Here is a 230,686-nt window from a genome sequence, read left to right as displayed (position 1 = left end):
CGCGCGCATCGCAATCAGCGGCAGTCCGACGTAAATCGCCGGATGCACGACGCTCGGCAGCGCGACGAGCTTCACCGCGACGATCCCGGCGATCGCGCCGGCGATCGTGCTCGCGATGACGATCCGCAGCCCGCGTTCCCCGCCGACGGCGCGCACGCGCGTCACGTAGCGCTGCATCCAGGCACGCACGCGGCTTTGCCGGCGCGGCAGGTTGAACAGCGCGACACCGGACCCCGCGGCCTCACCGGCGTCGCGGCCCGCAAGCGACGGTGCAAGGCGCTGCAGCCGCGCGCGAATGCGCTGCTCCGGCGTATGGCGCGCACGCTCGAGCAACGCGGACAGCCCGAGGCCCGCCGCAAGGATCGCGACGAACGCGCCGAGCGTGAAGAGATCGGCAGCCCTCATTGCCGGAATACCTCGGAGAGCACATCCTCGACGCCGTAGTACGCGGCCCGCGGCGCGAACGCGGGCCGCAGCGACGACGCCTCGAACACGCCCTTCACCACGTCGCGCGTCGTGTCGCCCTCCTGGCGGAACGCGAACAGGTCCTGCGTGATGACCACCTCGCCTTCCATCCCGACGATCTCGGTGATCCGCGTCACGCGGCGCACGCCGTCGCGCATCCGCTCGACCTGCACGAACAGGTGCACGGCGCTCGCGATCTGACGCCGGATCGACAGCAACTGCAGGTTCGCGTTCGCCATCATGACCATGCTTTCGAGCCGGCTGATCGCGTCGCGCGGCGAGTTCGCGTGGATCGTCGTCATCGAGCCGTCGTGGCCCGTGTTCATCGCCTGCAGCACGTCGAACGCCTCCGCGCCGCGGATTTCGCCGAGGATGATGCGGTCGGGCCGCATCCGCAGCGCGTTGCGCACGAGATCGCGCTGCGAGATGCCGCCGAGCCCTTCCGTATTCTCCGGCCGGGTCTCCAGACTCACCAAGTGCGGCTGCAGCAGTTGCAGCTCGGCCGCGTCCTCGATCGTCACGATCCGCTCGTGCTCCTCGATGTGCTGCGACAGTGCGTTGAGCAGCGTCGTCTTGCCCGACCCGGTACCGCCCGAGATCACGATGTTCAGCCGGCATGCGCACGCGATCTTCAGGACCTGCAGCATTCCGTGCGAGATGTTGCCCTGATGCGCCATCCGCGCGAGCGTGATGTCGCGCTTCGCGAACTTGCGGATCGAGATCGACGCGCCGCGCATCGCGATCGGCGGCAGCACCACGTTCACGCGGCTGCCGTCGGCGAGCCGCGCATCGACCATCGGGCTGCTCTCGTCGACGCGGCGTCCGACCGCCGCCGCGATCCGCTGCGCGACGCTCGTCACGTGCGCGTTGTCGCGAAACTTCAGCGGCGTGAGCTCGAGCCGGCCCGCGCGCTCGACGTACACCTGGTCGGGACCGTTGACGAGGATGTCGGACACGGTGTCGTCGGCGAGCAGCGGCTCGATCGGCCCGACGCCGAACATGTCGTTCAGGATCGCGTCGACGATCAGCACCTGCTCGCCCGCGGTGATCTTCAGGCGCTCGCGCTCGACCGTGTGCGCGGCCACCTGCTCGATGCCCGCGCGCACCTCGTCGCGCGTCTTCATCAGCGCCGCCGACATGTTCATCGACGCGAACACCGCGGTGCGGATCGCATCGAACTTGCCGGAACGGATGAGGGCCTCCTGCGTATCGGCCGTCGCAGCCGCGCGCGCGGACGCGGACGCGGATGAGGAGGCGGACGTGGACAGGGACGCCGGCACCGGGCTCGCGGCCAGCGCGGGCGCATCGTCACGCGGCGCGGCACCGGACCCCGCCGGCGCGGGGTCCGGCGTCGACCGCTTGCGGGTACCGAACGTCACGATCCCTTCCTCCATTTGACGAAGCGCGCATACCACGGCTCGGCGACGGCCATCGATTCGCCGGTGATGCCGTTCGCGAGCAGCCGGATTTCGTCCAGGAAGCCGCGGCGTTTCGAGCTTTCGATCGGCTCGCCGAGGTTCTCCGCGATCGCGAGCGACTGCGCGTCGTGCGGCAGCTCGCGCAGCCGCACCCCGCCGAACGCCTCCTCGAAATCGGACGGCGCGACGCGCCCCTTGACCGGCTCGAGCGGATTGTTCAACACCATCGACAGCACCCGCTCGCCCGGCATTTCCTTCACGAAGCGCGCCAGCCGCGCGGCTTCGTACGCGGCGTGCACCGACCGATCGGCGACGATATAGACGAGATCGGACGCCGTCAGCGCATCCTCGAACAGCTTGCCGGCACGGACGCCCACGTCGAACAGCACGTAATGGAAGCGGTCCTTCAGCATGTCGACGAGCTGCGCGATCGCATCCTCGCGCAGCAACGCGTCCTCGCCGTATGCAAGTTCGGCCGACAGCACGTGCAGGCGGTCGCCCTTCGTGACGAACATGCGGTCGAACAGCGCGTCGTCGGGGCGCAGTTCCATGTTCAGCAATTCGATCAGCCCGTTGTTGCTCGACAGCCCCAGCATCGAGTTCGCGCCGCCGCCGTGCAGGTTCAGGTCGACGTAGGCGACGCGGCGCCGCTTCTCGCCCGCCAGGCAGCGCGCGAGGCTGACCGCGATCGTCGTCGTGCCGACGCCGCCGCGCGCGCCGACGAAGCTGACGATCTTGCCCGTGCGCACCTGCACGACCGCCTCCGTCGTGGTCAGCGCGCGCCGCATCAGCTCGACGGTCAGCGGCTTCACGATGTAGTCCTGCACGCCGATGCCGAGCAGGTTGCGGAACAGCCCGACGTCGTTCTGCGTGCCGATCGCGACGACCCGCACCGACGGATCGCACACGTCCGCGAGCCGCATCAGGTCCGACACCGGCAGCACCGAATCCGACACGTCGACGATCAGCTGGCGCGGCGAGCGCTCGTGCTGCTGCAGCAGCCGGATCGCGTCGTCGCAGTTGCCCGGCTGCACGTGGGCGCGCGCGATCGACAGGTCCTGCGCGACGCGGCGGATCACATCCTCGCTGCCGGTGTCGGACACGACCGCGATGAGGTCCGCCGCACCGGCTGCGGCGGCGTGCTTGGCGTTCTGGCGGTCGAGGACGTTCATGGGCGGCATCGCGATCGCATCGGAAGTGGGTCAATGGCCGGGCGAGCCGGTCGTCGTCAGCGTCTTGCCCGGCGTAGGCTGCTTCACGCGATCCTCGACGTAGCGGCGCACCGCGTCGGCCGCGACTTGCGCATCGGCGCCGCCGTACGGCACGGGCGCGACGAGGTCTTCCGGCCGCGCGAGCATCGTCGCGAGATTCGTGTAGGTCGCGCAGCCGAACGGCACGCCGGGCCGCCCGAAGCCGGCATCGACGAGATGCGACGGCTGCATCAGCTTCGCGCAGTCGGGCGGCACCGCACGGACGCCGTCGAAGCCGATCGCGCGCGCATCGGGCAGGTTGATCGGCGGCGGCGCCGACAGGCACGCCGCGAGCGCCAACGGCAACGGCGCGGTGAACAGGGTTCGGACTCGCATGCGTGCTCCTCCGGTCAGTACACGAAGCCCGCGGCGCCGACGAGACGCGGCGTGTCGCCGGTCAGCAGGTCGAGCCCGAGATTGCGCTGGATCGCGAACTCGAGGTCGCTGCTCGGCCGCGCGACGGTGTCGAGCGCCTGCTCGAGCTGGCCCGGCCCGGTCGGCTGCACGATGTACGGCGTCACGATCACGACGACCTCGGTCTTGTTGTCCTGGAAGTTCTTCGACGAAAACAGCCGGCCGATGATCGGCAGCCGGCCGAGCCCCGGGATCTGCGACACGGTGTTGGCCGTCTGGCTCTGCAGCAACCCGCCGATCGCGAAGCTCTGCCCGCTCGACAGCTCGACCGTCGTCTCGACGCGCCGCACGGAGAGCCCGGGCACCGTGACGCCGCCGGTCGTCACGCTGTTGTTCGGGTCGACCTCGCTCACCTCCGGGCGCACTTTCAGGCTGATCCGGTTGTCGGCGAGCACGGTCGGCGTGAAGTCGAGCGACACGCCGAACGGCTTGAACTCGACCGTGATCGCGCCGGTCGTGTTGCCGGCCTGCGCGACCGGAATCGGAATCTCGCCGCCCGCGAGAAAGCTCGCGGTCTGCCCGGACATCGCGGTGAGGTTCGGCTCCGCGAGCATCGTGATCAGCCCTTCCTGATCGAGCGCGTCGAGCACGACGTCGATCGACCAGCGCCCGGTATGGAAGCCGCCCACCACGGAATACGCGCCGGTCGGCGACAGGTTGAACAGCCGGTTCGTCGGATCGAACAGCGTGCGCCCGTTGAACAGCCCGCCGATGAAGTTGCCTGCCGCGCCGAGCGAACTCCAGTTGATGCCGAGCTGCTGCGTGATGTTGCGGCTCACTTCCGTCACGCGCACGCGCAGGTTCACCTGGATCGGGCGCGACAGCGTGAGCCGGTTGACGATCTTTTCCTTGTCGTTCACATAAGGCGCGAGCGACTGCATCACGGCGTCCGCGTCGGCCGCGCTCGGCACCTTGCCCGACACCATCAGCGAGCCCGGCGCGCCGGACACCGACAGCTTCAATTGCGGGAAGCGGCTGTCGAGCACCGTCTGCAGCGATGCGGTGTCGACCTGCACGATCACGGTCCGGCGCAGGATCGGCCGATGATTCGCGCCGAGCGCGATCAGCGTGGTCGTGCCGGCCTTCTTGCCGAACACGAACACGGTGCGCGGCGACGGCACCTGGATGTCCGCGATGCTCGGGTCCGCGACGAACATCGCGGTCGCCGGTTCCGGCAGCAACAGCATCTCGCCCTTGCCGGTCGCGATCGACAATGCCGCGCCGGCGTCCGCCGCCTGCGCGCGCTGCGCGAACGCGACACCCGGCGCGACGACGGCGGCCAGGCACCAGCAAGCGATCCAACGAACCATGCGCACCATGCGTGTTCCCGTCAAATGCCGGCCGCCGGGCGGCCGGATCCCAATCGACACCTCGTCATCGCGTCACTGCGCGAGCGCCGCCCGCGGCGCTTGCGCCGTCGTGTCGGCGGCCGCATTGCCCACCGCGGGCGCAGGCGGCGCAACCGGCGTGCCCGGCCAGCCGGACGGCAGCGGCGGGATGCCCGGCATGCCGACGCCACCGCCGCCGCCACTGCCGCCGCCGCTGCCACGCGAACCGTCGTCCACCGACGAGCCGCGATAGATCACGACCGTGTTGCCCTGCGGTGCCGGCCGCATGCCCGTGTCGGTCTTCGCCGACGGCGAGCGCGTCGCATCGCGAAACGCGCGCGAGACGTCGCCGGCCCACACCGGCGGCGTATCGGGCTCCTGTTCGTCGCCGCCCGCGGCCTGGCGGCGGTCGCTCGTCGCGAAGCTGCGCAGCGCGAGCGACAGCGAACCGAGGCGCGTCGCGACCAGCACGACCTGCGCGGTGCGCGGCGCGACCTCGAGCGTGACCGTGCGCGCGCGCACCGGCGCGTCGGGCGCGCTCGCGGCCGTCTTCGCACGCTGGAATTCCGAACCGACCGCGAGCACGCGCGCGCGGCGCACGACCGTCTCGGCTTCGAACGTGCCGGGCGTCGTCGCGGAACCGCCGATCTGCTGCGTGAGCACCACGTCGACGAAATCGCCCGGCTGGATCAGCCCCGCGTTGCCCGACACGTCGTCGACCGGCACCGAGATCGCGCGCATGCCGGGTTGCAGCGCGGCCGCGAGAAAATCCGGCGCGCCGGCCGGGATCACGTTGTCCGCGCGAATCGGCGCACCGGCGTCCACGCGGCTGCGCAGCAGCGCGCCCTTGAGGTCCGCGCCCGGCTGGGACTCGACGAATGCGCCGGCCGGCACCTGCGCGCGCGGCATGCGCTTCCACGCGAGATCGTTGTCGCGCAGCAGCAGCCCTTCGGGCAGGTCGGCCGCCGCGACGCGCACGTCGACGTCGCTCGCCACGCCGGGCGCCGACGGCGTCGACGCGGCGACATAGAGCTGGCGCAGCAGGAACGCACCGATGGCGGCAGCGATGATCAGCACGGCCATTCTCAGAGGTTTGGGCATGGCGGCGTGCGTCCCCCGCTAGGTGAGCGAAACCGCGTGAGGAAACGGCGCCCAGACGGCCAGTGCGCCGCCGAGCGCGAGCGCGATGCCGTACGGCACGCCGCGCGTATCGATCGCAGGCGCCGGCGCGATGCGGCGACGCTGCCACGCCACGGCCGCGAGCATGGCGACACCGCATGCGACGCCGCTCGCCCCGACGATCGTCAACACCGGGAACGCGAGCGCCGGGCCGGCCCACAGGAAGACGGCCGCCGCCAGCTTCACGTCGCCGCCGCCGATCCAGCCGGCGTGACGCAGCCCGGCGAACAGCAGCAGCATCGCCGCGGCGGTCGCGACGTGCGCGGCGAGCTGCGCGAGCCCTTCGCGCGCGAGCGCGGCCGCGACGAAATACAGCATCGCGAACGCGAGTACCGTGCGGTTCGACAGGCGCCGCGTGCGCACGTCCTGCAGCACGAGCGACATCAGCACGAGCGTCGCCGCCGACTGTACGAGATAGAGCATCGGAGAGCCGTCCGTCGGCGCGCCCCGGCTGGATACGTCGTACCGCTGCGGATCCGTGTATTCGTCGGCGGCGCGCGGGTTCAGGGGGATCAGATCAGCGCCGTGACCTTGTTGATCAGCGATGTGAACACGGCCGGCAGGCCGCCGGTGTTGCTGCTCAGAATCACCCCGACCGCAGCCAGCGCGACGACGACGATGCCGGCGAGGACCGCGTATTCGAGCGAGCTGACGCCGCGTTCATCGCGCAGCAGGGATTTGACGTAGTGCAGCATGACAACCTCCGTGTGACGGGGTCGTTGATCGACCATTGAATGTAAAGACGCGGCGTTGCTTCGGTGGCGTTCACTGCGTTTCGCCCATTCATGACTCATGCGGCAGGCCTGGCAACGGGCCGTTCGCATCCCCCGGAATCCATTCGATCACTGCAACGCGAGTTCGGCGGCAATGGAATCCGCCATGACCCGCGCTCGCTTGTTACCTGCCCGCATCGACGCAATGCGGATCCAGCCGTTCGTCTAGGGTATAGACAATTTTTTTGGCGTTTTCAAATAATTTAGCGTCGAAATGTATTTATGGAAAAACCTGTTCACAAGTGAATGGAGATCCCGCCAGTCGGCGTATTATCGCGGCTCCGCATTATGTGGTCGCCATCCACTTTAATAGTCTTACGGCGCCGGGCGGAATGATTTTCCGAATCGCGCACAATTTACGCATTTGTTCAGTTTTCGATTGCCGGGCGGTCCTCTTTATTGCCCGGTATCGAATTCCGATAGCCGAGCGGCGTCGCGCGAAACACGTTCCGCGAGCGCGTCGGCGGCTTTCGGTCAACGGCGATCGCGCGACTCCGCCCTGCCGAGCGAGCGCAGCGGAGACGGGCGGATGCCGAGGCGGGCCACGCCGAGATCGGCCCCGCTCATCGACGCATGCTCGAACCGCTGGAACGACTCGGTGATGTGCTTGCGCAGCAGTGCGACGTCCCATGGCTTGATCAGCAGCTTCTGAACGGACCCGCTGCCGGACGCGTCCTCGATCGACGCGCCGTCGCCGTAGCTGGACAGCAGGATGCGCACGATGTCCGGGTACAGCGCCTTGACACGCTGCAGCAGGTCGAGCCCGGACACGCTCGGCATCCGGAAGTCCGACACGATCACGCCGACGCGATGCTGCGCGAGCAGGTCGAGCGCCTCGTCGGGATCGGTGGTGGCGAGGATCTCGTAGCCGTCGCGGCCGAGCGCCTGCCTGAGCATCTGCAGGACCGCGCGGTCGTCGTCCACCAGCAGCAGCGTGCGATGCAGCAGTTCGCGCTGCCGGCAGTGCTCGGGCAACTCCGAGCCGGCGGACAACATGTCCGCGATCTCGTCGCCGGTGACCGGATGGCTGAAGTAGTAACCCTGCATCGCATGGCAGCGATGGCGGTTCAGGAACGACAGCTGGGCTTCCGTCTCCACGCCCTCGGCCACCGTCTCCATGTGCAGCGACTCGGCCATCGCGATGATCGAGCGCGTCAACGACGCACCTTCCGCGCTGGTGGTGACGTCGCTGAGGAACGAACGATCGATCTTGACGACGTCGATCGGCAAGTCCTTCAGGTACGACAGGCTCGAATAGCCGGTGCCGAAATCGTCCAGCGACAGCACGACGCCGAGCGCCTTCAGTTCGCGCAGCGTATGTGCGATCGCATTGGAATCCTCCATCAGCACGCTTTCCGTCAACTCGAGTTCGAGCGAGTCGGGCTCGAGACCGGTTTCCGCGAGCGCCGTGCGCACCAGGTGCGCCACGTCCTGCTGCCGGAACTGGCGCGCGGACAGGTTGACGGCAATCCGGATCGGCGGATGCCCTTCCCGGCGCCACGCGACGGCCTGGGCGCACGCGGTGCGCAACACCCATTCTCCGATCGGCAGAATCAGCCCGGTTTCTTCGGCGATCGGAATGAAGCGGTCGGGCGGAATCACGCCGATTCCCGGACGTCGCCAGCGAATCAGCGCCTCGACGCCGCTGATCTGGCCGGTCTTGAGATCGACCTTCGGCTGGTAGTACAGCTCGAGTTCGCCGTTCGCGACGGCCTGATGCAGCGCGTTTTCGAGGATGGTCTGCTCTTCGACCCGCGCGCCGAGTTCACGCGTATAGAAGCTGTAGCAATTGCGCCCGTGTTCCTTCGCGCAATACAGCGCGGCATCGGCCGTCTTCAGCAGCGTCTCCGCGTCGGTCCCGTCGGTCGGGTAAAGGCTGACGCCGACGCTGGTCGTCACGTGCAGGTCGTGGCCATCGAGCACGAACGGCGCAATGAAGGTGTCCAGGATCTTGCGGGCGATCGCGTCCGCATCCGACGCCGTCGCGAGGTTGACCAGCATCACGACGAACTCGTCGCCGCCGAGCCGCGCGACCGTGTCGCCGTCGCGCACCGAACTCTTCAGGCGCGCGGCGACGACCCGCAGCAGCCCGTCGCCGGCCGAGTGACCGAAGCTGTCGTTGATGTGCTTGAAGCGGTCCAGGTCGAGCACCATCACCGCGATCAGCTGCCCGGTGCGCCGCGCCTGCGACATCGCCTGCTCCATCCGGTCGCCGAGCAGGTTGCGGTTCGGCAGGCCCGTCAGCGCGTCGTGATTGGCGAGGTATTCGATACGCCCCTGCTGCATCTTGCGTTCGGTGATGTCCTGCACGATGCCGCGCAGGATGATCGCGTGGTTCGGATCGCGGCCGGACTCCGCCTGGTGCAGCACGCAGCGCTCGGTGCCGTCCGCATGGATCAGCCGATGCTCGATCGAGAACGCGACGCCTTCGGTGCGAAGGCTCGTGTAGGACTGCACGAGCAGCGGCTGCTCGTCGGGCGGAACGGCCTGCACGAGGCGTTCGAACGTCGGCGGCGTGTGGGCGGCGTCGAGCCCGAGAATCCGGTACAGCTCCGGCGACCAGTAGCCGTCCGTCCGCCCGGCCTGGTATTCCCAGTTGCCGAGGTGCGCGAGCGCTTGCGCATGCGTGAGGCTGACCTCGGTCGTCGCCAGCTTTTCGACCGCCGCGGCCGCGCGCAACAGATAGCGGACCCGATACCCGAGCAGCTTCCACCGCATCGGCTTCGACACGAAGTCGGTCGCGCCGGCGTCGAACGCGCTGGCGATCGATGCGTCGTCGTCGTTGCCCGTGAGCATGACGATCGGCACGCGGCGGCCCTCGGGCAACGCGCGCAACGCCCGGCAACACTCGAATCCGTCCCCGCCGGGCATTTCGACGTCGAGCAGGACCACGACCGGACGATGACGCAGGAACGCGTCGATGCCCTCCTGCGGCCCCGTCGCTTCCTCGACGCGGAAACCTTCGGGTTCCAGCGTCTCGACGACCAGCAGGCGCGTCATGGCGTCGTCGTCGATGATCAGAATCGCCGGCACATCGGCATGTTCCTGGTTCACGAGCATCCTCCTGTTTTGCCGCCGCGCAATCGCCCTGGCGATCGGCCGGTCCGGCGTCCATTCAACCTTCGACGCGCTCCGCGATCAGCGCCGCGTGCGCGTGCCCGAATTCCGCGTCCGTGCCGGCGACCAGCTCCACCGCCGCGCCGACGTCGGCCGCGCGCGCCAGCTGCTCGATCGCGCGGCAACGCGCCGACAGCAGGTGCGCGCCGACGTTCGCGCTGCTCGATTTCAGCGTATGGGCAGCCAGCTTCAGCGCATCGGCGTCGCCCGCTTCGACCGCCGCATGCATGTCGCGGATCAGCCGCGGCGCATCCGCCGCGAATTGATCGATGATCCGCGTCAGGACATCCGGGCGGCCCGGCCGCTGAAGCGCGCGCAATGCATCGAGCGCCTTGTGGTCGATCACGCTTGCGTCGTCGTCCGGATCGGGGGCCGCGCCACCGCCCGCTTCCGGACGCGTGTCGATGCCCGCGTCCGTCGTCGCCGCATCGCTTTCGGTTGCCGGCGCGCACGCCGCGCCGCCGACATGGCGCGCGAGCATCTGCAGCAGCGCATCGCGGCGGAACGGCTTGCCGAGATAGTCGTCCATCCCGGCGGCCAGGCAGCGCTCGCGGTCGCCGCTGAGCGCATTGGCCGTCAGCGCGATCACCGGCAAGCGCGGCGCGCCGGCTTCGGCTTCGCGACGGCGCAGCTGCCGCGTCGCCTCGAAGCCGTCGAGCTTCGGCATCTGGCAGTCCATCAGAACGACGTCGAATCGGTCGTCCGCCAGCCGCTTCAGCGCCTGCTCGCCGTCGTCGGCCACGTCGACCTGATAGGCGGTGTCCTCCAGCATCGCGAGCGCGATCTGCTGATTCACGACGTTGTCCTCCACCAGCAGCACGCGCGCCGCGATCGCATCGAGCGGCCGGCCCGGACTCGCGTCGGCGTCGTCGGACACCGGCTCCGCCGACGTCGGCCGCGGCGGCATCACGTGCATCGCCGACGCGATGGCCGTATGGAGATCGGCGCCATGGAGCGGCTTCGTCAGCCGGGCGGCGATGTCGAGTTCATGCGCGACCAGGACGCTGTCCATCATCTCGAACGCGGTCAGCGTGATGATCCTGAGCGCACGCAGCGACGGATCGCGGCGGATGTACTGCACGAGCGAGATGCCGTCCATGCCCGGCATCCGTACGTCCACGATCGCGAGATCGAACGGCGCGCCGTCGGCGACCGCCGCGCGCAACTGCGCCAGCGCGTCGTCGCCGCCGATCGCCGTGGCGACGCACAGCTGCCATTCGATCGCATGTTCGAGCAGCACGCTGCGATCGGTTTCGCTGTCGTCCACGATCAGCACCTTCAGGCCGGCGAGCGACGGCCTTGCCTCCGATGCGACGCCGACCTCTCCGGACGCCGGCTCGAACGGGGTCGTCACGGTGAACACCGAGCCCTGGCCGGGCGTCGATTCGAGCGTGAGCGCGCCGCCCATCATCTCGGCCAGCTGCCGGGAAATCACGAGGCCGAGCCCGGTTCCGCCGTATTTGCGCGCGGTCGAGTTGTCGGCCTGCTGGAACGGCCGGAACAACTGCGCGGACACCTCGGGCGCGATGCCGATGCCGGTGTCGGCGATCGTGAACACGATGCGGCCGTCGTCCGCATACGACACGCTGAGCGCGACGTGTCCGTGCTCGGTGAACTTGATCGCATTGCCCAGCAGGTTCGTGAGCACCTGGCGCAACCGCACCGGGTCGCCGCGCATCCATTCCGGAACGGTGTCGCCGCGCCGGTACACGAGCGCAAGCGCCTTGCGTTGCGCGTTCGGCTCCAGCAGCGCGACGACGTCGTCGAGCAATTGGTGCAGGTTGAAATCGATGCGCTCCAGCGTCAGCTTGCCGGCCTCGATCTTCGAGAAATCCAGAATGTCGTCGATCAGCACGAGCAGCGTCTGACCGGATCGATACACGGTGTCGACGAACTTGCGCTGCTTCGACGTCAGCCGCGTGCGCTGCAGCAGTTCGGTCATGCCGAGCACGCCGTTCATCGGCGTACGGATCTCGTGGCTCATTCGCGCGAGAAACTCCGATTTCGCCGAATTCGCGGCTTCGGCCGTGGCGATCGCCGCCTGCAAATCGACGTCGCGGCGTTGGATTTCGTCGAGCATCATGTTGAAGCCGGCGACCAGCGCCGCGACTTCATCGCGACCTTTGTGCGTCATGCGCAACGACAGGTCGCTGCCGCTGCGAATGCGCGCCATCGTGCGCGTCAGGCGCGACAGCGGCCCGGAGATCGACGCGCCGAGCCGATGACTGATCAGCAGCCCGCCGATCGCGAGCAGGAACGATACCCCCACGATCATCAGGATCGCGGTCGCCACGGCCCGGTAGACGTCCGATACGATGCCGCGCTGCTGAAGGTCGACGCGCACGGCCTCCTGCTCCGTGTAGGCCGCGAGGCGATTGGCCGTCGTGTCGACGTCCGCGACGATGCCCTGCATGGCCACGTCGTTGGACAGCATGTCGGACTTCACCGCGAGGATGCGGCGCGCGGATCCGGCCAGCTCCGTGGTCAGCCCGACGACCTCCTGTGCGCGCTTCACGTTGCTCTGGCCGTCCGCGGCGAGCGCATCGCGCAGTGCGCCGGCGGATGCGGTGAGCGCGCCGATATTCTTGTGCAGATCGTCGTCGCCGCGCGCCAGACGGTCGTTGCCGTCGCTTTGCGCGATCATCCGCAGGTCGAACGCCAGTGCGCTGATCCCGCCGTTCACGATCGCCGACAGCGACGCGACCCGCGCGGCGCGCCGCCGGAATTCGATCGCCTCGTCGAGACGCTGTCGCGCCTTGACGATCTGCAGTGCAAACGGATCCGCGATCTCCGCAAGCTTCGCGTCCAGCGCATCGAGCGACTGCAGCACGCTGTTCTCTTTCGCGCGGTAGCGGGCCGCGACGGACGGCTCGGCGAACATGGCACCGCGCAGCGCGACGAGGCCGTCCTGGCCGTCGAGGATGTCGGCCGCCACGCGCCCGAGTGCGGCCGTCACGCCCTGCGCGGTGGCGGCATCGAGGTTCTGCGCCGCGAGCGCGAGCGCATGGCGCGCGCCGTCGATCGACGCCTGCATGCGCTCGCGCAGCGGCGCGAGCCGGTATCGGTTCGGCGCGACGTCGACGCGGCCGGCGACGGTGATGATGTCCTTCACGTTCGTGCGCACCTGGTCGAGCGCATGAATCGTCCGGTTGTATGCGGTATTGGCCGCGAGCGCGCCGCTCACCGCCGCATCGGCGTCGTCGTCCAGCCGCTCGGTTTCCTTGCCGATTTCGGTCAGCAGCGTGGCGCCCCGCGCCTGCACGCGTTCGATCAGCCGGCGCTCGGCGACGAGCTGCGCATCGCCGCGCAGGCGCTTGTCGACGCCTTCGTTCATCGACCGGAGCATCGTCCGCAGATCGGTGGCCGGTTCGTCGATGCCGTGCCGGTCGATCGCGCGCACGGCGGCCGTGATGCCGGAGATCCGCTGCAATTGCGTTTCGATCTGCGACGACGACTGCTGTCGCTCCGCCGCGTCCTGCGCGTGCTCGAGCCGGCCGAACTCCACCGCGAGTTCCGCATACGCGCGCTGGAGTTCGTTGCTGCGCACCTGCAGCGGCAGCGATTCCGTCGTCAGCGTGCGCACGCCGGACGCAATGCCGTGCACCGCGATCAGGCTGGTCACGGAAATCGCCACCGCGCCCAGCAGCATCAGGCTGGTACTGGTGACGAGCTTCGCCTTGATGTCCATGCAGCCCTCCAGGATCGGAATGGCCTGACGGCCATCCGCCGCTCATTGCGCCGGCACGACTAGCGGCGTGACGCGCCCGTGCGCGATTTCGGTGAGGAACACGTCGTTCAGTGCCTGGTGATCGTCGGCGCTCAGGTTGACCACCAGGCCGCCGAGGTCCAGATGCCGGATCGATTCGAGCGCCTGCTTCAGCGTCGCTCGCGTGGGCGATGGCCCCGCGCGCTCCAGCCCGATCAGCGCGACCTTCGCGTCGAGGCAGCCCTCGATGTGCACCACGCCGATGTGCTCGTCCGGAAAGCGCTGGGCGATGAGCCGCGCGCAGTCCCGGATCACCGGGCGATCGCTCTGCGGCAGCGGCACGACCTGCGAAATCAGCATGCCGTTCCCTTCGTCGCCGATCAGGCGCAACAGGTCGTCGGTGCCGACGAACGACACCGCCGCGAGATGGGCCGTAAGGCCTTCGCGGTGCGCGGCCCGAACGAATGCGGCGACCGGCGTATACGGGCCGACCATGATGACGACGTCGGGCCGCCCTTCGAGTACGGCCGCGAGGCCCGTGTCGACCGCCGTCGTGCCGCGGCGGAACGTGCCGGTGGCGACGACGTCGAGGCCATGGCGGCGCAGCGCGAGCTGCGTGCCCGCCAGCACCGCGAGCCCGAAGCCGTCGTCCTGGTAGAACACCGCGAAACGCGTTGCGCGGTCGTGCGCGATCAAATGATCGACGAGCGCGCGCGTTTCGTCGTCATAGCTCGCCCGGACGTTGAAGACCTCCGGCGTGACCGGCTTGCGCAGCGCCATCGCGCCGCTGAACGTACCGACGAGCGGAATGCCGGCGTCCCGGATCATCGGTAGCACCGCAGTGGTCGTCGGCGTGCCGACGTAGCCGAACAGCGCAAGGACGTTGCCCCGCTCGATCATGTCCAGCGTGTTGTCCACAGTCCGGTCGGGTTCATAGCGATCGTCGGCGATGACGAGGTCGATTTTTCGCCCGTGCACGCCACCGCGAGCGTTCGTGTCGTCGAATACGGCTTGCGCGCCGATCAGTAGCCCGTGTCCGAGACCGGCGGAATTGCCCGATTGCGCGTTGACCATGCCCAGGCGGATCGTGTCGCCGGTCACGCCGGGCTCCGCCGCGAAGCCGGCGCCCTGGCCGCTCAGTGCAGCGCAGCATGCGATCAGCGCCAGCGCCTGCCTGACGCGGGGACGCGCGAGTGCGCGCAGTAGGTTCGAAGACCAGGTGCCGGAACACATTGGTGCGACTGACACAGTCTCGTCCATGTTGGGCTCCCGTTCGGCACCCGGTTGTTCTGATCTGACGATGCGCCCCGCCGCATGCCGCACCGCTGCCGTGGTACGAGTCGATTAGTCATATATATAGTTTGCATCCCTTGCGACTGCAAGGCGGAGGCGCCGAGCCACGCCGTCGTCGCGAGTTGTTGCGCTGCGGCGATGGAATGCGGGCGGGCGCGACCGAGCGGGATCGCGCTGGCGGCATTTCGATACGATTGTCAGTGCGTCGCTTTGTTGCGGGAATCGATGCGCAAGAGCACGGCGCCCGGGCGATGGTGCGCGGCCGATTCCGGCGTTCGGAAGAGGGAATGCGCAGCACGCGGATGGGCGCCGCCGCCGCTGCAGCGATACGCCGACGCGTCGCGTAGCTACGCCACGCCCGTTGTTGGTGTTTCAGTTGAATGCCGCAAGCCGGTTCGACGGGGGGATAAATAATGGACTGCCAAACAAGCAGAGGATTTATTGAGACATCTCCGCTACCCTGCCGGTGCGGCCAAGCCGGCCAACGCCATGAATCAGCGCAACGGACGGGCCCCAAGACGGTCCTGACTGAAGACGGCCCGATTCGCATCGAGGTGCCTCGCCACCGCGACGGCAGCTTCGAACCCATTCTGATACCCAGGCTCGAACGGCGCTTCGCCGGGTACGCCCGAAGCCTTGGCGATGGTGTTTCCGGCCACCACACTGCAAACTTGTATCGTCCGTCTGATCCGCAACAGCCTCGATTACGCCAGTTGGAAAGACCGCCGAGGGTTGGCTGCCGCGATCAAACCGATCTACGCCGCGCCCAGTGCGAAAGTGGCCCAGGCCGAACTCGATGCGTTTGCTGATGGGCCGTGGGGCCGGAAATTCCCGACCGTCAGTAGCGCGTGGCGCAACGCCTGGGATCGCGTGATCCCGTTCTTTGCGTTCCCGCCGGGCGTGCGCAAGATCATCAAAACCCGCAGGCACTTCCCGACCGACGAGGCAGCCACCAAACTCATCTGGCTGGCCCTGCGCAACATCACGGCAAATTGGGGTAGTGCAGTTCATGACTGGAAGACCGCCATGAACCAATTCGCTATCCTTTACGCCCTACGCAGATCGATTCGTCCGGCCTTCCGTGTAATTACTCAACCCGCCTTGAACACGGAAATCCTGACACCCCGAGCTCCCGCCCCTTGCTGTAACAAATTTGTAGCACGCAATAAAGCCCGCTCGCAGCGGGCATTATTACTTCCGGGCATCGATCCGTCCGGGTGTTTAGAAACTGGCAGTGCCCACTGATGCATAGGCACCGCGCAATATCTGCCAAGGATTCAGGCAATGCCGACGCTGCGACCCGCGCCGAAAGGCCAGCGTTGCGGCAGCCCCATCATTCCTCCTCCGCCAAGCCACTCAGATCTAGCGGCGTAGGATTTATCTGCGCGCTAACAGCACGTTGGAGCGTCCCCTGCTTCCTACGTAACGCATATGCCCGCATCACTGACAAGGGCGCGAATTCCAGCCCTTCTACTGGAGTGTGACCAACAATGACAGGAGTATTGAAATTTACATTCTTCTCGTCATCAAGAGGCAACTCCCATTTTCCACCGTAGTTTTCTCTGACGATCTCCCCAAGAAAACGAGCAAATGCAACCACAAGGCCAGAGACATAATCTTTGTCCTTACCATCAGACATAAGGTCGAACAATTTTTCCAGTTTTGGCAAATCGTCCAACTTAACCGTCAATTGGATCCCATGTTGTTTCGCCTCATCAGACAACCAGTCCAGTTGATCGTCCATGATCATCAAGAAATCGTCAAATGCCTCTTCAGCTACCTTTCTGTCAAATACCATTTCCGTTCCCTTTAAGGAATTTTTGGACCAATGTGCGCGTCGATGCCCGCTCTCTTTAGCGCTTCTAGATACGGCTTTGACGCGCCTTGTTCAAGGATGTGCTCGACCTGCCACCCTTGCTTAACCAGTTCGGCATCTTTCTGAATCGCCACGATGTTATCCTTTGTCAAACTCACGGGACCGGTTTTAAGTTGCCCAGCATACATCTCATCTGACTTTAGAATATCAATTTGACGGTTTGTCAGCGGCGTCTTGAGCGTTCCCTCAGAGGCACTCATGGCATCGCGATACGCAGCCTCCCTCTCGGCACCATACTGATAGTTCCGCATATTTGTATCGTATTGCTTACTCCACGCATCGTAGTCTTTCTTCCCACCTCTCTGTTTGTATCGCTCCCACCTCGCCGCCTTATGCTCAGGGGTACCCGGCTCTAACTTAACCTTCCGAGGAACCTTTACCCCATCTCCAGCTGGCCCCACTTCGGCAGGCTTTGCTACCTTGGAGGCGTCGGCAACCCCATCAGCGACTTCCGCCCCCTTGGCCGTCGCCGCCCCCGCCTCCGCGACTTCCCCAGTCTTCCCTGCCGCGTTCGCAACTTCTCCCGTTTTCCCAGCGACATTTGCAACATCAGCAACCTCGCCGGCCTTACTGGCGACGTTCACCGCCTCGCCAACCTTGCCGGCCACATTCCCCACTTCGCCGGCCTTACCAACTGCGCCGACGCCCCCAGCGAGCAAGCTGCCGACGTCAATCGCACCGCGACCAAGCGCCTCACCATAGTTGCCCTGACTCCACGCTTCCATGTACGGCTTCGTGATGCCGTCAACGATCGCCTTCGGATGGTCATAGATCGCCTGCGCCGTTTTTCCGGCAGCGTGCAGTGTTTGCGAGTACCCGTGATAGTCGTACAGCCCCGTCAAATCAGACAAGCCCTCAGCGGCCTGCGATACCGGCGACAGCTTGGCGGCTCCGATGCCTAAACCCACCAAACCCTTTCCCATGTCCCAGACTGCACCGCCGGCCCCCTTAAAGAACCCGCCGACCTGATGCATGACGCCCTTCTCGGGTGGCGGATTGGCATCCCCCACGACATTCCCGCTCGCATCCACCGAGCTTCCGGGCGCAGGTGCCGTCACGTAGGTTCCCGTACAGTTGCCGGAATTCATTGTGCACGGATCACCGTCACGAATGACCGGATGGCCGCCCGCGCGAACCGTCGTGCTTCCCTTCGTGGGTTTGGTCTCGCCTCCCACCGTACCGGAGCCCACCCCATCGGCCGAGCCCGCCTCGTCGCCCGTACATGTCGGGACCACGCTCTGATCGAGCACGTACGCCGGCTTGCCGTTGAATCGCACGCTGGGCACGACGCCCGATGAACCGCTCAGATCCGAGACGACCTGATAGGGCACCGGCGGCGTCGAACTGCCCATCGGCGTCTTACAAACGTCGGGCGTGCTGCTGACCGCCTTAAAGCTACCGTCCTGTCTCGACGCGATCCGATTACCCTTGGAGAAATGATCGGACGGTTGCGCCTGATCCTGCGGCTTATAGACGCCTGTTTCAAAGCGCCTTTGAACTGACTTCCCCGCCTCGTCAAATATATCCCGCAGGTCCGGACGGTCGCTCCACGGATTCGGTGTGTTCCATAGCGCATCCAGATTCTTCACCGCATCCCGGGCCTGCTCGACACTCTGGATGTTGAAGTGCTCACGGAAAACATCGCCTGCGTCGCCGGTAACTGTAATCTCCAACGGTTCAGCCATGTTGCGCTCCCGTCGATCCGATCGAAGTTGCCGGCGACCCTGCGGCAAGCCGCTCCAGTTCAGCACGGTCGACAAACCTTGCCTCGAAGCACTGCGCACGCACGGACTTCATTAGCGTCGCACGCCACACCAACATCACAACGGGCTTCGCAGCATCCGATACGTCGATAGACAGCGTATCGAGCAGCAGCGGCGCGAACTTGAGCGACTGGTCGGTGTAGACCCATCCCATCGGCAGATGTCCTGGCAAGGCAATGCGCAGGATCGTATTGCCCTGCTCGTCCAGGGTCGATCCGGTCGTGCCGACGGGAACAAGATTCGTCAGCACGATCGTCTCGTTACCCTTCATGTGCGGCACCTGCATCAGCTGATGCGCGCCGTTCCAGTACCTGAACTGAAAATCGTCTGGCAAGCCCGGATGGCGCTCAGCGAGCCACTGGTCATCATAGGTACCAGCAAGCTCACGCCTCGATCGCCACGCTTTCCCGACAATGCCAAAGCCAGCCGGATGCAACGAGGCTTGCGCCTGCCCGTTCGAAGCCGCGAGCCACGCCTGTACCGAGATGGGTTCACTGCTGGCTTCGATCTGCGGTGCAGCGACTTTTTGCAGCTTTGTCGCAGTAAGAAACCAACGCTCGGCAAATCCTAGACCGACAGGATTATCTTCGCAGGCCGTATGCGCCACCGGAACGCTGTCTTGATCGGGGTGTGCGGCCTGCTGTTTGTCATCGAGCCGAGATGCCTTCGGCACACGTTTCGCAGCTGGATCCTGCGCGTCGATCCGACACTGCCCACCCCATGCGTATTCGTAACGCATAGGAAGCGCTGCGATTGGCTCAGGCGGCGTCAACGACCAGTCAACGGGACGCACGATGCCGAGCGAGGCGATCTTCACGAGCCGATTCATGCTTCGTCCAAACATCGACCGCCGAGCAAAGTACCTTGGGCCGGTCACAGACAGCCTGCGATCCAGCAAGACTTTCGTTGTCGGCACACCCGCGTCATCGTCGGATCGCATGGGCGCCGACACAATTCGAATGCCCGCCACAAAGCGCGGCAACGGCCGCCCCTGCGGCGCATAGGCCGTCCCGTTGATCAGTACATCGCAAAGCGGTTTATATGGCGCGAGATCGCTTTCCTCCGCCACGCTGGACTGATTCGGCTCGCCGTGGAAGCGATCTGATGTCGCGAGCGGTTTCTGTGTCTGCGCCAATACCAGCGAGCCGTTTCGCAGCTCGAAGGTCTGCCGCAGCACGATCGTATGAAACGACGCGCCATTGGGCGCAAACGACTCGAACGCCAGCGCCGGAAAGGGCGTGTGATTGGAGAACTCCATCGCCGCCTCCGTCAGTTGACGTCAACGTCCTTACCGTTGATCTGTACCGGCCCGGAACCCTCGATCAGCAACTGTGTGCCCCGTAGCGTGATGTGCCCGTTGGACTCCATGATGAGGACGGCGCTTCCGGTTTTCAGCTCAATCCGGTCGCCGGCCGTGATCGTATACGTCTTGCCCACCATCGTGGTTTTCGACAGCCCCACTTCCTCGGCGCTGGCAAGCCCGGCCGCGGTGTTGATCGCGCCCGCTACTGTCACCGTATACGCGCCGCCAACGGTCAGTGCTTTCGCCAGCCCCACCGTCTCCGTCGACGTCAGTGCAATCAGGAGATTCTCCATCCCCTCGATCGTCTCGTTCCGGTTGCCGCCGACCGTCAGCGTCTCGTTGTTGCCAACGGTCTCGGTGCGATCCACCCCAACGTGAATCGTCTCGTTGTTGTCGACGGTTTCCGTGCGATCGTGGCCGACGTGCACCGTCTCATCGTGATCGATGTTCTTGGTGCGATCGTTGCCAACCCAATGCGATTCATTGTGCTCGACCTCGATGCGCTGGTCCTTCTCGGCGTGTAGCCAGACCTCTTCCTCACCCTTCTTGTCCTCGAAGCGAATCGCATTGGCCGTGTTGACGTTACCGGTCTTGGTCGAACGCGTCAGAATCCCGCTCTGTGTCGCGTTGGCTGGCAATGCCCACGGCGGCATGTTCTGCGAGTTGTAAACGCGCGACGTCACGAGGGGACGGTCCGGATTTCCGTCCAGGAAGCTCACGACCACCTCATCCCCGATTCGCGGGATCTGAATCATCCCGAAACCGCTACCCGCCCACGGCTGGCTCACGCGCACCCAGCATGAACTCCCTTGGTCGCGTTTGCCGAGACGATCCCAGTGGAACTGCACCTTCACCCGGCCGAGACTATCCGTATAAATCTCCTCGCCTTTCGGACCTACGACGATCGCCGTCTGCGGCCCGACGATCGTCGGACGCTCCCCTTCGAATGCCGGACGGTACGGAATTTTCTTGCGAATGCAGGTGAAGCTGCACGAATACGCCGAACTCCCCTCACCGGGCTCATAGTTGTTCGTGCCGGTGTGTGACACAGTCAGCAACAGGAATTGCCGGTCTTCCTGTTTGGTACTGGCGTGATCGTAGTGGTCGTCCAGCTCGAAGTATCGGCACGGCATCATCCGACGACCCGTCGTTACCCCGACGAACGTCTTGCTGTGCGCAGCCAGCGCTTCCGTCCGGAAGCGCGTGAGCTCTTCACCTCGATCGCTGTCAGCGAAACCATGCTCGCCGAGGTAGTCGTAGATCTCGTAGGACGGTACGTCGCCTTGATTGACTTCCGTTCCACCCGACACGAATCGCCGGGCATGGGGAATCTTGTAGTCGAAAGTTTTCAGTCCGACCGTGTCCGGTGCAAGCTGACGCTGCGCTTGAAATGACGTGATGACGGCAAGATTGTCCATCGCCTCGCCCTGGTTGTATTGCAGCGATGGACTGCGCCCGTCGATCGGCTTTGCGGTCACCGAGTTATCGGAGATGATCAGCTTGTGCCCATCCTTCGCATGCTCGAAGTAATAGAACAGGCCGTCCTCGCGCATCAGTCGCTCGACGAAAGCAAGATCCGTCTCACGGTACTGCGTGCAATAGCTACGATTCTGCGTTCCCTTCGAGAGCCGGAACTCGAACGACGCGAGCTTGCCGTATTCTCGAAACACACGCGAGAGAATCGCCTCTGTGTTCTCTTCCTGAAAGATCCGAATGTCCTGCCGGCGAGAGAGCATCCAGAGCCACGGCAGGATCGTTGCGCTGTACATCGCAAAACCGCCATCGGTATCCAGATGCGAAAACGCTGCGACGTATCCGTGGAAGTAACGCTCTTCGGAGCTGGCGAGCGCATCGGTCAACTGCAACGTAATTGTCACAGGTTGGCCGATCAACTTCTTCAGCTCGATATTCTTGTCTTGCGACGCGAGCCGGACACGCATCTCAAAATTCTGAGATAACCCCTCGGTACAATGGAAATCGACGAGTACGAGATCCGATCGACCTTTCAAAGGCGTTTCAATCGTAAACAGGCGATTGCTCTGGAGCTGGAAGAAGCTCGCAATTTCGGACATTTGCATATTTAGCCTCGGAATCTCTCAGCAGAGGGGCAGCTTTTTGTCGGCGCGGCCATTCTAATATGTCCGCGCGCCATTTGGACTAGATGTTGGCTCCGGAAAACGGGGACCGATTATCGCGGATTATTGAATATTTTCAGCGAATGGACCACCTGCTGTCACATTACGAACGTGAAATCGGACTGCTCGCACACAGTCTGGCGGACTTTACTCGACGCTTTCCGAAGATTGCAGCACGCCTCGGCATGTCTGGCGACCACGTCGAAGACTTGCACGTCGACCGAATGGTACAGACGTTCGCGCTGCTAGCCGCTCGTGTCGATGCGAAGCTTGATGACGATTACCCGCAATTCACCGAGGCACTTCTCGAAATTGCCTATCCGCAGTATCTGCGCACGGTTCCGTCATGCGCGGTTGCCTCGTTCGACCCATCGGTTCTGTTCGGTCAGCTTACCGAACCGCTGACGATAGCGTGCGGCACGATGCTGGACGCCAATGCTGCACCGTGCCGCTTTCGTACAGTCTACGACGTCACGTTGTCGCCATTGCGCATTCACTCGGCACGCTATTCACCAGCGACGCTTGCGCCAGCAGCAGCGCGCATCCCGGCAGAAGTGACGGGGATCATTTCGATTACCTTTACAAGTGAATCCGCGTCGCAAGCGTTCGATGACGCCATTCCGTCCGCGCCAGTGCGGGTACATCTGTCCGGAGAGCGGCCGCTCGTCGCCGCGCTTTCCGATACGCTGTTGCTTCGTGCATCGGCCGCCTACGTGGAGGTGGACGAAAGCGGACGCTGGACCCGCTTGTCGAAAGTCCCCATTGAGCCGGCCGGATTTGCCGATGGCGAGCGATTGTTGCCGAACGAAGACGATACAAGCGCACAATCGTTCAGGCATCTGATCGAGTATTTTGCCTTCCCCGAGAAGTTTGATTTCGTCGACATCGACCTGGGTCGAATGCGTCGCGCCACGCGCGCCGAAGCAGCTCGACGACTGACGCTTCACATCGCCGTGCAAGGGACCGCCCATGATTCCGGCGCCGCTCAGATCCTGGCAACGCTGAACATCAGCACGTTCCGATTGTTTTGCACACCGGTCGTCAACCTGTTCGAACGCGCGGCAACGCCTATCCAGCTAACCAGTCACGATGCCACCTATCCGATCACGCCGACCCCGTTGGCAACCGGCATTCCTCTGAGCGTCTACTCGGTTGAAGCCGTGTATCTGGGCGAGCGTACGAAGTCGAGCGAAGACAAGGCCGCTATCGCTTCACACGCGGCACCGCGCAAGCAGGTGTGGCCGTATCGTGCATTCAGTCACGCGCGGCCCATGGATTCGTCCGCCATCTATTGGCTGGCCTGCCGAGATCGAGAAGCCATGTCGGACGGCGCGCTGGCGGAATCGCAACTGGTGTTGGTCGACTTAAAGGGTCAAACCGCTCATCCACGACACCCTCAGGTCGATGTCGATGTCCTCGCAACCAACGGAGCAATGCCGTCCCGGTTGCCGATCGGTGCTCCGGATAGCGATCTTCTGTACGAGGGTTCGGCATTGGCGTGTCCGATCATGCTGCTCTCCCGCCCCACCTTGCCGGCTGCCTTGCCGCGTGGCGGTGCACTTTGGCGCGTCCTGTCGGCATTGGCGCCGCATCCGCTCGACCTGACGCGGACCGGATTACCCGCGCTGAAGGAGTTTCTCCGTTTCCATGCTCCGCGTTCCAGCGTGGTTGCCCAACGTTGCATCGACGCGATCGCATCCCTCGACTACAAACCGGCGCTCAGGTGGATGCCTCTCGACAATCACTTCCCGTCATTTGTTCGCGGTGTGGAGATCCTGCTTTCGTTCTCCGAGGCTGCGACACGAGATGTCAGCCTGCATCGGTTCTCGGCTGTCATGGACCGATTCTTCGGCCCGTACGCTCAGTCAAACAGCTACGTTCAGCTCGTCGTGTTATCGGCCGAGAGCGGCAAGGAGCTTTTGCGGTGCGCTCCACGCGCTGGGACACAATCGCTGGTATAGGTCAGTGGAGATAGCCAGCCAGAATACCGCCACCAAAACCGGCCTGAAAGCCAGCCGTTAGACCATGCATGAAGAGCAGCGCCGGAGCATCCGAAATGGCCTCTGCCAGAATCATCGACATGGCTGGGCTCGTCAGGCCCAACGCAAGCAATGCCGGATTGATGCCCAACAGCATGACCGTCCCGCCCTGCGCGACAACTGCCCCGCCGTAGCCATCAAGATAGACGGTTCCGCCTTGTAAATCCGATCGCGCAAGCTCGCTGCCCTTAAATGCACTTGTCATGTAAATGGTTCCATGACTCGGGAAATCATACGTCGAACCAGCGGCACTTGCGTCGTGGCTACCGAAGCTTGGCAATTTCAACTCGGGAATTGTGAATCTCGGCAACTTGATTTTCGGAATCTTCGCACCCCAACCATAGCCAATACCTACACCACCGTAGTAGAAGCTTTGCAAATGCTTCTGAGGATCAGTGAGAACGATATTCCCCCCCGTCGCAACTACGATGTCGACGCTCACCCCACCGCCCGCGCCAGTGTCATATTTCCACTTGCTCTTCCGAAGATACGACATACGCCCTCTCTCTTCTGCTTCTCGTTATGTCCGTGACGGCAGATTCATAATCCCGCACACGATTGCAACCGCACCCATGAAGGCAAAAACAATCGTCGAATCCCAGATCGCGGCGAAGACATTCATCGTTGCGCTGCCATCAGGATCGTCGGCTTGGTATCGCACCTCGACTCGCTGACCGAGCTCCACTTTCGTGACAATCCCGCCTTGCGGATACGAAATCTGCTGTCCTGTCTTGGTGGTGAATTGAATCTCGGGATGGTATCCGCCGGCATTAAGCTTAACGACGAGGCCCGGTACCACAATCGACGTTCGAAGAAACTCTCTAGTCGACTGTGCGCTGATTGCAGCAGCGACAAGAAGGCCCACCCCAATCACAATGGCACTGATGCCCTTAAACATGACGCCCTCGTTTACATTCCCTACAATTATTCGGGTGCTCTATGCTGATCGTATCAGCCTGCCAAATTCTAAAACATCCTCACCTGGACGCCAGACTGTCCGCCTGGTGCGCTATCAGACCTTGGTCGGTAAGTGGCGGCGCTTGCGAATGGTCGTCGGATTTGTCGTCATCTCTAGATAGGCGCACAGTCGACACCAGTGCAGTGCCCGTTTCGGATCGTATTCGGCGTCGCGAACCAACGATGCCCGATATGGCATTCCCACTCAAGCCTCGTGCTGGCGTTCACATACTCCGTCGAGACGCATCGACCGCCGCGCTCCCTTGGATTGTTCGCATCAGCTTCAACCCTAGCTTCCGGCCGTCGTACGCACACACACGGCACCACCTCCCCGCAACGATTGCTCCCGGCACTGCCGACCAGTGATGGCCATGTGCGCATGCCCATTCAAGTTTCGTCGCGGCGTTCTTGTAGGTCCGAGACAGGCATTGATGGTGCCCCGCCCAAGATGACCAGTGGGAGCAATGAGTTTGACAATGCGGAGGAACTCTTCGCATTCCTCGGGGAGAAAATCGTGGCAAGTGGTACCCGTCGCCTGCCTAGCCGGTATCGGTCTTGCGATGTGCATAGCCGTATTTAGGCCTGGCCCAAGACGGGACACTGTGTTTTATGGCATCCGACGTGACGCCCGGAAATCGTTCTGGCAGCGAAAGCGTGATGACATCCTCGCTAATTTGATAGCGGCCGTCATAGGCGCAGTGCTGGGCGTTGGAGGAACACTGCTAACGCAAGCGCTCAACAGATGATGACGCGGCCTTCGGCAAAGTATCGGGCGGTCATCGGGTAGAATTCATTCACACTCGGTTCACGCCGAACAGCGAATGGAGCCAACTTAACAGCAGTCGCTCGCGTGACTAAGTGCCTGAATAAGCGGAGATTTCTGGCCCGCCCTACACGATTCGAACGTGTGACCTACGGCTTAGAAGGCCGTTGCTCTATCCAACTGAGCTAAGGGCGGTCGGGGAGAAAAGACACGGCGTGACGCGGACCGCATTCGGCCTCGGGCTTTCGCGTCATGAAGCAGCAGCAACACCGCCCACTACCCCATAAGAACTCAAACCCCGAAACAAAACGGGCCCGGCAAGAAGCCGAGCCCGAAATTATACCCGATCATCGCACCAGATCACGCGAGACCGGCGCCCGCGGCATCAAACCGGCTGCGGATGCAGCATGAACCAGCCGAGGCAGAACAGGCCGGCGATCACGCAATACACGCCGAACGACGCGAGCCGGCCGCGCCCTTCGAAATAGCGCATCAGGAACCGCACGCTCAGGTACGCGGCGATCGCCGTCAGCACGCCACCGAGCAGCGCATCGGCGAGCTGGTCGCGCGCATGGAACAGCTTCGGCAATTCGAGCACGCCCGCGGCAAAGATGATCGGCGTGCCGAGCAGGAACGAGAATTCCGCCGCCTTCTCCGCCGTCAGCCCGGCCACGTTGCCGGCGATCATCGTCAGCCCGCTGCGGGAGAAGCCCGGAATCAGCGCGCCGATCTGCGCGAGGCCCACGAAGAACGCCTGCTTGAAGGTCATCTTCTCGGGCGGCTGATGCGCGCGGCTGCGCTGGATGCGATCGCCGACCCACAGCAACACCCCGTTGACGATCAGCGCGATCGCGACGATCCGCAGATCGTGAAACACGCGCTCGATGCGCTTCTCGAGCAGCAGTCCGACGATGCCGGTCGGGATCGTGCCGATGATCAGCGCCCACATCAGGTGGCCGTCGTCGTTCTTGCGGCCGCCGAGCTGCGCGAAGAACCCGCCGATCAGCGCGATCCAGCGCGCGCGGAAATACCACAGCAGCGCCAGCGCGGTGCCGAGGTGGAGCGCGACGAGGAAGGGCAGCAGTTGCGGCGCGTGCTTGTCGATGTGCATGCCGAACAGCGCCGGCACGAGCAGCGTGTGGCCAAGGCTGCTGACGGGGAAGAGTTCGGTGACGCCCTGCAGGACGCTCAGGAATACCAGAAACCAGAGGCTCACGCGTCGGTCCTTTTAGTGAAGATAAGCGGGAAGGAAGGCGGACGACGCGATGCGCGTCCTGAAAAACGCGCCCCGATTATGCCGAGCCAGGATTACTGCGCCAAGGCATTTGGCAGGATATTGCGGCGATGCACACAAACACTTGCAATTTGTAAGCGAGCAGAAAGCAAAAAGCCCGCCATTTGCATGGCGGGCCTGTCGACTTCGGCAGAAATTGCCGTCAGCGGCCGAGCTGATAGAAAAATAATACCGTGCTACCGGTAAACATGCCGAACAGTGCGATTCCCATTGCCATTGCCAGATCCATGGCCCCCTCCACGAAGTGTCATGACCCGGCAACATCACCGGTTTAGAGGCATTATCCCGGCGGTCGACAGTGTTAAAAACTCGCAATTTCCCCAGAAGGGTTTTCCCCGACCGGCCGCGGCCCGATAATGGAACGCCCGTTGCTCCCGTCACCCGTCCAATCCCGATTCGCCATGCCGATCTTCCAGCAACACGACATTCACGAACTTCACGCCGGCCCGTCGCTCGTCCGGGTCGCCCCGCAATTCGGCGGCCGCCTGCTGTCCTGGCACGTCGATGGCGAACCGGTGATCTTCTGGCCGGAAACCGCCGACTGGAGCAATCTCGCACGCGTGCGCGGCGGCAATCCGCTACTGTTCCCGTTCCTCGGCCGCCACCGCGTCGACGGCGAAATCGGCCGCTGGCGCGATGCGGCCGGCGTCGTCCGCGATCTGCCGATGCACGGTTTCGCGCGTGATCTGCCGTTCGACGCGCACCCGTCGGCCGACGGCGCCGCGCTGTCGATGACGCTCGACGCGAACGACGCGCTGCGCGCGAGCTACCCGTTCGATTTCCGCTTCGAAACGACCTACCGGCTGGCCGACGCGCATACGCTGGATGTCGCGCTGACGACGACCAATCGCGGCGACACGCCGCTGCCCTATTACGCCGGCCACCATTTCTATTTCGCGCTGCCGCACGGCGAGCGGGCCGACACCGTCCTCGAACTGCCGCCGACGCACCGTTGCCAACAGCGCGCGGACGGCTCGATCAGCCCGCCCGAACCGGGCCAGGCCCATTACCGCCTCGACGATCCGGACATCCTCGATCGGTTCCACTGCCTCGACGGCCAGCCGTTAGCGCCGGTGCGCATCGTGATGCCGGGCCGCCGCCGCACGATCGAGATCGCGCTCGACGTGCCGGGCTCGATCCCGTGGTACGCAGTCACGACGTGGACCGAAAAGCCGGATTCGGATTTCTATTGCGTCGAACCGTGGCTCGGCCTGCCCGATGCGATCCACAACGGCCGCGGGCTGCGCATGCTCTCGCCGGGCGCGACCGAAACGGCCACGCTGCGGATCCGCGTCGCACCGCTCGCCGGCTGATTCGACACGCGCCGAACCGGGGCGCGGCAGCCGCACCCGCGACCGAAACTGCGGTGCGCGGGTCGAACCCGTTAAAATCTGACGTTTTGTGTTGCCTGCCGCGTCACGCGCGGCGGGGTTTTGCGAGGTTCAATGTTCGGAACAACAACGAAGCGACTCTTCGCAGCCGCCTGCGCCGCCTTGCTCGTCGCGTGCGGCTCCGCGCCCGTCGGCCCCGGGTTCTATCGCGTCGAGCGTGGCGACACGCTGTACAAGATCGCGCGCGAAAACCGCACGTCGGTACAGAACATCGTGCGCTGGAACCAGATGACGAACCCCGACGCGATCGAGGTCGGCCAGGTGCTGCGCGTCGCACCGCCGCCCGGCACGACCGCCGCGTCGACGCCGTCGACCACCGGCACCGGCAGCGCGGGCCGCGCGCGCCCGGCACCTTCCGCGCCGGTCGAATCGGCCGTGAAGCCGGCCACGAGCATCGCGCTGATCTGGCCGGCGGCCGGCAACGTGGTGCGCACGTTCGACGGCTCGAAATCGAAGGGCATCGACATCGCGAATTCGCCGGGCACGCCGGTGGTCGCGGCCGCGCCGGGTGTCGTGGTCTACGCCGGTAACGGGCTGCGCGGCTACGGCAACCTGATCATCCTGAAGCACAACGCCGATTACCTGACGGCCTACGCGCACAACCGCGCGCTGCTGGTGAAGGAAGGCCAGTCGGTCACGCAGGGGCAATCGATCGCGGAGATGGGCAACAGCGACAGCGATCGCGTCGCGCTGCATTTCGAGCTGCGCTATGGCGGCCGCTCGATCGATCCGTCACGCTACCTGCCGGCGCGCTGAGCGCACGACAGACGACACGAGGCGACGGCGCGCATCGCGTGCCGTTGCGTCGAAAACGGAAAAATCGAGTCAGCGCTTGCGCAGACGTCCGGTGAAACGGCCGGACAACGGATCGACGTGACGAGCAAACGCCACCAGCACCCCGATTCCAATCAGGCTGAACCCCGCAGCTATCAGAAGCAAATCCATGGTCACACCACTGTTTTGTCTTGATCTTATGCGTCATTGTGGAATCGTGCACTGAGCCTCGCCAATTGGACGAGTCCGAACATTCCCTATCAGGAAACACCATTGTGGATTCGTCTGCGTGAATTCCTGATGTAAGCCGTTTACCCGACGCCACGCTCGACACCAGGAGACCACCCGATGCTGCCCGCCGCCGACTGCTACGACCAGCTCCTCTCCCGCTTCCAGTGGGACATTCCGGCACGCTACAACATCGGGGTGGACGTGTGCGACAAATGGGCAGACGGCAGCGGACGCCTCGCGCTGATCCACGAAACGACGCAAGGCGACGTTTTCCGCGTCACGTTCGACGACCTGAGGAATGCTTCTAACCGGCTCGCGAACAGCTTTGCGCGGGCCGGCCTGCGGCGCGGCGACCGGATCGCCATCTTTCTCGCGCAAGGCCCGGAAACGGCGATCGCACACCTCGCCGCGTACAAGTTCGGCGCGATCGCGGTACCGCTCTTCACGCTGTTCGGCGTGGATGCGCTCGAGTACCGGCTCGCGAACAGCGAGGCCGCCGCGCTCGTCACCGACGCGGCCGGCTACGCGAAGATCGCGCCGCTGCGCGCGAAACTGCCGGCACTGCATACCGTCTACTGCATCGGCGACGATGCGCCCGATGCGCCGGGCGTGCTGCGCTACGACCCGGCGCTCGCCGCCGAAGCGCCGGATTTCGTGCCAGTGGATACGGCCGCCGACGATCCCGCCGTGATCATCTATACGTCCGGCACGACCGGCAAGCCGAAAGGCGCGCTGCACGCGCATCGCGTGCTGCTCGGCCACCTGCCGGGCGTCGAGATGTCGCAGCAGTGCTTCCCGCGCGACGCACGCCTGTTCTGGACGCCGGCCGACTGGGCATGGATCGGCGGGCTGCTCGACGTGCTGCTGCCGTCATGGCATCACGGCGTGCCGGTGCTCGCGCGCCGCTTCGAGAAATTCGACGGCGACGCGGCGTTCGCGCTGATGGCGCGGCACGGCGTCACCCACGCGTTCCTGCCGCCCACCGCGCTGAAGCTGATGCGCGCCGTCGCGGCGCCGCGGGAACGCTACGCGCTGTCGCTGAAATCGGTCGCGAGCGGCGGCGAATCGCTTGGCACCGAACTGACGGCGTGGGGCCGCGACGCGCTCGGCGTGACGATCAACGAGTTCTACGGGCAGACCGAGTGCAACATGGTGCTGTCGTCGTGCGCGGCGCTGTTCGACGCAAAGCCCGGCGCGATCGGCAAGACGGTGCCCGGTCATGCGGTCGCGATCGTCGATGCGAACGGTGCGCCGCTGCCGCCCGGCGCCGAAGGCCGCATCGCGGTGCGCCGCCCCGACCCGGTGATGTTTCTCGAATACTGGCGCAACCCCGGCGCGACGCACGACAAGTTCGCGGGCGACTACCTGCTCACCGGCGATACGGGCACGATCGACGCGGACGGTTTCGTGCGCTTCGTCGGCCGCGACGACGACGTGATCACGAGCGCCGGTTACCGGATCGGCCCGGGCCCGATCGAGGACTGCCTGCTCACGCATCCGGCGGTGCGAATGGCGGCCGTCGTCGGCGTGCCCGATGCGACGCGCACCGAGATCGTCAAGGCGTTCGTCGTGCTGAACCCCGGCCACGTCGGCGACGACGCCCTCGTCGGCGCGCTGCAGGCGCACGTGCGCACGCGGCTCGCCGCGCACGAATATCCGCGCGCGATCGCGTTCGTCGACAGCCTGCCGATGACCGCGACCGGCAAGATCGTGCGCCGCGCGCTGCGCGACGCGTGAGCGGCCCGCCCGCGGCTCGGCCCGCCCGGCCGGATGGTTTATAGTGGCGCCACGCAGTCTTTCCAAGAAACCGATGTCCTCTGATCAACACGCCACCGCGGGCGCGTCGCACAGCCCGCTCTACGCCAAACTCCTCGGCGAGACCGCCAAGATCGACTGGTGCGATCTCGAACGCTTCTTCGCGCAGGGCAAGCTGCTGTCGATCGCACGCGACCTCGATCTCGTCAGCGTCGCGGAAGCCGTTGCCAGCGACGACGCCGAACAGGTCACGCGCTGGCTGTCGTCCGGCCTCGTCGCGCGCATGCCGGCCGAGACCGCCGCCGACTACGCGGCGCGCAATCCGGAGCTGTGGGCGGTCGTCGTCTCGCCGTGGGTCTGCGTGCAGGAACGCGCCTGACGCGTCCGCCATGTCCGACTCCGCCTCACCGCACGGAGCCGGCGGCGCTTCGGCCGCCGTCACGCATCGGCGCGTCCTCGCGCTCGCGTTCCCGATCGTCGTCGCGAACCTGACCCAGCCGATCCTCGGCGCCGTCGACACGGCCGTCGCCGGCCATCTCGACGGCGCGCAATATCTCGGCGGCGTCGCGCTCGGCGGGCTGTTCTTCAATTTCGTGTTCTGGGGCTTCGGCTTCCTGCGGATGGGGACGACCGGTCTCGTCGCGCAGGCGCATGGCGCCGGCGACGCCGCCGGGATCCGCCTGAACCTGCTGCGTGCGCTGATCGTCGCGTTCGCGCTCGGCGCTGCAGTGCTGGCGCTGCAGGTGCCGCTGCTGTCGTTCGCGCTGTCCGCGCTCGGCGGCAGCGATGCCGTGCGCGCAACCGCCCTCGCATACGGCCACGCACGGATCTGGAGCGCACCGTTCGCGCTCGCGAACTACGTGGTGCTCGGCTACCTGCTCGGCATGCAGCGCGTGCGGCTCGCGCTCGTCGCGCAGGTGTTCATCAACGCGGTGAACATCGCCGCCGTGCTGCTCTACGTGTACGGCTTCGGCTGGGGCATCGCGGGTATCGGCGCGGCGACCGCCACCGCGGACGCCTGCGGCTTCGCGCTCGGCACGTGGCTGCTGTGGCGGTTGCGGCCGCGCGGCCTTGCACCGCTCGCGGTACGCGCGCTGGTCGACCGCATCGCGCTCAAGCGGCTGATCGCACTCAATCGCGACATCTTCCTGCGCACGCTGTGCCTGCTCGGCGCGTTCGGGTGGTTCGCGCATCTCGGCGCGAAACAGGGCGACGCGACGCTCGCCGCGAATGCGCTGCTGCTGAATTTCCAGACCTTCATGGCGTACGGCCTCGACGGCTTCGCGCATGCGGCCGAGGCGCTCGTCGGTGCGGCGGCCGGCGCGCGCGATCGCCGCGCATTCCGGCAAGCCGTGCGCGTCACGCTGTTCTGGTCGGCACTCGGCGCACTGCTGTTCGCGCTCGTTTACTGGGCGGCGGGGAGCTGGATCGTCGCGCGCCTGACCGACCAGGCCGAAATCCGCGCGGTCGCGCTGCGCTACCTGCCGTGGGCCGCGATCTCGCCGATCGTGTCGGTCTGGGGCTTCCTGCTCGACGGCGTGTTCATCGGCGCGACGCAGACGCAATCGCTGATGCGCGCGATGGTCGTGTCGTTGTCGATCTTCATCGCGGCCACGCTCGCCGCCGTCGGCACGTTCGGCAACCACGGTCTCTGGTTTGCGCTGCTGCTGTTCATGGCCGCGCGCGGCGCGACGCTCGCGCGCTACCTGCCGGCGCTGTTGCGGCGCATTGGCGCCGACCCGCAGGCCGCGTCCGCGGCCCGCGCGTGACGGCGGGCACGGCCGGGCGTTACTGCACCGGCTTCGGCGACGGCACGTCGAGCATCGACGGCGGCGTCATGTCGGTCGGCACACCGTGATAGTCGGCGGGATCTTCCGGCGGGTGGCCGCGGCGCGCCTGGCGAGGATCGCTGCTGCAGGCGGCAAGGAGGGATGCGGCCAGCACGGCCAGCATGAAACGGGTCATCAGGTAGAGCTCCGGAAAACGGCGCGCCCATCGCACGCCGGGACCGCGCCGAGTCTAGCGGAAATCCGGTTTCGGGGTTGCGCCGAACATGTCCTACTATGTACGCATGGCGCTGTGCCGTTGAAAGGAGGCTGCCATGTCGTCTGAAGAAATTGCGGGCCTGATCGGCCTGTTCATCGGTCTGATGGTGCTCGTCGCGCTGTCGTACTTCGAGTCGCGCGAATACAAGCGCAGCCACGAAGGCGAAGGGATGATCCACCACTGGATGGCGGAACACCACCTGCTCGACTGGCGGCGCAAGCACTGAGCGCGTCGCTGCCGTCCGGCCCTTCCCCAGGGCCACGCGAACGTACCACCCTGCGGTACGGTAATCGTTGCGTGTCGCTGAAATTATCGGGGCCCGATGCGCGCACATGGACCGGATACACGAACGCCGTCGCGCAGCACTTGCCACGCGACGGCGTTCGCTTGTGTGCGCTGCGCCTCACGGGCGCGACGCGGTTCAGACGGCTTAGCCCAGGAAGTGGCGGGCGTAGCGTGCGTTGATGTCCGACAGGCGGAACAGCGTCAGGAAATCCGCGCAGTTGAAGTCGGGATCCCAGGCCGGTGCGCCGCAAATCTTCGCGCCGAGACGCAGGTAACCCTTGATCAGCGGCGGCGGCGCGACGACGGTGCCCGTCTGCAGTTCGTCGACCGGCAGGGCCGTGTGCGGAAACGCGCGGTACTCGGGCGCCGTCAGCGAGCCGGCCGACAGCGACTGGTACAGGTTCGCCGCGTAGTGGCCGCCGTCGGCCATCGACACGCTCGCGCAACCCAGCATCGTTTCGTAGCCGTTCTGCATCATGTACGCGCCCAGACCGCCCCACAGCGCCATGATGACGGCGCCGCTGCGGTAGTCGCTGTGCACGCACGAGCGGCCGACCTCGACCATCTTGCCGCGCAGGTGCGTGAGGCGCGACAGGTCGAATTCGCCTTCGGCGTACAGTCGGCCGACCCGCGCCGCCTGGTGCGGCGGCAGCACGCGGTACGTGCCGACGACTTTTAGCGTGTCGAGATCGCGGACCAGCAGGTGGTCGCAATACGCGTCGAACGGATCGACGTCGAGACCGGCGGGGCCGCTGACCTGCGCGCCCATCTCTTCGGCGAACACGCTGTAGCGCAGGCGCTGGGCTTCGCGCAATTCGTCTTCCGTGCGCGCCCACGCGGCGCGCAGGCGATACTCCGATGTGACGGTTTCACTGGCGCGCGGCAGGTGGCGCCGCGACATGTCGAGGGGCAGCGAGGCAAAAGGGAGCGTAGGCGTCGGCAGTTCTCGCATTAGGCTTTCCTGGTCGTAAGGAATAGGACGACATGCCCGCCAATGTAGTAACCGGCCGTGACCGTTATGTGGCACGACCGTGTCTTTTCAATGACGTGTCGCCGAATTGACTTTAGCAGAAAGCTTGCGAAACCGTACGATCAATCCCTTCAAACCCATTCCGGCGGGCTTTACACCAGTTCGGGCGTCAAAACCGCCCGCAGCACCGCCTGCCGGCTACCGTCGCGCGTGCGGCTCGCGAGCCACACGATTCCGCCCTTCTTGACGCTCCAGCTGTCGTCGTCGCCGGCGATCAATTGCGCGGCGACGCTGCCGAGCGTCGGCTGATGGCCGACGATCACGACCGTCGGCGCGATGCCTTCCGGCCAGCCGGCCGCCGCCAGCACGTCGTCGACGCTACCGCCCGGCGCGAGTGCGTCCACCGTCCGGTACTGGTCGGTCAGTGCCTCGACGGTCTGCACGGTGCGCGCCGCCGGGCTTGCGAGGATCACGGTATTCGTCTCGAGCCGGCCGCGCAGCCATTTGGCCATCGCCTGCGCGTCCTTGCGGCCGCGCACGGTCAGCTGGCGCGCGAGATCGCTCGGCGCGTAATCTTCGGCTTCGGCGTGGCGCCACAGGATCAGGTTCATCATGATGTTCTCCTTGCTTCGGCGAGCGGCCGCGCGCATGCGTGCGGGCCGGCCGATCATCACGGGAATTGTCGCAAATCGCGGCCGGTTCGCGGTCGCGGCATTTACCCGCATATCGTGATTGACCGGAGCGGTCATTCGACGTTATTATCTTTGGCTCGTCGGAGCGTAGCGCAGCCTGGTAGCGCATCTGATTTGGGATCAGAGGGTCGAAGGTTCGAATCCTTTCGCTCCGACCAAAGGAATCAAGGGGTTACATGCCAAAAGCGTGTAACCCCTTTTTCTTTATTCGGTCCATGTAACGCCATCCCGCATCGGTGCATCCATATCGATCCCTCTCTGCCTCACCCTTTCGCCCCTACAGCCGAGGAATGTTCATGTATGGGGCCAGATGCAATAGTCGCTAACCGAGCGTGCTCCGGGGCCGAGACGAGATCCCCGTGGGCTGCTCAGCGCCGAAATCCACTCTCGGCGAGGCGCAAGCCCTGAACATCCACACCGATGGTTTGCATAGCGGCGCGCCGAACGCTCTGGCGAAGCTGCGCAATGCCAGCTTGGTTTCCTTGACGCTGCATTTCGGTGTCGGCAGCCACGGCCAGCGCGGCCAGATAGGCGAACGTCTCAGCCCGGCGCTGCTTGTCGGCATCCGACATCCCGCTGATCTTGCTGTCGCGGGCAAGCGCGGCACGCATTTTTGCGCGCAGGGTCGCGATACCTTCCGGCTTCGGCCTGGCGTGCGTCGCATTCACAACTTCCCAAGTGACCACCATATAGCCGACAAGCACATCGGCCAGGTTGTTGCGCTCCAATGCATAGCTCCCCAGCATGCGGTCGAACTGCGCGAGTGGAGCGGATTGGGTGAGATACCGTTCGGCCTCTGCCCGCCGGGACGGATCGCGGCGCGCCAGAAAATCGACTATTGACACGTAGACTTCACGATGAACCGTCTCATCCGGACGAAACCGCAGTTTCTGCTGCGCGGCCGCATCCGGACCCGGAGGCTGCGCAGCGCCCCGCCCGACGATCTGCGAGCCAATGTTCAAGCCGCCGATGATGTTGTTGTTCGACGTCATGCCCATACCAAGCCCGATGCTGGCACCGGCATCGTACTGAGCCTGAGCGTTGGGGACATGCCAATATGTACCAACGAGCGCCGCCGCAATCAGTCTGCGTAATCCTGTTCGCATGTGCCGCCTCCCCGGAGGCGGCCTTACTGCACCGGCCTGGGAAGACTGCAACCCGAATAGAAAACGCGACAGTTCCTGTCGTTCGCGTTGCAGACTTTCATGGCCTTGGCTGTGGCCTCGTCGATCGAAGCCCCGTAGTTCGAGTTGTGCGTGTTTTCTCCAACAGACATGACCGCGCAGCCATTCGCGTAGGAGAGGTCAACCTCGCACTGCGTACCACCTTGCGCCTTGCATTGCGAAAGCGCGGCGCGCTCAGCCTGTCGCTGGCTGTCCAGATCGGTGGATGTGCCGAGCGCGCCCACCTTGCCGTCGGTGGAGATTGCTCCCCAGCGGGAGATCCGACTAATCTGGCGTTGCGGTGGAGAGGCTTCTTGTTCTTGGCCGCCCGTATCCGGGCCGCAGGAACTCGCGCTATAGGGGATCCAACCCGGCGGACACGCGACTTGTGCATCGCCGATGGATGCAGTGCCCAGAAGAGTCGCGAGCAAGGCAAAAGTTCGGAAGGTACGCATAGTCGATGAAGTCGACCCCGCTATTGGATGCGTTGAGGAAGACTGCAGGCGGAGTAGTAAACGCGGCAATTGGAATCTCCTGCGGCGCGGCACATCTCCAATCCCTTCTGCGCGGCATCGTCGTCCGTGATACCGCTATTCATGTTCATCGCTCGATCGCCGACCACCATCGCCACGCAGCCGTTTCCATAGGAAATCTGCAGTGTGCAGTCAGTGCCGCCCTTGAGGCGGCAATCCCTCAGAGCAGCCACTTCGGCCAGCGCCCTGTCGGGTTGGTCTTTCGAGGCCCCGAGGATGCCCTTAGGCGTGTGTCTGTCGCAAGCGCCTGCCAGCTGGAAGCCCACCGGACGGAGGGCGCCGCGCTCTGTCCAGGGTATTGCTGTTGCGCGTTCGGATCCGCGCCGCACACGCTTTGGTCCTGCGCCGTGCCATACGGAACCATCCCCGGAGGACAGGCAGTCTGCGCTTGGGCGATAGAGCCGCAAGCCAGCGCACTCAGCAGGGCAGGCAAAAATACGAAGCGCGTTCGGTGCATCGATGGTCTCCGCTGGATCACCCGTTATTCGATTTCATCTTCACGGCAATTATTCGATGTCGGCGGTATCGCACACAACGGAGTTGATCGCGAAAAAGACTCGCCGCGGCTTGGCCTTATCGATGCCCATTTCCGTCGGAAAACGGCTGATGAAGACGCGCTCGCCGGATTAAGCGCGCAGCGTGCAGGGAATATAGACTAATCGGTCTACCTTGGCCAGAATATTGATCGCTGGATGCGGACATGCTGGCTAGACGCAACGCCTGATTTGTTTCCATTTCTTGGTATTCGCCACCGCCGGCATGAGTTACCGGTTTCCCCAACGATTGGAAACCATGCGTATCCGTGTGGCATTGGCAGCACACAGATAGGACAGTTCAGCGCCGAAGCCAGGTGCGCCCACATCCGCTGGCGGGCATGCGCGAGACCAATCGAAGTGTGGGCCGAGCGCGCCGGCACGGAGTGAACACCGTAGCCCCTTTTTCAGTTTACTGGCGCTTTTTACCGCCCCTTGAATTGCTCACCCGTGTTCGGGGCCCGCAGCGGCACGGCCCGGGCACCGATCCCCCCGCGCATCGACGCGCCCGCGTCACCCGCCAAGCCCGCGCACGGAACTTGCTGGAACACGCGATAATACGTGTGAACAACCCGCATCCGCGCATGAAAAACAACATTCTCGAAACTGCTCTGTGTGCGTTGCTGCTCGTGCTCGCCACCGCCGGCGACGCGTCGGCGAAAGCGCTCGACGACGCGCTCGATTGCCATTCGACCGGCCACAAGTTCGTCGCGCCGCTGCTCGCGGCCGGCGACATCCAGTCGGAGCCGATGCACGTCGAATCAAATTCGGTCAATGCGTTCCGCACGAACCGCTCGCTGACGGCGTACGGCTTCGGCGTCTATGTCGTGCTCGGCTACCAGGCGAACGACCCGATCTTCCGTCCGGGCGACGGCAAGCCGATCGGTGACTGGGCTTACGGCGTCGTCGTGCGCGGCACGAAGAGCGCCGTCGAGGAAGCCGTGCGCAAGGCCGGCAGCGACGCGACCGTCAAGCAGGCGTTCCCGTTCCTGACCGCGATCGTCTGCTCGTCGGATTGAGCAGACCATCACCACCCGCGTTGCGCGGCCCGTGATTGCACGGGGCGACGCCTGAAAGGTGCCGCCCAAAGGCATATCTCCCCGGAGCCCGAAGCACCTTCCGGCGCCCGCTATCGCCCTGTCACGCGCCGGTATAAACCACGCGATAAGGGATACCGACCTTCTCCCACTCCGCTGCCTCCTGGCTGAGGCTGTAGTCGGTCAACGGGTTCTGCTCGACCCATGCGCTCGGCAGACGCACCTCGTACCCGCCCTTCTTCATCTGCGAAACGGAAATGTCGGGCAGCCCCGCATCGGTCCGGCGCCGGCACAGCAGCGCCGCGAGCCGCAGGCAGAACAGCAGCGGCCACTCGACCTCGCGCGCCTGCGACAGCTTGCCGAGCTTGCCCGCATGGCCGAGCACGAGCGCGGCGAGCCGCGCCTGGTCGGTACGCGAGAAACCCGGCATGTCCGCGTTGCTCGCGATATAGGCCGAATGCTTGTGATACGCGCTGTGCGAGATCGACAGGCCGATCTCGTGCAACGCGGCCGCCCAGCCGAGGAACATCCGTCCTTCCTCGCGCGCTTCCTCGTCGTCTTCCTCGAGCTCGTCGTAGAAACGCACCGCGAGCGCACCGATCCGCTCCGCCTGCGCACGATCCACGCCGTAGCGGCGCGTGAACCCCTCGACGGTCACCGCGCGCATGTCCTCGTGCTGCGTCCGGCCGAGCAGGTCGTACAGCACGCCGAGGCGCAGCGCGCCGTCGGTCGTATCGACGTAGTCGACCCCCAGCTCCTCGAACACCGCCAGCATGATCGCGAGGCCGCCCGCGAGCACGGGCACGCGGTCCGGCTTCAGCGCGATCAGCTTCAGCCGGTTGACGTTCTCCGCCTTGATCAGCGCACGCTTCAGGCGCTCGAGGCCGCCGCGCGAAATGCCGTGCGTGATGCCCGGATCGTTGAAGCCGTTCGCCTCGACGAGCTCCGCGAGCGCGCGCGCGGTGCCGGACGAACCGATCGCCTGGTCCCAGCCGGCCTTCTTGTATTCGCTCGAAATGATCTGGATCTCGCGCTTGGCCGCGAGCTCGGCCTGCCGCATCGTGTATTCGTCGACGTTGCCGGCCGGGAAGAAGGCGCGGCTATGGCTCACGCAGCCGATATAAAGGCTCTCCATCACGATCGGCGTGTAGTGCGAGCCGATGATGAATTCGGTCGAGCCACCGCCGATGTCGACGACGAGCCGCTTGCCGGCACTCGCCGGCACCGAGTGCGCGGCGCCCGCATAGATGAGGCGCGCCTCTTCGCGGCCCGCGATCACTTCGATCGGGAACCCGAGCGCGGCCTCGGCCTCGCCGAGAAATTCGGCGGCATTCTTCGCGACGCGCAGCGTGTTGGTCGCCACCGCACGCACATGATCGGGATGGAAATCGCGCAGGCGCTCGCCGAACCGCTTGAGCGCCTCCCAGCCACGCTCCTGCGACGCGCGATCGAGCATCTTGTCGCTCGACAGTCCCGCGGCCAGCCGAACCGGCTCGCGCAGCGCGTCGACGGGATAGATCTGGCTGCCCGCCGGCGTTTCCTCGACGCGCCCGACGATCAGCCGGAAGCTGTTCGAGCCGAGATCCACGGCAGCCAGCAAGTGGGGAGTTGTAACCATCAGAAGGGGCTCCGTGCGCGTTCTTCCGCGGCGGCCGTTCCGGCACCCGCGGGCGATCAATCAAAGGCGACATTTTAAGCGTGGAACGCTTGCCGTTGCCACGCTTCACGGGCATGCACACTGCTCCGTTCCATATAGCCAAAACATTTATGCGACGAAAGGGTTCGGGCGTAGAATTTCCCGATATAAAACCATGATTGTCATCAGCACGTCATCGTACCGTGAGAGTTTCCGAGCGTCCTTTCGAATCATCGCCTGAATTACCCCCTACTCTGCCGATGTCCGTCCGTTACCCGCTTCTCAATCGTGAACTCGGCATCCTCGGTTTCAACGAGCGCGTGCTGGCCCAGGCGGCCGATCCGCAAGTCCCGTTGCTCGAGCGCCTGCGCTTCATCTGCATTACCAGCAGCAACCTCGACGAATTCTTCGAAGTCCGGATGGCCGGCCTGCAGGAGCAGATCCGCGACAACCCCGGCGCGCTGACGCCCGACGGCATGTCGTTGCAGCACGCTTACGATCTCGTCGTCGAACGCGCGCAGCGGCTCGTGCATCGACAGTACACGATGCTGCACGAAACCGTGCTGCCGGCGCTCGAACAGGAAGGCATCTACTTCCACGCGAGCGACACGTGGAACGACGAGCAGCTCGAATGGGCGCGACGCTACTTCCTCGACGAACTGCTGCCCGTGCTGACGCCGATCGGCCTCGATCCGGCCCACCCGTTCCCGCGCGTACTGAACAAGAGCCTGAACTTCGTCGTCGAGCTCGAAGGCCGCGACGCATTCGGCCGCCAGGCCGTGATGGGCATCGTGCAGGCGCCGCGCGCGCTGCCGCGCGTCGTGCGCATGCCGCATGCGCTGTCGGGTTTCGAGCACGGCTTCGTGCTGCTGAGCTCGTTCATGCAGCGCTTCGTCGGCGAACTCTTTCCGCAACTCGTCGTGAAAAGCTGCAACCAGTTCCGCATCACGCGCAACAGCGAGCTGTTCGTCGACGAAGACGAAATCACGAACCTGCGTGTCGCGTTGCAGGGCGAACTGCCCGCGCGCCACCTCGGCAACGCGGTACGCCTCGAGGTGTCGGCCGACACGCCGCTGCACATCGTGCGACGCCTGCTCGAGGAAAGCGAACTCGGCGACAAGGACTGCTATCGCGTGGCCGGGTCCGTGAACCTCGTGCGCCTGATGCAGATTCCCGATCTCGTCGATCGCCCCGACCTGAAGTTCGCGCCGTTCACCGCGTCGACGCCGGCCGTCATCGCCAACGCGCCGACGATGTTCGACGCGATCGACGCCGGCGACATCCTGCTGCATCATCCGTACGAGAGCTTCCAGCCCGTGCTCGAACTGCTGCAGCAGGCCGCGAAAGATCCGAGCGTCGTCGCGATCAAGCAGACGATCTACCGCACCGGCACCGACTCGCCGCTGATGGACGCGCTGATGGAAGCCGCGCGCAACGGCAAGGAAGTGACCGTCGTCGTCGAGCTGCTCGCGCGCTTCGACGAGGAAACCAACATCAACTGGGCGTCGCAGCTCGAAGCCGTCGGCGCGCATGTCGTGTACGGCGTGGTCGGCCATAAGTGCCACGCGAAGATGATGCTGATCGTGCGGCGCGTCGTGCAGGCCGGCAAGGCGTCGCTGCGCCGCTACGTGCACCTCGGCACCGGCAACTACCATCCGCGCACGGCGCGCCTCTACACCGACTTCGGGCTGATGACGGCCGACCAGAAGATCTGCGAGGACGTCCATCACGTGTTCCAGCAACTGACCGGGATCGGCGGCGAACTGACATTGCACGAGCTGTGGCAGTCGCCGTTCACGCTGCATCCGCGCATCATCGATTCGATCCGCGCGGAGATCGACAATGCGCAGGCCGGCAAGCGCGCGCGCATCGTCGCGAAAATGAACGCGCTGCTGGAGCCGTCGGTGATCGCCGCGCTGTACGAAGCGTCGCAGGCAGGCGTCAAGGTCGACCTGATCGTGCGCGGCGTCTGCGCGCTGAAGCCCGGCGTGCCCGGCCTGTCGGAAAACATCACGGTGCGCTCGATCGTCGGCCGCTTCCTCGAACACCACCGCATCTACTACTTCCACGCGGGCGGCGCCGAGGACGTCTATCTGTCGAGCGCCGACTGGATGGACCGCAACCTGTTCCGCCGCGTCGAAGTCGCGTTCCCGATCCGCGAGCGCAAGCTCAAGCGGCGCGTGATCGCCGAAGGGCTGTCGGTGTGCCTCGGCGACAACCAGTCGGCATGGCAGATGCACAGCGACGGCCACTATCGCCGCCGCCGCACCGGCAAGACGATCCGCAACGCGCAGCTGGGGCTGCTCGCGAAGTTCTGCTCGTGAGCCGTCGGCGCGATACGCGCCGCTTCGCCATGAAAAAAGCAGCCCGCGGGCTGCTTTTTTTGACTGTCAAACCGCTACGCGATCATGCTTCGTAAGCGGCCGGCCGGATCGCGATGACCCGCGAGCCCGGGAACCGTGCGGTGAACGTACTGCCGCGCCCTTCCTCGCTCTGCACGTACAGATGCGCGTCGTGCCGCTGCAGCACGTGCTTGACGATCGCGAGCCCGAGGCCCGTGCCGCCGGTGTCGCGCGAACGGCTGCGATCGACACGGTAGAAGCGCTCGGTGAGCCGCGGCAGGTCGGCGGCCGGAATCCCGAAGCCGCTGTCCGTGACGGAGAACACGCCCTGCGCGCCCTCGCGCCGCCACGACACGACGATCTTGCCGCCGTCCGGCGTATAGCGGATCGCATTCGTGACGAGATTCGCGAACGCGCTGAACAACTCCGTCTGCGCGCCCGTGACGCCGAGCGTCTCGTCGATCGAGAACGCGATGTCGTGATGCCCGTTCGACAGCGTGTGCGCATCTTCCTTCAGATGGTCGAACACCGCACGCATGTCGATCGCGTGATCGACCGGCGGCTTGCTCTCGCCTTCCAGCTTCGCGAGCACCAGCAGGTCGGTCACGATGTGCCGCATCCGCGACGCCTGCTGCTCCATCATGTCGAGATAGCGCGCGCGGTCTTCCTCGTTCAGCGGCAGTTCGCGCATCGTCTCGAGGAAGCCCGACAGCACGGTGAGCGGCGTCTTCAGCTCGTGCGACACGTTCGCGACGAAGTCGCGCCGCATCGCGTCGGTACGCTCGAGCTCGGTGATGTCCTGCGTGAGCAGCAGCTTGCGGTTCTCGCCGTACGGAAACACCTGCACGGCCAGCACGTTCTGCCGCGAGTCGCCCATGCCGCGCATCAACAGCGTCTCGTCGTAATGCTGCGCATTCAGGTAGCGGACGAAATCGGGATGGCGCACCAGGTTCGTGATGTGCTGACGCAGGTCGCGCTTCGCGTCGAGGCCGAAATGGACTTCGGCGATCGCGTTGCACCACTCGATCTGGTCGTGATCGTCGAGCATCGCGACGCCGTTCGGCGAGGCCTGGATCGCCTGGATGAAGCGCGAATGCTGCTGCTCGACCTGCCGCACCTGCGCATGCCACTGCTTCGCGAGCTTGTGCAGCCGATAGTAGATCTCGCCCCAGATGCCCGGCGCGCTCGGCACTTCGCCGTAGACCGGCGCATCGAGCAGGCGCCACAGACGCTGCGTGTGGAAGGTACTGAAAAAGCCCTGCGCGACCAGCATCACGACCACGAACACGAGGCCCGCGGTCGGGCCGGCGAAGACGCCGACCAACACGCCGATCAGCACGAGCAGCACGAGCGACACCAGGAAGCGCGCCCAGATGATGTTCATGATTCAGCGTCCGAAAGAAGGAACGGCATGCCGCGGCACGCGGCGTGCCCGAATACGTTACGCGTGCTTGGCGAGGCGGTAGCCGCTGCCGCGCACGGTTTCGATCATCGCATCGCAGCCGGCCGGTTTCAAGGCCGCGCGCAATCGTTTGATGTGCACGTCGACGGTGCGCTCCTCGACGAACACGTGGTCGCCCCACACCTGGTCGAGCAACTGCGTGCGGCTGTGCACGCGCTCCGGATGGGTCATGAAGAAATGCAGCAGCCGGAACTCGGTCGGGCCGAGATCGAGCTTGATCTCGCTGCCGTCCCCGTGCGCGGCGACGCGATGCGTGGCCGGGTCGAGGCGCAGCCCGTTGATGGACACGACGTCCTCGGTCAGCTGCGGCGCGCGGCGGCGCAGCACGGCCTTGATGCGCGCCATCAGTTCCTTCGGCGAGAACGGCTTCGTCACGTAGTCGTCCGCGCCGATTTCGAGGCCGAGCACCTTGTCCTGCTCGTCGCCGCGGGCGGTGAGCATGATGATCGGAATGTGCTTGGTCCGTTCGTTGTTGCGCAGGTCGCGCGCGAACGCGATACCGGACTTGCCCGGCAGCATCCAGTCGAGCAGCACGAGATCGGGCAGCACGTCGCTGATCAGGTTCTGTGCCTGTTCGGCGTTGTACGCGCGGATCGGGCAGTGACCGGCGTGCTGGAGATTCACCGAGATCAGTTCGGAAATCGCGGGCTCATCTTCAACGACGAGAATGTTGCTGGGCATCGGCACCTCTGTTCTTCCTATGGAGTCGATTAACTGTTGGCTTCGCGATCGAGCGTGTCGCGCGGCTGGTGCCGCACGTCGGTGCCCTTCACGATGTAGATGATGAATTCGGCGATGTTCTTCGCGTGGTCGCCGATCCGTTCGATCGCCTTCGCGATGAACAGGTAGTCGAGGCCGACCGAGATCGTGCGCGGATCTTCCTGCATGTACGACACGAGCTTGCGCACGAACGCGCGGAATTCCATGTCGATTTCCTTGTCGTCCTTGACGATCTGCGCGGCGGCCACCGTGTCGAGGCGCGCGAACGCATCGAGCGCGCGGCGCAGGATCGTCACGGCCATCTCGCCCGACACCTTGATCTCGGCGATGTTGACCGCACGTGCGGCCGGCTCGTCGACCAGGCGGCGCACGCGCTTGGCGATCTTCTCGGCCTCGTCGCCGGCGCGCTCGAGGTTCGTAATCGTTTTCGAAATCGACATCAAAAGACGCAGGTCGCGCGCGGCAGGCTGCCTCCGCGCGATGATGTTGCCGCATTCCTGGTCGATGTCCACTTCCATCGCGTTCAGCGTTTCCTCGGCCGCGATCACCTTCTCGGCCGTATCGCGATCGAACTCGTTCAGCGCGCGCATCGCGCCGACGATCTGCGACTCCACGAGTCCGCCCATTTCCAGCACTTTCGACGACACGGCATTCAGGTCCGCGTCGAACTGGCTCGACAGATGTTTATCCGACATGGCTGTTGTTCTCCGTCATCAGCCGAAGCGGCCGGTGATGTAGTCTTCCGTTTCCTTGCGCACCGGCTTGATGAAGATCTTTTCGGTGTCGCCGAACTCGATCAGCTCGCCCAGGTACATGTAGGCCGTGTAATCCGAGCAGCGTGCGGCCTGCTGCATGTTGTGCGTGACGATCACGACCGTGTAGTCGCTCTTCAACTCCGCGATCAGCTCCTCGATGCGGCCCGTCGAGATCGGGTCGAGCGCCGAGCACGGTTCGTCCAGCAGCAGCACTTCCGGACGGATCGCGATGCCGCGCGCGATGCACAGACGCTGCTGCTGGCCGCCCGACAGCCCGTAGCCGCTCTGGCCCAGCTTGTCCTTCACTTCGTTCCACAGCGCGGCCTTCGTGAGCGCCCACTCGACGCGATCGTCCATTTCCGAGCGCGTGAGTTTTTCGAACATCTTCACGCCGAACGCGATGTTGTCGTAGATCGACATCGGGAACGGGGTCGGCTTCTGGAACACCATGCCGATTCGCGCGCGCAGCAGCGAGATGTCGCGCTTCGTCGTCAGCAGGTTCTCGCCGTCCATCAGGATTTCGCCTTCGGCGCGCTGCTCCGGATAGAGCGCGAACATCTTGTTGAACGTGCGCAGGAGCGTCGACTTGCCGCAGCCCGACGGGCCGATGAACGCCGTCACCTTCCCTTCGGGAATGCGCAGGTTGATGTTCTTCAGCGCGTGGAACTTGTTGTAGAAGAAGTTGAGGTTGTTGACCTCGATCTTCGCGTTCAGCGGCGCGAGCGGACGGCCGTGCGCCGCGTCTTGCGTGCCGGCGGGCGCAGCGGTGCGCTCGACGGGATTCAGGTGGCTTTCTGCCATATTCATCGGATTGCTCCGCCGTTACTTTTTCGAGAAGATCGAGCGCGCCAGGACGTTCAGTCCGAGCACCCCGAGCGTAATCAGGAACACGCCCGCCCACGCGAGCGACTGCCATTCCGCGAACGGGCTCATCGCGAACTTGTAGATCGTGACCGGCAGGTTCGCCATCGGCTGGCTCATGTCGACCGAGAAAAACTGGTTCGACAGCGCGGTGAACAGCAGCGGCGCCGTTTCGCCGGCGATCCGCGCGACCGCGAGCAGTACGCCCGTCACGATCCCGCCGACCGACGCGCGCAGCGTGATCTTCAGCACCATGCGCCACTTCGGCGTGCCGAGCGCGACGGCCGCTTCGCGCAGCGCGTTCGGCACCAGCTTCAGCATGTTCTCGGTCGTGCGGATCACGATCGGGATCTGCAGCAGCGCCAGCGCGATCACGCCGGCCCAACCGGAGAAGCGCCCCGACTTCGCGACGACGATCGCGTACACGAACAGGCCGATGACGATCGACGGCGCGGACAGCAGGATGTCGTTGATGAAGCGGATCGTGCTCGCCAGCAGGTTCTTCTGCCCGTATTCGGCGAGATAGACGCCCGCGAGGATGCCGATCGGCGTGCCGACCAGCGTGCCGAAGCCGCACAGCAGCAGGCTGCCGACGATCGCGTTCGCGAGACCGCCGCCTTCCGTGTTCGGCGCCGGCGTCGATTCGGTGAACAGTTGCAGCGACAGGCCGCCGACGCCGAGATGCACCGTCGTGTAGAGAATCCACACGAGCCACAGCAGGCCGAAGGCCATCGCGCCGAGCGACGCGGTGAGCGCGATCGCGTTGACGGCCTTGCGCTTGCGCTGCAGGCGGTTGCGCATCGCGTCGAGCGCGGCGCCGTCCGGCCCCGGGAAATTCATGATGGGCTCGCTCATTTCTTGCCCTCTCCCTTCTCGAGACGAAGCAGCAGCAGTTTGGAGATGGACAGCACGATGAACGTGATCACGAACAGGATCAGGCCGAGCTCCATCAGCGCGGACGTATGCAGGCCCGGCTGCGCTTCCGCGAATTCGTTCGCGAGCGCCGACGTGATGCTGTTGCCCGGCGCGAACAGCGACACGCTGTCGAGCAGGTTGGTGTTGCCGATCACGAAGGTCACGGCCATCGTTTCGCCGAGCGCGCGGCCGAGGCCGAGCATCACGCCGCCGATCACGCCGGTCTTCGTATAGGGCAGCACGACCTTCCACATCACTTCCCAGGTCGTGCAGCCGATGCCGTATGCCGATTCCTTCAGCAGCACCGGCGTCACCTCGAACACGTCGCGCATCACCGACGCGATGTACGGGATGATCATGATCGCGAGGATCACGCCGGCCGCGAGAATGCCGATGCCGATCGGCGCGCCGGACGTCAGCGGGCCGAGCACCCACACGTCCTTGAGCAGCCGGCCGATGGGTTTCTGGAAGTATTCGGCGAAGATCGGCGCGAACACGAGCAGCCCCCACATGCCGTACACGATCGACGGAATCGCGGCGAGCAGCTCGATCGCGATGCCGAGCGGACGGCGCAGCCACACGGGCGCCAATTCGGTGAGGAACAGTGCGATGCCGAAGCTGACCGGCACCGCGATGACGAGTGCGATCAGCGACGTCACGATCGTGCCGTAGATCGGCACGAGTGCGCCGTAGATGTCCGAGTTCGGATCCCACTCGGATTGCCACAGGAAGCCGATGCCGAACTTCTGGATGGTCGGCATCGACGCGATGATCAGGGAAACGATGATCCCGCCGAGCAGCAGCAGGGTCACGATCGCGGCGAGCCGCGCAAGGCCGCCGAACAGGACATCCCCGAGACGGCTCGGCGCGCGCTGCTGTGCACTGTCGGCCGATCGGGAGGACGGGTATGAAATATCAGACATGGGTGCCTGCTTTTGATCGCCGGACGCCGTAACGCCCGGCTTTACCGCACACACTGCCCGACCGGCACGGCCGGGCAGCGAACCGCTGGATGGCTTACTCGGCGGCGACCGGCTTGCCCGAAGCGTCCGTCACCTTCGTCTTCCACTGCTTGCGGATTTCCGTCTCGACCGTCGCCGGCAGCGAGATGTAGTCGAGGCTGTCGGCAGCCTTCTCGCCGTTCTTGAACGCCCAGCTGAAGAACTTCAGCGTTTCCGCGCCCTGCTCCGGCTTGTCCTGCTTTGCGTGCAGCAGCACGAACGTCGCGCCGACGACCGGCCACGCTTCCTTGCCCGGCTGGTTCGTCAGGATCTGGTAGAACGACTTCGACCAGTTCGCGCCTGCCGCTGCGGCCTTGAACGTTTCCGTCTTCGGCTCGACCACCGTGCCCGTCGAGTTCTTCAGCGCAGTGTAGGTCATGTTGTTCTTCTTCGCGTACGCCCACTCGACGTAGCCGATCGCGCCCGGCAGGCGCTGCACGAAGGCCGCGACGCCGTCGTTGCCCTTGCCGCCCGTGCCCGTCGGCCAGTTGACCGTCGTGCCTTCGCCGATCTTCGACTTCCACTCGTCGTTGACCTTCGACAGGTAGTTCGTCCAGATGAAGCTCGTGCCCGAGCCGTCGGCGCGGCGGACCACGGCGATGTCCGTATCCGGCAGCTTGACCTTCGGGTTCAGCGCGACGATCGCCGGGTCGTTCCACTTCTTGATCTTGCCGAGGTAGATGTCGCCGAGCACCGGGCCCGACAGCGTCAGTTCGCCGGCCTTCACGCCCGGCACGTTGACGACCGGCACCACGCCGCCGACCACCGTCGGAAACTGGAACAGGCCTTCCTTCGCGAGATCCTCATCCTTCAGCGGAGCGTCCGAACCAGCAAAATCGACCGTCTTCGCGATGATCTGCTTCAGGCCGCCCGACGAGCCGATGCCCTGGTAGTTGACCTTCGAACCGCCGGACTGCTGGTAGTCGGCAGCCCATTTCGTATAGATCGGCATCGCGAACGTGCTGCCTGCGCCCGTGATGTCGGCAGCGTGGGCGGCGACGGCGAAAAGCGCGCCAGCCAGGCCGGCAATCGCGGTTTGCATCAATTTCATGAGACCTCCAGTGTGTGAGCGGATGACTACGGCACCGCGAAGGTTAGGGGCTGCTCATGACGGTAATGTGACAATCGATGAAACTGGCGTGACAGTAACATGACTGGTTGAAAGGGAATATCGGGTGGCGCGAGAGCGCCGCCGGCGGCAAGAATTGCCTGGCTCGGACGGAGAGGATGAACGCCGGTTTTCGGCGGCGTGCGGGCGCATCGTAGCGCAGCGTCGGACGGACGGGAAGCCCGGTCCGGCCGGAGGTCCGATTCCGGGGTCGGATGCCGATTCGATTGGACGGATGCGTTTGCCGAAGCTTGCTTCTATTAGGTAACGCAAACCTTTGCGTCCGACAAAACGACGGCGCCCGAGGGCGCCGCACGCACATTCGTCGGAAGCCTGCGCGCGGGCGGGCGAACCGCCGCGCGCCGGCACGGATCAGGTCGTCGCCGCGCGCACCGCGTCGGCGATCGTCTCCGCATGGCGCACCGCATCGGCCGCCTGCTGCGCTTCGACCATCACGCGCAACACGGGCTCCGTGCCGGATGCGCGGATCAGCACGCGGCCGCTGCCGGCAAGCGCGGCTTCGGCGGCGTCGATCGCGGCGCGAATCGACGCGCTGCCCTTCCAGTCGGCGCCGGGCTTCATCCGCACGTTGATCAGCTTCTGCGGGAACAGCGTGACGCCGTCGAGCACCTGCGCGAGCGTGCGGCCGCTGCGCTTGAGCGCGGCCAGCACGAGCAGCGCCGACACGATGCCGTCGCCGGTCGAGTGCCGGTCGAGCGACAGGATGTGACCCGACCCTTCCGCGCCGAGCTGCCAGCCGTGCTCGCGCAACTGCTCGAGCACGTAGCGATCGCCGACCGCCGCACGGACGAACTTCACACCCTCGCGTTGCAGCGCGACTTCGACGGCGAGGTTCGTCATCAGCGTGCCGACCGCGCCTTCGACCTTGCCGTCGGTCGCGATCCGGTCCTTCACGAGCACGTAGAGCAGCTCGTCGCCGTTGTACAGGCGGCCGGTCGCGTCCACGACCTGCAGACGATCGGCGTCGCCGTCGAGCGCGATGCCGAGATCGGCATGGTTCGCCCGCACCGCGCGCACCAGCGCGTCCGGCGCGGTCGCGCCGACGCCGTCGTTGATGTTGAAGCCGTTCGGCGCGACGCCGATCGGAATGACGTCCGCGCCGAGCTCGTGGAACACGTGCGGCGCGATCTGGTACGCGGCGCCGTGCGCGCAATCGATCACGAGCTTCAGCCCGCGCAGGTCGAACGCGGCCGGGAACGTGCTCTTGCAGAACTCGATGTAGCGGCCGGCCGCGTCGTCGAGGCGGCGCGCCTTGCCGAGGCCGTCCGACGGCGCGCATTCGAGCGGCTTGTCGAGCCACGCTTCGATCGCGGCCTCGGTGTCGTCGGGCAGCTTGTTGCCGTCAGCCGAGAAAAACTTGATCCCGTTGTCGTGATACGGGTTGTGCGACGCGCTGATCACGACACCGGCCGACAGGCGCAGCGCACGCGTCAGATACGCGACGCCGGGCGTCGGCATCGGGCCGGCCAGCATCACGTCGACGCCGGCCGCCGAGAATCCGGCCTCGAGCGCGGCTTCGAGCATGTAGCCCGACACGCGCGTGTCCTTGCCGATCAGCACGGTCGGACGCGAGCCTGCCGCGACGTCGGCCGAGCCGGCCAGCACCTTGCCGGCCGCATAGCCAAGGCGCAATACGAAGTCCGGCGTGATGGGCGCCTCGCCCACCGTGCCGCGAATGCCGTCCGTGCCGAAATATCGACGTCCCATGGGGTCCTTCCTCCTTCGTCTTTCGTCTTTCTGACTTGCTTATCGTTGCCGCGCGGCTGCGCGCACGGCATTCCATACTTTCAGCGCATCGACCGTCGCCGCGACGTCGTGCACGCGCACGATCGCGGCGCCGCGCTCGACCGCGCACAACGCGGCCGCCACGCTCGCCGCGACGCGCTCCATCGGCGGCTTGCCGTCGATCACCGCGCCGAGCATCGACTTGCGCGACATGCCCGCGAGAATCGGGTAAGCGCGCCCGTCGGGCCGGGCGGGCGCCGTGTCCGGCAACGCGGCCAGCAGCGCATAGTTGTCGTCGACGACCGCCTTGCCGAACCCGAAGCCGGGATCGACGCAGATCCGCTCCGCCGCCACCCCCGCGTCGCGCAGCGCCTGCACGCGCGCAGCGAGGAAGTCGCGCACGTCGGTCACGACGTCGCCGTAGTCGGGCTCGCCGACCTGCATCGTCTGCGGCTCGCCGAGCATGTGCATCGCGCACAGGCCGCTATTGCCGTCGCGCACCGCGTCGATCGCGCCCGGCTGGCGGAACCCCCAGATGTCGTTGATCAGGTCCGCGCCAGCGGCCAGCGCCGCGCGCATCACGGCGGGCTTGTAGGTATCGATCGACAGCGGCACGTTCAGCGGCCGCAGCGCCTCGACGAGCGGAATCACGCGTGCGAGCTCCTCGTCGAGCGGTACCGGCGGCGCGCCGGGGCGCGTCGATTCGCCGCCGATGTCGATGAGGTCCACGCCCTCGGCAATCATCCGCTCGGCCTGGCGCAGCGCATCGTCGCGCGCGAGGAAGCGGCCGCCGTCGGAGAACGAATCGGGCGTGGCGTTGAGGATGCCCATCACGAGCGGGCGTTCGAACGTCAGTTCGAAGCGGCCACACCGGAGCGGCGCGGGAATGAATGGGGACACTGCGGAATCGGACACGAGCAACGGGCGTGGATGAATGCAAAACGGGCCGGTGTGAAGCCACACCAGCCCGTGAACGGTGCTAAAGCGGAGATTATGCCGCCGGCGTAGCCGGCGCCGGCGCGCTGCCGGGCTTGACCTCGGCGCTGCCGCCGCCCGACGAATCGCCGCCGACGGCCGGCGAGCTCTTCGGCGAGCGCGGCGGACGGCCTTCCATGATGTCGTTGATCTGATCGGCGTCGATCGTCTCCCACTCCATCAGCGCGGCCGTCATCGCCTCGACCTTGTCGCGGTTCTCCTCGAGCAGGCGACGCGCGAGGTTGTACTGATCGTCCAGCACGCGGCGGATTTCCGAGTCGACCTTCTGCTGCGTCGCTTCCGAGATCGTGCGCGTGAAACCGCGGCCGAACGGCGACGCATCGTTCTCGTCGTCGACGTACACCATCGGCCCGAGCGCGTCGGTCATGCCGAACCGCGCAACCATCGCACGCGCCGTCTGCGTGGCCTTGTTGAAGTCGTCCGACGCGCCGGTGCTGACGAGGTTCATGAACAACTCTTCGGCCACCCGGCCACCGAACAGGATCGCGAGGCGGTCCAGCAGGTAATCCTTCGAATACGTCTCGTTGTCATGCTCCGGCAGCTGCCACGTGACACCCAGCGCACGACCGCGCGGGATGATCGTGACCTTGTGCACGGGGTCGGCCTTCGGCAGCAGCTTCGCGATCACCGCGTGGCCCGACTCGTGATACGCGGTGGCGCGCTTCGCTTCCTCACGGATCACCGCCGACTTGCGCTCCGGACCCATGAAGATCTTGTCCTTCGCGTCCTCGAAATCCTGCATCTCGACGATGCGCTTGCCGCGACGGGCGGCGAACAGCGCAGCTTCGTTCACGAGGTTCGCGAGATCGGCGCCCGAGAAGCCCGGCGTACCGCGTGCGATGACCGCCGCGTCGACGTCGTTCGCGATCGGCACCTTGCGCAGGTGCACACGCATGATCTGCTCGCGGCCGCGGATGTCCGGCAGGCCGACATAGACCTGGCGGTCGAAACGGCCCGGACGCAGCAGCGCCTTGTCGAGCACGTCGGAACGGTTGGTCGCCGCGATCACGATCACGCCCGAGTTCGCCTCGAAGCCGTCCATCTCGACGAGCATCTGGTTCAGCGTCTGCTCGCGCTCGTCGTTGCCGCCGCCCATGCCGGCGCCGCGATGACGGCCGACCGCGTCGATTTCGTCGATGAACACGATGCACGGCGCATGCTTCTTCGCCTGCTCGAACATGTCGCGCACACGGGCCGCACCGACGCCGACGAACATTTCGACGAAGTCCGAACCCGAGATGCTGAAGAACGGCACCTTCGCTTCACCCGCGATCGCGCGGGCGAGCAGCGTCTTGCCGGTACCCGGCGGGCCGACCAGCAGCACGCCGCGCGGAATGCGGCCGCCCAGTTTCTGGAATTTCTGCGGATCGCGCAGGAAGTCGACGAGCTCGGACACTTCTTCCTTCGCTTCGTCGCAGCCCGCGACGTCGGAGAAGTTCACCGCGTTGTTGTTCTCGTCGATCAGCCGCGCACGCGATTTCCCGAACGAGAATGCGCCGCCTTTGCCGCCTCCCTGCATCTGCCTCATCATGTAGAACCAGAACACGATGATCAGGATCGTCGGCCCGAGGTAGTACAGCGCGGACATCAGCGCGTTCGGCTCGTCGTCGGCCTTGCCGCTGACCTGCACGCCGTACTTCATCAGATCGCCGACCATCCAGATGTCGCCGGGCGACACGATCTGGTATTTCTGGCCATCAGCCGGAGTGACGGTGAGGTTGCGCCCCTGAACGATGACGTTCTTGACCTTGCCGTTCTTGGCGTCGTCCATGAACTGCGAATAGGACACGCCTTCCTGGACGCGGGGCTTGTCGAACTGCTTGAACACCGTAAACAGCACCAGTGCGATCACCAGCCACACCGCTGCCTTCGAAAACATATTGTTGTTCAAAGCACCACTCCTTCACTCGTAGACGAGCGCCTACATTTTCCTTGCGGCGCCCCTCGGTCATTCTAATCCAGTCCGACCACCCCTGCCATAAGCATTGACAACCGCCGCGATAGCGCTTCGCTTGTCCGGCAAGGGCCGGAGCCCGTTTGCGGCATCGCGCTCCGCATCAGCGCGGATGCTTCAGCTGCCGACCCAAAATGAACGTTTCGGACGATTTGTCGCGGGATGCCTTGGGCTTGCGCGGCGCGACAACCTTAAACTGCTGTTTGAACTTCTCGACGATCTGGCTGTAGCCGCTGCCGTGAAAGCACTTCACGAGCAGCGCACCGTCCGGCTTCAGATGGTTCTGCGCGAATTCGAGCGCCAGATCGCAGAGATGCTCGATGCGCGCCGCGTCCGCCGAGGCCACGCCGGAGAGGTTGGGGGCCATGTCGGAAATAACAAGGTCCACCGCGCGGCCTTCGAGCACTTCTTCGAGCTGGTGGAGGACGTCGTCCTCGCGGAAGTCGCCTTGCAGGAAGTGGACGTCGGCGATCGGCTCCATCGGGAGGATGTCCAGCGCAACGATCGTGCCGTCGATGCCGCCTTCGCGCGCCGCGTCGCGCTTCTTGCCCTGCGCGAGCTTGTTGCGGGCATACTGGCTCCAGCTGCCCGGCGTGGCGCCGAGATCGACGATCACCTGGCCCGGACGGATCAGCTTGTCCTGCTCGTCGATTTCCTTCAGCTTGTACGCGGCGCGCGCGCGATAGCCCTCCCGCTGCGCCATTTTGACGTACGGGTCGTTGATGTGGTCGTGCAGCCAGTGCTGGTTGAAGCGGTTTTTTGCCATTCGAGAGAGAGATTGCTGCCCATTGCTTCGTGAAGCCGCGCTTTTAGCGGATAATACGCGTCTTCTTCGCGCGGCTGCGGCCCCTTTTCAGGCCCAAGCCGCGATTTTACGTGGTTTCGGCGCACGGCTGACGCGGTAACGTCCCGCGATCGCTTTTCAGTCAGCGCGCCCTTATTTAGATTTCGACATTTCCATGCCCGCCCTTTCGCTTTCTCCCGCCGAGCGCTCCGCGCTGCGCTCCCAGGCCCATGCGCTCAAGCCCGTCGTGCTGATCGGCGCCGAAGGGCTGACCGACGCCGTGCTGAAGGAAATCAAGGTGCACCTCGACGCGCACCAGTTGATCAAGATCCGCGTGTTCGGCGACGAACGCGACGAACGCATCGCAATCTATGACGAGATCTGCGACCGCCTGAACGCGGCCCCCATTCAGCATATCGGCAAGCTGCTGGTGATCTGGAGGCCCGAGGCCGTAGCGGCCCCGACCCGCGGCCGTCGTGCCGGCGCGCTGCCGAGCGCGGCCGAAGCCGTCGACGACAAGAAAGGCCGTGCACCGCGCACCGTCAAGGTCGTCAAGGTATCGCCGAACGCGAGCCCCGTACGCCGCCCGAGGCCGGTCAAGGTCACGGTGCGCGGCAACGAACGCGTGACGGCAGGCGGCACCGTGAAGCGCGCGAAAAAGCGTCAGGCCAGCACGAAGCGGCCGTTCCAGGACAAGTAAGGCGCCCGTGCGGCACGGATGCCCGTGCCGCCCTGCCTCGTCGTTGCGCAACGCGCGACGGCGCGGCGCTCAGGCGTCGCGCGCCGGCAGACGCCAGATCAGCATCAGCCCCAGCACGCTCTCGACGAGATAGAACACGCTCGACACGCCGTGCAGCATCCCGAAGCGGCTCGCATACGGCGAATTCGCGATATCGGTGCCCGCCTCCATCGCGGCCACCCGCAGCGCGTTCATGAACGGCTGCAGCGCGAAATACCCGACCAGCACGCACACGACCATCGCCGCGACGATCCAGCGCGCGCGGCGATATTCGGTGCTGCCGCGCCGCACCTGCTGATTCGACAACGCGAGCAGCAGCACGCCGCACACGACGCCGAGGATCGCCTCGATGCGGAACAGCTGGGCGGCGACCGAACCGGCCGTCATCCGCTCCAGCGTCTTGAACAGGACGGGCGCGACCGCATACCCGATCGTCAGCAGGCTGCCGACCCACACGGCCGACAGCAGACGGAACACGCGATGCGGCATCACGTCGCCCCGTTTCAGATGTAGCTGACCGAGATGATTTCGTACTCGCGCACGCCGCTCGGCGCCTGCACGGCCGCGACGTCGCCTTCGGACTTGCCGATCAGCGCGCGCGCGATCGGCGAGCTGACCGAGATCAGGCCGTGATCGATATCGGCTTCGTCGTCGCCGACGATCTGGTACTTGACGGTGTCGCCCGACTCGAGATCCTCGAGTTCGACCGTCGCGGCGAACACGACGCGGCCGTCGGCGTCGAGCACCGTGGGATCGATGATTTGCGCGGCGGACAGCTTGGATTCGAGTTCCGCGATGCGGCCCTCGATAAAGCCCTGTTTTTCCTTCGCGGCGTCGTATTCGGCGTTTTCGGAAAGATCGCCCTGTGCGCGGGCCTCCGCGATCGCGTTGATCACGGCCGGCCGCTCGACGGACTTGAGGCGCTGCAATTCATCGCGCAGTTGCTCCGCGCCACGCTTTGTCAACGGAATGGTGCTCATAAACGGCTCAATCGCTAAAAACGGCTATAAAAAAAATCACCGCGATTAAGCGCGCTTCCGATGCACTGGAAACACCGCCTAATCGCGGCACGTGTTGCTTCGACAGGTAACTGACTGCTTAGTTTAGGCGAGCGTGAAGACCTTGTAAATCATAGACTTCCAGATCCTTCAGGTAGCGCAAGCCTTCGACGGCCGCGCGCGCGCCCGACATCGTCGTGTAGTACGTGACCTTGTGCGCCTGCGCGCTCATGCGGATCGAACGCGAATCGGCGATCGCCTGGCGCGTCTCGTCGACCGTCGTGAACACGAGGGCGATCTCGCCGTTCTTGATCATGTCGACGATGTGCGGACGACCGTCCTTCACCTTGTTCACGACCTTCACCGGCACGCCGGCCGCTTCGATCGCGGCGGCCGTGCCCTTGGTCGCGACGATCGGGTAGCCGAGATCGTGCAGCATGCGCGCGACTTCGACGGCCTTCGGCTTGTCCGCGTCCATCACGGTCAGCAGCACCGTGCCCGACTCCGGCAGGCGCGAACCGGCCGCGAGCTGCGACTTGAACAGCGCTTCGCCGAACGTCTGGCCGACGCCCATCACTTCGCCGGTCGAGCGCATTTCCGGCCCGAGGACCGGATCGACGGTCGGGAACTTCACGAACGGGAACACCGCTTCCTTCACGCTGAAGTACGGCGGCTCGACTTCCTTCGTCACGCCCTGCTGCGCGAGCTTCTGGCCGACCATCGCGCGCGCCGCGATCTTCGCGAGCGGCAGGCTGGTCGCCTTCGACACGTACGGCACCGTGCGCGATGCGCGCGGGTTCACTTCGAGCACGTAGATGATGTCCTGCTTCGAACCGTCCGCCTGCGGCACCTGCTGGATCGCGAACTGCACGTTCATCAGGCCGACCACGTTCAGCGCCTTCGCCATCGCGCCCGTCTGGCGCTTCAGTTCGGCCACGGTCTCCTTCGACAGCGAGTACGGCGGCAGCGAGCATGCCGAGTCGCCCGAGTGGACGCCCGCCTGCTCGATGTGCTCCATCACGCCGCCGATGAACACGGCTTCGCCGTCGCAGATGCAGTCGACGTCGCACTCGATCGCGTCGTTCAGGAAGCGGTCGAGCAGCACCGGCGAATCGTTCGACACCTTCACGGCCTCGCGCATGTAGCGCTCGAGGTCGCGAGGCTCGTGGACGATCTCCATTGCGCGGCCGCCGAGCACGTACGACGGACGCACGACCAGCGGATAGCCGATTTCGTCGGCCAGCGCGAGCGCTTCGTCTTCGGCGCGTGCGGTGCGGTTCGGCGGCTGGCGCAGGCCGAGGTCCTGCAGCAGCTTCTGGAAGCGTTCGCGGTCTTCGGCCGCGTCGATCATGTCCGGCGACGTGCCGACGATCGGCACGCCGTGCGCCTCGAGGTCGAGCGCGAGCTTCAGCGGCGTCTGGCCGCCGTACTGGACGATCACGCCGACCGGCTTTTCCTTGTCGACGATCTCGAGCACGTCTTCGAGCGTCAGCGGCTCGAAGTACAGGCGGTCGGACGTGTCGTAGTCGGTCGACACCGTCTCCGGGTTGCAGTTGACCATGATCGTTTCATAGCCGTCCTCGCGCATCGCGAGCGCCGCGTGCACGCAGCAGTAGTCGAACTCGATGCCCTGGCCGATCCGGTTCGGGCCGCCGCCCAGCACCATGATCTTCTTGTTCGTGGTCGGCTGCGCCTCGCACTCTTCCTCGTAGGTCGAGTACATGTACGCCGTTTTCGTCGCGAACTCGGCCGCGCACGTGTCCACGCGCTTGTAGACCGGGCGCACGTTCAGCTCGACGCGACGCTTGCGGACGTCTTCCGGCGTCGCGCCGAGCAGCTTCGCGAGGCGGCGGTCGGAGAAGCCGCTCTGCTTCAGGTAGCGCAGCTCGTCGAACGTCAGCGACGCGAGCGTGCGACCCGACAGCGCCTTTTCCTTCAGGATGATCTGCTCGATCTGCTCGAGGAACCACGGGTCGATCGCGGTTTCCGCGAAGATTTCCTCGGCCGTCATGCCGATGCGGAACGCATCGCCGACGTACCAGATGCGGTCCGGGCCCGGCTCGTGGATCTCGATCGCGATCTCGTCGCGGTTGGTCGACTTCTCGTCGAGGCCGTCGACACCGACTTCGAGGCCGCGCAGCGCCTTCTGGAACGATTCCTGGAACGTGCGGCCGATCGCCATCACTTCACCGACCGACTTCATCTGCGTGGTCAGGCGCGAATCGGCTTCGCGGAACTTCTCGAACGCGAAACGCGGGATCTTCGTGACGACATAGTCGATCGTCGGCTCGAACGACGCCGGCGTCTGGCCGCCGGTGATTTCGTTCTTCAGCTCGTCGAGCGTGTAGCCGACAGCCAGCTTCGCGGCAACCTTCGCGATCGGGAAGCCGGTGGCCTTCGACGCGAGCGCCGACGAACGCGACACGCGCGGGTTCATCTCGATGACGACCATGCGGCCGTCCTTCGGGTTGATCGAGAACTGCACGTTCGAGCCGCCCGTGTCGACGCCGATCTCGCGCAGCACCGCGAGCGACGCGTTACGCAGGATCTGGTATTCCTTGTCGGTGAGCGTCTGCGCCGGCGCGACCGTGATCGAGTCGCCGGTGTGCACGCCCATCGGGTCGAGGTTTTCGATCGAGCAGACGATGATGCAGTTGTCGGCGCGGTCGCGCACGACTTCCATCTCGTATTCCTTCCAGCCGAGCAGCGACTCTTCGATCAGCAGCTCGCGCGTGGGCGACAGGTCGAGACCGCGCTTGCAGATTTCCTCGAACTCTTCGCGGTTGTATGCGATGCCGCCACCCGAGCCGCCGAGCGTGAACGACGGACGGATCACGACCGGGTAGCCGCTGCCACCCGTCTCCGCCATGATCTGCGCGTGCACCTGGGTCGCTTCTTCCATCGAATGCGCGATGCCCGACTTCGCGGAGCCGAGACCGATCTTGGTCATCGCTTCCTTGAACTTCTGGCGGTCTTCGGCCTTGTCGATCGCTTCCGGCGATGCGCCGATCAGCTCGACGCCGAACTTCTCGAGCACGCCGTGGTGGTGCAGGTCGAGCGCGCAGTTCAGCGCGGTCTGGCCGCCCATCGTCGGCAGGATCGCGTCCGGGCGCTCCTTCTCGATGATGCGCGCGACGACTTCCCACGTGATCGGCTCGATGTAGGTCACGTCGGCCGTGTTCGGGTCGGTCATGATCGTCGCCGGGTTGCTGTTGACGAGAACGACCTTGTAGCCCTCCTCACGCAACGCCTTGCAAGCCTGCGCGCCCGAATAGTCGAACTCGCACGCCTGGCCGATGATGATCGGGCCGGCGCCGATGATGAGGATGCTCTTGATGTCTGTGCGTTTTGGCATGGCTTGTGAATTCAATAAGTAATCGTTGTCGTGGGTCGGCCGGCGGCGCTCAGCTCATGGTCGCGAGCGCCAGCTTCACCGAGAAACCGATGAACAGGCCGCCCACGCTGCTCGCCGCGCCTGCCGCGAGCTTGCGGCGGCGGCGGAAGTGCTCGGCGAGCCGCGCGCCCGCGAAGATCAGCGTGCTCAGGTACAGGACGCTCGCGCATTGCGCGATCGCCCCGAGCACGACGAACGACAGCGCGGGATGCGGGAATGCCGGGTCGACGAACTGGATGAAGAACGAGATGAAGAACAGGATGGCCTTCGGATTCAGCAGGCTCACGATCAGCGCTTTCCGGAACGGACGTTCGCCGTCGACCGCCTGCCGGGCCTCGACCGGCGCATCGCCGCGCGCGCGCAGCTTGCTCCACGCGCTGCGCAGCATCCCGGTGCCGATGTACAGCAGGTATGCGGCGCCGCCGTACTTGACGACGGAGAACAGCAGCGGGTTCGCCTTCAGCAGCGACGCGACGCCCGCGGCCGACAGCACCATCAGCACGGTATCGCCGACGAACACGCCGCAGGCCGCGCGATAGCCGGCCTTCACGCCGCGCTGCGCGGCGAGCGACAGCACGTACATCGAGTTCGGCCCCGGCAGCAGGATGATAAAGATCACGCCGAACACGTAGGTCCAGATATCCGTGATGCCGAGTGCGTGGCCGAACATGATGTGAATCTCCCGTTCTTCGGTTGCGTCGATGACGTTAGGCGGTGCGCTGCTTCGCCGCGTCCATCAGCGCGGTGAAACGGTCGAACAGGTAGCCGATGTCGTGCGGGCCGGGCGATGCTTCCGGGTGGCCCTGGAAGCAGAACGCCGGCTTGTCGGTCAGCTCGAAGCCCTGCAGCGTGCCGTCGAACAGCGACACGTGCGTCACGCGCGCGTTGGCCGGCAGCGAATCGGCGTCGACCGCGAAGCCGTGGTTCTGCGACGTGATCACGACACGGCCGTCGCCGAGATCCTTCACCGGATGGTTCGCACCGTGGTGGCCCGTCTTCATCTTCAGCGTCTTCGCGCCGACCGCGAGGCCCATGATCTGGTGGCCGAGGCAGATGCCGAAGGTCGGCACGCCGCGCTCGATGAATTCCTTGGTGGCCGCGATCGCGTAATCGCACGGCTCCGGATCGCCGGGGCCGTTCGACAGGAAGACGCCGTCCGGATTCAGCGCGAGCGCATCGGCCGCGCTGGCCTGGGCGGGCAGCACCGTCACGTGGCAGCCGCGCTCCGCGAGCATGCGCAGGATGTTGTACTTGACGCCGAAGTCGTACGCGACGACGCGGTACTTCGGCGCTTCCTGCATGCCGTAGCCGCCTTCGAGACGCCATTCCGTCTGCTTCCACTCGAACGGCTTCGTGGTCGACACGACCTTCGCGAGATCCATGCCGGCCAAGCCCTCGAACGAGCGCGCGAGTTCGATCGCCTTCGCTTCGTCGTCGGAGCCCGTCAGGATGCAGCCGCTCTGCGCGCCCTTGTCGCGCAGGATGCGGGTCAGCTTGCGGGTGTCGATGCCGGCGATCGCGACGACGCCTTCGTCGCGCAGGTAGTCGCCGAGCGTGCGGTCCATGCGGAAGTTCGACGCGAGCGTCGGCAGATCGCGGATGATCAGGCCGGCGGCATGGACTTTCGTGGCTTCGACGTCTTCGGCGTTGACGCCGACGTTGCCGATATGCGGATAGGTGAGCGTGACGATCTGGCGCGAGTAGCTCGGATCAGTCAGGATTTCCTGATAGCCGGTGATCGCGGTATTGAACACGACTTCGCCGATCGTATGGCCTTCGGCCCCGATCGAATAACCACGAAAGACCGTGCCGTCGGCGAGTGCAAGCAAGGCGGGAGAAAAAGACGGCAACACGGGAGGCTCCTTGGGGAACACCCTGCTGCCGACCTGTTTACCCTGCCGCGCAAGCGCCGCGCTGCGTGGGCGCGCGCGGTCGCTAGCTGGACGCGGCCTGCGTTGTCGAGACGCGAACCCGGCGCGTGGCGCACGAGGCTTCGCGGCATCGCCCGGCAGGCGGCGTGCGGCGGATGAACGGGATGAATGAGGTAGGCGCTAGGGTGCGAGGTTGATCAGCACAAACTTTCAAATTATAGCCTGAAAATGGGCCTATCTTCAATGGATATGGCCGTCCGATCGTGTGCGCGCCGCATTCGGCGGCGCAGCGCACCGTGCTGCGGCCCCGTTTCCGCAGCCGCCCCGCCTACCAGCGTACCGCCGGATCAGTGCGCTTGGCCAGCGCCGCGCGCGGGCCACACGTACCAGACCGCGCTCGCGAGCTGCAGCGCGAGCAGCACGCCCCACGCGGTGAAGTGCGCGGCCGCGGGATAACGGCCGTCGACCGCCGGCCAGTGCGACAGCACCGCGCCGACGCCGATCTGGAACGCAAAGATCAGCAGGAAGATCACGAGCGTGAGCGTCGTGTTCGCGCGGCCGATCAGCTGGGCGGGAAAATGTCCGGCCATCACCGCGTAGGTCAGGATGCCCACGCCGCCGAACATCCCGTAGGCGGCCCACAGCATGGCGGGCGGCAACGGCACGCGCGCGACGATCGCGAGCTGCGTCGCGACGAACAGCGCCATGCCGATGCCGCAGGTGGCGTAGACCGACACGCCGCGCCGCTCGAGCACGCGCGCCGCCGCGCCGAAGCCGACGCAGCCGGCCATCATCGCGAAGCCGAGCACCGACACGAGGCGCGCGGCATGACGCGCATCGAACCCGCCGACATCGCGCAGATACGGGCCGACCCACAACGACTGCATCGCATAGAACACCCCCTGCGTGACGACGGAGAACGACGCAATCTTCCAGAACGCGCGGCTCGTCAGGATGTGCCACGTGCCCTTGAACTGACTGACGAGCCCGCCCTGGTGGCGCGCCTGCTGCACATCGGGCGCGCCGAAGCCGATCGACGCCGCGACGATCACCGTCAGCACCGCGAGGCCGAAACAGATCGCGCGCCAGCTCGCCCAGCCGAGCAGCCAGGTCAGCGGCGAACCGACCATCACGCCGCCGAGGCCGCCCACGGCCATCACGAGGCCGTTGACGAGCGGCAGCCGGCCGACCGGGAAATGCTGCGCGAGCGCCTTGAACGCCGCGCCGAGACACACCGACACGCCGACGCCGATCAGCAGCCGGCCGACCATCATCGCGCCGATGCCGTGCGCCGCGCCGAACACGGCCGCGCCGGCCGCCGCGAACAGCAGCATGCCGGCCGTCACGCGGCGCGGGCCGAAGTGGTCGAGCATCACGCCGGCCGGAATCTGCGCGCCCGCGAAGCCGAGGAAATAGAGGCTGGTGAGCAGGCCGAGATCGGCGGCCGACAGCCCGAGTTCGTGCGTGACGAACGGCGCGAAGCCCAGATTGACGCCGCGAAACACGTACGACACGAAATACCCGACCGAAAACAGCGCGAGCACCCTCACCTGCACCGACGACATCGCTTCCCCTTGTTGGATGAAGACGCGCGACGCAGCGCCGATGCGCCGCGCACAAACGAAAACGCCGTCACCTCGGTGACGGCGTTTCGCCGAATTCGTCGGATGATAGCGCAATCGCGCGGGCCTCACCGGCCGCTACGCCGCGCGCGACGGCCGCGCTTACTTCTTCTTGCCCTTGTGCGCGGCGGTCTTGGCCGGCGCGGCTTTCGCGGGAGCGGCAGCCTTCGCCGACTTCGCCGACGACTTGGCGGCGCCGCGCTTGCCGCCGTGCGACTTGCCGCCCACCGCCAGGCTCGCGCGCTCGATGTGCGCACCGGCGGCCGACGTCGCGATTCGCTCCGGACCGGGTTCCGCAGGCACCGAACGGCCGACCGGCACGTGCAGCACGAGCGCCTGGCCCGGCATCACGAGATCGCGGTGCGTACGGTTCCACGCCTTCAACTGGCCGACCGACACGCCGTAGCGGCCGGCGATCGCCGCCATCGACTGCTTGCGACGCACGCGGATCAGCATCTTGCGCGTATCGGGGACGTCCGGCTCCATCGCAAGCGCACCGTTTTCGGCGACATCGGCGCTGATGTCCTCGTCGTCGTCATCGCCGCGCGGCACGACGATCGTCGAACCGGGCTTCAAGCGCATGCCGGCCGGAATCTTGTTGACCGACATCAGCGTATCGGCGTCGACGCCGATCTTCTCGGCGATCGCGGCCGGGCGCGCACGCTCGCTGACCGTGTAGGTGGTCCACGACGACAGCTGGCCGCTATAGGCCTTCAGGCTCTTCTCGAACGCGGACGCGTTGTCGAAGGGCAGCAGGATCTGCGGCTCGGTCGCGCCGAGGATCACGGGCTTCGAGAACGACGGGTTCAGCGAGCGGAATTCGTCGAGCGGCAGGTTCGCGAGCTTCGCGGCCACCGCCACGTCGATGTCGCGCGACGTCGTGACCGTCACGAAATACGGGTGGTTCGGGATATCGGGCAGCGCCAGGCCGTACTGCTGCGGGCTCGCGATGATGTTCTTCACCGCCTGCAGCTTGGGCACGTAGTTGCGCGTCTCGTTCGGCATCCGCAGGCTCTGGTAGTCGGTCGGCAGGCCGGCCGCCTGGTTGCGCGCGATCGCGCGCTGCACGTTGCCTTCGCCCCAGTTGTACGCGGCCAGCGCCAGATACCAGTCGCCGAACATGTCGTGCAGGCGGGACAGGTAGTCGAGCGCGGCGCTCGTCGACGCGAGCACGTCGCGGCGCTCGTCCTGCCACATGTTGCGCTTCAGGTTGTACGTGCGGCCGGTGCCGGGCATGAACTGCCACATGCCGGCCGCCTTCGCGACCGACAGCGCCTGCGGGTTGTACGCGGACTCGATGAACGGCAGCAGCGCGAGCTCGGTCGGCATGTGACGCGCCTCGAGTTCCTCGACGATGTGATACAGGTACTTCTGCGAGCGCTCGGTCATGCGCTGCACGTAATCGGGACGCTGCGTATACCAGGTCGTCTGCATGTCGACCAGATCGCTCTGCAGGTCGGGCATCTGGAAGCCGCGGCGGATGCGCGCCCAGAGATCGGAGTCTGCCGTGGTCAGATCGCCGACGGATTGCTTGTCGACGTCGACAGTTTCTTTGGCGGTGGCTGATTTACGGAGGTAGTTGGACGTCGCCTGCGAATCGGCGGCGTTGTTGGCGACAGGGGGCTGGCTCGCACAAGCGGCGAGTAGCAGCACCACCATCGCACTCAATATAAGTCGCATGAAAATCTCTGCTTCCGACGGCTGGAAATTGCAGGCGATACTACGGAAGTGCGTGCTTCACGTCAATAAAAACACCGAAAACTCAGCGAAATCCTACATTTGGAGCAATTTTTACAGATACCGCTTGAGCTTTGGAGTCCTCCGGAAAAGCTCATCGGAACCGGTTTTTCCATTCGCGCATCAGCGTGAACGCGGCAAGACGATCCGTCACCGTTTCGTGCAGCTCGGCCTCGAGCGTCGCGTGGATCGCCGCGCTGTCGGCCCGCATGAACGGGTTGACGGCACGCTCGTGCGCGATCGTCGTGGGCAGCGTCGGCACGCCGCGTGCACGCAGCGCCTGCGCGTCGTCACGCCACGCGGCGAGCGCCGCATTGCCCGGCTCGCACGCGAGTGCGAAGCGGATGTTCGACAGCGTGTATTCGTGTGCGCAATGCACGCGCGTGTCGCCCGGCAGCGCCGCGAGCGCGTCGAGCGAGGCGAGCATCTGCGCGGGCGTGCCTTCGAACAGGCGGCCGCAGCCGCACGAGAACAGCGTGTCGCCGCAAAACACGTGCGGCACCGCGTTGCCCTGCCCGGCCGCGCCCGGACCGGCCGTGCCTTGGCCGGCCGCCTGAAAGTACGCAATGTGGCCGCGCGTATGACCCGGCACGTCGAGCACGTCGAACACGACGGCCGGCGCGTCGAGCGTCACGCGATCGCCGCCCGCCAGCGGCCGCGTGACCACGCCGATCGCTTCGGCCGCAGGACCGTAAACGGGGAGCGGAGCATCGTCCGGTTGGCTATTACGCAGCGCGTCGACACCGCCGACGTGGTCGGCATGGTGGTGCGTGAGTAAAATAGCGGTCAACCGCCAACCTCGTTCGGCAAGAACCCGGCGTACGGGCGCGGCTTCACCCGGATCGACGGCGATCGCATCGCGGCCGTCCGAGACGAGCCAGATATAGTTGTCTTCGAATGCCGGAACCGGCACGTACTCCAGCTCGTTCATGGGCGCGCAATCATCGTTATGTCCGATCCACAAATTATAGACTGGCCCGCCTGGACCGACTCGCCGCCCGGCCGCTACGTGCTGGGCTGGGAACAGGCGCAGCTCGACCGGATCGTGTCCGACGTCTTCGGATTCCACGCGCTGCAGCTGGGCCTGCCGCAGCTCGACGCGCTGCGCGAGAACCGCATGCCGTATCGCGGCCTCGTGCTCGACCCGGCGAGCGGCGCGAGCGCGCCGTATCAGTATCCGTGGGCGCGCGAAGCGCACACGGCAAGCCATGCGCCCGCCGATCGCAGCACGACCTGGTGCGACCTGCTCGACCTGCCGTTCGAATCGCAGAGCGTCGACCTGATCGTGATGCCGCACACGCTCGAATTCACGTCCGACCCGCACCGCCTGCTGCGCGAGGCCGAGCGCGTGCTGATGCCGGAAGGCCAGCTCGTGATCACCGGCTTCAACTCGCTGAGCCTGTGGGGCATGCGGCAATCGTTCGGGCGCATGGCGAACCGCCCGTTCGTGCCGGCCACGCGCGACCAGATCGCGTTCATCCGGCTCAAGGACTGGATCAAGCTGCTCGGTTTCGACCTCGAACGCGGCCGTTTCGGCTGCTACCGGCCGCCGCTCGCCACCGACCAGTGGCTGGCCCGCTACGGCTTCATGGAGGCCGCCGGCGACCGCTGGTGGCCGATCTTCGGCGCCGTCTACATGGTGACGGCCGTCAAGCGCGTGCGCGGCATGCGCCTCGTCGGCCCGATCAAGATGAAGAAGCCCGTGCTCGCACCGGGCCTGACGCCGGCGGCCTCCCCGACCACTCACCAAGAACGTTCATGACAATCGACACCATCGACATCTATACCGACGGCGCCTGCAAGGGCAACCCCGGCCCCGGCGGCTGGGGCGCGCTGCTGCGCTACGGCGACAAGGAAAAGGAACTGTTCGGCGGCGAGCCGAACACGACCAACAACCGCATGGAGCTGATGGGCGTGATCGCCGCGCTCGAAGCGCTGAAGCGGCCGTGCCGCGTGATCGTGCATACCGACTCGCAATACGTGCAGAAAGGCATCAGCGAGTGGATCCACGGGTGGAAGAAGAAAGGCTGGGTCACCGCGGCGAAGACCCCGGTGAAGAACGCCGACCTGTGGAAGCGGCTCGACGCGCTCGTCGCGCAGCACGAGATCGAGTGGCGCTGGGTCAAGGGCCACGCGGGCCATCCCGAAAACGAACGCGCGGACGCGCTCGCGAATCGCGGCGTCGAATCGCTGGCCGCGTAAACGCCGGCCGCCCTCTCCCGTTTTTCTTGCTTTTCCCGACATGCGCCAGATCATTCTCGATACCGAAACCACCGGCCTGAACGCCCGCACGGGCGACCGCCTCATCGAAATCGGCTGCGTCGAGCTGCTGAACCGGCGGCTCACCGGCAACAACCTGCACTTCTACGTGAACCCCGAACGCGACAGCGATCCGGGCGCACTGGCGGTGCACGGCCTCACGACCGAATTCCTGAGCGACAAGCCGAAATTCGCGGAAGTCGCCCACCAGATCCTCGATTTCGTGAAGGACGCCGAGCTGATCATCCACAACGCGCCGTTCGACCTGGGCTTCCTCGACGCCGAATTCGCGCGGCTCGGCCTGCCGCCGTTCACCGAGCATTGCGGCGGCGTGATCGACACGCTGGTGCAGGCCAAGCAGATGTTCCCCGGCAAGCGCAACTCGCTCGACGCGCTGTGCGACCGTTTCGGCATCAGCAACGCGCACCGCACGCTGCACGGCGCACTGCTCGACTCGGAGCTGCTCGCCGAGGTGTATCTCGCGATGACGCGCGGTCAGGACAGCCTCGTGATCGACATGCTCGACGACGCGAGTGTCGGCGGCGGCGCGGCGAATGGCCAGCGCGTGTCGCTCGCCGCGCTCGACCTGCCCGTGGTGGCCGCGAGCGACGACGAGCTGGCCGCGCACCAGGCTCAGCTCGACGAGCTCGACAAGTCGGTCAAGGGCACCTGCGTGTGGCGCCAGTCCGCCGACACGGATACCGCCGAAGCGGCGTAATACCCCGCAACCCGCGTTGGGGCCGCGCTCATGCGCGCGGCTGCAGCGCGATGACGGCCATCCCGCCGAGCGCGAGCACCGCGCCGGCCACGTCCCAGCGGGTCAGCGCGACGCCGTCGACCACCCGCAGCCAGATCAGCGCCACCGCGATGTACACGCCGCCGTACGCGGCATACGTGCGTCCCGCCGCGCTCGGGTGCAGCGTCAGCAGCCACGCGAACAGCGCGAGCGACAGCGCGGCCGGCACCAGCAGCCAGGCCGGCCGCCCGGCCTTCAGCACGAGCCACGGCAGGTAGCAGCCGACGATTTCGGCCAGCGCGGTAGCGGCGAACAGCGCCGCGATCCTCGTCAATTCGGTCATCCGGTTCCTCGCGAATTCTGCCCCGTCGCGGCGGACCGCATGCCCGCGCCGCGCGCCGCCGATCATACCCGAGCGGGCCCGCCCGGATGCCCCGCCAGACGGGCGGTTCCGCGCAATTTGCACGATCGTCCGTCATCGTGCTATCATGTCGCCTGTTTCAACATTCAATCTCTGTCTTTTCGATTTTGAGAGAAGTCCGTCCGCACACTGCGGGCCGGTGCCTCGATCGAAATTGCATCCACAGGAAAGCCCGCCCGACAGGCCCGCTTTTCTCGTTTCGTTGCCCCTCCGGGGCGTTGCCGGAACGCCGGACATCTCGTCCGCACCGGCATCCGCCGCTTGCATCACGCGGCCCATTCTTCATGAGCGCACTGTCGCGACGGCCCATCGGGCCCGCGTCGAAGCAGCCCCTCGGCCCTTTGCTGCCCCCTGCGCAGTAAGTGCTTAAAGGTCTGCCCCGACGCGCAGCACACGACACCGCGCTCGCCGGCAAACCGTGTCGGACGGCCCCGCCCGTTCCGGCGCTGTCAAAGGAGTGCATGACCTTGACCGCAACACACGTCAGCCCGACCGCTGTCTCTTCCCCCGCTTCGTCGTCCGGCGAAGCCCCGCTCGCCGCGGACGACATCACCGTCGTCGACCAGAGCCTGCTCAAGCGCGCCGTCAGCGCGATGGCCATCGGCAATGCGATGGAATGGTTCGACTTCGGCGTCTACAGCTATATCGCCGTCACGCTCGGCAAGGTGTTCTTCCCGTCCAGCAGCCCGTCCGCGCAACTGCTCGCGACCTTCGGCACGTTCGCGGCCGCGTTCCTCGTGCGTCCGCTCGGCGGCATGGTGTTCGGCCCGCTCGGCGACCGCATCGGCCGCCAGCGCGTACTCGCCGCGACGATGATCATGATGGCCGTCGGCACCTTCGCGATCGGGCTGATCCCGAGCTACGCGTCGATCGGCATCATGGCCCCGATCCTGCTGCTCGTCGCGCGCCTCGTGCAGGGCTTTTCGACCGGCGGCGAATACGGCGGCGCGGCGACCTTCATCGCCGAGTTCTCGACCGACAAGCGTCGCGGCTTCATGGGCAGCTTCCTCGAATTCGGCACGCTGATCGGCTATGTGCTGGGCGCGGGCGTCGTCGCGCTGCTCACCGCGTCGCTGTCGCAGGACGCGCTGCTGTCGTGGGGCTGGCGCGTGCCGTTCCTGATCGCCGGGCCGCTCGGCCTGATCGGGCTGTACATCCGGATGAAGCTCGAGGAAACGCCCGCGTTCAAGCGCCAGGCCGAAGCGCGCGAAGCGCAGGACAAGGCCGTGCCGAAGACGCGCTTCCGCGAGACGCTGCTGCGCAACTGGCGTGCCCTGCTGCTGTGCGTCGGCCTCGTGCTGATCTTCAACGTGACCGACTACATGGTGCTGTCGTACCTGCCGAGCTTCATGTCGTCGACGCTGCACTTCGACGAATCGCACAGCCTCGTGCTGGTGCTGATCGTGATGGTGCTGATGATGCCGATGACGCTGTACGCCGGCCGCCTGTCGGACAAGGTCGGCCGCAAGCCGGTGATGCTCGCCGGCTGCGTCGGCCTGCTGGTGCTGTCGATCCCGTCGCTGATGCTGATCCACACGGGCACCACGGCATCGGTGTTCGGCGGCCTGCTGATCCTCGGCGTGCTGCTGTCGTGCTTCACCGGCGTGATGCCGTCCGCGCTGCCCGCGCTGTTCCCGACCGAGATCCGTTACGGCGCGCTCGCGATCGGCTTCAACGTGTCGGTGTCGCTGTTCGGCGGCACGACGCCGCTGGTGACCGCGTGGCTCGTCGACGTGACGCACAACCTGATGATGCCCGCGTACTACATGATGGGCGCCGCGCTGATCGGCATCGTGTCGGTCGTCGCGCTCGCCGAAACCGCGCGCCAGCCGCTGAAGGGCTCGCCGCCGGCCGTCGCGACGCGCCGCGAAGCGCACCAGCTCGCGCGCCAGTTGCGCGACGAGGACGACGACTCGGAAATCTACGGCGTCGCGACACCCGCACGCGCATGAGCGTCGCTCAATGAAAAAGCCCCGGCCGAAGCCGGGGCCCGATCGAACCCGATCCGCCCGACCGGCTTGCGCCGGCCGGGCTTTTTTTCATTCAGTCGACGTGCGCGTTCATGCCTGCGCTTCGCAGTGACGGCAGAAGATCAGCGCGCGCGACCGCGACACGGCCGCCTGCGCACCGCGCGCCGCGACGATCATCCCGACCTGGCCGAGATTGAAATCGCGCTCGACCATCAGCTGCGTGAGCCCGGCAAGCGCCAACACGACGGACGGGTGGTACAGGCTCGATTCGATCAGGGCTTTCATCATCGGCTCCATCTGGCAATGCGTGATTTGATGGAGTGGATTCTAGGGATCGGTCGCCTCCGGATAAACAGCGCGAATGCGAAGTCACTTGTCAGCGGCCGAGAACAATCGGCAGCGGCTTGCCGGACCAGGGCGAGCGGCGTGCGATCGCCCGGCGGGCCGCTTCAAAAGCTAGGCGAGCGGCGTCTCGACGAAGGCCGGGAGCGCTTCCGCCCGCGCGGAATGCGCGGCGAGCGCCGGATAACGGGCCGGATCGATCCGCGCCAGCACCGGGTACCCGGCCGCCATGAATTGCGTGAAGCGCCACGCCACCGCGACCGTCACGTCCGACTGCAGCAGTCGCGCGCCGCCGAACCAACCGTTCGCGGCCGCGACCAGCGGCTCGAGTGCGCCGTATGCGCCTTCGAGCTGGCCCAGCACGCGTTCGATCCACGGTTCGTGCTGCCTGTCCGTCGGCCGCAGCGCCTGCTCGTAGACGACCTGCACGGTTTTCTCGGCGGCGGCCAGCGCGAATCCGATCGGCACCAGCGCGCGCAGTCGGGCATCGACGGCGTCGGGCAGCAGGCGCCGCTCCGGCGCGGCGAGATGATCGAGATAGTCGACGATCAGCGACGAATCGATCAGCGTCGCACCGCCGTCGGTCACGAGCGTCGGCGCCTTGACGACCGGATTGACCCGCCTGAACTGCTCGACATGACGAAATACCGAGATCGACTCGTGTTCGAACGGCAGGTCGAGCAGCTTCGCCGAAATGGCGACGCGACGCACGAACGGGGAATCCAGCATGCCGATCAGCTTCATCGCGAACGCTCCGCTTACGGGGACGGGACCGACGACTGTAGCAGCGTCGCGCGGCGGCGCCTAGGGTCTGTTCACGCCAATAACGGACCCTTGCGTGCCCGCGCGCTTGACGCGCATCAGCGAGCCGCGTATCGGGCTCGCACTGCCCGCCCCCTGCGACCATAATGCAGATTCACGCTCCTTCCGCCCCAGGGTCCGCCATGTGGTATGCCGTCGTCGAGCAGCAGCGGGAATGGATGCGCGCGTGGCGCGCAGCGACGCGATACGCGTTCGACGCATGGCCGGCGGCGTCGCTGCCGCATGCCGCGTCGTCGTGCTACGACGACCTGTTCGAACCGCTGCTCGGGCCGCAGGCCGCGCCGCCGGGCTTCGACCTCGCGTGGCCCGACGTCGGCGAGCAGGTCGTCGCGCATACGCCATTTTGCGACTTGCGGCGTTTCGCGCATGCCGACGCGCGCCGTACGGTGCTGCTGTGCGCGCCCCTCGTCGGGCACGCGGCCGTGATGATGCGGGAAACCGCCGAAACGCTGCTCGCCGATGGCGACGTCTGCGTGACCGACTGGCGCAATGCGCGCGACGTGCCGCTCGCGGCAGGCCGCTTCGGGCTCGACGAGTACGTCGCGATGCTCGACGGCTTCGTCGACGCGCTCCAGCACGACGATCGGCCGCTGCACGTCGTCGCCGTGTGTCAGGCGACCGTGCCCGCGCTCGGCGCGCTCGCGCTGCGGGCCGCTCGCGGCCTTGCGCCGCCCGCAAGCATCACGCTGATCGGCGGCCCGCTCGATGCGCGGCTGAACCCGAGCGCGCTCGGCGCCGCGGCGGCCGCCCATTCGCTCGACTGGTGCCGGCGCCATCTGATCGACATCGTGCCGCCCGGCTTCGCGGGACACGGCCGCCACGTGTTCCCGACCTACCTGCAACAGGGCGAGATCGCGCTCCTGTATCCGCAACGCTTCCTGACGCTGATCGAGACCTACGCGCTGGCCGCTTCCCGCTTCGACATGGCCGGGCTCGCCGACGCACGGCGGGCGCTGCGTGAATACACCGCGCTGCTCGACATGCCGGCCGACTATTTTCTCGATACGGTCGACGTCGTGTTCCAGCGCATGCTGCTCGCGACCGGTGCGTGGCACGTGCGCGGCCGGCGCGTCGAACCCGCCGCGTTGCGCAACGTCGCGCTGCTGACCGTCGAAGGCGCCCGCGACGCGGTCACGGGCGCCGGCCAGACGCATGCGGCGCTCGACCTGTGCAGCGGCCTCCCGGCCGATGCGCGCCATCGCGTCGACGTCGACGATTGCGATCACTACGGGCTGTTCACGGGGCCACGCTGGCACGGCAACGTCCATCCGGCGATGCAGCGCGTGTTCGCGCAGGCGGAAACCGGCCGACCGCGCCCGCGCCGGAACCGTCGGACGTAACGACGCGTCAGGGGCACGCCGCGTCGAGCAGCGCACGCACCTCGTCGTCGCTCGTCTGCTCGAAGCGCGCGTAGAACTGGCTGATCCCGAGAAGCCGCGCCGGCTGCGACACCGCGACGAATGCGTCGGCCAGGCCGTCGAACGCATGCGCCGCGCCCGCCGGCGCGACCGGCACCGCCGCGACGATGCGCGCGGGGCGGCGCTCGCGCAGCGCCTGCAGCGCGACGCGCATCGACGCGCCGGTCGCGACACCGTCGTCGACGACGATCGCGATGCGTCCGTCCACCGCCAGCGGCGGCGCCGCGCCGCGGTACAGCGCTTCGCGGCGTTGCAGTTCGGCCGTCTCGCGCGCGATCACGTCGGCGAGTTGCGCATCCGATACGTCCATCGCGCGGATCACCGAACGCTGCAGATGGGTCGCGCCGCCCGTCGCGATCGCGCCCATCGCGAGCTCGGGGTCGAACGGCACGCCGAGCTTGCGCACGACCAGCACGTCGAGCGGCGCGCGCAGCGCGCACGCGACCGGATACGCGACGGGCACGCCGCCGCGCGGCAGCGCGAGCACGACGACATCGGTTCGCCCCGCGTATTCGCGCAACGCGTCGGCCAGCTGGCGGCCGGCATCGGCGCGATCGGCAAAACTGCTTTCGGTCACGATCGGCTCCCTGCCGTTGCGCCGGGCGCGCGCAACCCGCGCCGACGCCTGTCAACGAGCATGGTTCATCGGTCGCGCCGATGCAAGCAGGGTCATACCGGCGCGCGACGCGCCGCGGGAAAGGATCAGAGGCCGGCGGCCTGCCGGTACAGCCGCCAGAACGACTGCGCGTAGGACTGCGCGAGTTCGGGCGCGCGCCGGAACACGTTCACCGTGTCGGCGTGCTCGGCCGCGCCGTCGGACAACGTCGTCAGCGCGACGCTGTCGTCGACGATCACGAAACGCGACGCGGGACCGCCGTGCCGCGAATCGATCGCGACGTCGATGCCCGCCGATTTCAGATAGCCGGCGCCACTGTATTTGCCCGCACGCGGCGAACGTACGAGCACGACGCGCACCTCGATACCTCGTGCGCGAGCCGCCCGCAGCGCGCTCGCGACGGCCGGCGGCACCTGCGTATAGCCGGCCAGCAGCACGCGGCGCTGCGCCTGTTCGATCAGATCGACGGTCGCGTCGGCCGCCGCGTTGTCATACGAAAAGTACGTGCCGACCGATGCGGCATCGGACGGAATCTGGCTGGCGTGGACGCTCGTCGCGCAGCAGAACGCGGCGAGCAAGAAGGCGGCTGGTCTCATGGCGGGCGCCATTGTAGCGACGCCAATTCGCATGACAAGAGGCGGCTGCGACGCTGCTGCGCCGACGCAACACACAGTACGGAACAGGTGCCCGGCCGCTGTGTTTCGACCCGGGTTTCGACCCGTCGATCAGCCGGCCGCAACGCGCGCAAGCCAGCTCGTCACGCCGTCGACGGAACGGAAATCCGCGAGGCTGCGCGCGGGCAACGCGGGATACGCGCCACCGGCCATCTCGGCCAGCGCGCGCCCGGGGCCGAGTTCGAGAAACGCGGTCGCGCCGGCCTCCACGCACGCGGCAAGACAGGCCGCCCATTCGACCGGCTCCGCGATCTGCCGCGCCAGCTTGTCGAGGCCCGCGTCGACATCGAGCACGGACGCGCCATCGATCCCCGAGAACAGCCGGGTGCCGGGCAACGGCCGGCGCACGCGCGTCGCGGCCAGCGTCGCGCGGAATGCCGGCACGGCCGCCGCCAGCCGACGCGTATGCGACGCGATCCGCACGCACACGGGCGCGACACGCAGCGCGCCGGCGCGCGCCGCGTCGTCGGCCACGGCGTCGACATCGGCCTGCCGCCCGGCGACCACGAACGCGTCGCCGGGGTTCGCGATCGCGATGGCCGCGTCGCGACCGTCGCACAGCTTCGCCAGTTGCGCCCGCGTCAGGCCGCGCACGAACGCCATCCGCTCGTCGCCGCCGCTCACGGCATCCATCTCGCGTGCACGCGCATCGGCCAGGTCGAGCGCATCGTGCGGGTCGATCATCCCCGCGACGCTCCACGAGCCGACCTCGCCGACGCTGTAGCCCGCGACGCAGCGCCGGCGCGGCCACGCCGCGTCGAGCAGCGCGGCCGCCGCGAGCGCCTGGAGCGTGCAGAGGATCTGCGCGACCCGGTTTTCCTGCAGCGTGTCGGGCCCGGCCTGCCGGACCCACGTGCGCGGATCTTCGCCGAGCAGCCGGCCCGCATGCGCGAACAGTGCGTCGGCCTGCGGCGCCGATCCGGTCAGATCGAACATGTCGGCGCGCTGCGCGCCTTGCCCCGAGCACAGGATGGCCAGCGTCATCGCGCATGCCCTTCGGCTTCGAGCGCATCGACGAATACGCTCATCGCGAGCAGGTCGGCCGCGCCGCCCGGGCTCAGCCGGCGCGCCACGAACGCACGATGCGCGGCCGCCGCGCGCAGCCGCCAGTCGCGCGCCCGCACGCCGCCGCGCGCGACGAACGCACGGGCGGTCGCGCGGGCGAAATCGAGGCCGTCCCGGCCGCCCCGGTGCAGCAGATTCGTGTCGTCGAGCGCGGCGATCAGCGCGAAGCACGCGGCGACGCGCGCGGCTTCCGGATCGCCCGGCAGATCGCGCCGTGCGCGGCGCAGCGCGGGCAGTCCGATCGCATACACGGTCGGGAAGCCGTCGGCGGCCTCGCGACGCGCACCGCCGACACCGTAGCGGCGGCTCGCGCGCTCGCCGTGGCTGTCCGGCAAACGCGGGCCGCCGAGGATCTCGACGCCCCAGCGGCGCGACACGAACGCACCGAGCGTCGTCCCGGCCGGCATCGCGCCCGGCATCGCGCGCCGGCCGGCGGCCGCGCACAGCAGCCCGAGGCCGAAGATCGCGCCACGATGCGTATTGACGCCGCCGGTCGCGGCGAGCATCGCGTGCTCGGCACGCAGGCCGATCTTGCGCAGCACGGCCATGTCGGCGTCGCGTGCGCCCGCGTCGGCGAGTTCCGCGAAGTACGGCCGCAGCACGGCGGCGCTGCGCGCGAACGTCGCGGCATCCATGTCCGCGTGACTGCCGGTGTCGACGTGACTGACGAGGCCCGGCTTCGGATAGGTGTCGATCTCGAGCACGAGGCTGCGCTCGGCCAGCGCGGCGACGCGCTCGGCAGCCGACGGCACCGCCACGCGGCACGCACTCCGGGCGCTCATGCCGTGCCTCCGATGAATGCATCGGCGCGCATCAATTCGACGGCCATCGCGGTCTTCACCGCGACTTCGGGCAACCGCGCGTGCAGTTCGCGCCAGTTGACGCCAGCGCCGTCGTCGCGCAGCAGTTCGCCGTCGATGCGCATCGGCGCGTGCGCGTCGATCGCCGCAAGACCGTCGAGCAGCGGCGCGAGCGACGCGGCGTCCGGCAGCGGGAACACGATGTCGAGATCGGACGATGCGCTCAGGTACGGCTCGCCGGTCAGCGCCTGCCATGCGAGGCTGCCGAACACGCGGCCCTGCGCGCCGCAGCGCGCGCCGAGCGCATCGAGCTCGCGCAGCGGCGCATGCCACGCGGCGGGCGCGGCGGCGAGTACGTCCGCCAACGCAGGCAGCGGGCCGACCGTCGCGAGCGCGTCGGCGGCCACGTTCAGCGCGATGCGCCGCTTGCCCGCCGACGGCGGCAGCGGCAAGCCGAGCGGCACGCGGCCGGCATCGGCTTCATCCGGCGACGCGCGACGCACGATCAGCGGCCAGCCGCGTTCGGCCCATGCGCGCAAGAACGACTCGCCCGCGAGCGCGGGATCGCGGGCAAAGGCCGTGTCCCACCCGGCCGCCGTCAGCGTGACGAGCGTGTGGCGGCGCAGCGGCAGCTCAGCGTGCGGCACGCGCGAGTGCCTCGACGCGGGCGGCGACGTCGGTCGCGACCGGCCGGCCGCGCGCCGCGCGCCGATCGACGCGCTCGGCCGGCTTGCCGAGCCATTCGCCGACCTGCGCGTCGAGCGCGCGGGACGGATCGAGCACGGCGTCGACGGCGCCCATCTTCACGAGGTTGTCGAGCCCCGGCGCGAACACCGCCGTCGAACGCGCCATCTCCTTCAGCACGTCGATCGGCAGCTTGGTCACGCGCGACATCGACGGCAGGTCCATCACCTCGGGCTCGGCGCCCGGCACCGCGAGCAGCGTGCGGGTCGCGAGCGCGGTCGCGATGAACGCGCCCGCGGCCGTGTGACCGTACAGCACGCCGATCGTCCGGTGCCCGGCGAGATCCGCATGCATCAGGCACTTCGCGAGATGCGACAGCCCCTCGTTCAGGCCGAGCAATTCGTCGCGCTTGCTCATCCGCTGGCTGTCGCTGTCGACCAGCACGACGATCGGCGTATCGCCGCCGCGCGCGACCGTGTCGAGCACGCGCGACGCGAGCGTCAGCGCCTCGTCGATGCCGAACGGCAAGCGGTCGGTCACACCGATCACGTCGACGCGCGTGCCGGCCAGTTCCGCGTAGCCCGTCAGCAGGCCACCATTGCGCGCAATCGAATGGCCTCGGGGAAACAGCGAGTTCAGTACTTCATCGAGCGTCATGCCGCGGCTCCTGCAGTTGATCGGCGAGCTTCGCAAATTCGTCGTCGGGCATCCCGGGGATCGCTTCCGGCGCGTCGGCCCCGAGCATGCGCCACACGTCGAGCGCATCCTTGCAGCCGCCGAACCGTTCGACCCGCGCGTCGAGACGCGCCTGCTCCGCGCGCAGCATCGCCGCATCGAACGTCGGCGCGCGATCGATCAGGTCGAGCGCCGCCGCGCGGAACGCGTCCGGCGTATCGGCCACGTACCGATCGGCACCGCCGATCAGCCGCCGGTGCTTGCCGCCCATCGTGCGCCAGATCAGCGCGCGATCCTTGGAGTCGAATTCCTCGACGCCGCGATTGGTCTCGATCACTTCAGGCCCCGACACGCTGATGCGCCCCTGTTCCGACACCGCGAGCGCGGAACAGCACGCGGCGAGCAAGCCGCCGCCGCCGTAGCAGCCCGCGCGGCCGCCGATCAGCCCGATCACCGGCACGCCGGCCGCACGCGCTTCGACGAGCGCGCGCATGATCTCGGCGATCGCGAGCTCGCCCGCGTTCGCTTCCTGCAGCCGCACGCCGCCCGTATCGAACAGGATCAGCACCGGCTTGCCGACTTCACGCGCGGCACGCAGCAGCCCGGTGAGCTTCGCGCCGTGCACTTCGCCGAACGCGCCGCCCATGAAACGGCCTTCCTGCGCGGCGACGAACACCGACTTGCCGTCGAGCCGGCCGTGGCCGACCACCATCCCGTCGTCGAACTGCTGCGGCAGGCCGAACAGCGGCAGGTGCGGGCTCGTCACGCGTTCGGCCGGCCCGAGGAATTCGCCGAAACTGCCCGCGTCGAGCAGCCCGTCGATACGCTGCCGCGCGGACGCTTCATACCAACTCGCCGCATTCGCGACGAACGCCGGTGCGTCGTGGATCGTGTCGCTCATCATGCATCCCCCTCGATCGCGCGCACGGCCTGCGCGAGCCGCAGCGACACCATGTCGGGCCGCGCGCCGCCGTCGTTGATCGACAGCTTCAGGCCGCCCGGCGTGCGCCGTTCGACGAAATCCGACACGACCGCCTGCCAGACCGCGCCGAACCCGACGGCCGCGGTGCGGATGTCGATCTCGCATTCGTTGCCCGGCAGCACGCGCTCGACGAGCACCTCGAGATTGCCGGACGCGACCACGCCGACGAGCGCCGCGGCCCGTTCGCCCTTCGCGCGTTCGCGCGCGGTGAAGCGATAGTTCAACTGTTCCATGCCCCTCTTCCTCACCAGTTGCGGAACCGGGCCGGCGGCGCATAGAGCCCGCCCGACCAGTGCACGAGATCCTTGATCGAACGCGCGGCGAGCCAGCGGCGGTCGGCGTCGAGCGGATCGATGCCGAGATCCTCCGGGCGGCGGATCACGCCGCGCTCGCGCAGCCGTTCGACCATCTTCCGGTCGCGGCCGCGGCCGACGTCCGTATAGCCGGCGACGCCGCGGATCGCGTGCTCGCGTTCGTCCTTGTCGCGGCACATCAGCAGGTTCGCGATGCCCTCCTCGGTGACGATGTGCGTGACGTCGTCGCCGTAGACCATGATCGGCGCGAGGTCGAGCTGCAGCTTGTCGGCAAGCTTCAGCGCGTCGAGCTTCTCGACGAACATCGGCACGTTCTTGTCGCCGAACGTCTCGCCGATCTGCACGACCAGCTTGCGGCCGCGCCGCAGCGCCGCCGGCGTGTCGGGGTCGGCTTCCGCGCCGGCCTTCAGCCACGGCTCGCTCGGATGGCGCCGGCCGCGCGCGTCGCTGCCCATGTTCGGCGCGCCGCCGAAGCCGGCGATGCGCTCGGCGGTGACCGTCGACGAATGGCCGGACAGGTCGATCTGCAGCGTCGAGCCGATGAACATGTCGCACGCATAGAGGCCGGCCGTCTGGCAGAACGCGCGGTTCGAGCGCAGCGACCCGTCGGGGCCCGTGAACCACACGTCGGAGCGCGCGCGGATGTAGTCGTCCATCCCGACTTCGGAGCCGAAGCAGTGGATCTGCTCGACCCAGCCCGATTCGATCGCGGGAATCAGCGTCGGGTGCGGATTGAGCGCCCAGTGCGTGCACACCTTGCCCTTCAGCCCGAGCTTCGCGCCGTAGGTCGGCAGCAGCAGCTCGATCGCGGCGGTGTTGAAGCCGATCCCGTGGTTCAGGCGCTTGATCCCGTACGGCTCGTAGAGGCCCTTGATCGCGAGCATCGCGGTGAGGATCTGCGTCTCGGTGATCGCGGCCGGGTCGCGCGTGAACAGCGGCTCGACGTAGAACGGCCGGCCGGCCTCGACGACGAAATGCACGCGATCGCCCGGGATGTCGACGCGCGGCACCTTGTCGACGATGCGGTCGACCTGCGCGATCACGATGCCGTCCTTGAACGCGGTGGCTTCGACGACGGTCGGCGTGTCCTCGGTGTTCGGGCCCGTGTACAGGTTGCCGTCGCGATCGGCGCTCACGGCCGCGATCAGCGCGACCTGCGGCGTGAGGTCGATGAAGTAGCGGGCGAACAGCTCGAGATAGGTATGCACCGCGCCGAGCGCGATCTTGCCGCCGAACAGCAGCTTCGCGATGCGCTGCGACTGCGGGCCCGAATACGCGAAGTCGAGACGCGTCGCGATGCCGCGCTCGAACACGTCGAGGTGCTCGGGCAGCACGACGCCCGACTGCACCATGTGCAGGCCGTGGATCTTGGCGCTGTCGACGTCGGCGAGCGCGGTGGCGAGCAGATCGGCCTGCTTCTGGTTGTCGCCTTCGAGGCACACGCGGTCGCCGGGCCGCAGCACCGCTTCGAGCAACGCGACGGTGTCGCGCGCGTCGACCCGCTTGCCCTGCGCGTACGCCGCGCCGGCCGCGACGCGTGCATCGCGCGCCTGCCGCGCGTGATTCCATCCGGTCATGAACAGTTCTCCGCTTCGAGGGTTCAGCGGCATTCTAAGCCTGGCGCCGCCGCCGATTGATGATGTTGCAGAATGCGACTCAGAGGACGCCGCGATGGATGCGGCCCGCACGCGGGCCGCGTCGCATTGCCCTACGCGCCGACCAGCGCGCGCGTCGTGAAGAACAGCAGCGACGGCCCGAGCAGGCAGCCAACCCCGGTGTGGAACGTCGCGACCAGCGCGCCGTACGGCACGAGCCGGCGATCGGTCGCGGCGAGCCCCGCGCTCACGCCGCTGACGGTGCCGGCGAGGCCGCCGAAGATCATCGCGGAGCGCGGCGTCTTCAGGCCCATGAAGTTGGCCGCGACCGGCGTGCCGACCATCACGATGATCGCCTTCACGAGCCCCGTCGCGATGCTGAGCGCGATCACGTCGGAGCTCGCGCCGATCGCCGCGCCCGTGACGGGCCCGACGATGTAGGTGACGGCGCCCGCGCCGATCGTCGTCATGCTGACCGCGTCGGTATAGCCGAACGCGCGCGCGACGCACGCACCGACGATGAACGGCAGCACGGTGCCGAGCAGCAGCGACACGACGCCGACGAGCCCGGCCTTGCGCGCCTCGGTCGGCTGCACTTCGAACGCGGTCGCGACGATCGCGAAATCGCGCAGCATCGCACCGCCCATCAGGCCGATGCCGGCGAACAGCTTGACGTCGGCCAGCCCCTTCTCGCCACCGGTGAATGCGCCGCCGACGTAGGCGAGCACGAGGCCGATCACGATCGCGATCGCCGAGCCGTGCACGCGGCCGAACGTGAGCTTGCGCGACGCGATCGACGACAGCCACATGATCAGGCCGACCAGCGCGAACGACGCGACGAGCCCGTTGTGGGCGACGGTTTTTTCGAGCATCTGCAGCATGGCGGCCTCCGTTATTGTTCTTCGAATTGCGGCACGCCCGCGAAGGCCGTGTCGTCGCGGCCCGTGCGCGCGAGTACCGCGATGCAGCATGCGCAGATCGCGACCGCGCCGACGGCGGCCAGCAGCGCGACCGGCCCGCCCTTGAGCGCGGCGACGACGTTCTGGTTCGCGGCCATCGCGACGACGACCGGGATATACATCGCGCCCCAGAAGCCGACGCCCGCCTCGGTCTCCTTCGGCAGCCAGCCTCGCCGGTGCAGCCACAGGCGCAGGCAGATCAGCAGCAGCATCGCGATGCCGACGCCGCCGACGTTGGTTTTCACGCCGATCGCGCTGCCGAGCAGATCGCCGAGGAACAGTCCGGCCAGGTGGCAGAACGCCAGCAGCGCGGTTCCGTAGATGATCATGAGTCGTCTCCAGTCTCTTCGTGACGGGCGCCTGACGCGTGCGGGAGCCAGGCCCGCACGCCGATCCCGGGCGGACTGTGTGTCTCCTGCGGCGGGGCGCCGCGGCCCGGCGGCTCGTCGTGCGAGCGCGTTCTCGGGGTCGATGGGATGATGCGGGTTCGGGCCGGACGCCGGATGGCTTAGACTGATCGATGCAGCCGGCGGCGCGACACGGGCTACGCGTCCGGTGCCCCTCGTTCGCGGAGGCCGCACTGGCGCGTGATCCGATACTAGCGCCGCAAAATCCGGCCATTTATGAAGTTGTCGAAACCGATTCAGTGGATTTAGCAATGCGTCCGTTACCGCCCGAATTGCTGCGCAGCTTCGTCGCCGTCGCCCAGTCCGGCAGCTTCACCGCCGCGTCCGAGCGCGTGAACCTGTCGCAGTCGACCGTCAGCCAGCATATCCGCCGGCTCGAGGAGCTGCTCGACCGGCCGCTGTTCGAGCGCGACACGCGCAACGTGCACCTGTCGCAGCACGGCGACGCGCTGTTCCGCTACGCGGTGCGCATCCTCGAACTGATGGACGAGGCCGTCACGTCGGTATGCGGGCCGCCGCTGTCGGGCAAGGTGCGGCTCGCGATGTCGGAGGATTTCGCGTCGGCGCACCTGACGGCCGCGCTCGCGAGCTTCGTGCAGCGCAACCCGGACGTCGAGCTCGCGATCTCGACCGGACTGTCGGGCGACCTGTTCGACGCGCTCGACGAGGGCCGGCACGATCTCGTGTTCGCGAAACGCATCGCCGGCAGCCGGCGCGGCCGTGTGATCCGCAGCGAACCGCTGTACTGGTGCACCGGCCCCGATTCGCGGATCACCGGCCACGAGGCCGTGCTGCCGCTCGCGATGCATCCGGAGCCGAGCGTGTCGCGCCGCCGCGTGCTCGAATCGCTCGAGGCCATCGGGCGGCCGTATCGGATCGCCGTCGTGAGCAGCAGCATCGCGGTGCTGCGGGCGGCCGCGAGCGCAGGGCTCGGCGTCAGCGCATTCGCCGGCTACGTGATCCCGGCCGGGCTCGCGCGGCTCGACGCGGGGTTGCCGGAACTCGGCGAACTCGAATACGTGATCGATCGCCCGGCGGCCGCGTCGCGCTCGACGCTCGCGCTGGAAGCCACGTTGATCACGGCGGCGGCCGAGCTGTAACGGCACCGCGCGCGGGCGCGACCGCACCTGACAGCTTTGCCCGGAACGCGTCATCGTCCGCGCAGCACCCGCTCGCGACAATGGGCCCCATCCGGACGCACCGCGCATCGCCGCGCGTCCGGTTCCCCGTCCCCTCGATCGGAGCCCGCCATGATCAACGCCCTGCGATTCGCCGTCGCGACCGCTGCAGCCGCCTTGCTGTCCCCCGCCTTTGCCCAGACCGACGCGTCGCCCCCCGCACAACAGGGCCTGACGCGCGCGGAAGTCATCGACCAGCTCAAGCAGGCCTATCTCGACGGCGAACTGCCGACGAACGACGGCAACTACCCGCCGAACGCCGCGACCCGCGCACGCAACCGCGAACTCGTGCAGGCCGTGAGCCCCGCCTGGCTGGCCCACGTGCCGCCCGCCAGCCAGGCGACGTCGCAGCAATGAGACCGGCGCCGCCGTCGCGCCGGCGCGACGGGATCGGGATCAGGATCAGGGCAGGAAGCTGCGGCGCCGCGCGTCGATCAGTTCGACGAGCAACCGGTCGCGCTCCGCCGCCAGTTCCTGCATCGAGCGCTCGCCCTGGATCGCGCGCAGCTCGTCGGTCAGCTTGCGATCGACTTCCGGATCGAACGACGGCGCGCCGAGGTCGTCCCACCAGCTCGTGATCGGCCCCGACAGGTGTTCGACGAAATGCGCGATCCCGCCCGCGCCGCCGCCGAGGTGATAGGTCAGACACTGCCCCATCAGCCCCCAGCGCAGGCCGGGCCCCCACGCGACGGCCTTGTCCGCATCGGCGACGCTCACGACGCCTTCGCCGACGAGGTGATACACCTCGCGGAACAGCGCGGCCGCGAGCCGGTTCGCGACGTGGCCGGTCATCTCCTTGTTCAGCACGATCGTCTGCTTGCCGAGCGCATCGTAGAACTGCTTCACGCGCGCGATCACGTCGTGGGCGGTCGCGTCGCCGCCGACCAGCTCGACGAGCGGGATCAGGTGCGGCGGATTGAACGGATGCGCGATCAGGCAGCGCTCCGGATGCTTCGCGCACGCGGTCTGGATATCGGACATCTTCAGGCCCGACGAACTCGACGCGATCGGCACGTGCGCGGGCAACACGTCGTCCATCTGCCGGTAAAGCGCGCGCTTCAGGTCGAGCCGCTCGGGGCCGTTCTCCTGCACGAAGTCGACGCCGTCCAGCGCGCGCACGAGATCGGCGTCGAACGACAGCCGCGCGGAAAGTTCGGCGGCCCGCTCGCCGAGGAAGGCGGCAAGCGCGTCGCGCAGCCGCGCATCGGCTTGCGGCGCCGGGTCGGTCGCGACGACGTCGAAGCCTTGCGTCAGGTAGAAAGCAGCCCAGCTCGCGCCGATCACGCCGGCGCCGACGATCGCGATACGTCGAATGTCCATGGTTGTCCCGTGTAGTTTGGTCTGCGGATATGCCGCGGCGATTGTCGCATCGAATCCCCCGCGCACGCGTCGACGCGGATTGCACCTTGCCTCTTGAAATGCGCGGCGACGGCCACTAATTAAGCGTCGGCTGGCAGTGCCGCATGCAACGCACCGCCCCCGTATCGACCCCGTGGAGCCACCCGTCGCGCCCGCCGCAGGCGTCGCGCCGTCACGTCTCCCGCGTTCCCTGTTCAGGAGGACCAACATGAGCGGTATCCATCACGGCTATGACCTGTTCGACGAATTCGCCCGCCTGCAGCGGCAGATGACGAGCCTGCTCGGCGAACGTCCGTCCGGCATCCGCGCGGGGCGCGCCGGCACGTTTCCCGCACTCAACGTCGGCGCGACCGACGACGCGATCGAGATCGTCGCGTTCGCGCCCGGCATGGCCGCGGCCGACTTCGACGTGTCGATCGACAAGGATCTGCTGACGATCAGCGGCGAGCGCAAACCGGCGCCGCGCACCGAAGGCGACGACGTACGCACGTATGCGCAGGAGCGCTTTCACGGCGCGTTCCGCCGCGTGGTCGAACTGCCGCGCGACGCGGACCCCGACCAGGTCAGCGCCCGCTACGAGAACGGCTGCCTGCTGATTCGCGTCGGCCGGCGCGAAGCATCGAAGCCGCGTGCGATCACCATTCAGTAATCTTCAGGATACCGACATGAACACGAACCCGACCCTGGCCGAACGCCAACCGAGCACCGTTCACGCTGCCGCCGCCGAAGCCGTGCGCCGGCCCGCGATCACCCCGTCCGTCGACATCGTCGAGGACGCGCGCGGCGTCACGCTGCGGGCCGATCTGCCCGGCGTGCCGCGCGAGAACCTCGACGTGAAGGTGCACGACACGACGCTGACGATCGAAGCCGCGACGCATATCGACACGCCGGCCGATCTGCGCGTGCGACACGCGGAAGTGCGCGCGACGCGCTATGCACGGTCGTTCGTGCTGAGCGCCGATCTCGACACGTCGAGGATCGACGCGAACCTGCGTGACGGCGTGCTGACGCTGACGATCCCGCGCCGCGAGGAAACGCGTCCGCGCCGCATCGACGTGACGGTCGGCAACGCGTAAGGGTCGACGCGTGTCCTGACGCGACGCGCATGAAAAAGCCCCGCTCCGGCACGATGCCGGGCGAGGCTTTTTTTGCATCGGGCCGCGCGCGCTCAGGCGCGCGGACGGCAGCTTCAATCGAAATCGAAGAGATCGAACACCGACTTCTTGCGGCGCCGGCCGTCGTGCCGGTATCGCTCGTCGTGCGAGCGGCCGTCGCGCCCCCAGCCGTCGTCGCGCTCGCGCGGCGCGTGCGCATCGTGTTGCGCCGGCGCGGCGTCGCGGCGAGCCGGCGCGTCGCCGGTTTCGCGGGCGATCAGCTTGTCGAGTTCGCCGCGATCGAGCCACACGCCGCGGCAGGTCGGACAGTAGTCGATCTCGATCGACTGGCGCTCGGCCATCAGCAGGTCGGGCGTCTTGCAGACAGGACATTTCATCGCATTTCTCCTTTCCGTGCGAATGTCATCCGGATTCCGTATGAGGCGCGCGAGCCGCCGCCGCGGCGGCCGGCGTCACGCGCGCCGGCTCAGTCGCGCGCCACGTGCGCGGCCCGCTTCGCCTTCGCGCGCCGCGCCAGCATGTTCATGCCCTCGACGAACGCCGAGAACGCCATCGCCGCGTAGATGTACCCCTTCGGCACGTGCGAACCGAACCCTTCGGCGATCAGCGTCATGCCGATCACGACCAGGAACGACAGCGCGAGCATCACGATCGTCGGGTTGCGGTCGATGAAGCGTGCGAGCGGCTGCGCGGCGAACAGCATCACGCTCACGGCGATGATCACGGCGACGAACATGATCGGAACGTGCTCGGTCATGCCGATCGCGGTCACGATGCTGTCGATCGAGAACACGATGTCGAGCATCACGATCTGGCCGATCGCGGCCCACATCGTCAGGCCGGCCGCGCCGGCGGCCCCGCCCGCGCCGTCGCCGTCGTGCGACACGTGGTGATGGATCTCGGTGGTCGCCTTCCACACGAGGAACAGGCCGCCCGACAGCAGGATCATGTCGCGCCACGAGAATGCATGGCCGAACAGCGTGAACACGGGTTCGGTCAGGCTCGCGATCCACGCGACGCTGCCGAGCAGCGCGAGGCGCATCACCAGCGCGAGCGCGATGCCGAGGCGCTGCGTGCGGGCGCGCTGCGCTTCGGGCAGCTTGTTGCTGAGGATCGAGATGAAGATCAGGTTGTCGATGCCGAGCACGACTTCCATCACGACGAGCGTCAGGAGCGCGGCCCAGACGGCGGGGTCGGTGGCAAGCGTCAGCAGGTAGTCCATGGGATGGGCCGATACGAAAGTGGAAAGCCTGATGATATGACGACCCGCACTTCGGAAAAATCAGCGAGAATCTGAATCCAAGTTCGGTTTTTTCGATATGTCGCGCTCCAATGCTGAATTTTCGCCATCTGTACTATTTCTGGGTCGTCGTGAAGGAAGGCGGCTTCGCGCGCGCGGCCGGCCGGCTGGACATGGCCGTGCAGACGATCAGCGCGCAGGTGCGCGAGCTGGAGAAAGCGCTCGGGCACCCGTTGCTGCGCCCGGCCGGGCGCGGCGTCGCGATGACCGACGCCGGGCAGGCCGCCTTTGCGCGCGCGGAAATCATCTTCGAAATGGGCCGGCTGATTCCCGACGACGTGCGCGCGGCGGCCAGCCAGCCGACCGTGCGGCTCGCGGTCGGCCTCGCGGACGGCATCTCCAAGCTCGCCGCGCACGCGATCCTGGCCCCGGTGCTCGACACGCCCACGCTGCGGCTGTTGTGTCACGAAGGCGAGCACGACGCGCTGCTCGCGGAACTCGCGCTGCACCACCTGGATCTCGTGCTGGCCGGTCAAGGCGCGCCGTCCGGGTCGAACCTGCGCGTGACGAGCGAGCGGCTCGTCGCGTCGCCGGTCGACTGGTACGGGCCCGCGGCGCTCGTCACGCCGGCCGCGCGGCAGCGCTTTCCGCACTGCCTGGCCGAGCTTCCGGTGCTGCTGCCGACCGCGCATTCGGCATTGCGCGTGCGTCTCGACGTGTGGCTGGAAAGCGAGCGGATCATGCCGCGCGTGGCCGGCGAGTTCGAGGACAGCGCGTTGATGGCCGTATTCGCGGCGCGCGGCCTCGGCGTGTTTCCGCTGAGCGAACTCGGCGCGAACGATGCGTCGCTGCTGCGCGGGCTCAGGCGGCTCGGGCGCGCGGGCGACGTGACCGAGGAGATCCACGCGATCCGCTCCCGGCGCGGCGAACATCATCCGCTGACGGCGCAATTGCTGGCCGCGGCGCGCGGCGCGCCGGCCGACTGAAGCGAGCGCGACATCAAACGAAACTATAATGTCGCCCCGGCCATACGAGATGTGCGCCGCATCAATCCGGGCACTCCCCTTGCGCCGCCTCTCGCCGAGCCTTCTGAAAGACGCCATGCACAACCGATTTCGCCTGTTTTCCGTTTCGTGCGCGCTCGCGGCCGCGACCGTGCTGGCGGCATGCTCGTCGCCGCCCAAGCCGATCTACCAGCAGGAACAGTTCGACGCGGCCACCAGCCCGTACGCGCATACGTTCCACGCAAAATCCGACGCGGCCTGCGAGGCCGCGCGGCGCGCGCTGCTGAGCCAGGGCTACGTGGTGTCGTCATCGCGCAACGACGCGGTCGACGGCAGCAAGAATTTCCAGCCGAGCAACGACATGCACGTCGTGATCGAGTTTCACGTCGTGTGCGCGGACGCGACCGCGGACGGCGCGTCGAGCATCGCGTACGTGAACGCGGTGCAGGACCGCTATACGCTGAAGAAATCGAATACGTCGGCCAGCGTGGGCCTCAGCGTGTTCGGCTCGCTGTCGCTGCCGATCGGGTCGAGCGACGACGCGCTCGTCAAGACCGCGAGCGAGACGATTCCCGCCGGCGTGTTCTATGAGCGCTTCTTCACGCTCGTCGACCATTTCCTGAAGATCGATCCGGCGCGCCGCGACCGCGCGACCGTGAAGGCCGCCGAGAAGGAGCCCGTTGCGCCGCTGCCGGAGCCGGCGCCGACCCCGCAGGGCGAACCGATGAAGATGACGACGCCGGTCGTGCCGACGCCGCCCGCGGCGCCGGTGCCGCTTTCGGCGACGGGTGTCGCGCCGGGTTCGGGCGCGAATGCCGTGCCGGCCGCGGCATCGGCCGTCGCGGCGCCGGCTGCGATGCGCGCTGCGGCGCCGACGACGGCGTCCGGGTCGGTGCCGGCGTCGGGAGCGGCCCCCGCGGCGGCTTCGGCACCCGCGCCGGCTTCGGCTGCTGGCCCGGCGCCTGTGTCGACCCCTGCGCCGGCTCCCGCTTCGGCTGCTGCGCCGGCTTCGGCGCCTAAGCCGGTTTCCGGTCCGGCAACCGCGCCCGCATCTTCGTCGACCTCCGGTTCGACGGCCGCGCCGGCTTCCGCGCCCGCGCCCGCGTCTGCTTCGGCGCCAGCGGCAGCAGCGGCCACCGTTACGCCGTCCTCGTCCTCGGCCGCGTCTTCGTCAACGGCATCCACGTCCGCATCGACCTCGGCATCGCCGCCGTCAAGCGCATCGCCTGCGCCGGCTGCCGCCAACCCCGTCGCATCGTCCACGCCGTCCGGCGTGGGCGCACCCACCGCAAATTGATCGCGCTCCCGTACCGTTGCGCCCGGCCGCATGCGGCGCGGCGCGACGGTACGTCACCCTTCCGCATGATTCCCTGAGGTCGTTTCCGCCCATCCGGCCGTGCGCCGGCCGCGTATGTCCTGGCGGGATTGACGGTAAGGCAACGTCGACGCGTGACGGTTCGCCATGCACGCGCCAGGCTCGCCGCCACCGCGCGCGACAATCGCAAGCGATCCGCCGTCCCGCGACCGCGCTGCTCGCCGGCGCCCGCGCCTACCGCAACGTCGCGCGCAGCGTCTGCAGATCCTCGACGGTCGTGGTCACGCCGCCGCAGACGATCACAGCGATGTCCGCGGCCGACGCGAGCACCGGCACCGGCCGCTCCAGTGCGGCCAGCGCCGCGCCGCACGCGGGCTCGACGACGATCCTGTGTTCGTCGAGAAACCGCAGCGACGCAGCCACCGCGTCGGCATCGGACACGACGACCGGATGGATCGCGTGGCGTGTCGCCCATTCGACCGCCGCGTCGCACGGCCGCTTCGCGCCGAGCGTCGTCGCGATGCTCGAGATGGCCGCCAGTTCGACCGGGCGCCCCTGCGCGATCGAGCGCGCATAGCAGTCGGCGCCTTCCGTTTCAGCGGCGACGACCGGCACGTCGTGCCAGCCGTTGCGCGCGAGCCCTTCGAGCACGCCGCACAGCAGACCGCCGCCGCCGACCGCGAGCACGACCGCGTCGGGTTTCGGGCCGGCCGCCGCCATCTCGTCGATCATCGTCGCGTGGCCGTCCCACAGCGCCCGATCGTCGAACGGATGCACGAACGCGTCGTGCGCGTCGAGCCCCGACTGAGCGAACGCGTTCGCCTCGGCCCAGCTCGCGCCGTGCACGACGAGTTCCGCGCCTTCGACGCGGATCAGCTCGCGCGCCCGCGCCGATGTGCTTTCCGGCACGACGACGCGCACCGGCACGCCGAGCTCGCGGCCGCAGTACGCGACCGCGATGCCCGCGTTGCCGCCCGACGACGACACGAATCGCCGCGCACCGGCGGCGTGCCGTGCCTCGCAGACGGCGCCGATGCCGCGCAGCTTGAACGAACCCGACGGCTGCAGCGCCTCGAGCTTCAGCCGGATGGTCGTGCCGAGCCGGCGGGACGCGATCGGCGAGCGGATATAAGGGGTCGGGATATGAAGCGGCATGGGACGGGACGCAATGAGAACGGGAGGAAACGCACGCGACGCGCGACGACGCGAATGCGGCAATGACGGTCATCGTACGGCAGGCCCGCCATGCTTTCCAATACCATCGGATGGCTTTTGCTATGCTTCACAGGCATATCCGCACACCAGACCCGACACCGCATGCGCCAGATCGAACTGCGTCACCTGCGCTACTTCGTCGCCGTCGCCCAGGCCGGCAGCGTGATGGCCGGCGCCCGCGCGGCCGGCATCGTGCAACCCGCGCTGTCGCGGCAGATCCGCGAGCTCGAGGACGCGATCGGCACGCCGCTGCTGATCCGTCGCGCGACCGGCGTCACGCTCACGGCGGCCGGGACGAGCTTCCTGCGCGATGCGACCGGCCTGCTCGCGATGCTGCAGGACAGCCGCGAGCGCGCGTTGCGCAGCGCGGCCGGCCAGCTCGGCGAACTGCGGCTCGGCGCGCTGCCGAACTGCCTCCCATTGCCGGTCGTCGCGAACGTCCTCAAGGCGTTTCGCGACGCGTGCCCGGACGTGAAACTGTCGATCGCGCCGATGCTGTCGGCCGAACAGGCGAGCGCGCTGATGCGCGGCCAGCTCGACGCCGGGATCATGGCGTGGCGTCGCGAGGAAGCGCCGCACCTGACGGGCGTGCGGCTGCTGAGCGACCGCTTCGTGCTCGCGATGCCCGCGCCGCCGGGCGGCCGCTTCGTCGCGCCGCGCACGCTGGCCGACGTCGCGAACGAGCCGTTCGTCTGGTTCGATGCGCAGCGCTCCGCCGCGCACCACCGGTTCCTGATGACGCAATGCGAGCAGGCCGGCTTCACGCCGCGCATCGCGCAGGTCGGCAGCGACATCCCGACGCTGATCGGCCTCGTCGCGGCCGGAATGGGCTGCGCGTTCGTGCCGGAAAGCGCGTCGCCGACCTGCCCGCGCACGGTCCGGCTCGTCGCGCTCGACGCGCTCGCGAGCCGCTTCGACATCGAGTTCGTGTTCGACGGCGCGGCGGCGGCCCCGTCGCCCGTCGTCGCGCGGTTTCTCGCGGCGGTCCGCGACGCGGCCGGCGAACCGGGCTGAACGTACGCCGGGCGCATCGGCGCGCTGCCGGGCGACGCGACCGGCAGCGCCGGCCGATGGACGGAATCGCCTTTCCGCCATCTCGCCGTTTTCGCTGTTTTTGCATACTAAACGACACCGCCGTGTCACCGAAAAGTCTTTCAGAACGCCGACGGGCGGCGTCGTGACGACGCTATTTTCAAATTGACGCCCAAAACGGCCGTTTAACGCCGATTCGAATCGTCCTGGCCCGAAATATACTGCCCGCGCATCCAACCCCTCGTGCCAAAGAGAGGATGCGTTTCCGCCCCGGCCACGGACCCCCTGTGGTCGGGGCTTTTTTGCTGTTGCGTGTCGAGTCACGCCCCACACGCCGCCCGCGCGCCGCATTGTTGACATGAAATCAAGATAATTTCGTCCGGATGCGGCTTTTTCCGCAAAAGTAATGCAGGCACACTTCGGGCTGACCTCAATGGCTTCGTGCCGTTGTCCCCCGCTTACAGGAGCCCGCCGCGTGAACCCCACGACTTCTTCTCCGTCCCGCCCGGGCGGCAGCGCCGCGCTGCCGCTGCTGGCGCTCGCCGCCGGCGCGTTCGGCATCGGCACGACCGAGTTCTCGCCGATGGGCCTGCTGCCCGTGATCGCCGACGGCGTGCACGTATCGATTCCGCAAGCCGGCATGCTGATCAGCGCGTATGCGATCGGCGTGATGGTCGGCGCGCCGCTGATGACGCTGCTGCTCGCGCGCTGGTCGCGTCGTTCCGCGCTGATCGCGCTGATGTCGATCTTCACGATCGGCAACCTGCTGTCGGCCGCCGCACCCGACTACACGACGCTGCTGCTCGCTCGCCTCGTGACGAGCCTCAACCACGGCGCGTTCTTCGGGCTCGGCTCGGTGGTCGCCGCGAGCCTCGTGCCGCGCGAGAAGCAGGCCAGCGCGGTCGCGACGATGTTCATGGGGCTGACGATCGCGAATGTCGGTGGCGTGCCGGCCGCGACCTGGCTCGGCCAGATCATCGGCTGGCGCATGTCGTTCGCGGCGACCGCGGGCCTGGGCCTGGTCGCGATCGCCGGCCTGTTCGCCGCGCTGCCGAAGGGCGAAGCCGGCAAGATGCCGGACCTGCGTGCCGAACTCTCCGTGCTCACGCGCCCGGTCGTGCTCGGCGCGCTCGCGACGACGGTACTCGGCGCCGGCGCGATGTTCACGCTCTATACGTACGTCGCGCCGACGCTCGCACACCTGACGGGCGCCACGCCCGGCTTCGTGACCGCGATGCTCGTGCTGATCGGCGTCGGCTTCTCGATCGGCAACATCGCGGGCGGGCGCCTCGCCGACCGCTCGCTCGACGGCACGCTGATCGGCTTCCTCTTGCTGCTGATCGCGACGATGGCCGCGTTCCCGCTGCTCGCCGCCACCCATGCGGGCGCCGCCGTCACGCTGCTGGTCTGGGGGATCGCGACGTTCGCGGTGGTGCCGCCGCTGCAGATGCGCGTGATGCGTGCGGCCCACGAAGCGCCGGGCCTCGCGTCGGCCGTCAACATCGGCGCGTTCAATCTCGGCAACGCGGTGGGCGCCGCCGCCGGCGGTGCGGCGATTTCGGCCGGGTTCGGCTACGCGGCGGTGCCGCTCGTCGGCGCGCTGATCGCCGCCGCCGGGCTCGCCCTCGTCATGCTGCAGGTCACGCAGCGCCGCCGCTCGCCGGCCGCCGCGAATTCGTAAGCGCGGGCACGTCGGGACCATCCGGAACCGTCCGCACGCATTCTCACGGCCGCGTCATGCGGCCGTTTTCATTGTCGGCGCGCGGTCGGTTCGACGGCCCGGTCAGCGCCGAGCGGCGAACCCGCCGAAGAACGCGCGTGCGTTCGCGTCGAGACTCTCGAGGTGGTAACCGCCCTCCTGCACGATCACCGTCGGCAAGCCGAGCGCGCCGATCGCGCCGCCGAGCCGGCCGAACCCGTCGGTCGTGACCGCAACCTGCGATTGCGGATCGTCCTTGTAGATGTCGAAGCCGAGCGCAAGCACGAGCGCATCGGGCTGGAAGCGCGTGAGCGCGCGCAGCGCGTCGTCGAGCCGCGCGAAGAACGTCGACTCCGGCGCGCCGTGCGGCATCGGCAGATTGAGGTTGAAGCCGTCGCCGGCGCCCGCGCCCGTCTCTTCCTCGTAGCCCGCGACGACCGGGTAGAAGTTGGTCGGGTCGCCGTGAATCGATACGTACAGCACATCGTCGCGGCCGTAGAAAATCTCCTGCACGCCCTGCCCGTGATGCATGTCGGTATCGAGAATCGCGACGCGGCGATGGCGGCCGAGCAGCGCCTGCGCGGCGATCGCCGCGTTGTTCAGGTAGCAGAAGCCGCCGGCCGCGTCGCGGCGCGCATGATGGCCGGGCGGCCGGCACAGCGCGTAGGCTTCGCGTGCGCCGTCGTTGACGTCGGCCGCCGCGGCCAGCGCACCCTGCGCGGACCAGTACGCCGCGCGCCACGTATTCGCGCCCACCGGGCAACTACCGTCGGCGAGATAGCGCGCGGCTTTCGCGAGCACGCCGCGCAGCGGGTTCGGATCGCGCACGAACACGTTCGACATCACTTCGTCGCCCCAGTCGTCGGGCATCTGCTTCCAGTCGCGGTGCGCGTCCTCGAGAAAGCGCAGGTAGTTCATGTCGTGCACGGCCGCGATCGGCGCGGTGCCGCGGTCGGCCGGCTCGCGCACGTCGAAGTCGAGCGACCGGACGGCCGCGACGAGCCGCGCCGCGCGCTCGGGCACTTCCTGCGGTTCGCGCATCCGGCCGCGCGACAGGTAGCTGCGCGGATGGTGCAGCAATTGTTCGGGATGGAAATAGGTTTTCATCGTAGTCCTCGTCGATTCGCCGGATCAGGCGCCGTGCGCGGCGGCCGCCGCGTCGACGCGCGCCGCGATGCCCGCGCGCGCCAGCACCGCATGGAGCAGTACGTTCGCGCCGCGCGTCACGTCGTCGGGCAATGCGTCCTCGGCTTCGTTGTGCGACAGGCCGTCGACGCACGGAATGAACACCATCGCGGTCGGGAAACGGCGCGCGAGCAGGATCGCATCGTGGCCGGCGCCGCTCACGATCCGCTCGTGCGTGTAGCCGAACGCGGCCGCGGCCTGCGCCACCCGCCCCACGCAATCGCGGTCGAACGGCGTCGCCGGGCTGCGCCAGCAGGTGTCGATCGCCACTTGCACGCCGCGCGCGGCGGCGATGCGGGCGCACGCCTCGCGCAGGTCGCGCTCCATCGCATCGACTTCGGCATCGTCGTGATGACGCAGGTCGACCGTGAACGTCAGCTCGCCGGCAATCGTGTTGCGCGATGCGTGGCGGATGCCGACCTGTCCGATCGTCGCGAGCCCGCGCGGTGCATAAGCGGCGACGATCCGTTCGAGTTCGAGCGCGATCTGCGCACTCGCGAAATACGCGTCCTTGCGATACGGCATCGGCGTCGTGCCCGCGTGCGCGGCCACGCCCGTCACCGTCACGTCGAGCCAGCGGATCGCCTGCCCGCCGGTGACGATGCCGATCGTCGTGCCGTTCGCCTCAAGTACGGGCCCTTGTTCGATATGCGCCTCGAAATACGCGTCGACCGCGCCGCCCGTTGCGCGCGTGCCGCGATAGCCGCATGCGTCGAGCGCCGCGCCGAGCGTGACGCCGTCGGCGTCCTGCTTCGCGAGCGCGTCGTCGAGCGGCAGCGCGCCCGTGAATACGGCCGAGCCGAGCATTGCCGGCGCGAAGCGCGCGCCTTCCTCGTTGGTCCACGACACGATCTCGAGCGGCTTGTCGGTCGCGATGCCCGCGTCGTTCAGCGTGCGCACGAGTTCGAGCGCGGCGAGCACGCCATAGACGCCGTCGAAGCGGCCGCCCTCGGGCTGCGTGTCGAGATGGCTGCCGATCAGCACCGGCGCGGCGTGCGCATCGGCGCCGTCGCGCCGCGCGAACAGGTTGCCGACGGCATCGACGCTCACAGTCAGCCCCGCGTCGCGACACCATTGCGCGAACAGGTCGCGCCCGCGCCGGTCGTCATCGGTGAGCGCGACGCGCCGCACGCCGCCGCGCGGGGTCGCGCCGACGCGCGCCATGTCGGCCAGGCTCTGCCACAGGCGGGCGCCGTCGATTTCAAGCAGGTCGTTCATAGGGATTCCCGATCGATCCATTCGTTGCGGTTCAATGCGAGCCGAGCGCTTCGGCGGCGGCCGGCTGCGCGGCGCGGCGCGCATCGAGCGCGACGATGCAGAGCAGCGAGATGCCGGCGAGACACGTGTAGAACACCGCGAGCGGCCACCACTGGCCCGTGAAGCGATGCGCGAGCCATGTGCCGACGAGCGGCGTCAGGCCGCCCGCGATCGCGCCGCAAATCTGGTACGCGAGCGAGATCGCCGAATAGCGCACGTGAGCGGGAAACACGTCGCTGACGAAGCCCGCGATCACCGAATAGAAACCGGCCATGCAGACGACGGCGAGTGCGATGCCGGCGATCAGCGACGCGGACGTCCCGCCCTGCACGAGCATGAACATCGGATACGGCGACAGCATTGCGAGCAGCGCCGCGAGCTTCAGGAAGCGCGCGCCGCCGATGCGCTCCGCGATCCACGCCGCAAGCGGCTGCGCGAAGAACTGGATGATCGCGACCGCGAACAGGCTGTCGAGGATCAGCGAACGCGACACGCCGACGTACTGCGTCGTGTACGCGATCATGAACGTGTTCGTGAAATAGACGCCCGCGATGCCGATCGTGTTCGCGCCGATGCAGAGCAGCACGGGCCCGGACGCGGAACGGAACACTTCCGCGACCGGCAGCTTCACCGTGCGGTTCGCTTCCTTGACCCGCGCGAATTCCGGCGACTCGTTCACACCGAGCCGGATCAGAATCCCGACCACTAGCAGCACCGAGCTCGCGAGGAACGGCAGGCGCCAGCCCCACGCGAGGAAGTCGGCCTTGTCCATCGACGTGGCCGCGCGGAACGCGATCAGCGACAGGATCAGCCCGGCCGGGCTGCCGAGCTGCGCGAACGACGCGAAAAACGTGCGGCGCCCCTGCGGCGCATGCTCGCCCGCCATCAGCACCGCGCCGCCCCATTCGCCGCCGACCGCGATCCCCTGCACGATACGCAGCGCGACGAGCAGCACCGGCGCGAGGACGCCGACCTTCGAATAGGCGGGCAACAGCCCGACGCATACGGTCGCGACGCCCATCATCATCAGCGTCGTCATCAGCGCCTTCTTGCGGCCGATGCGGTCGCCGAGATGGCCGAAGATCACGCCGCCGAGCGGACGCGCGAAGAAGCCGACCGCGAACGTCGCGAACGACGCCATCGTGCTGACGAACGGGTCGTGCGACGGGAAATAGAGTTCGCCGAACACGAGCGCGGCAGCGGTCGCGTAGATGTAGAAGTCGTACCACTCGATCATCGTGCCGATGAACGCGGCCGTCGCGGCGCGTGCCGGCTGGCGGGCGGAAGGAAGGGACTCAGTCATGCGGGCTCCTGACGCGCGCCGCGGCGGGCGGCACGCAATATCGTGAGGACGGCCGTCTGTCGCGGCCTCGCGCCGCACCGCTGCGGCGCCCCTCCTTTATCGGTGGCCGCAAATCATTAGTCAAATTTCGAGTTATTATTCACCATATAAGTTCAACTAATGCCCGCTCGCCGCCAGTCCGGAGACCCGATGCGCCCCGACCTCGCCCCGTTCCTCAACGATCGCCTCGACTGGAACCTGCTGCGCACCTACCTGGTGATCATGCAGGAGCGCAGCGTGAGCCGCGCGGCCGCGCGCCTGCACGTCACGCAGCCGGCCGTGAGCCAGGCGCTGCGGCGGCTCGAGGAGACGCTCGAGCGCCGGCTGATCGAGCGGCGCGGCGCGCACTTCGCGCCGACGCCGGCCGGCGAAGCCGTGTACCGGATCGCGAGCGACATCTACGGCGGCATCTCGCGCCTCGAAACCGAAATCGACGACAGTACGGCCGACCTGACCGGCTCGATCCGGCTGCTGACGGTGAGCCGTATCGAATCGCCCGTCTACGACGAATGCCTCGCGGATTTCCATCGCGCGTATCCGCGTATCGATCTGCAGATCGAAGTGATGCGCTCGTCGGACATTCTCTCCTCGCTGCTGCAGAAGACGGCCACGGCCGGGCTCGGCCTGTGCCGCACGCCGCACGACAAGCTCGAAATGCGGTGCTTCCTGCGCCAGCGCTATGCGATCTACTGCGGCCGCCATCACCGGCTGTTCGGGCAGACGCAATTGCGGATGGACGATCTGCTCGCGGAGAATTTCGTGTCGTTCACGAGCGACCAGATCGGCGACAGCCTGTCGCCGCTCACCGTGTTCCGCGACCAGAAGGGCTTCACGGGGCGCATCGTCGCGTCGTCGCCGAGCCTCGACGAAGTGCGGCGGCTGATCTTCGCGGGCTACGGGATCGGCTGCCTGCCCGAGCATATCGTGCGCGACGACATCGCGCAGCAGCGGCTGTGGCGGTTGCCGCCCGACGACGGGCTCGTCGATGTCGACGTGTTCCTGCTGTGGCATCGCGACCGCAAGATGAATGCGGCCGAGCATGCGTTTCTCGACGCGATGGAGCGCTGCATGCAGCGCTACTCGCTCGCGGAGCGGCTGGGGAAGTGATGACGCGGGTGCGCCCGATGCACGCGCCGGACACACGCGGCCCGGCGCATCGCGTGCGTCAGAAGCGATGCACGATGCCGAGTTGCACGCCACGCGCATTCGCGCCCGGGTACGCGAGCGGCAGGCCGGGGTTCGCCGCGCCGGCGAGCGTGTAGCCGGCCTGGTTGCGGTTGCGCAGGTACGACAGCGCGCCGTAAAAGCTCGTGCGCTTCGACAGGTCGTACTCGTACATCAGCCCGAGCTGATCTGCATTGTTGCCTTGCGACGACCGGTCGTGCAGGTACGCGTAGCCGAGCGCGACCGCATTCGCCGGGTTGAACTGGTATTTGACCGACAGCCCGTACACGCGCGAATCGATTCCGAGGTCGCCCCACTTCACCGCGGAGAACCCGCCATACACGGTGGCCTTGCCGATCTCGTAAGACGCACCGGCCATGATCGTGCGATCGGTCGTGGTCGCCGCGGCGTTCTTCAACCACTGGCCCGCGACGAATGCGCCGAACGAGCCGTGCTCGTAGGTCAGGTCGAACTGCTGGCTGGAGCCGGCCGAGCGCACGCCGCCCGCCTCGCCGAACCCGAAGTACAGGCCGCCCTGGAAACCGGCGATCTCCGGGCTCTGGTACGACAGCGTATTGCTCGTGCGGAACGCGAACACGGTCAGGTTGTCCATGCCGGACGCCTGCGTGACGCCGCCGAACGCATCCTGCCCGCCCTGGTCGTTGAACAGCGGCGAATTCTGGCGGCCCGCACGCACCTTGCCCCACGGTCCCGCGATGCCGACCCATGCCTGCCGGTTGAACAGGCTGCCGGCGCTCGCGAGCGAGCCGTCGTTCGGGTTGAAGCCGTTTTCCAGCGCGAACTCGATCTTCTGGCCGCCGCCGATCTCCTCGCCGCCCTTCAGCCCGAACCGGCTGCCCCACTGGCCACCCGAGTTGATCGCGGCCGTGTGGCCGTTGCCCGTATTCACGACCTGCGCGAATTCGTCGATCACGCCGTACAGCGTGACGCCGTCCTGCGCGAAGGCGGTTCCCGAACCGGCGACGCAAGCGGCCGCGACGGCCATCCGAAGACCGGCATGCGCCGGTCGCGCCCGGGAACGATGTCCTCGTGCGGTCATTTTCTTAGTCATGCTATTCAATGAAAGGAGAATGGAACGATGCCGGGCACGGTGGTCTGCCATGCCGGCATCGCGGATAACGAGGATGATGTGCGGTGCGGTTGCCGGTCGCGCCGGTTCGGCACTATCGGGCCGCTCAGGCCGGCGGCAGACCGGCCCGCCGAACGACGTGATCCGTCGGTGTCAGACCTCGCCGCGTTCGAGCGGCAGGATCAGGCGCTCGGGAATGCTGCGCCGCGACGCGCGGGCGCCGACGTAATACAGCACGGCCGGCACGACGAGACCGAGGATCCACGAGATGTCGGTGCCGCCGAGCGCATCGACGAGCGGCCCCGTGTAGATGTGCGTCGACATGAACGGCAGTTGCACCAGGATGCCGACCACGTAGATCGCGATCGCCATCACGTTCCAGCGGCCGTAGCGGCCGTCGGGATCGGACAGCGCCGGCACGTCGTAGCGCGAACGCGTGAAGCAGTAGTAGTCGACCAGGTTGATCGCGCTCCACGGCGTGAAGAACGCGAGCAGGAACAGGATGAACGCGGTGAATTCCTTCAGGAACGAATGACGGCCCGCGAGCGCGATCAGCGTCGATACGCAGATCATCCCGAAGATGTACACGAGGCGGCTCTTCGACGATACCGCCCCCTTGCCGCGAAAGCCGCTGACGATCGTCGCCATCGACATGAAGCTGCCGTACGCGTTGAGCGCCGTCACCGTCACCTTGCCGAACGCGATGCTGAAGTACAGCAGCGCGGCCACGGCGCCGGTCGAGCCGAGGCCGACGATGTACGCCACTTCATGGTGCGCGAACTGGCTGCCGGCGAGCGCGGCCGCGAACACACCGAACACCATTGCCGCCTGTGCGCCGATCACCGAGCCGAGACCGACCGCGAGAAACGTCGCGACCGACGACGTCGAACGCGGCAGGTAGCGCGAATAGTCGGCCACGTACGGGCCGAACGCGATCTGCCACGACGCGGACAGCGACATCGCGAGCAGGAAGCTCGCGAGCGAAAAATGCTTGTTCGCGAGCAGCGCGCCGATGTCGTGGTTCGCGAACAACTGCGCGAACATGTAGACGAACGCGACGATGCCGACCACGCTCGCGATCCGGCCGACGAAGTGGATCGCGCGATAGCCGAACACGGTCAGCACGACGATCACGGCCGCGAACAGCAGGATGCCGGCCGCGTCGTCGACGTGCAGCAGTTGCGCGACGGCTTGCCCGGCCAGTACCGAGCCGCTCGCGGAAAAGCCGATGTACATCAGGCACACGAGCACGATCGGGATCATCGCGCCATACACGCCGAACTGCACGCGACTCGAGATCATCTGCGGCAGCCCGAGCTGCGGCCCCTGCGCGCCGTGCAGCGCCATCACCGCGCCGCCGACGAGCTGGCCGAGCAGCAGCGCGACCAGCGACCAGAACACGTCGCCGCCGAGCACGACCGCGAGCGCGCCCGTGACGATGGCCGTGATCTGCATGTTCGCCGACAGCCACAGCGTGAACTGGCTCAGCAGGCCGCCGTGGCGCTCGGCGTCGGGAATGAAGTCGATCGAGCGTACCTCGATCAGTCCGCCGGCTTTTCCACTGGAATTCGTTGACACGGGTCAATCTCCAAAATACTCAGGACCACACATGGTTTGAACGGGACAGGAAGCTGCGAGCCGCCCTTTCGGCTCGGCGGATGCGGGGCGCCGTGGATCGCCGGCATGCGCCACGCACGCACGGTCTGCACGCTGGCGCGCAAGCGGCACGACGTGTGCCGACATTGCCAGCGGATGATCTTGTATATACAACTTGCGAGATATCGGTGATTACCCGGAATCAAGCGATTTTCGAAATCGTCCGAGTCATTGCGGCACGCCGGCGCAGCATTGCCGCAAGCCGGACGTCGGAAAAATGAAAGTTCGGCCTGCCCGGGGGCCCGGTCGGGCGCAGCGGTCACCGCACGGGAAACGCAGCCGATCAGCCGGACGGGCGCGCCCGCACCGCATCAGACCAGCCGCTCGGATGCGACGACCTGCACGCCCGGCCGTGCGTCGATCGCCGCATCGAGCAATGCGCGCGCAATCCGCGGTGCGGGATTCACGCGCCACTTCGCCGGCAGCGCGGGCGCGGCGGCGCTCAGCGCGAACGCGAGCAGCCGCTCGCCGAACCGGAACTCGTCGCGGCTGCCGCCGATCAGGCCCGGCCGCACATACGTGAGCGAATCGAACCCGACGCCGGCGAGCGCCTGCTCGACCTCGCCCTTCACGCGGTTGTAGAAGATCCGCGACGCAGCATCGGCGCCGAGCGCGGAATTCAGCACGTAGGTCCGCGTGCCGTGCCGGTGCGCGAGCCGCGCGACCGCGAGCGGATAGTCGTGATCGACGCGCCGGAAAGCCGCCTGCGAACCGGCGGCCCGCATCGTGGTGCCGAGCGTGCAGATCACGGCATCCGCGTGCCACCAGTCGGCCGTGTCGGGCAAATGGTCGAAATCCACTTCCAGCGCGCGCATCTTTGGATGCGGCGTCAACGGCCGGCGCGCGAGGACGATCACCTGATCGATCCGCGCATCGGCCAGCGCGACGTCGAGAACGTGGCGCCCGACGAGTCCGGTCGCGCCGACGAGCAGCAGTTTCATGTCGGTTTTTCCGTGTGGAGCCTGCGTTGGCGGACCGAGGCGGCCCGGTTTCCGGCTATCGACATGATCGTCGGCCGGCGCCACGCCGACAACCCTCCACTCGTCTCGAAAAATTACGGCGCTGTCGGGCGCGATCCCGCGCGAGCGGATGCCGATTGAAACAACATGAAGTCCATCAGACGCCGCAAGCGCCGCCGATGCGTGCGTGACGCACCGGCGGCGCCCCGTCAGGCGATTACGTCAGATATGCAGCGCGTGTCCGAGCGCGCGCAACGCCGCTTCCTGCAGCGCTTCGCCGAGCGTCGGATGCGCGTGGATCGTGCCGCCGATGTCCTCCAGCCGCGCACCCATTTCGAGCGACTGCGAGAAAGCCGCGGCCAGCTCCGACACCCCGCCTCCGACCGCCTGCCAGCCGACGATCAGATGATTGTCGCGCCGCGCGACGACGCGCACGAATCCGTCGGTTGCCTGCAACGTCATCGCCCGCCCGTTCGCCGCGAACGGGAACGACGCGCTCAGACAATCGACGCCGGCCGCGTGTGCATCGTCCGGCGACCAACCGGCCGTCACGATTTCGGGATCGGTGAAGCACACGGCCGGAATCGACGCGGGCGTGAACTGGCGACGCCGGCCGGCGATCAGCTCGGCCACCATCTCGCCTTGCGCCATCGCGCGATGCGCGAGCATCGGCTCGCCCGCGACGTCGCCGATCGCCCACACGTTGCGCATCGAGGTCCGGCATGTGTCGTCGATCCGCAGCGCGCGGCCGTTGCGATCGAGCATCAGCGACTCGAGCCCGAACCCGTCGACGCGCGGCCGACGGCCCACGGCAACCAGCACGCGGTCGGCCGGCAGCGTCTGTTCGGCGCCATCGGCCGCCTGCACGCGCACCGCGCCGTGCGCGTCCAGGCCGAGCACCTTGTGGCCGAGCCACAGCCGCACGCCGAGCCGCGCGAGCGAATCGGCAACCGGCCGCACGAGTTCGGCATCGTATGCAGGCAGCACGCGCTCGGCCGCTTCGACGACGCTGACGTCGACGCCGAGCTTCCGATAGACGGTCCCGAGTTCGAGCCCGATGTAGCCGGCCCCGACGACGACGAGCCGCTTCGGCAGCGTCGCGGGCGACAGCGCTTCGGTCGATGACACGACGTGCCCGCCGAACGGCATCGACGGCAGTTCGACCGGTTCGGACCCGGTCGCGAGCAACAGGTGCTCGCAAACTATCCGCACCGTATGGCCGCCGCCGACGACCTCGACGGTCTTGCCGTCGACCACGCGCGCTTCGCCGTGCAGCACGCGCACGCCGTTCTTCTTGAGCAGCGCGCCGACGCCGCGCGTCAGCCGGTCGACGATGCCGTCCTTCCATGCGACGCTTTTCGCGATGTCGATCTCCGGCGTGCGCACGCGGATCCCGAGCGCCCCTTCGCCGGCATGGCCGCACGCCTGTTCGAACGCGTCGGCCACGTGGATCAGCGCCTTCGACGGAATGCAGCCGATGTTCAGGCACGTCCCGCCGAGCCGGTCGCGCTCGACGAGCACCGTCGGAATGCCGAGCTGCCCCGCGCGGATCGCGGCGACGTAGCCTCCCGGGCCGCCGCCGATGACGAGCAGTGTGGTGTGTTCGTTCTTCATCGGCTCACTCCACGAACAGCAATGCCGGGCGTTCGAGCACCGCGCGCACGGCCTGGATGAATTCGGCCGCGTCCGCGCCGTCGACGACGCGATGATCGAACGACGACGACAGGTTCATCATCTTGCGCGCGACGACCGCGCCGTCGCGGATCATCGGCCGCTCGACGATCCGGTTCACGCCGACGATGCCCACTTCCGGATGATTGATCACCGGCGTCGACACGATGCCGCCGAGCGCGCCGAGGCTCGAGATCGTGATCGTCGATCCGCTCAGCTCGTCGCGCTGAGCACGGTTCGCGCGCACCGCGTCGGCGAGCCGCGCGATTTCCGCCGAGATCGACCACACGTCGCGCGCTTCCGCATGGCGCAGCACGGGCACCGTGAGGCCGCCGTCCGTCTGCGTCGCGACGCCCATGTGCACCGCACCGTAGCGCGTGACCACACCCGCTTCGTCGTCGAAGCGCGCGTTGATCTGCGGGAAGTCGCGCAGCGCGATCACCATCGCGCGGATCAGCAGCGGCAGCGGCGTGAGCTTGCCGCGCGTGTCGCCGTGGCGGCGGTTCAGTTCCGTGCGCAACGATTCGAGCTCGGTCACGTCGATTTCCTCGACGTAGCTGAAGTGCGGAATGCGGCGCTTCGCTTCCTGCATCTTGCGCGCGATCGCGCGACGCAGGCCGATCACCGGCACTTCGGTTTCGTCGTGGCGTTCGTCGTAGCCGCGCGGTTGCGATGCGCGCGCCGTGCCGCCGCCGGATCCTGCATACGCATCGAGATCCGCGTGCAGGATCCGGCCGGCCTCGCCGGTGCCGCGTACGTAGCGCAGCTCGATGCCCATGTCCCACGCGCGCTGACGCACGGCCGGCGACGCGAGCGGCCGTTCGCCCGGCGCGCGCGCCGCGCGCGGCTGCGCGGCCGGTTCGTCGCGGCGCGGTTGCGCCGCTGCGCGAGGCGCTGCGGGCTGCACAGGCGGCTCGGCCGGCACGTCCGCCACCGGCTTCGACGGCGTCGCCGCCGCGACCGGTGCGGTTGCTACCTTTGTTTCCCGCACCGGTGCCGCGGCCTTCAGGTTGCCGTCGCCTTCGACTTCCAGCCGAATCAGCTCGCTGCCGACCGCCATCATCTCGCCGATCCGGCCGCCCAGTTCGATCACCTTGCCCGTCACCGGCGACGGAATCTCGACCGCCGCCTTGTCGGTCATCACGTCGGCGAGCGGCTGGTCTTCCTTGATCGTCTGCCCGACTTCCACATGCCAGGCCACCAGTTCGACCTCGGCGATCCCCTCGCCGATATCCGGCATCTTGATGACATGAATCCCCATCTCACGCCTCCATCACGCGTCGCAACGCTTCACCGACCCGGGTCGGCCCCGGAAAGTACGCCCATTCCTGCGCATGCGGATACGGGGTGTCCCAGCCCGTCGTGCGCTCGACCGGCGCTTCGAGGTGGTAGAAGCAGTGTTCCTGGACCAGCGACACGAGCTCCGCGCCATAGCCGCAGGTGCGCGTCGCCTCGTGCACCACGACGCAGCGTCCGGTCTTGCGCACCGACGCGACGACCGTGTCGAGATCGAGCGGCCACAGCGTGCGCAGGTCGATCACTTCCGCGTCGATACCCGTCTCCTCCGCCGCGGCGAGCGACACGTGCACGGTCGTGCCGTAGGTGAGCACGGTCACGTCGTTGCCGGGCCGCACGACGGCGGCCGTATCGAGCGGCACGGTGTAGTAGCCTTCCGGCACCGCGCTCGCCGGATGCTTGAGCCACGACGTGACGGGCCGTTCGTGATGGCCGTCGAACGGCCCGTTGTACAGCCGTTTCGGTTCGAGGAAGATCACCGGATCGTCGTTCTCGATCGACGCGATCAGCAGCCCTTTCGCGTCGTACGGATTCGACGGCATCACCGTGCGCAGCCCGCACACCTGCGTGAACATCGCCTCCGGGCTCTGGCTGTGCGTCTGCCCCCCGTAGATCCCGCCGCCGCACGGCATCCGGATCGTCATCGGCGCGGTGAACTGGCCGGCCGATCGATAGCGCAGCCGCGCGCCTTCCGACACGATCTGGTCGGATGCCGGGTAGAAATAGTCGGCGAACTGGATCTCGCAGACGGGCCGCAGTCCGTACGCGCCCATCCCGACCGCCGCGCCGACGATCCCGCCTTCGGAGATCGGCGCATCGAACACGCGCGATTTCCCGTATTTGTTCTGCAGTCCTTCGGTGCAGCGGAACACGCCGCCGAAATAGCCGACGTCCTGCCCGAACACGACCACATCGCTGTCGCGCCCGAGCATCACGTCCATCGCGGAGCGCAGCGCCTGGATCATCGTCATCGGCTGCGTGGCCGTCCCTGTCTCGTGTTGCGCCATGATCACGCTCCCAGTTCCTGACGCTGACGGCGCAGGTGCGCGGGCAGCTCCTTGTAGACGTCGTCGAACATCGAGGCCGGCGACGGAATCCGGTCGTCGGCCAGCGTCCCGTATTTCTCCGCTTCCTTCTGCGCGGCGATCACCTCGGCCTCGAGCTCGGCCGTCAATGCGTCGTGCGCGCTGTCCGACCAGATGCCCTTGACGATCAGGTGACGCTTGAAGCGCTCGATCGGATCGCCGAGCGGGAAATGAGACCAGTCGTCGCTCGGCCGGTACTTGGTCGGATCGTCCGACGTCGAATGCGCGCCCGCGCGGTAGGTCACCCACTCGATCAGCGTCGGGCCGAGGTTGCGGCGCGCGCGTTCGGCCGCCCAGCTCGACGCCGCGTAGATCGCGAGGAAGTCGTTGCCGTCGACGCGCAGCGATGCGATCCCGCAGCCGACGCCGCGCCCGGCGAAGGTCGTGCCCTCGCCGCCCGCGATCGCCTGGAACGTCGAGATCGCCCACTGGTTGTTGACCACGTTCAGCACGACCGGCGCGCGGTACACGTGCGCGAACGTCAGCGCGGTATGGAAATCGGCTTCGGCCGTCGCGCCGTCGCCGATCCACGCGGACGCGATCTTCGTGTCGCCCTTGATCGCCGACGCCATCGCCCAGCCAACCGCCTGGATGAACTGCGTCGCGAGGTTGCCGGAAATGGAGAAGAAGCCGGCTTCGCGGTCCGAGTACATCACCGGAAGCTGGCGACCCTTCAGCGGATCGCCTTCGTTCGACATCAGCTGGCAAATCATCCGCTCGAGCGGCACGTCGCGCGCGATCAGGATGCTCTGCTGCCGGTAGGTCGGAAAGCACATGTCGCCATCGCGCAGCGCCATCGCATGCGCGGTGCCGATCGCCTCCTCGCCGAGGCTCAACATGTAGAAGGAGATTTTCTTCTGGCGCTGCGCGATCATCATGCGCGCGTCGAAAATGCGGGTCTTGAGCATCGCGCGCAGCCCGGCGATCAGCCGCGCATCGTCGAGATCGGGGGCCCACGGGCCGACGGCCTTGCCGCTGTCGTCGAGCACGCGCACGAGGCTGCGGGCGAGATTGGCGGTGTCCGCCGCGGCTACGTCGATCGGCGGGCGGCGGACGGCGCCGGCCGGCGATAGATGCAGATAGGAAAAGTCCGTCTTGCAGCCCGGGCGCCCGGTGGGCTCCGGCACATGCAGACGCAATGGCTCTGACAGGCTCATCGTGTCGTCTCCACGCTCGATTGTGTCTCACGCTGTTTGGGAACGCGCGGGCCGGTTGCCGGCCCGCGCGCGAGCTGACGCGCGGATAAGCGCGTCAACCTTGGAAATCTATGCCTGGCAGCGGCGGACGTCGATGCCCAAGCCGCTCGTTCGTCGTGAGCAGATTTGCCATGGCCGATCGAGGCGGCGCGTGAGTGCGGCGGGGAGTCGGCGCGGGACGGGTTTGCTGCGGTGCAGGGTCGCCGGGCCGGCGAAGAGCGGGCCTCCGGGGCGCGAACGGATCGGCGTGTCCCGATCGTGTGAGGGTACGAAGCCAAAGACCCCGCGAAATCCTGGATCTTCGCGAGGTCTTGCGTCGGGTGCGGGTGCCTGTGCGCGTGGTTTGCCTGCCTGCTGCGACGCGCGATCGATCACGCGTCGGGACGGAAGAGGTCGAAGCGGCTGTCGGGCGTCACGTGCACATAGGCCGACGGGCCGCCCGCGCGAAGAATGATGCCCGCGCCGAACGTGTCGAAGATGCCGTCCTTCAGCAAGTCATGGCGGATATGAACCGCGACGACCTCGCCCAGCACCAGCGTGGCCGGCGTCTCGACACCGTGATGATCGCGCAGCCGGATCACGTCGGTCACCTTGCATTCGAAGTTCACGCCGCTTTCCGCGACACGCGGCACGTCGACGAGCCGTGACGGCACCGCAGTCAGGCCGCCGAGTTCGAACTCGTTCACGTCGTATGGCACGGCGGCGCAGGTCTGGTTCATCCGCTCGGCCAGATCGCGCGTCGCGAGGTTCCACACGAACTCGCCGGTCTCCTGCACGTTGCGCACGCTGTCCTTCGCGGCGGTGCTCGAAAAGCCGATGATGGGCGGCCGATAGTTGAACGCGTTGAAGAAGCTGTACGGCGCGAGGTTCAGCGTACCGTCGCTGCCGCGGGATGAAATCCAGCCGATCGGGCGCGGGCCGATGATCGCGTTCAACGGGTCGTGCGGCAGGCCGTGGCCTTGCGACGGTTCGTAATAGTGATGGGTCGAGTCGGTCATGACGGGTGGTCTTGCGAGACGCAAACGATGAGGAAGGCTGTCAGCGGAACGCGTTGGCCGTGGCGACGCAGGCGTCCGGTGCGACGTGCGTGCCAGTATCACATGGCGCGGTTTTCTGCGCAGTGAACGGATGCTAGACCAGCACGCGCTCACTACATCGCGGTGGGCGTCACACGTCGACCGACATGACCTGTTGTGACGCAACCAGCTTCGGTGGCGGGGTGCACTTGCAAATACACAGGTCATCACTCAGCGCGACGTACCGTCCGTCCGGCCCTGTCATTGGAAGTCGTGGACCGGCGCATTGAATCTTGCCGATTGATTTGCAAGCAGGGCAAATTACGTCGTCGTCTTCATGCGCAATATGCCTGCCGTCCAATTCAAACGGCGTCGCCTTCACACGAACGGTTCCCGCCACGGTCGTATGATCTCCATCGAGAATCAAGTATCGGGTCATTTTCCGTTGCCTCAGTCACATCCCCAAACGAACGAATACAGGCGTGCCATCTTCGCCACGCAGTCAGCCATGCGGAGCCAAGCCTCCAATTAAAAAGGCCAATCTCGCCACTCCGACGCCCACGCACCAGCCCACCAGAAGAGGACCGATTTCACCCGTGTACTCGCGGTCGTACTTCCAAGCTGTGACGAATAGCAACGGCACTGGTACCCCGATCATCCCGATCATTTTGGGCCAATCGGCATACGGAGCGAATACGTGAAGCGCACTGCTCACTAGGACCCAGCACGGCAGCCCAAGGACGAACAGCAACCAGCCGAGCCCTATCAACGTCACGGGGTGCGCACGTCTCTTCGCTTCATTCGGTTGGTTCACGTCGAGCGATCTTCCTTGTCGATTACAAAAGAGGTCATCGGCTTGTAGCCCTCCAACGAGGAACCGGGTCAAGACTGATCAAGGTATGCAACGAGTTCCCAAGCAACAGGCGCCATGCGCTGACGTGTACCCAGCATGCTGTCGAGGACCGCTAGCCGTCGAGGTTCGTGCACGACGACGGAAGGCAACGCGTCACCCTTAAGAAACCTGCGTTTCGCATCACCAACCTGACCGGCATCCAGCTTCGCGCACCATACGCCATCTTCCGGACACTGCTGGCCGGTACGCGCGACGGTCCCCAAAGGCACACGAGTTGCGATGTTCGCAGGCGGATCTTGTTGCGCAGTTTTCTCCGTCTGACTTGCCAGGGGTAATCCTGTTGCCGGGTCGAGATGCTTCGCCTTCGCCATCTGATCGATGACTTCACTCGACGGTTTCAGTGGAGGAGCAGCAGCTTCCTGTTCCTTTTGCCATTGAAACGTGCCATCCCACGACGGAAGTTTCGCAGGGGGGAGCGGTACGATCTTATCGATATCCGGAACCTTGGGATTGCGACCATCGTTCGCATCGATGAACTTGCCGATTGCACTGTATCGACGAACGCGCTCAGGATCGGCGGCCACCCCAATGTAGTTGAGCTTGTCGTTCACTGGCGGCCCCTTGAAACCGTCCTCCAATGAAAGAGCCCCTTGCCTGTCGCCAGCCGCTGCAGCTTGCTGGAACGCTCGAAGTGCACTTGGATATCGCTGCTTTATCGTCTCGATAATTCCAAGGTTATTAGCAGCTTTGCCATGGCCTTGATCGGCTGCACACTGGAACATCGCGTATGCGATGTCCGGTGCCATATTATCCGGCGCAAGGATGTCAGCAACATAGTACTGAGCTTCAGCATTTCCCAAATCTGCGGCTTTGCGGATGTATCTTCGAGCCGCCTCATCGTCTCTCTGAACCCCGTACCCATTCAGAAGATAGTGTCCAATATCGTAGTAACCGCTTGGCACACCCGCCTTGATAAGGTGTTCAGCTAGATCAACGCTTTCCTTCTCAGGATCGGGTGAAGACGCCATTCCCGACGAGATTAGGATTTGCAGGTTGTGATTTGCCTTATAGTGGCCAAACGCGGCCGCGATGCGGTAGTACCGAGCGACATCGTTGAAATCCTTCGGCCCTTCCCTCTTCTCAAGGAATCGGGCGTACTGGAAAAGCGCATCCGCCTCCGGATCAAGGGGCGGCAGATGGTCGGCTTCATGCGTGCATGTGAAGGCGAGATTAAGGCGCACTGCGCTAACATCGGGCAACGGATTCATAGCACTTTCGTTCTTCGAACAGGCGGTCAGCAGGCAAACAACGGAGATGGCAACTAGTACGCGCATGATCAATCAAGCCTGCTTCGTGTTGTCGTATTGGAGGAAAAACTGACGAGCGCAGCCAAGGGCTGAAGATTGCTTCCTCGCAGGCGTTTGTTTCGATCCGTGATCTTCACCCACTGATTGAATGCGTCAGTCATGTTGTCACCTATCGCTGCACTATTGACGTCATTACCGCTCGCAGCTCCCTGCCCCTCAGACGGAGCCGGTTTCGTATGTATTGCCCACAACCTCTTCCGAAGAGCCCTGCTCACATCGCCATGCTCGTGGCAGATGTTCAACTCGCTATCCACCTCCATGCTTCGCGTGTTGATGTTTGCCGAACCATGCGTCAGAAACACATCATCGATGACCATGATCTTGCTGTGCACATAAGTGTCCATCCACTTTCCTGCTGGAGAGTCTGGCGCAACCAGAGTACAGATCAGTGTCTTCAGCCCCGGAATATCGCCTGGAATGACTTGCCCCTTGTTATTGTCAGCAATCTTGGCATTCACGTCGTTGAGCTGCTTCTGCAAATCCTTCTTGTGCGCTTCGTTCTTTTCCAAGGCTTTGGCGATCTCGGCTTTCGAACCCGTTCCATAAGTCTGAATCAACTGCGCCGTGCTGTCAGTACCGTCAATGCTCGCTGCTAGATTGCGTCGCTGCTGCTGATACACGTCGTTCCGCTCCAACCTTGTCACGTTCGGCATCGTGTCCGCGTGTCCCAGCGATTCCATCATCCGGTATGTCGATACCTGCCCGTGGTCCAATGCATCATCACTGGAATTCGTCACCACGAACAGATACAGCGGTCCATGCTTGCCAATATCTCGCCCCCCAGCCGTCTGTCTGTTGATCGCAGTCTTGATGTGATCGACCAACGGCGGCCAGCGGAAATACTGATTCTCGATATAGATGTAGCGGCACGCATTGTCCGTCGCCTGCTTGTACATCGCCCGAATATCGCGGCGGCCCTCCTGCGATTGTGTGCGCAAGATTTGCGCCATGACTGGCGTACCCTTGTCCTTGCGCAACCGAAGTCTTGAGGCGAGCGCCCGGCGGGTCGGCAATAAATCGACATCCGTGCTGCGCTTCCACGCATTGCAGAAATTGACATTGAGATGTTCGAGGATCGGTCCCGTCACAAGCGCCGACATATCCTGTCGCGGTGTCGCACCGTTGCGCCCGAAGCGAGGATGCATCCGCGCAAACGAATGCTTATCATCGTCCCAGTATGCATCCAGCGTGTTATGGCCCATCACGAAACCCACGGCATGTTCGGGCGCTTCGTAGTCCACGAGCACCATTTTCTGATGGTGCGAAGGTTCGGTGCCGAAGCCAAACGTGACCGCTTCTTCGTTCAAGTTCTTGTCTTCGCGAAACCGCGATTCACGATAGATGATTTCCGCGCGGTCCCCCAACGAAAAATCTCGTGTTGCCACTTCGATACACGGCAGCCCCTGCAAGGCTACAGTGTTTTTTGACGGCTCAGGAGGCGGCAGGCCGGCAGCATGCTTGGCGCGCAAATCAGCTGCTTGCTTGTTCGCCTGCTCTTCCCGGAACGGGGAAGGAGGCACTGCTCGCGCGGTCAAATACCAAGCACGATCGTACTCCCGCTCCGCATCGTTCTCGTTCTGCAAGACACGGTTTCGCAACCAACTAAAACCCGGCGTCGAGTTTTCGGTGACCTGAGCGACATTGAGGGAGTCGGCCCAACACAGAAGTCGGACCCGAACCCCCTCCAGTCCTTTCTTGAGAAGCAGGTCGCCGATATTGAGCGACGCCGCTCCGTCCCCACGCTTGAAATACATCGACGGCTGGAAGCCCCAACAGATGATGTCAATGCTGTACCGTGCCGCCACGATGGCATCATACACAGCACCAAACGCCTCCTGACCGTTTACGAGGGGTTGGTAAGAGCATGTGATCGGATGAAACTCGACGGGCTTTCCCTCGTCCGTGGTGTCCACAAACCAAGGTGAACACACCGTTGCACTTGAAGTCTGATTGAGTGCCATCGGCGTAGTGATCGTCTTGGCGGTCATGCGTCGTCTCCGGTTGACGGGTTCAGCAGTTCGCTGTAGCGCGTTCGGTGCAATGCCCGATCGCCAGGTGGAGTGATGTCCGCCGCACTACTACTTTCGTGAAACTGGAAGCCTTGATTCGCGAGGGCACCATTAGCAGCGTCGTGATAATCGCCTGGCACGGGAATTTCATGCTTAACACCGTTTGCCAATTCAAGTGTGTACTTCTGCGTCGCCACATGATGGTCGATTGGCAACTGCCCAGTCTCGTCGAACACGCCCTGCTTAATCAGCGCGCCGTCTGCATAGAGTTTATATGGCATGCCAACCGGGGCAGCATTTTTCGCCGAGGGCGACGCAAACATGTTCAGCGACAGCTTCTGGACCGGCGAATCCTTGAACGCGGGGTTCGTTATATCGACCCGTGCGGGGCCAGCAAACGAATAGCTTGCGGCCTTGAAGTCGATCTTGCCCGGTGAGTGGATATTGATGCTGCCGTCCTGACTGATCTGGACGATCGCGCCACCGCACAGAATCCGGATTTCCTTACCGGAGGCGACTTCGATAACATCCGTTACGGACCGGATGTGCAATGCAAGTTGAGCTGCCAAATCGATCACGCCGGCATGCGCCTGAATATCGATGTCGCCCTTACCCGCGATTGCCTTCATCCCGCCGTTCTGCGCAAAGATGCTGATCAAGTTGAGCGCCGCGACGATCAACGACTGTCCCGACGCGACGGTCGTGGTCTGACCGCTGACGAGGTTGATGAGCTGATCCGCCGCGAGATGCACCGACTGCTGCGTCGACGCGGCAATTCCGGCCGGGCTGTCCAGCAGCATCACGGGTTCCTTGAAGGCGTTCGCGGTGCCCGTGCCGCCACCTCCCGTGCGACCGCCCTTGGCCTCGGGCGTCTGCGGCAATTCGAGTACGTCAGTGAAATGCTTCAGCGCATCGTGACCGGTCTTGAGGTCCGCCGCCTGATGCCCCTTGCTGGCTTCCGACAACGAATCGACCAAATTCCCCGCACGGGCCAGTTGCTGGCGCGCCTCCCGCACGTCCAGTTGTTCGGCGTCAGGAGACTTGTGCTGCGTGCTGATCGCCATCCCCTGATTCGCGCGCATGGCACCGAATGCGTCGGTATGAAGTTTGTAGCCAATCCCGCGATACCCGCCTCGCGTGTTGCCCGTCTGATCGATCAAGTACCCCTGATGAAATAGGTGGTAGGTTCCCCCGGTATAGCTCGTCAGGCGCTGCCCGCCCTGATGCGTGGAATCGTCGTGGATCAGGGCGTTGTAGGCACCGGTATTGCCGAAGCCGCGCGACTGTTGGCCCGATTTCAGTACGTCCGAATGCCACGGCTGCTGCGTGGTCCCACCAGGCAAGCGCCCCATCACGAAGGGGCGATCACAATCTCCTTGCCAGTAACCGACCGCGACCCATTCGCCCTTACGCGGCACGTGAACTGCACCATAGCCGTCGCCCGTATCGCCCTGCATGACCCGCAACCACGGCGATGTGTTGTAATCGTCCGGCTTGCTCTGCCGGTCCCATGCGAACCGGCCACGTATCTCGTTGTTCTTGTTCGTCCACGCTTCTTCGCCGTCCGGTGCGCCGACCAGCAAGTGTTCAACTTGCATTGCCGGCTTCTTATGCTCGAGCGGACTGCGGTACACAACATCCGTGCGCTGCGCTTCCATCTTCATCAAGAAAAAGCCCACCGAACCATCGTTGGCACGAGGCCGGGATACCGACGCCTGCTCGTATTCCGCCTGAACGCGGTCGAGCTCCGATTGCAGGCTGAACGGAAACGCTTCCGACTGCCGGGCGAACGGCACATTGTTCAAGATGAACCAATGCATATCGACCGACAGAAACTCTCGGTCCTTCGAATCGGGGGTATCGTGACGAGGATGGTCATTCAGAACGAACCGCGAACCTGCATCGAGCCAGCGCACCCCACCGACGCCGATAAAACGACGGGCCATCGCATCCCACGCCTGCGTTCGAATCTGTGCGCGGCGAGCACCACTGTCGGAGTCGGGGTACCCCAAAGTCGTCGGTTCGTACACTGTCGCCGGAACGCCCGGAATACTGAGGATTTCCTTGTCGCGGTAATGCTGGACGGCGTAAGTCGTCGTTTCCATCAAGCTCCCGGTCGCGAAGCTCGAACCCGGTCGATCCTGATCGAAAGAGGTAGACCTGAACTCCATAGGCTGGGCCGTCTGTTGCATCACCCACTGCGTCAAGCCATTGATTTCATCCCCTGTATTGCTTCGGGAATACGCAACATCATGAGCATCTGGTAGCGCCGAGATGCTGTCCACGATCACGAGCGTCGTCTTCGGTGGCTCGCTATCCTTGACCGGCGCATGCTCCCAATAGAAGTACCAGCCCTCATCTTCCAAAAGCCGATGGACCAAGTTCAGGTCCGATTCGCTTTGCCGCGTATACGTGCGGGTAGTTGGCTGACTACCGAGATTGAATCGATAGCGCCCGCGCAGTTGAGGATATTTGTCGAAGACAGTGCTAATGCTCTGGACCGCATCGGAATCCAGCCAGTAATAATCGTCGCGACCTTCACCCAAGAAAAACAAGGCGGACGCGAACTCGATCTGGTAAAGCGAAAGCGCGCCATCGGCTCCCAATCGCCTGATCTGATAGACGAAGCCGTGGATCGGCCGATACTCCGCGTCGGGACCGGGGGCCGCCGGCTGCTGGATGAGCAACGACACCTGCTGATGCATTAGCGCGAGTAATTCGATGTCATCGCGCGTGGAAACTGCATCCACCGTCCAGCGGTAGTCACGACCGATCTTCGACCACCCTTTCGCGCGAACAGGCGTAAGCGCGTTATCGCCCAACGGGGTGCGCAACGTCAACAAACGGCCGTGCTGCATGAGGCCACGGTTGAGCGCTTCGTAGATGTCGCTGTATCCCAAATTCCCCGAATCTGTCGGTCCGAGTGCCATCTGTTCTTGTCCTTGTCTCTCAGGTTCGACCGCCGCAAAGATGCAAGGCAAGGACGGTCTGCGGTCGCGAATACTGCCGCTCGCGCGATTTTATCTGGAATAAGGCAGATTCGTGACATAAATCTAACCCATTGGGCATTTTTTAACGATTGTTTGCGGATATTTCCACAGTCAATTCGACAAGGGACGTGAGATTGCGCTTTTTCTTTCGTTTTGCTTTCGCTTAGGGGGCGAAGATTTCCCATCCTTTATGCAAGGGCACGCAACCTAGTGACCAAGGTTTCGGCGATCAAGATCGGGACGGATTCTAGTGGTGCGACGGCGCGCGTTAAGGCACGATCAGCGAAAGCAGTCATTGGTCACCAATTCGCCGAGCCACGCCCTGGCCTCGGCATGACGTAGGACGGGGAATTCGGCAGTTGTTCGCCGTAGGATTAGCACGGCCTGGATCACAATCCATGTCATAGGCCGCATGCCAGGAGCAATTTGATTGCGTTAAATTGTCAGTTATTTTCTTGAACATGTCATATGTGGAGTTCGCGTGGAACACGACGAACAAGGGTTGAATAACAAGGTCATCAAGTGGCTGCGTGAAACCGGCTTCCCTCTCGAAATGGAAGCTGCCGCCGCATTTCGCAATGCAGGCTTCGAGGTTCGCCAGTCAGGAATATTTCGCGACCCTGAATCAAACAAGGGGCGCGAGATTTACGTAGTGGCATCTGATCCCGATATAATCGGCGTCATCGATATTTCGTTCGTTATCGAGTGCAAAGCGGCCCAGAACCTTGGATCGTACTCATCGCACAAGATACACTCGGAAACTTTAATAGAATGACAGCATCTTCAGTCTTGTCGCGCGATGCACGAAAGGCGCTGACGTCACGTTTCCCAGCCCCCCTGAACTTCGCAAGCATATTAAGCGCTCTAATAAAGGCGGCTACGGCCTTCATCAGGCCCTTGGCAATGGAGATGATGTCGCATACGCAGCAGCAATGTCTGCCTTAAAGGGATACCGAGCAGATCAACTCGACCGATTCGCTCCCGCAGGTTCGATCAATTACTTCGTACGTTCGATGCCTTCCAACATCAAGAGCGCGGCAGCCTTTTTTAAAATGGCCTTCTCACGCTCGAGGCGTTCGATGCGCGCCTCGAGTTCCTGAATACGTTGCTGATCCGGCGTGATTGCCTTGCCCTGCGGCGTGACGCCTGGCGCTCCATCTGAAGCTGCAAAACCCACCGCCGCAGCACCGACTCACCGATGCCGACCGAACGGCTCGCCTCTGAAAAGTTATAACCCTGGTCAAGCACCAGGCTGGCTGCTTGCTGTTTGAACTCGGGGGAAAACGAACGACGTTGCTTCGGCATCAGACACCTCTCCATGGCGCGCATTCTCGCCTAAATCAGTGTCCGGGTTCATTAGGCCACTACAGTTCTCGACCACCTTGCGGCGGAGGAACACGACCAGTGCGCTTGCCTTCTCGTCTACCGGCAAGTTGAAACTCGCTACCGCCGGCGGACCACCTTGGTGACTCTTTGCGACATCTCTAATCTCCCTTGTATGTGCAGTGAAATCCTGCATGAACATAAGACCATGACGACGCAGATGCTATAAGGAGCAGTATTGGAAGATGACTCGTGCAACATGGTTCACGAGTCGGGCGGAACTCGTGAGCCCTCCCACAGCGGACAAGCCAACTTGGGAGACGAAAAGACGTAGTATCGGTTTGAGTGCAGAAAGCTACAGCTCGGCAGCTTCGCCAACACTGACATGGCGGCTGGCATTCTCTATCTGCGCGGCGAGTACCATTTCAAGGTAGGTATGCTGAGCGCATTTCTCTGCCGTTCGGAAAGCGCTCTTAAACTTGGCCCGGCGTTCGTCGCGTTCCAGCCTCTTCGCGACGGCAGGAAATAGATTTCGATAAATTTCCGGCTGCGACCATACGTCGCCTTGAGATCGTGCCTCGGCTGGCCTACTGAAGTAACGAGCAAGAATAAACCGCCGCCATCGAACAGCTTCTGCGGCCGTGCCCCGGGCTCGGCATTCCGGATGGCTGTATCGGTTAGCGGCATAGGAGGGCCAGAAGAACGTGTGAAAGTGGTAGCCCCCTCAAACATACCCCCAAATACCCCCGGATTTCGATCGCTCGAAGCGGAACAGCCCGGAAACAAAAAACCCGCCAAAGCTCAGTTTTTGGCGGGTTTCAGGGCTTCCTCGGAATCAACTAGAACGTTTTTTGGTGCCGGGGACCGGACTCGAACCGGCAAGCCAGTTAAGGCGGCGGATTTTCGTCACACTGCTTCTTTCAAAGCCGGCGTCGCGTGCGCGAACCGTTCGTGCGCTGGACTATGCCTTCACCGTCGCGCGCGGGCGTGACCGCTGCCCGTGCGCCTTAGGCGCCCCCCGTCTAGTCTCTACACCTTCCTCGCGGATGCCGCGAGGCTTGGCTCGGCGTTGCCTCGATGCACACATCAGGGGTTTCGCCGAATTTGAAGGGTTCTGCACCGACCGTTTCCGACCGGGCACTCAATCGTTTAAGTCCGCTATGTTTACCAATTTCATCACCCCGGCAAGAGGGCGGACGCGATTCTACCATTGCTTGCGCATGCGTTCCCTTATTCCGCCGCGCCGCATCGCGATACCGGCCGTCATCGCGTCGCTTGCTCCCCGGCGTTCGACGCCGATACCGCACCGACACCCCACGGCCCGCCGATTTCGTCCCGCGCCGCGACCTGCCCCGATACAATCGACCGCGCGTCGTCCGACGACCTCAACCGTCTGACATTTGTGTCGTGCTTTTCGCGAAACAAGCGTCGCGTGCGTCATCGCGAAGTCACAAACGTTTTCGATAATTCCCCGGCCGAAAACGTTTACATCGCATGACTTCATGACCTCGACCATCAAGGACGTCGCCGCCCTCGCGGGCTTCTCGATCGCCACCGTTTCGCGTGCGATCAACGCGCCGCATACCGTCAGCCCCGCCACGCTGCAGACGATCCGCACCGCCATCGACACGCTGCAGTTCCGCCCGAGCCCGCTCGGCCGGCAACTGCGCGGCGAGCGCACGCGGCTCGTCGGCGTCGTCGTGCCGACGCTGTCGAACCCGGTGTTCGCCGACTGCCTGCAAGGCATCGACGAACTCGCGACCGCGGCCGGTTTCAAGCTGATCCTGATGACGACCGAATACGACGCGGCGCGCGAGCGTCATGCGATCGAGACGCTGCGCGAGCAGCGCGTCGAAGGGCTGATCCTCACCGTCGCCGATGCGGACACGCATCCGCTGCTCGACATGCTCGACCGCGACGGCCCGCATTACGTGCTGATGCACAACGACACGCAGCGCCGTCCGTCGGTGTCGGTCGACAACCGCCTTGCCGCGTATGACGGCGTGCAACGGCTGACCGCGCACGGCCATCGCCGCGTGCTGATGCTGGCCGGTTCGCTCGCCGCGTCGGACCGGGCGCGCCAGCGTCATCTCGGTTATGCGCAGGCGCTGGAGGAAGCCGGCGTGGCGCCGCTGCCGCCCGTCGAAGTCGACTTCAACGCACCCGAGCTGCCCGATGCGGTGCTCGCGCATCTGACCGCGCACGCCACGCGCCCGACCGCCCTCTTCTGCAGCAACGACCTGCTCGCGATGGTCGTGATGCGCGGCCTGCGCCGCGCGGGTTTCTCGATTCCCGACGACCTGTCGGTGCTCGGCTTCGACGGAATCGCGATCGGCGAGCTGCTTGCGCCGCCGCTCGCGAGCGTCGCGACGCCGAACCGCGACATCGGCCGCCACGCGTGGCAGCGTCTCGTCGAATGCATCGACGGCGCCGCGATCGACCGCACGTCGACGATCCTGCCGCATGCGGTGCGCGACGGCGCGACGATCGCACCGCCGGCCACCGACCTGCACCTGCGCAAGGCCTGATCGCAACACACGCGCGCCACGCACACCGATCACCACACCACCCCAGCGCCACCCTACTCGCCCGGAGATTCACCGTGTCCTTTCGCCTGACCTCGCTGCTGCGCGCGCTTGCCGCGCCGCTCGCCCTCGCCGCGCTCGTCGCCGGCGCCCCCGCAGCCCATGCCGACGAAACGGCGATCTGCTACAACTGCCCGCCCGAATGGGCCGACTGGGCCGCGCAGATCGCCGCGATCAAGCAGAAGACCGGCATCCGCGTGCCGTCCGACAACAAGAACTCCGGCCAGGCGATCGCGCAGCTGATTGCCGAGCAGAAGAGCCCGGTGGCCGACGTCGTCTACCTCGGCGTGTCGTCGGCGTTCCAGGCGAAGGACAAGGGCGTGATCGCGCCGTACAAGCCCGCGCACTGGAACGACATCCCCGCGAACCTGAAGGACCCGCAAGGCTACTGGTTCGCGATCCACTCGGGCACGCTCGGCTTCTTCGTGAACAAGGACGCGCTCGACGGCAAGCCGGTGCCGCGTTCGTGGGCCGACCTGCTGAAGCCCGAATACAAGGGCATGGTCGGCTATCTCGATCCGTCGAGCGCGTTCGTCGGCTATGCGGGCGCGGTCGCCGTCAACCAGGCGCTCGGCGGCAGCCTCGACAACTTCAAGCCGGGCCTCGACTGGTTCCGCAAGCTGAAGGCGAACGCGCCGATCGTGCCGAAGCAGACGGCCTATGCGCGCGTGCTGTCCGGCGAGATTCCGATCCTGCTCGACTACGACTTCGATGCGTATCGCGCGAAATACAAGGACAACGCGAACGTCGAGTTCGTGATTCCGAAGGAAGGCACGATCGCGGTGCCGTACGTGATGAGCCTCGTGAAAGGCGCGCCGCACGATGCGAACGGCAAGAAGGTGCTCGACTTCGTGCTGTCCGACGAAGGCCAGAAACTGTGGGCCAACGCCTACCTGCGCCCGGTACGCGCGCAGACGCTCGGCGCCGACATCGCCGCGAAGTTCCTGCCGGCGAGCGAATACGCGCGGGCGAAACCGGTCGACTTCGGCAAGATGGCGGCCGGCCAGCAGGCGTTCGGCCAGCAGTACCTGCAGATCATGCAGTAAGCCGCGGGACGCAACCGATGCTCGACCTGACTTTTCCGCTGCGCTGGCGCATCGCGCTCGTCGCGCCGGCGCTGGCGGTATTCGCCGCGTTCTGGCTGCTGCCGATGGCTTCGCTCGTGCAGGTATCCGCCGACGGTGCCTTCTTCTCGCACTACACGGCGCTGCTCGGCAATGCGCGCTACATGAAGAGCCTCGGCGAGACGGTTGCGCTGTCCGCGGGCGTCACGCTCGCGACGCTCGCGCTGTCGACGATCTCGGGCCTCCTGCTCGCGCGCCGCGAATTCGCCGGCAAGCGCGTGCTGCTCGCGCTGCTGACGTTTCCGCTCGCGTTCCCGGGTGTCGTCGTCGGCTTCATGGTGATCATGCTCGCCGGACGCCAGGGGCTGATCGGCATGCTGTCGGCGAAGCTCACCGGCGACAAATTCGTGTTCGCGTATTCGGTGGCCGGCCTGTTCATCGGCTACCTGTACTTCTCGATTCCGCGCGTGATCGTCACCGTGATCGCGGCCGCGTCGAAGCTCGACGCGTCGCTCGAGGAAGCCGCGCGTTCGCTCGGCGCGTCGCCGTGGCGGATCTTCGTCGACATCGTATTGCCCGCGCTCGCGCCGGGCCTGATCGCGGCCGGCGCGATCTGCTTCGCGACCGCGATGGGCGCGTTCGGCACAGCGTTCACGCTCGCCACCGACCTGAACGTGCTGCCGATGACGATCTATACCGAGTTCACGCTGAACGCGAACATCGCGACGGCGGCCGGCCTGTCGATCGTGCTCGGCATCGTCACCTGGGCCGTGCTCGCGCTCGCGCGCCGCTTCACCGGTCACACCGCCGCCGCCGCGGCCTGAGGATTTACGCATGCAATCGCTTTCCGGCTCTTCCGCGCCGTCGCCGGCACCCGCTCCAGCTCCGTTGCACCCGGCACGCGCCGCCCGGCATGCGCCGCGCGTCGCCGGCGCGCGGGCGATCGCCGCGCTCCAATGGGGCGTCACGCTGCTGCTGTGCGCGTTCCTGATCGTGCCCGTCGTGATGTCGGTGCTCGCGGGGTTGACCGTCAACTATTTCCGCGGCCTGTCGAGCGGCCTCACGCTGCGCTGGCTCGAACAGGTGTGGCAGCAGTATCACGGCTCGGTCGCGCTGTCGCTCTACGTCGCGTTCGCGACGCTCGCGATCGCGCTCGTCGTCGGCGTGCCGGCCGGCTATGCGCTCGCGCGCAGCAAGAGCCGCATCGCGCGTGCGATCGAGGAAGCGCTCGTGCTGCCGGTCGCGCTGCCGGGGCTGGCTTCGGCCCTCGCGCTGCTGGTCGTGTACGGCGGCTTTACCGCGTTCCGGATGAGCCTGTGGTTCATCGTCGTCGGCCACGTCGTGTTCACGCTGCCGTTCATGGTGCGCGCGGTCGCAGCGGTTGCGGCCGGCGCCGACCTGCGCACGCTCGAGGAAGGCGCGGCGAGCCTCGGCGCGTCGTTCGTCACGCGCTTCGTCACGATCGTGCTGCCGAACCTGCGGCCGGGCATCGTCGCCGGTGCGCTCGCGGTGCTCACGCTGTCGATCGGCGAGTTCAACCTCACGTGGATGCTGCATACACCCGACACCAAGACGCTGCCGGTCGGGCTCGCCGATACCTATGCATCGCTGCGCCTCGAAGTCGGCAGCGCGTACACGATCCTGTTCCTGCTGATGACGCTGCCGCTGCTCGTCGCGATGCAGTGGCTTGGCGTCGATCCGTCCGGTACGCGCGCGCTCAAAAAGCGCCCGCGCTGAAATTTTCGCAGACATGAAACTCGATTCCACTCCCATTACCCTGACCGGCTGCGCGAAGACGTTCCGCGGCACACGCGTGCTCGAACCGCTCGACCTGTCGATCGGCGCAGGCGAAACGCTCGTGCTGCTCGGGCCGTCGGGCTGCGGCAAGACCACCACGCTGCGCCTGATCGCGGGCCTCGACACGCCGGACGCCGGCGGCACGATCGCGTTCGGCGACGACGACGTCACCGCACTGCCGATCGAGCGCCGGCAAGTCGGCATGGTGTTCCAGAACTACGCGCTGTTTCCGAACCTGACGGTGCGCGGCAACGTCGGCTACGGGCTGAAGATCCGCAAGACCGAGCCGCGTGCGCTGCGCGAACGCGTCGACGAACTGCTCGCGATGATGCGGCTCGACGCACATGCGGACAAACCGGTCGACCAACTGTCGGGCGGCCAGCGCCAGCGCGTCGCGCTGGCGCGCGCGCTCGCGGTGTGGCCGCGCGTGCTGCTGCTCGACGAACCGCTGACCGCGCTCGACGCGAAGCTGCGCGACGTGCTGCGCCGCGACATGAACGCGCTGCTGCGCGAGCTCGGCGTGACGACCGTCTACGTGACGCACGACCAGGCCGAAGCGATGGAGCTCGGCGACCGGATCGTCGTGATGGGCGCGGGCCGCATCGAGCAGATCGGCACGCCGCGCGAGATCTACTACCAGCCCGCGAACCGCACGGTCGCGCAGTTCATCGGCACGCTGAACCGGCTGGCGGGCCAGTGGCGCGACGGCGCGCTCGAAACGACCGGCGGCGCGATCGTTACGCCGCATGCGGCCGACGAGTGGTTCTTCCGCCCCGAGGATGCGCAGCTCGCCGATCCCGCGCATGCGCCGCTGCGCGGCGCGGTCGGCGCGTGCGCGTTCCTCGGCGAACGCACGCGGCTCACGATCGAGCATGCGGCGCCCGACGCGCTCGTGATCGACGTGCCGGGCCGCATCGCGCTCGCGCGCGGCACGGCGGTCGGCCTCACGATCGCGCCGGAAGGCCTGATCGCGCTCGGCGCGTAAGCCGTCGATCCGGCATCATCCAGGCAGCACCCCACGCGGCGCACGCCGCCGCGACAACAACCCGACGATTCCGAGGAACGACGATGCTGCTTGCTCAAATCAGCGATCTCCACATCAAGCGGCCGGGCCAGCTCGCGTACCGGCGCGTCGACACGGCGGCCGCGCTCGCGCGCTGCGTCGAGAAACTGAACGCCCTCGTGCCGCGCCCCGACGCCGTGCTCGTCACCGGCGACCTGACCGACTTCGGCCACGACGAAGAGTACGGCAACCTGCGCGGGCTGCTCGACGCGCTCGAGATTCCGTATTACCTGATGATCGGCAATCACGACGACCGCGCCGGTTTGCGCCGCGCGTTCGGCGATCGTGCCGAGCTGCAGGACGGCGAATTCGTGCAGTACGCGCTCGACGTCGGCGCGGTGCGCGTGCTCGCGCTCGATTCGCAGGTGCCGGGCGCGAGCCACGGCGACCTGTGCGATGCCCGGCTCGCGTGGCTCGCCGCGCAACTCGACGCCGCGCGCGACCGGCCGGTGATCGTCGCGCTGCATCACCCGCCGTTTGCGTCCGGCATCGGACACATGGACAAGCTGCGTCTCGCGCCCGCCGCCGCCGCGAAACTCGATGCGCTGCTGCGCGGCCATCCGAACGTCGAGCGTGTGCTCTGCGGTCACGTGCACCGCACGATGTTCACGCGCTTCGGCGGCACGCTCGCGTGCGCGGTGCCATCGCCCGCGCACCAGGTCGCATTCGACTTGCGAGTTGATGGGCCGTCCGCGTTTCGGCTCGAACCGCCGGCGTTCGCGGTTCATCGTCATGCACCCGATACGGGGATGATGTCGCATCACGTCTATGTGGACGAAGGCGCGGGACCGTATCCGTTCTACGAGCCGACGGGCGAGCTGGTCGACTGACGACGTGAAGCGCGTACCGTGACGGGCGGCCGGTTACGCCGGTTACGCCGGTTACGCCGGTTACGCCGGTTATGCCGGTTATGCCGGTTATGCCGCCGGCAGGATTCGCGTCGCTCCGGTATGATCGGCAGCCTCGACCGGCGCCCGGCCTGACTGCGCACCCGATGCGTGCGCCGCCTGCCGCGCCGCCCACTCCGTTGCCGCCGCCATGTCCACCGCCTCCACCGACCGTCCGACCGACGCCCCCTCGCCCCACTATTCGCGCGGCCTGCTGTTGCTGCTCGCGACGATCGCGGGCGTATCGGTCGCGAACATCTACTACAACCAGCCGTTGCTCGACAGCTTCCGCGCGTCCTTTCCGGACGGCGCGTCATGGATCGGCGTGGTACCGACCGCGACGCAGCTCGGCTATGCGGCCGGCATGTTCCTGCTCGCGCCGCTCGGCGACCGCTTCGATCGCCGCGGGCTGATCCTGCTGCAGATCGCCGGGCTGTCGATCGCGCTGATCGCGGCGGCCGCCGCGCCGTCGCTCGTCGTACTCGCGTTCGCGAGCCTCGCGATCGGCATCCTCGCGACCATCGCGCAGCAGGCCGTGCCGTTCGCCGCCGAAATCGCGCCGCCAGCCGAACGCGGCCACGCGGTCGGCACCGTGATGAGCGGCCTGCTGCTCGGCATCCTGCTCGCGCGTACCGCCGCCGGCTTCGTCGCCGAGTATTTCGGCTGGCGCGCGGTGTTCGCCGCCTCGGTCGCGGCGCTCGTCGCGCTCGCCGTCGTGATCGTGCTGCGGCTGCCGCGCAGCTCGCCGACGTCGACGTTGTCGTACGGCAAGCTGCTCGGCTCGATGTGGCATCTGGCCGCCGAACTGCGCGGGCTGCGCGAGGCGTCGCTGACGGGCGCCGCGCTGTTCGCGGCGTTCAGCGCGTTCTGGCCGGTGCTCACGCTGCTGCTCGCCGGCGCGCCGTTCCATCTCGGCCCGCAGGCAGCCGGCCTGTTCGGGATCGTCGGAGCCGCGGGTGCGCTCGCCGCACCGTATGCGGGCCGCTCCGCGGACACACGCGGCCCGCGCGCAGTCATCTCGCTCGCGATCGCGCTGCTCGCGCTGTCGTTCGTGATCTTCGCGTTGTCGGGTTCGAGCCTCGTCGGGCTCGTGATCGGCGTGATCGTGCTCGACGTGGGCGTACAGGCCGCGCAGATCTCGAACCAGTCGCGCATCTATGCGCTGAAGCCGGAGGCGCGCAGCCGCGTGAACACGGTGTACATGGTGTGCTATTTCATCGGCGGCGCGCTCGGCTCGTCGGTCGGCGTCGCCGCATGGCGCGCGTTCGGCTGGACCGGCATGTGCGCGGCCGGCCTGCTGTTTACCGCGCTCGCCGGCTGGTCCCACCATCGCGGCGGCCGGCGCGGCTGAGCGCGGCCGGCCGCCGCTGCGTCACGCGTCGGTGCGCGAGGCGGCCGTCTCGGCGGTGGCGGGCGGCGGCGCGAACGCCGGGGCCGGGTCGATCACCGCGGCGGGATCCATCACCGCCGCGGGCGTCGGCACCGCGAGCGGGACGGCGGACGGCGCGAGGATGGGCGCCGCATCCGGCGTGGCGATCGGCTCGGCGACAGCAGAAGCGTCCGCCGTCGCCGCCTGCTCGGCCGCCACGGCCGGCGAACTGGCAGCCGCGGCGGCGGCCGCCGGCCGGCGCGCCGGATCGAACACGAACGACAGCCCGACGCTGCCGAGGATCGCGACGGTCGCGACGACCGTCGCCATCGTCACCGGCTCGCCCAGCAGCAGCGCACCGAGCGCGACCGCGACGATCGGGTTCACGTACATGCAGCTGCTTGCGATGATCGGGCTCGTGTGGCGGATCAGGTAGCCGTACGCGACGTACGCGGCCATCGTGCAGAACACCATCAGGTACACGAACGCGAACACCGGCCCGACTGCCAGCTGTTCGACGCGTTCGCCGAGCAGCCACGCGACGATCGTCGACATCAGGCCGCCGAGGCCGATCTGCAGCGACGTCGACAGGAACAGGTCGGACGGCAGCTTGAGCCGCGTCGCGAGATGCGCGCCGCCCGCCCAGAATAGCGCGCCGGCCAGCACGCAAATCGTGCCGAGCGCCGAGTTCGAGGCGGCCGAACCGCCCGAATTCAGCACGACGATGCCGACCATCCCGAGCGCGACGGCCGCCCATTCGCCCTTCGTCACCGGCCGCCCGGCGACCGCCGCGATCACGGTCGCGAACAGCGGCACCGTGGCGACCATCACCGCGGCCGACCCGCTGCTGACCGTGCGCATGCCGAGCGCGATCGTGCCGGACGACAGCGCGACGAGCATCGTGCCGACGATCGCCGAGTTGCGGATTTCCAGCAGCGTCGGCCATTCGGGCTTGCGCCGCAGCGCGAAGATGAACAGGCCGATCCCGCCGAGCAGGTTGCGCAGCCCCGACAGCAGCAGCGGCGGGAACGACTGCAGCGCGAAATGCAGCCCGCTGTAGGTCGAACCCCAGACGAAATAGATGAAGACGAGCGCCAGCGCCACGCGGCCGCCGCGGCTTTGCGGCAGGCGCAGCGGATGGCGGGCGAAGAAATCGAGGAATCGATCGAGCGGGCCCATCGTCAGCCTGCCCGCGCGGCGCGCCGCGTGCCCCGCTTAAAGACGCCGGGACAACCGGCAAATGGCCCGGACGGGGCCAGGACAGCGGGGGCAAGCGTGCGGAACGACATGACAGTGCGAACGGCGACGAAGTAAACCGGCGGGACCGGCGGCAGAGGAAAAAAGTGCGCAACCGCTGCGGCTGCGCACGCCTGGCATTATGGCATCAAGGATTCGAAAGGAAGCGGGCGCCCCGCCTGAAAGCTTGTCGACTGACGTTTCGGCGCGACACCGGGGCCGGCACGGCGCTCGGCTAACGAACCATCTCGACCTGCACCACCGCGCCGCCATCGTCGGCCGACTGCACGGTGATGCGCCGCCCGGACACCGTGTCGACGAGCGACTTGCCGGGCATCAACGGCGCGTCCTTCATGCCGTCCTTGCTGCCCGGCGTCGCATCGACGAGCGTGTTCTGAATACCGCTGCCCGGATAGCGGACGATCCGCACGGCCACGCCATTGACGAACGGCGACGTGTCGGGCCAGTCCTCGTACGTGCCCTTCGCCCCCCGCGGGCGACGAAATTCGAGCAGCAGGTAGGAGCCGTCGCCGCGCGGCAGGCGATAGCCCTGCTTGCCCGGCAGTGCACTCCAGAGCGGCGCGAGGCGGTACGTGCCCGGCTTGACGAGCAGCGGCACGTCGGCCTCGTCAAGCCACCCCGCGAACAGCTGGTAATCGACGGGATACATGCGCCGGCCGCCACCGCCCACCGTATCGGCCGGATCGTCGATGCCGCCCTTCGCGCAGCCGCCGCCGAGCATGACGGCGCCGCCCTCGATCGGGCAATTACGCAGCGAATCGGGATGCCCCGCGCCCAGCCCGTGACCGAATTCGTGCGCCCACATCCAGTACGCGTGGCCCGAGCCGTTCGACAGAATCCATTGCCCCGGCCGCGCCGCCAGTCCGGCGAACTTGCATTCGCTCGAGTACGGGAAATCGACGAACAGGTAGTCGAACGCGCCGGGATCGACGCCTCGCACCCGCGCGGCGGCCCTCGCCCGCTCGAGGATGGCGCCCGAATTGCAGCCGGCCGGGAATGCGCCGAGATCGACGTCCTCCAGCATCCTGCCGCCGAGCGTCAGCTTGCCGCGCGACGCCAATCCGACATAGTGCGCGAGCGAACCGTAACTCGCGCCGTCACCAAACACGGCCTTGCGAATCGGCTCGGCAGGATTCGCCGTCTGGCCCGTGAAGTGCGCGGACATCAGCAGCACCCGGCGATCGCCCGTCACGATTCGCATCGGCGACGGCAATTCGCCATCGTAGGTCCAGTATGCGGCTGGCTGTTCGGCGGCCGGCAGCATGGCTAGCGTGCGGTCCGTCGCTTGCAGCGACGCGCCCCTGCCGACATCCGACCAGTGCTTGTTGCGCATCGTGAACGAGCCGCTCATGTCGACGTCCGCGCGCCACATCCGCGTCGTCGGATAGTCCGTGCCGTCGCACGGCCACATGTTGACCGTGCCCGGGTTCGACGGGGCCGCGCGCAGGCAGACGCCCCGGCCCTGCGATTCGGCGAGCACGTTCTTCACCCTGAAATAGCCGTTGCCGGCCTGCACCATCCGCCAGCGCTGCGCGTCGGCTCCCGAACACGCGTCGAACCCGACATCCGTGCCGTTGCTTGTCGAAACGGACAGGCAAAGGTTCTCACCGGCTGCGTGGTTCCTGATGGCGAGGCTCGTGTCGACCGGTGCGGGCGGATCGGGCGGCGACGGTTCTTCCTTCTCGGGCGGTTTCGGCGCAGGCGGCGCTTCCTTCTCCGGCGGATGAGGTACCGGCGGCGGCTCCGGCGACTGCGGGTACACCGGATCCGGAGGCGCTCCCGGCTCGTCGGATACCGCGACGGTATCCGCAACGACCTCTTGCTCCTGCGGCACTTCCTTTTCCTGCGCGACCACGGCGGGCGAGTCGGAATCCCCCCCTCCGCACGCCGACAACGTCACACTCGCGACCACGCAAAGCAAACTGAACGACCACCCACGCCGAAATACGACAAGACTCATGTTCGATGACCCATTATTGGACAGGGAATCCGCGCGCGAACCGACCAGCCCGGGCACGCCGGCCCGGGCTTCGGTTCGCAGTGCATAAAGAAATGGAGGAATGCCGCGGCAATGAGCACGGCACAGGCGGCTGGTGCGAACGCGTCGCGACCGCGGAAGGCCAATGCTAGATTCAAGGCACTTCGCGGACAATGAGACATGTACGAAATTCGTAAATATGTACGAACCTCGTTTCGGTATTCCCGCGCAAAGCCACGGCAATCGCGTGAGCTGTCACGAGCGTAGAGCGGCCGCACGGCAGGCATCATCGGCGCCCGCCTTGAATCGCCGATTCTCGATGCCTGCCCGGTAACGCCGACCGGTCGTCCTGGCGAGCAAGCGGCCCGCGTGCGCGACGCCTACGATCCGCCGAACCAGTTGTAGCCCTGATCGACCCAGTAGCCGCCGGGGAACGTGTCGGTCACGAAGATTTCCATGATGTGCTTCGGGTTCTTGTAGCCGAGCTTGGTCGGCATCCGCAGCTTCATCGGGAAACCGTACTCGGGCGGCAGTGGGTGACCGTCGTACTCGAATGCGAGCAGCGTCTGCGGATGCAGCGCGGTCGGCATGTCGATGCTTTCGTAGTAGTCGTCGGCGCACTTGAAGCCGACGTATTTCGCCCGCGTGTCCGCGCCGGCGCGCGCGAGGAATGCGCCGAACGGCGTGCCGCCCCAGCGGCCGATCGCGCTCCACCCTTCCACGCAGATGTGTCGCGTAATCTGCTCGGCGTGCGGCAGCGCGCGAAGCTCGTCGAGCGTCCACACGCGCTTGCCCGTTACACGGCCGGACAGCACGAGGCGGTAGGTCGACTCGTCGACGTGCCGTACTTCGTCGATCCCGTAATATGCGTTGAACGGAAACGGCCGCGTGATGTCGGCTTCGGTATAGGTCGGCGCGAGCTGGTTCGGGTTGAACAGCCACGCCTGCACGCGATCGTTCATGCGCGACACTTTCTCGAGGAACGTGTTGACCGATGCGTCGTCCTGCAGCGTGCAGCCGGTCAGCATCGCGAGGCCGCCGAGCGTCAGCACGCGCCGGTTGAACAGCCGTCGCGACGGCATCTCGAGTTCGCGGCGCACGTCGAGTTCGAGCGATTTCCGGTCGAGCGTCCAGCGCGGCTCGCCGCGGGTTTTTTCGGATTCCGACATGATGATTTCCTTCGCCCGCGAAGCGGGTCAGCGGCCGCGCAGCATCGCGAGCAGCGAGCGCGGCACCAGCAACGCCATCGCGACGTGGACGGCAACGAATGCGACCAGCAGCGCCATCGCCCAGAAGTGCACGATGCGCGCGTTGTCGTAACCGCCGAACAGCTCGCGCAGCAGCGGAAATTGCACCGATTTCCAGATCGTGAGCCCCGACAGCACCAGGACGACGAGATCGACGATCGCGGTCAGGTACGCGGCACGCTGCACCGCGTTGTAGACGCTCAGGTCGTCGTGCGACAGCCGCCCGCCGAGCGCGGCGCGCACGTCGCGCCACACCGACGCGGGCGTCACGGGCAGCAGCTTGCGTGCGAAGCGCCCCGTCGCGATCGACATCGCGAGATAGAACAGCCCGTTGCCGACCAGCAGCCACATCGCCGCGAAATGCCATTGCAGCGCGCCGCCGAGCCAGCCGCCGAGCGTGATGCCGTGCGCGAACGTGAACGACGGATAGATCGGCGACGCGTCGTAGATGCGCCAGCCGGACAGCGCCATCAGGATCGCCGCGAGCGCGTTGAGCCAGTGGCTCGCGCGCACCCACCGCGGATGGATCGTCGGTGCGGGCGGCGGCGCGCTCGTGCGATCCGTGACAGGAACCGTTTGCATGATGATGACTCCCGCAATGGTGCGACGGGACGCGACGCGCGCCGATGACCGGCCGGCCGCGCCCCGCACGCATTCGTCAGTTCGACGGGCTCATGGCGTCCTTCTTCATCGCGTCGCCCTTCTTCATCGCGTCGTGGCCCATCGCGTCTTTCGACATCGACATGCCGTCCTTCGACATCGCATCGTTCTGCGCATGGGCGCCCGTTGCGATCGTGGCGAGTGCGGCGACACAGGCGGCAAGGAATACGTTTTTCATGACATCTCTCCGATACATGGGTTTGGGAGCCGAATAGACGGAGGACGCCGCAGGAAATGACAGCGATGTCGAAAATTTTTTTCGAAGCAGGAAACAACGGACGGAAATGCTGCACCGCCCGCCCCTTCTGTCCCGGGCGACACGGCGGGCAGACGGCAGCGCCTGCTGCGGCGCACCGCAATGCGCGTCGGCGTCCGCGCCCCCCGCTGCCCGCCGACGTCGGCTTCGCACCCGGTTGAAACCACCGCCAAGCCGGTGTATCGTGTGCCCTTGCTAACGCGGGGGTCCTGCAATGCGTTCGGTCAAACAACCGGCATTGCGGGTGAGAAATACCCTTTGAACCTGATCTGGATAATGCCAGCGCAGGGAAGCGTACGGATTTCGCCGCCATCCTTCTGACGAAATCCGCCGCCTCACCAAGCCTCGTCTCCTGCTTAGCTCGAGCCCCACATTCGTCAAGGGCTCCGGGCAAGCGCCGACGCGCCTGTCCGGCGCCCGCACAGGAGATTGCATGAACGCCAATCCGAAGTTTCTGTCTGCCGACGCCCATGTCGACGCCGCCGCCGTCGCGCCGCTGCCCAATTCGCGAAAGGTTTATGTAACCGGCTCGCAGCCCGACATCCGCGTGCCGATGCGCGAGATCACGCAGGCCGACACCCCGACCGGCTTCGGCGGCGAGAAGAATCCGCCGATCTACGTGTACGACACGTCGGGCCCCTACACCGATCCGGACGCGAAGATCGACATCCGCGCGGGCCTGCCCGCACTGCGCCAGCGCTGGATCGAAGCGCGCGGCGACACCGAGGTGCTCCCCGGCCTGTCGAGCCAGTACGGCCTCGAGCGCGCGGCCGACCCGGCCACGGCCGACCTGCGCTTCCCGGGCCTGCACCGCAACCCGCGCCGCGCGCAGCCCGGCAAGAACGTCACGCAGATGCACTACGCGCGTCAGGGCATCATCACGCCGGAAATGGAATACATCGCGATCCGCGAGAACCAGCGCCGCGCCGAATACATCGAGAGCCTGAAGTCGAGCGGCCCGAACGGCGCGAAGCTCGCCGCGATGATGGGCCGCCAGCACCCGGGCCAGGCGTTCGGCGCCGCGGCCTTCGGCGCGAATGCGCTGGCCGAGATCACGCCGGAATTCGTGCGCGACGAAGTCGCGCGCGGCCGTGCGATCATCCCCGCCAACATCAACCACCCGGAATCCGAGCCGATGATCATCGGCCGCAACTTCCTCGTGAAGATCAACGCGAACATCGGCAACTCGGCCGTCACGTCGTCGATCGGCGAGGAAGTCGACAAGATGACGTGGGCGATCCGCTGGGGCGGCGACACGGTGATGGACCTGTCGACCGGCAAGCACATCCATGAAACGCGCGAGTGGATCATCCGCAACAGCCCGGTGCCGATCGGCACGGTGCCGATCTACCAGGCGCTCGAAAAGGTCAACGGCAAGGCCGAGGACCTGACCTGGGAAATCTTCCGCGACACGCTGATCGAACAGGCCGAACAAGGCGTCGACTATTTCACGATCCACGCGGGCGTGCGCCTGCAGTACGTGCCGCTCACCGCGAACCGGATGACGGGCATCGTGTCGCGCGGCGGCTCGATCATGGCGAAGTGGTGCCTCGCGCATCACAAGGAAAGCTTCCTGTACGAGCACTTCGAAGAGATCTGCGAGATCATGAAGGCGTACGACGTGAGCTTCTCGCTCGGCGACGGCCTGCGTCCCGGCTCGATCTACGACGCGAACGACGAAGCGCAGCTCGGCGAACTGAAGACGCTCGGCGAACTCACGCAGATCGCGTGGAAGCACGACGTGCAGTTGATGATCGAAGGCCCCGGCCACGTGCCGATGCAGTTGATCAAGGAGAACATGGATCTCCAGCTCGACTGGTGCAAGGAAGCGCCGTTCTATACGCTCGGCCCGCTGACCACCGACATCGCGCCGGGTTACGACCACATCACGTCGGGCATCGGCGCCGCGATGATCGGCTGGTTCGGCACCGCGATGCTGTGCTACGTGACGCCGAAGGAACACCTCGGCCTGCCGAACAAGGACGACGTGAAGGAAGGGATCATCACGTACAAGCTCGCCGCGCACGCGGCCGATCTGGCCAAGGGCCACCCGGGCGCGCAGGTGCGCGACAACGCGCTGTCGAAGGCGCGCTTCGAGTTCCGCTGGGAGGACCAGTTCAATATCGGTCTCGACCCGGACAAGGCGCGCGAATTCCACGACGAGACGCTGCCGAAGGATTCGGCGAAGGTGGCGCACTTCTGCTCGATGTGCGGCCCGCATTTCTGCTCGATGAAGATCACGCAGGACGTGCGCGAGTTCGCGGCGCAGCAAGGCGTGTCGGAAACCGAGGCGCTGAAGAAAGGGATGGAGGTCAAGGCGGTCGAGTTCGTGAGGACGGGCGCCGAGATCTACCATCGTCAGTAAGCGCGCGCCGCGGGCCGCGCCGGCTCGTATCGCGATGTGCGAAGCCCGCTTTCGAGCGGGCTTTTTTGCGCATGCCGTGTGCCTGCCGGCCGATGCGAAACAATTGATTACGAAACCGCGCGAGCCTTAACAAGTCCTTACAGCAGCAGCGCGGGACGGCGCGTAGATTGGGGACATGCACGGCCGCCAGCCGGTCGTGCGCCTTCCGTTCACTACCACAAGGACAACGATCATGAATTCGATTCGGCGTTTTGGGGTATGCGCGCTCCTCGTCGCGACAGTGGCCAGCCTGTCGGCCTGCGATTCGATGTCGCGACGCCAGCGCGATACGGCAATCGGAGCGGGTGTCGGCGGCGTGGCCGGCGCGGCGATCGGCGGCAATGCGCTGTCGACGCTGGGCGGCGCGGCGGCCGGCGGCATCATCGGTAACCAGGTCGGCAAGTAAGCCCGCCGACACCGGCCGGTTGGGCATCGTCGCCCAGCCGAGGGCCGGGCGGTCCAACGGCGTTTCCGCGGTGTGGAAGCGCCGTTTTCGTATGTCCTGCCGCAACCGGCGCGGCCGCTCCGCCCGGAAATGATCGGTTACCGTTTTTCATGCCGTGTCATCGGTACTCGGCCTAAGCTACAAGCATCTGCCGATAGCCGGCTCCGCCGGAGACACATCATGAACAGGACCTTCGTCGCCGCGGCGCTTGCCTGCACGACGCTTGCGGGCTGCTACTACCCGTACGGCTATATCCCGACGGGCTATTACACGGCGGCGCCGGTGCCGGTGCAGCCCGCGCCCGTGTATGTCGATCCCGCTCCCGCGTACTACTATCCGGCGCCTGCGTATCCGCCCGCGTGGGGCGGTTATTGGGGCCCGGCGCTGTCGCTCAATTTCGGCTTCGGCGGACGCGGCGGCTGGCGTCATCACTGATTCTGCCCGGCCGCGCCGCACGCGCTCGGCGTCCGCCGCCCGGCGGTAAACCGGCGGAATTCCCGTTTCTTGTCGTTTCATCCGATCATGAAACGACGGGGCGGTAACGCGGTGTAAGATTCCTCGCATCCCGTCCCCGCCCTCGCCGATCGATGTCACCCAAGAACGCTTTCCTGCTGACCGTGCTCGCCGCCCTGTGGGGCGCATCCTTCCTGTTCATCCGAGTCGGCGTCGTCGATTTCGGGGTCGCGCCGCTGATGGCGCTGCGCGTGGGCATCGGCGCGCTGTTTCTCGCGGGCTTCGCGCTGACGCGCTTCAAACCCGCCGATCTCGGCGCCCGGCTGCGCCGTCATGCGTGGCCACTGTTCGTCGTCGGCGCGCTGAATTCGGGCATCCCGTTCTGCCTGTTCGCGTTCGCCGAGCTGACGCTGTCGGCCGGCGTGACGTCCGTGATCAACGCGACGACGCCGCTGTGGGGCGCGCTCGTCGCTTACCTGTGGCTGAAGGACAAGCTGTCGCTGCCGCGCGCACTCGGCCTCGTCATCGGGTTTGCCGGCGTGCTCACGCTCGTGTGGGACCAGGTCGCGAACGCGCACGGCGACACGGGCGCCGGCGCGACCGCGCTCGCCGCGGCGGCCGCACTCGGCGCGACGCTGCTGTACGGCATCGCGGCCAACTATACGAAACGCAAGCTCAGCGGCGTCGATCCGCTCGTCAACGCGGCCGGCAGCATGATCGGCTCGACCGTGCTGCTGGTGCCGTTCGCGATCGCGACGTGGCCGGCCGCGCCGGTCGGCGTGCACGCCTGGGGCGCGGTGCTCGCGCTCGGCGTCGCGTGCACCGGCATCGCGTATTTCATCTTCTTCTACCTGATCGCGCATGTCGGGCCCGCCCGCGCGATCACCGTCACGTTCGTGATCCCCGTGTTCGGGCTGCTGTGGGGCGCGCTGTTCCTCCGCGAACACGTGTCGGCCGTGATGATCGAAGGCTGCGTGATCGTGCTCGTCGGCACCGCGCTCGCAACCGGCGTGATCAAGCGGATTCCCGGCGTCCGACCGCGCGGCGGCGAGGCGACCTGACGATCGGCGCGCCGGGCGCGCACGAACCGCCGCCGGTCGCCCGTGGCCCGTGGCCCGTGGCCCGTGGCCCGTGGCCGCCGCGCGGCGATGCCGGTGACGACGCGACGCGGGTTGACCGGCCCGCCCCCGATCGCACCGCGGCACGCGGGCATTCGTCCCATTCGTCTGACGGCGGCAGCCGGCCACCGGAATGTCCCGTATCGGGCCGCGCATCGGGCGGCAGCAACGCACGGTCGTACCGCCGCGCTGCCGCGGGATCGTCATCTGTCGCCGTCACGCGCTTCGTTTCGCGACGGTCATGCACCGGACGCATGCACGCGGCGCCAGTCGCCGCGCCGCTGCGTACGGGCGGAATCGCGGTGTACCGTTTGCGTCTGGAGTTACCCTGATACGCGCGCCGCGGCAATCCCGTTACACTCGGAAAACTCATCCGCAGAAGGCGTTTCGATGCCCTACGTTCTTTCGCGTCCGCCTGCGCATGCGGCTGCATCGGCGTGGCGGGGCGTCGGCGCCCCGCCGCCCGCTTCCGGGCACCGTTGACATGAAGCCCGCTCGCGACCTGTCGCTCGACGCCCTGCTCGAACGCCTCACGCCGACACCCCACGGCTGGCTCGCCACCTATCGCACCACGACATTGCGCAGCGTGTTCCAGCCCGTGCTGTCGATCACGCACAAGCGCGTCGTCGGCTACGAGGCGCTGCTGCGCGTCGTCGATGCGAACGGTGCGCTGGTGTCGCCCACCGCCCTGTTCGACAAGACGCGCGGCGACGCCGACGCACTGCTGCTCGACCGGCTCGCGCGCTGCCTGCACACCGCCAACTTCGTCACGCAAGGCATCGGCGACGGCTGGCTGTTCCTGAACGTGACGCCGCGCGTGCTCGACACGGGCCTCGTGCAGCGCGAGTTCGTCGAGGCGCTGTGCCGGCATTTCGCACTGCCGCCAAACCGCATCGTGCTGGAAGTGATCGAACAGCCGGCGCGCGACGAAGCCGCGCTCGCCCGCACGATCGACATGATCCAGCATCGCGATTTCCTGATCGCGATCGACGATTTCGGCACCGGCTTCTCGAACTTCGACCGCGTGTGGCGGGCGCGGCCCGACATCGTGAAGCTCGACCGCTCGCTCGTCGAGCGTTCGACCGGCTCGGCCGACGATCGCCGCATCATGCATCACCTCGTGTCGATGCTCCACCAGGCCGGCGCGATGGTGCTGGCCGAAGGCGTCGAAAGCGACGACGCGCTGCAGGCGCTGATGGAAGCCGACATCGATTTCGTGCAGGGTTTCCAGTTCGGCCAGCCCGACGCATCGATCGCGCACGCGAGCGCGGCGGCGCCCGCGATGCTCGACGCCGCATGGCGGCGCTTCATCGCCCGCCGGCACACGCCGGTGGCCGCCGAGCAGCCGGGCTTCGACGCGATCGAACGGCTCGTGCTCGGCGGCGCGGCCGCGTTTTCGGCGAGCGGCAACCTGCAGGACGCCGCGCAACGCGTATTCACGGTGCCGGCCGCGCGTCGCGTGTTCGTCACGGACGAGACCGGCGAACAGTTCCTGCCGTCGATCGGCGCACCGCCCGACGACAGCCAGGCGAGCGCCACCCGTCTCGCCCCGCTATTCCCCGAGACCCACAGCAACTGGTCGCGCCGCCCGTATTTCCAGCGCGCGATCGCCGCCCCCGGCCGCGTCGCGCTGATGGGTCCGCACTTCTCGCTGACGGAAGGCCGCGACTGCTATACGGCCGCCGTCGCGATCCGCGCGCAGAGCCGGCTCGTCGTATTCTGCGTCGACTTCGTGCTCGACAGCGCGGGAACCGTGATGCGGTAGCCGGCGCGCACGGCGGACGTTCGCTCGCCTGCGACAGGCACCGACCCTTCGTTCGTCAGTCGACCACCTTCCCGCGCCCCGACTTCACCACGCTGCGGCGCGACTTGTGCTCGAGCCGCCGCTCCTTCGACGCGCGCGTCGGCCGCGTCGCGACCCGGGCGCGCGGCGTGTACGCGACGCTGCCGATCAGCGCATCGAGCCGCGCGAGCGCGGCCTCGCGATTCTTCTCCTGCGTCCGATATTCCTGCGACTTGATCACGACGATGCCTTCGCGCGTGATGCGCTGGTCGGACAGCGCGAGAAGCCGCTCCTTGAGGACCGGCGGCAGCGACGACGCGCGGATGTCGAAGCGCAGATGAATCGCGCTCGACACCTTGTTCACGTTCTGCCCGCCCGCGCCCTGCGCGCGCACGGCCGTCCATTCGACCTCGGCCGGATCGAGCGTGTAACGGATCATCATCGCGAAGCCTCCATGCGGCGCCGCGCAAGCGCCTCGTCGACGCGGGCCGCGAGCCCCGAATCGCGCTGCGTGCGCGTCGCGACCGCCTGCGCCAGCACACGCCGCGGCCCGATCACCTGCACGCGCGTGCGCGCGCGCGTGACGGCTGTATAAACAAGCTCGCGCGTCAGCACCCGACCGAACGATGCGGGCAGCACGAGCGCCGCTTCGTCGAATTCCGAGCCCTGCGACTTGTGCACCGTCAGCGCGAACGCCGTTTCGTGCGGCGGCAGCGCGGCCGGCGACACCGCGCGCGCGGTGCCGTCCGCGCGCCGGAACCACACGCGCAGCACGCCGTGCGCGTCGGGCAGCGCAATGCCGATGTCGCCGTTGAACAGCCCCAGCGCATAGTCGTTGCGCGTGACCATGATCGGCCGCCCGGTGAACCAGTGCGCGCCGACCGCGAGCGGCACGCGCGCCGCATGCCGCACGTGCGCGGCCACCAGCGCGTTGACGTGTTCCGCGCCGCGCGAACCGCTGCGGGTCGCGCACAGGATCCGGAACCGGTTGAGCGCGTCGAACAGCGGCAGCGGATCGGGCACCGGCGCGGCCAGCGCGGCGCGCAACGCGTCGAGGTAGGCGCCGAAGCGCCGTGCGAGCCGCTCGACCGTCGACGACGCCAGCGTGTCGCCCGCATCCTCGTGAAACGACGCGGCGGCCGACTCGTCGGCGGGCAGCGCATCGAGTGCCGCCTGCACGTCGCCGCGACGGATCGCGAGCGACAGCCGCCCGATCGGCGAATCGAGACCGAAGCGGTAATTGCGTTCGAGCCACACGACGCAGTCCGCGAGCGGCGCCGGAGCGGGCGTGCCGGCGAACGCGGCGACGGCTTCGCCGGTCAATGGCGATGCGGCCGCCGTCGCCGATGCAAGCGCCGCGTCGCCTGCATCGAACGGCGGCAGCTCGACGGTGTCGAGCCATGCGAGTTCGTCGGCCTCGATCCAGGCGGGCGCATTGCCGTCTGGTGCGCCAGCATCATCGGCCAGTGCGGACTCCGTGGGCTGTGGCGGCGCGATGTCGATGTCGGCCGGCGACACTTCGTCATCCTGCGGTTCGTCGTCGAAGAGCGACGCCTGTCGCGCATCGACTTTCGACCGACGCGACGATTTGCGCGAAACGTGAGCAGACGCCGATGGCGACGCCGGAGCACCTGCGGACGCAGGAACCGGAGGCCCGGCTGGAACCGCTGCCGGCGGCGCAGCTTCGTCCGGCACCGGCAACGCCGCGACGAATGCCGCCTCGTCGACGCCCAGCGCCTGCGCGATGCGCGTGCGCGCCGCGACGGTGAACGCCGGCCGCGCGCTCAGCTCCGCGAACACGGCGCCGGCCTCGACCGCGGCCAGTTGATCCTTGTCGCCGAGCAACACGAGCCGCGCACCCGGCGCAAGCGCGTCGAGCAGATGCGCGGCGAGCGCGACGTCGATCATCGACGCCTCGTCGACGACGATCAGGTCGTACGGCAGCGGATTGTCGCGATGATGCCGGAAGCCGGCCGCCCCGCCACCGCCCAGCAGCCGATGCAGCGTGTACGACGTGTCGGGCAGGCGCGCCGCGAGCTCGGGCGGCAGATCGCCGGCGCGCGCGTGCAGCGCCTCCTGCATCCGCTGCGCGGCCTTGCCGGTCGGTGCGGCCAGCGCGATGCGCAGCCCCGGGTGCGCGTCGAGCAGACAGGCCAGCACGCCGACGACGGTCGTCGTCTTGCCCGTGCCCGGCCCGCCGCTGACGATCGTCACGCGGCCCGTCAGCGCGACGATCGCCGCGACGCGCTGCCAGTCGACTTCGCCGGTAGCCGGCCCGAAGTAACGGGCGAGACTGTCGCGCAAGCGCTCGGGCGACAGGCCTTCATCCGGCCCGGCGACGCCGGCCTGCGCGACGAGCGCATCGGCGAGCCGCCGTTCGTAATCGAAATAGCGCGACAGGTACAGGTGATCGAGCCGATCGACGATCAGCGGCCGCTCGTCGCCGCGTGCGAGCGTGCCGAACGCGACCACGCCGCTCGCGGCGAGCGCGGCGCGGACTTCGTCGAGCGGCGCTTCGTAACGCTGCGCGAGCGCGGCGAGCGCGACGCACACGTGCCCACCGGCGGTCGCGCGGCTCGTCGCGAACGCGGCGCGCGCCGCCCAGCGCGCCGACGCGGACGGCGCACCGGCACGCCGCGCGAGGTCGCCAATGCGGCGCGCGAAGCCTTCCGCGAGCGCGATGCCGAAGTCGGCCGGCTCGGGCAGCCGCGCGACGAGACCGCCGGTGAATTCGAGCATGTCGTCGGACGCGGTCATGCGCGCCCCCCTTCCATCATCCGGTCGAGCGCGTCGACGAGCGCGCGGGCGGGCCGCCGCGCATGCACGCCGGCCGGCTCGCCGCCGCTGCGCCAGCCGGGCCGCACGCCGCGCACGAACAGGTACAGGTAGCCCGCGATGTGCGTGTCGTAGTCGTAATCGGGCAGCCGGCCGCGCAGGTAACGATGCAGCGCGACCGTATAGAGCAGCGCCTGAAGGTGATACGCGTGATCGGCCATCGCGACGTCGAGCGAGCGCGGGCCATAGGCATCCGGCGTCGTGCCGAGGTGGTTCGACTTCCAGTCGACGATCCAGAAACGGCCGTCGTGTTCGACGATCATGTCGATGAAACCCTTGATGAAACCGGCGAGCGTACCCGCCTCCAGTGCAACGTCCGGATAGCCGTGCGCGACCAGCAGCCGGCGCAGCGCCAGCAGGTCGAGCGACGGCGCCGGGAACAGGAAGCCCATTTCGTCGAGCCGCTTCGCCGGATCGAGATCGGCGAGCCGCATGCCCGGCACGAGTTCGGTGTGCACGACGTCGTCGACAAGCCGCGCCATCATCGCCGGCAGACGCGTCGCAAGCGCCGGCTCGGCCTCCACCGGCCGGTCATGCAGCGCGCCGAGCGCGGCCTTGTGCCACGATTCGGGCTCCGTGAACCGGCTGAGCTCGAACAGGCGGTGCAGACATTCGCCGGCCGCCGCGCCGCGCGGGAACGCGAGGATGTCGTCGTCCGGCGGGTCGGCCGCGACCGTATCGGCCGGCATCGGTTCACCGTCCGGCGTCACCGCGGCCAGCGCATCGTGATCGGGCCGCAGTTCGTCGTCGGGCACGGCCGCGACCCCCGCCTCTTCGCGCGCCATCGACGCGGTCAGCGAGCTGAAGCTCGCCATTCGCCAAGCATCGCGCAGCACGCGCGTCGCATGGCGCGCCGCGAGCGTCTGCGACGCGTCGTGCCCGGCCGCGAGACGCTCGCGGCGCGCAGGCACCGGCAGCGGCGCGACGCTCACGGGGCCGCCCGCAAGCGCGCGCCACGCCGCATCGAGCGCAGCTTCGTCGGGCGGCTCGTCGAGCCACGCATCGAACGCATGGCCGGCGCCCGCGACAAGCCAGTTGAGCACGCTACGCCGCGCTTCGCGCGTCGAGCGCGATGACAGGTAGGGCCCGGCCACGACATAGCAGCGATAGACCGCGCGCGTGAGCGCCACGTAGACCAGCCGCGCGCGCTCCGCGGCCTGCTCGCGCAGCGCCTGCCGCGCCGCGTGCGCGGCCGCTTCGTCGTCGCATCCGTAATGCAGCACCGCATCGCCCGCGTCGTCGTGATACTCGCGCGCATCGGGCAGCGCGGACGACGGCGGCTCGCGCAGCCCGCCGTCGTTCAGGAACGGGCAGAACACGACCGCGTATTCGAGCCCCTTCGACTTGTGCACCGTGACGATCTGCACGAGGTTGCGATCGGATTCGAGCCGCAGTTGCGCTTCCTCGCCACCGCCATCGAGCCGTTGCGCGGCGAGCCAGCGCAGCGTGGGCGCGATGCCCGGCTGCGCGGATGCACGCGCCTGCGTCAACTCGGCCAGATGGTTGACGTCGGTCACGCGTCGCTCGCCGTCGGCACCGGCCATCAGCCGTTCGGCGATCCGCAGCTCGCGCGTGAACGTGCGCCACATCACCGCGAAGCCGCGTTCGCGCCACAGCAGCCGATACCGCGAGAAGCGTTCGACCCAGCTCATCGCGTCGGCGCTGTCGGCCGCCGACGCGCTGGATGGCGCATCGCCGTCACCCTGCTCCATGCGCCACAGCGCGCCGGCATCGAGCCCGAACCAGTCGGACGCGAGCGCCGCGCGCAGACGCCTCAGGTCGCCCGGCGCATCGATCGCCGCCAGCACGCGCTCGAGCTGCTCGGCGTCGCCGGTCGAGAACACCGACGCCTGCGCCAGCTCGACGCTGCCGATGCCCCACGTCGCGAGCACGCGCTTCACGAGGCTGCCCTGCCGGTGCGTCTGCACGAGCACCGCGATGTCGCCCGGCGACAACGGCGTGTCGCCCAGCCGCACGCGCCCGTCACGCGCGCCGCGCATCAGCCGCGCGATCTCGGCCGCGCAGGCTTGCGCAGCCTGCGCTTGCGCATCGCGCTTGAGCAGCGTGCCCTCGCCGCCCGGCAGCGCCCACACGCGGAAATCGCCGGCCGGACCCGGATCGGTTTCGTCGACGAACGGCGCACGCACGCGTGTGCCGGCGCGCACCGCGTAATAGTCGAGCCCGTCGAGCACGAACGCGCGCGGATTCGACATGAAGAAACGGTTGCATGCGTCGACGATCGCGGGCGTCGAGCGCTGGTTGACCGCGAGCGTGTAGCACGCGCTCGCCCGTGCCCGCGCCGCGAGATAGGTGTGCAGATCGGCCGCGCGGAAACTGTAGATCGCCTGTTTCGGATCGCCGACGAGGAACAGCGGGCCGCCCGGTGCGAAGATCCGGTCGAAGATCGCGAACTGCAGCGGATCGGTATCCTGGAACTCGTCGATCAACGCGGCCGGATAACGTGCGCGCAGCGTCTCGGCGAGCCACGCATGCGCGTGCAGCGCGTGATACAGGTTCGCGAGCAAATCGTCGAACGACACGACACGCCGCGTGCGCTTGCGCTCGGCCAGCTCGCCCGGCGCCATGTCGAGCCATTCGGCGATCAGCGCGAGCCAGCGCGCGCGCTGCGCGGCCTCGGCGGCGGCCACGGCCGCCTCGAGCGCGTCGGCCACGTCGAAGAACGCGTGTGCGGGCGTCGCACCGCCTTTTTTCGTCGCCTTCGTCAGCGCGGTTTGCGTGAGCTTCAGCGCGGCTTTCGGCAGCGCGGCCGTCGCGTCGCCCTGCTCGAAATGCACGGCCCACGCGGCGAGCGCATCGGCGACCGCGTCGGGCTTGTGCGAGCGTTGATTGAGCGCGGGCTGCGCGGCGCGCAGCAACGCATCGATCGCGTCGCGCTCGGCCGCCCATATCCGCGCCGCCTCGGCGAAGCATTCGGCGGCCGCCGCTTCGGCCGATTCGTCCGGCTCGGTCACGCCGTCCCAGCGCAGCGCGGCGAGCGGCTTCTTCAGCCGGCGTGCGAGCTGCGCATCGAGCGCGGCCGGGCCGGCGCCCGATTCGACGAGCCAGGTCGCGAAGCCCGGCCAGCGCGCGGCCGCCGGTTCGACGCGCGTGCGCCAGAAATCCGCCGCGAGTTCGAAGCGCAGCGACGCATCGTCGGCCTCCATGTCGAACGCGAACGGCATCGCCGCCGCGAACGGCGCTTCCTGCAGTGCGCGCTGGCAGAACGCGTGGATCGTATGGATCGCGGCCTGGTCGAACGCGCGCAACGCGCGGCGGATCCGCTTCACGGCCGTCTCGGGATCGAGCGCCCCGTCTTCGCCGAGCGTGGTCTCCAGCAGACGCGCGATGAACGGATCGCCGCCGTCGTCGCCCGTGTCGAGCGCGTGTGCAAGCTGCGCGAGCCGGCTGCGAATGCGCTCGTGCAGCTCGGCCGTCGCCGCTTTCGTGAAGGTCACGACGAGGATTTCGTCCGCGCCGAGATCCTTTTCGAGCAGCAGGCGCACGTACAGCGCGCAGATGTTCCAGGTCTTGCCGGTGCCGGCCGACGCCTCGATCTGGTTGACACCATCGAGCGGGCACGCGAACACGTCGAGTTCGAGCGCCTGCTGCGACACGGCACTCATGCGACCTCCTTCAGATGCTCGACGAGCGGTTCGAACACGAGCCGCGCGAGCGTGCCGAACGGCTCGTCGAGCGACGGATGCGCACCGCGCCACGCGATCGCGATGGCCGGATCGTCGGCTTCGCTCACGACGCGCTCGTTGATCCACACGGTCGCGGCCTTCGCCTCGCCGTCGGACACCCTCGCCCATGCACTGCGCGGGAAAAACCGCAGCGGCATGCGTCGCCCCGCGCGAAACAGCGCGGCCAGCGGCGCGAGCCGTTCGAGCGGCGCCGCCACGGGCGTCAGCTCGAACGCGCCGCCGCTGCCGAACCATAGCGTGCGGCGCGGCCCCGCGGGCTCGATCGCGCAGTAGACGAGATGTGCGAGCCACGCGGACAGGTAGTCGCGCGCGCTAGGCCGCGCATACCGGTAGATGACCTGCCCGGCCGGCGTCAGCCGGTTCAGCGTGCCGTGCAATTCGAGCGGCGCGCTCACCGCGTCGGCCGACAGTATCGCGTCGTCGGCGCCGAACAGCGCCTGCTCGGTGTCGGGCCACTTCGGCACGACGGTGAGCGAGAACGGCCGCCGCTCGATGCCGTCGGCCAGTGCACGGCGCACGTTCGACGCAAGCTGCGTCATCGAACCGAGCGCCTGGTCGCGCCACACCGCGCCCGTCGCGCCGCCGGGCAGTTCGGGGCTCGCGTCCGCGATGCGCAGCGCGTGATCGTGCACGCTGCCGTCGCCCGCTTCGATCAGGAGCGGCAGCACGCGCTCGGCAAGCGCGTCGCTGCCGGCAAAATCCAGCGCGAACGGCTCGGTATCGAGCAGTTCGGCCTGCGCGTCGGCCAGCACGATGCCGAGCCGGCCGCGCAGCAGCGCACGCGCCGGATGCCGCCAGAAGCGTTCGAATTCGCTGAACGCGACGGGCTCGACCGGCTCGGCCGGCAGCGGCTGCGCGAAGAACGGCTGCTCGCGCGGCCCGTCGCGCGACGCTTCGGCAGCCAGCAGCGACGCGAGCGTCGCCCGCTCGGCGTCGTACGAAACGAGGCCGCTGCCGGGCTGGAAGTACGCGGCCGCGAACGGCTGCAGCGGATGCTCGACGATGAACGCGCGGCGCGCGGCGTCGACCGCGTCCGGTGCGGCGCCGGGCCCGGCCGTGACGTCCGCCAGATGATCGAGCAGTTCGTCGACGAGCGCCGCGGGCGGCAACGGCGCATTGTCGCGGATGCTGCGGCCCGTATAGGCGATCAGCAACCGGTCGCGTGCGGCCAGCAGCAAATCGAGAAACAGATTGCGCTCGTCGTCGCGGCGCTGCCGGTCGCCCAGCTTCGGCAGCACGGCCATCAGGTCGAATTCGTCCGCGCGCGCGAGGCTCGGCAGCACGCCGTCGTCCATCCCGAGCAGGCAGACGACGCGATACGGCAGCCCGCGCAAGCTCGTCAGCGACGAGAACGTGACGCCGCCCCACGGCACGCCGCCGCGGGCCGGATCGTCGAGCGCCACCGCGAGCCCCGCGCGGACGACGGCCGCCGGCAACGCCTCGTCGGGCGCGCCCTCCGTCATCGCGGCCAGCATCGCGTCGAGCGCGTCGCGCACGCCGGCCAGCGCGTCGGCATACGCGGCGCCCGAATCGAAGAAGCGCGCGAGCGTGTCGGCAAAGAGTTCGCTCCAGCCGCGCGGCGTGTGCGACTCCGCGAGCCGCCGCGCGAAGCCGTCGAGATCGTCGGTGAAGCGTGCGAGCCGGCCGAGCAGTTCGGCCTCGCTGCCGGTGGCCGCCTCGATCGGCAGACATGCACCGATCGGCGCCGCGCCTTCGGGCATCGCATAGCCGAGAAAGAGCCGCGCGAGCGCATCGGAGAACGTATGGCGCGGCGCGGGCACGGCCGCGTCGTCGCTGGCGAGCGGCGACAGCCCGCGCCGCGCGCCGGCGGCCGCGAGCCAGGTCTGCACCGTTTCGAGCGCGGCCGCGTCGATGTCGTAGCGCGCGGCCACCGCATCCACGCGCAGCCATTCGACCAGCTCCGGCGCGCCGACCTGCCGCTCCGGCAACGCGAGCCAGTCGAGCAGCACGCGCGCGACCGGGTTCGCCTGCGACGGCGGCAGGCCGGTGATCCGGTAAGGCACCCGTGCGCCGCCGGCGCCGGCCGTGCCGAACACCGCGTCGATCAGCGGCCCGGCCGCGGCAAGATCGGCCACCGCGACGAGCACGTCGGACGGCTGCAGGCTCGCATCGGCGTCGAACCACGCGAGCAGCCGGTCGTGCAGCACCTCGAGCTGGCGCGCGAGGCTGTGGCACACATGCACCTCGATTCCGCGCTCGACCGGCGTGTCGCCGATTTCGGCTTCCGGCCGCAGGTCGAGGATCGCGTTCTGCACGCGCGCGAGCCAGGTGGGCGCGGGATTCTCGACGAAACGCGACGCATCGCCCGACGCGGCGCTTTCGGTCAGCTCATGCAGCATGTGCAATTGCGCCTGCGTCTGCCTGCCCCATTCGGCGAGCAGCGGATGGCCGACTTCCTGGTAGTCGCGCCGGCCGGCCGCATCGAGCGCCTCGGCGTGCGCGGCGGTCACGATGTCGAACCAGAATTCGCGGCACGGGTTCAGCGCGTAGACGCGCACGTCGATCCAGCGCGACAGTTCGCGCAGCAGCGCGACGTGCAGCGGCGGCATCGTCGGCAGCGCGAACACGCTGACCGATTCGGGCCAGTCGGCGCGTGCGACCGCATCGGCATCGAGATGGCGCGCCTCGACGAGGAAACGGTGCGCCGGCGGCGTACCGCTGTCGCTGAGCTCGGCCAGCAGCGCACGCCACAGCGCGGCCTGCCAGCGTTCGTCGTCGCGCGCGGCGTCGCTGATCCCGCGCGGCGCGCCGTCGCCCGCGAGCACCGATTCGCCGGCCTGCCACGCGCCCAGCCATTCGGGGCGATAGGTCAGGTAGTGATCGAGCACGGCCGCGACGCGATGGGCCAGTTCGTAGCGCATCGCGTCGTCGGAGGCCGACAGGTACGCGGCCAGCCGCGGCGACGCGAGCCACGGCGCGTCGCCTGCCGGTTGCGCGAACAGCCGGTAGCAGCGCCACACGAGCCGGTCGGGCGCGAACGGCGAACGCGCGGGCACCGTCAGCACGCGGCCGATCTGCGCCCACAGCCACTGCGCGAGATAGGTGAACTCGACGTTCGCGCACACGCCATTGCGCGCGGCGATGTCGAGCTCGAGGCGGCGGCGCAGCGCCGCGCTCGGCACGATGACCTGTTGCGGCGCCCACGGGCCGTTGCGGGCCGGGAACGCGGCCAGATCCTCGAGCAGCGCGTCGGCCAGCGTTTCGTGACGGTTCGAATAGAAAAGATGGAGCATGAAGCGGGCGTCGGAACCTTGCACCGGCGGGGCCGGGCGAGCAGGATCACCAAGGATAGCAAATGGGCCGCCGCCGCGAACCTCGGCCGGAAAGCCAGCTTTTGCGAGCCGCGAAATACGATAGACTCGTCGCCAGTCAATACGCCGCCCCGGGCGTCTTCGTCTGTCATTCAGCTCATCGATGCGCTATTCGGTCGAAATCAGAAAGTTTTTCTACAGCCAGTACTTTTTCGGCGGCCTGCGGATCGCGGTCGGCGTGTCGCTGCCGGCCGTGTTGTGCCTGATCGTGTTTCACAACCGGGAGCTCGGCTTCACGATCTCGACGGGCGCGCTCGGCGCGTGCGTCGTCGACATGCCTGGCCCGCTCAAGTACAAGCACAACGAAATGCTCGCGTGCAGCGTGATCGGCTTCCTCGCCGCGCTCGCGACCGGCCTCGCGACACCGAACATCTTCGCGCTGTGGCTCACGATCGTGCCGCTCACGTTCGTGCTGTCGCTGATCGTCGTCTACGGCAACCGCTGGCCGCAGATCAGCTTCGCGACGCTGTTCATGATGGTGATGACGCTCGAGGAGAAATTCACGCCGCTGGAGGCGTTCGTCAACGCCGGCTGGATTCTCGCGGGCGGCCTCTGGTACACGTACTGGGCCACGCTCGTGTCGCAATGGCAGGCGCGCCGGATCGAGCAGCAGGCGCTCGCCGAAAGCCTGTTCGCCTGTGCCGACTACCTGCTCGCGCGCGCGCAGTTCTACGATCTCGACGCCGATCTCGACGAGTGCTACCGCAATCTCGTCGCGCGGCAGATCACCGCGGTCGAAACGCAGGAAACCGCGCGCGACATCGTGCTGCGCAACCTGCCGAAGCTGCGGCGCGGCAAGCTCGATCCCGGCCGCACGACGATGTACAACCTGTTCATCAACAGCGTCGACCTGCACGAGCTGTTCGTCGGCGCGCACACCGATTACCCGCTTGTGCGCAACACGTTCGGCGGCTCGGACCTGATCATTTTCTATCGCGACCTGATCCGCAAGGCCGCCGCCGATCTCGAGGAGGTCGGCCTCGCGGTGCTCGAAAACCGCGCGCCGCATTCGCACATCAGCGTGAAGGCCGAGCTGCGCGCGATCGAGTACGAGATCGAGCTGATGCGCAAGAAGAACTTCGCGGCCACCCACGCGGAAGCCTATGCGGCCGTGCTCGCGACGTTCCGGCGAATCTGGAGCGCGACGCGCCTGATCGACCGGATGCGCCGCAACCTGTCGGGCCATGCCGATCCGCAGCAAACCGAACTGAAGATCGACAAGGCGCTCACGCGCTTCCTGCAGCGCCGCCGCATGTCGCCGCTGCTGATCTTCTCGAACCTGAACATGCGCTCGCCGAGTTTTCGCCATGCGCTGCGCGTGACGATCGCCGTCGCGGTCGGTTTCTGGATCGGCCGGCTGCTGCCGCTCACGAACGCATACTGGATCGTGATGACCACCATCATCATCCTGAAGCCCGGCTATTCGCTGACCAAGCAGCGCAATGCGGCGCGTATCGTCGGTACGCTGATCGGCTGCGCGGCGAGCGTCGCGCTGATCTACACGGTCAAGGATACGCACCTGCTGATCGCGATCATGTTCGGGTCGATGGTGATGAGCTACAGCCTGCTGCTGTTCAACTATGCGGCGAGCGTCGTGTTCACGTCGTCGTACGTGCTGCTGATGTTCCACCTGCTCGCGCCGGGCAGCATGCGGATCATCGGCGAGCGCGCGATCGACACGGTGGTCGGCTGCATGATCGCGATCGCCGCGAGCCGGCTGTTCCCGTACTGGGAATACCGGCTGATGGGCAAGCTCGTCACCGACATGCTGACGTCCACCCGCAAGTATTTCGAGGCCGTGTGGCGCGCGGGGCGCGGCATGTCGCCGCCGCCGGTGCCGGCCGCCGACGGCGCGGCCGTCGTCGCGGGCGTCGCGGCCGCGATCGAGTCCCCGGCGGCCAGCCTCGACGACGACTACCGCTACCGCCTCGCCCGCAAGGACGTGCACATCGCGTTCGCGAACCTCGGGCAGGCGTTCCAGCGGATGATGATCGAGCCGAAGGCGCACCAGCGCTTCGTGCCCGAACTGAACGACCTGCTCGTGCAGACGCATGTGCTCGGCGCGCAGATCACCGCTGCCGCGCCGCTGATCCGCAGCGCATGCGCGGCCGATGGCGGTCTCGTTCACGACGACGCGCTGCAGCGCGGCCTCGCCGCCGTGCTCGACAATCTCGAAAAGGCCGAGGCCGGCGAGCCGCCGCCTGCCGACCAGCTCGAAGCGTCGAAGCAGATCACGCGCGATCTCGATGCGATGGTCGTATCCGCGGAAAAATCCGATGCGGTCGGCGCCGAGCTCACGCACGACCTGAAGGTGCTCGCGCACCAGTGCAAGCAGATGCTCGCGTCGTCGCAGCTGATCCGCAAGGACGCGAGCGTGATCCGCCTGCCCGCCTGACCGCGAACATCCGCGCCGCCAGGCCGGCCCGCGCGCGACGCGGCCCGGCCACCGGCGCGCTCCGGTTCAAAAACGATTCCCCCGGAAGCATACCCCACCCGCTCCGCGCGGCCCGCGCCTGCCGCGCGCGACCGCCCCACGCCCCGTTCCGCTCGCCACGCCGGTCAGGGAATACCCGATTCCGGTCACCGGGTCCGGCTTGTTATCATTCGTTCACATTCAAGTTGTATATACAACTTGACGCAGTCGAACCGGCACCGCTCGCCAGGTTCGTCGCATAACGATATCGGAGACTCGATGAAAAACTTGCAGCGCCATCTGAGCGCGCGGCACATCCGCTTTCTCGCGCTGGGCTCGGCGATCGGCACGGGCCTGTTCTACGGTTCGGCGTCCGCGATCCAGCTCGCGGGCCCGGCCGTGATCCTCGCGTACATCCTTGGCGGCGCGGCCGTCTACATGGTGATGCGTGCGCTCGGCGAGATGGCCGTGCGCGACCCCGTCGCCGGCTCGTTCGGCCACTATGCGACCGAGTACCTCGGCCCGTTCGCGGGCTTCGTCACCGGCTGGACCTACACGCTCGAAATGGTGATCGTCGCGATCGCCGACATCACCGCATTCGGCATCTACATGGGCTTCTGGTTTCCGGACGTGCCGCAATGGATCTGGGTGCTCGGCGTCGTCGCGATCATCTGCGGCCTGAATCTATGCCACGTGAAGGTGTTCGGCGAGCTCGAATTCTGGCTGTCGATCATCAAGGTCGGCGCGATCGTCGCGATGATCGGCGGCGGCGTCGCGATCCTGCTGACCGGCATGCACTTCGGCCATTCGGCCGACGTGCCGACGTTCGCGAACCTGTGGAACCATGGCGGCCTCTTCCCGAACGGCGTCGGTGGGCTGATCGCGTCGCTGTCGGTCGTGATCTTCGCGTACGGCGGGATCGAGGTGATCGGGATGAGCGCCGGCGAGGCGAAGGATCCGGAGCGCGTGATTCCGCGCGCGATCAACGCGGTGCCCGCCCGGATCCTGCTGTTCTACGTGCTGACGATGGTCGTGCTGATGTCGATCAGCCCGTGGACCGGCGTCGGCAGCGACGGCAGCCCGTTCGTGCAGATCTTCTCGGCGCTCGGCGTGAAGTCGGCCGCGACGATCCTGAATCTCGTCGTGATCAGCGCGGCGATCTCGGCGATCAACAGCGACATCTTCGGCGCGGGCCGGATGATGTTCGGGATGGCGCGGCAAGGCCAGGCGCCGCGCGTGCTGATGACGACGTCGCGGCACGGCGTGCCGTGGGTCACGGTGCTCGTGATGGCCGGCGCGCTGCTGGTCGGCGTGCTGCTCAACTACCTGATGCCGAAGGACGTGTTCCTGGTGGTCGCCGCGATCGCGACGTTCGCGACCGTGTGGGTCTGGCTGATGATCCTGCTGTCGCAGGTGGCGATGCGCCGGCGCCTGTCGAGCGCCGAAGTCGCCGCACTGAAGTTCAAGGTGCCGCTGTGGCCGGTCGCGCCGGCGCTGACGATCGCGTTCATGGGCTTCGTGATCGTGATGCTCGGCTGGTTCGACGATACGCGCGTCGCGCTCTACGTCGGCGCGGCGTGGCTCGCGCTGCTCGCGGCGGTGTTCTACGCACGGGTCCGCCCGACATTCGCCGCTGCGTCACGTTGACGCACGGCCGACCTGCCGGCGCGCCTTCTGCTGTCCCGGTTCCGCGCGGCGCGCGCCGCGCCGGAAACCGCGGATCGACTCCGTTCGCATGCCCCGCGCGCGACCCGACCGGGCCGCGCACCGGCGCGTCAGTGCGACGCCGCGCTCGCGGCCTCGGCCGGATGGGCCTCGTCGTACGCGTGCTTCTGCGAAATCGCGTTGTACAGGATCGTCCCGATCACGAGCAGCACGGCCACGACGATCAGGATGCTCACGTTGCGGACAGGGTTCTTCTTGCGCTGATCGTTCATGGTCGGTGCCGCTCCGTCAAATTCGTCGAAGCGGGCATTCTACGCGCTTGCGCCCGCGCTGCGCCGCCTCGTTCGCCGGTCTCCGCGCCCGGCCTCTCCCTGCTTTCCGCAAGCTTTCGTTTGTTAATCATTCCCATTTCGATTTAGAATCCAGCGTCTTTCAATTTGTAATGTTCCGGGTCGCGCGGGCGGCAGGCGCGCCGCGGAACGCTCCCTCGTCCACCTGCCGCACCGGAGTCTCCATGTCGAATCCGCGCACCCGCCTGCTGCCGCTCGCCGGCGCCCTCGCCCTGACCGCGGCCGCCTTCGCGCCGCTTGCCCAGGCGGCCGAGGAAGTGAGCCTGTACACCACCCGCGAGCCGAAGCTGATCCAGCCGCTCATCGACGCGTTCACGAAGCAGAGCGGCGTCAAGGTCAACACGGTGTTCGTGAAGGACGGCCTGCTCGAGCGCGTGAAAGCGGAGGGCGCGCAGTCGCCGGCCGACGTGCTGATGACGGTCGACGTCGGCAACCTGCTCGACCTCGTCGACGGCGGCGTCACGCAACCGGTGCGCTCGAAGGCGCTCGACGACGCGATTCCCGCGAACCTGCGCGGCACGAACGGCGACTGGTATGCGCTGTCGCTGCGCGACCGCGTGCTGTACGTCGAAAAGGACCTGAAGGTCGATGCGTTCCGCTACGAGGATCTCGCCGATCCGAAATGGAAGGGCAAGGTCTGCATCCGGTCGGGCCAGCATCCGTACAACACGGCGCTCGTCGCGGCGATGATCGCGCACGACGGCGAGGCCGCGACCGAGACATGGCTGCGCGGCGTGAAGGCGAACCTCGCGCGCAAGGCGACGGGCGGCGACCGCGACGTCGCGCGCGACATCCTCGGCGGCATCTGCGACGTCGGCCTCGCGAACGCCTACTACGTCGGCCACATGAAGAATGCCGAAGCCGGCAGCGATGCGCGCAAATGGGGCGACGCGATCAAGGTCGTGCGCCCGACGTTCGCGAATGCGAAGAGCGGCGGCACGCACGTGAACATCAGCGGCGCGACGGTGGCGAAGCACGCGCCGCACAAGGCCAATGCGGTGAAGCTGCTCGAATACCTGGTGTCGCCGGAAGCGCAGGCGCTGTATGCGCAGGCGAACTACGAATATCCGGTGCGCGCGAACGTGAAGCTCGACCCGGTGATCGCGAGCTTCGGCACGCTGAAGGTCGACCCGCTGCCGCTGGCGGATATCGCGAAGCATCGCAAGCAGGCGAGCCAGCTGGTCGACAAGGTCGGCTTTGACAACTGACGCATCGCCTGCGGCCCGCGCCTGCCGGGAGCCGCGCGGCCCGCGACCGCGCGTGCGGCTGCCCGCGGGCAGCCTGTGGCTGCTCGCGGCGCTGACGATCGCCGCGGCGGTCGCGGCGCCGCTCGCGGTGCTCGTGGCCGCCGCGTTCGACGCCGATCTCGCGCACTGGCGACATCTCGCCGAGTTCGTGCTGCCGCAGGCGCTCGTCAATACGCTGCTGCTGCTCGCCGGGGTCGGCACGATCGTGTCGATCGTCGGCACCGGCTGCGCATGGCTCGTCACCGCGTACGATTTTCCCGGCCGGCGGATCCTGACCTGGGCGCTGCTGCTGCCGCTCGCGGTTCCCACCTACATCGTCGCGTTCGCATATCTCGACCTGCTGCATCCGATCGGCCCCGTGCAGGGCGCGATCCGCTGGCTGCTCGGCTTCGACAGCCCGCGCCAGTTCCGTCTGCCCGACCTGCGCTCGCTGCCCGGCGCGATCTTCGTCCTCGGCTTCGTGCTGTATCCGTACGTCTATCTGAGCACGCGCGCGATGTTCGTCACGCAATCCGCGAGCCTGCTCGAAGCCGCGCGCACGCTCGGCGCCGGTCGCGTCGCGACGTTCTGGCGCGTCGTCGTGCCGCTCGCCCGGCCGGCGATCGCGGTCGGCGTGAGCCTCGCGCTGCTCGAAACGCTGAACGATATCGGCGCGTCGGAGTTCCTCGGCGTGCAGACGCTGACCGTGTCCGTCTATACGACGTGGATCACGCGCTCCGATCTCGCCGGCGCCGCGCAGATCGCACTCGCGATGCTCGCGATCGTCGTCGGCATGATCGCGCTCGAACGCTACGGGCGCCGCCGCCAGCGCTACGCGCACGGCCGGCGCATGCGGCCGATCGCGCCGCGCCGCCTGACCGGCTCGGCCGCGCTGGGCGCCGCGATGCTCGGCTGGCTGCCCGTCGCGCTCGGCTTCGGCGCGCCGGCCGCGTATCTCGCGGTCGAAACGGCCAAGCGGCTGCACCTCGTCGGCGGCGTGTCCGCGCAACTGATGACGGGGCTCGCGAATACGCTGACGATCGCGACCGCCGCCACCGCCGCGACGCTCGCGTGCGGGCTCGTCGTCGCGTGGGCCGCACGCGCGCAGCGCGACAGCGCCCGTGCGGGCCCTGCCCGGCTGTGCGCGCGGATCGCGAGCCTCGGCTACGCGGTGCCGGGCACCGTGCTCGCAATCGGCCTGCTGATTCCGTTCTCGGCGGCCGACCGGCTGTTCGGCGCGGCGCTCGGCCGCGACGGTCTGCTGCTGATGGGCTCGGCCACCGCGCTCGCGATCGCCTATACCGTGCGCTTTCTCGCGATCCCGACCGGCGGCATCGAGGCCGGCCTCGCGCGCATTCCGCCGTCGCTCGAGCAGGCCGCGCGCTCGCTCGGCGAGACGGCCGGCGGCACGCTGCGCCGCGTCCACCTGCCGCTGTTGCGGCCCGCGCTCACGACGAGCGCGCTGCTCGTGTTCGTCGACGCAATGAAGGAGTTGCCGGCCACGCTGCTGCTGCGCCCGTTGAACTTCGACACGCTCGCGACCTGGCTGTATGCGGAAGCCGCGCGCGGCACCTATGAAGAAGGCGCGGTCGCCGCGCTCGCGATCGTGCTGGCCGGGCTCGTGCCCGTGATCCTGCTCGCCCGCACCCGCCACAAGATCGGAGCCTGACACCGTGAACCTGCTCGAACTCGACGACCTCTGCGTCGCCTACGACACGCCGCACGGCCGCCGCACCGTGGTCGACGGCCTGAGCCTCGCGCTGCCGCGCGGCGACATCGGCTGCCTCCTCGGCGCGTCCGGCTGCGGCAAGACCACCGTGCTGCGCGCGATCGCCGGCTTCGAACCGGTGCGCATGGGGCGTATCGTGCTGGACGGCACGCCGGTCGCGGCGCCGTCGCTCGACGTGCCGCCCGAGCGGCGGCGCATCGGCATGATGTTCCAGGATTACGCACTGTTCCCGCACCTGAGCGCGGCCGACAACGTCGCGTTCGGCCTGCGGCGCATGCCGAAGGCCGAACGGCGCCTGCGCGTCGCGGAGATGCTCGACCTCGTCGGCCTCGCCGACGCCGGCGATGCCTATCCGCACGAACTGTCGGGCGGCCAGCAGCAGCGCATCGCGCTCGCACGCGCACTCGCGCCGTCGCCGGAATTGCTGCTGCTCGACGAGCCGTTCTCGAATCTCGACGTCGATACGCGCGAGCGGCTCGCGTTCGAGCTGCGCGACATCCTGAAGCACACGGGCCACACCGCGATCCTCGTCACGCATAACCAGGCGGAAGCGTTCGCGATCGCCGACCGGATCGGCGTGATGAAGGACGGCGAACTCGCGCAATGGGATACGCCGTACGCGCTGCATCATCATCCGGCCAGCCCGTTCGTCACGGAGTTCGTGCGCCGCGACGCGCTCGCCGACGAACGCGCGCGCGCACTGGCGCGCGGCCGCTGACGTCGCGCCACCGGGGCGCGACGGCGTGAGCGTCAGGCGGGCTCGGCCAGATCGCGCACGGGCAGCGCGGTCGAATACTTGATCTGCTCCATCGCGAACGACGAACTGACGTCGAACAGCGGCACCGTGCGAATCAGTTGCTTGTAGACGCGGTCGTAGTCGTCGATGCCGGCCACGACGACGCGCAGCAGGTAATCGGTCTCGCCGCTCATCCGGTAGACCTCGACGACTTCCGGCATGTCGCGCACCGCCTGCGTGAAGCGCTGCGCCCATTCCTCGGTGTGCTGGTTCGTGCGGATCGCGACGAACACGGTCGTGCCGACCCCGAGCTTGCGCGGATCGCACAGCGCAACCTGCGCGCGAATCGCGCCGGTTTCCTTCAGCCGCTGCACGCGCTTCCAGCACGGCGTCTGCGACAGGTTCACGCGCTGTGCCAGCTCCGCGATCGGCAGCGTGGCATCCACCTGCAGCAGCTCCAGCAGCTTGCGATCGATGGCGTCCATTTCTCGATTCCCTCGTCGATAGAAATTTATTCTATTCATCCTGCCCGACGGGGAACAATATGAAAACTGTCTCGGCGCGTCGACCGGTGTAAATACCGATCCGTCGCGCACTCGCCGCCCCAAAGAAACAGGCGACGCCACCCGCGCGGGTGGAATCGCCTGAAATGGCAGCGTGCCGCGGCTTGCGCGTCGCGCCCGGACCGGCGCTCGCACGCCGCCGGCCATCATGCCGCTCAATACGCAGCGGTCGCGATCTCGCGCACGAAGCCGTCCTGCTCGAGCGCATCGACGAACGCGACCGCGTAGTCTTCCGCCGAGATCTTGCTGTTGCCTTGCGCGTCCACGATCAGCTTGCCGACGCCCGTGCGGAACGTGCCCGTGCGCTCGCCCGGCGCGATCAGCGCGGCCGGTGCGAAGAAGGTCCAGTCGAGATCGGCGACCGTCTTCAGGTAGTCGAGCGCATCGCGGTGCGCGAGCGCGTGTGGCTTGTACGCGTCCGGGAAACCTTCGGTGTCGACGAGCTGCTTGCCCGGCGCGACTTCGAGCGAACCGGCGCCGCCCACCACGACGAGCCGCTTCAAACCGGCCTGGCGCGTGCCGGCGACCAGCGCCTTCGCCGCCGCGACGACCTGCGCCGCATCTTCCTGCTTCGGGCCGTACGCGCTCGCGACGACGTCATGGCCCGGCAGCGCGGCCCCGATGCTGGCCGCGTCGAACAGGTCGGCCGCCTTCGCGGTGATGCCGTCGACGGATGCGCGCGGATGGCGCGACAGCGCCGTGACGCGGTGGCCGCGCCGCACGGCTTCCGCCGCGATGCGCGAGCCGATCATGCCGGTGGCGCCGAACAGCGCGATATTCAACGAACGTTGCGTCATATCGATTCTCCAGAGTTGAAAATATGTAACACAAACAATTACACATAAGACCGAAAAAAACGGGGCGAAGCCCCCGTTGCGCCGATCGCCGCGCATGCGCGCCGTCCGGCTTCCTGCCTGCCGCCGGGTGACCGCGTCCGGCACCCGCCCTCGGTCACCCGCCGATGCGCGCCGCCTGTTGCGTGCCCTGCTCCCGATCCAGCATGTCGGCCGTCACGTCGACGAGCGTGCGCGTGGCGAGCGACGCCTCCATCGCGCGCTGCGCGTCGCCGATATAGCCGGTCAGCACGCCCTGGATGTGCCGCCCGACGAGACACGCGGGATTCGGCGCCTCGCGGTGCAGCGCGAACAGTTGCGCATCGTCGACCGCACGATACACGTCGAGCAGCGTGATCTCGCCGGGCTCGCGCGCCAGCAGCGCACCGCCGCCCGCGCCGAGCTGCGACGTGGTCAGCCCTGCGGCCGCCAGCATCGACAACAACCGGCGAATCAGCGCCGGATTCGTATTCACGCTGCCCGCGATGATGTCGGACGACAGCGGCACGCCTTCCTGCATCGACAGCAAGGCGAGCACGTGAACGGCAAACGCGAACCGGCTGCTGGTATTCATTCGTGACTCACTCGGCGACGCCGGCCCGACCCGCAACCGGCGACATGTGTAACTATCATAATTACATTTTGTGGATCGTGCAAGCCCGCGTCATTCGCCGCTCGCGGGTTTCGTCCCCGCGGCGCCCTGCTGGCTCCACTGCTGGAGTTTCTTGCCGGCTTCGGCGATCTTCGCGCCCGCTTCGGAAGCCGCATGCGCGACGACCGCGGACGCCGCCGCGTCGATCTGCGCCTGCGCGGCCGACGCGAGGCCGCTCGCCGACAACGGCGGCACGGCCGACGCCGCGGACGCGATGCCGGCCTTCGCCGCGTTGATCTGTTGATTGACGGTGCTCGCCACCTGGTCGAGCGCCTTGGCCGCATTGTTCGCGGCGTCGGCGGCCGCGCTCGCGGCCGTATCGGATTGCGCGGCCGGCGTGCCGGACTTCTCGCAGCCCGCGAGCAACAGCAGCGCACCGGCGGCCACGGCCGCCAGCACGGCCCCGGGCGCGCGACGCGCCCGCGATGTCTTCATGTTCATCAGCAATCTCCGGCCGCGCGTGGCACGACCTCGTGGTTGGACCGGTGTCGATGATACCGCCTGTGGAACAGGCCCAATGACGACCCGCCATTAAAAATGCCTTTCAATTTCGGATTCGTCTGATTCAATCGCACGCGCCACGCCTTTAAAGTGGGCACGCTCCAATCCGCTTCGTACGTGCCCCTTTTTCTCGTCATGGCTTTCCTCGTTGATTGGCTCATCGCCCTGGCCGCGCTGCTCGCGGCCACCCTGTTCCTGTGCCTGCGCGCGCCGTCGACGCGCCGCCTCGCCGAAGCCGGGCGGCCGCGCCGCATCGCCTGTGCGCGCCTGCTCACGCAGGCCGTGATCGGTTTCTGGACGGCCGCGCTGATCATCGCGCAAGGCATCCTCGGCGCCGACGGCGACGGCCAGTCGCTCGCCAGCTTCGCCGCGCTCGCGTTCGCCGCGCTCGGGCTGGCGACCGTCGCCGCCTACTGGTCCGCGTGCGCGCTGCGGCTGCGCCGGCCGCCCACGCTGTTCGCGCGCCACTGACGCGCCAGATCGGTGCGCGTCCGCGCCGCCGCGCACCGCCTCATTCGTCGCAAGCACCAGTTCGGCACGTATCGCACCACGTACGTGCACCCGGCACCCGTCGCGATCGGCGTCGGTCACGCCCCGATTCCGTGCACGGTTCACCGGAATGCCCCATCCCGCGGTATCCGGGCACCAATTCCACGCAGTCATTCACCACGTTGGCTCGATACTTGCATTCCTCGCCCGTTTTTTGCGCAAGGAAGCCACGGCATGGATGGTCTGAAATCCGGCGTCGACACACTGTTCCTGTTGATCGGCGCCGTCATGGTGCTCGCGATGCACGCGGGCTTCGCATTTCTCGAACTCGGCACGGTCCGCAAGAAGAACCAGGTCAACGCGCTCGTGAAGATCCTGGTCGACTTCTCGGTGTCGACGCTCGCGTATTTCCTCATCGGCTACACGATCGCGTATGGCGTCGAATTCTTCGACGACATCGGGACGCTGTCGCAGCACAACGGCTACGCGCTCGTACGCTTCTTCTTCCTGCTGACGTTCGCGGCGGCGATCCCGGCGATCGTGTCCGGCGGCATCGCCGAGCGTGCGAAGTTCAATCCGCAGCTCGTCGCGACGCTGATCATCGTCGGCTTCATCTATCCGTTTTTCGAAGGGATCGCGTGGAACGAGCGCTTCGGCGTGCAGGCCTGGCTCACGCACGCGTTCGGCGCGCCGTTCCACGACTTCGCGGGCTCCGTCGTCGTCCATGCGTTCGGCGGCTGGGTCGCGCTGCCGGCCGTGCTGCTGCTCGGCGCGCGCCACGGCCGCTATGCGAAGGACGGCCGGATCGCCGCGCACCCGCCGTCGAACATCCCGTTCCTCGCGCTCGGCGCGTGGGTGCTCGCGGTCGGCTGGTTCGGCTTCAACGTGATGAGCGCGCAGACGCTCGACAAGATCAGCGGCCTCGTCGCGGTGAACTCGCTGATGGCGATGGTCGGCGGCACGCTGGCCGCGTGGATGGCCGGCCGCAACGACCCGGGCTTCACCTACAACGGGCCGCTCGCGGGCCTCGTCGCGGTATGCGCGGGCTCCGACGTGATGCACCCGATCGGCGCGCTCGTCACGGGCGCCGCGGCCGGTGCGCTGTTCGTCGCGATGTTCACCTGCGTGCAGAACCGGTGGCGCATCGACGACGTGCTCGGCGTCTGGCCGCTGCACGGGATGTGCGGCGCGCTCGGCGGCCTCGCGGCCGGCGTGTTCGGGCTGCCCGCGCTCGGCGGTCTCGGCGGCGTGTCGTTCCTGTCGCAGCTCGTCGGCACGCTCGGCGGCATCGCGATCGCAACCGCGGGCGGCACGCTCGTCTACGGCGCGCTGAAGGCGACCGTCGGCCTGCGCCTCGATCGCGAAGCAGAATTCGACGGTGCGGACCTGTCGATCCACCGCATCTCGGCCACGCCCGAGCGCGACTGAACGCAAACGCTTGCGACCGGCGTCCGTCAGCGCACCTGACGGATGCCCGATGCGTCATGACGTTTTCGATTCAAAAAACTTTCATCTAGCGTCCTTACACTTCGGTCCAGTTTTCAATCCGCCTTCACGAAGCTTGCCGCTCGCCTGCTTCGCGAAGGCCATGCTTCCAACAACCGAAACTGGACTCCACATGCCCGCGTTGCCCAATGCTTCCCGTCGTCAGGCCCTGAAGATCCTCGCCGGCGCACCGATGCTTCCCCTTTCCGGCCTCGCGCTGCCGGCCCTGCTGACGGGTTGCGGCGGCGACGATCCCGCGTCGACGCCGGCGCCGGTCGCCGCTGCCTATACGTCGGCGGCATTCTCGGCGATGGCCGCGCCGACGCTCGACAACGCGGCCGCGATGGCCACGACGACGGTCGGCTCGACGCTGGCGGTGTCGTTCTCGGACGGCTCGTCGCGCAACTTCAAGCTCGCGTACAAGCCGTTCTTCGTGACGGGTGACATGGTGCCGGACGGCAACGGCGGCACGACGCTCGCGGGCGGCTACTACGACATCAACAACCAGCCGATCATCGATCGCTCGGTCGCCGGCAAGGAACGCCAGTTCTATTCCGACTGCCCGGACGGCAGCTCGCTACTGACGCTGAAGAACGCGAACGTGCCCGGCGTGAAGGGCAACGCGGTGTTCGCGGTCGTGCAGTTCGAATACACGACGCGCGACCAGGCGAGCGCGTCGCAGTACGGCCAGCTGCCGTCGCCGATCGCGGTGATCACGCTCGACCAGGACCCGGCCACCGGCGCGCTGAAGGTCGTGAAGTACCACAACGTCGACACGTCGAAGGCGCACGGCCTGTGGATCACCTGCGGCGCGAGCCTGTCGCCGTGGGGCACGCACCTGTCGAGCGAGGAATACGAGCCGGACGCGACGAAGGCCGCGACCGACGCGCAGTTCAAGGCGTTCAGCAAGAACACGTTCGGCGACGAGACGAAGGCGAACCCCTACCACTACGGCCACCTGCCCGAGATCACCGTGAATCCGGACGGCACCGGCACCGTGAAGAAGCACTACTGCCTCGGCCGCATCTCGCACGAGCTGATCCAGGTGATGCCGGACCAGCGCACGGTGATGATGGGCGACGACGCCACCAACGGCGGCCTGTTCATGTTCGTCGCCGACAAGGCGGCCGATCTGTCGGCCGGCACGCTGTACGTCGCGAAGTGGACGCAGACGTCGTCCGCCGGCGCGGGCACCGCGACGCTCACGTGGATCCGGATCGGCCACGCGACCAGCAGCGAGATCGAAGCGCTCGCGAACACGCTGAAGGCGTCGGACATCATGGACCTCGCGACCGTCGACCCGAACGATGCGAGCTACACGAAGATCCATTTCGGCGGCAAGTTCAACTGGATGCGCGTGAAGCCGGGGATGGAAAAGGCGGCCGCCTTCCTCGAGACGCACCGCTACGCGGCGCTGCTCGGCGGCAGCATGGCGTTCACGAAGCTCGAAGGCACGACCGTGAACGCGAAGGACAAGATCGTCTACACGGCGATGTCGCGGATCGAAACGTCGATGGTCAAGGGCAACGCGGTGTCGCGCGACGTCGCGGTCGACAAGAAGATCGCCGCGGGCGCGGTCTATGCGCTGAACCTGAAGGCCGGCCAGCGCGACACGACGGGCGCCGCGATCGACAGCGAATGGGTGCCGGTCGACATGGGCGCGCCGGCCGCGCTGGTCGGCGAGGATCTCGCCGCGGCCGACGCGCTCGGCAACCTCGCGAACCCGGACAAGATCGCGAACCCGGACAATCTGAAGTTCTCCGAAAAGCTGCGCACGCTGTTCATCGGCGAAGACTCGGGCATGCACGTGAACAACTTCCTGTGGGCCTACAACGTCGACACGAAGTCGCTCTCGCGCGTGCTGTCGTGCCCGGCCGGCGCCGAATCGACGGGCCTGCACGCGGTCGACGAGATCAACGGCTGGACGTACATCATGAGCAACTTCCAGCACGTGGGCGACTGGGAATCGCCGCTGCACGACAAGGTCAAGCCGACGCTCGATCCGCTCGTGCGCGCGAACTACAAGGATCGCTTCGGCGCCAGCGTCGGCTACCTGACGGCCGAGCAGACCAGCATCAAGCTCGCGAAAGGCTGATCCGCCGCGCACGAGGGGGCGTGGCTCGTCAGCCGGGCACGCCCGACCGGGCCCCTTTCTTCATCATCGTTCATTCGTCGGCGCTCCACGCCGTTTCACGCGCGATGCCCACTGCGGGCGTCGCGCTTTTTTTTGCGTGCGGAGATCGTGCGGGCGGCGCAGATCGCGCGTGGGAGGAGGCGCGAAACCGCCCAGGACGGGGCGTTTGCGGCGATCGGGGGATAATACGGGCCTGACGCGTCCGGGCGGACGGTCGGAAAGACAGGCAAAAAAAAGCGCCACGGAGACCGTGGCGCTAAAAAAGTTCTAGCCATTCCGAGGGCCGTGCTAGAACCTGAGAGACTGCGCGAAACATCGTTGCCGGTTAAACTCTTGAAACGATGTTTCGAAAACGTGAGACATTCTTTCCGTTTCCGCCCGACAAGTCAAGCGGTATTTGCACCGGTTCATGCACTTTCCGGCAATGCTCCTTTGAGCGTTTTCCTAATAAACCAAGGGTGAACCCGTAAAATCTCATCCAATGACCGGTTCGCCCGCGGAACATGCATCCTTTGACAATAGTCCTACAATACCAACAAAATTGAAATCGAGTTTCGGAATTAGAGAGAATCCCTCGTGTCGACAACTGTAACCTCTCCCGCGTCGCGGGACCGTGAATCGTCGCCCGACGAGATCACCGCCCTTGCCCGCGGTCTCGCCGTGCTGCGCCGCATCGCGGCTGCCGACGCCCCCGTCAGCAACCGCGAACTGACCGAATTGACCGGCATCCCGAAGCCGACCGTCTCGCGCATCACCGCGACGCTCGTCAGCGCCGGCTTCCTGTTCCAGTTGCCCGACAGCGAGCGCTTCGTGCTGACCGCGTCGGTGCTCGAACTGAGCCACGGCTTCCTGCGCAACTTCGACATCCGCGCGCGTTCGCGGCCATTCATGATCGAGCTGGCCGAGCGCACGTCGCTGTCCGTGCACCTCGCGGTGCGCGACCGGCTCGACATGGTCGCGATCGACGTGATCCGCCCGCGCTCCGCCGTGCTCGTCACGCGCCTCGAGATCGGCTCGCGGATGGACATCGCGCGTACGGCCGTGGGCCGCGCGTATCTCGCCGCGCTCGAGGACGACGAGCGCCGCCAGTTGCTCGAGTCGCTGCGCACCACGGCCGGCGACGACTGGCCGCACGTATCCGCCCGCCTGACGCCCGCGCTCGACGAAGCGATGCGCGACGGCCACGCGATCGCGATCGGCGAATGGCGCGAAGGCCTGAATGCGGTCGCGGCCGGTTTCGTCGGCCCGTCGGGCCAGCGCTATTCGGTGAATTGCGGCGGCGCGTCGCACCAGTGTCCGCCCGAATGGCTGCAGCAACACGTGGTGCCCGCGCTGCAGGAATGCATCGCGAAAATCACCCGCGAAATCGGCGGCGCGCCGGCCCGGCGCATCGGCCTGTAACCGTTGCGTCATTGCGCCGTCGCGTTGTGTAACGACCGTAACCCGTTGAAAGATAGACCGCTGGACTGTAACGGGGACGGCACGTAGGATCATGCCCATCGTCGCGCCGCATTCGCGGTGCGCACCGCTCTTTTCCCGCGCGGATCGGCGGGGCCCCGGACCGAGCCGGGCCGCCCCGTCCCGTCACCCGCACGCCCACGCGCAGCCAGCAGTCCGATTTCCGGCCCGCCGCGCCGTCTTCCTGACAGAACACGATGGATAACGAACAAAAGCCCACGCCCCCTTCGAAAGACCCCGCGCCCGCCGTCGCCCGGCGCCCGCGCCGCACGCTGCTGATCGGCACCGTCGCGGTCGTCGTGATCGGCGGCCTGTTGTGGTGGCACCCGTGGAACCGTACGCCCGCGGCAGGCAGCACGGCGAAAGGCGCGGGCGCCAGCGCCGCCGCGGGTAGCCATCGCGGCCGCGGCGGCCCCGCCGCGATGGCGAACGTTCCGCAGCCCGTGCAGGTCGCGACCGCGACGCAGGGCGAGATGCCGATCGTGCTGTCCGCGCTCGGCACCGTCACGCCGCTCGCGAACGTGACGGTGAAGACGCAGCTGTCGGGCTACCTGCAGTCGGTGTCGTTCCGGGAAGGCCAGATCGTCAGGAAGGGCGACGTGCTCGCGCAGATCGACCCGCGCCCGTACCAGGTCGCGCTCGAGAACGCCGAAGGCACGCATGCGCGCGACGCGGCGCTGCTCGCGACCGCCCGCCTCGACCTGAAGCGCTACCAGACGCTGCTGTCGCAGGACTCGATCGCGTCGCAAACCGTCGATACGCAGGCGTCGCTCGTCAAGCAGTACGAAGGCGCGGTGAAGACCGACCAGGCCGCGATCGATTCCGCGAAACTCAATCTCACGTATGCGCGCATCACGGCGCCGGTCTCGGGCCGCGTCGGCCTGCGCCAGGTCGACCCCGGCAACTACGTGACGCCGGGCGACACCAACGGCATCGTCGTGATCACGCAGTTGCAGCCGATGAGCGTGATCTTCACGACGTCGGAAGACAACCTGCCGCAGATCCTCAAGCAGGTGAACGCGGGCCAGAAGCTGTCGGTCACGGCCTACAACCGCAACAACACGGTGCCGCTCGAGACGGGCGCGCTCGCGACGCTCGACAACCAGATCGACACGAGCACCGGCACGGTCAAGCTGCGCGCGAATTTCGACAACAAGGAGGGCATGCTGTTCCCGAATCAGTTCGTGAACACGCGGCTGCTCGTCGACGTGATACGCAACGCGACGATCGTGCCGACCTCCGCCGTGCTGACAGGCTCGATCGGCCAGTTCGTCTATGTCGTGAAACCCGACAACACGGTGACGGTGCGCAAGGTCACGATCGGGCCGGTCGACGGCGAACGCACGAGCATCGTCAGCGGCGTCGCGCTCGGCGAACGCGTGGTGACCGACGGCTCGGACCGCCTGCGCGAAGGCTCGAAGATCTCGATTCCGGCCGACAAGCCGAAAGGCGCGTCGGGCGCGCACGGCGCCGGCGCGGCGTCGGGCGCATCGGATGCGGCCGCCCGTCACGGCGGGCGCAAGCACGGCGCGTCGCAGGCCGCGGCCCCCGCAGCCCAGTAACGCGCGGGCCGCTCGATGAATCCATCCCGCCTCTTCATTCTCCGGCCGGTCGGCACCGCCCTCCTGATGGCGGCGATCATGCTGGCCGGTCTCGTCGCGCTGCGCTTCCTGCCGCTCGCCGCGCTGCCCGAGGTCGACTATCCGACCATCCAGGTTCAGACCTTCTACCCGGGCGCGAGCCCGGAGGTGATGACGTCGTCGGTCACCGCGCCGCTCGAACGCCAGTTCGGGCAGATGCCGTCGCTGAACCAGATGTCGTCGCAAAGCTCGGCCGGGGCGTCGGTGATCACGCTGCAGTTCTCGCTCGACCTGCCGCTCGACATCGCCGAGCAGGAAGTGCAGGCTGCGATCAACGCGGCCGGAAACCTGCTGCCGTCCGACCTGCCGGCCCCGCCGATCTACGCGAAGGTGAACCCGGCCGACGCGCCGGTGCTGACGCTCGCGGTCAAGTCAAAGACGCTGCCGCTCACGCAGGTGCAGGACCTGGCCGACACGCGCCTCGCGATGAAGATCTCGCAGATCGCCGGCGTCGGGCTCGTCAGCCTGTCGGGCGGCAACCGTCCGGCCGTGCGGATCCAGGCGAACCCGACCGCGCTCGCGCAGTACGGGATGAACCTCGACGATCTGCGCACGACGATCTCGAACCTGAACGTCAACACGCCGAAGGGCAACTTCGACGGCCCGACGCGCGCTTACACGATCAACGCGAACGACCAGTTGACGAGCGCCGACCAGTACAACAGCGCGGTCGTCGCGTACAAGAACGGCCGGCCCGTGATGCTGACCGACGTCGCGACGGTCGTCGCCGGCTCGGAGAACACCAAGCTCGGCGCGTGGGTGAATGCGGATCCGGCGATCATCCTGAACGTGCAGCGCCAGCCGGGCGCGAACGTGATCGCGACCGTCGACGCGATCAAGGCGCAGTTGCCGAAGCTGCAGGAGACGCTGCCGGCCGCGCTCGACGTCGAGATCGTCACCGACCGCACGACGATGATCCGCGCGGCCGTGCGCGACGTGCAGTTCGAGCTGCTGCTCGCGGTCGCGCTCGTCGTGCTGGTGATGTACCTGTTCCTCGCGAACGTCTACGCGACGATCATCCCGAGCCTGTCGGTGCCGCTGTCGCTGATCGGCACGCTCGCGGTGATGTACATGGCCGGCTTCTCGCTGAACAACCTGTCGCTGATGGCGCTCACGATCGCGACCGGCTTCGTCGTCGACGACGCGATCGTGATGATCGAGAACATCGCGCGCTACGTCGAGGAAGGCGAGACGGGGCTCGAGGCCGCGCTGAAGGGCTCGCGGCAGATCGGCTTCACGATCATCTCGCTGACGGTGTCGCTGATCGCGGTGCTGATCCCGCTGCTGTTCATGGGCGACGTGGTCGGGCGCCTCTTCCACGAATTCGCGATCACGCTCGCGGTGACGATCGTGATCTCGGCGATCGTGTCGCTCACGCTCGTGCCGATGCTGTGCGCGAAGCTGCTGCGCCATTCGCCGCCGCCGGAGAGCCACCGCTTCGAGGCGCGCGTGCACCGCGCGATCGACTGGGTGATCGCGCGCTACGCGGTCGCGCTCGAATGGGTGCTGAACCGCCAGCGCTCGACGCTCGTCGTCGCGCTGCTGACGCTCGGGCTGACCGCCCTGCTCTACGTGTACGTGCCGAAGGGCTTCTTCCCCGCGCAGGACACCGGCGTGATCCAGGCGATCACGCAGGCGCCGCAGTCGATCTCGTACGGCGCGATGGCCGAACGCCAGCAGGCGCTCGCGGCCGAGATCCTGAAGAACCCGAACATCGACAGCCTCACGTCGTTCATCGGCGTGGACGGCAGCAACATCACGCTGAACAGCGGCCGGATGCTGATCAACCTGAAGGCACGCGACGATCGCAAGGAAACCGCCGCGCAGATCATCCGCGACCTGCAGCGGCGCGTCGCGAACATCACCGGCATTTCGCTGTTCATGCAGCCGGTGCAGGATCTGACGATCGACTCGACGGTCAGCCCGACGCAGTATCAGTTCATGCTGACGAGCCCGAACTCGGAAGAATTCGCGACCTGGGTGCCGAAGCTCGTCGCGCGGCTGCAGCAGGAGCCGTCGCTCGCCGACGTCGCGACCGACCTGCAGAGCAACGGCCAGTCGGTGTACATCGAGATCGACCGCGCGAGCGCCGCGCGCTTCGGCATCACGCCGGCGACCGTCGACAACGCGCTGTACGACGCGTTCGGCCAGCGCATCGTGTCGACGATCTTCACGCAGTCGAACCAGTACCGTGTGATTCTCGAGTCGGAGCCGAAGGAGCAGCACTACGCGCAATCGCTGAACGATATCTACCTGCCGTCGGCCGGCGGCGGCCAGGTGCCGCTGTCGTCGATCGCGTCGTTCCACGAGCGGCCGTCGCCGCTGCTGGTCGCGCACCTGTCGCAGTTCCCGTCGACGACGATCTCGTTCAACCTCGCGCCGGGCGCGTCGCTCGGCGAAGCCGTCAAGGCGATCGAGGCCGCCGAGAAGGACATCGGCCTGCCCGGCTCGTTCCAGACGCGCTTCCAGGGCGCGGCGCTCGCGTTCCAGGCGTCGCTGTCGAACCAGCTGTTCCTGATCCTCGCGGCGGTCGTCACGATGTACATCGTGCTCGGCGTGCTGTACGAGAGCTACATCCACCCGATCACGATCCTGTCGACGCTGCCGTCGGCCGGCGTCGGCGCGCTGCTCGCGCTGATGATCACCGGGCACGACCTCGACATCATCGGGATCATCGGCATCGTGCTGCTGATCGGCATCGTGAAGAAGAACGCGATCATGATGATCGACTTCGCGCTCGAGGCCGAACGCGTCGAAGGCAAGCCGCCGCGCGAGGCGATCTACCAGGCGTGCCTGCTGCGCTTCCGGCCGATCCTGATGACGACGCTTGCCGCGCTGCTCGGCGCGGTGCCGCTGATCGTCGGCTCCGGTGCGGGCTCCGAGTTGCGCCAGCCGCTCGGGATCGCGATCGCCGGCGGCCTGATCGTGTCGCAGGTGCTGACGCTGTTCACGACGCCCGTGATCTACCTCGGCTTCGACTCGCTCGCGCGCCGCGTGCGCGGCTGGTTCGAACGGCACGGCCCGCAAGCCGGTACGCGCACGGATGCGTAAGCGATGAACCTGTCGCGCCCCTTCATCACCCGCCCCGTCGCGACGACGCTGCTGGCGCTCGGCGTCGCGCTCGCGGGCCTGTTCGCGTTCATCAAGCTGCCGGTGTCGCCGCTGCCGCAGGTCGACTTCCCGACGATCTCGGTGCAGGCGTCGCTGCCGGGCGCGAGCCCCGAAACGGTCGCGACCAGCGTGACGAGCCCGCTGGAGCGGCACCTCGGCTCGATCGCGGACGTCTCCGAAATGACGTCGACGAGTACGGTCGGCAATGCGCGGATCATCCTGCAGTTCGGTCTGAATCGCGACATCGACGGCGCCGCGCGCGACGTGCAGGCCGCGATCAACGCGGCGCGCGCCGACCTGCCCGCCGCGCTGAAGAGCAACCCGACCTACCGCAAGGTCAACCCGGCCGATTCGCCGATCATGGTCGTCGCGCTGACCTCGGAAACGGCGTCGCCGGCGAAGGTGTACGACGCCGCGTCGACGGTGCTGCAGCAGTCGCTGTCGCAGATCGACGGGATCGGCCAGGTCACCGTGAGCGGCTCCGCGAACCCGGCCGTGCGCGTCGAGCTCGAACCGCAGTCGCTGTTCCACTACGGGATCGGCCTCGAGGACGTGCGCGCGGCGCTGGCCTCCGCGAACGCCAACGCGCCGAAAGGCGCGATCGAGTTCGGCCCGCAGCGCTTCCAGCTCTATACGAACGACCAGGCGTCCCAGGCGTCGCAATACCGCGACCTCGTCGTCGCGTACCGCAACGGCTCGGCCGTGCGGCTGTCCGACCTGTCCGACGTCGTCGATTCGGTCGAGGACCTGCGCAACCTCGGTTTGTCGAACGGCAAGCGCGCGGTGCTCGTGATCCTCTACCGCTCGCCCGGCGCGAACATCATCGAGACGCTCGACCGCGTGCGCGCGGCGCTGCCGCAGCTCACCGCGTCGCTGCCGGCCGACATCACGGTCACGCCGGTGCTCGACCGCTCGACCACCATCCGCGCGTCGCTGAAGGACACCGAGCACACGCTGCTGATCGCGATCAGCCTCGTCGTGATGGTCGTGTTCCTGTTCCTGCGCAACTGGCGCGCGACGCTGATCCCGAGCGTCGCGGTGCCGATCTCGATCGTCGGCACGTTCGGCGCGATGTACCTGCTCGGCTTCTCGATCGACAACCTGTCGCTGATGGCGCTGATCGTCGCGACCGGCTTCGTCGTCGACGACGCGATCGTCGTGCTCGAGAACATCTCGCGGCACATCGAGAACGGCAAGCCGCGGATGCAGGCGGCGTTCGACGGCGCGCGCGAAGTCGGCTTCACGGTGCTGTCGATGAGCATCTCGCTCGTCGCGGTGTTCCTGCCGATCCTGCTGATGGGCGGGATCGTCGGGCGCCTGTTCCGCGAGTTCGCGCTGACGCTGTCGCTCGCGATCGCCGTGTCGCTCGCGGTGTCGCTCACGCTCACGCCGATGATGTGCGCGCGTCTGCTGCCGGAAAAACACGATCCGCACGGCGAGGGCCGCTTCGGGCGCTTCCTCGAACGCGGCTTCGCGCGCATGCAGCGCGGCTACGAGCGCTCGCTGTCGTGGGCGCTGCGCCGGCCGCTGTTGATCCTGCTGACGCTGTTCGCGACGATCGGGCTGAACGTCTACCTGTACGTCGTCGTGCCGAAGGGTTTCTTCCCGCAGCAGGACACCGGGCTGATGATCGGCGGCATCCAGGCCGACCAGTCGACGTCGTTCCAGGCGATGAAGCTGAAGTTCTCCGAGATGATGCGGATCGTGCAGGGCAACCCGAACGTGAAGAGCGTCGCGGGCTTCACCGGCGGCACGCAGACCAACTCCGGCTTCATGTTCGTCACGCTGAAGGACCGCACCGAGCGCAAGCTGTCGGCCGACCAGGTGATCCAGCAGTTGCGCCCGCGGCTGGCGGACGTGGCGGGCGCGCGCACGTTCCTGCAGGCGGCGCAGGACATCCGCGTCGGCGGCCGGCAGAGCAACGCGCAGTACCAGTTCACGCTGCTCGGCGATTCGAGCGCCGACCTTTACAAGTGGGGGCCGATCCTGACCGAGGCGCTGCAGAAGCGCCCCGAACTGACCGACGTGAACTCCGACCAGCAGCAAGGCGGCCTCGAGGCGATGGTGACGATCGACCGCGCGACGGCCGCGCGGTTCGGCATCAAGCCCGCTCAGATCGACAACACGCTGTACGACGCGTTCGGCCAGCGCCAGGTCTCGACGATCTACAACCCGCTGAACCAGTACCACGTCGTGATGGAAGTCGCGCCGAAGTACTGGCAGAGCCCGGAAATGCTGAACCAGGTGTGGATCAGCACGTCGGGCGGCAGCGCGAACGGCTCGCAGACCACCAACGCGGCCGCCGGCACCTTCGTCGCGACCTCGGCCGGCACGTCGAGCGCCGGCACGGCCGCGCAGAGCGCCGCGGCGATCGCGTCCGACTCCGCGCGCAACCAGGCGCTCAACGCGATCGCGGCGAGCGGCAAGTCGAGCGCGTCGTCGGGCGCGTCGGTGTCGACGTCGAAGTCGACGATGATCCCGCTGTCGGCGATCGCGACGTTCGGGCCGAGCACGACGCCGCTGTCGGTCAACCACCAGGGGCTGTTCGTCGCGACGACGATCTCGTTCAACCTGCCGCCGGGCGTGTCGCTGTCGCAGGCGACGCAGATCATCTATCAGACGATGGCGCAGATCGGCGTCCCCCCGACGATCGTCGGCAGCTTCCAGGGCACCGCGCAGGCGTTCCAGCAGTCGATGAACGATCAGCCGATCCTGATCCTCGCCGCGCTGCTGGCCGTCTACATCGTGCTCGGGATCCTGTACGAGAGCTACATCCACCCGATCACGATCCTGTCGACGCTGCCGTCGGCCGGCGTCGGCGCGCTGCTCGCGCTGCTGCTGTTCAAGACCGAGTTCAGCATCATCGCGCTGATCGGCGTGATCCTGCTGATCGGCATCGTGAAGAAGAACGCGATCATGATGGTCGACTTCGCGATCGACCAGACGCGCAACAACGGGAAGTCGTCGTTCGATGCGATCCACGAGGCGTGCCTGCTGCGCTTCCGCCCGATCATGATGACGACGATGGCGGCGCTGCTCGGCGCGCTGCCGCTCGCGTTCGGCAGCGGCGACGGCGCCGAGCTGCGCGCGCCGCTCGGGATCGCGATCGCCGGCGGCCTGATCGTGTCGCAGGTGCTGACGCTCTATACGACGCCCGTCGTCTACCTGTACATGGACCGGTTCCGCGTCTGGGGCGAGAAGCGCCGCAACCGCCGCGGCAATGCCGGCGGGCCGGCGGTCGCCGGCGAGTGACGGAAGCGGCTGCCCTTCGGGCAGCCGTCTTTTGCGCTTGATTGACGGGCTCGATTGACGGGCTTGGTTGGCGCGCTCGGTTGCCGGGCTTGCTTGCCGGCCGCGATCGCCTATCGTGTGTCCATGTCCACCACCGCCCCGCCGCACGGGAACCCGCCATGAACGTCCAGCTCAACCACACGATCGTCTGGTGCCGCGACAAGCATGCGTCGAGCCGCTTCCACACCGAACTGCTGGAATTGCCGCCGCCGACGCCGTTCGGCGCGATGCTGGTCGTCGCGCTCGACAATCGCGTGTCGCTCGATTTTTACGAACAGACGGGCGAGATCCGGTCGCAGCATTACGCGTTCCTGATCGACGAAGCCGGCTTCGATCGCGTGCTCGCGCGCATTCGCGAACGCGGATTGCCGCACTGGGCCGACCCGGCCAAGCGGCAAGCCGGCGACATCTACCGCCACAACGGCGGACGCGGCGTGTACTTCGACGATCCGGACGGTCACTTCCTCGAAGTGATGACGCAGCCGTATGGGCTGAACGGATAGCACGGCAGGCCGGCGGGGCGCCGGCCCGGCGTGCGCGGCGCGGGTGACGCCCGGGTGCGGACGAAACCCGGCCGACTGCCCGGCTGCCGCGGTTACTCGGCGGCAGTCGTCGTCTTGCGCGGACGACGCGCGCGCGGCGCCGCCTTGCGGGCCGGTTTCTTCGGCTTGGCGGTGGTCGGGGTGTCGGCCGCCGCTTCCGGGAGCGCCGCGTCGTGCGACGGTTGCACGGTCTCGTCCCGAGCGCCGGAAGCGCGCGGCGCCGGCTCGGCGGGCGTCGCCGCCGCGTGCCGGTCGTCATGCGCCGCGTCGCGATGCGGTTCGTCCGCATGCCGACCGGACGCGTGCGCATCGCCACCGTGCGTCGCGTCGCCCTGCACGGCGGCGTCCGGCTTGCCGGCCGCGTGGCGACCTGCGCCCTTCGGGGCCGCGCCCTTCTTCGCGGCGGTCTTCTTTGCCGCGCTCTTGCGCGCACGCTTGCGGCCATCCTTCGCGTCGCCGTGCGCGTCGGTCACATCGGGCGCGTCAAGCGCGTCGGCCGGCGCCGCGTCGGCGACCTCGTCAAGCGCCGCGTCTTCCGCGTCGATCTGCACGCTGTCGTGAACGACCGCTTCCGTGCGCTGCCCACGACGGTGCGCGTCGCGGCCGGCCGGTGCCGGCTCCGCCGCGCGCGTGCCGTGGTGGCCGCCGGGGTGCGCCGCGCCGCCGTCACCGCCCGCCGCGACGTGCTCGGCCGCGGCCGTCTGGCGGGCTCGCGACACGAACGCGCCCGACTTGTCGTCGCGCCCCACTTCGAGCAGGCCGCGCGCCTGCGCCTCGTCGAGCAGGTTGCCGAACGCGCGGAACCCGTAGTACGACTCGTTGAAGTCCGGCTTGCGACGCTTGATCGCGCTCTTGAGCACCGATGCCCAGATCTTGCCGACGTCGTCGCGCTCCGACGCGAGCGCGTCGAACGTCTCGACCGCCAGCGCGATCGCCTCGGCCTTGCGTGCATCCATGTCGTGCTTGCGCGACGGCTCGTCGGGCCGCTTCGCGCCGCCGTTGCCCGCGCGCTGCTGCTGTTCGCGCTTCGCGAGCGCACGCTGCTGCTCGCGCACCAGATCGTCGTAGAAGATGAATTCGTCGCAGTTCGCGACCAGCAGATCCGACGTCGATTTCTTCACGCCGACGCCGATTACCTTCTTCGCGTTCTCGCGCAGCTTCGACACGAGCGGCGAAAAATCCGAATCGCCGCTGATGATCACGAACGTATCGACGTGCGACTTCGTGTAGCAGAGGTCAAGCGCGTCGACGACGAGCCGGATGTCGGCCGAATTCTTGCCCGACTGGCGCACGTGCGGAATCTCGATCAGCTCGAAGCTCGCTTCGTGCATCGACGCCTTGAAGCCCTTGTAGCGATCCCAGTCGCAATAGGCCTTCTTCACGACGATGCTGCCTTTCAGCAGCAGGCGCTCCAGCACGGGCTTGATGTCGAATTTCTCGTACTTCGCATCGCGCACGCCGAGCGCGACGTTCTCGAAGTCGCAGAACACGGCCATGCTGACGTTGTCCAGGGGTAATGCCATGAGTACTCCAACCGGTGGGCCGACGCGTGATGCACGCGTAGCGGCGAAAAATGCATCGCGCACATGATAGCCGGTCGGCGCGTCATTCCCGCATCCGTGTGAACGAACGCCGGGTACCCGGCGCGGGTATGCTCGATGCCGGTACGCCCGATGCCGGTACGCCCGATGCCGGTACGCCCGATGCCGGTACGCCCCCTATTACGTGCCCACCGCCGGGCCGATTCGACATTACACTTGAGTTATCGGTCGTCCGTCCCTATCTGGACGGATGACGCATCGAGCAAGGAGCGGTTTCATGACGACGAAGGTACTGCTGATTGGCGCGACCGGCCGGACGGGCCAGGCCTGCGCGGATCTGCTGCTCAAGCAGCCGGAGTTCGAGGTCACGGCGCTCGTGCGCCGGCACGGCTATGCGCTGGCGGGCGCACGGGTCGTCGAGGCCGATCTGACGAACGATTTCTCGCACGCTTTCCAGGGCATCACGCACGTGATCTACGCGGCCGGCTCGGCCGAATCGGACGGCGCGACAGAAGAGGAGCAGGTCGACCGCGATGCGGTCGCCCGCGCGGCCGAGTACGCGCTCGCCTACAACGCGCAGAAGCTCGTGGTGGTCAGCTCGCTGTCCGCCTACCGGCCCGAGCACGGGCCGGACGCGCTGCACCACTATTCGCAGATGAAGCGCGAAGGCGACGATCGCGTGATCGCGTCGGGCGTCGACTACGTGATCCTGCGGCCGGGCCCGCTGACGGACGACCCGGGCGTCGGCAAGATCGCGCTGACCGACACGTGGCTCGATCCCGCGCCGCCCGTCTCGCGCCAGGATGTGGCATGGGCCGCGATCGAGGCGATCAAGCTTGGCATCTCGCGCAAGGTCGTCGGCTTCGTCGGCGGCAGCGTGCCGATCGAACAGGCGCTGCGCGCGTAACGGCCCGCTGTGCGCCGCCCGGAAGGCGGCGCAGGCTCGTGCCCGCGGCCCGCACGACGGGCCGTTTTCACGCGCGCGGGTAGCCGCCTACTGCTTCGGGTGCGCGTCGGCCCACGCCTTGACGGCGGCGAGCGTGTTCTCGACGTGCTTGTCGGGCGACAGGCTCGTGTATTCGTAGAGAATCTTCCCTTCCGGCGAAATCACGTAGGACACGCGGTTCGCCCGGTCGAGCGCCGGCAGCTTCGCGTCGTACTCGCGGATGATCTTCGCGTCCGGGTCAGCCGCCACCGGGAACTTGCTGCGGCACTCGCTCACCGAGAACTTCGTCAGCGTGTCGATGTTGTCGGCCGACACGCCGATCACCGTCGCGCCGTAAGCCTTGTAACGGTCGACCGCGTCCGCGAACGCATGCGCCTCGATCGTGCAGCCCTTCGTGAACGCCGCCGGATAGAAATACAGCACGACCGGCCCCTGCTTCCGCGCGTCCGCGAGCGCGTACGTGTAAGTCTTGCCGCCGAGCGACGCCTGCGTCGTGAAATCGGGTGCCGCGGCGCCCGGCTTCAGTTCCGCCTGCGCCACCAGCGCATGACCGGCCACCAGCGCCGCCATGGCGCCCAGCAACAGTTTTCGCTTCATCTGCGTCCTCATTTCTTATAAAGTCAGCCTCGATATAGGCCACGCGGGCGTTCGCCTGTCGAACATCCGCGTGGAAGATCCGGCCGGCGGCAGCGCCGCCTGGGGCCGGCCCGTTAAAGATTTCGCACCGTCTGCCGTTATTCCTTCCGGACAACCGGTTCCAGCCCTTCACGTCAGCGAGAAACATGGAAGCCAACAGGAAACAGACGTCACGCAAGGGCTCCTGGCGCAGCGCCTTGCATACGCTGCGCCGCTTCGCTCGGTCGGGCGGCGCGCTGATGCCCGCGCGCGCCGTCGCGCCGCGACGCGACGACTCCGTGCGCAACTGGCTGGAACAGACGGTCGGCACGGTGGATTTCCTCGCCCACGTCGACCGCGAGCTGCGCTTTCTGTACGTGTCGGACGCGAGCCTGCGCTTCATCGGCTACCACCGCGACTACCTGCATACGCTGACGCTGCGCGACCTGATCGCCGAACAGGATACCCCGGCGCTCGAAGGCCTGCTCGCTCGCGCCGCGCGCTCGGGCCAGGTCGAGAAGGCGACGATGTGCATCGTCAAGTCGCTCACCTATCCGCTGGACGTCGAGGTCCGCGCGTTCAAGAGCCGCCACCACGGCGTCGACGGCTTCGCGATCGCGGCGTTCGACGTGTCGTCGTGGCGCGCGCTCGAGGCACGCCTGACCTACGAAATGCACCACGACCCGATGACGGGGCTCGACAACCTGTCCGCGCTCGTGCCGGCGCTGATGCGCGCGCAGCAGACCGCCGACGAGAACGGCACCTGCGCGGCGCTGCTGCTGCTCGACCTCGACGACTACCAGCGGATCAACCGCGCGCTCGGCTACGACGCGGGCGACATGCTGCTGCGCGAGACCGCGCAGCGGCTGAAGGCGCTCGTCACGCCGAACGAGCAGCTCGCGCGCGTCGCGAGCGACAAGTTCGCGGTCGTGCTGGGCGCACCGGACCGCACGCAGGCAAGCCATGCCGCCGATTCGCTCGCGCGCCGGCTGCAGGCCGCGGTGCGCGAGCCTTACGTGTTCCAGGGGCAGACCGTGCACCTGTCCGCGAGCATCGGCATCGCGCTCTATCCGGACGAACGTGCCGCGCCGCATCGCGCGCAGCATCACAGCCCGCTGCTGCGCCGCGCCGACCACGCGCTCTCGCAGGCGAAGGCATCGGGCGGCAACGCGCTCGCGTTCCATGCGCCCGTCGACGATCCGGCCGACGCCGAACGGCTCAAGCTCGAAGCCGACCTGTACGACGGCGTGCGCAACGGCGAGTTTTCGCTGCATTTCCAGCCGATCACGCGCAGCCAGTCGGGCGCGGTGGTCGGCGTCGAGGCGCTGATCCGCTGGCGCCATCCGGTGCACGGCCTCGTGCCGCCGGCCACCTTCATCCCGCTCGCCGAATCGATCGGCCTGATCAACTACCTCGGCAACTGGGTGCTCAAGGCGGCGTGCATGCAGCTCGTCGCGTGGGACGGCCAGGGGCTCGCGCTGCAATACGTGGCGGTCAACGTGTCGCCGCAGCAGTTCCGCGACCCGCGCTTCACGCAGAGCGTGCGCGAGGCGATCACGCTGACCGGCATCGACCCGCGCCGCATCGTGCTCGAAATCACCGAAAGCCTGCTGATGCACGATCCCGCGCACGCGAAAATGCTGCTCGAGGAGCTGACCGGTCTCGGCATCCGCTTCGCGGTCGACGATTTCGGCACCGGCTATTCGAGCCTGGCCTATCTGCAGCGCTTCCCGCTCGCGAAGCTGAAGATCGACCGCAGTTTCGTCGAGAACCTGCTGACGTCGCGCAACGACCGCGCGATCGTGTCGGCGGTGGTCGGCCTCGCGCAAACACTGGATCTCGAGCTCGTCGCCGAAGGCGTCGAGACCGAGGCGCAGCGCGAACTGCTGACGGAGATGGGTTGCAATCACATCCAGGGCTGGCTCGTCTGCCAGGCGCTGCCGTCCGAGGAGCTCGCGCGGCGCTTCGAGGCGCAGCAGCTGCACCTGCACGCCGCCGCCTGACGCGCGCGGCGAACCGAAAGATCCGTATGTCAACCACCGAATACCTGCCCCGCACCGCGCTGCTCGACAAGCTGTGGGCCCGGATGAACGAACGGGGCGATTTCCCGCTGCTGTCGGAATCGCTGCGCGCGACGATGGCCGCGATGAAGAACGACGACCTCGACTTCACCGCGCTCGTGCGCGTCGTGCTGTCGGACTTCGCGCTCACGCAGAAAGTGCTGCGGCTCGCGAACTCCGCGATGTACATGGCGTTCGGCGGCAACATCACCACCGTGACCCGCGCGCTGATGGTGCTCGGCATGGACGCCGTCGGCCATCTCGTAGTCGGGTTGAAGCTCGTCGACCACTTCCATCAGAGCACGCCGCGGCGCATCGACGCAAAGCTGGAGCTGAACCGTGCGCTGCTGTCCGGCTGCGTCGCGCGCAAGCTCACCGAGCACGCCGAACTGCGCGGCGGCGAGGAAGCCGTCGTCTGCACGCTGATGCGCCAGGTCGGCAAGCTGCTGGTGGTCTGCTATCTCGACAGCGAATGGGACCGCATCCGCCGCCGCGCGGCCGAGCTGAACGGGGACGAAGCGGCCGCGTGCGTCGACGTCCTCGGCGTCGGCTTCGACGAGATCGGCCTCGAAGCAGCCGCGCGCTGGCGGCTGCCCGACGTGATCCGCGCGGGGATGGCCAACGACGATCGCGCCACCCGTGCCGACGCGTTCGACGACGAAGACGGCGACGCCCGCCACGCGGACCCGACGGCCGACGACAGCCAGGCCCACCGCACCCGCTGGCTGCGCGCGGTGAGCCGCTGCTCGACCGACGTCGCCGGTGCGCTCGTCATGCCCGCGAGCCCGCAGCGCGACGCGCGCATCGCGGCGCTCGCGCAGCACTACGGCGCCGAGCTCGACATGGAATCCGACGCGCTCGTCGAGATCGCCGATCGGCTCGCGCGCGAGGAAGCGAGCGACACCGTGATGCGCGAGATCGTCGAGCTGCGCGCGAACGCCGATGCGATCGCGCGCGCGCAGGCCGCGCCCGAGGCATGCCTCGAAGCCGGCCTCGCGGACCTGCGCGCGCTGCCGTCCGAGCACGTGCTGACGCCGGTGCTCGCGCTCGCGTCGGAAAGCCTGCTGGCCGGCCTCGCGTTCACGCGCACCGTGATGTTCGTGCGGCACGACGACGGCACGTTCGCCGCACGCCTGGGTTTCGGCCCCGGCGTCGATACGGCGCTCGACCGGCTGCATTTCGACGAACGCTTCGAGCCGGACGTGTTTCATCTCGCGATCTCGAACTCGGTCGGCATCTTCATCGAGCAGGCGCAGGACCCGAAGATGACGAAGCGCCTGCCCGCGTGGTATCTCGACGCGTTCGACGACGCGCGCGCGTTCGTGCTGCTGCCCGTGCGCGTCGGCACGACGAGCGTCGCGCTGCTGTACGGCGACTGGGCCGGCGCGCAACCCGCGCGCAAGATCTCGCAGCAGGAGATGGCCGTGCTCAACGAACTCGCGCGCGAGCTGGGACGGTTCTTCGCCGCGCAGCCCGGCTGACGGCGGGCCTACCTCCCGTCGTTTTCGCTCCACAAAAGCAAACCGGCCGCAGCGGCCGGTTTTTTACATCATGCGATCGAGCGAAGCGCTTACTTGAGCGTCACGGGCACGCTGAAGTATTTCTTCGCGAGGTTGTCGATCGTGCCGTCGGCCTTCAGGTCCTTCAGCGCCTGATCGAGCGCGGTCTTCAGCGCCGCGTCGTTCTTGCGCAGGCCGAAGCCGACGCCCGAGCCGAGGATCTCGGCGTCGCTGACCGTGCCGCCCGCGAATGCGAAGCCCTGGCCTTGCGGCTTCGTCAGGAACCCCTTCGAGCCGGCTTCCGAATCCTGGAACGTCGCGTCGAGACGGCCCGACTTCAGGTCGGCATACGCCAGATCCTGCGTCTGGTAAGGCACGACATCAACGCCGGCCGGCGCCCACTTCTTCTTCGCGTACGCTTCCTGGATCGTGCCCTGCAGCACGCCGACGCGCTTGCCCTTCAGCGATTGCGGGGTCGGCAGCAGGCCGCTGCCCTGCTTCGCGATCAGCTGGTTCGGAATCGTGTAGATCGGATCGGTGAACGCGATCGCGTGCTTGCGCTGGTCGGTGATCGTCATGTCCGAGTTGATCGCGTCGAACTTGCGCGCCTGCAGCGCCGGGATCAGGCCGTCGAAGTCGTTCTCGACCCACACGCACTTCGTCTTCAGCTTCGCGCACACCGCGTTGCCGATGTCGATGTCGAAGCCGGTCAGCTTGCCGTCGGGCGTCTTGTATTCGAACGGTGCGTACGAGGCCTCGACGCCGAACCGGATCTCCTTGAGATCCGCGGCAAACGCGCTGCCTGCCGCCACCGCCGATGCCGCCACCACCGCGTGCGCGGCCACTTTACGCCAATCCAACTTCATCAGGTGTTCTCCTCGATACTCGAATGTTCCGGAACTACGGGCGCATGCAGCATGGCAGGGTCGAATGCCACCGACAATGCCAACGCGGCGCCGTGATGCGGCGCAACAGCCGCAAGGCCGCGATTGTACCAATCCGCGCGGCCCGATACGGCAAAGCGGCCGCCGATGCGCGATGCTGCGCTGCGCGCACGGCGGCCGCCACGCGACGCGTCGAACTCGCAAGACCGTGTCGCAAATATGCAAGCGCCACGCGCGCGCCGTCCGCGCGGCGGGCAGGCGTCATCGCAAAAATGAATGGGCCGCGGGACGATGCGGCCCGCACGATTGCACATCGATCAGACGAGCGCGGCCAGCGTGTCGCGCGTCGTATCGACGACGAGCAGGCCCGCACGCAAACCCGGCTTCACGGTCGGGTTCGGAAACACGATGCGTTCCTCGTCGTGCTTCACCGTATAGCGGTAGTCGCCGTCCCGCGCGAGCACGGTGCCACGCGGGAACGCGGTGAAGTTCGCGACGTCGGCCGCGACGAATAGCTCGAGCGCGTCGCTCTGCTTCGTGATCTGGTCGATCACGGTGAACACGCGCGGCAGCGACGGATGGTCGTCCCGCGGATGGCCGCCCCACGGATGGCCGCCCCGCCCACCCGACACGAGCTTGCGCACCGCGCGGTCGGCCGGCGCGAAGCGCGTCAGGTCGTTCTGGCCGAACGGCCGCACCTTGCCGAGTTCCAGCGTGCACGCGAGCGTGCCGCAATGCTCGGCCGTGAAATGCGAATACGTGTTGCCCTTCGCCGTGTGCAGCAGCACGGCCGCGATGCGTGCATCGCCGAGCCATTCGACCATCGCGCGCGTCGGCGGCGTGCCCGTATGCGGCAGCAGCGCGAATTGCTCGAACACCGATGCGCGAATCGCCGTGTGCATGTCGATGTGCCAGCGCGCACCGCCCGCCGGCGCGGCCGCGAAGAAGGCGGCGGCCGCCGCTTCGAGCTGCGCGGCGCGCGGCGCTTCGCGGCTCGCGGCCACTTGCGCGTGACGGCCGCTGAACAGGCGGTTCAGGTCGTCGTCGAGATAGCGTTCGCCCGCGCGCATCGCCGGCACGTTGCCGAGCACGACGAGCAGCCGGCACGCGAGCGCCAGCGCGCCCGACGCGAGATCGCGCACGAGCAGCGACAACAGCTCGATCGGCGCGGTCTCGTCGCCATGCACGCCGGCCGACACGAGCACGCTCGCGCGCGTCGCGGCGTCGGCGGCTGCCGGTTCGAACGCGAGCAGCCCGTCACCGAGCCATTGCCAGCGCACCGCGCCGCCCGCGCACGCGCCGTCCTGTTCGGCCGGCGCGCCACCGGCGAGCGTGAACGCGAGGAAATCGTCGAGCAACGCGTTCGCCGACATGCCGTGCTCAGCGCTGGAAGTCATACAGCGAACCGACGCGCAGGATCTGCGTGAGCTCGTCGAGCGCCGTGCGCGACTCGTCGAGCAGCGCCGGATCGGCGAGGTCTTCCGGGGCGAGGCGATCGCGATAGTGCTTGTCGATCCACGCGTCGAGCGACGCGAACAGCGTGTCGTTGATCCATACGTTCGACGTGACGGCCGCGCGCTCGGCTTCGGTCAGCACGACGCGCAGGCGCAGGCACGCGGGGCCGCCGCCGTTCTTCATGCTTTCGCGCAGGTCGAACACGAGCACGTCGTGAATCGGGCCGTTGCCGGCAGCAAGCTGGTCGAGATAGGCGGCGACCCGCTCGTTCTCGCGGCATTCCTGCGGCACGACGAGCACCTGCGAGCCGTCCGCGCGCGACAGCAGCTGGCTGTTGAACAGATACGACGTGACCGCGTCGTTCACGCTCACCGCTACGTCGGGCACCTCGATCACGTTCAGGCGCGCACCGCGTGCGTCGAGCGCGGCGGTCAGCGTGTCGTAGATCGCCTGCTTGTTGACGAACGCGCGTTCGTGCGTGAACAGCGTGTCGCGGTTGCCGACCGAGATCACGTCGTTGTGAAACACCCCCGCGTCGATCACGTCCGGATCCTGCTGCGCGTAGACCGTCGCTTCTTCGGCGAGCCCGTGGCGATGCGCGACCGCGCGGCTCGCCTCGAAGGTCTGGCGCGCCGGGAAGCGCTTCGGCTCGGGGCCGCGGCGGTATTCGGCGCGGCCGTACACGAAGAATTCGATGCCCGGCTTGCCGTATTCGGCGCAGAAGCGCGTGTGGTTCGCCGCGCCTTCGTCACCGAGCGCCGGCGTGCCCGTCAGTGCTTCGTGCACCGCGAAGTGCGCGGGGTCCGCGAACAGCGTGGACAGCGTACGGCGCGTCGCTTCGTGCTCGATCGCGCGATGCAGCTTGCTGCACAGATTCGCCGGCGTGAAGTGCACACGGCCGTCGCTCGTGTCGGCAGACGGGCTGACGGTGGCCGCGTTCGCGGTCCACATCGCCGATGCCGAGCTCGCCGCGGCGAGCAGTTCAGGCGCCTGCTTCGCGGCCTTCGCGATCACGTCCGCGTCCTTGCCGGAGAAACCGAGCTCGCGCAACAGGCGCAGCGACGGCCGCTCCTGCGGCGGCAGCACGCCTTGCGCGAAACCGAGGTCCGCGAGCTGCTTCATCTTGCGCAGCCCCTGCTTCGCAGCCGCCTTCGGGTTCGCAGCCGACTTCTCGTTGTTCAGCGACGCCACGTTGCCGAACGACAGCCCGGCGTAGTTGTGGGTCGGGCCGACGAGCCCGTCGAAATTGGCTTCTTGTGCGTTCATCGTCGCTCCCTCGATCAGAAATGCAGGCCCGGCGACAGGCTCGCGGGCAAAGTCAGTTGCGTGCTTTCGACCGACGCCATCGGGTACGCGCAATAGTCGGCCGCGTAGTACGCGCTCGGCCGATGGTTGCCCGAGCGGCCCGTGCCGCCGAACGGCGCGGCCGACGACGCGCCGTTGGTCGGCCGGTTCCAGTTGACGATCCCGGCGCGGATCGCGCGGCGGAAGTGCTCCCACGCGTTCGCGTCGTCGGCCAGCAGGCCGGCGGACAGGCCGAACGCGGTATCGTTCGCGCGCTCGATCGCATCGTCGAACGTCGCGTAGCGGACGATCTGCGCGAGCGGGCCGAAATGCTCTTCGTCGGGCAGGTTCGCGACGCCCGTCACGTCGATGATCGACGCGTTCACGAAGCCCAGGCGCGGATCGCGCTGCGTCATCGCGACGATCGGCTTCGCGCCCTGCTCGACCAGGCGCGCCTGCGCATCCACCAGCTTCGCGGCCGCGCGCGCCGAGATCACCGCGCCCATGAACGGCTGCGGATCGGCGTCGAACACGTCCGCCGTGATCTTCGACGTGACGTCCGCGAAGCGCGCGAGGAAGCGGTCGCCGAACGCGCCCTGCGGCACGAAGATGCGGCGTGCGCACGTGCAGCGCTGGCCGGCCGACAGGAACGCCGACTGGATCGTGTGATGCACGGCCGCGTCGAGGTCCTCGACTTCGCCGATCACGAGCGGATTGTTGCCGCCCATCTCGAGCGCGAGCACGATTTCCGGACGGCCGCCGAACTGCTTGTGCAGCAGCGTGCCGGTATCCGAGCTGCCGGTGAAGAACAGCCCGTCGATCTGCCGGTGATTCGCGAGCGCGATGCCGGTGTCCTTCTCGCCCTGCACGAGGTTCAGCACGCCGGCCGGCAACCCGGCTTCGTGCCACACGTCGACCGTCGCGCGCGCGACGCCCGGTGCGAGCTCCGACGGCTTGAACACCACGGTGTTGCCGGCGATCAGCGCCGGCACGATATGACCGTTCGGCAAGTGGCCGGGGAAGTTGTACGGGCCGAACACCGCGACGACGCCGTGCGGGCGGTGACGCAGCACCGCGACGCCGTCGGCCATGTCCTGGCGCTTCTCGCCGGTGCGTTCCTGGTACGCCTGGATCGAGATGCCGACCTTCGCGGCCATCGCCGCGACTTCGGTGCGCGCTTCCCACAGCGGCTTGCCCGTCTCGCGGCCGATCGCGGTCGCGATCGCTTCCTTGCGTTCGGTGAGCAGCGTCGCGAAGCGCTTGACGATCTCGCAGCGCGCTTCGAAGGCGAGCGCCGACCAGCCGGCGAATGCGCGCCGTGCGCTCGCGACCGCGCGGTCGACGTCCGCCGCCGATGCGCTGCCGCCCTGCCAAGCGATTTCGTCGGTGCCCGGGTTGCGCGACGCGAAGACGGGGCCCGAGCCTGCGACCCAGGCGCCGTCGATGAAGAGTTCCGTCATGATTCGTTTATCCCTGTTTGACTTTGAGCGGCAGCACGCGGACCGGATCGCCGGCCTTCACGTCGAGCGCGGCGGCATCGTCGGCCGACAGCACGAACGCACCGTTCGCGACCACGCCCGGCGCGACGCCGACGCGGAAATCCCCGAGCGACGTGTTCGACACGAGCGACCTGGGGGCGTCGTCCCGTGCGTCGGGCGCGCCGATCGCGACCGGCACGACGACGCTCTCGCGTACCGTGCGCAGGTCGTTGACGTGGCATTCGAGTACCGGGCCCGCGTCGAAGATGTCGACGTGATTCTGGTAACGCAGCCCTTCCGCTTCGAGCATCTTGCGGGCCGGCAGCGTATCGCGATGCGTGAGGCCGACCGCGTCCTGCGCGTCCTGCGGCAGCAGGTCGACGTACACCGGGTAGCGCGGCATCAGTTCCGCGAGGAACGACTTGCGGCCGTGCGAGCTCAGGTAATCGGCCGCGTTGAAATCGATCTGGTAGAAGTGCGAACCGACCGCGCGCCAGAACGGCGACGTGCCGTCCTCGTCGAAGTGGCCGCGCAGTTCCGCGCAGATGCGTTCCGGAAAGCGGTCGCGGAACTGCGCGATGAACATGAAGCGCGAGCGCGACAGCAGGCCGCCGACGCCGCCCGTGCGATAGCGCGGGCTCAGGAACAGCGAGCACACTTCCGCGTAGCCCGTCAGGTCGTGCGAGATGTTCAGCGCGTGCATGCGCGTCCACACGCCGAGCTCCTGGCTCGCATGCACGACCGTGCTCACGCGATAGTTGTAGAACGGCTGTTCGAGGCCGACCTGCGTCTCGATGCCGCACACGCCCGCGATATCGCGCGTCTTCGAATCTTCCATCACGAAGAAGTAGCCGGCTTCGCCGGGCGCCGCGAGGCCTTCGAGCGTGCGGCGCGAGCGTTCGATGCGCGCGGCGAGCGCGTCGCGGTCGGGCTTGAACGTGGTCAGGCCCGGCCCGGTTTCCTGCGCGAGCGACACGAGCGCGTCGACGTCGCCCGTTTGTACGACCCGAACGACGATCATGCTGCGTCTCCCTTCAAATCTTCATCGTCGCGGCGATGCAGCGGCACGCAGCGCACGACATCGCCTTCCTTCACGTCGAGCGCCGCGCGCACGTCGCCGGCCAGCGGCGCGTGGGTGCCGTGCGCGTTGGCCGCGTCGCCCGGCAGGTCGGCCAGCACGCAGCGGAACGATTCGCCGCTGCCCGTCGACACCATGTACGCGACGTCGCCCTGCTGGTGCGCGGCCTCGCGCACGACGCGCTCCGACGCCTGCTTCACGCACGCGGTGCGGTCGACCTGTGCGGTCAGCACCGGACCCGCGTCGAAGATGTCGACGAAGCGGTCGGGCTCGAAGCCTTCCTCGAGATGGATGTCGTACGCGAGCAGTGCCGTTTCGTTCGGCTCGCCGAGCACGCGCTGCGCGGCTTCCGGCAACAGCGGCACGTAGAGCGGATAGGCCGGCATCACTTCCGCGATGAACGTGCGGCTGCGGCCGCCCGATGCGATGTCGACGTCGGTGAAGTCGCGTCCGAAGAACTTGCGGCCCACCGCTTCCCAGAACGGCGACGCGCCGTTGCCGTCGCTCACGCCGAGCAGCAGCGTGAACACTTCCGGCGTGAAGCGGCGACGGTTCGCGGCGATGTACATCATCCGGGCGCGCGAGATCAGGTGCGCGGCCGCGTCGCCGCGCAGCGACGGATCGACGTAGAAGCCCGCGAGCCGGCTCTTGCCGGTCAGCTCGTGCGACATCGTGAGCGCGTGGATCTTGCGGTTCACGTGCAGCTCGCGCGACGCGTGGATCAGCGCGTCGTTGCGGAACGCGTAGAACGGTTCCGAGTAGCCGGCCGCGGCCACGATGCTCGCCGTGCCGAGCAGCTTGCCGGTTGTCGAATCCTCGAGCACGAAGAGGTAGAACTCCTCGCCGGCGAAGTCGACGTCCGCGCGAAACGAATCCTCGGAGAGCGCCACACGCGCTTCGAGCGCCGCGCGGTCGTGCGGCAGCGAGTGCAGGACCGGCTGCGCGGTGCGCGCCATCTGCGCGAGCGCATCGAGATCCGTGAGTTTGCCGGGGCGAACAAATAGCATCGTCGTTCCTGTCTGCGATGGGGGCGCCGATCAGCGCGCGGTGGCTTCCTGTGCGGCGAGCACTTGTTCGACCGCCTTCTCGAAGCGCTTCACGCCTTCGTCGAGCAGGTCGAACGGGATCACCAGCGACGGAACGAAGCGCAGCACGTTCGGACCGGCGATCAGCATGATCAGGCCGTTCTCGGCGGCGGCCGTGACGAAGTCCTTCGCGCGGCCGTCGAATGCGGCGGTGAGTTCGGCGCCGACCAGCAGGCCCTTGCCGCGCACGTCCTTGAAGATGCCGAAGCGTGCGTTGATGCGTTCGAGCGCGCCCTTCAGGCGCACGCTGCGTTCGCGCACGCCTTCGAGCAGCGCCGGGTCGCCGATCAGTTCGACGACCTTGTCCGCGATCGCCGATGCGAGCGGGTTGCCGCCGTACGTCGTGCCGTGCACGCCGACCTTGAAGTGCGCGGCCAGTTCGTTCGTCGTCAGCATCGCGCCGATCGGGAAGCCGTTGCCGAGCGCTTTCGCGGTCGTGAGGATGTCCGGCGTGACGCCCGTGTCCATGTATGCGTAGAACTGGCCGGTGCGACCCACGCCCGTTTGCACTTCGTCGAAAATCAGCAGTGCGTCGTTGGCGTCGCACGCTTCGCGCAGTGCCTTCAGGAACGCCGGATCGGCCGGGATCACGCCGCCCTCGCCTTGTACCGGCTCGACGATCACGGCGCAGGTTTTCGGGCCGATTGCGGCCTTCGCGGCTTCGATGTCGTTGAACGGCAGGTGCTTGATGCCTTCCGGCACCGGGCCGAAGCCTTCCGAGTATTTCGGCTGGCCGCCGACGCTGACCGTGAAGAACGTGCGGCCGTGGAACGACTGCACGAACGACACGATTTCGACTTTATCGGCGCCGTGGCGGTCGAACGCGACGCGGCGCGCGAGTTTCAGGGCGGCTTCGTTCGCTTCCGCGCCCGAGTTCGCGAAGAATGCGCGGTCGGCGAAGGTCAGCGATTCGAGGCGCTTCGCGAGGCGCAGCACCGGCTCGTTCGTGTAGCCGTTGCCGATGTGCCAGAGCTTGCGGCCTTGTTCGTCGAGCACCTTCAGCAGTTCCGGGTGGCCGTGGCCCAGCGACGTGACCGCGATGCCGCACGCGAAATCGATGTACTCGCGGCCGGCCGTGTCCCAGACGCGGGAGCCCTCTGCACGGTCCGGCACGAACGGCGCGGGAGAGAATACCGGCACCATCACTTCGTCGAATGTCTGGCGGGTCACGGTCGAGGTCGTCATGGTCGTTCCTTTCGGTTTCGTAAGAGGGTTCAACAGGATCAAGTTTAGGGAAGGGTGACGCAAGCGTCTTGCGGAATTGCGACGGGTTCTATCGGAAGGTTTGGGTTTTGCCCCTTTCGGGCGGCCGGGGTGGCTACGCCGTGTCGGTATTTTGGGGCTTTTTCTCGCTTGTCTGGGGTCCGCCCGCGTTTGGTGTGAAGCACCTGCGATCGTGTCGGTCTATTAGCGTCGCCCCTGCGCGGGGCAGCGGTCACTTTTCTTTGTCTTGCCAAAGAAAAGTAACCAAAAGAAAGGCGCTCGGATAACACATGACTTACCGGTGCCATCGCCAGCAGAGTGGTCCGCACAAAAGTGTCCGCGCCAGCCAGGAATCCGGAGTGGTTCGAGCAATGGTTCTGACACCACTCACTACCCCACGGAGCGGTATACCACCCGCTAGCTCCGTCCTCGCTTCGCTCGGCCGACAGGTCATCCCAACCAATCCCGCCATCGCCGCCCCTCCCGTGGAACTTGATGTGCCTTCAATAAACGGAATTCGCTGCTTTGCCCGCGAGAAAAATGCGGGGCGCAAACACATCGTCGTCGCGAAAGGCGGATCGGTCACACAAATGGGGGAGCAGAAAAAGTGCCTGGCAAGCCACATCTCATGCAGAAAGCCCGAACGCGAGCCCTTGAAGTACTTTGCAGCCGAGCGTAGCGAGGATGGAGCTAGCGGACGGTATACCGCTCCGTGGGGTAGTGAGTGGTGTCAGAACCATTGCTCGAACCACTCCGGATTCCTGGCTGGCGCGGACACTTTTGTGCGGGCCACTCTGTTGGCGATGGCACCGGTAAGTCATGCGATATCCGAGCGCCTTTCTTTTGGTTACTTTTCTTTGGCAAGACAAAGAAAAGTGACCGCTGCCCCGCGCAGGGGCGACGCTAATAGACCGACACGATCGCAGGTGCTTCACACCAAACGCGGGCGGACCGCCAAACAAACCAAGTCAAACCCACCCTCAATCTTTCCCGCGCTCGACGAGCGCCCCCCCTCGAGGTTCACTGCCGCCGCCGGTCTGCTTTTCGAGCCACGCTCGCCGATCCTCCCGAGGCGTGACCCCAAACCTTTCGCGGTAGGCGTTAGAGAAGTGCGCAGCAGAAGAGAACCCACAGGCGAGAGAAACCTGAACGACGGACTTACTGGTCCGCTGCAACTGAGTCCTTGCCTTGAGCAATCGAAGATTGAGGTAATACTTGGAGGGCATCGCCCCGAGATACTGCCGAAAGAGCCGCTCGAGCTGCCTCCGGGAAACGCCGACGAGCCCGGCGATCTCATCGGTAGTGAGCGGATCCTCGACATTGGCCTCCATCAAAAGCAACGCATCATTGAGCCGAGGATGCCGCTCCCCCGGCGCAGTCACGAACGGAATCCTCTGCCGCTCCTCGCCACTGCGCAGCACCCCGACTCCGAGCGCATCGCCAATCCGCTCCGCGAGATCCACCCCATGTTCCCGGCCAATCATGGCCAGCATGAAATCGACGGTCGCCTGCCCACCGGCACAGGTCGCCCGATCGCGATCGATCTCGAAGATCTGCTGCGTGACGATCGACCGCTCGAACTGCTCGGCGAACTGCTGATACGTCTCCCAGTTCACGCTCACGCGATACCCGGAAAGCTGCCCGGCCATCGCGAGCCACCACACGCCGTGATGAATCCCGGTCACCACCGGCGTGCGCTGCCCGACCCGCGCGAGACTCGCGAGAAACAACCGGTAATCGGCAAACTGCTGAAACCGCTCCGACACGACGATCAGCCAGTCGCACGCGATCGCATCGTTGAACGCCGCATCGGCATGCCACTGCGCGCCGCCGGCGAGCGGCACCGGCCGCCCGTCCCATGAACATACCCGCCAGCGGTACAACAGCCGCCCGTCGATTTCGTTCGCGAGATTCAGCGCATCGACGATCGGACCCACGCCCGACATCGACACGGGCGGCAATGCAACGATCGCCACCTGCGTCGTGCGGGTGGCGCCTGCGGGACGAGACACCGGTACCACGTTGAAACCCGGCCTGTCGCGTTACTTGAGGCTGCCCGACAGGAACTGCTTGAGCCGCTCGCTCTGCGGGCGCACCAGCACCTCCTTCGGATCGCCCTCTTCCTCGGTCCGCCCCTGATGCAGGAACATCACATGATTCGACACGTTGCGCGCGAAACCCATCTCGTGCGTGACGACGATCATCGTGCGGCCTTCCTCGGCCAGCTTCTGCATCACCTTCAGCACTTCGCCCACCAGTTCCGGATCGAGCGCGGAGGTCGGCTCGTCGAACAGCATCACATCGGGATGCATCGCGAGCGCCCGCGCGATCGCCACCCGCTGCTGCTGCCCGCCCGACAGATGCGACGGATACTGCTTCTCGACGCGCGGCGGCAGACCGACCTTCTCCAGGTACTCGCGCGCACGCTCCTCGGCTTCCTTCTTCGAAATGCCGAGCACGTGCACGGGCGCTTCCATCACGTTCTCGAGCACGTTCATGTGCGCCCACAGGTTGAAGTGCTGGAACACCATCGCGAGCTTCGTGCGGATGCGCTGCAGCTGCTTGTGATCGGCGACTTCGAGCGCGCCGGCACGGTCGGTCTTCGTGCGCACGGCCTCGCCGTCGACGACGATCTGCCCCGCATTCGGCCGCTCGAGGAAATTGATGCAGCGCAAGAACGTGCTCTTGCCCGAACCGCTCGCGCCGATGATGCTGATGACGTCGCCGGCCTTCGCGTTCAACGACACGCCCTTGAGCACCTCGTTGTCGCCATAGCGCTTGTGGATGTCGACCGCGGCAAGCTTGACGGAAGCGGACGCGCTCGTTTGAGTGATCTCGGCCAACTGGCTCTCCTCGAAGTAATTCAATGACGGGCGGCCGCGAGATACGCGAGCCAGTGGCGCTCCGCGCGGCGAAACGCCGCGACGAGTGCGAACGATACCGCAAGATAGATCAGCGCGGCGATCCCGAACGACTGGAACGCCATGTAGGTCGCGGAATTGGCGTCGCGCGCGACCTTCAGGATGTCCGGCACGGTCGCCGTGAACGCGACGGTCGTCGCGTGCAGCATCAGGATCACCTCGTTGCTGTACAGCGGCAGCGCCCGGCGCAGCGCCGACGGCAGGATTACGCGGCGGTACATCGTGAACGGCGACATCCCGTACGCCCGCGCCGCCTCGACCTCGCCGTGCGGGATCGCGCGAATCGCGCCGGCGAAGATCTCGGTGGTGTACGCGCAGGTGTTCAGCGCGAACGCGAGGATCGCGCAGTTGAAACCGCTGCGGAAGAACGCGTCGAGCAGCGAGTGCGAGCGCACGAACTCGAGGCTGTACATGCCCGTGTACATCAGCAGCAGTTGCACGTAGAGCGGCGTGCCGCGGAACACGTACGTGTAGAACCGCACGGGCATCGACACCCACTTGTTCCTCGACACGCGCGCGACCGCGAGCGGCACCGCGCATACGAAGCCGAGCGAAATCGACGCGACGAGCAGCCACAGCGTCACCGCGAGGCCGGACAGGCGCTGGCCGTCCCAGAAAAGGAACGCCTTGCCGAATTCCTGGAGGATCTCGATCATAGTTCTGCGTGCCGCACGCCCATGGAATAACGCTTCTCGAGCTGGATCAGCACGAGGTTGGAGACGGTCGTGATCGCGAGATAGATCAGCGCCGCGACGAGGATGAAGAAGAACATGTTGAACGTGCTCTTGCCGGCGTCCTGCGCGGCCTTCACGACGTCCGCGAGACCAATGATCGACACCAGCGCGGTCGCCTTCACGAGCACCTGCCAGTTGTTGCCGATGCCCGGCAGTGCAAAGCGCATCATCTGCGGAAACATGATCCGCACGAACACGCGCGCGCCGCTCATCCCGTAAGCCGAACCGGCTTCGAGCTGGCCGCGCGGCACCGACAGGAACGCGCCGCGAAACGTCTCGGTGAAGTACGCGCCGTAGATGAAGCCGAGCGTCAGCACGCCGGCCACGAACGGATCGATGTCGATCTGGTTCCAGCCGACGAGGTCGGTGAACTGGTTCAGCCAGATCTGGATGCTGTAGAACAGCAGCAGCATCAGCACAAGATCGGGCACCGAGCGGATCAGCGTCGTATAACCGGTCGCGATCGCTCGCAGCACCCGGTTGTGCGACAGCTTCGCCACCGCGCCGATCAGCCCCAGCGCCACCGCGGTGGCGAGCGACAGCACCGACAGCTCGATGGTCTGCACGGTGCCGGCCCAGAGGACGGGACCAAAGCCGTAAAGGAACACGCGCGTCTCCAGAGTTGAATGAATGCCGACGCGTAGGCCTGTCCCGCGCCGGGCTGACGCGGATAGTCGCAAGCGAAATTATTTGCCTCAAATCACCGTGCGCGCGATTGCTGCGTCGCAACAATTCGTCCCACCATTTCCGCGCACGGTCTACGCTGCTGTTTCAAAAGGAAAAAACCCGCTTCCTGACAGTCCGATGACACGCCGGGAAGCGGGCTTTTTGCAATTTTCCGGTCGCTTTTTCGATATAGCGCCGGACTGGCCGTCAGGCCGAATAGGCAGGTCCGGACCCACGCCACACAATCGCTCGCTCATGCCCGCGACGCGATGCGCGCCGGCCCGATGCCAGCCGCGGCGCCTTCCAATTTTTGCATCTACAAAAACCCCTTGCCATCTCATGTTTTCGCATCCACAATTAGTCGAAATTCCGTTCGTTTTCGACGATGCCAAGGATCTGTCAAACCGACTGAAACACGGCATTTCGCTGCGAATGGCCGAATTCGCCGAATGGGAAGCAGCGCGCGCGTGGCCGGATGTCCGTCGGAATTACGGCGAGACGCGCTGGATCTGTCTGGTGCCGATCGGCGCGCGCCTTCACACGGCGATCGTCGTTCCGCGCGGCCGCGCGCTGCGTGTCGTCAGCCTGCGAAAAGCCAACAACCGAGAGATGAGTCGATATGAAGAAGGCGGTTAAATTCATACGCAACACGCCCGAGGAAGAAGCGGCGATCGCCCGCGGCATCGCCGCCGATCCGGACGCCCATGAACTCCGCGACGAAGAAATCGACGCGATGGAGCCCTTCGTCGAGGTCGTCGCGAAGAAATTCGGGCGTCCGAAGCTCGAGCACCCGAAGGAACAGGTCAGCATCCGCTACGACGCGGACATCCTCGCCGCGTTTCGGGCAGACGGCCCCGGCTGGCAGACGCGCATGAACGACGCGCTGCGCGACTGGCTGAAGAAGCGCCGCGCGTGAACGTCACCGCCCTTTCAGGATGTCGGAGCGCGAAGTCGTATAGACGAGCCCGTCCGGGCCGAAATGGACGTTGAAGAACGCGTCGGTGTTGACGCCGTCCTCGAGCCAGCGCCAGCTCCAGACCGTCTCGGGCTTCAGCGGATACTGCGCGATGTCGCCAGGCTTGCCGAGCAGGCGCCGCACCTCGTCCTCGCCCATCCCCGGGCGCACTTTCGCGAAATTCTCGGCGGTCAGCACCTGCGTCGCGCCCGTGTAGCGCCCGTTCGCATCGAGATCGACGAACCAGGTCTGGTTGCCCATCGGGCCGCGCGGATATTCGAGACGCTTCGAGCCATCGGTGAACGTGCGCTCAGTCTCGGGTTTGCCCATCGTGCCGCGCACGTCGGCCTCGGTCGATTCGCCGACCTTCAGCCCCTTCAGCAGCAGCGGCGCGGGCTTGATCGCGTTGAAGAAGTCCCTGATACGTTGCACGTCGAGATGGCCTTGGTCGTCGCAACCGGTCAGCGCCAACGCGGCGGTCAGCATCGTCACGGAAAGCAGCCGGAAACGGAAAATCATCGGAAGAATGGCGCGTGGAGAAAACACGCGGCAAGGATACCCGCGCGACGCCAAAAGCGCGAGACGGGCCGCTCGGCCCGTCGGATGTTCAATGCGTCGTTTCGGTTTCGGCGCGGGTTTCGGGCGCCCGGTTCGCCGGCGGCGCCGGGCGCGGCCCACCCGGCGGCGCACCCAGACGGCCACGCGTGCGCACCAGCTCGGCAAGCTGCCACGAGCCGAGCGCGAGGCAGCCGAACAGCACCTCGCGGCCGCGCTTGACCACCGCGAGCGACAGCGCCGTCTCGCGGTCGACGCCGAACATCTGCGCGAGCAGCACGACGGTCGCCTCCTGCACGCCCAGCCCGCCCGGCACCATGAACGCCGCATGCCGGACGGCCTGCGTCATCGCCTCGATCGCGATCGCGCCGCCGATCGACACCGGGTGGCCGAGCAGTGCGAGCGCCCAGTAGATTTCGAGCGCGCCGAGCACGTAGCCGGCCAGTTGCCAGACGAACGCGCTGAACAGCAGGCCCGTGCGCGACATCAGCGAATCGATGTCGGCGTCGAGCCGGCGGCCGTCGACGCCCTGCAGCAGCCGGTGCGAATCGCCGAGCAGGCGGCCCGCGAAACGCTCGATCGCGTGGAAGATGCCGCCGCGCCGCATCAGCACCACACCGAGCACCGGCAACGGCAGCGTCAGCAGCAGCGCGAGCCCGATCGTACCGCCGCCCATGTTGTCGGTCGTCGCGAGCAGCAGCACGAGGCCGAGCGCCGCGAACGCATACTGGACGACGATCGTCACGAGCACCTCGACGATCACCGATGCGGTCACACGGCTCGCGTCGGGCACCTGCCAGCGCGCGAGCCGGATGCCGACGATCTCGCCGCCGATCCCGACCACGGGCAGCAGCCGGTTCACGGCCTCGCGCACGGTCGCGATCCACCACAGGAACGGCAGCGACGCGCGCCGGTCGAGCAACTGGTGCCACGCGTATGCATCGAGCAGCAGCGGCAGCGCGTGGAACGGCACGAGCCACAGCAGCGCGTAGCCGGCGCGCGCGAGCATCTGCGACACGTCGCCGACGCCTTCGTGCAGCCCCAGCGCGAGCAGGATGCCGATGCCGATCGGCCAGCCGAGCCACTTGATCCACTTGCTCATGACGGCTGCGCTCCCGGTGCGCGCGACGCGTGCGCGCCGCGCCGTGCCGCGGGCCCGCCGAACACGTCGGCAAAGCCGCCGGTCGCGACGCCCGCTGCCTTCAACGCGGCCGCGACGCGCGGCGACAACAACGCATCCAGTTCGTCGACCGGACGGTAATCGGCCATCGTCGGCGTGATCGGACCGTCGCCGGCTTCGGCCGGATGGCAGTAGATCTCGCCGACGCCCGGCGGCAGCTTCGCGAGCGCGTCGAGCAGCACGGCCTCGTCCATCGCGCCCGTATGCTCGATGCCGACCACGTAGTCGTTGTGCGCGAGCCCCGCGCGGTCGAGCCGCGCGCGCACGAGCGCGATCCACGGCTTGAGCAGCGCCGGCGCGCGCGTTTCATACGGCAGCCGCACCGCGCGCAGCCCGTAGTCGCGGCCGATCTCGACGATCATCGACAGCACGGTTGGATGCAGATGGAAATGCTTGTGCGCGTTCACGTGATCGAGCGGCAGGCCGCTCGCTGCGAACGCATCGAACTGCGCACGGATCTCGCGGCGCAGTTGCGCGCGCACGTGCGGCAGGAAGAAGAAGCGACAGCCGTCCCTCGCCATCGCGTCGCCGAATCGCCCGTCGGGGCCGACGAGCGCGGGAATCTCATGCGCGGGCAGCGTGGCCGGCCCGTCCGCGAGCACCAGATGCAGGCCGACCGCGAGCGACGGCAGCCGCCGCGCGCGCTCGATCGCATCCTGCGCGGCGGCCGCGCCGACCATCAGGCTGGCGGCGTTCAACACGCCGTCGCGATGCGCGCGCTCGACCGCCGCGTTGACGCGCGGGTGGAGCCCGAAGTCGTCCGCGGTGAAGATCAGCGCCCGCGCCGCCCGCTGCGTCGCCACGAATCAGGCCTCGTGCGCGCGCAGGAAGCGGAAGAACTCGACGCCTTCGCGCAGGCGACGCTTCATCATGTCCCAGCTCGTCAGCATCTCGCGCACGATTTCCCAGATCTTCGACGGACGGAAGTAGAACTGGCGATAGAACTGCTCGAGATGGTGATAGATCTCGTCGCGCGACAGGTGCGGATAGCCGATCGCCGCGAGCTGCACGCCTTCCTTGCTGACCAGGTTGATGGTCTTGTTCTCTTCCATCCAGCCGTTTTCGACGGCCTGCTTGTAGAGCGTCGTGCCCGGATACGGCGCGGCAAGCGAGACCTGGATCGTGTGCGGGTTGATTTCCTTCGCGTACTCGATCGTCTTCTTGATGGTCTCCTGCGTCTCGCCCGGCAGGCCGAGGATGAAGGTGCCGTGGATCTTGATGCCGAGCTTCTTGCAGTCGGCGCTGAAGCGGCGCGCGAAATCGGTGCGCACGCCCTTCTTGATGTTCACGAGGATCTGGTCGTCGCCTGATTCGAAGCCGACCAGCAGCAGGCGCAGGCCGTTTTCCTTCATGATCTTCAGCGACTTGTACGGCACGTTGGCCTTCGCGTTGCACGACCACGTCATGCCGAGCTTGCCCAGGCCGATGGCGATGGCTTCGGCGCGCGGCAGATCGTCGGTGAAGGTGTCGTCGTCGAACATCAGTTCCTTCACTTCCGGCATGTTGTCGCGGATCCACTTCGCTTCCGCGAGCACGTTCTCGACCGAGCGCGTGCGGTAGCGATGGCCGCTGACCGTCTGCGGCCACAGGCAGAACGTGCAGCGCGACTTGCAGCCGCGGCCCGTATAGATCGACACGTACGGGTAGTTCAGGTAGCCGATGAAGTAGTTGTCGATCTTCAGGTCGCGCTTGTAGACCGGCGCGACGAACGGCAGCTCGTCCATGTTCTCGAGGATCGGACGCGCTTCGTTGTGCTCGATCGAGCCGTCCTTCGCGCGCCAGCTCAAGCCCTTGATCTCGGGGAACGGCTTGCCTTCGGCGAGTTCCTTGCAGGTGTAGTCGAATTCCTCGCGACACACGAAGTCGATCGCGTCGCTCGCCGTGAGCGAGTTGTGCGGATCGACCATCACCTTCGCGCCGACCATGCCGACCAGCATCGACGGCTTCATCTTCTTCAGATCCTGCGCGAACATCGCGTCGGTCGGGAACGACGGCGTGCTCGTGTGGATGATCACGAGGTCGTAGTCGTTGGCGATCCTCAGCGTTTCCTCGACCGACAGCCCGTCGGCCGGCGCATCGACGACGCGGCTGCCCGGCACGAGCGCGGCCGGCTGCGCGAGCCAGGTCGGATACCAGAAGGAACGGATTTCGCGCTTGGCCTGATAGCGCGAGCCGGCTCCGCCGTCGAAGCCGTCATACGAAGGGGCCTGCAAGAACAGCGTTTTCATGAATGCTCCGGTAGCCTGCATAGTTCGTTTCGTTACAACGATTCAGTCAAAAAACCGCGGGCCGCCCTGCCGGCGCCCGCCTCTCTGTCATGTCGCGCCGCGCGGCTTCGCCGTGCGACGCGTCTCGGCCCGCGGGCCGGGTTCGATCGACGGCGCTAGCGGCCGTCCACTGCTTCCACGGCCGCCGTCGCGCGTTCGCCGCCGACGACCGTCATCCTGGCGCCGCGCCACACGACGTGCGTGCCGAACGCGGCCGCGAGCCACTCGAGCGCGAGCAGCGTGTCGCGCACCGCGACGAGCGGCAGGTCGCGCCAGAATGCACGCCAGCCGTCCTCGCCGCGCGCATGCAGCACGAGCCGCCCGAATGCGCCGAGCGCGGCCGCCCCGCCCGCCAGCGTGCCGGCGAAGGTGCCGTCCAGACGCAATGCCAGCACCGCGCCGATCGCGAGCCACGGCACGGTAAACGTAATGAACAGGAACGCGAAGCCGGCCGGGTTCAGCGAACGGATCGTGCGCAGCCAGCGCGTCTCGCGGTGCCACAGCGGCCCGAACGACGGTTCGGTCACGTCGGTCGCGACCTCGACCTCCGACAGCACGGTGCGCCGCCCGAGGCGGCGCGGCAGCTCGGCCAGCCAGAAATCATCGGCCAGCTCGTCCTTCAGCGCGAGGAGACCGCCGATCCGGTCGAGCGTGTCGCGCGTGAGCGCGAGCGTCGCGCCGAAGCCGAAGCGGCTCGAGCGGCCGAGGTGGGTGATCCGCACCGATGGCGCGAACCATGCGTCGACGAATTGCGCGCCGATCCGCGTCCAGAAGCCGCCGACGCTGCGCGCATGATACAGGCACGTGACGACCCCGACCGACGGGTCCGCGAGCGGCGCCGTCACGCGCTCCAGATAGTCGGGCTGCACCGCGATGTCGCTGTCCGCGATCACGATGCGACCGTATTTCGCGCGCTCGGCGAGATTGATCAGGTTGCTGACCTTCAGGTTCTTGCCATGCACGCGCGCGTCGATCACGAGCGTGATGTCGCAATCCGAGTGATCGGCGCGCAGCCGCTCGACGACGGCCGCGGCCGGATCGGCCGACGATGCGACGCCGAACAGCACCTCGTAGCGGGGATGGCGCTGCGCGCAGAAGGTCGCGAGGTTTTCATACAGATGCGGCTCCGCGCCGCACAGCGGCTTCAACACGCTGACCGGCTCGAAGCCGTCGCGCACCGCCGTGCGCGGCGTGCGCGGCCGCGGCGCGAAGGCCGCGACGAGCGCATAGCCGGCCGCGGCCAGCGTGAACACGATCAGGACCCAGTCGAGCAGCGTGGCGGTGGGCGTCATGCGCGATGCCTCCCGGCGACCTGGGCGCCATGGCACACGCTTGAGCGTGATTGAGCGTGATGCGGTATTCCGACAACGACGAACGCGGGCACGACCCGACTCCTTGTTCCTGCAGCGTCTGTAATGGGGGAGGCGCGACCCGTGGTTCGGGTTCGGCCATGCCCGGCTTCGCGTGGCGTATCCCCGCGCAGCGCCCGGACGGCATGCGGGAAGACTCGAATGGCTCCATCGGCACAAGATGGGCAGGCGGCGGATTTTAGCAGTCTGCGCCCCCCCGCGCTCGGTGCTACGCGAAACGGACTAGTGCAATTCCGGCAAAGCTGAGCGGTCGACGAGCCTGATCGGCCCGGCCACGTTCACATTAGCGTAAGCACTTTGCAGGCGTATTGCAGTCTTTAAAATCAAACGTTTCGTGCAAATTTGTATGTCGATGCGGTTTCATTTCCAATCGCCGTAAAGTTTGGTAATTAATCGGCAATTAGGTTGATTTTCGCAACGATCGTCGCAAGCAACCCTGCACCCCTGTAAGGCGCATGGGTATCCGCGCGCCGCCAGCACGTTCCGGAACCCTTTGGCAAAATCCTTGGCGTCTGTTGCGTCAGCGCATCACCACGCCACCCCGTTTCGAAGGTCTTCCGATGACACCGTTTTCCGTACTCGATCTCGCGCCCATTCCGGCCGGCGCCGACGCCTCGCAGGCGTTCCGCAACACCGTCGATCTCGCGCAGCACGCGGAGCGCTGGGGCTACCGGCGTTACTGGCTGGCCGAGCATCACAACATGCCGGGGATCGCGAGTGCGGCCACCGCCGTCGTGATCGGCCACGTCGCGGGCGCCACGCGGACGATCCGGGTCGGCTCGGGCGGCATCATGCTGCCGAACCATGCGCCGCTCGTGATCGCCGAGCAGTTCGGCACGCTCGCGTCGCTGTATCCGGGGCGCATCGACCTTGGCCTCGGCCGCGCGCCCGGCACCGACCAGACCACGTCGCGCGCGCTGCGCCGCGACCTGATCGGCAGCGCGGACTCGTTCCCGGACGACGTCGCCGAGCTGCAGCGCTACTTCGCGGAGCCGGTGCCCGGCCAGCGCGTGCGCGCGGTGCCCGGCGCGGGGCTCGACGTGCCGGTGTGGCTGCTCGGTTCGAGCCTGTTCAGCGCGCAGCTCGCGGCGATGCTCGGGCTGCCGTTCGCGTTCGCGTCGCACTTCGCGCCCGACTATTTGATGCGTGCGCTCGAGATCTATCGCGCGCAGTACCGGCCGTCGGCCGCCTGGCCGAAGCCGCATGCGATGGTCGGCGTCAACGTGTTCGCGGCCGAGACCGACGACGAGGCGCGGCGCCTGTTCACGTCGCTGCAGCAGCAGTTCATCAACCTGCGGCGCGGCACGCCGGGCAAGCTGCCGCCGCCCGTCGACGCGCTCGAGGCGAACGAACTCGAACTCGCGACCGTCGCGCATTCGCTGTCGTTCGCGGCGGTCGGCTCTCGCGACACGGTCCGCGACAAGCTGCGCGACCGTATCGCGCAGACGGGCGCCGACGAGCTGATCATCACCGCGCAGATCTACGATCATGCCGCGCGGCTGCGCTCGTTCGAGCTGGCCGCGCAGATCCGCGACGAACTCGCGAGCGAGGCAAGCTGACGGCGCGACCGCGCACGGCCGGCCGCCTGCGCCGCCTCACTGCGGGCGCACGGCGTCCAGCCCGTCGAGCAGCGCCTTGTGGAACGCGTCCGGGTCCTGGATCTGCGGCGCGTGGCCGAGCGCCGGAAATTCGACGAGCTGCGCGCCGGGAATCGCGGCCTGCGTGCGCTTCGCGAGCTCCGGATAGCGGCCGAGCTTCGCGTGCACGTCGGGCGGCGCGACGTCCTTGCCGATCGCGGTCGTGTCCTTGTCGCCGATCATCAGCAGCGTCGGCACGCGGATCGCGCCGAATTCGTAGACCACCGGCTGCGTGAGGATCATGTCGTAGATCAGCGCGGAGTTCCACGCGACCGCGTCGCGGCCGGCGCCGCGATACATGCCGGCGAGCATCTGCACCCAGCGCTCGTACGACGGCGACCACTTGCCCGCGTAGTAGGTCGCCTGCTCGTAGCGGCGGATGCCGTCGGCGTTGGTCTTCAGCTCGCGCGCATACCAGTAGTCAACCGACAGCGGCGGCACGCCGAGCGCCTTCCAGTCCTCGAGGCCGATCGGGTTCACGAGCACGAGCTGGTCGGTCGCCTTCGGATACATCAGCGCGTAGCGGATCGCGAGCATCCCGCCCGTCGAGTGGCCGATGAGCGTCGCCGACTTCACGCCGACCGATTCGAGCAGCGCGTGCGTGTTGCGCGCGAGTTGCTGGAAGCTGTACTGGTAGCGCTCGGGCTTCGACGACTTGCAGAAGCCGATCTGGTCCGGCGCGATCACGCGATAGCCGGCGCGGCTCAGCACGCCGATCGTGTCCTCCCAGGTTGCCGCGCAGAAGTTCTTGCCGTGCAGCAGCACGACGGTGCGGCCGTTCGGATGCGCGGGCTGCACGTCGAGGTACGCCATCTCGAGGGTTTCGCGCTGCGACACGAACGCATATTCGTGCACGGGCGCCGGATACGCGAACCCTTCCAGGCGCGGGCCGTACGCGGGCCCGTCGTTGGCGGTGGGCGTCGCGGCGACGGTCGCAACGGGCAGCGCGCACGCGGCGGCGGCGCTCGCGCACCGCACGGCGGCGCGGGCGACAGACAGGATCTTGCAAATCGAAAGCATGGCGATCACGGTGATGGGGGATGCGCGCGGGCAGCCGGGTTGCAGCGGAGCTGTCTCGCGCCTCGCGATTCTACGCGGTCGCGTGACGACGGCGCGCAACACTCCGGGGCCGCGCGACTTCCGCGCGTACGACGAACTCGGGTATCGTGTGACGTGACCCTGAAACGCGTGCAGGCGAATTCCCATGAAAAACGTCCTCAGCATTCAGTCGCACGTCATCTACGGCCATGCCGGCAACAGCGCGGCCGTGTTCCCGATGCAGCGCCTCGGCGTCAACGTCTGGCCGCTCAACACCGTCCAGTTGTCGAATCACATGCAGTACGGCCACTGGGCCGGCAGCGCGATCGACGCCGCGAAGATGGAACAGCTCGTCGACGGCATCGCCGCCATCGGCGCGCTCAAGCGTTGCGACGCGGTGCTGTCCGGCTTCCTCGGCTCGCCGCCGCAGGCGCGCGCGGCGGTCGAGATCGTGCGCTCGGTGAAGGCGATGAATCCGAACGCGTGGTACTTCTGCGATCCGGCGATGGGCCAGACGGGCGGCGTCCGGCCCGAGCCCGGCGTCGAGGAATTCATCGTCCAGGAAGTGCCCGCGCTCGCGGACGGCATGTCGCCGAACCACACCGAACTGCAGAAGCTCGCCGGGCGACGCATCGAGACCGTCGCGGAAGCCGTCGACGCGTGCCGCGCGCTGATCCGCCGCGGCCCGAAGATCATCCTCGTCAAGCACCTGCACGACCGCAACAGCCCGGCCGACCGCTTCAACATGCTCGCCGTCACCGAAACCGAAGCGTGGATCGGCCAGCGGCCGCTGTATGCGTTTCCGCGCCATCCGGTCGGCGTCGGCGACCTGACCAGCGCGATCTTCGTCGCATGCCGGTTGCGCGGCGACTCGGTGCGCGCCGCGTTCGAACACACGCTCGCGGCCGTGCACGCGGTCGTGAAGGCCACCTACGACGCGCGCCGCTACGAGCTCGAACTCGTCGCCGCGCAGGACGAAATCGCGCGGCCGAGCGAATGGTTCGGCGCGTGGGTGACCGACGCCTGACGGTGCGCATCGCCCTCCTCGCCGCGGCCGTCGTCTGCCGCCCTCTGTCGCCCCGCGCTGCCACCCGCTGCTCCGTCGCCGCCCCTCGCCGCCCCTGCCGTTCTCCGCTCCTCCGGGGTGCCGCGCGCCGCCCGTCTCGCCCGTTGCCGCCGCCCCTCGGTCCGTGCGGCGGCGCACCGCCGGCTGCAACCCGAGCCACGCGTGCAAACGTTTCCGGACTTCACATGAATGACACCGATTCCTCGCTATGCTCGCGGCGGCACGCACCGACGCAGCCGCATCCTGCGATTCGGTGCGCGCCCTTTCCGCAGGTCCCGCCAATCGGCTCCCTCTTTACCCCACGATAACGACCATGACCCGATCGAACCGTCGTGACTTCCTGCGCGTCGCCGCCGGCACTGCCGGCGCCGCCGCGCTGAACCTGTTTCCGCCCGTGATCCGCGATGCGCTCGCCATTCCCGCGAACCGCCGTACCGGCACGATCCGCGACATCGAACACATCGTGATCCTGATGCAGGAGAACCGCTCGTTCGACCACTACTTCGGCACGATGCGCGGTGTCCGCGGCTTCGGTGATCCACGCCCGCTGCGCCTCGCGAACGGCAAGTCGGTGTTTCACCAGCCGGTCGGCCCGGCCGAACTGCTGCCGTTCCACCCGGGCGCCGACAAGCTCGGCCTGCAGTTCCTGCAGGACCTGCCGCACGGCTGGCAGGACATGCACGCCGCCTGGAACAAGGGCCGCTACGACCAGTGGGTGCCGAACAAGGGCACCACGACGATGGCGTACCTGAAGCGCGACGACATCCCGTTCCACTACCAGCTCGCCGACGCGTTCACGATCTGCGACGCGTACCACTGCGCGATCCCGAGCTCGACCGACCCGAACCGCTACTACATGTGGACGGGCTACGTCGGCAACGACGGCACGGGCGGCGGCCCGGTGCTCGGCAACGAGGAAAAGGGCTACGGCTGGACGACCTATCCGGAAGTGCTCGAACAGGCCGGCGTGTCGTGGAAGATCTACCAGGACGTCGGCACCGGGCTCGACGCAAACGGCTCCTGGGGCTGGACGCAAAACCCGTACATCGGCAACTACGGCGACAACGCGCTGCTCTACTTCAACCAGTACCGCACCGCGCTGCCGGGCACGCCGCTGTACGACAAGGCGCGCACCGGCACCAACATCAGCGCCGGCGGCACGCTGTTCGACGTGCTGCAGCAGGACGTGAAGAACGGCACGCTGCCGCAGGTGTCGTGGATCTGCGCGCCGGAAGCGTATTCCGAGCACCCGAACTGGCCGGCCAACTACGGCGCGTGGTACATCGAGCAGGTACTGAAGGCGCTCGTGTCGAATCCGGACGTGTGGAGCAAGACCGCGCTCTTCATCACGTACGACGAAAACGACGGCTTCTTCGACCACGTGCCGCCGCCCTTCGCGCCGCAGTCGCGCGACAACGGGCTGTCGACGGTCGCGACGACCAACGAGGTGTTCGCGGGCGACGCATCGCACATGGCCGGCCCGTACGGGCTCGGGCCGCGCGTGCCGATGCTCGTCGTGTCGCCGTGGACCAAGGGCGGCTGGGTCTGCTCGCAGACCTTCGATCACACGTCGCTGCTGCAATTCATCGAGGCGCGGTTCGGCGCGCAATATCCGGTCACGGCCGCCAACGTGTCGCCGTGGCGCCGCGCGGTGTGCGGCGACCTGACGTCGGCGTTCGACTTCGCGACCGCGGACGCCGCATGGCCGACGCTGCCCGACACGAGCGGCTACGCGCCGCCCGACCGCGCGCGCCATCCCGACTACATCCCGGTGCCGCCGGTGCTGCAGAAGCTGCCGAAACAGGAAGCCGGGCTGCGTCCGGCGCGCGCGCTGCCGTACGAGCTGTTCGTGCACGGCCGCGTCGAAGCCGCGAACGGCCAGTTCCGGCTGACCTTCGCGAACACGGGCCGGGCAGGCGCCGCGTTCCAGGTCCAGTCGCGCAACCGCGTCGACGGCCCGTGGGCGTACACGGTCGAAGCCGGCAAACGCATCGCCGATACGTGGAGCGCCGCCGCGTCGCTCGGCCTGTACGACCTCGACGTATACGGCCCGAACGGCTTCTACTGCCATTTCCGCGGCCCGTTCGCGACCGGCGTCGGCAGCGCGAGCGTGAACCCCGAAGTGATCTACGGCTACGACGTCGCGAACGGCAACATCACGCTGCGCCTGATGAACCGCGGCCACAAGGCCGTGCGGCTCAAGGTCACGAACGCGTACGGCCACGGTCACGCGCGCACGTTCGACCTCGCGCCGGGCGCGCACGTCGACGATTACTGGGATCTGCGCGGCAGCCACGGCTGGTATGACCTCACCGTCAGCGACGGCCGCCTGCTCGGCTTCCTGCGCCGCTTCGCGGGCCACGTCGAAACGGGCCGCCCGAGCACCAGCGACCCGCTGATCCGCACGACCGCGTCGCACGACGACGCCGAAGCCGCGTCGGACGCCCTGTCCGACTGACGTCGACCCACGCGCGGCGCGGCCCCGGCGGGCCGCGCCGCGTCTTTGCCCCGCGCCGCTCCCCTCTCCGCGCCCGTTCCGTTCGCGACGGGAAACTCCCGATACCGGCCACCCGCGCTCGCGCGGAAGCTATGCGCAAATCCGCATCGAATGCGCGACAAATTTCCAAGACCCGCGCATATCGGCGACCTATATATCGAAGCAATCGGGGCTCTTCGCGGAGCCTGACGGGAGACGTTTCCGAGGATCACGTTGCCGACCTCCCCGCCCGATTCCGAGAAGCGGTCGAACCGCCCGCCCGTCGCACGCGCCCGGCCCGCCCGGACGCGCGCGGTACCCACTCGCCGGTGTCGAACAAGAGGAACAACATGAAATTCCGTCATTCCCTGCTGTCGGTGTCCATTGCCTCCGCGCTTGCCCTCCTCTCGCAACAGGCCGCTCACGCCGCCGACGCAACCGACGTGAAGGTCGGCTTCGCCGCGCCGCTCACGGGCGTGAACGCCGGCTACGGCAAGGATCTGCAAAACGGCGTGCAGCTCGCGCTCGACGATGCGGTCGCGCAGAAGGTACAGATCGCCGGCAAGCCTGCCCACTTCAATCTCGTCGTGCAGGACGATCAGGCCGACCCGCGCATCGGCGTGCAGGCCGCGCAGGCGCTGGTCGACCAGAACGTGTCGGTCGTGGTCGGCCACTTCAACTCGGGGACGACGATTCCGGCGTCGGTGGTCTACGACAAGGCCGGCATTCCGGTGATCGACCCGGCCGCGACCAATCCGACGCTCACGTCGCGCGGGCTCGCGAACATGTTCATGGTGATCGCGACCGACGGCCAGAACGCCGGCAACGCGGGCAAGTACGCGGTCGACGTGACGAAGGCGAGGCGCATCGCGATCATCGACGACCGCACCGCGTTCGGCCAGGGCGAGGCCGACGAATTCGAGAAGGCCGTGAAGGCCGCCGGCGGCAATCTCATCGGGCGCGAGTTCACCAACAACCAGGCGGTCGATTTCCGCGCGCAGATCACGAGCCTGAAGGGCAAGAACCCGGACCTGATCTTCTTCGGCGGCCTCGATTCGCTGGCCGCGAACTTCATCAAGCAGATGCGTCAGCTCGGGCTGAACGCGCAGTTCGTCGGCGGCGGCGGCGTGAAGGACAACGAGTTCATCAAGATCGCGGGCCCGGCCGCCGAAGGCGCGATGGCGTGGGAATACGGCCGGCCGCTCGACGAACTGCCACAGGGCAAGGATTTCGAGGCGCGCTTCAAGAAGCGCTTCGGCGTCGACGTGCTGTCGTACGCGCAGTTCGGCTATGACGCGGCGTGGGCGGCCATCAAGGCGATGCAGGCGGCCGGTTCGACCGACCCGAAGGCCTATCGCCCTGCGCTCAGGAAAGTCGACTTCGAAGGCGTGACCGGCCGCATCTCGTTCGCGAACGACGGCTCGCTGAAGAGCGGGATGTCGACGCTGTACCAGGTGAAGAACGGCGCGTGGAAGACGATCGTGACGAAGGGAGGCTGATCGGCAAGGCAGGCGGCCGGCGGCGGGCACGCCGCCTGGCCGCCGAGATCGACGCGGTCACGTCGATCGCGGCGGGCACGCCGCCTGGCCGCCGAGATCGACGCGGTCACGTCGATCTCATATGACGACTGATGTTAAAGCGATTTCACCCGGCCCGCAGCCGCGCGGGCTCCGCGACCCGGCGGTCAGCCGGCCTCGGCCTCGGCCGCCTCGTGCGCGCGGCGCAGCCGCTCGCGGCTGTTCGTGAGGTGCGTGCGCATCGCGGCTCGGGCCGCTTCCGGGTCGTGCCGCGCGATCGCCTCGTAGATATCCTCGTGCTCGTGATTCAGCCGGCCGACGTAGCGCTCCAGGTCGTCGCCGGCAAAGCGCGCCGAATTCACGCGCGTGCGCGGGATGATCGACGTGCCGAGCTGCGTCATGATGTCGACGAAATAGCGGTTGCCGGTGGATTGCGCGATCTGCAGGTGGAACTGAAAGTCGAGCTGCGCGGTGTCGCGGCCGCCGCCAGCGCCCGTCGCGATGGCGTCGAGCGCGCGCCGCAGCGCGGCGAGGTCGGCATCATTGGCGCGCTGCGCGGCGAGGCTCGCGCACTCGCTTTCGAGACTGATGCGCAGCTCCAGCACCGCGAGCACGTCGCGCAGTGTCGTGATCGTCGCGGGATCGATGCCGAGCGTCTGGCGGCGCGACGGCTCGAGCACGAAGCTGCCGATGCCGTGGCGCGTCTCGACGAGGCCGCTCGCCTGCATCCGCGAGATCGCCTCGCGCACGACCGTCCGGCTCACGCCCTGCGCCGCCATGACTTCGGTTTCGGTCGGCAGCTTGTCGCCGGGACGCAGCGTGCCGTTTTCGATCTGCGCGGTCAGCGCGTCGACGACATCTTGTGCGAGGCTGCGTGCGCGACGGCGCGGCGCTGCGGGAAGCGTAGGCACGGACATGTGGCCGGTTCCTTTTTGAATGATCGTCATGTGAGCCGAGGGTTTACGCGGGGTTTGAGCGAAAGCCGATGATTCATTATACTGCGTCACAAGTCATCCGACGACTGATGATCAGCGCACGGTCTCCTGTCGACTCAGGTCGGCTGTTCAGTCCCGCCTGGTCCCGTGCGTGACGATCGGCCCGCGATCGCGTGCTGCGTTCCGCGGGCCCGGTTGTCGCTTCCACCCCGTGTTCGGGTTGCGTCGACATGCGGGGCTTGCGCGCCGCGCACGTCGGTTGTCGAATGATCGCACCTCAAGCCGCGCGCGGCAAAGCTTTTGCCGCCCGGCATCGCCTACTTTTTCGCCATCGCCGCCCATGAACGCCGTCACTGCCTCGCCTTCCCACGACACGCCGCGCATCGTCGACCTGCAAGCGATTCCGGTCGCCGGCCACGACAGCATGCTGCTCAACCTGAGCGGCGCGCACGGCCCGTTCTTCACCCGCAACCTCGTGATCCTGAAGGACAGCGCGGGCCGCACGGGCGTCGGCGAAGTGCCGGGCGGCGAAAGCATCCGCCGCACGCTCGACGACGCGCGCGCGCTCGTCGTCGGCCAGCCGGTCGGCAACTATCACGCGGTGCTCAACGACGTGCGGCGCACCTTCGCCGACCGCGACGCGAGCGGCCGCGGGCTGCAGACCTTCGACCTGCGCACGACGATCCACGCGGTCACCGCGCTCGAAGCCGCGCTGCTCGACCTGCTCGGCCAGCATCTCGGCGTGCCGGTCGCCGCGCTGCTCGGCGAAGGCCAGCAGCGCGAGCGCGTCGAGATGCTCGGCTACCTGTTCTACGTCGGCGATCGCACGAAGACGGCGCTCCCCTATCGCGACGGCCGCGGCGCGACCGACGACTGGACCCGCGTGCGCGACGAAGCGGCGCTGACGCCGGAAGCCGTCGTGCGGCTCGCCGAAGCCGCGCATGCGCGCTACGGCTTCAACGACTTCAAGCTGAAGGGCGGCGTGTTCGACGGGGCGAGCGAGATCGAAGCCGTGACGGCGCTCGCCGAGCGCTTCCCCGACGCGCGCGTGACGCTCGATCCGAACGGCGCATGGTCGCTCGACGAGGCCGTGCGGCTGTGCCGCGATCAGCATCACGTGCTCGCCTATGCGGAAGATCCGTGCGGCGCGGAGAACGGTTACTCGGGCCGCGAGGTGATGGCCGAATTCCGCCGCGCGACGGGGCTGCCGACGGCCACCAACATGATCGCGACCGACTGGCGGCAGATGGGCCACGCGGTGCAGTTGCACGCCGTCGACATCCCGCTCGCCGATCCGCATTTCTGGACGATGCAGGGTTCGGTGCGGGTCGCGCAGATGTGCCGCGACTGGGGCCTCACGTGGGGCTCGCATTCGAACAACCACTTCGACGTGTCGCTCGCGATGTTCACGCACGTCGCGGCCGCGGCGCCGGGCCAGGTCACGGCGATCGACACGCACTGGATCTGGCAGGACGGCGAACGGCTGACGCGCGAGCCGCTGAAGATCGAGAACGGGCTGGTGGAAGTGCCGAAGCGGCCGGGGCTCGGCATCGACATCGACATGGATGCGGTCGCGCTCGCGCACGAGCGGTACAAGCAGCACGGCCTCGGCGCCCGCGACGACGCGGCGGCGATGCAGTATCTGATCCCGGGCTGGACGTTCAACAACAAGCGCCCGTGTCTCGTGCGCTGATGGCGGAGCGAACCGGGCGGCGGGCCCGCCCGGTCGGAACGGAATGATGCGGTTCGACCGTGGAGCGGCGATCGCCTGCCGGGGAGACCGGCGGAGCAAGAGCGGGATTCGCGCGCGCAGCTGGCCGGTCGGCCGCCGACGAATCCTGGCCTGCCGCCTTGAGCGGCGGCACCTACCCAGCCAGCCTTAGCCGGGCGCACCTACCCGGCCAGCCCAATCCCCCGCGCCATCCCCGACGCGGCGAACACGATGACGATCACCAGCACCGCCTGCCAGTGGCCGATCCGCACATAGGTGCGCGCACGGCCGGTATCGGGCATCTGCTGCCGCCGCGCGGCGGCACGCCAGCGGATCAGCCCCAGCATCGGCACGACCTCGAGCAGCAGGATCAGCACGAGCGCGGTCATCTTCAGGTGAAAGAGCGGTTCGTGCAGGTAGTACGCGGTGCCTTTCTCGAAGCCGCCGAACGCGCGTGCCGCGCCCGTCGCGATCAGCACGAGCGCCGACGCGCCCCAGACCGCATCGGCCTTGAACACGCCGGGCAAGTCGACCGCCTGCGCCGACGCGACGAGCCGGCGCAACGCGCGATTACGCGCCGCGATCGCGGCAAACGCGACGCCGAACGCACTCAGGTGAATGGCAGCCAGCAACCAACGGACGATCATCGCGCCTCCTTGTCGCCCGCGCCCGGTGCGCGAGCCCTGTCAGACGATTTGCTTGAGCGCCGCGTCGAGCGCGAGCACCGCGACGCGGTCGCCTTCGGTCGCGAGCGGCGTGCGCATCACGATCTGCCGGTTGTGGCCGACAGCCGCCGGCGAATCCCACAGCAGTTCCACCTTCGGCCGATTGAACAGGCTGCCGCGACGCGGCGGCACGACCGCCGGCTGCGCGCCCTGCTCGCCCGCGGCAGGCGCGGCGGATGCGACCCGGCCGGGCCAGCGCACCGACAGCTCGCGCGCGTCGTACTGGCCGACCTTGCGGCTTTCCATCCAGACGATCGCGGTGCGCGTCAGCACGTCGAGCGAGATCGCATACCGGCCGACCGCGAAGCGGCGCGCGGCCACGTTGGTCCGCCACAGCGGCCGCGGCCGGCAGATCCAGACGATCGCCGCGTACAGCGCCGGCGCGGCGACGAGCCAGCCGTTGGTCGCCGTCACCGCATGCAGCGCGCGGCGCCAGCCGGCCGCCCACGTGAACGCGCCGATCGACCACACGGCGAACAGGAAACCGATCAGCGCGAACACGCGCAGCGCCTGGCGCAGCCACTGCGGCAGCGGATGGAACGGCCGCTCGGCCCGTGCGGCGGCGCCCGGCAGCGCGAGCAGCAGGAAGATCAGGATGAGGTAGATGAATGCCCACGGCGACGACACCATCGCCGACAGCGACGAGCGATAGCCCATCTGGGACATCGAGAACAGCCAGCGCGCGAGCAGCACGAGACCGATCGCACGCAACGCGAAGATCACGCCGGCGCCGGGGGCCGGCGCTGCGCGCGTGGTTTTCGTTCTCGCCAAGACTGCTCTCCTCTGGATAGTCGTACCGGGCCGGATTTCACGGCACGGCCATTATAGGGACATTACCGTCTGGACAGACGGCAGGATGGCGTGCCGGGCCGCTTCGAGGGCGGTTCGCAGCGCCGGGCGCGGCGAGAATACAACAGATCCGCGCCGCAGATGTGACAACGCCCCGCCGGAAAACCCGGACGGGGCGTCGTGGCGGCCGCGCGCCGCCATGCGGCGGCGGCCCGCAATCAGCTTGCGTTGACTTCGCGGAGCACCGTGCGGCGCTTCTGGCGCAGCAGTTCCTCGTAGCCCTTCACGTAGTTCTGCGCCATCACCTTCGACGAGAAACGGGCTTCGAATGCGGCGCGAACCTTCTCGCGCGGCAGCGTATCGAGACGCTTGAGGGCAGCGACGGCCGACAGTTCGTCTTCGACGACGAAGCCCGACACGCCGTTGTCGATCACTTCCGGCACCGAGCCGCGCTTGAACGCGATCACCGGCGTACCACAGGCCATCGCCTCGATCATCACCAGACCGAAAGGCTCCGGCCAGTCGATCGGGAACAGCAGCGCATGTGCGTTGCCGAGGAATTCGGTCTTCTCCGCCTCGCTGATTTCGCCGATGTACTCAACGTGCGGCAGCGCGAACAGCGGCTTGATCTTCTCTTCGTAGTAAGCGCGGTCGGCCTTGTCGAGCTTCGCGGCGATCTTGATCGGCAGGCCGGCCTGCTCGGCGATGCGGATCGCGGTGTCGACGCGCTTCTCCGGCGAGATGCGGCCGAGGAACGCGAGGTAGCTCGGCTTCACGTTCGGGATCGGCGTCAGCAGGTTTTCCGGCAGGCCGTGGTAGACGGTCGACAGCCAGTTCGCCTGCGGCAGCGGGATGCGCTGGTTGTCGGAGATCGACACGACCGGCACGTCGCTGAACGCGTTGAAGATCGGCTGCAGTTCCGGCAGGTCGAGACGGCCGTGCATCGTCGTCAGATGCGGCACCGGCTGGCGCGAGAACAGCGAGAACGGGTAGTAGTCGATGTGGCAGTGCAGGACGTCGAACTCTTCCGCGCGGCGGCGCACCTGCTCGAGGAGCAGCATGTGCGGGGCCATCACGTCGCGAATCGTCGGGTCGAGGCGCAGCGCCTGCGGCCAGCACGCTTCGAGCTTCGCGGAGGTCTGCGAATCGCCGCTCGCGAAGAGCGTGACGTCATGCCCCATCTCGACGAGTGCTTCGGTGAGATAGGACACCACTCGCTCGGTACCGCCGTACAGTTTCGGGGGCACCGCTTCATGCAACGGAGCGATTTGGGCGATTCGCATGCGTAACTCCTAAAAAATCGGCAAAAAACCAGGTATGGGTCGGCAACCTGCCGGTGGTCCGGGCTGGAAACATGTCGTCCGAACCTCGGACGAATCAGCCTGCCGGGGGCGTCGAACCCGCGCTGCTCGAGGAGCGTCGGCGACGCGACAGGCATAGAACGTTTGAAACGAAGACCCGTTGACAGGGGTTCGTAAAAAAACCTGGAATCGAACCCGGAGCCGATTATCTAGGGTTATTCCCGATGCGGCGCACGACATTTCAAACACTTTACTTTGTTACAAAGGCGCAACACTTTGCAACCCGCGGACTCGGGCGTCCGTTCTAGAGTGGAAGGCCGTTTTGGCGATCCTTGTTAACCCGCAGCTGCCGGCAGCGTGATTCCGGCACACGGCGCAGGACGGGATGCCGGATTTTATCTCAAAATCGAGCGCGAGCCCCTGGCCAAGGCAAGATTCGCGCAGCGCGACGCGCGGCGTTGTTTACAATGCCGGATTATTCAGTCCGGGCGAACGCCGGCCTGCGACCCAGCCGCCCCGCTCAATCACCGAATCACCGCACCCATATTTTGGAATCTCTCACCCCCGCCCAGCGCAACGCCCACAACGCGAAGCTGTCGAGCTACGCGCATCGGCCGATCGCGTTCCTGTTCCGCTACATCCGCCTCCACCCCGTCGCGCATCTGATCGTGCTCTGCAGCGTGCTGGCCGCCGTCGGCTGCGCGCTTGGCTCGCAATATGCGATCAAGCACCTGATCGACGTGCTCGCGACCGGACGCCATCACCCGGGCCCGCTGTGGAGCGCGTTCGCGCTGCTCGTCGGGCTGATCGCGGCCGACAACCTGCTGTGGCGCGTCGGCGGCTGGGTCGCCGCGCACACGTTCGTCGCGGTCACCGGCGACCTGCGGCGCGACCTGTTCCAGTACCTGATCGGCCATTCGCCGACGTATTACTCGGAGAAGCAGCCCGGCACGCTCGCCAGCCGCATCACGGCCACGTCGAACGCGGTCTACACGTCGGAGAACACGATGGCGTGGAACGTGCTGCCGCCGTGCATCGCGGTGATGGGCGCGATCCTGATGATCATCGTCGTCAATCCGCTGATGGCGGCCGGCCTGCTCGGCTGTTCGGCCGTGCTGTCCATCATCCTGTTCAAGCTCGCCGGCCGTGGCTCCGCGCGCCATCACGCGTTCGCGGCGAAGGCCGCGGCGGTCGACGGCGAGCTCGTCGACGTGATCGGCAACATGGGCCTCGTGCGCGCGTTCGGGATGACGCTGCGTGAACAGAAACGCTTCAGCGCGACGGTGAAGGCCGAGATGGATGCGCGCCAGCAGAGCCTGCTCTATCTCGAAAAGCTGCGCCTGCTGCATGCGGTGATCACCGCGATGCTGTCCGCCGGCCTGCTCGGCTGGGCCCTGTGGCTGTGGGATCAGGGCCGCGCGACGTCGGGCGACATCGTGCTCGTCAGCTCGCTCGGCTTCACGATCCTGCACGGCACGCGCGATCTCGCCGTCGCGCTCGTCGACGTCACGCAGCACGTCGCACGCCTGTCCGAAGCGGTGAAGACGCTGCTCGAGCCGCACGGCATGCCGGACCGCTCGGACGCGCAGCCGCTGTCGGCCACGGGCGGCCGCGTCGACTTCGAGCGCGTGACGTTCGCGTACCCGCACCGCCGCGCGATCCTCGACCACTTCGACCTGCATATCGAGCCGGGCCAGCGCGTCGGCCTGATCGGCAAGTCGGGGGCGGGCAAATCGACCGTGCTCGCGCTGCTGCAGCGCTTCTACGACACGCAGGACGGCGTCGTGAAGGTCGACGGCCAGGACGTGAAGGCCATCACGCAGGACAGCCTGCGCCACGCGATCGCGCTGGTGCCGCAGGACATCTCGCTGCTGCACCGGACCATCTACGACAACATCGCATACGGCCGCCCCGACGCGACCCGCGACGAAGTGCTCGCGGCCGCGCGCGACGCGCGCTGCGCGGAGTTCATCGAGGCGATGCCGGAAGGCTATGACACGATCGTCGGCGACCGCGGCGTCAAGCTGTCGGGCGGCCAGCGCCAGCGCATCGCGATCGCGCGCGCGATCCTGAAGAATGCGCCGATCCTGTTGCTCGACGAAGCGACGTCGGCGCTCGACAGCGCCTCCGAGGAAGCGATCCAGAGCGCGCTCGACCGGCTGATGGTCGGCCGCACGGTGATCGCGATCGCGCACCGCCTGTCGACGCTGCGCAACTTCGACCGCATCATCGTGATGAGCAACGGCAAGGTGATCGACGACGGCCCGCCCGAGGTGCTGCGCAACCGCCCCGGCCTGTACCGCGACCTGCTCGCGAAGCAGCACGGCCGCCATCATGCGGCCCCGGACGGCAACACGCCGACCGGCGAACGCGTGGCCTGACGCGCCGGCATCCGGCCGACAAAAAAGCCGCCGTGCTTGCTGCGCACGGCGGCTTTTTCAATTGCAGCGGCAGCAATCGATCAGACCTGCTGCAGATCTCGCAGAAAATTGTCCCGCCACACCGACACGTTGTTCTCACGCAGCTGCGCGATCATGTCCGTGTAACGCGCGCGCCGTTCGGCGAGCGGCATCGTCAGCGCCTGCGACAGCGCATCGGCCATCCCGTCGATATCGATCGGATTGACGATCAGCGCGCCCGTGAGCTCACGCGCGGCGCCCGCGAAGCGCGACAGCACGAGCACGCCCGGATCGTCCGGGTTCTGCGCGGACACGTACTCCTTCGCGACGAGGTTCATCCCGTCGCGCAGCGGCGTCACGAACCCCACGCGCGCGAGCCGGTACAGCGCGGCCAGCACCTGCCGGTCGTACTGGCGGTGAATGTAGAGGATCGGCGCCCAGTCGAGCTCCGCGTAGCGCCCGTTGATGCGCCCCGACTCCGCTTCGAGCTGCAGCCGGATGTCCTGGTACGCACGCAGGTCCGCGCGCGTCGACGGCGCGATCTGCAGGAACGACACGCGGTTGCGGATCGACGCCTGATGCTCGAGCAGCTTCTCGAATGCCCGGAAGCGCTCGACGAGCCCCTTCGAATAATCGAGCCGGTCGACGCTCATGATCAGTTGCCGCCCGCGCAGCGACGTCGCGAGCGTGCGCACCGCCTTGCCGTGTTCGCCCGCCTGCGCGAGCGACGCGATCTCGTCCGGGTACACGCCGATCGGATAGGCGGCCGCGCGCAGCGTCTGGCCGAACGCCCGTACGCGCGCCGTGTGCCCGTCGTGCTCGACTTCGCCGCCCGCCTCGAACTCGACGTAGTCGCAGAACGCGCGCAGATCGGGCTCGGTCTGGAAGCCGAGCAGATCGAATGCGCACAGCGACTCGACGAGCTCGCGGTGCGGCGGCACGTTGACGAGCACCTGCGCGGCCGGAAACGGAATGTGCAGGAAGAAGCCGATGCGGTTCTTCACGCCGGCGTCGCGCAGCGCGCGCGCGAACGGAATCAGGTGATAGTCGTGCACCCAGATCACGTCGTCGTCCTGCAGCAGCGGCACGAGCTGCTGCGCGAGCCACACGTTGACGCGGCGGTAGCCGTCGAATTCGTGGCGGTCGTACTGGATCAGGTCCGCGCGGTAGTGGAACGCGGGCCACAGCGTCGCATTCGAGAAACCGCGGTAGTACTGGTCGTAATCGCGGCGCGACAGCCCGACGGTCGCGAACGTCACGGGCCCGCGCTCCTCGATGCGGATCTGCGGCTGCGGCGCGCCGGACGCGACCACTTCGCCGCTCCAGCCGAACCACATGCCGCCGGTTTCCTTCAGCGCGTCGTAGACGCCGATCGCGAGGCCGCCCGCCGCCGGTTCGCCTTCCGAAATCGGCGCGACGCGGTTTGAAACGATGATGAGCCGGCTCATGCGTGCGGTTGCTCCGCGCCGAGCCAGCGTGCGATCTGCTCATGCAGTGCGTCGACCGAATCGAGCCGCATCCGCGCGGACGTCTCGCCCGCGCCGACCTTGATCGACAGGCCGCCGCGCGCGTTGACCACCGCGAAGCCCTTCTCGTCGGTCAGATCGTCGCCCGCGAACAGCGGTACGCGGCCCGCAAAGGGCGGCTCGTCGAGGAACGCGGCCAGCGCGCGCCCCTTGTCGACGCCCTTCGGCTTGATCTCGAACACCATCTTGCCGGGTTGCAGCACGTACGCATCCGGATAGTCGGCGACGAGGCGCTCGGCCGCTTCGCGCGCCACCGCCTCGCGCTCGGGCGCATTGCGGAAGTGCAGCGCGACGGCCGCCCCCTTGATCTCGAGCAGCATGCCCGGATGGCGGTCGACCACGCCCGCGAGCTCGCGCTCGATGCGCAGCAGGCGCTCGTCGTTGAAGCCGATGCGCTGCGTGTCGCCGTTCGCGTCGCGGCGCTCCGCGCCGTGCAGGCCGGCGATCGGCAGGCCGGGCATCTTCAGGAACGTGTCGAGGTTGTCGATCCCGCGCCCGGAGACGATCGCGACCGCGCCGTGCGAGCGGCGCGACAACTCGTCGAGCAGCGTCAGCAGCGACGGCGGAACGTGAATGCTGTCGGGGGTCGGCGCCAGCTCGACGAGCGTGCCGTCGAAGTCGAAGAAGAACGCTGTATCGGTCAGGGACAGGGAAGCCGGAACGGATTGCATCGATTCGATAGTCTGAGCGGCGGCCGGCACATGCCGGCCGCCGCTGCGCGAATGGAGTTGTGCGCATCTTACCGCGCCTGCGCCCCCAGATGGGCGAAACGGCGGCAGCGCGGACCTCGCGCCGCCCGCTGCGTCAACTGCGACATATTGCCCCGCTCGCCCGCCCCGTACCGGTTTCAAAAGGACGCAGGCGCGTGAATTGCGCTACAGTCGCAACCGCCTGCCGCGCGACGCATGGCATCGCGCCGGCCGGCTATCCATTGAGTCCGATCGAGCCTAGGGACTGTTTCCATATGGAACGCACATGCGAATGTCCGAGATTGCTCGCAGGGCAACGAGTAAGGAGTGCCGTTTGGCCGAGCCAAGCAAGCGACGCGCGACGCCACCATACGGGCAACCTCGGACATTCCCGTAGAATATTTTTTAATTTGGGGTGCGCGTTCCATATGGAAACAGTCCCTGAGATGCCGTCTGCCTGTCCCGCGCCGCGCCGGCGCCTCTCCCGCTTCATCCGCACGGCCGCGGCCCTCGCCGCCGCCGTGGCGCTCGCCGCGTGCACGCACGACGAGCCGCGCTGGAACCTGACCAACGTCACGGGCCACCTGCCCGACCTGTCGTTCAAGCTGACGGGGGGCGACGGCCGTCCCGTCGACGCCGACGCGTTCCGCGGCCGCGTCGCGCTCGTCTACTTCGGCTACACGCACTGCCCCGACGTCTGCCCCGAAACGCTGGCGCGGCTGATGGAAGTGCTGGCGAAGCTCGGCCCGCAGGCGGACAACGTGCGCATCCTGTTCGTCTCGGTCGACCCCGCGCGCGATACGCCGCAGGCGATGCAGTCCTATGTCGCCGCGTTCGACGCCGCGCATGCGCGCGGCCTGACCGGCACCGACGGCCAGATCGAATCGCTCGCGAAGCGCTATCGCGTCGCGTACCAGATGGAAAAACGCGATCCGTCCGGCGGCTACGAAGTGACGCACAGCTCGGCCGTCTACATCTTCGACGCGACCGGCCGTGCACGCCTGCTCGCGACCGATCGCGATTCGCCCGACGCCATCGCCGCCGATGTGCGCCGGATCATCGACACTGCCTCCACGACCTGAATTCCGCCATGAACACGAAAACGACCCTCAAGACGTTCGCCCTCGTCGCCGCGCTGTGCGCCGGCGCGCACGCGTATGCCGCCGGCGCGATCAGCGCGCAGAATGCGTGGGTGCGCTGGCTGCCGAACAAGCTGCCCGCGGGCGGCTACGTGACGCTCGTGAACACCGGCGACAAGCCGGTCGACCTCGTCGACGTCGACAGCCCCGACTACGGGATGGCGATGCTGCACCAGACGGTATCGAACGGCTCGACGCAGAAGATGGAAATGGTCGACAAGCTGACGATCCCCGCACGCGGCAAGGTCGACATCGCGCCGGGCGGCTATCACTTCATGCTCGAGGAACCGAAGCACGCGATCAAGCCGGGCGACACCGTGCACCTGCGCCTGAAATTCTCCGACGGCGAAACGGTCGATGCGCCGTTCGCCGTGAAATCGCCGGCCAAGACGAAGTGATGCGCGCGCGATGAACGTCCTGTACTGGCTCGATCCGTGGGAACCGTCGCCGACCGTGGTCATCGCGGTGCTGACGGCCGCCGTGCTGTTCGTACGCGGCGCGAGGAAGGCGAAGGTGTCGCCGCTGCGGCAGTTCTCGTTCTGGTTCGGGCTGACGGCGCTCTACATCGCGCTGCACACGCGGCTCGACTACTTCTTCGAGCACGAATTCTTCCTGCACCGCGCGCAGCACCTCGTGCTGCATCACCTCGGACCGTTCTTCATCGCGCTGTCCTACCCGGGCGCGGCGATCCGTGCGGGCATTCCGTTCCGCTGGCGGCAGCGCTTCGTGCGTCCCGCGCTTGCATGGGCGCCGGTACGCGCGACGCTCGACGTGGTGTTCCATCCGGTCGTCGCGGTCGTGCTGTTCGTCGGGCTGATCTATTTCTGGCTGCTGTCGCCGATTCACTTCATCGCGATGCTCGACTGGCGCCTCTATCGCGTGATGAACTGGAGCATGGTGATCGACGGGCTGCTGTTCTGGTGGCTCGTCGTCGATCCGCGTCCCGCGCCGCCTGCGCGGCTGTCGCCGGGCCGCCGGATCCTGATCGTCGTCGCGGCGATCCCGCCGCAGATCGCGCTCGGCGCGCTGATCTTCTTCACGCCGCACGAGCTGTATCCGATCTACTCGATCTGCGGTCGCGCGTTCACGTGGCTGAGCCCGCTGCGCGATCAGCAGATCGGCGGCCTGCTGCTGTGGATTCCCGGCTCGATGATGAGCGTGATCGGTGCGCTGATCGCACTGCGGCACTGGCTGCGGCTGTCCGCGCGCGGGCGCCTGATCGGCGAACGGGCCGCGCAGCGCGCGGACAAACCGACGATCGCGCGCGCCGCGCACTGACTGTCGCGGCGCGTCACGCGCGTCATGCTCGCGCGCTGCTCATCCACACGTGCGGGATGCCGTCCTCGTCGTGCACGTCCGAACTCGGCGTGAAGCCGAATGCCCCGTAGAAGCGCTGCAAGTGGGCCTGTGCATGCAGGCTCACCGGCGTATCCGGCCATTGCGCGCGGATATGCTCGAGCGCGCGCGACAGCAACCCGTTGCCGAGGCCCGCGCCGCGAAACGCGGCGGTCGTCAGCACGCGGCCGATGCGCACGTCGGTGTGCCGCGCGTCCGGCAGCAGCACGCGCAGATAGCCGGCCAGGCGGCCGGCCGGATCGAATGCCGCCAGATGCCACGCGGCCTGGTCCGCATCGTCGATGTCGCGATACACACAGTTCTGTTCGACGACGAATACGGCGCTGCGCGCCTCGAGGATCGAGTAGATTTCGCGCGCCGTCAGCGCGTCGAAGGGTTTCCAGCGCCAGTCGAGATCGGCGGCGCTCGGGGATGCGGCGGGTGCGGGGGCGTTCATGTGCGGTCCTGATTCGGCGCGCCGGCCGGCGCGCGGTAACCGTCGATTATGCCTCGAAGCGCACATCGCGCGCGACCGCCTGCCCGCGCGCGAAAAAAAGCCCCGCATCGCGCGGGGCCTGGTCGTCATGCTGTCATGCAGGCATCTGGCCGAAGCGGCCACTGTTGAAGTCCTCTATCGCGGTGCGGATCTCCGCTTGCGAGTTCATCACGAACGGGCCGTAGCCGACGACCGGCTCGTCGATCGGCTCGCCGCTCAGGATCAGCAGCTTCGCGTCGCCGTTCGCTTCGATCTCGACGTCGCTGCCGTCGCGGCCGAGTTGCACGAACTGCGCTTCGCGCGCCACCGTCTCGCCGTTCACCAGCACGGTGCCGCTCAGCACGACCACCGCGAGCGTCCGTCCTTCGGCGACCGGGAACCGCGCATGGCCGCCCGCCACGAGCCGCACGTCCCACACGTCGATCGGCGTGTGCGTGCGCGCCGGGCCGCGCCGCCCGTCGAACTCACCGGCAATGATCCGCGCGCGCCCCGCGCCGTCCGGCAGCTCGACCACCGGGATATCGGCGTTCAGCAGCGTCTGGTAGCCGGGCGCGCCCATCTTGTCCGCGGCGGGCAGGTTCACCCACAGCTGCACCATCTCGAGCGGGCCACCCCGCTTCGTGAACGCCTCCGAGTGGAATTCCTCGTGCAGGATCCCGCTCGCGGCCGTCATCCACTGCACGTCGCCCGGGCCGATCGTGCCGCCCGCGCCGGTCGAATCGCGGTGCGCGACTTCGCCGTCGTAGACGATCGTCACCGTCTCGAACCCGCGGTGCGGATGCTGGCCGACACCGCGCGGCGCGCTCGCCGGTTCGAACGTCGCCGGGCCGGCGTAATCGAGCAGCAGGAACGGGCTCAGGTGCGTGCCGTGAGACTGGTAGCTGAACATCGAACGCACCGGGAAACCGTCGCCGACCCAATGGCCGCGCGGCGCACTGTACACACCCTGGATCTTCTTCATTGCCCTTCTCCATATTGCGGCGAAACCCGTGTTTCGCATCCATGAGTGACAATATAGAGATGGAACGATCAATCCGGTAGACTGCCGAAATCGCACTCAGCGTTCCATTTCATGAACGATAAAGCGCGAGATCTGAACGATCTCTACTACTTCGTGCAGGTCGTCGAACACGGCGGCTTCGCGCCGGCCGGGCGCGCGCTGGACATGCCGAAATCGAAGCTGAGCCGCCGCATCGCGCTGCTCGAGGCGCGGCTCGGGATGCGGCTGATCCAGCGTTCGACGCGCCGCTTCACGGTCACGGACGTCGGCCAGACCTATTACGCGCATTGCCGCGCGATGCTCGTCGAGGCCGACGCCGCCGACGAGGCGATCGCGCTGCTGCACGAGGAGCCGCGCGGCATCGTGCGGGTCAGTTGCCCGATCGTGCTGCTCGATTCGCTGGTCGGCACGATGATCGCCGCGTTCATGGCCGCGTGTCCGCGCGTCGAGATCCACCTGGAAGCCACCAACCGGCGCGTCGACGTGGTCGGCGAAGGAATCGACGTCGCGATCCGCGTGCGGCCGCCGCCGCTCGAGGACAGCGATCTCGCGCTGCGCGTGCTCGCCGAGCGCGGCCAGTGCCTCGTCGCGAGCCCCGCGCTGCTGCGCGAGCATGGGGTACCGGCCGTTCCCGCCGATCTGACGCGCCTGCCGAGCCTCGACCACGGCGTGCCGCAGTCCACGCACGTGTGGCGGCTGCGCGGGCCCGACGGCGCGCATGCGGAAATCCATCACCAGCCGCGCTTCGTGACCGGCGGGATGCTCGCGCTGCGCGCGGCCGCCGCCGCAGGCGTCGGCGTCGTGCAGTTGCCGACGATGATGGTGCGCGACGAGGTGTCGCGCGGTGAACTGGTCACGGTGCTGCCCGACTGGGCGCCGCGCCGCGAAATCGTGCACGCGGTGTTCGCGTCGCGCCGCGGGCTGCTGCCCGCGGTGCGGGCACTGCTCGACTTTCTGGCCGAGCGGTTCGCCGAACTCGAACCCGACTGAGCGCGCCGCATCGCCCACGGCCATGCGCTGCAGACCGCGCGCGCGTGCCGTAGACTGCGGTACGCGCAGTGCGCATTTTCACAACCCCTATCGCTTTCCCGCCATGTTCACGCTGTCCAACGACCCTACCGCCTCCAAGGCCGATCAATACGCGACGCTCGTCGAGCAGGCACGCGCGCTCGTCGAATCCGAACGCGATCTGACCGCGAACGCCGCGAATTTCTCCGCGCTCGTCTATCACTCGCTCGATCGGCTGAACTGGGCCGGCTTCTACTTCTTCGACGGCGCCGAGCTCGTGGTCGGCCCATTCCAGGGCAAGCCCGCGTGCGTGCGGATCGCGCTCGGCAAGGGCGTGTGCGGCACGGCCGCGCAAACGCGCGAGACGCAGGTCGTGCGCGACGTGCACGACTTCCCCGGCCATATCGCGTGCGATGCGGCGTCCGAATCGGAAATCGTCGTGCCGCTGGTGGCCGGCGACGGCACGCTGATCGGCGTATGGGACGTCGACAGCCCGGTCGCCGCGCGCTTCGACGACGAAGACCGCAAAGGGATGGAAGCGCTGTGCCGCGTGTTCGTCGAACACGCGTGGCAGAAGGTGCGCGGTTAAGCGTCGCGTCGCGGCGCCGGCCGCCGCGAACGACACGGGCCCCGCGAAGGAGCCCGTTTCATTGCAATGCCGCGCCGCCGTTTGCGGCGCACGGCATCCGTCAGGCCGCGTGCGTGCCGGAGAGCGCCGCGAACGCCTGCGGCTTCGCGTCCTCGGTCAACACCTCGAAGCCCGTTTCCGTCACCACGACCATGTGCTCCCATTGCGCGGACAGCGAATGGTCCGTCGTGACGACCGTCCAGCCATCGGCCAGCACGCGCGTGTCGCGCTTGCCCGCGTTCAGCATCGGCTCGATCGTGAAGATCATCCCCGGCCGCAACGGCAGGCCGGTACCCGGGCGACCGTAATGCAGCACCTGCGGCTCGTCGTGATAGACATCGCCGATGCCGTGCCCGCAATACTCGCGCACCACGCTGAACCCTTCGCGATGGGCAACCTGCTGGATCGCATAGCCGACGTCGCCGAGCGTCGCGCCGGGACGCACCGCGCGGATGCCGGCATGCATCGCCTCGTAGGTCGCCGCGACGAGCCGCCGCGCGAGTTCGTTCGGTTCGCCGACGAAATACATGCGGCTCGTATCGCCGAACCAGCCGTCCTTGATCACCGCGATGTCGAGGTTCACGATATCGCCGTCACGCATCGGCCGCGACGTCGGAATGCCGTGACAGACCACGTGGTTCACCGACGTGCACAGCGTCTTCGGATAGCCGTGGTAGCCGATGTTCGCGGGAATCGCGTCCAACTCGTCGACGATGTATTCGCGGCAGCGCGCATCCAGTTCGTCGGTGGTGACGCCCGGCTTCACGTACTCGGTGATCATCGTCAGCACCTGCGACGCGAGCTTCGCGGCTTCGCGCGACCTGGCGATTTCCGCGGCACCGCGGATCGGAATTTCGCGTTTCACCATTACGCCACCTGCTCGAGGCTTTGCGCGACCGTCTCGGCCGGCCCCACGTCGGCGCCCCGCGCCTCGGCCTCGATCAACATCTTGCAGATGTCGCCGTAGGAGAGTGCCGGATTGAGTTCCGCCAGCATCCCGACGCGCAGCCAATGTTCGGCCTGCGCATTGATCGAACGGCTCAGCGCCGTGCTCGTCGAGCGCAGCCGCTCGTGCATGTGCTCGGAAATCTTGATGATGCCCATATATCCCCAATTAAACGAAACGTAGCTGTTTCGTATATTACGCCGTGCACGACGACCGGGCAAGCCGTCGCGCCCGCCTCCACTTCCCCGTGCTCGGAAATGCCGTTGACATCAAATTCCAGTTTGCTGGAAAATCAATCCATCATGAAAGAATCATCGATCATCGCCGCCGACGATACCGGCATCAACGAGCGCATTGCCCGGCGCGTGCGCGATCTGCGCACCGTCCGAGGCTACACGCTCGACGCGCTGGCCGCGCGTTCCGGCGTCAGCCGTTCGATGATCTCGCTCATCGAACGCGCGTCGGCCAGCCCGACGGCCGTCGTGCTCGACAAGCTCGCGGCCGGCCTCGGCGTGTCGCTGGCCGGGCTGTTCGGCGGCGACCGGGACGACGCGCCCGCCCAGCCGCTCGCACGGCGCGCGCAGCAGGCCGAATGGCGCGATCCGGCGTCCGGCTATGTGCGACGCAACCTGTCGCCGGCCGGCTGGCCGTCGCCGATCCAGCTCGTCGAGGTCGATTTCCCGCCCGGCGCGCGCGTCGCGTACGACAGCGGCGGGCGCGAAAGCGCGCTGCATCAGCAAGTGTGGATCATCAGCGGCCGCGTCGACGTCACGTTCGGCGATACGCTTCACGAGCTTCGCGAAGGCGACTGCCTGGCCATGCGGCTCGACCAGCCGCTGATCTTCAGCAATCCGTCGCCGCATGCCGCGCGCTATGTCGTCGCGATTTGCGATGCATCCGCCGCCGGCATGCGCAGCGCGTAATGCACGCGTCGTGTGCACAACCGGTTTAGCCAAACAGGAAGGAACCCGTATGAATTCCCCGACACAGCGCGACGGCGTGCGCCTGATCGATTGCAGCGAGGCCGAACACGCGGCGGCCATTCTCGAGATCCTGAACGACGCGATCGTGAACTCGACCGCGCTGTACGACTACCGGCCGCGCCCGCCAGAGGCGATGGTCGCGTGGTTCGCGACGAAGCGCGCAGGCGGCTTTCCGGTCATCGGCGCCGTCGACGCAGCGGGCACGCTGCTCGGTTTCGCGAGCTGGGGTACGTTCCGCGCGTTTCCGGCGTTCAAGTACACGGTCGAACACAGCGTCTACGTGCGCAAGGATCAACGCGGTCGCGGGCTCGGCGAACTGCTGCTGCGCGAAGTGGTGCGGCGTGCGCGCGAAGCACAGGTCCACGTGCTGGTCGGCTGCATCGACGCGACCAACGCCGGCAGCATCGCACTGCATACGAAATTGGGGTTCAGGCACTCGGGCACGATCGCGGAGGCGGGATTCAAGTTCGGCCGCTGGCTCGATGCGGCGTTCTATCAATTGAAGCTCGACACACCGGTGCAGCCGGTGGATGGGTAATTGCCTTGCGGCCGTCGCATGCTCCGTGCGCGACGGCCACCAAGCGACATTGAGACGTATAGCGCGCAAGCGTGCCGCAAGGAAGGCGAACTGCTCGCCTGCTCGTCAGGGCTGCTGGGCAACCCGGGTTACCCAAATAACTTCCCCGGGTCGGCGCATAAATCGACGCCACGACCTACGCCGACCTATCCGCATCTCTTTGCCACGAGACGGCCTCCCCTGACCAGTCTCTCGACGCACTGTGTAACGGCGCGCGGCACGGGCAATTTTCAGCAGAGCGGCAACGGCAGCCGTATTTTTATTTATCGAGCATCCACCTTGATTGTCGCCCTCTTTTACGTGGAAATATAATCGACGCAAGATGCGACGGTTAGCATTTACTGCGGCCACCGTCTTTAGATGCGCAACAGAGGTCGTCCATGCAAGCACGTCTAATGCAGATATCGTGATCGGCACCTGAGTTCAAAGCCGAAACCACAACACTCAGTGCTGACAAAAATAATCTCCGCTCACAAGAGAGAAACATTCAATTTAATTGGATATAAAAAATCGGGAAATCGGCGCCTAGGGGTAAACGATAGAGAGGTTGCCATACCTTATTTAAGGAAATTTCCTAATATGATCTGACGGGGATGCACGATTATTGCCCGCCACATGAAGATCATTGCGGTACCATTTTTTAAAATTATCGAGAAATTTCACCAGAACCCCCAGACGGCCGCAAACAGGGGTGGAAAGACCTATTGCTGGCGAAAAACATTTGCCGAGCACGAGCGCTGGACACTTGCTAAAAATATACAGCCGAATCTCGGATGCCGCGCATTTTGTCTGCCAAAGAGTATCGGACCGTCAATCGCGGATCGCGGAGGCGCTTATGTAAAAAATCAAGCCATCCATGGACCGAGTGTGGCAAAACACAAACATGGCCAGCAAGTGGCCGCCGAAAACAGGGCAACTAAACGGCTACGCGCCCTCGTTATGCGAGAGATAGGCGCCGTTATGGCGCTATCTTGTTACTCAAAATTTTCCGATCCGGACAATTGACATGCGAACCATTGCCAAGATTCTCTTCCCGACCTTGATGGCCTGCCTTGTGTTCAACGGCGAAGCCAGCGCCGCCGAAAAATCCTTTTGCTATTACCATCACAATTGCCCTGCCGACGGAAAGCTGCCGAAAGGTCAGTTGCCCGAGCAATATACCAAACGCCAGTGCACGAACGGGGGTGGAAAGAGCTGGGGCGAAGACCCGAAAAGCTGCGAGAACGTGAACGATTGACGGGCCCCGGTATCGAGGGGCGACTTCAGGCGTGATTGCACGAATTTCAACGATGCCGGCATTTTCGCCGGACTGAACCGAACGGCACGGGAATCTTCCTGTGACCCGCCCTGGTTTTCCGGAGATTTTCCGTCGATACCGCCTACGCCGATTGGCACGTAGCGATCCATCGCGACGAGATCGATGATCAATCGCCCTCGAAATCAGGCTGCCTGCCCGGACGATGCAATAGCAGGAAGAATGGCGTAATTATTTAACATCCCAACGACTGCTTTTATATTTGTGGCGCGCCTTTATCTCGTGCCTAAACGGTGCGTTCGCAGCCCCCTGCCACTGCCCTCGTTGTGGCAGGGGTCTTTTAGCGTCTTCCGATATTACGGTCGCACGGTCGAGTCCTGCCATAGAAAGACCTCCGGACCGGTTGGCCGAGTTCCGCCGACGCTCGGCATGGGACGAGTTGCGCGACGGCCGAAGCGCAGTCACCTTCAAGAAATGACGCTCGAACAGCCCCTCGTGCCGGAACTCCGCATGTGCGCCCGAAGTTGGAGCGCGGCGCGACCGCCTCCTGATCGTCCGCGACGTTCTCGACGACATCGGCTCGGGTAACGCGACGACCGGCGTCACTACGTCCGCCTAGTAACGCTGAAACCCGATGCGTTAAGGAACGGTGCCCGTTGCTGGACCATGCCCGAGCCAATGTTGCGCCCGCAGGCATGGTTACGCGCGCCTCTTGAATGGTTCGAGGCGCCTTGTACTGCTCGGGGTGATTGACTGACAAGAATGAAAGCGACGTAGAAAAAAGAAAAGCCCTGACGAATCAGGGCTTTATCTCGTTCTACCTGGAGGCGCGAGCCGGAGTCGAACCGGCCTAAACGGCTTTGCAGGCCGCTGCATAACCGCTTTGCTATCGCGCCAAAAGCGGACTGTCCGAATGCCGTGAGGCAAGCGGCAGATTTTTATTCGAGGACCGGAAGTCCATCAAATAAAAAGGGAAGCGTGGCTTCCCCATTACTGGAGCGGGAGACGAGTCTCGAACTCGCGACCTCAACCTTGGCAAGGTTGCGCTCTACCAACTGAGCTACTCCCGCATTGTCCTGCACCTGCAGCGCTTCGCCGACCAACACGCTGCCAGAAAAATCTGGAGCGGGAGACGAGTCTCGAACTCGCGACCTCAACCTTGGCAAGGTTGCGCTCTACCAACTGAGCTACTCCCGCATGTGTCCTGCATCTGCAGCGCTTTGCCGACCAACACGCTGCCAGAAAAAATCTGGAGCGGGAGACGAGTCTCGAACTCGCGACCTCAACCTTGGCAAGGTTGCGCTCTACCAACTGAGCTACTCCCGCGTATTGCTGCGCTACTGCTTCCCCGTCACACACTTAATTCGTCGTGCAGCGGAGAAGCGAGATTATGTCGAAGGCACATTCGTGTGTCAAGAGCTTTTCCAGCCCTTTTTACAAAAACCGCCGCCGAGCAGGCGCGCGCGTCACGCGCCGCCACGCTCGCGAATCTGGGGCCATGCGAGCTTCATGTAGTACAGCATCGACCAGATGGTCAGCACCGCGGCCAGATACATCAGCCATTCGCCCCATACGCGCGTATCGATCGTCACGACGCCGAGCGGCAGCGGCCCGTGGAACAGCAGCATCGGAATCGCGACCATCTGGCACGCGGTCTTGAACTTGCCGAGCTGGTTCACCGCGACGCTCTTCGACGCGCCGATCTGCGCCATCCATTCTCGCAGCGCCGAAATCGCGATCTCGCGACCGACGATCACGAGCGCGATCGCCGCGTCGACCCGCGAAATCTGCACGAGGATCAGCAGCGCGGCCGTCACCATCAGCTTGTCCGCCACCGGGTCGAGAAACGCGCCGAACGACGACGTCTGGTTCCACTTGCGCGCAAGGAAGCCGTCGAACCAGTCGGTCAGCGCGGCGAGAATGAAGATCGCCGCCGCCGCAAGATTGCGGTGCGCGCCGCCCATCACCGTGTCCGGCAGGTAGAACACGCCGACGACGAGCGGAATCAGCACGATCCGTACCCACGTCAGGAAAATCGGGAAATTGAACGGCATGGCATGCGGGACAGTAAAGGATTCGCAATTGTGCCGTGTCGACCGGCCTGCCACAAGAACGCTGGCAACGCCGCCGGCCGCACGGCCGCGTCAATGGAGCTGCTTGTAGATCTGCTCGGCGAGCGCGTGCGAAATGCCTTCGACGCTCGCCAGTTCCTCGACACTCGCGGCCACCACGCCGCGCAGCCCGCCGAAGCGCGCGAGCAGCCGCTGCCGGCGCTTCGCGCCGACGCCTTCGAGCTCTTCGAGCCGCGACGTCTGACGCGCCTTCGCCCGCTTCGCCCGCATGCCGGTGATCGCGAAGCGGTGCGCCTCGTCGCGGATCTGCGCGACGAGCATCAGCGCGGCGCTCTCCTTGCCGAGTTCGAGCGGCGCGCGGCCGTCCGCGAACACGAGCGTTTCGAGGCCGACCTTGCGCCCCTCGCCTTTCGCGACGCCGACCAGCATCGACGTGTCGAGACCGAGCTCGGTGAATACCTGCCGCGCGATCTCGACCTGGCCCTTGCCGCCGTCGATCAGCACGATGTTCGGCAGCAGGCTCGACGCCTCGGCCTCGCGCGTCGATTCGCCGTCGATGCCGGCCGCTTCGTCGGCGGCCGCCGCCTGCGCGGCCTGCTCGACCATCTTCTCGTAGCGGCGCGTGAGCACCTGCCGCATCGCTGCGTAATCGTCGCCCGGCGTGATGCCCGTGATGTTGTAGCGGCGGTATTCGCTCGACTGCATCTTGTGATGGTGATAGACGACGCACGACGCCTGCGTCGCCTCGCCCATCGTATGGCTGATGTCGAAGCATTCGATCCGCAGCGTCGCGAGATCGTCGCTGTCGTAGCTGAGCGTGTCCGCCAGCGCGCGCGTGCGCGCCTGTTGCGAGCCCTGCTCGGACAGCAGTCGCGCGAGCGCGAGCCGCGCGTTCTGCTCGGCCATCGACAGCCAGGCGCGCCGCTGCCCCTGCGGCTGCCGCACCAGCGACACCTTGTAGCCGGCCTGCTCGGACAGCAGCTCCAGCAGGTCGCGGCTCGCCGGCGCATGGCTGACGACGAGCACGGGCGGCACGCGGTTGCCGAGATAGTGTTGCGCGATGAACGCATCGAGCACCTCGGCCTCGACCGACGCTGCCGCCGCGCCGCGCGCGCTGCCCGCCTCTTCCACAGGCTGATCCGGCCCCGCATCGACCGGCGAGTCGACCGTCGCACCGGCCGCCTCCGCCGTCTCGGCCTCTTCGCCGAGACCGCCCTCGGCGAGCGTCAGTGCGCTTTCGACATGCGTCGGGAAATACGCCTTGTCGCCGAGGTGCCGGCCGCCGCGCACCATCGCGAGGTTCACGCACACGCGCCCGCCCAGCGCGACGACGGCCAGGATGTCGACGTCGCTGTCGCTGCCGACCTCGATCGCCTGCTGGTGCAGCACCGTCGCGAGCGAACTCATCTGGTTGCGCACGGCCGCCGCCTGCTCGAATTTCAGCTCGGCCGCGAACGCGTGCATCTTCTGCTCGAGTTCCTTCATCACTTCGGACTGCCGGCCAAGCAGGAACCGCGCGGCGTTCGACACGTCGACCGCGTAATCCTCGTCGGAGATCGCGCCGACGCACGGTGCGGTGCAACGCCCGATCTGATGCAGCAGGCACGGCCGCGTGCGGTTGTTGAAGACCGAGTCCTCGCAGGTCCGCAACTGGAACACGCGCTGCAGGATCTGGATGCTTTCGCGCACGGCCCATGCGCTCGGGAACGGCCCGAAGTACTGGTTCTGCTTGTCGACCGAGCCGCGGTAGTAGGCCATCCGCGGAAAGCGGTGCGCGGTGAGTTTCAGGTACGGATACGACTTGTCGTCGCGAAACAGGATGTTGTAACGCGGCGCGAGCGCCTTGATCAGGTTGTTCTCGAGCAGCAGCGCTTCGGCTTCCGAGCGCGTGACGGTCGTTTCGATGCGCGCGATGCGCGTGACCATCATCGCGATGCGCGGCGACAGTTGCGTCTTCGTGAAATAGCTCGACACGCGCTTTTTCAGGTCGCGCGCCTTGCCGACGTAGAGCACGGCGCCCGCCGTGTCGTAATAGCGATAGACGCCCGGCATGTGCGGCAACTGCGCAAGGATCTTCTTTGGTTCGAACGGAGTATCGGAGGCTTCTGGCGATGTCATGCGTGATCCGGGCGCCTTGTAACGCGGAACGGGTCTATTAGAATCGCCAGTTTAGAGCATTCACCCGTCCGCTTCGATGCCACGCCCCGCCGCTGCCCCCCTCTCCGCCGTCCCGCTCGCGCCGGGCGAACCGATCGCCTGCGACCTCTTCTGCGCGGTGATCGACAATTTCGGCGACATCGGCGTGTGCTGGCGCGTCGCGCGCCAGCTCGCGCACGAGCACGGCTGGCAGGTTCGGCTGTTCGTCGACGACCTGCACACGTTCGCGCGCCTGCTGCCGCAGGTCGATCCCGACGCGGAGCGGCAAACGGTCGACGCGATCGCGATCGAGCACTGGCATGCGGAAGTCGGCGACGCGCTCGACATCGCCGATGTCGTGATCGAGGCATTCGGGTGCGAGCTGCCCGGCCCGTATCTCGCGGCGATGGCGCGGCGCGCACGGCGCCCCGTGTGGATCAACCTCGAATACCTGAGCGCCGAGGACTGGGTCGCCGATTTTCATTTGCGGCCGTCGCCGCATCCGCGTTACCCGCTGCTGAAGACGTTCTTCTTCCCGGGCCTGTCGGCCGGCACCGGCGGCGTGCCGAAGGAGCGCGACCTGGACGCGCGCCGCGCGACCTTCGACGCCGATCCGGCAGCCCGCGCCGCGTGGTGGCAGCACGCGACCGGCGGCCCGCCGCCGGCGCCCGGCACGACGGTCGTCAGCCTGTTCGCCTATGAGAACCCGGCCGTCGACGCACTGCTCGCGCAGTGGCGCGACGGTCCGTCGCCCATCGTCGCCCTCGTCCCGGCCGGGCGCCTGTCGCCCGCCGTCGCGCGTTTTTTCGGGGTCGAAGCGTTCGAGGCGGGAGCGCAGGCGCGCAGCGGCAACCTGAGCGCCCATGGCCTCGCGTTCGTGCCGCAGGCCGACTACGACCCGCTGCTGTGGATCGCCGATCTCAATTTCGTGCGCGGCGAGGATTCGTTCGTGCGCGCGCAGTGGGCGCGCAAGCCGTTCGTCTGGCACATCTACCCGCAGGCCGACGACGTGCATCTGCCCAAGCTCGACGCCGCGCTCGCGCACCTGTCGGCCGGCCTCGCCGATGCGCCGCGCGCGGCGCTCGAACGGTTCTGGCATGCATGGAACGGTGCCGGCACGCCCGACTGGGCGGATTTCTGGCAACACCGCGCCGCGCTGGACGCCAATGCACTTCGCTGGGCCGATGCGCTCGCGGCCGTCGGCGATCTCGCGGGAAAGCTGGCGGAATACGCAAAATCTCAGTTAAAATAAGCGGTTATCCGACGGCTGACCACGCAAGCGCTCGCGCATGGGCACTTGGCGCCCACCGGAACGCCCCCGCCGCTTGCGCCGTCAGCCGTTGCGCAACGCTCAGGCACTTATTTATTTGATTGGATCAGGACAGTTTTTATGAAGACCGCACAGGAACTCCGCGTAGGCAACGTCGTGCAGATCGGCAGCGAAGCATGGGTCATCGCAAAGGCGGAATACAACAAGTCGGGCCGTAACTCGGCCGTCGTCAAGATGAAGATGAAGAACCTGCTGACGAACGCAGGTCAGGAATCGGTCTACAAGGCTGACGACAAGTTCGACGTCGTCGTGCTCGACCGCAAGGAAGTGACGTACTCGTACTTCGCCGATCCGATGTACGTGTTCATGGACGCCGACTACAACCAGTACGAAGTCGAAGCCGAAATGATGGGCGAAGCGCTGAACTATCTCGAAGACGGCATGGCTTGCGAAGTCGTGTTCTACAACGAGAAGGCGATCTCGGTCGAACTGCCGACGATCCTCGTTCGCGAAATCACCTACACGGAACCGGCCGTGAAGGGCGACACGTCGTCGGGCAAGGTGCTGAAGAACGCGAAGCTGGCGACCGGCTTCGAACTGCAAGTGCCGCTGTTCTGCAACACCGGCGACAAGATCGAAATCGATACGCGCACGAACGAATACCGCAGCCGCGCGTAATCGTCGGCGATACCCGCATCGAACAAAGCGCCCTTCGGGGCGCT

At 67.0% G+C, this 230,686-nt stretch carries 193 protein-coding genes, 6 tRNA genes, 3 pseudogenes and 1 riboswitch (1 of these 203 running past the window's edge); of the genes and pseudogenes, 74 read left to right on the top strand and 128 right to left on the bottom strand.

Annotated elements, in window-relative coordinates; genetic code table 11:
• The 11 genes from CFB81_RS06360 to CFB81_RS06310 all read right to left on the bottom strand — a co-directional run.
• Window positions 1–405, bottom strand: the beginning of a protein-coding gene (locus tag CFB81_RS06360; protein ID WP_089434847.1) for a type II secretion system F family protein. 573 nt of this gene lie to the left of the window's left edge; only the first 405 of its 978 coding nucleotides appear in the window; it begins with the start codon at window positions 403–405; the stop codon falls past the left edge of the window.
• On the bottom strand, window positions 402–1,844 hold the full coding sequence (locus CFB81_RS06355; RefSeq protein WP_089435331.1) for a CpaF family protein: 1,443 nt from the start codon (window positions 1,842–1,844) through the stop codon (window positions 402–404). Before CFB81_RS06355 ends, CFB81_RS06360 begins: the two co-directional genes overlap by 4 nt.
• The gene (locus tag CFB81_RS06350) at window positions 1,841–3,064 is read right to left on the bottom strand and encodes an AAA family ATPase (RefSeq protein ID WP_089434846.1); all 1,224 of its coding nucleotides are present in this window, start codon (window positions 3,062–3,064) and stop codon (window positions 1,841–1,843) included. Before CFB81_RS06350 ends, CFB81_RS06355 begins: the two co-directional genes overlap by 4 nt.
• A 21-nt stretch (window positions 3,065–3,085) precedes the next feature.
• Window positions 3,086–3,469, bottom strand: coding sequence for a CpaD family pilus assembly lipoprotein (locus tag CFB81_RS06345; RefSeq protein ID WP_089434845.1), 384 nt, complete (start codon window positions 3,467–3,469; stop codon window positions 3,086–3,088).
• Between the two features lie 14 nt (window positions 3,470–3,483).
• Window positions 3,484–4,866 carry a type II and III secretion system protein family protein gene (locus CFB81_RS06340; protein WP_089434844.1) on the bottom strand — a complete coding sequence of 461 codons (1,383 nt, stop codon included), beginning with the start codon at window positions 4,864–4,866 and terminating at the stop codon, window positions 3,484–3,486.
• A gap of 63 nt (window positions 4,867–4,929) precedes the next feature.
• On the bottom strand, window positions 4,930–5,976 hold the full coding sequence (gene cpaB / locus CFB81_RS06335; protein WP_089434843.1) for a Flp pilus assembly protein CpaB: 1,047 nt from the start codon (window positions 5,974–5,976) through the stop codon (window positions 4,930–4,932).
• 18 nt (window positions 5,977–5,994) lie between these two features.
• Window positions 5,995–6,477, bottom strand: coding sequence for a prepilin peptidase (locus tag CFB81_RS06330; protein ID WP_089434842.1), 483 nt, complete (start codon window positions 6,475–6,477; stop codon window positions 5,995–5,997).
• An 89-nt stretch (window positions 6,478–6,566) separates the two neighbouring features.
• On the bottom strand, window positions 6,567–6,749 hold the full coding sequence (locus CFB81_RS06325; RefSeq protein WP_050013708.1) for a Flp family type IVb pilin: 183 nt from the start codon (window positions 6,747–6,749) through the stop codon (window positions 6,567–6,569).
• Between the two features lie 552 nt (window positions 6,750–7,301).
• Complete coding sequence (locus tag CFB81_RS06320) at window positions 7,302–9,887, bottom strand: EAL domain-containing protein (RefSeq protein WP_373452640.1); 2,586 nt, start codon at window positions 9,885–9,887, stop codon at window positions 7,302–7,304.
• Between the two features lie 55 nt (window positions 9,888–9,942).
• Window positions 9,943–13,632: a response regulator gene (locus CFB81_RS06315; RefSeq protein ID WP_089434841.1), complete on the bottom strand. Its 3,690-nt coding sequence runs from the start codon at window positions 13,630–13,632 to the stop codon at window positions 9,943–9,945.
• 42 nt (window positions 13,633–13,674) lie between these two features.
• On the bottom strand, window positions 13,675–14,910 hold the full coding sequence (locus tag CFB81_RS06310; protein WP_089434840.1) for an ABC transporter substrate-binding protein: 1,236 nt from the start codon (window positions 14,908–14,910) through the stop codon (window positions 13,675–13,677).
• A 468-nt stretch (window positions 14,911–15,378) separates the two neighbouring features.
• On the opposite strand from CFB81_RS06310, the pseudogene CFB81_RS06305 reads away from it, so the two are divergent.
• Window positions 15,379–16,002, top strand: a pseudogene (locus tag CFB81_RS06305) (transposase); the annotation flags it as partial.
• Window positions 16,003–16,276: 274 nt separating this feature from the next.
• Here the strand turns inward: CFB81_RS06305 and CFB81_RS06300 are convergent.
• The 4 genes from CFB81_RS06300 to CFB81_RS06285 all read right to left on the bottom strand — a co-directional run bounded on the left by CFB81_RS06300 (window position 16,277) and on the right by CFB81_RS06285 (window position 21,963).
• Window positions 16,277–16,687 carry a hypothetical protein gene (locus CFB81_RS06300; RefSeq protein ID WP_249190252.1) on the bottom strand — a complete coding sequence of 137 codons (411 nt, stop codon included), beginning with the start codon at window positions 16,685–16,687 and terminating at the stop codon, window positions 16,277–16,279.
• Between the two features lie 65 nt (window positions 16,688–16,752).
• Entirely contained in the window at window positions 16,753–18,504 is a 1,752-nt protein-coding gene (locus tag CFB81_RS06295) for a DUF4150 domain-containing protein (RefSeq protein ID WP_256975989.1), read from the bottom strand.
• On the bottom strand, window positions 18,497–19,840 hold the full coding sequence (locus CFB81_RS06290; RefSeq protein WP_089434838.1) for a DUF2169 domain-containing protein: 1,344 nt from the start codon (window positions 19,838–19,840) through the stop codon (window positions 18,497–18,499). Before CFB81_RS06290 ends, CFB81_RS06295 begins: the two co-directional genes overlap by 8 nt.
• Window positions 19,841–19,851: 11 nt before the next feature.
• Complete coding sequence (locus tag CFB81_RS06285; RefSeq protein WP_089434837.1) at window positions 19,852–21,963, bottom strand: type VI secretion system Vgr family protein; 2,112 nt, start codon at window positions 21,961–21,963, stop codon at window positions 19,852–19,854.
• Window positions 21,964–22,103: 140 nt separating this feature from the next.
• Here CFB81_RS06285 and tssF point away from each other — a divergent pair, with 140 nt between their 5' ends.
• Entirely contained in the window at window positions 22,104–23,981 is a 1,878-nt protein-coding gene (tssF, locus tag CFB81_RS06280; protein ID WP_089434836.1) for a type VI secretion system baseplate subunit TssF, read from the top strand.
• A gap of 1 nt (window position 23,982) precedes the next feature.
• Here tssF and CFB81_RS06275 read toward each other — a convergent pair whose 3' ends face one another.
• The 4 genes from CFB81_RS06275 to CFB81_RS06255 form a co-directional block, all read right to left on the bottom strand.
• Entirely contained in the window at window positions 23,983–24,555 is a 573-nt protein-coding gene (locus CFB81_RS06275) for a hypothetical protein (protein ID WP_089434835.1), read from the bottom strand.
• Window positions 24,556–24,579: 24 nt separating this feature from the next.
• The gene (locus CFB81_RS06270; protein ID WP_012492498.1) at window positions 24,580–24,957 is read right to left on the bottom strand and encodes a DUF3592 domain-containing protein; all 378 of its coding nucleotides are present in this window, start codon (window positions 24,955–24,957) and stop codon (window positions 24,580–24,582) included.
• Between the two features lie 940 nt (window positions 24,958–25,897).
• Window positions 25,898–25,974: transfer RNA gene (locus CFB81_RS06260), tRNA-Arg, on the bottom strand.
• A 190-nt stretch (window positions 25,975–26,164) separates the two neighbouring features.
• Window positions 26,165–26,995, bottom strand: coding sequence for an undecaprenyl-diphosphate phosphatase (locus CFB81_RS06255; RefSeq protein ID WP_089434834.1), 831 nt, complete (start codon window positions 26,993–26,995; stop codon window positions 26,165–26,167).
• A gap of 479 nt (window positions 26,996–27,474) precedes the next feature.
• Between CFB81_RS06255 and CFB81_RS06250 the strand changes: the two genes are divergently transcribed.
• The 5 genes from CFB81_RS06250 (at window position 27,475) to CFB81_RS06230 (ending at window position 32,993) form a co-directional block, all read left to right on the top strand.
• Entirely contained in the window at window positions 27,475–28,386 is a 912-nt protein-coding gene (locus CFB81_RS06250; RefSeq protein WP_069617124.1) for an aldose epimerase, read from the top strand.
• A 132-nt stretch (window positions 28,387–28,518) separates the two neighbouring features.
• Entirely contained in the window at window positions 28,519–29,220 is a 702-nt protein-coding gene (locus CFB81_RS06245; protein ID WP_089434833.1) for a peptidoglycan DD-metalloendopeptidase family protein, read from the top strand.
• A gap of 366 nt (window positions 29,221–29,586) precedes the next feature.
• On the top strand, window positions 29,587–31,206 hold the full coding sequence (locus CFB81_RS06240; protein WP_089434832.1) for an acyl-CoA synthetase: 1,620 nt from the start codon (window positions 29,587–29,589) through the stop codon (window positions 31,204–31,206).
• A 73-nt stretch (window positions 31,207–31,279) separates the two neighbouring features.
• The gene (locus CFB81_RS06235) at window positions 31,280–31,603 is read left to right on the top strand and encodes a DUF2288 domain-containing protein (protein ID WP_069617121.1); all 324 of its coding nucleotides are present in this window, start codon (window positions 31,280–31,282) and stop codon (window positions 31,601–31,603) included.
• Window positions 31,604–31,613: 10 nt separating this feature from the next.
• Entirely contained in the window at window positions 31,614–32,993 is a 1,380-nt protein-coding gene (locus CFB81_RS06230; protein WP_089434831.1) for an MATE family efflux transporter, read from the top strand.
• A gap of 19 nt (window positions 32,994–33,012) precedes the next feature.
• Here CFB81_RS06230 and CFB81_RS36040 read toward each other — a convergent pair whose 3' ends face one another.
• On the bottom strand, window positions 33,013–33,189 hold the full coding sequence (locus CFB81_RS36040; protein WP_089434830.1) for a hypothetical protein: 177 nt from the start codon (window positions 33,187–33,189) through the stop codon (window positions 33,013–33,015).
• 136 nt (window positions 33,190–33,325) lie between these two features.
• Here CFB81_RS36040 and CFB81_RS36035 point away from each other — a divergent pair, with 136 nt between their 5' ends.
• The gene (locus CFB81_RS36035; RefSeq protein WP_006476323.1) at window positions 33,326–33,496 is read left to right on the top strand and encodes a hypothetical protein; all 171 of its coding nucleotides are present in this window, start codon (window positions 33,326–33,328) and stop codon (window positions 33,494–33,496) included.
• A gap of 204 nt (window positions 33,497–33,700) precedes the next feature.
• Here CFB81_RS36035 and CFB81_RS06220 read toward each other — a convergent pair whose 3' ends face one another.
• Together CFB81_RS06220 and sixA are read right to left on the bottom strand one after the other, a co-directional pair.
• Window positions 33,701–34,507, bottom strand: a complete 807-nt coding sequence (locus CFB81_RS06220; protein ID WP_069617119.1) for a GNAT family N-acetyltransferase — start codon at window positions 34,505–34,507, stop codon at window positions 33,701–33,703.
• A 170-nt stretch (window positions 34,508–34,677) separates the two neighbouring features.
• Window positions 34,678–35,139: a phosphohistidine phosphatase SixA gene (sixA, locus tag CFB81_RS06215; RefSeq protein ID WP_069617202.1), complete on the bottom strand. Its 462-nt coding sequence runs from the start codon at window positions 35,137–35,139 to the stop codon at window positions 34,678–34,680.
• Between the two features lie 159 nt (window positions 35,140–35,298).
• Here sixA and CFB81_RS06210 point away from each other — a divergent pair.
• Window positions 35,299–35,375 (top strand) — tRNA-Pro (locus tag CFB81_RS06210).
• A 210-nt stretch (window positions 35,376–35,585) separates the two neighbouring features.
• On the opposite strand, the gene CFB81_RS06205 is transcribed toward CFB81_RS06210, so the two are convergent.
• The 3 genes from CFB81_RS06205 to CFB81_RS36850 are packed head-to-tail and all read right to left on the bottom strand — an operon-like array spanning window position 35,586 to window position 37,179.
• Window positions 35,586–36,323, bottom strand: a complete 738-nt coding sequence (locus CFB81_RS06205) for a DUF6683 family protein (protein ID WP_124502434.1) — start codon at window positions 36,321–36,323, stop codon at window positions 35,586–35,588.
• Window positions 36,324–36,346: 23 nt separating this feature from the next.
• A complete protein-coding gene (locus tag CFB81_RS06200; RefSeq protein ID WP_179235916.1) occupies window positions 36,347–36,811 on the bottom strand; it encodes a DUF4189 domain-containing protein in 465 nt (154 codons plus the stop codon).
• A 44-nt stretch (window positions 36,812–36,855) separates the two neighbouring features.
• Window positions 36,856–37,179 carry a DUF4189 domain-containing protein gene (locus CFB81_RS36850; RefSeq protein ID WP_179235914.1) on the bottom strand — a complete coding sequence of 108 codons (324 nt, stop codon included), beginning with the start codon at window positions 37,177–37,179 and terminating at the stop codon, window positions 36,856–36,858.
• An 851-nt stretch (window positions 37,180–38,030) separates the two neighbouring features.
• Between CFB81_RS36850 and CFB81_RS06190 the strand changes: the two genes are divergently transcribed.
• Window positions 38,031–38,465, top strand: coding sequence for a hypothetical protein (locus CFB81_RS06190; protein ID WP_069617199.1), 435 nt, complete (start codon window positions 38,031–38,033; stop codon window positions 38,463–38,465).
• Window positions 38,466–38,586: 121 nt separating this feature from the next.
• On the opposite strand, the gene ppx is transcribed toward CFB81_RS06190, so the two are convergent.
• The gene (ppx, locus tag CFB81_RS06185) at window positions 38,587–40,101 is read right to left on the bottom strand and encodes an exopolyphosphatase (RefSeq protein ID WP_089434826.1); all 1,515 of its coding nucleotides are present in this window, start codon (window positions 40,099–40,101) and stop codon (window positions 38,587–38,589) included.
• Window positions 40,102–40,379: 278 nt separating this feature from the next.
• Here ppx and ppk1 point away from each other — a divergent pair, with 278 nt between their 5' ends.
• A complete protein-coding gene (gene ppk1 / locus CFB81_RS06180; RefSeq protein ID WP_069617117.1) occupies window positions 40,380–42,443 on the top strand; it encodes a polyphosphate kinase 1 in 2,064 nt (687 codons plus the stop codon).
• A gap of 82 nt (window positions 42,444–42,525) precedes the next feature.
• Here ppk1 and phoR read toward each other — a convergent pair whose 3' ends face one another.
• The 11 genes from phoR to CFB81_RS06120 all read right to left on the bottom strand — a co-directional run bounded on the left by phoR (window position 42,526) and on the right by CFB81_RS06120 (window position 54,745).
• Window positions 42,526–43,845 (bottom strand): phosphate regulon sensor histidine kinase PhoR, encoded by a 1,320-nt coding sequence (gene phoR, locus CFB81_RS06175; RefSeq protein ID WP_069617116.1) that lies wholly within the window; start codon window positions 43,843–43,845, stop codon window positions 42,526–42,528.
• A 57-nt stretch (window positions 43,846–43,902) separates the two neighbouring features.
• Window positions 43,903–44,604 carry a phosphate regulon transcriptional regulator PhoB gene (gene phoB / locus CFB81_RS06170; protein WP_006750313.1) on the bottom strand — a complete coding sequence of 234 codons (702 nt, stop codon included), beginning with the start codon at window positions 44,602–44,604 and terminating at the stop codon, window positions 43,903–43,905.
• Between the two features lie 29 nt (window positions 44,605–44,633).
• Window positions 44,634–45,338 carry a phosphate signaling complex protein PhoU gene (gene phoU / locus CFB81_RS06165; protein WP_006476334.1) on the bottom strand — a complete coding sequence of 235 codons (705 nt, stop codon included), beginning with the start codon at window positions 45,336–45,338 and terminating at the stop codon, window positions 44,634–44,636.
• 18 nt (window positions 45,339–45,356) lie between these two features.
• The gene (gene pstB / locus CFB81_RS06160) at window positions 45,357–46,205 is read right to left on the bottom strand and encodes a phosphate ABC transporter ATP-binding protein PstB (protein WP_050015221.1); all 849 of its coding nucleotides are present in this window, start codon (window positions 46,203–46,205) and stop codon (window positions 45,357–45,359) included.
• 15 nt (window positions 46,206–46,220) lie between these two features.
• Window positions 46,221–47,114, bottom strand: a complete 894-nt coding sequence (gene pstA, locus CFB81_RS06155; protein ID WP_069617115.1) for a phosphate ABC transporter permease PstA — start codon at window positions 47,112–47,114, stop codon at window positions 46,221–46,223.
• Window positions 47,111–48,097, bottom strand: coding sequence for a phosphate ABC transporter permease PstC (pstC, locus tag CFB81_RS06150; RefSeq protein WP_069617114.1), 987 nt, complete (start codon window positions 48,095–48,097; stop codon window positions 47,111–47,113). Before pstC ends, pstA begins: the two co-directional genes overlap by 4 nt.
• A gap of 94 nt (window positions 48,098–48,191) precedes the next feature.
• Window positions 48,192–49,226 (bottom strand): phosphate ABC transporter substrate-binding protein PstS, encoded by a 1,035-nt coding sequence (gene pstS, locus CFB81_RS06145; RefSeq protein WP_069617113.1) that lies wholly within the window; start codon window positions 49,224–49,226, stop codon window positions 48,192–48,194.
• A gap of 429 nt (window positions 49,227–49,655) precedes the next feature.
• Window positions 49,656–51,011: a phosphoglucosamine mutase gene (glmM, locus tag CFB81_RS06135; RefSeq protein ID WP_089434825.1), complete on the bottom strand. Its 1,356-nt coding sequence runs from the start codon at window positions 51,009–51,011 to the stop codon at window positions 49,656–49,658.
• A gap of 39 nt (window positions 51,012–51,050) precedes the next feature.
• Window positions 51,051–51,992 (bottom strand): dihydropteroate synthase, encoded by a 942-nt coding sequence (gene folP / locus CFB81_RS06130; protein ID WP_089434824.1) that lies wholly within the window; start codon window positions 51,990–51,992, stop codon window positions 51,051–51,053.
• A 28-nt stretch (window positions 51,993–52,020) separates the two neighbouring features.
• The gene (gene ftsH / locus CFB81_RS06125) at window positions 52,021–53,916 is read right to left on the bottom strand and encodes an ATP-dependent zinc metalloprotease FtsH (RefSeq protein WP_050015209.1); all 1,896 of its coding nucleotides are present in this window, start codon (window positions 53,914–53,916) and stop codon (window positions 52,021–52,023) included.
• Between the two features lie 166 nt (window positions 53,917–54,082).
• Window positions 54,083–54,745: an RlmE family RNA methyltransferase gene (locus tag CFB81_RS06120; RefSeq protein WP_034206952.1), complete on the bottom strand. Its 663-nt coding sequence runs from the start codon at window positions 54,743–54,745 to the stop codon at window positions 54,083–54,085.
• A 193-nt stretch (window positions 54,746–54,938) separates the two neighbouring features.
• Between CFB81_RS06120 and CFB81_RS06115 the strand changes: the two genes are divergently transcribed.
• Window positions 54,939–55,463, top strand: coding sequence for a YhbY family RNA-binding protein (locus CFB81_RS06115; RefSeq protein ID WP_069617110.1), 525 nt, complete (start codon window positions 54,939–54,941; stop codon window positions 55,461–55,463).
• 69 nt (window positions 55,464–55,532) lie between these two features.
• On the opposite strand, the gene CFB81_RS06110 is transcribed toward CFB81_RS06115, so the two are convergent.
• The 8 genes from CFB81_RS06110 to gloB all read right to left on the bottom strand — a co-directional run bounded on the left by CFB81_RS06110 (window position 55,533) and on the right by gloB (window position 66,055).
• Complete coding sequence (locus CFB81_RS06110) at window positions 55,533–55,991, bottom strand: DUF4149 domain-containing protein (protein ID WP_089434823.1); 459 nt, start codon at window positions 55,989–55,991, stop codon at window positions 55,533–55,535.
• A 14-nt stretch (window positions 55,992–56,005) separates the two neighbouring features.
• Window positions 56,006–56,482: a transcription elongation factor GreA gene (gene greA / locus CFB81_RS06105; RefSeq protein WP_006476345.1), complete on the bottom strand. Its 477-nt coding sequence runs from the start codon at window positions 56,480–56,482 to the stop codon at window positions 56,006–56,008.
• A 118-nt stretch (window positions 56,483–56,600) separates the two neighbouring features.
• A complete protein-coding gene (gene carB / locus CFB81_RS06100; protein ID WP_089434822.1) occupies window positions 56,601–59,855 on the bottom strand; it encodes a carbamoyl-phosphate synthase large subunit in 3,255 nt (1,084 codons plus the stop codon).
• 49 nt (window positions 59,856–59,904) lie between these two features.
• Window positions 59,905–60,564, bottom strand: coding sequence for a leucine efflux protein LeuE (gene leuE / locus CFB81_RS06095; RefSeq protein ID WP_069617107.1), 660 nt, complete (start codon window positions 60,562–60,564; stop codon window positions 59,905–59,907).
• A gap of 37 nt (window positions 60,565–60,601) precedes the next feature.
• Entirely contained in the window at window positions 60,602–61,747 is a 1,146-nt protein-coding gene (carA, locus tag CFB81_RS06090) for a glutamine-hydrolyzing carbamoyl-phosphate synthase small subunit (RefSeq protein WP_069617106.1), read from the bottom strand.
• A gap of 365 nt (window positions 61,748–62,112) precedes the next feature.
• Window positions 62,113–63,330, bottom strand: coding sequence for a nitrate/nitrite transporter (locus CFB81_RS06080; RefSeq protein ID WP_089434821.1), 1,218 nt, complete (start codon window positions 63,328–63,330; stop codon window positions 62,113–62,115).
• A 159-nt stretch (window positions 63,331–63,489) separates the two neighbouring features.
• Window positions 63,490–65,067 carry a transglycosylase SLT domain-containing protein gene (locus CFB81_RS06075; protein ID WP_069617105.1) on the bottom strand — a complete coding sequence of 526 codons (1,578 nt, stop codon included), beginning with the start codon at window positions 65,065–65,067 and terminating at the stop codon, window positions 63,490–63,492.
• A 151-nt stretch (window positions 65,068–65,218) separates the two neighbouring features.
• Window positions 65,219–66,055 (bottom strand): hydroxyacylglutathione hydrolase, encoded by an 837-nt coding sequence (gloB, locus tag CFB81_RS06070; protein WP_089434820.1) that lies wholly within the window; start codon window positions 66,053–66,055, stop codon window positions 65,219–65,221.
• 18 nt (window positions 66,056–66,073) lie between these two features.
• On the opposite strand from gloB, the gene CFB81_RS06065 reads away from it, so the two are divergent.
• From CFB81_RS06065 to dnaQ, 3 genes are read left to right on the top strand one after another with little or no spacing between them, the layout of a single operon-like run.
• Complete coding sequence (locus CFB81_RS06065) at window positions 66,074–66,886, top strand: class I SAM-dependent methyltransferase (RefSeq protein ID WP_069617103.1); 813 nt, start codon at window positions 66,074–66,076, stop codon at window positions 66,884–66,886.
• A complete protein-coding gene (rnhA, locus tag CFB81_RS06060) occupies window positions 66,883–67,326 on the top strand; it encodes a ribonuclease HI (protein ID WP_069617102.1) in 444 nt (147 codons plus the stop codon). Before CFB81_RS06065 ends, rnhA begins: the two co-directional genes overlap by 4 nt.
• 40 nt (window positions 67,327–67,366) lie before the next feature.
• Entirely contained in the window at window positions 67,367–68,101 is a 735-nt protein-coding gene (dnaQ, locus tag CFB81_RS06055) for a DNA polymerase III subunit epsilon (protein WP_069617101.1), read from the top strand.
• Between the two features lie 28 nt (window positions 68,102–68,129).
• Here dnaQ and CFB81_RS06050 read toward each other — a convergent pair whose 3' ends face one another.
• The gene (locus CFB81_RS06050) at window positions 68,130–68,462 is read right to left on the bottom strand and encodes a YnfA family protein (protein WP_069617197.1); all 333 of its coding nucleotides are present in this window, start codon (window positions 68,460–68,462) and stop codon (window positions 68,130–68,132) included.
• A gap of 539 nt (window positions 68,463–69,001) precedes the next feature.
• On the opposite strand from CFB81_RS06050, the gene proP reads away from it, so the two are divergent.
• Complete coding sequence (proP, locus tag CFB81_RS06040) at window positions 69,002–70,492, top strand: glycine betaine/L-proline transporter ProP (RefSeq protein ID WP_069617100.1); 1,491 nt, start codon at window positions 69,002–69,004, stop codon at window positions 70,490–70,492.
• Between the two features lie 108 nt (window positions 70,493–70,600).
• Here the strand turns inward: proP and CFB81_RS06035 are convergent, their stop codons facing one another.
• Together CFB81_RS06035 and CFB81_RS06030 are read right to left on the bottom strand one after the other, a co-directional pair.
• On the bottom strand, window positions 70,601–70,807 hold the full coding sequence (locus CFB81_RS06035) for a hypothetical protein (RefSeq protein WP_006476356.1): 207 nt from the start codon (window positions 70,805–70,807) through the stop codon (window positions 70,601–70,603).
• A gap of 159 nt (window positions 70,808–70,966) precedes the next feature.
• Window positions 70,967–71,596, bottom strand: coding sequence for a glutathione S-transferase family protein (locus tag CFB81_RS06030; protein ID WP_069617099.1), 630 nt, complete (start codon window positions 71,594–71,596; stop codon window positions 70,967–70,969).
• A 200-nt stretch (window positions 71,597–71,796) separates the two neighbouring features.
• Between CFB81_RS06030 and CFB81_RS06025 the strand changes: the two genes are divergently transcribed.
• Window positions 71,797–73,014 (top strand): polyhydroxyalkanoate depolymerase, encoded by a 1,218-nt coding sequence (locus CFB81_RS06025; protein WP_089434818.1) that lies wholly within the window; start codon window positions 71,797–71,799, stop codon window positions 73,012–73,014.
• A 7-nt stretch (window positions 73,015–73,021) separates the two neighbouring features.
• On the opposite strand, the gene CFB81_RS06020 is transcribed toward CFB81_RS06025, so the two are convergent.
• The 11 genes from CFB81_RS06020 to madL form a co-directional block, all read right to left on the bottom strand.
• On the bottom strand, window positions 73,022–73,669 hold the full coding sequence (locus CFB81_RS06020) for a phosphoribosyltransferase (RefSeq protein ID WP_089434817.1): 648 nt from the start codon (window positions 73,667–73,669) through the stop codon (window positions 73,022–73,024).
• A 125-nt stretch (window positions 73,670–73,794) separates the two neighbouring features.
• The gene (locus tag CFB81_RS06015; RefSeq protein ID WP_089434816.1) at window positions 73,795–74,316 is read right to left on the bottom strand and encodes a phospholipase D-like domain-containing protein; all 522 of its coding nucleotides are present in this window, start codon (window positions 74,314–74,316) and stop codon (window positions 73,795–73,797) included.
• 117 nt (window positions 74,317–74,433) lie between these two features.
• The gene (locus CFB81_RS06010; protein WP_069617095.1) at window positions 74,434–75,366 is read right to left on the bottom strand and encodes an acyltransferase domain-containing protein; all 933 of its coding nucleotides are present in this window, start codon (window positions 75,364–75,366) and stop codon (window positions 74,434–74,436) included.
• Complete coding sequence (gene mdcB, locus CFB81_RS06005; RefSeq protein WP_069617094.1) at window positions 75,363–76,229, bottom strand: triphosphoribosyl-dephospho-CoA synthase MdcB; 867 nt, start codon at window positions 76,227–76,229, stop codon at window positions 75,363–75,365. Before mdcB ends, CFB81_RS06010 begins: the two co-directional genes overlap by 4 nt.
• Window positions 76,226–76,894 carry a malonate decarboxylase holo-[acyl-carrier-protein] synthase gene (mdcG, locus tag CFB81_RS06000; RefSeq protein ID WP_089434815.1) on the bottom strand — a complete coding sequence of 223 codons (669 nt, stop codon included), beginning with the start codon at window positions 76,892–76,894 and terminating at the stop codon, window positions 76,226–76,228. Before mdcG ends, mdcB begins: the two co-directional genes overlap by 4 nt.
• On the bottom strand, window positions 76,881–77,588 hold the full coding sequence (mdcE, locus tag CFB81_RS05995) for a biotin-independent malonate decarboxylase subunit gamma (RefSeq protein ID WP_089434814.1): 708 nt from the start codon (window positions 77,586–77,588) through the stop codon (window positions 76,881–76,883). Before mdcE ends, mdcG begins: the two co-directional genes overlap by 14 nt.
• The gene (locus tag CFB81_RS05990) at window positions 77,575–78,510 is read right to left on the bottom strand and encodes a biotin-independent malonate decarboxylase subunit beta (protein ID WP_089434813.1); all 936 of its coding nucleotides are present in this window, start codon (window positions 78,508–78,510) and stop codon (window positions 77,575–77,577) included. Before CFB81_RS05990 ends, mdcE begins: the two co-directional genes overlap by 14 nt.
• A complete protein-coding gene (gene mdcC, locus CFB81_RS05985) occupies window positions 78,507–78,821 on the bottom strand; it encodes a malonate decarboxylase acyl carrier protein (protein WP_069617090.1) in 315 nt (104 codons plus the stop codon). The genes CFB81_RS05990 and mdcC overlap by 4 nt, the downstream gene beginning before the upstream one ends.
• An 11-nt stretch (window positions 78,822–78,832) precedes the next feature.
• Window positions 78,833–80,479 (bottom strand): malonate decarboxylase subunit alpha, encoded by a 1,647-nt coding sequence (mdcA, locus tag CFB81_RS05980; protein ID WP_069617089.1) that lies wholly within the window; start codon window positions 80,477–80,479, stop codon window positions 78,833–78,835.
• Between the two features lie 131 nt (window positions 80,480–80,610).
• On the bottom strand, window positions 80,611–81,378 hold the full coding sequence (gene madM, locus CFB81_RS05975; protein ID WP_027808885.1) for a malonate transporter subunit MadM: 768 nt from the start codon (window positions 81,376–81,378) through the stop codon (window positions 80,611–80,613).
• Between the two features lie 11 nt (window positions 81,379–81,389).
• A complete protein-coding gene (gene madL, locus CFB81_RS05970) occupies window positions 81,390–81,785 on the bottom strand; it encodes a malonate transporter subunit MadL (protein ID WP_006485307.1) in 396 nt (131 codons plus the stop codon).
• Between the two features lie 329 nt (window positions 81,786–82,114).
• Here madL and CFB81_RS05965 point away from each other — a divergent pair, with 329 nt between their 5' ends.
• Both CFB81_RS05965 and CFB81_RS05960 read left to right on the top strand, forming a co-directional pair.
• Entirely contained in the window at window positions 82,115–82,963 is an 849-nt protein-coding gene (locus tag CFB81_RS05965; RefSeq protein ID WP_069617088.1) for a LysR substrate-binding domain-containing protein, read from the top strand.
• Window positions 82,964–83,113: 150 nt separating this feature from the next.
• Window positions 83,114–83,398, top strand: a complete 285-nt coding sequence (locus tag CFB81_RS05960) for a DUF4148 domain-containing protein (protein ID WP_089434812.1) — start codon at window positions 83,114–83,116, stop codon at window positions 83,396–83,398.
• 45 nt (window positions 83,399–83,443) lie between these two features.
• Here CFB81_RS05960 and CFB81_RS05955 read toward each other — a convergent pair whose 3' ends face one another.
• Window positions 83,444–84,361 carry a 3-hydroxyacyl-CoA dehydrogenase NAD-binding domain-containing protein gene (locus CFB81_RS05955; protein WP_089434811.1) on the bottom strand — a complete coding sequence of 306 codons (918 nt, stop codon included), beginning with the start codon at window positions 84,359–84,361 and terminating at the stop codon, window positions 83,444–83,446.
• 247 nt (window positions 84,362–84,608) lie between these two features.
• Here CFB81_RS05955 and CFB81_RS05950 point away from each other — a divergent pair, with 247 nt between their 5' ends.
• Window positions 84,609–85,049, top strand: coding sequence for an Hsp20/alpha crystallin family protein (locus tag CFB81_RS05950; RefSeq protein WP_069617085.1), 441 nt, complete (start codon window positions 84,609–84,611; stop codon window positions 85,047–85,049).
• Window positions 85,050–85,065: 16 nt separating this feature from the next.
• The gene (locus CFB81_RS05945; RefSeq protein ID WP_069617084.1) at window positions 85,066–85,476 is read left to right on the top strand and encodes an Hsp20/alpha crystallin family protein; all 411 of its coding nucleotides are present in this window, start codon (window positions 85,066–85,068) and stop codon (window positions 85,474–85,476) included.
• A gap of 113 nt (window positions 85,477–85,589) precedes the next feature.
• On the opposite strand, the gene CFB81_RS05940 is transcribed toward CFB81_RS05945, so the two are convergent.
• Together CFB81_RS05940 and CFB81_RS05935 are read right to left on the bottom strand one after the other, a co-directional pair.
• Window positions 85,590–85,892: a zf-TFIIB domain-containing protein gene (locus tag CFB81_RS05940; protein WP_089434810.1), complete on the bottom strand. Its 303-nt coding sequence runs from the start codon at window positions 85,890–85,892 to the stop codon at window positions 85,590–85,592.
• An 89-nt stretch (window positions 85,893–85,981) separates the two neighbouring features.
• Window positions 85,982–86,737, bottom strand: a complete 756-nt coding sequence (locus CFB81_RS05935) for a TerC family protein (RefSeq protein WP_089434809.1) — start codon at window positions 86,735–86,737, stop codon at window positions 85,982–85,984.
• Between the two features lie 110 nt (window positions 86,738–86,847).
• Between CFB81_RS05935 and CFB81_RS05930 the strand changes: the two genes are divergently transcribed.
• A complete protein-coding gene (locus CFB81_RS05930; RefSeq protein WP_089434808.1) occupies window positions 86,848–87,741 on the top strand; it encodes a LysR family transcriptional regulator in 894 nt (297 codons plus the stop codon).
• Window positions 87,742–87,856: 115 nt separating this feature from the next.
• Complete coding sequence (locus CFB81_RS05925; RefSeq protein WP_089434807.1) at window positions 87,857–89,056, top strand: DUF2242 domain-containing protein; 1,200 nt, start codon at window positions 87,857–87,859, stop codon at window positions 89,054–89,056.
• 252 nt (window positions 89,057–89,308) lie between these two features.
• Here the strand turns inward: CFB81_RS05925 and CFB81_RS05920 are convergent, their stop codons facing one another.
• Window positions 89,309–90,229, bottom strand: coding sequence for a pyridoxal-phosphate dependent enzyme (locus tag CFB81_RS05920; protein ID WP_089434806.1), 921 nt, complete (start codon window positions 90,227–90,229; stop codon window positions 89,309–89,311).
• A 162-nt stretch (window positions 90,230–90,391) separates the two neighbouring features.
• On the opposite strand from CFB81_RS05920, the gene CFB81_RS05915 reads away from it, so the two are divergent.
• Together CFB81_RS05915 and CFB81_RS05910 are read left to right on the top strand one after the other, a co-directional pair.
• The gene (locus tag CFB81_RS05915; RefSeq protein ID WP_069617078.1) at window positions 90,392–91,303 is read left to right on the top strand and encodes a LysR family transcriptional regulator; all 912 of its coding nucleotides are present in this window, start codon (window positions 90,392–90,394) and stop codon (window positions 91,301–91,303) included.
• Between the two features lie 493 nt (window positions 91,304–91,796).
• Window positions 91,797–93,002, top strand: coding sequence for an MFS transporter (locus CFB81_RS05910; protein WP_089434805.1), 1,206 nt, complete (start codon window positions 91,797–91,799; stop codon window positions 93,000–93,002).
• Between the two features lie 102 nt (window positions 93,003–93,104).
• On the opposite strand, the gene CFB81_RS05905 is transcribed toward CFB81_RS05910, so the two are convergent.
• Genes CFB81_RS05905 through CFB81_RS05895 form a run of 3 tightly spaced genes read right to left on the bottom strand, consistent with a single transcriptional unit; the run spans window position 93,105 to window position 96,765 of the window.
• Complete coding sequence (locus CFB81_RS05905; protein ID WP_069617076.1) at window positions 93,105–94,127, bottom strand: histone deacetylase family protein; 1,023 nt, start codon at window positions 94,125–94,127, stop codon at window positions 93,105–93,107.
• Between the two features lie 24 nt (window positions 94,128–94,151).
• Entirely contained in the window at window positions 94,152–95,423 is a 1,272-nt protein-coding gene (locus tag CFB81_RS05900; protein ID WP_089434804.1) for a Zn-dependent hydrolase, read from the bottom strand.
• Window positions 95,424–95,454: 31 nt separating this feature from the next.
• Window positions 95,455–96,765, bottom strand: a complete 1,311-nt coding sequence (locus CFB81_RS05895; protein WP_069617074.1) for an MFS transporter — start codon at window positions 96,763–96,765, stop codon at window positions 95,455–95,457.
• Window positions 96,766–96,954: 189 nt separating this feature from the next.
• Between CFB81_RS05895 and CFB81_RS05890 the strand changes: the two genes are divergently transcribed.
• Window positions 96,955–97,911, top strand: coding sequence for a LysR family transcriptional regulator (locus CFB81_RS05890; protein ID WP_069617073.1), 957 nt, complete (start codon window positions 96,955–96,957; stop codon window positions 97,909–97,911).
• Window positions 97,912–97,969: 58 nt separating this feature from the next.
• On the opposite strand, the gene CFB81_RS05885 is transcribed toward CFB81_RS05890, so the two are convergent.
• The 12 genes from CFB81_RS05885 to CFB81_RS05825 all read right to left on the bottom strand — a co-directional run bounded on the left by CFB81_RS05885 (window position 97,970) and on the right by CFB81_RS05825 (window position 115,096).
• Window positions 97,970–99,040, bottom strand: coding sequence for a porin (locus tag CFB81_RS05885; RefSeq protein ID WP_089434803.1), 1,071 nt, complete (start codon window positions 99,038–99,040; stop codon window positions 97,970–97,972).
• A gap of 171 nt (window positions 99,041–99,211) precedes the next feature.
• Window positions 99,212–100,636 (bottom strand): cytosine permease, encoded by a 1,425-nt coding sequence (locus tag CFB81_RS05880; protein ID WP_089434802.1) that lies wholly within the window; start codon window positions 100,634–100,636, stop codon window positions 99,212–99,214.
• Window positions 100,637–101,025: 389 nt separating this feature from the next.
• On the bottom strand, window positions 101,026–101,655 hold the full coding sequence (locus CFB81_RS05870; RefSeq protein WP_089434800.1) for an NAD(P)H-binding protein: 630 nt from the start codon (window positions 101,653–101,655) through the stop codon (window positions 101,026–101,028).
• Between the two features lie 240 nt (window positions 101,656–101,895).
• Entirely contained in the window at window positions 101,896–103,287 is a 1,392-nt protein-coding gene (gene lpdA / locus CFB81_RS05865) for a dihydrolipoyl dehydrogenase (protein ID WP_089434799.1), read from the bottom strand.
• Between the two features lie 4 nt (window positions 103,288–103,291).
• Window positions 103,292–104,605, bottom strand: coding sequence for a dihydrolipoamide acetyltransferase family protein (locus CFB81_RS05860; RefSeq protein WP_089434798.1), 1,314 nt, complete (start codon window positions 104,603–104,605; stop codon window positions 103,292–103,294).
• A 1-nt stretch (window position 104,606) separates the two neighbouring features.
• Window positions 104,607–105,647, bottom strand: a complete 1,041-nt coding sequence (locus CFB81_RS05855; protein WP_050015137.1) for an alpha-ketoacid dehydrogenase subunit beta — start codon at window positions 105,645–105,647, stop codon at window positions 104,607–104,609.
• A gap of 2 nt (window positions 105,648–105,649) precedes the next feature.
• The gene (locus tag CFB81_RS05850) at window positions 105,650–106,882 is read right to left on the bottom strand and encodes a 3-methyl-2-oxobutanoate dehydrogenase (2-methylpropanoyl-transferring) subunit alpha (protein WP_059573914.1); all 1,233 of its coding nucleotides are present in this window, start codon (window positions 106,880–106,882) and stop codon (window positions 105,650–105,652) included.
• Window positions 106,883–107,292: 410 nt separating this feature from the next.
• Window positions 107,293–107,919, bottom strand: a complete 627-nt coding sequence (locus CFB81_RS05845; protein WP_089434797.1) for a flavin reductase family protein — start codon at window positions 107,917–107,919, stop codon at window positions 107,293–107,295.
• Window positions 107,920–108,088: 169 nt separating this feature from the next.
• Entirely contained in the window at window positions 108,089–108,376 is a 288-nt protein-coding gene (locus CFB81_RS05840) for a PAAR domain-containing protein (protein WP_089434796.1), read from the bottom strand.
• A gap of 443 nt (window positions 108,377–108,819) precedes the next feature.
• Window positions 108,820–110,124: a sel1 repeat family protein gene (locus CFB81_RS05835; protein WP_221623558.1), complete on the bottom strand. Its 1,305-nt coding sequence runs from the start codon at window positions 110,122–110,124 to the stop codon at window positions 108,820–108,822.
• Window positions 110,125–110,126: 2 nt separating this feature from the next.
• The gene (locus CFB81_RS05830) at window positions 110,127–112,145 is read right to left on the bottom strand and encodes a phospholipase D-like domain-containing protein (protein WP_089434794.1); all 2,019 of its coding nucleotides are present in this window, start codon (window positions 112,143–112,145) and stop codon (window positions 110,127–110,129) included.
• A complete protein-coding gene (locus CFB81_RS05825; RefSeq protein ID WP_089434793.1) occupies window positions 112,142–115,096 on the bottom strand; it encodes a type VI secretion system Vgr family protein in 2,955 nt (984 codons plus the stop codon). Before CFB81_RS05825 ends, CFB81_RS05830 begins: the two co-directional genes overlap by 4 nt.
• Window positions 115,097–115,637: 541 nt before the next feature.
• Here CFB81_RS05825 and CFB81_RS35275 point away from each other — a divergent pair.
• Window positions 115,638–115,931, top strand: a complete 294-nt coding sequence (locus CFB81_RS35275; RefSeq protein WP_124502414.1) for a hypothetical protein — start codon at window positions 115,638–115,640, stop codon at window positions 115,929–115,931.
• Window positions 115,932–116,112: 181 nt separating this feature from the next.
• Here the strand turns inward: CFB81_RS35275 and CFB81_RS05820 are convergent.
• Window positions 116,113–116,461, bottom strand: a pseudogene (locus CFB81_RS05820) (transposase); the annotation flags it as partial.
• Between the two features lie 1,520 nt (window positions 116,462–117,981).
• Between CFB81_RS05820 and CFB81_RS05800 the strand changes: the two are divergent.
• From CFB81_RS05800 to CFB81_RS05770, 7 genes are all read left to right on the top strand, one after another.
• A complete protein-coding gene (locus CFB81_RS05800; RefSeq protein ID WP_089434790.1) occupies window positions 117,982–119,007 on the top strand; it encodes a substrate-binding domain-containing protein in 1,026 nt (341 codons plus the stop codon).
• 74 nt (window positions 119,008–119,081) lie between these two features.
• Window positions 119,082–120,110 (top strand): ABC transporter substrate-binding protein, encoded by a 1,029-nt coding sequence (locus tag CFB81_RS05795; protein ID WP_089434789.1) that lies wholly within the window; start codon window positions 119,082–119,084, stop codon window positions 120,108–120,110.
• A gap of 17 nt (window positions 120,111–120,127) precedes the next feature.
• On the top strand, window positions 120,128–120,952 hold the full coding sequence (locus CFB81_RS05790) for an ABC transporter permease (RefSeq protein WP_089434788.1): 825 nt from the start codon (window positions 120,128–120,130) through the stop codon (window positions 120,950–120,952).
• Window positions 120,953–120,962: 10 nt separating this feature from the next.
• Window positions 120,963–121,865: an ABC transporter permease gene (locus CFB81_RS05785; protein WP_089434787.1), complete on the top strand. Its 903-nt coding sequence runs from the start codon at window positions 120,963–120,965 to the stop codon at window positions 121,863–121,865.
• Between the two features lie 13 nt (window positions 121,866–121,878).
• On the top strand, window positions 121,879–122,910 hold the full coding sequence (locus CFB81_RS05780; protein ID WP_089434786.1) for an ABC transporter ATP-binding protein: 1,032 nt from the start codon (window positions 121,879–121,881) through the stop codon (window positions 122,908–122,910).
• A gap of 83 nt (window positions 122,911–122,993) precedes the next feature.
• A complete protein-coding gene (locus CFB81_RS05775; protein WP_089434785.1) occupies window positions 122,994–123,818 on the top strand; it encodes a phosphodiesterase in 825 nt (274 codons plus the stop codon).
• Between the two features lie 208 nt (window positions 123,819–124,026).
• Window positions 124,027–125,226: an MFS transporter gene (locus CFB81_RS05770; RefSeq protein ID WP_089434784.1), complete on the top strand. Its 1,200-nt coding sequence runs from the start codon at window positions 124,027–124,029 to the stop codon at window positions 125,224–125,226.
• A gap of 21 nt (window positions 125,227–125,247) precedes the next feature.
• On the opposite strand, the gene CFB81_RS05765 is transcribed toward CFB81_RS05770, so the two are convergent.
• The 5 genes and pseudogenes from CFB81_RS05765 to CFB81_RS05745 all read right to left on the bottom strand — a co-directional run.
• On the bottom strand, window positions 125,248–126,423 hold the full coding sequence (locus CFB81_RS05765; RefSeq protein WP_069617058.1) for an EamA family transporter: 1,176 nt from the start codon (window positions 126,421–126,423) through the stop codon (window positions 125,248–125,250).
• A 292-nt stretch (window positions 126,424–126,715) separates the two neighbouring features.
• A complete protein-coding gene (locus CFB81_RS05760) occupies window positions 126,716–128,335 on the bottom strand; it encodes an RICIN domain-containing protein (protein ID WP_256975952.1) in 1,620 nt (539 codons plus the stop codon).
• A gap of 524 nt (window positions 128,336–128,859) precedes the next feature.
• A complete protein-coding gene (locus CFB81_RS05755) occupies window positions 128,860–129,648 on the bottom strand; it encodes a molybdopterin-dependent oxidoreductase (RefSeq protein ID WP_089434782.1) in 789 nt (262 codons plus the stop codon).
• A gap of 27 nt (window positions 129,649–129,675) precedes the next feature.
• Entirely contained in the window at window positions 129,676–130,308 is a 633-nt protein-coding gene (locus tag CFB81_RS05750; RefSeq protein ID WP_069617056.1) for a cytochrome b/b6 domain-containing protein, read from the bottom strand.
• Between the two features lie 91 nt (window positions 130,309–130,399).
• Window positions 130,400–130,564 (bottom strand): annotated as a pseudogene (locus CFB81_RS05745) (pentapeptide MXKDX repeat protein); the annotation flags it as partial.
• Between the two features lie 270 nt (window positions 130,565–130,834).
• Window positions 130,835–130,951: riboswitch (TPP riboswitch) on the top strand.
• A gap of 124 nt (window positions 130,952–131,075) precedes the next feature.
• On the opposite strand from CFB81_RS05745, the gene thiC reads away from it, so the two are divergent.
• The 5 genes from thiC to CFB81_RS05715 all read left to right on the top strand — a co-directional run bounded on the left by thiC (window position 131,076) and on the right by CFB81_RS05715 (window position 136,827).
• Entirely contained in the window at window positions 131,076–133,007 is a 1,932-nt protein-coding gene (gene thiC / locus CFB81_RS05740) for a phosphomethylpyrimidine synthase ThiC (protein WP_089434780.1), read from the top strand.
• A 232-nt stretch (window positions 133,008–133,239) separates the two neighbouring features.
• Complete coding sequence (locus tag CFB81_RS05735) at window positions 133,240–133,452, top strand: glycine zipper 2TM domain-containing protein (RefSeq protein ID WP_011545020.1); 213 nt, start codon at window positions 133,240–133,242, stop codon at window positions 133,450–133,452.
• Between the two features lie 219 nt (window positions 133,453–133,671).
• Window positions 133,672–133,926 carry a hypothetical protein gene (locus CFB81_RS05730; protein ID WP_089434779.1) on the top strand — a complete coding sequence of 85 codons (255 nt, stop codon included), beginning with the start codon at window positions 133,672–133,674 and terminating at the stop codon, window positions 133,924–133,926.
• Window positions 133,927–134,078: 152 nt separating this feature from the next.
• Entirely contained in the window at window positions 134,079–135,005 is a 927-nt protein-coding gene (locus tag CFB81_RS05725; protein ID WP_089434778.1) for a DMT family transporter, read from the top strand.
• Window positions 135,006–135,546: 541 nt separating this feature from the next.
• On the top strand, window positions 135,547–136,827 hold the full coding sequence (locus tag CFB81_RS05715) for an EAL domain-containing protein (RefSeq protein ID WP_089434777.1): 1,281 nt from the start codon (window positions 135,547–135,549) through the stop codon (window positions 136,825–136,827).
• 55 nt (window positions 136,828–136,882) lie between these two features.
• On the opposite strand, the gene arfB is transcribed toward CFB81_RS05715, so the two are convergent.
• From arfB to recC, 4 genes are read right to left on the bottom strand one after another with little or no spacing between them, the layout of a single operon-like run.
• Window positions 136,883–137,287, bottom strand: a complete 405-nt coding sequence (gene arfB / locus CFB81_RS05710) for an alternative ribosome rescue aminoacyl-tRNA hydrolase ArfB (RefSeq protein ID WP_069617051.1) — start codon at window positions 137,285–137,287, stop codon at window positions 136,883–136,885.
• The gene (locus CFB81_RS05705; protein WP_089434776.1) at window positions 137,284–139,602 is read right to left on the bottom strand and encodes an AAA family ATPase; all 2,319 of its coding nucleotides are present in this window, start codon (window positions 139,600–139,602) and stop codon (window positions 137,284–137,286) included. Before CFB81_RS05705 ends, arfB begins: the two co-directional genes overlap by 4 nt.
• Window positions 139,599–143,303: an exodeoxyribonuclease V subunit beta gene (gene recB, locus CFB81_RS05700; RefSeq protein WP_089434775.1), complete on the bottom strand. Its 3,705-nt coding sequence runs from the start codon at window positions 143,301–143,303 to the stop codon at window positions 139,599–139,601. Before recB ends, CFB81_RS05705 begins: the two co-directional genes overlap by 4 nt.
• Window positions 143,300–146,638, bottom strand: coding sequence for an exodeoxyribonuclease V subunit gamma (gene recC, locus CFB81_RS05695; protein ID WP_089434774.1), 3,339 nt, complete (start codon window positions 146,636–146,638; stop codon window positions 143,300–143,302). The genes recB and recC overlap by 4 nt, the downstream gene beginning before the upstream one ends.
• Window positions 146,639–146,819: 181 nt before the next feature.
• Between recC and CFB81_RS05690 the strand changes: the two genes are divergently transcribed.
• Together CFB81_RS05690 and CFB81_RS05685 are read left to right on the top strand one after the other, a co-directional pair.
• Entirely contained in the window at window positions 146,820–149,111 is a 2,292-nt protein-coding gene (locus tag CFB81_RS05690; RefSeq protein ID WP_089434773.1) for an FUSC family membrane protein, read from the top strand.
• A gap of 297 nt (window positions 149,112–149,408) precedes the next feature.
• Window positions 149,409–150,776, top strand: coding sequence for an amino acid permease (locus tag CFB81_RS05685; RefSeq protein WP_089434772.1), 1,368 nt, complete (start codon window positions 149,409–149,411; stop codon window positions 150,774–150,776).
• A 128-nt stretch (window positions 150,777–150,904) separates the two neighbouring features.
• Here CFB81_RS05685 and CFB81_RS05680 read toward each other — a convergent pair whose 3' ends face one another.
• Window positions 150,905–151,066 (bottom strand): hypothetical protein, encoded by a 162-nt coding sequence (locus CFB81_RS05680; RefSeq protein WP_006476417.1) that lies wholly within the window; start codon window positions 151,064–151,066, stop codon window positions 150,905–150,907.
• A gap of 242 nt (window positions 151,067–151,308) precedes the next feature.
• On the opposite strand from CFB81_RS05680, the gene CFB81_RS05675 reads away from it, so the two are divergent.
• From CFB81_RS05675 to CFB81_RS05665, 3 genes are read left to right on the top strand one after another with little or no spacing between them, the layout of a single operon-like run.
• On the top strand, window positions 151,309–152,352 hold the full coding sequence (locus CFB81_RS05675; protein ID WP_069617045.1) for a Fe(3+) ABC transporter substrate-binding protein: 1,044 nt from the start codon (window positions 151,309–151,311) through the stop codon (window positions 152,350–152,352).
• On the top strand, window positions 152,342–154,039 hold the full coding sequence (locus CFB81_RS05670) for an iron ABC transporter permease (RefSeq protein ID WP_089434771.1): 1,698 nt from the start codon (window positions 152,342–152,344) through the stop codon (window positions 154,037–154,039). Before CFB81_RS05675 ends, CFB81_RS05670 begins: the two co-directional genes overlap by 11 nt.
• A gap of 4 nt (window positions 154,040–154,043) precedes the next feature.
• Complete coding sequence (locus tag CFB81_RS05665; protein WP_089434770.1) at window positions 154,044–154,817, top strand: ABC transporter ATP-binding protein; 774 nt, start codon at window positions 154,044–154,046, stop codon at window positions 154,815–154,817.
• A gap of 32 nt (window positions 154,818–154,849) precedes the next feature.
• Here the strand turns inward: CFB81_RS05665 and CFB81_RS05660 are convergent, their stop codons facing one another.
• From CFB81_RS05660 to CFB81_RS05645, 4 genes are all read right to left on the bottom strand, one after another.
• Window positions 154,850–155,320: an Lrp/AsnC family transcriptional regulator gene (locus CFB81_RS05660; protein ID WP_069617042.1), complete on the bottom strand. Its 471-nt coding sequence runs from the start codon at window positions 155,318–155,320 to the stop codon at window positions 154,850–154,852.
• Between the two features lie 233 nt (window positions 155,321–155,553).
• The gene (locus CFB81_RS05655) at window positions 155,554–156,195 is read right to left on the bottom strand and encodes an NAD(P)-dependent oxidoreductase (RefSeq protein ID WP_089434769.1); all 642 of its coding nucleotides are present in this window, start codon (window positions 156,193–156,195) and stop codon (window positions 155,554–155,556) included.
• Window positions 156,196–156,349: 154 nt separating this feature from the next.
• Window positions 156,350–156,805 carry an Rrf2 family transcriptional regulator gene (locus CFB81_RS05650; RefSeq protein ID WP_069617040.1) on the bottom strand — a complete coding sequence of 152 codons (456 nt, stop codon included), beginning with the start codon at window positions 156,803–156,805 and terminating at the stop codon, window positions 156,350–156,352.
• A 90-nt stretch (window positions 156,806–156,895) separates the two neighbouring features.
• Window positions 156,896–157,324 (bottom strand): hypothetical protein, encoded by a 429-nt coding sequence (locus CFB81_RS05645; protein ID WP_089434768.1) that lies wholly within the window; start codon window positions 157,322–157,324, stop codon window positions 156,896–156,898.
• 195 nt (window positions 157,325–157,519) lie between these two features.
• On the opposite strand from CFB81_RS05645, the gene CFB81_RS05640 reads away from it, so the two are divergent.
• From CFB81_RS05640 to CFB81_RS05605, 8 genes are all read left to right on the top strand, one after another.
• Window positions 157,520–157,855 (top strand): hypothetical protein, encoded by a 336-nt coding sequence (locus CFB81_RS05640; RefSeq protein WP_089434767.1) that lies wholly within the window; start codon window positions 157,520–157,522, stop codon window positions 157,853–157,855.
• 252 nt (window positions 157,856–158,107) lie between these two features.
• The gene (locus CFB81_RS05635; protein WP_069617037.1) at window positions 158,108–159,301 is read left to right on the top strand and encodes an ammonium transporter; all 1,194 of its coding nucleotides are present in this window, start codon (window positions 158,108–158,110) and stop codon (window positions 159,299–159,301) included.
• 190 nt (window positions 159,302–159,491) lie between these two features.
• The gene (locus CFB81_RS05630; protein ID WP_069617036.1) at window positions 159,492–161,453 is read left to right on the top strand and encodes a PhoX family phosphatase; all 1,962 of its coding nucleotides are present in this window, start codon (window positions 159,492–159,494) and stop codon (window positions 161,451–161,453) included.
• A gap of 615 nt (window positions 161,454–162,068) precedes the next feature.
• Complete coding sequence (locus tag CFB81_RS05625) at window positions 162,069–162,893, top strand: IclR family transcriptional regulator (RefSeq protein ID WP_069617035.1); 825 nt, start codon at window positions 162,069–162,071, stop codon at window positions 162,891–162,893.
• Between the two features lie 254 nt (window positions 162,894–163,147).
• On the top strand, window positions 163,148–164,512 hold the full coding sequence (locus tag CFB81_RS05620) for an MdtA/MuxA family multidrug efflux RND transporter periplasmic adaptor subunit (protein ID WP_089434766.1): 1,365 nt from the start codon (window positions 163,148–163,150) through the stop codon (window positions 164,510–164,512).
• Between the two features lie 15 nt (window positions 164,513–164,527).
• A complete protein-coding gene (locus CFB81_RS05615) occupies window positions 164,528–167,641 on the top strand; it encodes an MdtB/MuxB family multidrug efflux RND transporter permease subunit (protein WP_089434765.1) in 3,114 nt (1,037 codons plus the stop codon).
• A 3-nt stretch (window positions 167,642–167,644) separates the two neighbouring features.
• A complete protein-coding gene (locus tag CFB81_RS05610) occupies window positions 167,645–170,953 on the top strand; it encodes an efflux RND transporter permease subunit (RefSeq protein WP_089434764.1) in 3,309 nt (1,102 codons plus the stop codon).
• A gap of 158 nt (window positions 170,954–171,111) precedes the next feature.
• Entirely contained in the window at window positions 171,112–171,495 is a 384-nt protein-coding gene (locus tag CFB81_RS05605; RefSeq protein WP_089434763.1) for a VOC family protein, read from the top strand.
• Between the two features lie 92 nt (window positions 171,496–171,587).
• Here the strand turns inward: CFB81_RS05605 and CFB81_RS05600 are convergent, their stop codons facing one another.
• Entirely contained in the window at window positions 171,588–173,057 is a 1,470-nt protein-coding gene (locus CFB81_RS05600) for an NYN domain-containing protein (RefSeq protein ID WP_089434762.1), read from the bottom strand.
• A 295-nt stretch (window positions 173,058–173,352) separates the two neighbouring features.
• On the opposite strand from CFB81_RS05600, the gene CFB81_RS05595 reads away from it, so the two are divergent.
• Entirely contained in the window at window positions 173,353–173,982 is a 630-nt protein-coding gene (locus CFB81_RS05595; RefSeq protein WP_069617029.1) for an SDR family oxidoreductase, read from the top strand.
• An 87-nt stretch (window positions 173,983–174,069) separates the two neighbouring features.
• On the opposite strand, the gene CFB81_RS05590 is transcribed toward CFB81_RS05595, so the two are convergent.
• The gene (locus CFB81_RS05590) at window positions 174,070–174,618 is read right to left on the bottom strand and encodes a peroxiredoxin (protein ID WP_069617028.1); all 549 of its coding nucleotides are present in this window, start codon (window positions 174,616–174,618) and stop codon (window positions 174,070–174,072) included.
• Between the two features lie 278 nt (window positions 174,619–174,896).
• Between CFB81_RS05590 and cdpA the strand changes: the two genes are divergently transcribed.
• Together cdpA and CFB81_RS05580 are read left to right on the top strand one after the other, a co-directional pair.
• Window positions 174,897–176,639 (top strand): bifunctional diguanylate cyclase/phosphodiesterase, encoded by a 1,743-nt coding sequence (cdpA, locus tag CFB81_RS05585; RefSeq protein WP_204492426.1) that lies wholly within the window; start codon window positions 174,897–174,899, stop codon window positions 176,637–176,639.
• Between the two features lie 26 nt (window positions 176,640–176,665).
• Entirely contained in the window at window positions 176,666–178,177 is a 1,512-nt protein-coding gene (locus tag CFB81_RS05580) for an HDOD domain-containing protein (RefSeq protein WP_069617026.1), read from the top strand.
• A gap of 89 nt (window positions 178,178–178,266) precedes the next feature.
• Here CFB81_RS05580 and CFB81_RS05575 read toward each other — a convergent pair whose 3' ends face one another.
• The 11 genes from CFB81_RS05575 to CFB81_RS05520 all read right to left on the bottom strand — a co-directional run bounded on the left by CFB81_RS05575 (window position 178,267) and on the right by CFB81_RS05520 (window position 190,925).
• The gene (locus tag CFB81_RS05575) at window positions 178,267–179,061 is read right to left on the bottom strand and encodes an ABC transporter substrate-binding protein (protein WP_050011412.1); all 795 of its coding nucleotides are present in this window, start codon (window positions 179,059–179,061) and stop codon (window positions 178,267–178,269) included.
• A 335-nt stretch (window positions 179,062–179,396) separates the two neighbouring features.
• Window positions 179,397–180,452 carry a succinylglutamate desuccinylase gene (astE, locus tag CFB81_RS05565; protein WP_179235950.1) on the bottom strand — a complete coding sequence of 352 codons (1,056 nt, stop codon included), beginning with the start codon at window positions 180,450–180,452 and terminating at the stop codon, window positions 179,397–179,399.
• 7 nt (window positions 180,453–180,459) lie between these two features.
• Entirely contained in the window at window positions 180,460–181,800 is a 1,341-nt protein-coding gene (gene astB, locus CFB81_RS05560; protein WP_089434760.1) for an N-succinylarginine dihydrolase, read from the bottom strand.
• 14 nt (window positions 181,801–181,814) lie between these two features.
• Window positions 181,815–183,278, bottom strand: coding sequence for a succinylglutamate-semialdehyde dehydrogenase (gene astD, locus CFB81_RS05555; RefSeq protein WP_089434759.1), 1,464 nt, complete (start codon window positions 183,276–183,278; stop codon window positions 181,815–181,817).
• Window positions 183,279–183,285: 7 nt separating this feature from the next.
• Complete coding sequence (astA, locus tag CFB81_RS05550; protein WP_089434758.1) at window positions 183,286–184,317, bottom strand: arginine N-succinyltransferase; 1,032 nt, start codon at window positions 184,315–184,317, stop codon at window positions 183,286–183,288.
• Window positions 184,314–185,381 (bottom strand): arginine/ornithine succinyltransferase subunit alpha, encoded by a 1,068-nt coding sequence (aruF, locus tag CFB81_RS05545; protein ID WP_069620510.1) that lies wholly within the window; start codon window positions 185,379–185,381, stop codon window positions 184,314–184,316. The genes astA and aruF overlap by 4 nt, the downstream gene beginning before the upstream one ends.
• Window positions 185,382–185,411: 30 nt before the next feature.
• Window positions 185,412–186,644 carry an aspartate aminotransferase family protein gene (locus CFB81_RS05540; RefSeq protein ID WP_089434757.1) on the bottom strand — a complete coding sequence of 411 codons (1,233 nt, stop codon included), beginning with the start codon at window positions 186,642–186,644 and terminating at the stop codon, window positions 185,412–185,414.
• 998 nt (window positions 186,645–187,642) lie between these two features.
• Complete coding sequence (locus CFB81_RS05535; RefSeq protein ID WP_069620512.1) at window positions 187,643–188,683, bottom strand: GlxA family transcriptional regulator; 1,041 nt, start codon at window positions 188,681–188,683, stop codon at window positions 187,643–187,645.
• 21 nt (window positions 188,684–188,704) lie between these two features.
• Entirely contained in the window at window positions 188,705–189,505 is an 801-nt protein-coding gene (locus tag CFB81_RS05530) for an ABC transporter ATP-binding protein (protein ID WP_006488736.1), read from the bottom strand.
• Window positions 189,506–189,525: 20 nt separating this feature from the next.
• Window positions 189,526–190,239, bottom strand: a complete 714-nt coding sequence (locus CFB81_RS05525) for an ABC transporter permease (protein ID WP_006476443.1) — start codon at window positions 190,237–190,239, stop codon at window positions 189,526–189,528.
• Window positions 190,236–190,925 (bottom strand): ABC transporter permease, encoded by a 690-nt coding sequence (locus tag CFB81_RS05520; RefSeq protein ID WP_011544981.1) that lies wholly within the window; start codon window positions 190,923–190,925, stop codon window positions 190,236–190,238. Before CFB81_RS05520 ends, CFB81_RS05525 begins: the two co-directional genes overlap by 4 nt.
• Window positions 190,926–191,007: 82 nt before the next feature.
• Here CFB81_RS05520 and CFB81_RS36450 point away from each other — a divergent pair, with 82 nt between their 5' ends.
• A complete protein-coding gene (locus tag CFB81_RS36450) occupies window positions 191,008–191,619 on the top strand; it encodes a BrnT family toxin (RefSeq protein WP_256975940.1) in 612 nt (203 codons plus the stop codon).
• Window positions 191,603–191,899, top strand: a complete 297-nt coding sequence (locus CFB81_RS05510; RefSeq protein ID WP_069620515.1) for a BrnA antitoxin family protein — start codon at window positions 191,603–191,605, stop codon at window positions 191,897–191,899. The genes CFB81_RS36450 and CFB81_RS05510 overlap by 17 nt, the downstream gene beginning before the upstream one ends.
• 3 nt (window positions 191,900–191,902) lie before the next feature.
• Here the strand turns inward: CFB81_RS05510 and CFB81_RS05505 are convergent, their stop codons facing one another.
• The 5 genes from CFB81_RS05505 to hpnI all read right to left on the bottom strand — a co-directional run bounded on the left by CFB81_RS05505 (window position 191,903) and on the right by hpnI (window position 197,232).
• A complete protein-coding gene (locus CFB81_RS05505) occupies window positions 191,903–192,457 on the bottom strand; it encodes a hypothetical protein (RefSeq protein WP_089434756.1) in 555 nt (184 codons plus the stop codon).
• An 88-nt stretch (window positions 192,458–192,545) separates the two neighbouring features.
• Window positions 192,546–193,595, bottom strand: coding sequence for a lysylphosphatidylglycerol synthase domain-containing protein (locus CFB81_RS05500; RefSeq protein WP_069620517.1), 1,050 nt, complete (start codon window positions 193,593–193,595; stop codon window positions 192,546–192,548).
• Complete coding sequence (gene hpnK / locus CFB81_RS05495) at window positions 193,592–194,476, bottom strand: hopanoid biosynthesis-associated protein HpnK (protein ID WP_089434755.1); 885 nt, start codon at window positions 194,474–194,476, stop codon at window positions 193,592–193,594. Before hpnK ends, CFB81_RS05500 begins: the two co-directional genes overlap by 4 nt.
• 3 nt (window positions 194,477–194,479) lie before the next feature.
• Window positions 194,480–195,922 (bottom strand): hopanoid biosynthesis associated radical SAM protein HpnJ, encoded by a 1,443-nt coding sequence (gene hpnJ / locus CFB81_RS05490; protein WP_373452639.1) that lies wholly within the window; start codon window positions 195,920–195,922, stop codon window positions 194,480–194,482.
• Between the two features lie 134 nt (window positions 195,923–196,056).
• Window positions 196,057–197,232: a bacteriohopanetetrol glucosamine biosynthesis glycosyltransferase HpnI gene (gene hpnI, locus CFB81_RS05485; RefSeq protein WP_089434754.1), complete on the bottom strand. Its 1,176-nt coding sequence runs from the start codon at window positions 197,230–197,232 to the stop codon at window positions 196,057–196,059.
• Between the two features lie 638 nt (window positions 197,233–197,870).
• Here hpnI and CFB81_RS05480 point away from each other — a divergent pair.
• The gene (locus CFB81_RS05480; protein ID WP_069620521.1) at window positions 197,871–198,869 is read left to right on the top strand and encodes an LLM class flavin-dependent oxidoreductase; all 999 of its coding nucleotides are present in this window, start codon (window positions 197,871–197,873) and stop codon (window positions 198,867–198,869) included.
• Between the two features lie 36 nt (window positions 198,870–198,905).
• Here the strand turns inward: CFB81_RS05480 and CFB81_RS05475 are convergent, their stop codons facing one another.
• Window positions 198,906–199,967, bottom strand: coding sequence for an alpha/beta fold hydrolase (locus tag CFB81_RS05475; RefSeq protein WP_069620522.1), 1,062 nt, complete (start codon window positions 199,965–199,967; stop codon window positions 198,906–198,908).
• A gap of 184 nt (window positions 199,968–200,151) precedes the next feature.
• Here CFB81_RS05475 and pdxY point away from each other — a divergent pair, with 184 nt between their 5' ends.
• The 3 genes from pdxY (at window position 200,152) to CFB81_RS05460 (ending at window position 205,026) form a co-directional block, all read left to right on the top strand.
• A complete protein-coding gene (pdxY, locus tag CFB81_RS05470; RefSeq protein ID WP_050011428.1) occupies window positions 200,152–201,012 on the top strand; it encodes a pyridoxal kinase PdxY in 861 nt (286 codons plus the stop codon).
• Between the two features lie 352 nt (window positions 201,013–201,364).
• A complete protein-coding gene (locus CFB81_RS05465; protein ID WP_089434753.1) occupies window positions 201,365–203,509 on the top strand; it encodes a phosphocholine-specific phospholipase C in 2,145 nt (714 codons plus the stop codon).
• A 368-nt stretch (window positions 203,510–203,877) separates the two neighbouring features.
• The gene (locus CFB81_RS05460) at window positions 203,878–205,026 is read left to right on the top strand and encodes a branched-chain amino acid ABC transporter substrate-binding protein (protein ID WP_089434752.1); all 1,149 of its coding nucleotides are present in this window, start codon (window positions 203,878–203,880) and stop codon (window positions 205,024–205,026) included.
• A 185-nt stretch (window positions 205,027–205,211) separates the two neighbouring features.
• On the opposite strand, the gene CFB81_RS05455 is transcribed toward CFB81_RS05460, so the two are convergent.
• Entirely contained in the window at window positions 205,212–205,961 is a 750-nt protein-coding gene (locus CFB81_RS05455; RefSeq protein ID WP_011544971.1) for a FadR/GntR family transcriptional regulator, read from the bottom strand.
• Between the two features lie 358 nt (window positions 205,962–206,319).
• Here CFB81_RS05455 and gudD point away from each other — a divergent pair, with 358 nt between their 5' ends.
• Window positions 206,320–207,672, top strand: coding sequence for a glucarate dehydratase (gudD, locus tag CFB81_RS05450; RefSeq protein ID WP_089434751.1), 1,353 nt, complete (start codon window positions 206,320–206,322; stop codon window positions 207,670–207,672).
• A 200-nt stretch (window positions 207,673–207,872) separates the two neighbouring features.
• Here gudD and CFB81_RS05445 read toward each other — a convergent pair whose 3' ends face one another.
• From CFB81_RS05445 to CFB81_RS05435, 3 genes are all read right to left on the bottom strand, one after another.
• Window positions 207,873–208,337, bottom strand: a complete 465-nt coding sequence (locus tag CFB81_RS05445) for a DUF2214 family protein (protein ID WP_089434750.1) — start codon at window positions 208,335–208,337, stop codon at window positions 207,873–207,875.
• Between the two features lie 39 nt (window positions 208,338–208,376).
• Window positions 208,377–209,186, bottom strand: a complete 810-nt coding sequence (locus CFB81_RS05440; protein WP_089434749.1) for a hypothetical protein — start codon at window positions 209,184–209,186, stop codon at window positions 208,377–208,379.
• Window positions 209,187–209,422: 236 nt separating this feature from the next.
• On the bottom strand, window positions 209,423–210,487 hold the full coding sequence (locus CFB81_RS05435; protein ID WP_034186533.1) for a glycosyltransferase family 4 protein: 1,065 nt from the start codon (window positions 210,485–210,487) through the stop codon (window positions 209,423–209,425).
• Between the two features lie 566 nt (window positions 210,488–211,053).
• Here CFB81_RS05435 and CFB81_RS05430 point away from each other — a divergent pair.
• A complete protein-coding gene (locus tag CFB81_RS05430; RefSeq protein WP_069620528.1) occupies window positions 211,054–212,886 on the top strand; it encodes an ABC transporter ATP-binding protein in 1,833 nt (610 codons plus the stop codon).
• Between the two features lie 80 nt (window positions 212,887–212,966).
• On the opposite strand, the gene otsA is transcribed toward CFB81_RS05430, so the two are convergent.
• The gene (gene otsA / locus CFB81_RS05425) at window positions 212,967–214,352 is read right to left on the bottom strand and encodes an alpha,alpha-trehalose-phosphate synthase (UDP-forming) (protein WP_089434748.1); all 1,386 of its coding nucleotides are present in this window, start codon (window positions 214,350–214,352) and stop codon (window positions 212,967–212,969) included.
• Window positions 214,349–215,101: a trehalose-phosphatase gene (gene otsB, locus CFB81_RS05420; RefSeq protein ID WP_089434747.1), complete on the bottom strand. Its 753-nt coding sequence runs from the start codon at window positions 215,099–215,101 to the stop codon at window positions 214,349–214,351. Before otsB ends, otsA begins: the two co-directional genes overlap by 4 nt.
• 464 nt (window positions 215,102–215,565) lie before the next feature.
• Between otsB and CFB81_RS05415 the strand changes: the two genes are divergently transcribed.
• The 3 genes from CFB81_RS05415 to CFB81_RS05405 are packed head-to-tail and all read left to right on the top strand — an operon-like array spanning window position 215,566 to window position 217,536.
• Window positions 215,566–216,201 carry an SCO family protein gene (locus tag CFB81_RS05415; RefSeq protein ID WP_069620530.1) on the top strand — a complete coding sequence of 212 codons (636 nt, stop codon included), beginning with the start codon at window positions 215,566–215,568 and terminating at the stop codon, window positions 216,199–216,201.
• A gap of 8 nt (window positions 216,202–216,209) precedes the next feature.
• Window positions 216,210–216,656, top strand: a complete 447-nt coding sequence (locus tag CFB81_RS05410) for a copper chaperone PCu(A)C (protein ID WP_069620531.1) — start codon at window positions 216,210–216,212, stop codon at window positions 216,654–216,656.
• 10 nt (window positions 216,657–216,666) lie between these two features.
• Window positions 216,667–217,536: a cytochrome c oxidase assembly protein gene (locus CFB81_RS05405; RefSeq protein WP_089434746.1), complete on the top strand. Its 870-nt coding sequence runs from the start codon at window positions 216,667–216,669 to the stop codon at window positions 217,534–217,536.
• Window positions 217,537–217,558: 22 nt separating this feature from the next.
• Here CFB81_RS05405 and CFB81_RS05400 read toward each other — a convergent pair whose 3' ends face one another.
• A complete protein-coding gene (locus tag CFB81_RS05400; RefSeq protein ID WP_069620533.1) occupies window positions 217,559–218,050 on the bottom strand; it encodes a GNAT family N-acetyltransferase in 492 nt (163 codons plus the stop codon).
• A gap of 133 nt (window positions 218,051–218,183) precedes the next feature.
• Window positions 218,184–219,050, bottom strand: a complete 867-nt coding sequence (locus CFB81_RS05395) for a pirin family protein (RefSeq protein WP_069620534.1) — start codon at window positions 219,048–219,050, stop codon at window positions 218,184–218,186.
• A 111-nt stretch (window positions 219,051–219,161) separates the two neighbouring features.
• Between CFB81_RS05395 and CFB81_RS05390 the strand changes: the two genes are divergently transcribed.
• Together CFB81_RS05390 and CFB81_RS05385 are read left to right on the top strand one after the other, a co-directional pair.
• Window positions 219,162–220,079, top strand: a complete 918-nt coding sequence (locus CFB81_RS05390) for a LysR family transcriptional regulator (RefSeq protein ID WP_050011446.1) — start codon at window positions 219,162–219,164, stop codon at window positions 220,077–220,079.
• Between the two features lie 103 nt (window positions 220,080–220,182).
• Window positions 220,183–220,686 (top strand): GAF domain-containing protein, encoded by a 504-nt coding sequence (locus tag CFB81_RS05385; RefSeq protein WP_069620536.1) that lies wholly within the window; start codon window positions 220,183–220,185, stop codon window positions 220,684–220,686.
• Between the two features lie 100 nt (window positions 220,687–220,786).
• Here CFB81_RS05385 and map read toward each other — a convergent pair whose 3' ends face one another.
• On the bottom strand, window positions 220,787–221,593 hold the full coding sequence (gene map, locus CFB81_RS05380; protein ID WP_089434745.1) for a type I methionyl aminopeptidase: 807 nt from the start codon (window positions 221,591–221,593) through the stop codon (window positions 220,787–220,789).
• The gene (locus tag CFB81_RS05375; protein WP_069620538.1) at window positions 221,593–221,829 is read right to left on the bottom strand and encodes a ParD-like family protein; all 237 of its coding nucleotides are present in this window, start codon (window positions 221,827–221,829) and stop codon (window positions 221,593–221,595) included. Before CFB81_RS05375 ends, map begins: the two co-directional genes overlap by 1 nt.
• A 144-nt stretch (window positions 221,830–221,973) precedes the next feature.
• Here CFB81_RS05375 and CFB81_RS05370 point away from each other — a divergent pair, with 144 nt between their 5' ends.
• The 4 genes from CFB81_RS05370 to CFB81_RS05360 all read left to right on the top strand — a co-directional run bounded on the left by CFB81_RS05370 (window position 221,974) and on the right by CFB81_RS05360 (window position 224,468).
• A complete protein-coding gene (locus CFB81_RS05370; RefSeq protein WP_089434744.1) occupies window positions 221,974–222,594 on the top strand; it encodes a helix-turn-helix domain-containing protein in 621 nt (206 codons plus the stop codon).
• A 49-nt stretch (window positions 222,595–222,643) separates the two neighbouring features.
• The gene (locus tag CFB81_RS05365) at window positions 222,644–223,192 is read left to right on the top strand and encodes a GNAT family N-acetyltransferase (RefSeq protein ID WP_089434743.1); all 549 of its coding nucleotides are present in this window, start codon (window positions 222,644–222,646) and stop codon (window positions 223,190–223,192) included.
• A 654-nt stretch (window positions 223,193–223,846) separates the two neighbouring features.
• A complete protein-coding gene (locus CFB81_RS35245; protein WP_143328563.1) occupies window positions 223,847–224,236 on the top strand; it encodes a hypothetical protein in 390 nt (129 codons plus the stop codon).
• Between the two features lies 1 nt (window position 224,237).
• Window positions 224,238–224,468: a hypothetical protein gene (locus tag CFB81_RS05360; RefSeq protein ID WP_089434742.1), complete on the top strand. Its 231-nt coding sequence runs from the start codon at window positions 224,238–224,240 to the stop codon at window positions 224,466–224,468.
• Between the two features lie 840 nt (window positions 224,469–225,308).
• Here the strand turns inward: CFB81_RS05360 and CFB81_RS05355 are convergent.
• The 6 genes from CFB81_RS05355 to uvrC all read right to left on the bottom strand — a co-directional run bounded on the left by CFB81_RS05355 (window position 225,309) and on the right by uvrC (window position 228,676).
• A tRNA-Cys gene (locus CFB81_RS05355) sits at window positions 225,309–225,382 on the bottom strand.
• A 98-nt stretch (window positions 225,383–225,480) separates the two neighbouring features.
• Window positions 225,481–225,556: transfer RNA gene (locus tag CFB81_RS05350), tRNA-Gly, on the bottom strand.
• Between the two features lie 51 nt (window positions 225,557–225,607).
• Window positions 225,608–225,683 (bottom strand) — tRNA-Gly (locus CFB81_RS05345).
• Window positions 225,684–225,736: 53 nt separating this feature from the next.
• Window positions 225,737–225,812, bottom strand: a tRNA-Gly gene (locus tag CFB81_RS05340).
• Between the two features lie 140 nt (window positions 225,813–225,952).
• Window positions 225,953–226,540 (bottom strand): CDP-diacylglycerol--glycerol-3-phosphate 3-phosphatidyltransferase, encoded by a 588-nt coding sequence (gene pgsA, locus CFB81_RS05335; RefSeq protein WP_069620541.1) that lies wholly within the window; start codon window positions 226,538–226,540, stop codon window positions 225,953–225,955.
• A gap of 90 nt (window positions 226,541–226,630) precedes the next feature.
• Window positions 226,631–228,676, bottom strand: coding sequence for an excinuclease ABC subunit UvrC (gene uvrC / locus CFB81_RS05330; protein WP_089434741.1), 2,046 nt, complete (start codon window positions 228,674–228,676; stop codon window positions 226,631–226,633).
• 76 nt (window positions 228,677–228,752) lie between these two features.
• Here uvrC and earP point away from each other — a divergent pair, with 76 nt between their 5' ends.
• Together earP and efp are read left to right on the top strand one after the other, a co-directional pair.
• Window positions 228,753–229,946 carry an elongation factor P maturation arginine rhamnosyltransferase EarP gene (gene earP, locus CFB81_RS05325; RefSeq protein WP_089434740.1) on the top strand — a complete coding sequence of 398 codons (1,194 nt, stop codon included), beginning with the start codon at window positions 228,753–228,755 and terminating at the stop codon, window positions 229,944–229,946.
• A gap of 138 nt (window positions 229,947–230,084) precedes the next feature.
• Window positions 230,085–230,642, top strand: coding sequence for an elongation factor P (gene efp, locus CFB81_RS05320; RefSeq protein ID WP_044844759.1), 558 nt, complete (start codon window positions 230,085–230,087; stop codon window positions 230,640–230,642).
• Window positions 230,643–230,686: the final 44 nt, after the last annotated feature.

The sequence above is a fragment of the Burkholderia sp. AU28863 genome (assembly GCF_002223195.1).
Taxonomy (GTDB): Bacteria; Pseudomonadota; Gammaproteobacteria; order Burkholderiales; family Burkholderiaceae; genus Burkholderia; species Burkholderia sola.
This window is presented reverse-complemented; position numbering and strand designations above follow the sequence as displayed.

Coding starts and splice junctions, on each gene's coding strand:
- CFB81_RS06350 (WP_089434846.1), bottom strand. CDS start 3,064: ATGCCGCCCATGAACGTCCTCGACCGCCAGAACGCCAAGCACGCCGCC.
- CFB81_RS06345 (WP_089434845.1), bottom strand. CDS start 3,469: ATGCGAGTCCGAACCCTGTTCACCGCGCCGTTGCCGTTGGCGCTCGCG.
- CFB81_RS06340 (WP_089434844.1), bottom strand. CDS start 4,866: ATGGTGCGCATGGTTCGTTGGATCGCTTGCTGGTGCCTGGCCGCCGTC.
- cpaB (WP_089434843.1), bottom strand. CDS start 5,976: ATGCCCAAACCTCTGAGAATGGCCGTGCTGATCATCGCTGCCGCCATC.
- CFB81_RS06330 (WP_089434842.1), bottom strand. CDS start 6,477: ATGCTCTATCTCGTACAGTCGGCGGCGACGCTCGTGCTGATGTCGCTC.
- CFB81_RS06325 (WP_050013708.1), bottom strand. CDS start 6,749: ATGCTGCACTACGTCAAATCCCTGCTGCGCGATGAACGCGGCGTCAGC.
- CFB81_RS06320 (WP_373452640.1), bottom strand. CDS start 9,887: ATGCTCGTGAACCAGGAACATGCCGATGTGCCGGCGATTCTGATCATC.
- CFB81_RS06315 (WP_089434841.1), bottom strand. CDS start 13,632: ATGGACATCAAGGCGAAGCTCGTCACCAGTACCAGCCTGATGCTGCTG.
- CFB81_RS06310 (WP_089434840.1), bottom strand. CDS start 14,910: ATGGACGAGACTGTGTCAGTCGCACCAATGTGTTCCGGCACCTGGTCT.
- CFB81_RS06300 (WP_249190252.1), bottom strand. CDS start 16,687: ATGGACGATCAACTGGACTGGTTGTCTGATGAGGCGAAACAACATGGG.
- CFB81_RS06295 (WP_256975989.1), bottom strand. CDS start 18,504: ATGGCTGAACCGTTGGAGATTACAGTTACCGGCGACGCAGGCGATGTT.
- CFB81_RS06290 (WP_089434838.1), bottom strand. CDS start 19,840: ATGGAGTTCTCCAATCACACGCCCTTTCCGGCGCTGGCGTTCGAGTCG.
- CFB81_RS06285 (WP_089434837.1), bottom strand. CDS start 21,963: ATGCAAATGTCCGAAATTGCGAGCTTCTTCCAGCTCCAGAGCAATCGC.
- tssF (WP_089434836.1), top strand. CDS start 22,104: ATGGACCACCTGCTGTCACATTACGAACGTGAAATCGGACTGCTCGCA.
- CFB81_RS06275 (WP_089434835.1), bottom strand. CDS start 24,555: ATGTCGTATCTTCGGAAGAGCAAGTGGAAATATGACACTGGCGCGGGC.
- CFB81_RS06270 (WP_012492498.1), bottom strand. CDS start 24,957: ATGTTTAAGGGCATCAGTGCCATTGTGATTGGGGTGGGCCTTCTTGTC.
- CFB81_RS06250 (WP_069617124.1), top strand. CDS start 27,475: ATGCCGATCTTCCAGCAACACGACATTCACGAACTTCACGCCGGCCCG.
- CFB81_RS06245 (WP_089434833.1), top strand. CDS start 28,519: ATGTTCGGAACAACAACGAAGCGACTCTTCGCAGCCGCCTGCGCCGCC.
- CFB81_RS06240 (WP_089434832.1), top strand. CDS start 29,587: ATGCTGCCCGCCGCCGACTGCTACGACCAGCTCCTCTCCCGCTTCCAG.
- CFB81_RS06235 (WP_069617121.1), top strand. CDS start 31,280: ATGTCCTCTGATCAACACGCCACCGCGGGCGCGTCGCACAGCCCGCTC.
- CFB81_RS06230 (WP_089434831.1), top strand. CDS start 31,614: ATGTCCGACTCCGCCTCACCGCACGGAGCCGGCGGCGCTTCGGCCGCC.
- CFB81_RS36040 (WP_089434830.1), bottom strand. CDS start 33,189: ATGACCCGTTTCATGCTGGCCGTGCTGGCCGCATCCCTCCTTGCCGCC.
- CFB81_RS36035 (WP_006476323.1), top strand. CDS start 33,326: ATGTCGTCTGAAGAAATTGCGGGCCTGATCGGCCTGTTCATCGGTCTG.
- CFB81_RS06220 (WP_069617119.1), bottom strand. CDS start 34,507: ATGCGAGAACTGCCGACGCCTACGCTCCCTTTTGCCTCGCTGCCCCTC.
- sixA (WP_069617202.1), bottom strand. CDS start 35,139: ATGATGAACCTGATCCTGTGGCGCCACGCCGAAGCCGAAGATTACGCG.
- CFB81_RS06205 (WP_124502434.1), bottom strand. CDS start 36,323: ATGCGAACAGGATTACGCAGACTGATTGCGGCGGCGCTCGTTGGTACA.
- CFB81_RS06190 (WP_069617199.1), top strand. CDS start 38,031: ATGAAAAACAACATTCTCGAAACTGCTCTGTGTGCGTTGCTGCTCGTG.
- ppx (WP_089434826.1), bottom strand. CDS start 40,101: ATGGTTACAACTCCCCACTTGCTGGCTGCCGTGGATCTCGGCTCGAAC.
- ppk1 (WP_069617117.1), top strand. CDS start 40,380: ATGTCCGTCCGTTACCCGCTTCTCAATCGTGAACTCGGCATCCTCGGT.
- phoR (WP_069617116.1), bottom strand. CDS start 43,845: ATGAACATCATCTGGGCGCGCTTCCTGGTGTCGCTCGTGCTGCTCGTG.
- phoB (WP_006750313.1), bottom strand. CDS start 44,604: ATGCCCAGCAACATTCTCGTCGTTGAAGATGAGCCCGCGATTTCCGAA.
- phoU (WP_006476334.1), bottom strand. CDS start 45,338: ATGTCGGATAAACATCTGTCGAGCCAGTTCGACGCGGACCTGAATGCC.
- pstB (WP_050015221.1), bottom strand. CDS start 46,205: ATGAATATGGCAGAAAGCCACCTGAATCCCGTCGAGCGCACCGCTGCG.
- pstA (WP_069617115.1), bottom strand. CDS start 47,114: ATGAGCGAGCCCATCATGAATTTCCCGGGGCCGGACGGCGCCGCGCTC.
- pstC (WP_069617114.1), bottom strand. CDS start 48,097: ATGTCTGATATTTCATACCCGTCCTCCCGATCGGCCGACAGTGCACAG.
- pstS (WP_069617113.1), bottom strand. CDS start 49,226: ATGAAATTGATGCAAACCGCGATTGCCGGCCTGGCTGGCGCGCTTTTC.
- glmM (WP_089434825.1), bottom strand. CDS start 51,011: ATGGGACGTCGATATTTCGGCACGGACGGCATTCGCGGCACGGTGGGC.
- CFB81_RS06120 (WP_034206952.1), bottom strand. CDS start 54,745: ATGGCAAAAAACCGCTTCAACCAGCACTGGCTGCACGACCACATCAAC.
- CFB81_RS06115 (WP_069617110.1), top strand. CDS start 54,939: ATGCCCGCCCTTTCGCTTTCTCCCGCCGAGCGCTCCGCGCTGCGCTCC.
- CFB81_RS06110 (WP_089434823.1), bottom strand. CDS start 55,991: ATGCCGCATCGCGTGTTCCGTCTGCTGTCGGCCGTGTGGGTCGGCAGC.
- greA (WP_006476345.1), bottom strand. CDS start 56,482: ATGAGCACCATTCCGTTGACAAAGCGTGGCGCGGAGCAACTGCGCGAT.
- carB (WP_089434822.1), bottom strand. CDS start 59,855: ATGCCAAAACGCACAGACATCAAGAGCATCCTCATCATCGGCGCCGGC.
- leuE (WP_069617107.1), bottom strand. CDS start 60,564: ATGTTCGGCCACGCACTCGGCATCACGGATATCTGGACCTACGTGTTC.
- CFB81_RS06080 (WP_089434821.1), bottom strand. CDS start 63,330: ATGTCGTCGGTGCAGGTGAGGGTGCTCGCGCTGTTTTCGGTCGGGTAT.
- CFB81_RS06075 (WP_069617105.1), bottom strand. CDS start 65,067: ATGCGACTTATATTGAGTGCGATGGTGGTGCTGCTACTCGCCGCTTGT.
- gloB (WP_089434820.1), bottom strand. CDS start 66,055: ATGAACGAGCTGGAGTACGTGCCGGTTCCGGCATTCGAAGACAACTAT.
- CFB81_RS06065 (WP_069617103.1), top strand. CDS start 66,074: ATGTCCGATCCACAAATTATAGACTGGCCCGCCTGGACCGACTCGCCG.
- rnhA (WP_069617102.1), top strand. CDS start 66,883: ATGACAATCGACACCATCGACATCTATACCGACGGCGCCTGCAAGGGC.
- dnaQ (WP_069617101.1), top strand. CDS start 67,367: ATGCGCCAGATCATTCTCGATACCGAAACCACCGGCCTGAACGCCCGC.
- CFB81_RS06050 (WP_069617197.1), bottom strand. CDS start 68,462: ATGACCGAATTGACGAGGATCGCGGCGCTGTTCGCCGCTACCGCGCTG.
- proP (WP_069617100.1), top strand. CDS start 69,002: ATGACCTTGACCGCAACACACGTCAGCCCGACCGCTGTCTCTTCCCCC.
- CFB81_RS06035 (WP_006476356.1), bottom strand. CDS start 70,807: ATGGAGCCGATGATGAAAGCCCTGATCGAATCGAGCCTGTACCACCCG.
- CFB81_RS06030 (WP_069617099.1), bottom strand. CDS start 71,596: ATGAAGCTGATCGGCATGCTGGATTCCCCGTTCGTGCGTCGCGTCGCC.
- CFB81_RS06025 (WP_089434818.1), top strand. CDS start 71,797: ATGTGGTATGCCGTCGTCGAGCAGCAGCGGGAATGGATGCGCGCGTGG.
- CFB81_RS06015 (WP_089434816.1), bottom strand. CDS start 74,316: ATGGCGCCCGCCATGAGACCAGCCGCCTTCTTGCTCGCCGCGTTCTGC.
- CFB81_RS06010 (WP_069617095.1), bottom strand. CDS start 75,366: ATGACGCTGGCCATCCTGTGCTCGGGGCAAGGCGCGCAGCGCGCCGAC.
- mdcB (WP_069617094.1), bottom strand. CDS start 76,229: ATGAGCGCCCGGAGTGCGTGCCGCGTGGCGGTGCCGTCGGCTGCCGAG.
- mdcE (WP_089434814.1), bottom strand. CDS start 77,588: ATGACGCTCGATGAAGTACTGAACTCGCTGTTTCCCCGAGGCCATTCG.
- CFB81_RS05990 (WP_089434813.1), bottom strand. CDS start 78,510: ATGATGAGCGACACGATCCACGACGCACCGGCGTTCGTCGCGAATGCG.
- mdcC (WP_069617090.1), bottom strand. CDS start 78,821: ATGGAACAGTTGAACTATCGCTTCACCGCGCGCGAACGCGCGAAGGGC.
- mdcA (WP_069617089.1), bottom strand. CDS start 80,479: ATGACCGGATGGAATCACGCGCGGCAGGCGCGCGATGCACGCGTCGCG.
- madM (WP_027808885.1), bottom strand. CDS start 81,378: ATGCTGCAGATGCTCGAAAAAACCGTCGCCCACAACGGGCTCGTCGCG.
- madL (WP_006485307.1), bottom strand. CDS start 81,785: ATGATCATCTACGGAACCGCGCTGCTGGCGTTCTGCCACCTGGCCGGA.
- CFB81_RS05965 (WP_069617088.1), top strand. CDS start 82,115: ATGCGTCCGTTACCGCCCGAATTGCTGCGCAGCTTCGTCGCCGTCGCC.
- CFB81_RS05960 (WP_089434812.1), top strand. CDS start 83,114: ATGATCAACGCCCTGCGATTCGCCGTCGCGACCGCTGCAGCCGCCTTG.
- CFB81_RS05955 (WP_089434811.1), bottom strand. CDS start 84,361: ATGGACATTCGACGTATCGCGATCGTCGGCGCCGGCGTGATCGGCGCG.
- CFB81_RS05950 (WP_069617085.1), top strand. CDS start 84,609: ATGAGCGGTATCCATCACGGCTATGACCTGTTCGACGAATTCGCCCGC.
- CFB81_RS05945 (WP_069617084.1), top strand. CDS start 85,066: ATGAACACGAACCCGACCCTGGCCGAACGCCAACCGAGCACCGTTCAC.
- CFB81_RS05940 (WP_089434810.1), bottom strand. CDS start 85,892: ATGAAATGTCCTGTCTGCAAGACGCCCGACCTGCTGATGGCCGAGCGC.
- CFB81_RS05935 (WP_089434809.1), bottom strand. CDS start 86,737: ATGGACTACCTGCTGACGCTTGCCACCGACCCCGCCGTCTGGGCCGCG.
- CFB81_RS05930 (WP_089434808.1), top strand. CDS start 86,848: ATGCTGAATTTTCGCCATCTGTACTATTTCTGGGTCGTCGTGAAGGAA.
- CFB81_RS05925 (WP_089434807.1), top strand. CDS start 87,857: ATGCACAACCGATTTCGCCTGTTTTCCGTTTCGTGCGCGCTCGCGGCC.
- CFB81_RS05920 (WP_089434806.1), bottom strand. CDS start 90,229: ATGCCGCTTCATATCCCGACCCCTTATATCCGCTCGCCGATCGCGTCC.
- CFB81_RS05915 (WP_069617078.1), top strand. CDS start 90,392: ATGCGCCAGATCGAACTGCGTCACCTGCGCTACTTCGTCGCCGTCGCC.
- CFB81_RS05905 (WP_069617076.1), bottom strand. CDS start 94,127: ATGAAAACCTATTTCCATCCCGAACAATTGCTGCACCATCCGCGCAGC.
- CFB81_RS05900 (WP_089434804.1), bottom strand. CDS start 95,423: ATGAACGACCTGCTTGAAATCGACGGCGCCCGCCTGTGGCAGAGCCTG.
- CFB81_RS05895 (WP_069617074.1), bottom strand. CDS start 96,765: ATGACTGAGTCCCTTCCTTCCGCCCGCCAGCCGGCACGCGCCGCGACG.
- CFB81_RS05890 (WP_069617073.1), top strand. CDS start 96,955: ATGCGCCCCGACCTCGCCCCGTTCCTCAACGATCGCCTCGACTGGAAC.
- CFB81_RS05885 (WP_089434803.1), bottom strand. CDS start 99,040: ATGACTAAGAAAATGACCGCACGAGGACATCGTTCCCGGGCGCGACCG.
- CFB81_RS05870 (WP_089434800.1), bottom strand. CDS start 101,655: ATGAAACTGCTGCTCGTCGGCGCGACCGGACTCGTCGGGCGCCACGTT.
- lpdA (WP_089434799.1), bottom strand. CDS start 103,287: ATGAAGAACGAACACACCACACTGCTCGTCATCGGCGGCGGCCCGGGA.
- CFB81_RS05860 (WP_089434798.1), bottom strand. CDS start 104,605: ATGGGGATTCATGTCATCAAGATGCCGGATATCGGCGAGGGGATCGCC.
- CFB81_RS05855 (WP_050015137.1), bottom strand. CDS start 105,647: ATGGCGCAACACGAGACAGGGACGGCCACGCAGCCGATGACGATGATC.
- CFB81_RS05850 (WP_059573914.1), bottom strand. CDS start 106,882: ATGAGCCTGTCAGAGCCATTGCGTCTGCATGTGCCGGAGCCCACCGGG.
- CFB81_RS05845 (WP_089434797.1), bottom strand. CDS start 107,919: ATGACCGACTCGACCCATCACTATTACGAACCGTCGCAAGGCCACGGC.
- CFB81_RS05840 (WP_089434796.1), bottom strand. CDS start 108,376: ATGACCCGATACTTGATTCTCGATGGAGATCATACGACCGTGGCGGGA.
- CFB81_RS05835 (WP_221623558.1), bottom strand. CDS start 110,124: ATGCGCGTACTAGTTGCCATCTCCGTTGTTTGCCTGCTGACCGCCTGT.
- CFB81_RS05830 (WP_089434794.1), bottom strand. CDS start 112,145: ATGACCGCCAAGACGATCACTACGCCGATGGCACTCAATCAGACTTCA.
- CFB81_RS05825 (WP_089434793.1), bottom strand. CDS start 115,096: ATGGCACTCGGACCGACAGATTCGGGGAATTTGGGATACAGCGACATC.
- CFB81_RS05800 (WP_089434790.1), top strand. CDS start 117,982: ATGACCTCGACCATCAAGGACGTCGCCGCCCTCGCGGGCTTCTCGATC.
- CFB81_RS05790 (WP_089434788.1), top strand. CDS start 120,128: ATGCTCGACCTGACTTTTCCGCTGCGCTGGCGCATCGCGCTCGTCGCG.
- CFB81_RS05785 (WP_089434787.1), top strand. CDS start 120,963: ATGCAATCGCTTTCCGGCTCTTCCGCGCCGTCGCCGGCACCCGCTCCA.
- CFB81_RS05780 (WP_089434786.1), top strand. CDS start 121,879: ATGAAACTCGATTCCACTCCCATTACCCTGACCGGCTGCGCGAAGACG.
- CFB81_RS05775 (WP_089434785.1), top strand. CDS start 122,994: ATGCTGCTTGCTCAAATCAGCGATCTCCACATCAAGCGGCCGGGCCAG.
- CFB81_RS05770 (WP_089434784.1), top strand. CDS start 124,027: ATGTCCACCGCCTCCACCGACCGTCCGACCGACGCCCCCTCGCCCCAC.
- CFB81_RS05765 (WP_069617058.1), bottom strand. CDS start 126,423: ATGGGCCCGCTCGATCGATTCCTCGATTTCTTCGCCCGCCATCCGCTG.
- CFB81_RS05755 (WP_089434782.1), bottom strand. CDS start 129,648: ATGTCGGAATCCGAAAAAACCCGCGGCGAGCCGCGCTGGACGCTCGAC.
- CFB81_RS05750 (WP_069617056.1), bottom strand. CDS start 130,308: ATGCAAACGGTTCCTGTCACGGATCGCACGAGCGCGCCGCCGCCCGCA.
- thiC (WP_089434780.1), top strand. CDS start 131,076: ATGAACGCCAATCCGAAGTTTCTGTCTGCCGACGCCCATGTCGACGCC.
- CFB81_RS05735 (WP_011545020.1), top strand. CDS start 133,240: ATGAATTCGATTCGGCGTTTTGGGGTATGCGCGCTCCTCGTCGCGACA.
- CFB81_RS05730 (WP_089434779.1), top strand. CDS start 133,672: ATGAACAGGACCTTCGTCGCCGCGGCGCTTGCCTGCACGACGCTTGCG.
- CFB81_RS05725 (WP_089434778.1), top strand. CDS start 134,079: ATGTCACCCAAGAACGCTTTCCTGCTGACCGTGCTCGCCGCCCTGTGG.
- CFB81_RS05715 (WP_089434777.1), top strand. CDS start 135,547: ATGAAGCCCGCTCGCGACCTGTCGCTCGACGCCCTGCTCGAACGCCTC.
- arfB (WP_069617051.1), bottom strand. CDS start 137,287: ATGATGATCCGTTACACGCTCGATCCGGCCGAGGTCGAATGGACGGCC.
- CFB81_RS05705 (WP_089434776.1), bottom strand. CDS start 139,602: ATGACCGCGTCCGACGACATGCTCGAATTCACCGGCGGTCTCGTCGCG.
- recB (WP_089434775.1), bottom strand. CDS start 143,303: ATGAGTGCCGTGTCGCAGCAGGCGCTCGAACTCGACGTGTTCGCGTGC.
- recC (WP_089434774.1), bottom strand. CDS start 146,638: ATGCTCCATCTTTTCTATTCGAACCGTCACGAAACGCTGGCCGACGCG.
- CFB81_RS05690 (WP_089434773.1), top strand. CDS start 146,820: ATGCGCTATTCGGTCGAAATCAGAAAGTTTTTCTACAGCCAGTACTTT.
- CFB81_RS05685 (WP_089434772.1), top strand. CDS start 149,409: ATGAAAAACTTGCAGCGCCATCTGAGCGCGCGGCACATCCGCTTTCTC.
- CFB81_RS05680 (WP_006476417.1), bottom strand. CDS start 151,066: ATGAACGATCAGCGCAAGAAGAACCCTGTCCGCAACGTGAGCATCCTG.
- CFB81_RS05675 (WP_069617045.1), top strand. CDS start 151,309: ATGTCGAATCCGCGCACCCGCCTGCTGCCGCTCGCCGGCGCCCTCGCC.
- CFB81_RS05660 (WP_069617042.1), bottom strand. CDS start 155,320: ATGGACGCCATCGATCGCAAGCTGCTGGAGCTGCTGCAGGTGGATGCC.
- CFB81_RS05655 (WP_089434769.1), bottom strand. CDS start 156,195: ATGACGCAACGTTCGTTGAATATCGCGCTGTTCGGCGCCACCGGCATG.
- CFB81_RS05650 (WP_069617040.1), bottom strand. CDS start 156,805: ATGAATACCAGCAGCCGGTTCGCGTTTGCCGTTCACGTGCTCGCCTTG.
- CFB81_RS05645 (WP_089434768.1), bottom strand. CDS start 157,324: ATGAACATGAAGACATCGCGGGCGCGTCGCGCGCCCGGGGCCGTGCTG.
- CFB81_RS05640 (WP_089434767.1), top strand. CDS start 157,520: ATGGCTTTCCTCGTTGATTGGCTCATCGCCCTGGCCGCGCTGCTCGCG.
- CFB81_RS05635 (WP_069617037.1), top strand. CDS start 158,108: ATGGATGGTCTGAAATCCGGCGTCGACACACTGTTCCTGTTGATCGGC.
- CFB81_RS05630 (WP_069617036.1), top strand. CDS start 159,492: ATGCCCGCGTTGCCCAATGCTTCCCGTCGTCAGGCCCTGAAGATCCTC.
- CFB81_RS05620 (WP_089434766.1), top strand. CDS start 163,148: ATGGATAACGAACAAAAGCCCACGCCCCCTTCGAAAGACCCCGCGCCC.
- CFB81_RS05615 (WP_089434765.1), top strand. CDS start 164,528: ATGAATCCATCCCGCCTCTTCATTCTCCGGCCGGTCGGCACCGCCCTC.
- CFB81_RS05610 (WP_089434764.1), top strand. CDS start 167,645: ATGAACCTGTCGCGCCCCTTCATCACCCGCCCCGTCGCGACGACGCTG.
- CFB81_RS05605 (WP_089434763.1), top strand. CDS start 171,112: ATGAACGTCCAGCTCAACCACACGATCGTCTGGTGCCGCGACAAGCAT.
- CFB81_RS05600 (WP_089434762.1), bottom strand. CDS start 173,057: ATGGCATTACCCCTGGACAACGTCAGCATGGCCGTGTTCTGCGACTTC.
- CFB81_RS05595 (WP_069617029.1), top strand. CDS start 173,353: ATGACGACGAAGGTACTGCTGATTGGCGCGACCGGCCGGACGGGCCAG.
- CFB81_RS05590 (WP_069617028.1), bottom strand. CDS start 174,618: ATGAAGCGAAAACTGTTGCTGGGCGCCATGGCGGCGCTGGTGGCCGGT.
- cdpA (WP_204492426.1), top strand. CDS start 174,897: ATGCCCGCGCGCGCCGTCGCGCCGCGACGCGACGACTCCGTGCGCAAC.
- CFB81_RS05580 (WP_069617026.1), top strand. CDS start 176,666: ATGTCAACCACCGAATACCTGCCCCGCACCGCGCTGCTCGACAAGCTG.
- CFB81_RS05575 (WP_050011412.1), bottom strand. CDS start 179,061: ATGAAGTTGGATTGGCGTAAAGTGGCCGCGCACGCGGTGGTGGCGGCA.
- astE (WP_179235950.1), bottom strand. CDS start 180,452: ATGTCGGCGAACGCGTTGCTCGACGATTTCCTCGCGTTCACGCTCGCC.
- astB (WP_089434760.1), bottom strand. CDS start 181,800: ATGAACGCACAAGAAGCCAATTTCGACGGGCTCGTCGGCCCGACCCAC.
- astD (WP_089434759.1), bottom strand. CDS start 183,278: ATGACGGAACTCTTCATCGACGGCGCCTGGGTCGCAGGCTCGGGCCCC.
- astA (WP_089434758.1), bottom strand. CDS start 184,317: ATGATCGTCGTTCGGGTCGTACAAACGGGCGACGTCGACGCGCTCGTG.
- aruF (WP_069620510.1), bottom strand. CDS start 185,381: ATGCTATTTGTTCGCCCCGGCAAACTCACGGATCTCGATGCGCTCGCG.
- CFB81_RS05540 (WP_089434757.1), bottom strand. CDS start 186,644: ATGACGACCTCGACCGTGACCCGCCAGACATTCGACGAAGTGATGGTG.
- CFB81_RS05525 (WP_006476443.1), bottom strand. CDS start 190,239: ATGATCGAGATCCTCCAGGAATTCGGCAAGGCGTTCCTTTTCTGGGAC.
- CFB81_RS05510 (WP_069620515.1), top strand. CDS start 191,603: ATGAAGAAGGCGGTTAAATTCATACGCAACACGCCCGAGGAAGAAGCG.
- CFB81_RS05505 (WP_089434756.1), bottom strand. CDS start 192,457: ATGATTTTCCGTTTCCGGCTGCTTTCCGTGACGATGCTGACCGCCGCG.
- CFB81_RS05500 (WP_069620517.1), bottom strand. CDS start 193,595: ATGAGCAAGTGGATCAAGTGGCTCGGCTGGCCGATCGGCATCGGCATC.
- hpnJ (WP_373452639.1), bottom strand. CDS start 195,922: ATGCAGGCTACCGGAGCATTCATGAAAACGCTGTTCTTGCAGGCCCCT.
- hpnI (WP_089434754.1), bottom strand. CDS start 197,232: ATGACGCCCACCGCCACGCTGCTCGACTGGGTCCTGATCGTGTTCACG.
- CFB81_RS05480 (WP_069620521.1), top strand. CDS start 197,871: ATGACACCGTTTTCCGTACTCGATCTCGCGCCCATTCCGGCCGGCGCC.
- CFB81_RS05475 (WP_069620522.1), bottom strand. CDS start 199,967: ATGCTTTCGATTTGCAAGATCCTGTCTGTCGCCCGCGCCGCCGTGCGG.
- pdxY (WP_050011428.1), top strand. CDS start 200,152: ATGAAAAACGTCCTCAGCATTCAGTCGCACGTCATCTACGGCCATGCC.
- CFB81_RS05465 (WP_089434753.1), top strand. CDS start 201,365: ATGACCCGATCGAACCGTCGTGACTTCCTGCGCGTCGCCGCCGGCACT.
- CFB81_RS05460 (WP_089434752.1), top strand. CDS start 203,878: ATGAAATTCCGTCATTCCCTGCTGTCGGTGTCCATTGCCTCCGCGCTT.
- CFB81_RS05455 (WP_011544971.1), bottom strand. CDS start 205,961: ATGTCCGTGCCTACGCTTCCCGCAGCGCCGCGCCGTCGCGCACGCAGC.
- gudD (WP_089434751.1), top strand. CDS start 206,320: ATGAACGCCGTCACTGCCTCGCCTTCCCACGACACGCCGCGCATCGTC.
- CFB81_RS05445 (WP_089434750.1), bottom strand. CDS start 208,337: ATGATCGTCCGTTGGTTGCTGGCTGCCATTCACCTGAGTGCGTTCGGC.
- CFB81_RS05435 (WP_034186533.1), bottom strand. CDS start 210,487: ATGCGAATCGCCCAAATCGCTCCGTTGCATGAAGCGGTGCCCCCGAAA.
- otsA (WP_089434748.1), bottom strand. CDS start 214,352: ATGAGCCGGCTCATCATCGTTTCAAACCGCGTCGCGCCGATTTCGGAA.
- otsB (WP_089434747.1), bottom strand. CDS start 215,101: ATGCAATCCGTTCCGGCTTCCCTGTCCCTGACCGATACAGCGTTCTTC.
- CFB81_RS05415 (WP_069620530.1), top strand. CDS start 215,566: ATGCCGTCTGCCTGTCCCGCGCCGCGCCGGCGCCTCTCCCGCTTCATC.
- CFB81_RS05410 (WP_069620531.1), top strand. CDS start 216,210: ATGAACACGAAAACGACCCTCAAGACGTTCGCCCTCGTCGCCGCGCTG.
- CFB81_RS05405 (WP_089434746.1), top strand. CDS start 216,667: ATGAACGTCCTGTACTGGCTCGATCCGTGGGAACCGTCGCCGACCGTG.
- CFB81_RS05400 (WP_069620533.1), bottom strand. CDS start 218,050: ATGAACGCCCCCGCACCCGCCGCATCCCCGAGCGCCGCCGATCTCGAC.
- CFB81_RS05395 (WP_069620534.1), bottom strand. CDS start 219,050: ATGAAGAAGATCCAGGGTGTGTACAGTGCGCCGCGCGGCCATTGGGTC.
- CFB81_RS05390 (WP_050011446.1), top strand. CDS start 219,162: ATGAACGATAAAGCGCGAGATCTGAACGATCTCTACTACTTCGTGCAG.
- CFB81_RS05385 (WP_069620536.1), top strand. CDS start 220,183: ATGTTCACGCTGTCCAACGACCCTACCGCCTCCAAGGCCGATCAATAC.
- map (WP_089434745.1), bottom strand. CDS start 221,593: ATGGTGAAACGCGAAATTCCGATCCGCGGTGCCGCGGAAATCGCCAGG.
- CFB81_RS05375 (WP_069620538.1), bottom strand. CDS start 221,829: ATGGGCATCATCAAGATTTCCGAGCACATGCACGAGCGGCTGCGCTCG.
- CFB81_RS05370 (WP_089434744.1), top strand. CDS start 221,974: ATGAAAGAATCATCGATCATCGCCGCCGACGATACCGGCATCAACGAG.
- CFB81_RS05365 (WP_089434743.1), top strand. CDS start 222,644: ATGAATTCCCCGACACAGCGCGACGGCGTGCGCCTGATCGATTGCAGC.
- CFB81_RS35245 (WP_143328563.1), top strand. CDS start 223,847: ATGAAGATCATTGCGGTACCATTTTTTAAAATTATCGAGAAATTTCAC.
- CFB81_RS05360 (WP_089434742.1), top strand. CDS start 224,238: ATGCGAACCATTGCCAAGATTCTCTTCCCGACCTTGATGGCCTGCCTT.
- pgsA (WP_069620541.1), bottom strand. CDS start 226,540: ATGCCGTTCAATTTCCCGATTTTCCTGACGTGGGTACGGATCGTGCTG.
- uvrC (WP_089434741.1), bottom strand. CDS start 228,676: ATGACATCGCCAGAAGCCTCCGATACTCCGTTCGAACCAAAGAAGATC.
- earP (WP_089434740.1), top strand. CDS start 228,753: ATGCCACGCCCCGCCGCTGCCCCCCTCTCCGCCGTCCCGCTCGCGCCG.
- efp (WP_044844759.1), top strand. CDS start 230,085: ATGAAGACCGCACAGGAACTCCGCGTAGGCAACGTCGTGCAGATCGGC.